Origin of the sequence: Nocardia sp. FDAARGOS_372 (assembly GCF_002554515.1) — a bacterium.
GTDB lineage: Bacteria > Actinomycetota > Actinomycetes > Mycobacteriales > Mycobacteriaceae > Nocardia > Nocardia farcinica.
On record NZ_PDDW01000001.1, the window covers coordinates 4,578,870 to 4,809,555 of the forward strand.

General features: G+C 70.3%; 203 protein-coding genes, 3 tRNA genes, 1 pseudogene and 1 riboswitch (2 of these 208 only partly in view). Of the genes and pseudogenes, 103 read left to right on the top strand and 104 right to left on the bottom strand.

Features of this window, described 5'->3' with window-relative positions; genetic code table 11:
• Together CRM89_RS21555 and CRM89_RS21560 are read right to left on the bottom strand one after the other, a co-directional pair.
• Window positions 1-331, bottom strand: partial view of an LLM class F420-dependent oxidoreductase gene (locus CRM89_RS21555; RefSeq protein ID WP_011212072.1) — the 5' end (the start) only. Its footprint begins 464 nt before the window's first position; the window shows 331 of its 795 coding nt (coding positions 1-331); it begins with the start codon at window positions 329-331; its stop codon lies beyond the left edge, outside the window.
• A gap of 76 nt (window positions 332-407) precedes the next feature.
• Window positions 408-2,069, bottom strand: a complete 1,662-nt coding sequence (locus tag CRM89_RS21560) for a catalase (protein ID WP_011212073.1) — start codon at window positions 2,067-2,069, stop codon at window positions 408-410.
• A 187-nt stretch (window positions 2,070-2,256) separates the two neighbouring features.
• On the opposite strand from CRM89_RS21560, the gene CRM89_RS21565 reads away from it, so the two are divergent.
• Window positions 2,257-3,324, top strand: coding sequence for an ABC transporter ATP-binding protein (locus tag CRM89_RS21565; protein ID WP_011212074.1), 1,068 nt, complete (start codon window positions 2,257-2,259; stop codon window positions 3,322-3,324).
• 24 nt (window positions 3,325-3,348) lie between these two features.
• On the opposite strand, the gene CRM89_RS21570 is transcribed toward CRM89_RS21565, so the two are convergent.
• Entirely contained in the window at window positions 3,349-3,855 is a 507-nt protein-coding gene (locus CRM89_RS21570) for a helix-turn-helix domain-containing protein (RefSeq protein WP_172964554.1), read from the bottom strand.
• A 104-nt stretch (window positions 3,856-3,959) separates the two neighbouring features.
• Here CRM89_RS21570 and CRM89_RS21575 point away from each other — a divergent pair, with 104 nt between their 5' ends.
• Both CRM89_RS21575 and CRM89_RS21580 read left to right on the top strand, forming a co-directional pair.
• The gene (locus CRM89_RS21575; RefSeq protein ID WP_098085906.1) at window positions 3,960-5,129 is read left to right on the top strand and encodes a thiolase family protein; all 1,170 of its coding nucleotides are present in this window, start codon (window positions 3,960-3,962) and stop codon (window positions 5,127-5,129) included.
• A 37-nt stretch (window positions 5,130-5,166) separates the two neighbouring features.
• Window positions 5,167-6,138, top strand: coding sequence for an o-succinylbenzoate synthase (locus tag CRM89_RS21580; RefSeq protein WP_098085908.1), 972 nt, complete (start codon window positions 5,167-5,169; stop codon window positions 6,136-6,138).
• A 28-nt stretch (window positions 6,139-6,166) separates the two neighbouring features.
• Here the strand turns inward: CRM89_RS21580 and CRM89_RS21585 are convergent, their stop codons facing one another.
• Both CRM89_RS21585 and CRM89_RS21590 read right to left on the bottom strand, forming a co-directional pair.
• Window positions 6,167-6,673, bottom strand: coding sequence for a TIGR04338 family metallohydrolase (locus CRM89_RS21585; RefSeq protein ID WP_098085910.1), 507 nt, complete (start codon window positions 6,671-6,673; stop codon window positions 6,167-6,169).
• Complete coding sequence (locus tag CRM89_RS21590) at window positions 6,670-7,515, bottom strand: DUF2786 domain-containing protein (protein WP_098085913.1); 846 nt, start codon at window positions 7,513-7,515, stop codon at window positions 6,670-6,672. The genes CRM89_RS21585 and CRM89_RS21590 overlap by 4 nt, the downstream gene beginning before the upstream one ends.
• Before the next feature lie 152 nt (window positions 7,516-7,667).
• Between CRM89_RS21590 and CRM89_RS21595 the strand changes: the two genes are divergently transcribed.
• The 6 genes from CRM89_RS21595 to CRM89_RS21620 all read left to right on the top strand — a co-directional run bounded on the left by CRM89_RS21595 (window position 7,668) and on the right by CRM89_RS21620 (window position 14,516).
• A complete protein-coding gene (locus CRM89_RS21595; RefSeq protein ID WP_011212080.1) occupies window positions 7,668-8,969 on the top strand; it encodes an ABC transporter substrate-binding protein in 1,302 nt (433 codons plus the stop codon).
• A gap of 77 nt (window positions 8,970-9,046) precedes the next feature.
• Entirely contained in the window at window positions 9,047-10,030 is a 984-nt protein-coding gene (locus tag CRM89_RS21600; protein WP_172964634.1) for a carbohydrate ABC transporter permease, read from the top strand.
• Complete coding sequence (locus CRM89_RS21605; protein WP_011212082.1) at window positions 10,030-10,896, top strand: carbohydrate ABC transporter permease; 867 nt, start codon at window positions 10,030-10,032, stop codon at window positions 10,894-10,896. The genes CRM89_RS21600 and CRM89_RS21605 overlap by 1 nt, the downstream gene beginning before the upstream one ends.
• Before the next feature lie 110 nt (window positions 10,897-11,006).
• The gene (locus tag CRM89_RS21610) at window positions 11,007-13,376 is read left to right on the top strand and encodes a transglycosylase domain-containing protein (protein WP_011212083.1); all 2,370 of its coding nucleotides are present in this window, start codon (window positions 11,007-11,009) and stop codon (window positions 13,374-13,376) included.
• 246 nt (window positions 13,377-13,622) lie between these two features.
• Complete coding sequence (locus CRM89_RS21615) at window positions 13,623-14,081, top strand: GyrI-like domain-containing protein (protein ID WP_011212084.1); 459 nt, start codon at window positions 13,623-13,625, stop codon at window positions 14,079-14,081.
• 9 nt (window positions 14,082-14,090) lie between these two features.
• Window positions 14,091-14,516 (top strand): GyrI-like domain-containing protein, encoded by a 426-nt coding sequence (locus CRM89_RS21620; protein WP_011212085.1) that lies wholly within the window; start codon window positions 14,091-14,093, stop codon window positions 14,514-14,516.
• Between the two features lie 242 nt (window positions 14,517-14,758).
• Here CRM89_RS21620 and CRM89_RS21625 read toward each other — a convergent pair whose 3' ends face one another.
• The 4 genes from CRM89_RS21625 to CRM89_RS21640 all read right to left on the bottom strand — a co-directional run bounded on the left by CRM89_RS21625 (window position 14,759) and on the right by CRM89_RS21640 (window position 18,466).
• A complete protein-coding gene (locus CRM89_RS21625) occupies window positions 14,759-15,853 on the bottom strand; it encodes an inositol-3-phosphate synthase (RefSeq protein WP_011212086.1) in 1,095 nt (364 codons plus the stop codon).
• Window positions 15,846-16,403, bottom strand: a complete 558-nt coding sequence (locus CRM89_RS21630; RefSeq protein WP_011212087.1) for a PadR family transcriptional regulator — start codon at window positions 16,401-16,403, stop codon at window positions 15,846-15,848. Before CRM89_RS21630 ends, CRM89_RS21625 begins: the two co-directional genes overlap by 8 nt.
• Before the next feature lie 143 nt (window positions 16,404-16,546).
• Window positions 16,547-17,350, bottom strand: coding sequence for a DUF1707 domain-containing protein (locus CRM89_RS21635; protein WP_098085916.1), 804 nt, complete (start codon window positions 17,348-17,350; stop codon window positions 16,547-16,549).
• 3 nt (window positions 17,351-17,353) lie between these two features.
• On the bottom strand, window positions 17,354-18,466 hold the full coding sequence (locus tag CRM89_RS21640) for a DUF1707 domain-containing protein (protein WP_371392014.1): 1,113 nt from the start codon (window positions 18,464-18,466) through the stop codon (window positions 17,354-17,356).
• 115 nt (window positions 18,467-18,581) lie between these two features.
• Here CRM89_RS21640 and CRM89_RS21645 point away from each other — a divergent pair, with 115 nt between their 5' ends.
• From CRM89_RS21645 to CRM89_RS21655, 3 genes are all read left to right on the top strand, one after another.
• On the top strand, window positions 18,582-19,001 hold the full coding sequence (locus CRM89_RS21645; protein WP_157838464.1) for a DUF5318 domain-containing protein: 420 nt from the start codon (window positions 18,582-18,584) through the stop codon (window positions 18,999-19,001).
• Window positions 19,002-19,746: 745 nt separating this feature from the next.
• Window positions 19,747-21,960: a transglycosylase domain-containing protein gene (locus tag CRM89_RS21650; protein WP_107272755.1), complete on the top strand. Its 2,214-nt coding sequence runs from the start codon at window positions 19,747-19,749 to the stop codon at window positions 21,958-21,960.
• A 73-nt stretch (window positions 21,961-22,033) separates the two neighbouring features.
• A complete protein-coding gene (locus CRM89_RS21655) occupies window positions 22,034-23,761 on the top strand; it encodes a glycosyltransferase family 87 protein (RefSeq protein ID WP_371392015.1) in 1,728 nt (575 codons plus the stop codon).
• A 33-nt stretch (window positions 23,762-23,794) separates the two neighbouring features.
• Here the strand turns inward: CRM89_RS21655 and CRM89_RS21660 are convergent, their stop codons facing one another.
• Both CRM89_RS21660 and CRM89_RS21665 read right to left on the bottom strand, forming a co-directional pair.
• Complete coding sequence (locus tag CRM89_RS21660) at window positions 23,795-25,312, bottom strand: TerD family protein (protein ID WP_098085921.1); 1,518 nt, start codon at window positions 25,310-25,312, stop codon at window positions 23,795-23,797.
• 27 nt (window positions 25,313-25,339) lie between these two features.
• Window positions 25,340-26,671 carry a TerD family protein gene (locus CRM89_RS21665; protein ID WP_098085924.1) on the bottom strand — a complete coding sequence of 444 codons (1,332 nt, stop codon included), beginning with the start codon at window positions 26,669-26,671 and terminating at the stop codon, window positions 25,340-25,342.
• A gap of 185 nt (window positions 26,672-26,856) precedes the next feature.
• Here CRM89_RS21665 and CRM89_RS21670 point away from each other — a divergent pair, with 185 nt between their 5' ends.
• The 3 genes from CRM89_RS21670 to CRM89_RS21680 are packed head-to-tail and all read left to right on the top strand — an operon-like array spanning window position 26,857 to window position 28,961.
• Window positions 26,857-27,480, top strand: coding sequence for an AIM24 family protein (locus tag CRM89_RS21670; protein WP_041560504.1), 624 nt, complete (start codon window positions 26,857-26,859; stop codon window positions 27,478-27,480).
• Between the two features lie 11 nt (window positions 27,481-27,491).
• On the top strand, window positions 27,492-28,190 hold the full coding sequence (locus tag CRM89_RS21675; RefSeq protein ID WP_011212096.1) for an AIM24 family protein: 699 nt from the start codon (window positions 27,492-27,494) through the stop codon (window positions 28,188-28,190).
• A gap of 3 nt (window positions 28,191-28,193) precedes the next feature.
• Entirely contained in the window at window positions 28,194-28,961 is a 768-nt protein-coding gene (locus CRM89_RS21680; RefSeq protein WP_011212097.1) for an AIM24 family protein, read from the top strand.
• Window positions 28,962-28,964: 3 nt separating this feature from the next.
• Here the strand turns inward: CRM89_RS21680 and CRM89_RS21685 are convergent, their stop codons facing one another.
• From CRM89_RS21685 to CRM89_RS21700, 4 genes are read right to left on the bottom strand one after another with little or no spacing between them, the layout of a single operon-like run.
• Window positions 28,965-29,807, bottom strand: coding sequence for an HAD family hydrolase (locus tag CRM89_RS21685; RefSeq protein WP_098087081.1), 843 nt, complete (start codon window positions 29,805-29,807; stop codon window positions 28,965-28,967).
• Window positions 29,808-29,815: 8 nt separating this feature from the next.
• The gene (locus CRM89_RS21690; protein ID WP_098085927.1) at window positions 29,816-32,548 is read right to left on the bottom strand and encodes a phosphoribosyltransferase; all 2,733 of its coding nucleotides are present in this window, start codon (window positions 32,546-32,548) and stop codon (window positions 29,816-29,818) included.
• Entirely contained in the window at window positions 32,545-33,756 is a 1,212-nt protein-coding gene (locus tag CRM89_RS21695; protein ID WP_081433260.1) for an HpcH/HpaI aldolase/citrate lyase family protein, read from the bottom strand. Before CRM89_RS21695 ends, CRM89_RS21690 begins: the two co-directional genes overlap by 4 nt.
• A gap of 13 nt (window positions 33,757-33,769) precedes the next feature.
• Window positions 33,770-34,987 (bottom strand): hypothetical protein, encoded by a 1,218-nt coding sequence (locus CRM89_RS21700; protein ID WP_098085930.1) that lies wholly within the window; start codon window positions 34,985-34,987, stop codon window positions 33,770-33,772.
• A gap of 144 nt (window positions 34,988-35,131) precedes the next feature.
• Here CRM89_RS21700 and CRM89_RS21705 point away from each other — a divergent pair, with 144 nt between their 5' ends.
• Window positions 35,132-35,707, top strand: coding sequence for a TerD family protein (locus CRM89_RS21705; protein WP_011212102.1), 576 nt, complete (start codon window positions 35,132-35,134; stop codon window positions 35,705-35,707).
• Window positions 35,708-35,869: 162 nt separating this feature from the next.
• Window positions 35,870-36,991 (top strand): DUF475 domain-containing protein, encoded by a 1,122-nt coding sequence (locus tag CRM89_RS21710; protein ID WP_011212103.1) that lies wholly within the window; start codon window positions 35,870-35,872, stop codon window positions 36,989-36,991.
• Window positions 36,992-37,067: 76 nt separating this feature from the next.
• On the opposite strand, the gene CRM89_RS21715 is transcribed toward CRM89_RS21710, so the two are convergent.
• Window positions 37,068-38,030 carry a DUF389 domain-containing protein gene (locus CRM89_RS21715; protein WP_060593964.1) on the bottom strand — a complete coding sequence of 321 codons (963 nt, stop codon included), beginning with the start codon at window positions 38,028-38,030 and terminating at the stop codon, window positions 37,068-37,070.
• 51 nt (window positions 38,031-38,081) lie between these two features.
• Complete coding sequence (locus CRM89_RS21720) at window positions 38,082-39,461, bottom strand: glycosyltransferase 87 family protein (RefSeq protein WP_098085933.1); 1,380 nt, start codon at window positions 39,459-39,461, stop codon at window positions 38,082-38,084.
• A gap of 173 nt (window positions 39,462-39,634) precedes the next feature.
• Between CRM89_RS21720 and rpsF the strand changes: the two genes are divergently transcribed.
• The 9 genes from rpsF (at window position 39,635) to CRM89_RS21765 (ending at window position 48,907) form a co-directional block, all read left to right on the top strand.
• Entirely contained in the window at window positions 39,635-39,922 is a 288-nt protein-coding gene (gene rpsF / locus CRM89_RS21725; RefSeq protein ID WP_011212106.1) for a 30S ribosomal protein S6, read from the top strand.
• 138 nt (window positions 39,923-40,060) lie between these two features.
• A complete protein-coding gene (locus tag CRM89_RS21730; RefSeq protein WP_011212107.1) occupies window positions 40,061-40,597 on the top strand; it encodes a single-stranded DNA-binding protein in 537 nt (178 codons plus the stop codon).
• 60 nt (window positions 40,598-40,657) lie between these two features.
• Complete coding sequence (gene rpsR, locus CRM89_RS21735) at window positions 40,658-40,909, top strand: 30S ribosomal protein S18 (RefSeq protein ID WP_011212108.1); 252 nt, start codon at window positions 40,658-40,660, stop codon at window positions 40,907-40,909.
• A gap of 17 nt (window positions 40,910-40,926) precedes the next feature.
• Window positions 40,927-41,385: a 50S ribosomal protein L9 gene (gene rplI / locus CRM89_RS21740; protein ID WP_060593962.1), complete on the top strand. Its 459-nt coding sequence runs from the start codon at window positions 40,927-40,929 to the stop codon at window positions 41,383-41,385.
• Between the two features lie 640 nt (window positions 41,386-42,025).
• Window positions 42,026-43,408 carry a replicative DNA helicase gene (gene dnaB, locus CRM89_RS21745; protein ID WP_098085936.1) on the top strand — a complete coding sequence of 461 codons (1,383 nt, stop codon included), beginning with the start codon at window positions 42,026-42,028 and terminating at the stop codon, window positions 43,406-43,408.
• Window positions 43,409-43,575: 167 nt separating this feature from the next.
• Entirely contained in the window at window positions 43,576-45,273 is a 1,698-nt protein-coding gene (locus CRM89_RS21750; RefSeq protein ID WP_086845603.1) for a cutinase family protein, read from the top strand.
• A gap of 134 nt (window positions 45,274-45,407) precedes the next feature.
• Window positions 45,408-46,019: a class I SAM-dependent methyltransferase gene (locus CRM89_RS21755; RefSeq protein WP_060593959.1), complete on the top strand. Its 612-nt coding sequence runs from the start codon at window positions 45,408-45,410 to the stop codon at window positions 46,017-46,019.
• Between the two features lie 168 nt (window positions 46,020-46,187).
• On the top strand, window positions 46,188-47,537 hold the full coding sequence (locus CRM89_RS21760) for a wax ester/triacylglycerol synthase family O-acyltransferase (protein WP_098085939.1): 1,350 nt from the start codon (window positions 46,188-46,190) through the stop codon (window positions 47,535-47,537).
• A gap of 251 nt (window positions 47,538-47,788) precedes the next feature.
• Entirely contained in the window at window positions 47,789-48,907 is a 1,119-nt protein-coding gene (locus tag CRM89_RS21765) for a nitronate monooxygenase family protein (RefSeq protein ID WP_011212114.1), read from the top strand.
• Here the strand turns inward: CRM89_RS21765 and CRM89_RS21770 are convergent, their stop codons facing one another.
• Window positions 48,908-49,885 carry a DUF5996 family protein gene (locus CRM89_RS21770; protein WP_098085942.1) on the bottom strand — a complete coding sequence of 326 codons (978 nt, stop codon included), beginning with the start codon at window positions 49,883-49,885 and terminating at the stop codon, window positions 48,908-48,910.
• 54 nt (window positions 49,886-49,939) lie between these two features.
• A complete protein-coding gene (locus CRM89_RS21775; RefSeq protein WP_086849450.1) occupies window positions 49,940-50,578 on the bottom strand; it encodes a GDSL-type esterase/lipase family protein in 639 nt (212 codons plus the stop codon).
• 238 nt (window positions 50,579-50,816) lie between these two features.
• On the opposite strand from CRM89_RS21775, the gene CRM89_RS21780 reads away from it, so the two are divergent.
• The 5 genes from CRM89_RS21780 (at window position 50,817) to CRM89_RS21805 (ending at window position 55,790) form a co-directional block, all read left to right on the top strand.
• The gene (locus tag CRM89_RS21780; RefSeq protein WP_011212117.1) at window positions 50,817-53,189 is read left to right on the top strand and encodes a lysylphosphatidylglycerol synthase transmembrane domain-containing protein; all 2,373 of its coding nucleotides are present in this window, start codon (window positions 50,817-50,819) and stop codon (window positions 53,187-53,189) included.
• Window positions 53,190-53,616: 427 nt separating this feature from the next.
• On the top strand, window positions 53,617-53,793 hold the full coding sequence (locus tag CRM89_RS31835; RefSeq protein WP_228821805.1) for a WXG100 family type VII secretion target: 177 nt from the start codon (window positions 53,617-53,619) through the stop codon (window positions 53,791-53,793).
• A 137-nt stretch (window positions 53,794-53,930) separates the two neighbouring features.
• On the top strand, window positions 53,931-54,230 hold the full coding sequence (locus CRM89_RS21795) for a WXG100 family type VII secretion target (RefSeq protein ID WP_011212120.1): 300 nt from the start codon (window positions 53,931-53,933) through the stop codon (window positions 54,228-54,230).
• Window position 54,231: 1 nt separating this feature from the next.
• Window positions 54,232-55,479, top strand: a complete 1,248-nt coding sequence (locus CRM89_RS21800) for a polymorphic toxin type 37 domain-containing protein (RefSeq protein WP_011212121.1) — start codon at window positions 54,232-54,234, stop codon at window positions 55,477-55,479.
• On the top strand, window positions 55,479-55,790 hold the full coding sequence (locus tag CRM89_RS21805; RefSeq protein ID WP_011212122.1) for a hypothetical protein: 312 nt from the start codon (window positions 55,479-55,481) through the stop codon (window positions 55,788-55,790). Before CRM89_RS21800 ends, CRM89_RS21805 begins: the two co-directional genes overlap by 1 nt.
• A 378-nt stretch (window positions 55,791-56,168) precedes the next feature.
• Here CRM89_RS21805 and fadD5 read toward each other — a convergent pair whose 3' ends face one another.
• On the bottom strand, window positions 56,169-57,740 hold the full coding sequence (gene fadD5 / locus CRM89_RS21810) for a fatty-acid--CoA ligase FadD5 (protein ID WP_011212124.1): 1,572 nt from the start codon (window positions 57,738-57,740) through the stop codon (window positions 56,169-56,171).
• 340 nt (window positions 57,741-58,080) lie between these two features.
• Between fadD5 and CRM89_RS21815 the strand changes: the two genes are divergently transcribed.
• Window positions 58,081-59,055 carry a nitronate monooxygenase family protein gene (locus CRM89_RS21815; protein WP_098085945.1) on the top strand — a complete coding sequence of 325 codons (975 nt, stop codon included), beginning with the start codon at window positions 58,081-58,083 and terminating at the stop codon, window positions 59,053-59,055.
• 29 nt (window positions 59,056-59,084) lie between these two features.
• Here the strand turns inward: CRM89_RS21815 and CRM89_RS21820 are convergent, their stop codons facing one another.
• Entirely contained in the window at window positions 59,085-60,050 is a 966-nt protein-coding gene (locus CRM89_RS21820) for an MBL fold metallo-hydrolase (RefSeq protein WP_229434802.1), read from the bottom strand.
• Window positions 60,051-60,323: 273 nt separating this feature from the next.
• On the opposite strand from CRM89_RS21820, the gene CRM89_RS21825 reads away from it, so the two are divergent.
• Entirely contained in the window at window positions 60,324-64,652 is a 4,329-nt protein-coding gene (locus tag CRM89_RS21825; RefSeq protein WP_172964556.1) for an SDR family NAD(P)-dependent oxidoreductase, read from the top strand.
• A gap of 6 nt (window positions 64,653-64,658) precedes the next feature.
• Here the strand turns inward: CRM89_RS21825 and CRM89_RS21830 are convergent, their stop codons facing one another.
• From CRM89_RS21830 to CRM89_RS21840, 3 genes are all read right to left on the bottom strand, one after another.
• Entirely contained in the window at window positions 64,659-65,054 is a 396-nt protein-coding gene (locus CRM89_RS21830; RefSeq protein WP_011212128.1) for an RNA-binding S4 domain-containing protein, read from the bottom strand.
• Between the two features lie 10 nt (window positions 65,055-65,064).
• On the bottom strand, window positions 65,065-65,652 hold the full coding sequence (locus CRM89_RS21835; protein WP_050768356.1) for a C40 family peptidase: 588 nt from the start codon (window positions 65,650-65,652) through the stop codon (window positions 65,065-65,067).
• Between the two features lie 79 nt (window positions 65,653-65,731).
• Window positions 65,732-65,903, bottom strand: a riboswitch (cyclic di-AMP (ydaO/yuaA leader).
• A gap of 205 nt (window positions 65,904-66,108) precedes the next feature.
• Entirely contained in the window at window positions 66,109-66,381 is a 273-nt protein-coding gene (locus CRM89_RS21840; protein WP_041560507.1) for a hypothetical protein, read from the bottom strand.
• A 114-nt stretch (window positions 66,382-66,495) separates the two neighbouring features.
• On the opposite strand from CRM89_RS21840, the gene CRM89_RS21845 reads away from it, so the two are divergent.
• Window positions 66,496-67,677 carry an ATP-binding protein gene (locus tag CRM89_RS21845; protein ID WP_011212131.1) on the top strand — a complete coding sequence of 394 codons (1,182 nt, stop codon included), beginning with the start codon at window positions 66,496-66,498 and terminating at the stop codon, window positions 67,675-67,677.
• A 111-nt stretch (window positions 67,678-67,788) separates the two neighbouring features.
• Here CRM89_RS21845 and CRM89_RS21850 read toward each other — a convergent pair whose 3' ends face one another.
• A complete protein-coding gene (locus tag CRM89_RS21850) occupies window positions 67,789-68,556 on the bottom strand; it encodes a dienelactone hydrolase family protein (protein WP_098085954.1) in 768 nt (255 codons plus the stop codon).
• Between the two features lie 650 nt (window positions 68,557-69,206).
• Here CRM89_RS21850 and CRM89_RS21860 point away from each other — a divergent pair.
• The 4 genes from CRM89_RS21860 to CRM89_RS21875 all read left to right on the top strand — a co-directional run bounded on the left by CRM89_RS21860 (window position 69,207) and on the right by CRM89_RS21875 (window position 73,495).
• Window positions 69,207-69,494, top strand: coding sequence for a hypothetical protein (locus CRM89_RS21860; RefSeq protein ID WP_011212134.1), 288 nt, complete (start codon window positions 69,207-69,209; stop codon window positions 69,492-69,494).
• A 450-nt stretch (window positions 69,495-69,944) separates the two neighbouring features.
• Window positions 69,945-70,775 carry a hypothetical protein gene (locus CRM89_RS21865; protein WP_011212135.1) on the top strand — a complete coding sequence of 277 codons (831 nt, stop codon included), beginning with the start codon at window positions 69,945-69,947 and terminating at the stop codon, window positions 70,773-70,775.
• Window positions 70,776-70,805: 30 nt separating this feature from the next.
• Window positions 70,806-72,746, top strand: coding sequence for a fumarate reductase/succinate dehydrogenase flavoprotein subunit (locus CRM89_RS21870; protein ID WP_011212136.1), 1,941 nt, complete (start codon window positions 70,806-70,808; stop codon window positions 72,744-72,746).
• A gap of 2 nt (window positions 72,747-72,748) precedes the next feature.
• Window positions 72,749-73,495 carry a succinate dehydrogenase/fumarate reductase iron-sulfur subunit gene (locus CRM89_RS21875; protein ID WP_011212137.1) on the top strand — a complete coding sequence of 249 codons (747 nt, stop codon included), beginning with the start codon at window positions 72,749-72,751 and terminating at the stop codon, window positions 73,493-73,495.
• A 95-nt stretch (window positions 73,496-73,590) separates the two neighbouring features.
• Here CRM89_RS21875 and CRM89_RS21880 read toward each other — a convergent pair whose 3' ends face one another.
• Both CRM89_RS21880 and CRM89_RS21885 read right to left on the bottom strand, forming a co-directional pair.
• Window positions 73,591-73,776 carry a hypothetical protein gene (locus CRM89_RS21880; protein ID WP_228789926.1) on the bottom strand — a complete coding sequence of 62 codons (186 nt, stop codon included), beginning with the start codon at window positions 73,774-73,776 and terminating at the stop codon, window positions 73,591-73,593.
• A 105-nt stretch (window positions 73,777-73,881) separates the two neighbouring features.
• Entirely contained in the window at window positions 73,882-74,844 is a 963-nt protein-coding gene (locus CRM89_RS21885; RefSeq protein WP_228821807.1) for a helix-turn-helix transcriptional regulator, read from the bottom strand.
• 350 nt (window positions 74,845-75,194) lie between these two features.
• On the opposite strand from CRM89_RS21885, the gene CRM89_RS21890 reads away from it, so the two are divergent.
• The gene (locus tag CRM89_RS21890) at window positions 75,195-75,401 is read left to right on the top strand and encodes a hypothetical protein (protein WP_041560508.1); all 207 of its coding nucleotides are present in this window, start codon (window positions 75,195-75,197) and stop codon (window positions 75,399-75,401) included.
• A gap of 124 nt (window positions 75,402-75,525) precedes the next feature.
• Here CRM89_RS21890 and CRM89_RS21895 read toward each other — a convergent pair whose 3' ends face one another.
• Window positions 75,526-76,455, bottom strand: a complete 930-nt coding sequence (locus CRM89_RS21895; RefSeq protein WP_086841491.1) for a DNA-3-methyladenine glycosylase — start codon at window positions 76,453-76,455, stop codon at window positions 75,526-75,528.
• A 239-nt stretch (window positions 76,456-76,694) separates the two neighbouring features.
• Window positions 76,695-79,511, bottom strand: coding sequence for an FAD-binding and (Fe-S)-binding domain-containing protein (locus CRM89_RS21900; RefSeq protein ID WP_060593949.1), 2,817 nt, complete (start codon window positions 79,509-79,511; stop codon window positions 76,695-76,697).
• A gap of 145 nt (window positions 79,512-79,656) precedes the next feature.
• On the opposite strand from CRM89_RS21900, the gene CRM89_RS21905 reads away from it, so the two are divergent.
• Window positions 79,657-81,534 (top strand): ABC transporter ATP-binding protein, encoded by a 1,878-nt coding sequence (locus CRM89_RS21905; RefSeq protein WP_172964557.1) that lies wholly within the window; start codon window positions 79,657-79,659, stop codon window positions 81,532-81,534.
• A gap of 13 nt (window positions 81,535-81,547) precedes the next feature.
• Here the strand turns inward: CRM89_RS21905 and CRM89_RS21910 are convergent, their stop codons facing one another.
• Window positions 81,548-81,856 carry a hypothetical protein gene (locus CRM89_RS21910; protein WP_011212143.1) on the bottom strand — a complete coding sequence of 103 codons (309 nt, stop codon included), beginning with the start codon at window positions 81,854-81,856 and terminating at the stop codon, window positions 81,548-81,550.
• A gap of 531 nt (window positions 81,857-82,387) precedes the next feature.
• On the opposite strand from CRM89_RS21910, the pseudogene CRM89_RS31840 reads away from it, so the two are divergent.
• The 4 genes and pseudogenes from CRM89_RS31840 to CRM89_RS21925 form a co-directional block, all read left to right on the top strand.
• Window positions 82,388-82,597, top strand: a pseudogene (locus CRM89_RS31840) (helix-turn-helix domain-containing protein); the annotation flags it as partial.
• 93 nt (window positions 82,598-82,690) lie between these two features.
• Window positions 82,691-82,894 (top strand): DUF397 domain-containing protein, encoded by a 204-nt coding sequence (locus tag CRM89_RS31845; protein ID WP_229435096.1) that lies wholly within the window; start codon window positions 82,691-82,693, stop codon window positions 82,892-82,894.
• 16 nt (window positions 82,895-82,910) lie between these two features.
• The gene (locus CRM89_RS21920; protein ID WP_256385950.1) at window positions 82,911-83,414 is read left to right on the top strand and encodes a DUF5753 domain-containing protein; all 504 of its coding nucleotides are present in this window, start codon (window positions 82,911-82,913) and stop codon (window positions 83,412-83,414) included.
• Window positions 83,411-83,617 (top strand): DUF397 domain-containing protein, encoded by a 207-nt coding sequence (locus CRM89_RS21925; RefSeq protein WP_098085967.1) that lies wholly within the window; start codon window positions 83,411-83,413, stop codon window positions 83,615-83,617. The genes CRM89_RS21920 and CRM89_RS21925 overlap by 4 nt, the downstream gene beginning before the upstream one ends.
• A gap of 46 nt (window positions 83,618-83,663) precedes the next feature.
• Here CRM89_RS21925 and CRM89_RS21930 read toward each other — a convergent pair whose 3' ends face one another.
• Entirely contained in the window at window positions 83,664-84,659 is a 996-nt protein-coding gene (locus CRM89_RS21930; RefSeq protein WP_098085970.1) for an oxidoreductase, read from the bottom strand.
• A gap of 127 nt (window positions 84,660-84,786) precedes the next feature.
• On the opposite strand from CRM89_RS21930, the gene CRM89_RS21935 reads away from it, so the two are divergent.
• Window positions 84,787-85,206: a hypothetical protein gene (locus CRM89_RS21935; RefSeq protein WP_228792238.1), complete on the top strand. Its 420-nt coding sequence runs from the start codon at window positions 84,787-84,789 to the stop codon at window positions 85,204-85,206.
• A gap of 12 nt (window positions 85,207-85,218) precedes the next feature.
• On the opposite strand, the gene CRM89_RS21940 is transcribed toward CRM89_RS21935, so the two are convergent.
• On the bottom strand, window positions 85,219-86,286 hold the full coding sequence (locus CRM89_RS21940; protein ID WP_060593946.1) for a DNA polymerase IV: 1,068 nt from the start codon (window positions 86,284-86,286) through the stop codon (window positions 85,219-85,221).
• A 98-nt stretch (window positions 86,287-86,384) separates the two neighbouring features.
• On the opposite strand from CRM89_RS21940, the gene CRM89_RS21945 reads away from it, so the two are divergent.
• Together CRM89_RS21945 and CRM89_RS21950 are read left to right on the top strand one after the other, a co-directional pair.
• A complete protein-coding gene (locus CRM89_RS21945) occupies window positions 86,385-86,966 on the top strand; it encodes a TetR/AcrR family transcriptional regulator (protein WP_086841467.1) in 582 nt (193 codons plus the stop codon).
• Window positions 86,963-87,427, top strand: coding sequence for a PaaI family thioesterase (locus tag CRM89_RS21950; RefSeq protein WP_098085972.1), 465 nt, complete (start codon window positions 86,963-86,965; stop codon window positions 87,425-87,427). The genes CRM89_RS21945 and CRM89_RS21950 overlap by 4 nt, the downstream gene beginning before the upstream one ends.
• A gap of 51 nt (window positions 87,428-87,478) precedes the next feature.
• Here CRM89_RS21950 and lon read toward each other — a convergent pair whose 3' ends face one another.
• Window positions 87,479-89,854, bottom strand: a complete 2,376-nt coding sequence (lon, locus tag CRM89_RS21955; RefSeq protein WP_070108929.1) for an endopeptidase La — start codon at window positions 89,852-89,854, stop codon at window positions 87,479-87,481.
• Window positions 89,855-90,111: 257 nt separating this feature from the next.
• Between lon and CRM89_RS21960 the strand changes: the two genes are divergently transcribed.
• From CRM89_RS21960 to CRM89_RS21985, 6 genes are all read left to right on the top strand, one after another.
• A complete protein-coding gene (locus CRM89_RS21960) occupies window positions 90,112-91,467 on the top strand; it encodes a hypothetical protein (RefSeq protein WP_011212153.1) in 1,356 nt (451 codons plus the stop codon).
• 100 nt (window positions 91,468-91,567) lie between these two features.
• Window positions 91,568-92,359 (top strand): TIGR03084 family metal-binding protein, encoded by a 792-nt coding sequence (locus CRM89_RS21965; protein WP_060593942.1) that lies wholly within the window; start codon window positions 91,568-91,570, stop codon window positions 92,357-92,359.
• 312 nt (window positions 92,360-92,671) lie between these two features.
• Window positions 92,672-93,457: a hypothetical protein gene (locus CRM89_RS21970; RefSeq protein ID WP_098085975.1), complete on the top strand. Its 786-nt coding sequence runs from the start codon at window positions 92,672-92,674 to the stop codon at window positions 93,455-93,457.
• A 52-nt stretch (window positions 93,458-93,509) separates the two neighbouring features.
• On the top strand, window positions 93,510-94,697 hold the full coding sequence (lhgO, locus tag CRM89_RS21975) for an L-2-hydroxyglutarate oxidase (RefSeq protein WP_098085978.1): 1,188 nt from the start codon (window positions 93,510-93,512) through the stop codon (window positions 94,695-94,697).
• A gap of 117 nt (window positions 94,698-94,814) precedes the next feature.
• On the top strand, window positions 94,815-95,285 hold the full coding sequence (locus CRM89_RS21980) for an SRPBCC family protein (protein ID WP_011212157.1): 471 nt from the start codon (window positions 94,815-94,817) through the stop codon (window positions 95,283-95,285).
• A gap of 10 nt (window positions 95,286-95,295) precedes the next feature.
• Window positions 95,296-95,841, top strand: coding sequence for a ribonuclease H (locus tag CRM89_RS21985; protein ID WP_011212158.1), 546 nt, complete (start codon window positions 95,296-95,298; stop codon window positions 95,839-95,841).
• A gap of 97 nt (window positions 95,842-95,938) precedes the next feature.
• Here the strand turns inward: CRM89_RS21985 and CRM89_RS21990 are convergent, their stop codons facing one another.
• From CRM89_RS21990 to CRM89_RS22030, 9 genes are all read right to left on the bottom strand, one after another.
• Entirely contained in the window at window positions 95,939-96,793 is an 855-nt protein-coding gene (locus CRM89_RS21990) for a transmembrane domain-containing protein (protein WP_228802347.1), read from the bottom strand.
• A gap of 127 nt (window positions 96,794-96,920) precedes the next feature.
• Window positions 96,921-98,087, bottom strand: a complete 1,167-nt coding sequence (locus tag CRM89_RS21995; RefSeq protein WP_011212160.1) for an MlaD family protein — start codon at window positions 98,085-98,087, stop codon at window positions 96,921-96,923.
• Window positions 98,084-99,175: an MCE family protein gene (locus tag CRM89_RS22000; protein WP_060595064.1), complete on the bottom strand. Its 1,092-nt coding sequence runs from the start codon at window positions 99,173-99,175 to the stop codon at window positions 98,084-98,086. Before CRM89_RS22000 ends, CRM89_RS21995 begins: the two co-directional genes overlap by 4 nt.
• Before the next feature lie 8 nt (window positions 99,176-99,183).
• A complete protein-coding gene (locus CRM89_RS22005; protein ID WP_229434803.1) occupies window positions 99,184-100,278 on the bottom strand; it encodes an MlaD family protein in 1,095 nt (364 codons plus the stop codon).
• 8 nt (window positions 100,279-100,286) lie between these two features.
• Entirely contained in the window at window positions 100,287-101,273 is a 987-nt protein-coding gene (locus CRM89_RS22010; protein WP_228799959.1) for an MCE family protein, read from the bottom strand.
• Window positions 101,274-101,281: 8 nt separating this feature from the next.
• Window positions 101,282-102,322, bottom strand: a complete 1,041-nt coding sequence (locus CRM89_RS22015; protein ID WP_060593937.1) for an MCE family protein — start codon at window positions 102,320-102,322, stop codon at window positions 101,282-101,284.
• Window positions 102,322-103,797: an MCE family protein gene (locus CRM89_RS22020; RefSeq protein ID WP_228787417.1), complete on the bottom strand. Its 1,476-nt coding sequence runs from the start codon at window positions 103,795-103,797 to the stop codon at window positions 102,322-102,324. The genes CRM89_RS22015 and CRM89_RS22020 overlap by 1 nt, the downstream gene beginning before the upstream one ends.
• A 39-nt stretch (window positions 103,798-103,836) precedes the next feature.
• On the bottom strand, window positions 103,837-104,700 hold the full coding sequence (locus CRM89_RS22025) for an ABC transporter permease (RefSeq protein ID WP_011212166.1): 864 nt from the start codon (window positions 104,698-104,700) through the stop codon (window positions 103,837-103,839).
• Window positions 104,701-104,704: 4 nt separating this feature from the next.
• Window positions 104,705-105,559 carry an ABC transporter permease gene (locus CRM89_RS22030; protein ID WP_011212167.1) on the bottom strand — a complete coding sequence of 285 codons (855 nt, stop codon included), beginning with the start codon at window positions 105,557-105,559 and terminating at the stop codon, window positions 104,705-104,707.
• A 484-nt stretch (window positions 105,560-106,043) separates the two neighbouring features.
• Between CRM89_RS22030 and CRM89_RS22035 the strand changes: the two genes are divergently transcribed.
• Window positions 106,044-106,718: a hypothetical protein gene (locus tag CRM89_RS22035; RefSeq protein WP_060593935.1), complete on the top strand. Its 675-nt coding sequence runs from the start codon at window positions 106,044-106,046 to the stop codon at window positions 106,716-106,718.
• A gap of 63 nt (window positions 106,719-106,781) precedes the next feature.
• Here the strand turns inward: CRM89_RS22035 and CRM89_RS22040 are convergent, their stop codons facing one another.
• Together CRM89_RS22040 and CRM89_RS22045 are read right to left on the bottom strand one after the other, a co-directional pair.
• On the bottom strand, window positions 106,782-108,299 hold the full coding sequence (locus CRM89_RS22040) for an MFS transporter (RefSeq protein ID WP_098085987.1): 1,518 nt from the start codon (window positions 108,297-108,299) through the stop codon (window positions 106,782-106,784).
• A gap of 60 nt (window positions 108,300-108,359) precedes the next feature.
• Window positions 108,360-108,965, bottom strand: coding sequence for a hypothetical protein (locus CRM89_RS22045; RefSeq protein WP_098085989.1), 606 nt, complete (start codon window positions 108,963-108,965; stop codon window positions 108,360-108,362).
• A 222-nt stretch (window positions 108,966-109,187) separates the two neighbouring features.
• Here CRM89_RS22045 and CRM89_RS22050 point away from each other — a divergent pair, with 222 nt between their 5' ends.
• The 3 genes from CRM89_RS22050 (at window position 109,188) to CRM89_RS22060 (ending at window position 112,312) form a co-directional block, all read left to right on the top strand.
• Entirely contained in the window at window positions 109,188-109,730 is a 543-nt protein-coding gene (locus CRM89_RS22050) for a DUF6764 family protein (RefSeq protein WP_060593933.1), read from the top strand.
• A gap of 138 nt (window positions 109,731-109,868) precedes the next feature.
• On the top strand, window positions 109,869-111,131 hold the full coding sequence (locus CRM89_RS22055) for a cytochrome P450 (protein WP_228821808.1): 1,263 nt from the start codon (window positions 109,869-109,871) through the stop codon (window positions 111,129-111,131).
• Between the two features lie 314 nt (window positions 111,132-111,445).
• Window positions 111,446-112,312: an Ig-like domain-containing protein gene (locus CRM89_RS22060; protein WP_041560516.1), complete on the top strand. Its 867-nt coding sequence runs from the start codon at window positions 111,446-111,448 to the stop codon at window positions 112,310-112,312.
• Between the two features lie 64 nt (window positions 112,313-112,376).
• On the opposite strand, the gene CRM89_RS22065 is transcribed toward CRM89_RS22060, so the two are convergent.
• The 3 genes from CRM89_RS22065 to CRM89_RS22075 are packed head-to-tail and all read right to left on the bottom strand — an operon-like array spanning window position 112,377 to window position 115,666.
• Window positions 112,377-114,392 carry a M13 family metallopeptidase gene (locus CRM89_RS22065; protein WP_229434805.1) on the bottom strand — a complete coding sequence of 672 codons (2,016 nt, stop codon included), beginning with the start codon at window positions 114,390-114,392 and terminating at the stop codon, window positions 112,377-112,379.
• Between the two features lie 27 nt (window positions 114,393-114,419).
• Entirely contained in the window at window positions 114,420-114,803 is a 384-nt protein-coding gene (locus CRM89_RS22070; protein ID WP_098085995.1) for a DUF397 domain-containing protein, read from the bottom strand.
• A gap of 2 nt (window positions 114,804-114,805) precedes the next feature.
• Window positions 114,806-115,666 (bottom strand): helix-turn-helix transcriptional regulator, encoded by an 861-nt coding sequence (locus CRM89_RS22075; RefSeq protein WP_011212176.1) that lies wholly within the window; start codon window positions 115,664-115,666, stop codon window positions 114,806-114,808.
• A 129-nt stretch (window positions 115,667-115,795) separates the two neighbouring features.
• Between CRM89_RS22075 and CRM89_RS22080 the strand changes: the two genes are divergently transcribed.
• Window positions 115,796-116,341 (top strand): hypothetical protein, encoded by a 546-nt coding sequence (locus CRM89_RS22080; RefSeq protein ID WP_011212177.1) that lies wholly within the window; start codon window positions 115,796-115,798, stop codon window positions 116,339-116,341.
• Between the two features lie 7 nt (window positions 116,342-116,348).
• Here the strand turns inward: CRM89_RS22080 and CRM89_RS22085 are convergent, their stop codons facing one another.
• Entirely contained in the window at window positions 116,349-116,837 is a 489-nt protein-coding gene (locus CRM89_RS22085; RefSeq protein ID WP_011212178.1) for a DUF4190 domain-containing protein, read from the bottom strand.
• 131 nt (window positions 116,838-116,968) lie between these two features.
• Entirely contained in the window at window positions 116,969-117,745 is a 777-nt protein-coding gene (locus CRM89_RS22090; protein ID WP_098085998.1) for a pirin-like bicupin family protein, read from the bottom strand.
• A gap of 169 nt (window positions 117,746-117,914) precedes the next feature.
• On the opposite strand from CRM89_RS22090, the gene CRM89_RS22095 reads away from it, so the two are divergent.
• Window positions 117,915-118,400: an NUDIX domain-containing protein gene (locus CRM89_RS22095; protein ID WP_228792242.1), complete on the top strand. Its 486-nt coding sequence runs from the start codon at window positions 117,915-117,917 to the stop codon at window positions 118,398-118,400.
• Between the two features lie 49 nt (window positions 118,401-118,449).
• Window positions 118,450-119,928, top strand: a complete 1,479-nt coding sequence (locus CRM89_RS22100) for an MFS transporter (protein ID WP_098086001.1) — start codon at window positions 118,450-118,452, stop codon at window positions 119,926-119,928.
• Here CRM89_RS22100 and CRM89_RS22105 read toward each other — a convergent pair.
• Window positions 119,925-120,356 (bottom strand): nuclear transport factor 2 family protein, encoded by a 432-nt coding sequence (locus CRM89_RS22105; RefSeq protein ID WP_060593928.1) that lies wholly within the window; start codon window positions 120,354-120,356, stop codon window positions 119,925-119,927. The two genes, CRM89_RS22100 and CRM89_RS22105, sit on opposite strands and share 4 nt — an antisense overlap.
• 94 nt (window positions 120,357-120,450) lie before the next feature.
• On the opposite strand from CRM89_RS22105, the gene CRM89_RS22110 reads away from it, so the two are divergent.
• Window positions 120,451-120,945: a MarR family winged helix-turn-helix transcriptional regulator gene (locus tag CRM89_RS22110; RefSeq protein ID WP_060593927.1), complete on the top strand. Its 495-nt coding sequence runs from the start codon at window positions 120,451-120,453 to the stop codon at window positions 120,943-120,945.
• A 4-nt stretch (window positions 120,946-120,949) separates the two neighbouring features.
• Here CRM89_RS22110 and CRM89_RS22115 read toward each other — a convergent pair whose 3' ends face one another.
• Entirely contained in the window at window positions 120,950-121,261 is a 312-nt protein-coding gene (locus CRM89_RS22115; protein WP_098086004.1) for a hypothetical protein, read from the bottom strand.
• A gap of 111 nt (window positions 121,262-121,372) precedes the next feature.
• On the opposite strand from CRM89_RS22115, the gene CRM89_RS22120 reads away from it, so the two are divergent.
• Entirely contained in the window at window positions 121,373-123,034 is a 1,662-nt protein-coding gene (locus CRM89_RS22120) for a DUF4185 domain-containing protein (RefSeq protein ID WP_098086006.1), read from the top strand.
• On the opposite strand, the gene CRM89_RS22125 is transcribed toward CRM89_RS22120, so the two are convergent.
• Genes CRM89_RS22125 through CRM89_RS22135 form a run of 3 tightly spaced genes read right to left on the bottom strand, consistent with a single transcriptional unit; the run spans window position 123,026 to window position 125,344 of the window.
• Entirely contained in the window at window positions 123,026-123,889 is an 864-nt protein-coding gene (locus CRM89_RS22125) for a biotin-dependent carboxyltransferase family protein (protein ID WP_098086009.1), read from the bottom strand. The genes CRM89_RS22120 and CRM89_RS22125 overlap by 9 nt on opposite strands.
• On the bottom strand, window positions 123,886-124,578 hold the full coding sequence (locus tag CRM89_RS22130; RefSeq protein ID WP_098086012.1) for an allophanate hydrolase subunit 1: 693 nt from the start codon (window positions 124,576-124,578) through the stop codon (window positions 123,886-123,888). The genes CRM89_RS22125 and CRM89_RS22130 overlap by 4 nt, the downstream gene beginning before the upstream one ends.
• 13 nt (window positions 124,579-124,591) lie before the next feature.
• Window positions 124,592-125,344 (bottom strand): LamB/YcsF family protein, encoded by a 753-nt coding sequence (locus CRM89_RS22135; protein ID WP_098086015.1) that lies wholly within the window; start codon window positions 125,342-125,344, stop codon window positions 124,592-124,594.
• Window positions 125,345-125,493: 149 nt separating this feature from the next.
• Here CRM89_RS22135 and CRM89_RS22140 point away from each other — a divergent pair, with 149 nt between their 5' ends.
• Window positions 125,494-126,273, top strand: a complete 780-nt coding sequence (locus CRM89_RS22140) for a hypothetical protein (protein WP_253805098.1) — start codon at window positions 125,494-125,496, stop codon at window positions 126,271-126,273.
• A 3-nt stretch (window positions 126,274-126,276) separates the two neighbouring features.
• On the opposite strand, the gene CRM89_RS22145 is transcribed toward CRM89_RS22140, so the two are convergent.
• Entirely contained in the window at window positions 126,277-127,734 is a 1,458-nt protein-coding gene (locus CRM89_RS22145) for a CCA tRNA nucleotidyltransferase (protein WP_098086019.1), read from the bottom strand.
• A gap of 158 nt (window positions 127,735-127,892) precedes the next feature.
• Between CRM89_RS22145 and CRM89_RS22150 the strand changes: the two genes are divergently transcribed.
• From CRM89_RS22150 to CRM89_RS22185, 8 genes are all read left to right on the top strand, one after another.
• Window positions 127,893-128,429 (top strand): NUDIX hydrolase, encoded by a 537-nt coding sequence (locus tag CRM89_RS22150; protein WP_011212191.1) that lies wholly within the window; start codon window positions 127,893-127,895, stop codon window positions 128,427-128,429.
• Entirely contained in the window at window positions 128,426-130,990 is a 2,565-nt protein-coding gene (locus tag CRM89_RS22155; protein ID WP_098086021.1) for a DUF6049 family protein, read from the top strand. The genes CRM89_RS22150 and CRM89_RS22155 overlap by 4 nt, the downstream gene beginning before the upstream one ends.
• A 1,107-nt stretch (window positions 130,991-132,097) precedes the next feature.
• Window positions 132,098-135,871: a murein biosynthesis integral membrane protein MurJ gene (locus CRM89_RS22160; protein WP_098087085.1), complete on the top strand. Its 3,774-nt coding sequence runs from the start codon at window positions 132,098-132,100 to the stop codon at window positions 135,869-135,871.
• Between the two features lie 298 nt (window positions 135,872-136,169).
• A complete protein-coding gene (gene sigM, locus CRM89_RS22165) occupies window positions 136,170-136,703 on the top strand; it encodes an RNA polymerase sigma factor SigM (RefSeq protein WP_050768358.1) in 534 nt (177 codons plus the stop codon).
• Window positions 136,704-136,857: 154 nt separating this feature from the next.
• Window positions 136,858-137,730 (top strand): hypothetical protein, encoded by an 873-nt coding sequence (locus CRM89_RS22170; protein WP_098086024.1) that lies wholly within the window; start codon window positions 136,858-136,860, stop codon window positions 137,728-137,730.
• Between the two features lie 88 nt (window positions 137,731-137,818).
• Entirely contained in the window at window positions 137,819-138,805 is a 987-nt protein-coding gene (trxB, locus tag CRM89_RS22175; RefSeq protein WP_011212196.1) for a thioredoxin-disulfide reductase, read from the top strand.
• A gap of 62 nt (window positions 138,806-138,867) precedes the next feature.
• On the top strand, window positions 138,868-139,200 hold the full coding sequence (gene trxA / locus CRM89_RS22180; protein ID WP_011212197.1) for a thioredoxin: 333 nt from the start codon (window positions 138,868-138,870) through the stop codon (window positions 139,198-139,200).
• A 159-nt stretch (window positions 139,201-139,359) separates the two neighbouring features.
• Entirely contained in the window at window positions 139,360-140,553 is a 1,194-nt protein-coding gene (locus tag CRM89_RS22185; RefSeq protein ID WP_011212198.1) for an N-acetylmuramoyl-L-alanine amidase, read from the top strand.
• Between the two features lie 57 nt (window positions 140,554-140,610).
• Here the strand turns inward: CRM89_RS22185 and CRM89_RS22190 are convergent, their stop codons facing one another.
• The 10 genes from CRM89_RS22190 to rpmH all read right to left on the bottom strand — a co-directional run bounded on the left by CRM89_RS22190 (window position 140,611) and on the right by rpmH (window position 151,406).
• Window positions 140,611-141,336, bottom strand: a complete 726-nt coding sequence (locus CRM89_RS22190) for a GNAT family N-acetyltransferase (RefSeq protein WP_098086027.1) — start codon at window positions 141,334-141,336, stop codon at window positions 140,611-140,613.
• Window positions 141,337-141,556: 220 nt separating this feature from the next.
• Window positions 141,557-142,639 carry a ParB/RepB/Spo0J family partition protein gene (locus tag CRM89_RS22195; RefSeq protein WP_011212200.1) on the bottom strand — a complete coding sequence of 361 codons (1,083 nt, stop codon included), beginning with the start codon at window positions 142,637-142,639 and terminating at the stop codon, window positions 141,557-141,559.
• 54 nt (window positions 142,640-142,693) lie between these two features.
• Window positions 142,694-143,644: a ParA family protein gene (locus tag CRM89_RS22200; protein WP_228789993.1), complete on the bottom strand. Its 951-nt coding sequence runs from the start codon at window positions 143,642-143,644 to the stop codon at window positions 142,694-142,696.
• Between the two features lie 1,803 nt (window positions 143,645-145,447).
• Complete coding sequence (locus CRM89_RS32050) at window positions 145,448-145,645, bottom strand: hypothetical protein (protein WP_172964559.1); 198 nt, start codon at window positions 145,643-145,645, stop codon at window positions 145,448-145,450.
• Window positions 145,646-147,838: 2,193 nt separating this feature from the next.
• Window positions 147,839-148,621 carry a 16S rRNA (guanine(527)-N(7))-methyltransferase RsmG gene (gene rsmG, locus CRM89_RS22215; RefSeq protein ID WP_098086032.1) on the bottom strand — a complete coding sequence of 261 codons (783 nt, stop codon included), beginning with the start codon at window positions 148,619-148,621 and terminating at the stop codon, window positions 147,839-147,841.
• 156 nt (window positions 148,622-148,777) lie between these two features.
• Entirely contained in the window at window positions 148,778-149,296 is a 519-nt protein-coding gene (locus CRM89_RS22220; protein ID WP_011212203.1) for a protein jag, read from the bottom strand.
• 34 nt (window positions 149,297-149,330) lie between these two features.
• Window positions 149,331-150,410 (bottom strand): membrane protein insertase YidC, encoded by a 1,080-nt coding sequence (gene yidC, locus CRM89_RS22225; protein WP_011212204.1) that lies wholly within the window; start codon window positions 150,408-150,410, stop codon window positions 149,331-149,333.
• Between the two features lie 4 nt (window positions 150,411-150,414).
• Window positions 150,415-150,771, bottom strand: coding sequence for a membrane protein insertion efficiency factor YidD (yidD, locus tag CRM89_RS22230; protein ID WP_011212205.1), 357 nt, complete (start codon window positions 150,769-150,771; stop codon window positions 150,415-150,417).
• A complete protein-coding gene (gene rnpA / locus CRM89_RS22235; RefSeq protein WP_098086035.1) occupies window positions 150,768-151,241 on the bottom strand; it encodes a ribonuclease P protein component in 474 nt (157 codons plus the stop codon). Before rnpA ends, yidD begins: the two co-directional genes overlap by 4 nt.
• A 21-nt stretch (window positions 151,242-151,262) precedes the next feature.
• Window positions 151,263-151,406, bottom strand: coding sequence for a 50S ribosomal protein L34 (gene rpmH / locus CRM89_RS22240; protein ID WP_011212207.1), 144 nt, complete (start codon window positions 151,404-151,406; stop codon window positions 151,263-151,265).
• Between the two features lie 602 nt (window positions 151,407-152,008).
• Here rpmH and dnaA point away from each other — a divergent pair.
• The 14 genes from dnaA to CRM89_RS22310 all read left to right on the top strand — a co-directional run bounded on the left by dnaA (window position 152,009) and on the right by CRM89_RS22310 (window position 169,360).
• Window positions 152,009-154,036, top strand: a complete 2,028-nt coding sequence (gene dnaA, locus CRM89_RS22245; RefSeq protein ID WP_098086037.1) for a chromosomal replication initiator protein DnaA — start codon at window positions 152,009-152,011, stop codon at window positions 154,034-154,036.
• Between the two features lie 841 nt (window positions 154,037-154,877).
• Window positions 154,878-156,053, top strand: coding sequence for a DNA polymerase III subunit beta (dnaN, locus tag CRM89_RS22250; protein ID WP_041559718.1), 1,176 nt, complete (start codon window positions 154,878-154,880; stop codon window positions 156,051-156,053).
• Window positions 156,054-156,109: 56 nt separating this feature from the next.
• Window positions 156,110-157,276 (top strand): DNA replication/repair protein RecF, encoded by a 1,167-nt coding sequence (recF, locus tag CRM89_RS22255; RefSeq protein WP_098086040.1) that lies wholly within the window; start codon window positions 156,110-156,112, stop codon window positions 157,274-157,276.
• A gap of 446 nt (window positions 157,277-157,722) precedes the next feature.
• Entirely contained in the window at window positions 157,723-158,292 is a 570-nt protein-coding gene (locus tag CRM89_RS22260; RefSeq protein ID WP_011206533.1) for a DUF721 family protein, read from the top strand.
• Between the two features lie 135 nt (window positions 158,293-158,427).
• Window positions 158,428-159,372, top strand: a complete 945-nt coding sequence (locus CRM89_RS22265; protein WP_098086043.1) for an alpha/beta fold hydrolase — start codon at window positions 158,428-158,430, stop codon at window positions 159,370-159,372.
• Between the two features lie 257 nt (window positions 159,373-159,629).
• Window positions 159,630-161,666 carry a DNA topoisomerase (ATP-hydrolyzing) subunit B gene (gyrB, locus tag CRM89_RS22270; protein ID WP_041559719.1) on the top strand — a complete coding sequence of 679 codons (2,037 nt, stop codon included), beginning with the start codon at window positions 159,630-159,632 and terminating at the stop codon, window positions 161,664-161,666.
• A gap of 71 nt (window positions 161,667-161,737) precedes the next feature.
• Window positions 161,738-164,248 (top strand): DNA gyrase subunit A, encoded by a 2,511-nt coding sequence (gyrA, locus tag CRM89_RS22275; RefSeq protein ID WP_011206536.1) that lies wholly within the window; start codon window positions 161,738-161,740, stop codon window positions 164,246-164,248.
• A 41-nt stretch (window positions 164,249-164,289) separates the two neighbouring features.
• Window positions 164,290-165,435 carry a DUF3566 domain-containing protein gene (locus CRM89_RS22280; RefSeq protein ID WP_098086046.1) on the top strand — a complete coding sequence of 382 codons (1,146 nt, stop codon included), beginning with the start codon at window positions 164,290-164,292 and terminating at the stop codon, window positions 165,433-165,435.
• Window positions 165,436-165,616: 181 nt separating this feature from the next.
• Window positions 165,617-165,690, top strand: a tRNA-Ile gene (locus CRM89_RS22290).
• 32 nt (window positions 165,691-165,722) lie between these two features.
• A complete protein-coding gene (locus CRM89_RS31415) occupies window positions 165,723-165,830 on the top strand; it encodes a DLW-39 family protein (protein WP_211152678.1) in 108 nt (35 codons plus the stop codon).
• A gap of 13 nt (window positions 165,831-165,843) precedes the next feature.
• Window positions 165,844-165,919: transfer RNA gene (locus CRM89_RS22295), tRNA-Ala, on the top strand.
• A gap of 123 nt (window positions 165,920-166,042) precedes the next feature.
• A complete protein-coding gene (locus tag CRM89_RS22300; protein WP_098086052.1) occupies window positions 166,043-166,960 on the top strand; it encodes an acyl-CoA dehydrogenase family protein in 918 nt (305 codons plus the stop codon).
• A 550-nt stretch (window positions 166,961-167,510) separates the two neighbouring features.
• Window positions 167,511-168,506, top strand: coding sequence for a daunorubicin resistance protein DrrA family ABC transporter ATP-binding protein (locus CRM89_RS22305; RefSeq protein WP_011206600.1), 996 nt, complete (start codon window positions 167,511-167,513; stop codon window positions 168,504-168,506).
• A 59-nt stretch (window positions 168,507-168,565) separates the two neighbouring features.
• Window positions 168,566-169,360: an ABC transporter permease gene (locus CRM89_RS22310; protein WP_098087086.1), complete on the top strand. Its 795-nt coding sequence runs from the start codon at window positions 168,566-168,568 to the stop codon at window positions 169,358-169,360.
• Window positions 169,361-169,366: 6 nt separating this feature from the next.
• On the opposite strand, the gene CRM89_RS22315 is transcribed toward CRM89_RS22310, so the two are convergent.
• Window positions 169,367-169,573: a hypothetical protein gene (locus CRM89_RS22315; RefSeq protein WP_041559732.1), complete on the bottom strand. Its 207-nt coding sequence runs from the start codon at window positions 169,571-169,573 to the stop codon at window positions 169,367-169,369.
• Window positions 169,574-169,660: 87 nt separating this feature from the next.
• Between CRM89_RS22315 and CRM89_RS22320 the strand changes: the two genes are divergently transcribed.
• Window positions 169,661-170,521, top strand: a complete 861-nt coding sequence (locus CRM89_RS22320; protein ID WP_098087087.1) for a rhomboid family intramembrane serine protease — start codon at window positions 169,661-169,663, stop codon at window positions 170,519-170,521.
• 119 nt (window positions 170,522-170,640) lie between these two features.
• Here CRM89_RS22320 and CRM89_RS22325 read toward each other — a convergent pair whose 3' ends face one another.
• Together CRM89_RS22325 and crgA are read right to left on the bottom strand one after the other, a co-directional pair.
• Complete coding sequence (locus tag CRM89_RS22325; protein ID WP_098086054.1) at window positions 170,641-171,102, bottom strand: PH domain-containing protein; 462 nt, start codon at window positions 171,100-171,102, stop codon at window positions 170,641-170,643.
• Window positions 171,103-171,204: 102 nt separating this feature from the next.
• Window positions 171,205-171,468, bottom strand: a complete 264-nt coding sequence (crgA, locus tag CRM89_RS22330) for a cell division protein CrgA (protein ID WP_011206605.1) — start codon at window positions 171,466-171,468, stop codon at window positions 171,205-171,207.
• 147 nt (window positions 171,469-171,615) lie between these two features.
• Here crgA and CRM89_RS22335 point away from each other — a divergent pair, with 147 nt between their 5' ends.
• Window positions 171,616-172,260, top strand: a complete 645-nt coding sequence (locus CRM89_RS22335; RefSeq protein ID WP_086840215.1) for an aminodeoxychorismate/anthranilate synthase component II — start codon at window positions 171,616-171,618, stop codon at window positions 172,258-172,260.
• Window positions 172,257-173,378, top strand: coding sequence for a dihydrofolate reductase family protein (locus CRM89_RS31855; protein WP_011206607.1), 1,122 nt, complete (start codon window positions 172,257-172,259; stop codon window positions 173,376-173,378). Before CRM89_RS22335 ends, CRM89_RS31855 begins: the two co-directional genes overlap by 4 nt.
• Before the next feature lie 4 nt (window positions 173,379-173,382).
• Here CRM89_RS31855 and CRM89_RS22345 read toward each other — a convergent pair whose 3' ends face one another.
• The 8 genes from CRM89_RS22345 to CRM89_RS22380 form a co-directional block, all read right to left on the bottom strand.
• A complete protein-coding gene (locus CRM89_RS22345) occupies window positions 173,383-173,802 on the bottom strand; it encodes a CBS domain-containing protein (RefSeq protein WP_041559734.1) in 420 nt (139 codons plus the stop codon).
• 93 nt (window positions 173,803-173,895) lie between these two features.
• Complete coding sequence (pknB, locus tag CRM89_RS22350) at window positions 173,896-175,806, bottom strand: Stk1 family PASTA domain-containing Ser/Thr kinase (protein ID WP_098086057.1); 1,911 nt, start codon at window positions 175,804-175,806, stop codon at window positions 173,896-173,898.
• Complete coding sequence (locus tag CRM89_RS22355; RefSeq protein WP_060593906.1) at window positions 175,803-177,326, bottom strand: serine/threonine-protein kinase; 1,524 nt, start codon at window positions 177,324-177,326, stop codon at window positions 175,803-175,805. Before CRM89_RS22355 ends, pknB begins: the two co-directional genes overlap by 4 nt.
• A gap of 37 nt (window positions 177,327-177,363) precedes the next feature.
• Window positions 177,364-178,830 (bottom strand): penicillin-binding protein 2, encoded by a 1,467-nt coding sequence (locus tag CRM89_RS22360; RefSeq protein ID WP_098086059.1) that lies wholly within the window; start codon window positions 178,828-178,830, stop codon window positions 177,364-177,366.
• Window positions 178,827-180,305, bottom strand: a complete 1,479-nt coding sequence (locus CRM89_RS22365; RefSeq protein ID WP_011206612.1) for an FtsW/RodA/SpoVE family cell cycle protein — start codon at window positions 180,303-180,305, stop codon at window positions 178,827-178,829. Before CRM89_RS22365 ends, CRM89_RS22360 begins: the two co-directional genes overlap by 4 nt.
• Window positions 180,305-181,834: a protein phosphatase 2C domain-containing protein gene (locus CRM89_RS22370; RefSeq protein WP_098086062.1), complete on the bottom strand. Its 1,530-nt coding sequence runs from the start codon at window positions 181,832-181,834 to the stop codon at window positions 180,305-180,307. Before CRM89_RS22370 ends, CRM89_RS22365 begins: the two co-directional genes overlap by 1 nt.
• Entirely contained in the window at window positions 181,831-182,298 is a 468-nt protein-coding gene (locus CRM89_RS22375; RefSeq protein WP_011206614.1) for an FHA domain-containing protein, read from the bottom strand. Before CRM89_RS22375 ends, CRM89_RS22370 begins: the two co-directional genes overlap by 4 nt.
• Window positions 182,299-182,457: 159 nt before the next feature.
• Window positions 182,458-183,888, bottom strand: a complete 1,431-nt coding sequence (locus tag CRM89_RS22380) for a DUF3662 and FHA domain-containing protein (RefSeq protein WP_011206615.1) — start codon at window positions 183,886-183,888, stop codon at window positions 182,458-182,460.
• Window positions 183,889-184,124: 236 nt separating this feature from the next.
• Between CRM89_RS22380 and CRM89_RS22385 the strand changes: the two genes are divergently transcribed.
• Window positions 184,125-184,207, top strand: a tRNA-Leu gene (locus CRM89_RS22385).
• Window positions 184,208-184,322: 115 nt separating this feature from the next.
• Here the strand turns inward: CRM89_RS22385 and CRM89_RS22390 are convergent.
• Window positions 184,323-184,955, bottom strand: a complete 633-nt coding sequence (locus tag CRM89_RS22390) for a TetR/AcrR family transcriptional regulator (RefSeq protein WP_098086065.1) — start codon at window positions 184,953-184,955, stop codon at window positions 184,323-184,325.
• A gap of 88 nt (window positions 184,956-185,043) precedes the next feature.
• Between CRM89_RS22390 and CRM89_RS22395 the strand changes: the two genes are divergently transcribed.
• On the top strand, window positions 185,044-187,206 hold the full coding sequence (locus CRM89_RS22395; RefSeq protein WP_098086068.1) for an MMPL family transporter: 2,163 nt from the start codon (window positions 185,044-185,046) through the stop codon (window positions 187,204-187,206).
• Window positions 187,207-187,950: 744 nt separating this feature from the next.
• On the opposite strand, the gene CRM89_RS22400 is transcribed toward CRM89_RS22395, so the two are convergent.
• Entirely contained in the window at window positions 187,951-188,994 is a 1,044-nt protein-coding gene (locus CRM89_RS22400; RefSeq protein ID WP_098086071.1) for a stage II sporulation protein M, read from the bottom strand.
• A 44-nt stretch (window positions 188,995-189,038) separates the two neighbouring features.
• Between CRM89_RS22400 and CRM89_RS22405 the strand changes: the two genes are divergently transcribed.
• Window positions 189,039-189,818, top strand: coding sequence for an RDD family protein (locus tag CRM89_RS22405; RefSeq protein WP_098086073.1), 780 nt, complete (start codon window positions 189,039-189,041; stop codon window positions 189,816-189,818).
• Between the two features lie 32 nt (window positions 189,819-189,850).
• Here the strand turns inward: CRM89_RS22405 and CRM89_RS22410 are convergent, their stop codons facing one another.
• From CRM89_RS22410 to CRM89_RS22430, 5 genes are all read right to left on the bottom strand, one after another.
• Window positions 189,851-191,146, bottom strand: coding sequence for a DUF58 domain-containing protein (locus tag CRM89_RS22410; protein ID WP_098086075.1), 1,296 nt, complete (start codon window positions 191,144-191,146; stop codon window positions 189,851-189,853).
• A gap of 2 nt (window positions 191,147-191,148) precedes the next feature.
• Window positions 191,149-192,129: a MoxR family ATPase gene (locus CRM89_RS22415; RefSeq protein ID WP_098086078.1), complete on the bottom strand. Its 981-nt coding sequence runs from the start codon at window positions 192,127-192,129 to the stop codon at window positions 191,149-191,151.
• Window positions 192,126-193,160 carry a DUF4129 domain-containing protein gene (locus tag CRM89_RS22420; RefSeq protein WP_086844618.1) on the bottom strand — a complete coding sequence of 345 codons (1,035 nt, stop codon included), beginning with the start codon at window positions 193,158-193,160 and terminating at the stop codon, window positions 192,126-192,128. The genes CRM89_RS22415 and CRM89_RS22420 overlap by 4 nt, the downstream gene beginning before the upstream one ends.
• Window positions 193,157-194,041: a hypothetical protein gene (locus CRM89_RS22425; protein WP_098086082.1), complete on the bottom strand. Its 885-nt coding sequence runs from the start codon at window positions 194,039-194,041 to the stop codon at window positions 193,157-193,159. Before CRM89_RS22425 ends, CRM89_RS22420 begins: the two co-directional genes overlap by 4 nt.
• A 443-nt stretch (window positions 194,042-194,484) precedes the next feature.
• Window positions 194,485-196,137, bottom strand: coding sequence for a DUF4407 domain-containing protein (locus CRM89_RS22430; protein ID WP_098086084.1), 1,653 nt, complete (start codon window positions 196,135-196,137; stop codon window positions 194,485-194,487).
• 945 nt (window positions 196,138-197,082) lie between these two features.
• Between CRM89_RS22430 and gltB the strand changes: the two genes are divergently transcribed.
• The 3 genes from gltB (at window position 197,083) to CRM89_RS22445 (ending at window position 204,427) form a co-directional block, all read left to right on the top strand.
• Window positions 197,083-201,729 carry a glutamate synthase large subunit gene (gene gltB, locus CRM89_RS22435; protein WP_060593895.1) on the top strand — a complete coding sequence of 1,549 codons (4,647 nt, stop codon included), beginning with the start codon at window positions 197,083-197,085 and terminating at the stop codon, window positions 201,727-201,729.
• Window positions 201,730-201,773: 44 nt separating this feature from the next.
• Window positions 201,774-203,243 carry a glutamate synthase subunit beta gene (locus CRM89_RS22440; RefSeq protein WP_011206626.1) on the top strand — a complete coding sequence of 490 codons (1,470 nt, stop codon included), beginning with the start codon at window positions 201,774-201,776 and terminating at the stop codon, window positions 203,241-203,243.
• Window positions 203,244-203,527: 284 nt separating this feature from the next.
• Entirely contained in the window at window positions 203,528-204,427 is a 900-nt protein-coding gene (locus tag CRM89_RS22445) for a cutinase family protein (protein WP_060593894.1), read from the top strand.
• A 58-nt stretch (window positions 204,428-204,485) separates the two neighbouring features.
• On the opposite strand, the gene CRM89_RS22450 is transcribed toward CRM89_RS22445, so the two are convergent.
• The 5 genes from CRM89_RS22450 to lysX all read right to left on the bottom strand — a co-directional run bounded on the left by CRM89_RS22450 (window position 204,486) and on the right by lysX (window position 210,105).
• Window positions 204,486-204,800: a hypothetical protein gene (locus tag CRM89_RS22450; protein WP_086840502.1), complete on the bottom strand. Its 315-nt coding sequence runs from the start codon at window positions 204,798-204,800 to the stop codon at window positions 204,486-204,488.
• Between the two features lie 107 nt (window positions 204,801-204,907).
• Window positions 204,908-205,522 carry a histidine phosphatase family protein gene (locus CRM89_RS22455; protein WP_098087088.1) on the bottom strand — a complete coding sequence of 205 codons (615 nt, stop codon included), beginning with the start codon at window positions 205,520-205,522 and terminating at the stop codon, window positions 204,908-204,910.
• A gap of 137 nt (window positions 205,523-205,659) precedes the next feature.
• Entirely contained in the window at window positions 205,660-206,124 is a 465-nt protein-coding gene (locus CRM89_RS32135; RefSeq protein ID WP_098086087.1) for a hypothetical protein, read from the bottom strand.
• Between the two features lie 95 nt (window positions 206,125-206,219).
• On the bottom strand, window positions 206,220-206,666 hold the full coding sequence (locus CRM89_RS22465; RefSeq protein WP_228789941.1) for a hypothetical protein: 447 nt from the start codon (window positions 206,664-206,666) through the stop codon (window positions 206,220-206,222).
• A gap of 121 nt (window positions 206,667-206,787) precedes the next feature.
• The gene (gene lysX, locus CRM89_RS22470; RefSeq protein WP_195039582.1) at window positions 206,788-210,105 is read right to left on the bottom strand and encodes a bifunctional lysylphosphatidylglycerol synthetase/lysine--tRNA ligase LysX; all 3,318 of its coding nucleotides are present in this window, start codon (window positions 210,103-210,105) and stop codon (window positions 206,788-206,790) included.
• Between the two features lie 123 nt (window positions 210,106-210,228).
• On the opposite strand from lysX, the gene rraA reads away from it, so the two are divergent.
• Window positions 210,229-210,726 (top strand): ribonuclease E activity regulator RraA, encoded by a 498-nt coding sequence (gene rraA, locus CRM89_RS22475; protein WP_011206633.1) that lies wholly within the window; start codon window positions 210,229-210,231, stop codon window positions 210,724-210,726.
• A gap of 11 nt (window positions 210,727-210,737) precedes the next feature.
• On the opposite strand, the gene CRM89_RS22480 is transcribed toward rraA, so the two are convergent.
• The 9 genes from CRM89_RS22480 to CRM89_RS22520 are packed head-to-tail and all read right to left on the bottom strand — an operon-like array spanning window position 210,738 to window position 216,092.
• Entirely contained in the window at window positions 210,738-210,959 is a 222-nt protein-coding gene (locus CRM89_RS22480; RefSeq protein ID WP_060593888.1) for an RNA-binding S4 domain-containing protein, read from the bottom strand.
• 49 nt (window positions 210,960-211,008) lie between these two features.
• Window positions 211,009-211,389: a DUF5313 family protein gene (locus CRM89_RS22485; RefSeq protein ID WP_228811061.1), complete on the bottom strand. Its 381-nt coding sequence runs from the start codon at window positions 211,387-211,389 to the stop codon at window positions 211,009-211,011.
• A 24-nt stretch (window positions 211,390-211,413) separates the two neighbouring features.
• Window positions 211,414-211,872 carry an SRPBCC family protein gene (locus tag CRM89_RS22490; RefSeq protein WP_011206636.1) on the bottom strand — a complete coding sequence of 153 codons (459 nt, stop codon included), beginning with the start codon at window positions 211,870-211,872 and terminating at the stop codon, window positions 211,414-211,416.
• The gene (locus tag CRM89_RS22495; protein ID WP_098086097.1) at window positions 211,869-212,708 is read right to left on the bottom strand and encodes a class I SAM-dependent methyltransferase; all 840 of its coding nucleotides are present in this window, start codon (window positions 212,706-212,708) and stop codon (window positions 211,869-211,871) included. The genes CRM89_RS22490 and CRM89_RS22495 overlap by 4 nt, the downstream gene beginning before the upstream one ends.
• Window positions 212,709-212,758: 50 nt before the next feature.
• A complete protein-coding gene (locus CRM89_RS22500; RefSeq protein WP_011206638.1) occupies window positions 212,759-213,688 on the bottom strand; it encodes a CopD family protein in 930 nt (309 codons plus the stop codon).
• Between the two features lie 10 nt (window positions 213,689-213,698).
• Window positions 213,699-214,232, bottom strand: coding sequence for a copper resistance CopC family protein (locus CRM89_RS22505; RefSeq protein WP_098086100.1), 534 nt, complete (start codon window positions 214,230-214,232; stop codon window positions 213,699-213,701).
• Window positions 214,229-214,888: a YcnI family protein gene (locus tag CRM89_RS22510; RefSeq protein WP_011206640.1), complete on the bottom strand. Its 660-nt coding sequence runs from the start codon at window positions 214,886-214,888 to the stop codon at window positions 214,229-214,231. The genes CRM89_RS22505 and CRM89_RS22510 overlap by 4 nt, the downstream gene beginning before the upstream one ends.
• 36 nt (window positions 214,889-214,924) lie before the next feature.
• Window positions 214,925-215,455, bottom strand: a complete 531-nt coding sequence (locus CRM89_RS22515; protein WP_098086102.1) for a hypothetical protein — start codon at window positions 215,453-215,455, stop codon at window positions 214,925-214,927.
• Between the two features lie 4 nt (window positions 215,456-215,459).
• Complete coding sequence (locus CRM89_RS22520) at window positions 215,460-216,092, bottom strand: DUF6474 family protein (protein WP_011206642.1); 633 nt, start codon at window positions 216,090-216,092, stop codon at window positions 215,460-215,462.
• Window positions 216,093-216,401: 309 nt separating this feature from the next.
• Here CRM89_RS22520 and CRM89_RS22525 point away from each other — a divergent pair, with 309 nt between their 5' ends.
• From CRM89_RS22525 to CRM89_RS22535, 3 genes are all read left to right on the top strand, one after another.
• Window positions 216,402-218,054: a TM0106 family RecB-like putative nuclease gene (locus tag CRM89_RS22525; protein WP_228821842.1), complete on the top strand. Its 1,653-nt coding sequence runs from the start codon at window positions 216,402-216,404 to the stop codon at window positions 218,052-218,054.
• Window positions 218,051-220,009, top strand: coding sequence for a molecular chaperone HtpG (gene htpG / locus CRM89_RS22530; protein WP_011206644.1), 1,959 nt, complete (start codon window positions 218,051-218,053; stop codon window positions 220,007-220,009). Before CRM89_RS22525 ends, htpG begins: the two co-directional genes overlap by 4 nt.
• A gap of 396 nt (window positions 220,010-220,405) precedes the next feature.
• The gene (locus CRM89_RS22535; RefSeq protein WP_011206645.1) at window positions 220,406-221,122 is read left to right on the top strand and encodes a TMEM165/GDT1 family protein; all 717 of its coding nucleotides are present in this window, start codon (window positions 220,406-220,408) and stop codon (window positions 221,120-221,122) included.
• A gap of 46 nt (window positions 221,123-221,168) precedes the next feature.
• Here the strand turns inward: CRM89_RS22535 and CRM89_RS22540 are convergent, their stop codons facing one another.
• Window positions 221,169-221,822, bottom strand: a complete 654-nt coding sequence (locus CRM89_RS22540; protein WP_011206646.1) for a TetR/AcrR family transcriptional regulator — start codon at window positions 221,820-221,822, stop codon at window positions 221,169-221,171.
• A gap of 112 nt (window positions 221,823-221,934) precedes the next feature.
• On the opposite strand from CRM89_RS22540, the gene CRM89_RS22545 reads away from it, so the two are divergent.
• Window positions 221,935-222,702: an SDR family NAD(P)-dependent oxidoreductase gene (locus CRM89_RS22545; protein ID WP_011206647.1), complete on the top strand. Its 768-nt coding sequence runs from the start codon at window positions 221,935-221,937 to the stop codon at window positions 222,700-222,702.
• Between the two features lie 71 nt (window positions 222,703-222,773).
• Here CRM89_RS22545 and CRM89_RS22550 read toward each other — a convergent pair whose 3' ends face one another.
• The 4 genes from CRM89_RS22550 to CRM89_RS31865 form a co-directional block, all read right to left on the bottom strand.
• The gene (locus CRM89_RS22550; RefSeq protein WP_098086108.1) at window positions 222,774-223,592 is read right to left on the bottom strand and encodes a class I SAM-dependent methyltransferase; all 819 of its coding nucleotides are present in this window, start codon (window positions 223,590-223,592) and stop codon (window positions 222,774-222,776) included.
• 136 nt (window positions 223,593-223,728) lie between these two features.
• Window positions 223,729-224,259: a peptidase gene (locus tag CRM89_RS22555; protein WP_098086110.1), complete on the bottom strand. Its 531-nt coding sequence runs from the start codon at window positions 224,257-224,259 to the stop codon at window positions 223,729-223,731.
• A 204-nt stretch (window positions 224,260-224,463) separates the two neighbouring features.
• Complete coding sequence (locus CRM89_RS22560; protein ID WP_011206650.1) at window positions 224,464-225,084, bottom strand: superoxide dismutase; 621 nt, start codon at window positions 225,082-225,084, stop codon at window positions 224,464-224,466.
• A 186-nt stretch (window positions 225,085-225,270) separates the two neighbouring features.
• Complete coding sequence (locus CRM89_RS31865; protein WP_228811063.1) at window positions 225,271-225,471, bottom strand: hypothetical protein; 201 nt, start codon at window positions 225,469-225,471, stop codon at window positions 225,271-225,273.
• 913 nt (window positions 225,472-226,384) lie between these two features.
• On the opposite strand from CRM89_RS31865, the gene CRM89_RS22570 reads away from it, so the two are divergent.
• Genes CRM89_RS22570 through CRM89_RS22585 form a run of 4 tightly spaced genes read left to right on the top strand, consistent with a single transcriptional unit; the run spans window position 226,385 to window position 229,600 of the window.
• Window positions 226,385-226,741 (top strand): rhodanese-like domain-containing protein, encoded by a 357-nt coding sequence (locus tag CRM89_RS22570; RefSeq protein WP_011206652.1) that lies wholly within the window; start codon window positions 226,385-226,387, stop codon window positions 226,739-226,741.
• Between the two features lie 22 nt (window positions 226,742-226,763).
• Entirely contained in the window at window positions 226,764-227,858 is a 1,095-nt protein-coding gene (locus CRM89_RS22575) for a DUF4328 domain-containing protein (protein WP_098086113.1), read from the top strand.
• Entirely contained in the window at window positions 227,855-228,622 is a 768-nt protein-coding gene (locus CRM89_RS22580) for a glycerophosphodiester phosphodiesterase (protein WP_011206654.1), read from the top strand. The genes CRM89_RS22575 and CRM89_RS22580 overlap by 4 nt, the downstream gene beginning before the upstream one ends.
• A 57-nt stretch (window positions 228,623-228,679) precedes the next feature.
• Window positions 228,680-229,600, top strand: a complete 921-nt coding sequence (locus CRM89_RS22585; protein ID WP_086840482.1) for a DUF5926 family protein — start codon at window positions 228,680-228,682, stop codon at window positions 229,598-229,600.
• 268 nt (window positions 229,601-229,868) lie between these two features.
• Here CRM89_RS22585 and CRM89_RS22590 read toward each other — a convergent pair whose 3' ends face one another.
• A complete protein-coding gene (locus CRM89_RS22590) occupies window positions 229,869-230,417 on the bottom strand; it encodes a ferritin (protein ID WP_011206656.1) in 549 nt (182 codons plus the stop codon).
• Between the two features lie 71 nt (window positions 230,418-230,488).
• On the bottom strand, window positions 230,489-230,686 hold the 3' end of the coding sequence (locus CRM89_RS22595; RefSeq protein WP_011206657.1) for a ferritin. Its footprint extends 351 nt past the window's final position; only the last 198 of its 549 coding nucleotides appear in the window; its start codon lies off the right edge, out of view; the stop codon is at window positions 230,489-230,491.

A 230,686-nucleotide genomic window follows, 5' to 3' on the forward strand; every position in this document is an offset into this window, starting at 1 on the left:
AGCCGCCGCCGATGCCGAGGATCAGCCTGCCGCCGCTGATGTGGTCGACGGTGCGGGCCATGTCGGCCAGCAGGTCGGGGTTGCGGTAGCCGCCACCGGTGACGAGCGCGCCGATCTCGACCCGTTCGGTCTGCTCGGCGAACGCACCGAGCATGGTCCAGCATTCGAAGTGCGCGCCGTCGGGGTCGCCGGTGAGCGGGTAGAAGTGGTCCCAGTTGAAGACGATGTCCACGCCCGCGTCCTCGGCGCGCAGCACCGCGTCGCGGATGCGGCCGTAGTCGGGGGCGTGCTGGGGCTGGAGCTGAACTCCGATCCGAACCGGTCGGCTCATGGCTGTCCTCTCGTGGCGGGGTACCGGCAGACGACGGTGGGGCGGGCCCGCGCCCGCCCCACCGGAGATCACACCATCACGCGGCGGCGTGCACTTCGCGTTCGTCGGGGACGCAGTGGGTCATCTGCAATCCCTCGACGTCGCGCGGGCCGTTCTTGCCCAGGTTGGCCGCGCGCTGCAATTCCTCGTCGGACAGCGTCTGGCTCTGCAGCGGGGGCAGTCCGCGCACGTCGTCGGCGCTGATGCCGAGCCCCTGGCCGACGCGTTCGCCCAGCTCGTCGTCGCACATGTAGAAGTGCCACACCATGCGCTCCTGCACCTCGCGGGTGGCCTGGCCGATGTTGGCGACCAGGTTGGTCACCAGGTCGTCCTTCTCCCACTGCTCCATGAGCTGGTAGCGCTGGCCGGCCTGCTCGTAGTCGTTGGTGCGCGGGATGCGCTTGCGGGTGAGCCTGCCCCTGATCTCCGGGCCCTGTTCGTCGTGGGTCGGATATTGGGCTTCCCGCAAACCACCGGTGATCGACGGTTCGTAGTTGACGTGCGGGTTCTCGCCGACATCGTCGATGCCGTAGGCCATCGGCCCGCCCTGCTGATTGGTGGCCACGTGCGCGTTCTTGGCCTGGTTCACCGGCAGCTGCAAATAGTTCGGGCCGACGCGGTAGCGCTGGGTGTCCGAATACGAGAACGTGCGGCCGACCAGCATCTTGTCGTCGGAGAAATCCAGTCCGTCGACCAGCACGCCGGTGCCGAAGGAGATCTGCTCGTTCTCCAGGAAGTGATTGCTCACGTTCCGGTTGAGCACCATCTTGCCGACCGGTTTCGGCGGGAACTCGTTTTCCGGCCAGACCTTGGTGTCGTCGAGCGGATCGAAATTCAGCTCCGGATGCTCGTCGTCGCTCATGATCTGCACCCGCAACTCCCATTCGGGATAGTCGCCGGCCTCGATGTGCTCGTACAGATCCTTGCTCGCGTGCCCGAGATCCTGGGCCTGGATGGCGGCGGCGTCGGCCTCGGTGAGGCTCTTCACGCCCGCCTTCGGGATCCAGTGGTACTTCACCAGGTGGGTGACGCCCTCGGCGTTGACCCACTTGTAGGTGTTCACGCCGAAGCCCTGCTGGGTGCGGTAGTTCGCCGGGATGCCGCGCGGGCTGAACAGGTTGACCAGCATGTGCATGGCCTCGGGCGTCTGCGACATGAAGTCGAAGATGCGCGCGGGCTCCTGCCGGAAGGTCACCGGGTCGGGCTTGAGCGCGTGGATGACATCGGGGAACTTGATCGCGTCCCGGATGAAGAACACGCCGAGATTGTTGCCGACCAGATCCCAGTTGCCGTCCTCGGTGTAGAACTTGATCGCGAAGCCGCGCGGGTCGCGGGCGGCCTCCGAGGAATCCCGACCGCCGATGACGGTGGAGAAACGGATCGCGAGGTCGGTGCGTTTGCCGGCTTCGGCGAAAATCTTTGCGCGGGTGTAATTCTCGATCGGTTCGTCACCCCACTTGCCGGTCGCCTCGAAATAGCCGTAGGCGACGGCCCCGCGGGCGTGCACGACACGCTCGGGGATGCGTTCCCGATCGAAATGGCTGATCTTCTCCAAGAACTGGTAGTTCTCCAGAGTCGCGGGTCCACGGGCACCCACCGTGCGCTGGTTCTGGTTGTCGAAGACAGGATGTCCCTGCCTGTTGGTCAGGACGCGGCGGTCGTCTCCCTGGGCAGCGCCCTGCGACGCGACATCGGTCATCGAAATGCTCCTCTGCTCGCGAGTCCGGTCATTTCCGCCTACCCGCAGGCTACTCCCGCAAACACCGGGCGGCCGCTGATCGCACCGAGCAAATCGGCGGCCCGGGACCGCCGTGGTCTAGAGTCCTGCCGACACCCTGTACTCGGATCGTCCGGCACGTTCCTGCCGGTGAAGGGAAGTATCTGCCGTGGCCACGGTTACCTTCGAGCGCGCCACCCGGCTCTACCCGGGGGCGAGCAAGCCCGCCGTCGATCGCTTGGAACTGGAGATCGCCGACGGCGAGTTCCTGGTCCTGGTCGGCCCGTCCGGATGTGGCAAGTCCACCTCGCTGCGGATGCTGGCCGGACTGGAGGAGGTGAGCGATGGGCGCATCCTCATCGGTGCGAAGGACGTGACCCACGCCGAGCCCAAGGATCGCGACATCGCGATGGTGTTCCAGAACTACGCCCTCTACCCGCACATGACGGTGGCCGAGAACATGGGCTTCGCGCTGAAGCTGGCCAAGGTCGGTAAGGCGGAGAAGGAGCAGCGGGTGCGGGAGGCGGCCGCGCTGTTGGACCTCGAGCCCTACCTGGACCGCAAGCCCAAGGCGCTGTCCGGCGGGCAGCGGCAGCGGGTGGCGATGGGCCGGGCGATCGTGCGGCAGCCGCAGGTGTTCCTGATGGACGAGCCGCTGTCGAACCTCGACGCCAAGCTGCGGGTGCAGACGCGCACCCAGATCGCGCAGTTGCAGCGCAGGCTGGGCACCACCACGGTCTATGTCACCCACGATCAGGTGGAGGCCATGACGATGGGTGACCGGGTCGCGGTGCTGAAGGACGGCCTGTTGCAGCAGTGCGCCAGCCCGCGAGATCTCTACCGCGATCCGGCCAACGCCTTCGTGGCCGGATTCATGGGCTCACCGGCGATGAACATGTTCACGCTGCCGATCCAGGACGGCGCGGTGCTGCTCGGCGGATACCGGCTGCCGGTGCCGCGCTCGGTGGCCGACGCGGCGGGCGCCACGGCACAGGTCGGGATCCGGCCGGAGCACTTCGAGATCGGCGGCTCGGGGATCGAGATGGAGGTCGGGGTCGTCGAGGAGCTCGGCTCGGACGCCTACGTCTACGGGCGGACCATCGGCGACGCGGGCGAGACCATCGTGGCGCGCGCGGACTGGCGCAACCCGCCCGCCAAGGGCGAGCGGCTGTTCCTGTCGACCTCGCCCGAGCACGTCTATTTCTTCGGCGCCGACGACGGCCGCCGACTCAACTGAGCCGAGCCGGGACGCCCCGGCTCACTACTTCCCGCGAGCGCGCAGGTACTCCTCGTTCACCCGGACGCCGAGTTCGTCGAGTTCGATCTCCCGGCCGCTCGCGCTGCGCACCTGCACGCGCACGGGGTCGCCGGTCGCCGCGTCGACCAGTCGCAGCGGCGGCGGCCCCGGTTGCAGGTAGGCATCGCCCCACTGCATCAGCGCCAGCACCGCGGGCAGCAGGTCACGGCCCATCGGGGTGAGCACGTACTCGTACCGGGTGCGCTTGCCCTCCTCGCGGTAGGGGTGCTTGGCGAGCAGCCCGGCCTCGGTGAGTTTGCGCAGTTGAGCCGCGGCCGCCGCCGGGGTGATGCCGACGCGCGCGGCGAAACCGTCGAAACGGCGGGTGCCGTAGTAGGCCTCGCGCAGGATCAGGATCGCCGATCGGGTGCCGACCAGGTCCATCGCCTTGGCGATCGAGCACTCGTCGGTCCGCCACGACGACAGATCGGCCAGCGGTCCTTCCATCACGGCTGCCATGACGCACATCATACCGACTTCTGACTTGAGTCGACTATATCCATGCGTTAGCCTGACTATACGTCAGTAGAGTCAGGGCACCGGCGCCCCGGCTCGCGGTTCGGAAGGAACCTCCCATGAGAGACGCGGTCATCGTCGAAGCCGTTCGCACGCCGATCGGCAAGGGCAAGCCGAACGGAGCGCTGCACCAGGTGCACGCCGTCGACCTGCTCGCGCACAGCCTGCGCGAGGTGGTGCGACGCAGCGGGATCGACCCGGTGCTGATCGACGACGTCATCGGCGGCGTGGTCACCCAGGTCGGGGAGCAGGGCGCCAACATCACCCGGCGCGCCGCCCTGGCCGCCGGGTATCCCGAATCCGTGCCCGCCACCACCGTCGACCGCCAGTGCGGCAGCAGCCAGCAGGCCATTCACTTCGCGGCGCAGGGGGTGCTCGCCGGCGCCTACGACGTGGTGGTCGCCGCGGGCGTGGAATCGATGGGCCGCATCCCGATGGGCGCCAACGTCGCGGGCTCGGCCGACCTCGGCGGCGTGGCATCCACCGAGCGGTACCCCGAGGGGCTGGTGCCGCAGGGCATCAGCGCCGAGCTCATCGCCGCCAGATGGGGACTGACCCGCACCCAGCTCGACGAGTTCGCCCTGTCCAGCCACGACAAGGCCGCCCGCGCGACCAAGAACGGGCAGTTCGCGGCCGAGCTCGCGCCCCTCGCCGGGCTGGAGACCGACGAGGGCATCCGGGTGGGCAGCACGCTCGAGACCCTGGCCGGGCTGCGGCCCGCCTACTACGACCCCGCGATGGCCGAACGGTTCCCGCAGATCGGCTGGCAGATCACCGCCGCGTCGGCCAGCCAGGTCAGCGACGGCAGCGCGGCGGTGCTCATCATGACCGGCGAGCGCGCCGCGCAGCTCGGGCTGACACCACTGGCCCGGCTGCACAGCTTCGCCGTCGCCGGTGACGATCCGCTGTTGATGCTCACCGCCGTCATCCCGGCGACCCGAAAGGTGTTGCAACGGGCGGGCCTCCAGCTCGCCGACATCGACCTCGTCGAGATCAACGAGGCGTTCTCGCCGGTGGTGCTGGCCTGGGCTCAGGAGACCGGAGCCGACCTGGCCAAGGTCAACGTCAACGGTGGCGCCATCGCGCTCGGCCACCCGCTCGGCGCCTCCGGAGCCCGGCTGACCACCACGCTCGTGCACGCCATGCGCGAGCGCGGCGCCCGCTACGGCCTGCAGACGATGTGTGAGGCGGGCGGACTCGCCAACGCCATGATCCTCGAACGGCTCTGAACTCGGGCGCGGCGGAATCGCCCGTATCCTGGCGGCGATGAGCGACTTCGGTGAACCCATCGTCTACGCGATTCCGCTGCGCACCCGGTTCCGCGGCATCACGGTGCGCGAAGGGATGCTGGTGCCCGGCCCGCTGGGATGGGGCGAGTTCTGCCCCTTTCCCGAGTACGACGACCGGGAGGCGGCGGGCTGGCTGGCCACGGCGCTCGAGCAGGCCGGCACCGGCTGGCCCGAGCCGGTGCGCACCCGGGTGCCGGTCAACTGCACCGTGCCCGCGGTGGACGCCGCCCGCGCGTACCGGATCGTCACCGAATCCGGCTGCCGCACAGCCAAGGTGAAGGTGGCCGACCACCCCGGGTCGTTGCGGGAGGACCTGGAGCGGGTGGCGGCGGTGCGGGACGCGCTCGGCGCCGACGGCGCGGTGCGGGTGGACGCCAATGCCGCGTGGGACGTCGACACCGCCGTCGCCCACATCGCCGAACTGGATCGCGCGGCGGGCGGTCTGCAATACGTCGAACAGCCCTGCCGCACCATCGAGGAGCTGGCGGCGGTGCGCGCGCAGGTCGAGGTGCCCATCGCGGCCGACGAGTCCATCCGGCGCGCCGAGGACCCGCTACGCGTCGCGGTGGCCGGGGCCGCCGACGTCGCGGTGATCAAGTGCACGCCCCTGGGTGGCGTGCGGCGGGCGCTGGCGGTGGCCGAGGCCGCCGGGCTGCCGTGCGTGGTGTCCTCGGCGCTGGAGACGAGCATCGGGCTCGGTGCGCAGCTGGCGCTGGCCGGTGCGCTGCCCGAACTCGACCACGCGTGCGGGCTCGGCACGACATCGCTGTTCGAAGGCGACCTGGTCGCCGCACCGCTGCGCCCGGTCGACGGGTACCTGCCGGTGCCCCGTGCCCCGCTCGGCCCGGACCCGGAGCTGGTCGAGCGGTACCGGCACCCGGACCGGGAGCGGGTGGCCTGGTGGCACAACCGCTTCCACCGGGTCCGCGCCCTGCTCAAGTCGCGCTGATCGGCGGGGGCGGCGCGGGCGCCACCCGTCAGCCGATCCGCACCCCGCACCCCAGCATCGCGGACCGCAGCACCAGCGCCGCTTCCGGCCCGATGACGCCGTCCACCAGATCCACATAGCGCGAACAGAACTCGGGACCGTGCGGTGCGGCCGGGCCGGGCGCGAGATGGTGCGCGAGTTCGTGCAGCACCACCAGCTCCCGCAACGCCCACGCCGACCCGCCCGCGTGCAGCGGCACGGCCAGCACCGCGCCGACGGCTTCGTAGTGGGCGGCCCGGGCCCCGGCGCGCGCCCGCACCCGCACCGGCTCGGCGGCCCGATCCCATTGCGCGCGTACCCAGTTCAATGCGAGCACCCGGTCGACGTAGTCCTGCACCGATGCCACCGAGGCGAACCGCCGTTCCACCGGCAACGTCAGCTGCGAACCGTGGAACTCGACGGTGCGATGGCCGAATTCGTCGGCCCGGTCGAACATTCCGCGCACCAGCTGCTCGGCGTCGTAGACCCGGGCGCGTTGGGTGTCCCTGGCGGTCATGCCCCCGCGCCGGGGCCCAACTGTCCGCGGACACCGCCCAGTTCCGGCGCCGGACCCAGCCGCGCCGCCCGGCCCGCCCGGTCCCCGGCGCGCCGCGCGGCCGCCGAACGACCCGCCGAGGCCTGCGGCCCCCGCCACGTGCCGCGGGCCTCGGAGGTGCGGGTGTAGAAGTCGACCAGCTCCACCTCCTTGTTCCGCAACGCCAGCGCGGTCCCGGTGGCCGCGGCCGGTTCGGCCACCGCCTCGGCCTCCACCTCCGACTTCACCTCGGCCAGCCGCCGCCCGATCCGCTCGGCGAAGGCCATCTGGAAGTTCAGCCGCGCCGTCACCGGCGCGGCGGGCGCCTGTACCCGACGGCGCACGGTACGGCCCCATCGCTGCTCGGTGACCACCTTCTCCACCGTCGCCTCGCGGTAGGCACCGGATTTGATGTAGTGGTCGCTGGCCCGCACCATCTGCACCAGCAGGCTGGTGTAGAGCGCCTCACAGGTGTCGATGTCGGTGTCGAAGCCGTAGGCATAGACCTGGGTGGAGGTGCGGGCGACATCGCAGCGCACGTCGTTGGCGTGCGCGATCGCGACGAACAGCTGCACGTAGGTGCGCAGCCCCTTGCGGCCCGGCTCGCCGATCGGGATCACCCGCTGGACCGGCGTCGGTCGCCGCTCGCGCCCGGCGACGTGCGCGCGAGCCACCGCCAGGTCGATGGAGGAGCGGGTGGCCAGGCGCTGGGCGGCGGCCAGGAACGCCTCGGCCTCGTGCTCGTTGTCGGTGGCCTCGGCCTTGCGCAGCAGCCCGCCGATGCGGGTGAGCATCCGATCGGGAACCGGGTTCGGCGAAGACATCACCCGCCAGCCTAACCGGGGCCGGCCGCGGTGCCCGGCCCGGGAATAAGGCGACATGATCGGACGCCGACCGTGGACACCATGTATCTTGCGTGATGCACCGGCCCACGGTGTGCTGCCGCTCACGTCGTAAACCTTGGAGAGTGTCCGCGATGGCTGTGAAAAAGGCGTCGTCCCTACGTTCCATGCTCGTGCCGCGGGCCGCGCTGGCGGTCGCCTCGGCCGCGCTGCTGACGGCCACCTTCGCCTCCGCCTGCTCCAGCGACAACGGCGGGAACCCCACCTCCGAGAACCTCGAGGGCCGTGGCCCGATCACCTACGTCGAGGGCAAGGACACCACCGAGACCGGTGTGGTCAAGCAGCTCATCGAGCGCTGGAACGCCTCGCACCCCGACGAGCAGGTGACCTTCAAGGAGCAGTCCAACGACGCCTCCCAGCAGTACGACGACCTGGTGGAGCACATGCGCTCCAAGCAGTCCGACTACGACGTGGTCGCCCTCGACGTGCCGTGGACCGCGGAGTTCGCCGCCAAGGGCTGGATCCAGCCGCTGAAGGACTCCTTCGCGATCGACACCTCCACGCTGCTGTCCCCGACGGTCGCCAGCGCCACCTACAACAACACCCTCTACGCCGCGCCCCGCAACACCAACGGCGGCCTGCTGTTCTACCGCAAGGACCTGGTCCCCGAGCCGCCGAAGACCTGGAACGAGATGCTGGGCCAGTGCCGGATCGCCCGGGAGAACAACATCGGCTGCTACGCCGGGCAGTTCGCGCCGTACGAGGGCCTGACGGTGAACACCTCCGAGGTGATCAACGCCTTCGGCGGCAGCTTCGTCGGCTCCGACGGCAAGACCCCGACCGTCGACAGCCCGCAGGCCCGCGCCGGGCTCAACACCCTGGTCACCGCGTACAAGAACGGCGACATCCCGCAGGAAGCGGTCACCTTCAAGGAACCGGAATCGGCGAACGCCTTCACCCAGGGCAGGCTGCTGTTCCTGCGCGCCTGGCCCTCCACCTTCGGTGACGCCGGTGCCGAATCCTCGCTGGTGAAGGACAAGTTCGCGGTCGCGCCGCTGCCGGGCGAGAACGGCGTCGGCGCCTCCACCCTGGGCGGCTACAACGCCGCCATCAGCGCCTTCTCCAAGCACAAGGCCACCGCGCTGGACTTCCTGCGCTTCCTGATCAGCGAGGACGCCCAGCACATCATCGCCTCCGGCGCGCTGCCCTCGGTGCGCGCCTCGATGTACGACGACCCGGCCCTGATCGCCAAGATGCCGTACCTGCCCGCGCTCAAGGAGTCCATCGCCAGCGCGGTGCCGCGCCCGGTGACCCCGTTCTACCCGGCGGTGTCGAAGGCCATCCAGGACAACGCTTATGCTGCCCTGACCGGAGCCAAGTCCGTCGACGACGCGATCATCGGCATGCAGAAGGGCATCGAGACCGCCGGTTCGTAAGCGGTGTCGCGCAACGGACCCGACCAGCCCGTAGGAGAGAGATAACGGTGTCGGATCCCTCGACAGCGGCCACCCGCGTGCCGAAAGACGATGCGCCCCCCGCCCGCACCGGCCTGTTCGCCGAGTTGCGGGCGTCCGGCCGGGCGTGGCTGCTGGTCACTCCCGTGCTGGTGGCCCTGGCCGTCGTCATCGGCTACCCGGTCGGCCGCGCGCTGTACATGTCCTTCCAGAAGGACTCCGGGCTCGACCCGAGCACCGGCATGTTCGTCGAGGGCGGCAGCGCCGGATTCGACAACTACCTGCACTGGGTGTTGCAGCAGTGCACGCTGCCCACCGGGGAGACCATCGCCTGCCCCACCGGCAACCTGGGCTCGCAGTTCTGGACGGCTGTCGGGATCACGCTGTTCTTCACCGGCATCACCGTCACGTTGGAAGCCACCATCGGCCTCGGCATGGCAATGGTGATGGGCAAGACCTTCGCCGGTCGTTCGCTGCTGCGCGCGGCGGTGCTCATCCCGTGGGCGATCCCCACCGCGGTCACGGCGCGGTTGTGGGAGTTCATGTTCCAGTACGACGGCGTGGTGAACCGGGTGCTCGGCACCCACATCCTGTGGACCTCCGACCCGTGGGCGGCACGGTTCGCCGTGATCGTGGCCGACGTGTGGAAGACCACCCCGTTCATGGCCCTGCTGATCCTGGCGGGTCTGCAGGTCATCCCGAACGACGTGTACGAGGCGGCCAAGGTCGACGGTGCCTCGGCCTGGCAGCGGTTCACCCAGATCACCCTGCCGCTGCTCAAGCCCGCCCTGATGGTGGCGATCCTGTTCCGCACGATGGACGCGCTGCGCATGTTCGACCTGCCCGCGATCATGACGCTGGGCAACCCGTCCACCCGCACGATCTCGATCCTGGTGGTCGAGCAGGTCCGCCAGGGCCCCAACAGCGCGGCGGCGTTGTCGACCCTGACCTTCCTGCTGATCTTCGCGATCGCCTTCGTCCTGGTGAAGTTCCTGGGCGCCAACGCGGTCCGCACCCAGGAAGCACAGCGAGAGGCGCACTGATGGCCACTGCGACGACGAAACGACCGGTGCCCTGGACCAAACGGCTCGCGGGGGCGCGCATCTATCTCGGTGCGCTGATCATCCTGGTGTGGGGTCTCGGCCCGTTCTACTGGATGGCGGTCACCGCGTTCCGCGATCCGGACTACACCTTCGACAACACGCCGTGGCCCACCCACGTGACGTTGGAGAACTTCCGCAACGCCTTCGACACCACCCGGGGCAACAACTTCGGGCGGGCACTGCTGAACAGCGTGCTCATCGGGTCGATCACCACGGTGATCGCGCTGGTGATCGGCGTGTTCGCCGCCTACGCGCTGGCGCGGCTGGCCTTCCGCGGCAAGTACGTGGTGGCCGGGCTGATCCTGAGCGCCTCGATGTTCCCGGTCGTCGTGCTGGTCACCCCGCTGTTCCAGCTGTTCACCAGCCTCGGCTGGATCGGGCAGTACCAGGCGATGATCATCCCGAACATCTCGTTCGTGCTGCCGATGACCGTCTACATCCTGGCCTCGTTCTTCGCCGAACTGCCGTGGGAGCTCGAGGAGGCCGCCCGCATCGACGGCGCCACCAAGGCGCAGGCGTTCCGGCTGGTGATGCTGCCGCTGGCCGCGCCCGCGGTGTTCACCACGGCGATCCTGGCCTTCATCGCGGCGGTCAACGAGTACCTGCTCGCCCGGCTGCTGTCCGGTGGCCGGACCGAGCCGGTGACGGTCGCGATCGCCCGGTTCTCCGGCAACAACCCGCTGGTCCAGCCCTATGCCGCGATCATGGCGGCGGGCCTGATCGTCACCATTCCGCTGGTGATCATGGTCCTGCTGTTCCAGCGCCGCATCATCTCCGGCCTCACCGCGGGCGGCGTCAAGAGCTGACCCGCGCGGTTGCCGGAACGTTGCCGCCCCGCGGTACCGACACACCGACCCTGTAAAGTCGAGGTTCAGGCTCGGTCGTTGTTCGTGTGGTACCGACGCTCCGGAAGGAGATGATCGTGGGCGCGTTCGGCAGGCGGTGGGGGCGGCGCGGCGCCGGGGGCGATCCGGGATCGGCGCCGTACGCGTCCATCGCGGGGTGGAAGGACCCCGCGACCGGCACCGCCGAGGGCTCCACCGATCGGGACGACGCTGCCGATCCGGACAGCGCTGCCGAGGACACCGCGGCCGACCGCGATCGGGGCGCGGCACCGCGGCGGCGCCGGACCAGGGGCGAGCGGTTGCGGCGGCTGGCACTGGCGCTGTTCGTGATCTTCGTCGCGGTGCCCGGCCTGCTGCTGGCGCTGGTGTATTGGAGCGCCGAGATCCCCGATCCGGCCGCGGTGCAGACCAATCAGATCGCCACCATCACCGCCTCAGACGGCACGACCGTACTGGCAAAGGTGGTGCCGCCGGAGGGCAACCGCACGCCGGTGCCGCTGTCGGAGGTTCCCCAGCACGTGCGCGACGCCGTGCTCTCGGCCGAGGACCGCAACTTCTACACCAATCCCGGCTACTCGACCTCCGGGTTCCTGCGTGCCGCGCGCGACAACCTGCTCGGCAAGGAGGACGCGGGCGGCGGTTCGACCATCACCCAGCAGTATGTGAAGAACGCCTTCCTCGGTTCCGAACGCACGATCAGCCGCAAGATGCGCGAGCTGGTGATCGCGGCGAAGATGGCGCGGCAGTGGACCAAGGACGAGATCCTGGCCGCCTACCTCAACACCATCTACTACGGGCGCGGCGCCTACGGCATCGACGCCGCCGCCCAGGCCTACTTCGCCAAGCCGCCCGCGCAGCTGACCCTGGCCGAGGGCGCGGTGCTGGCCTCGGTGATCCGGACACCGTCGATCCTGGACCCCGAGACCCACCTCGACGACCTGAAGGCGCGGTGGCGCTACGTCCTCGACGGCATGGTGGAGATGGGCGTGCTCGCCCCCGGCGACCGCGACGCCACCGCGTTCCCCGACATCGTGCCCATCACCGAACTCCCCGACGCCAGCGCCGCCCGGGGCCCCGAGGGGTTGATCCGCACCCAGGTGCTGCGCGAACTGCGCGACTCCGGGATCAGCGAACGCGAACTGAACACCGGCGCGCTGCAGATCACCACCACCATCGACGTGCGCGCTCAGCAGGCCGCGATGACCGCGGTGCGGGACCGGCTCGCCGGCCAGCCGCCCGAACTGCGCGCCGCCGTCGTCTCGGTCGACCCGCGCTCGGGGGCGGTGCGCGCCTACTACGGCGGCGAGGACGGCACCGGCTACGACTTCGCGCAGGCGCCGTTGCAGACCGGTTCGGCGTTCAAGGTGTTCGCCGTGATCGCCGCCCAGCAGCAGAGCATCCCGCTGACCCGTGCGATCGACAGTTCCCCGATCACCGACCACGGCACCACCATCACCAACGTGCAGAACGAGACGTGCGGTCGGTGCTCCATCGCCGAGGCGCTCAAGCGCTCCCTCAACACCAGCTTCTACCGGCTCACCATGTCGATGCTGGACGGCCCGCAGGCCATCGCCGACGCCGCGCACCAGGCGGGCATCCCCGAGCACATCCCGGGCGTGGCGGGCAAGACCCTGACCGAGGACGGCGGCCCGCCCTACAACGGCATCGTGCTCGGTCAGTACCTGGTGCGTCCGATCGACATGGCCTCGGCCTACGCCACCATCGCCGCCTCCGGCTGGTACCACCGGCCCTATTTCGTGCAGCGGGTGGTGACCGGCGACGGCCGGGTGCTGCTGGACCGCGGCGTGCCGGAGCGGCCGGTCGGCGAGCAACTACCGGCGCCCGAACAGCGCATTCCGGCGCCGATCGCGGAGAAGACCATTCAGGCGATGATGCCGATCGCGGCCTACTCCAACGGGCACGCACTGGCGGGCGGACGCCCGTCGGCGGCCAAGACCGGCACCACGCAGCTCGGCGAGACCGACCTGAACAAGGACGCGTGGATGGTCGGCTTCACGCCGTCGCTGTCCACCGCGGTGTGGATCGGCACCGAGCACTCCCAGCCGATCCGTACCGCGGGCGGTGCCAGCATCTACGGGTCGGGGCTGCCGTCGGACATCTGGAAGCAGATGATGGACGACGCGCACGAGGGCGCGCCGGTCGAGCAGTTCCCGGTACCCGACACCGCCGCCGAGGGACCGCCCTCGCAGGTGGGCCGGCAGGGACCGCCGTCGGGTAATCCGTACGACATCCTCAACCCGCCGCAGGCCACCCGTCCGCAGGCGCCCGCCGTGGTGATCCCCCCGGCGCCGAACACCCCCGCGCCGGAACCCGAGCCGCAGATCGTGATCCCGCCCGCGCCCGCGCCGGCTCCCGCGCCGCCGCCTCCGCCCAGGCAGATCGAGATCTTCCCCGGCCTGACCGTGCCGGTGCCGGGCTGAGCCGATGCCGAACGCCGCCATCTTGCATCGATCTTGTTATCTAGCGCCCCGCGAGGGAACGTGCGACGTGGCAGCATCGTTTGCCAGAGTGAGGCGGCGTACGGCGGCGAACATCCAGCCAGGGTCGGCGCCCGTTGTGCGGGCGGATGCGCGAGGATATGCGCATCGAGCGACGAGGGCAGCGGTACGCGGGCGGGCAGCGCGCGCCGCCGACGCAGGAACAGACGAGACTTAGGGGCTACGCCGGTGGATTTCAATGTCGTTGACCGTCCCGAGACGCTGGTGGCGGGCACAGTACTTCGCAGCCCGGCGCTCGCGGTCGAGGGGCCGCGGCGAGCGAAGGTGGAGGAGGCGTGGAAGCGGAATCTGTCGCGCCGGCTGCCCGGCCCGCCGACCACCGCGTATGTCGACCACGCCCCGGAGATCAATTCCTATCTGACCCACATCGTCGGCTATCGCTGTCGCAGCCTCGACGACCTGCTGCCCGGCGATGTGCTGGCCAGGGTGCCGGGCGGGCGCTTCGCCCGCTTCATCGCCAGCGGTGACAATCTCGGCGATACCATCGTGAGCATCTGGCGGGCGGTGTGGGACGCCGAGGCGGCCGGACGTTTCGTCCGCTCCTACACCGGGGACTGGGAGCACTATCCCGACGCCCACACCGCGGAAGTCTTCGTGGCGCTGGCCGACGAACCGAGCGACGGGTAGGAACGCACTGTGGATTTCGAGATCGTCACCCTGGACGAGAGCCTGGTGGCCGGGCTGACCGTCCCGCTGGCGGGCCGCGAGGTGACCGCCCGCGACCTCGATCTGGTGAACTTCACCTGGGACCGCTACCTGGCCAGGGAGAAGAACGTGCCCCGCGTGGCGGCCTACATCGGCCAGAACGACCACGCCGTCGCCGTGCTCGGCTACGAGGTCGCCGGTCTGGCCGACATGGACCAGGGCGACGTCCTCACCCGCATCCCCCAGGGCCGCTACGCCAAGTTCGTCGTCTCCGACAAGCCCTACGACCTACTACGCACCGCATGGGCCCAGGTGGCCAAGGCCGAAGCCAGCGGCGTCATCACCCGCTCCCACACCGCCGAGATCGAGCGCTACACCGGCCCCACCTCGGTAGAGGTCTACGTCTCCTTGGACTGATACGTCGACAGGGACTGAACAGAGACAGACGAAAGGCCGGTCGGACACACCCCGACCGGCCTTTTCGCCACAATGCCCAACCACACTCCGGACTCGAAACACGTCAGATTTCGAGCGAAGCGAGACCGAGCCTCGGAGGTTCGCGGCCGGCTCGCGGGTCCGCTGCCGCTGCGCACGCCGAAGGCAAGCAGCGGTAGCGGACCCGCGAGCCACACCGGGCCGCGAACCCGCCGCGCCAGCGGCTAACCAACAATGAAAGCCTCGAGCTGTTCGCGGGCGACGTCGTCGGCGAGCTGCTGCGGCGGCGACTTCATCAGGTAGGCCGAGGCCGGGATGACCGGGCCGCCGATGCCGCGGTCCTTGGCGATCTTGGCCGCGCGCACCGCGTCGATGATGATGCCCGCCGAGTTCGGCGAGTCCCACACCTCGAGCTTGTACTCCAGGTTCAGCGGCACGTCGCCGAAGGCGCGGCCTTCCAGGCGCACGTAGGCCCACTTGCGGTCGTCGAGCCAGCCGACGTGGTCGGAGGGGCCGATGTGCACGTCGTTGGCGCCCAGCTCCTTCTTCAGGTTGCTGGTGACGGCCTGGGTCTTGGAGATCTTCTTCGACTCCAGCCGCTCGCGCTCGAGCATGTTCTTGAAGTCCATGTTGCCGCCGACGTTGAGCTGCATGGTGCGGTCGAGCTGCACGCCGCGGTCTTCGAAGAGCTTGGCCATGACGCGGTGGGTGATGGTGGCGCCGACCTGGCTCTTGATGTCGTCGCCGACGATCGGCACGCCCGCGTCGGTGAACTTCTTGGCCCACACCGGGTCGGAGGCGATGAACACCGGCAGCGCGTTGACGAACGCGACGCCCGCGTCGATGGCGCACTGGGCGTAGAACTTGTCGGCTTCCTCCGAGCCCACCGGCAGGTAGGAGACGAGGACGTCGACCTTCGCGTCCACGAGCGCCTGCACGACGTCGACCGGCTCGGCCTCGGAGACCTCGATGGTCTGCGCGTAGTACTTGCCGATGCCGTCGAGCGTCGGGCCGCGCTGCACGACCACGTCGGTCGGGGGCACGTCGGAGATCTTGATGGTGTTGTTCTCGCTGGCGAAGATCGCCTCGGCCAGGTCGAAGCCGACCTTCTTGGCGTCCACGTCGAACGCGGCGACGAACTTGACGTCGCGGACGTGGTAGGGGCCGAACTTGACGTGCATCAGGCCGGGCACGGTCGCGCTCTCGTCCGCGTCCTTGTAGTACTGCACGCCCTGGACCAAGGAGGAGGCGCAGTTGCCCACGCCCACAATGGCCACGCGCACTTCGGTGGCGTTCTCAGCCGTGTTGATGTCACTCATGGCCGATATTTCCCTCTTTCTGTGGTGCCGCCTTCGTCGATTGCTCCGCCGCAATCAACTCGTTGAGCCAGCGCACTTCGCGCTCGCTGGATTCGAGTCCGAGTTGATGGAGTTGCCGGGTGTAGCGATCCAGTGACCCGCTGGCCTTCTTGATCGCTTCCCGGAGCCCCTCTCGGCGCTCCTCGACTTGGCGCCGCCTGCCTTCCAGGATCCGCATCCGCGCTTCCGCGGGGGTGCGGCTGAAGAAAGCGAGATGAACGCCGAAGCCGTCGTCGGTGTAGTTCTGCGGGCCGGTGTCGGCGAGCAGTTCGTTGAACCGCTCCCGGCCCTTGTCGGTCAGTTGGTAGACCCGGCGGGCCCGGCGCGTGGCCGCGCCCTCCGGTACCTCCTCCGCGATCAGTCCGTCCGCCTGCATGCGGCGCAGCGTGGGATAGAGCGACCCGTAGGAGAAGGCCCGAAACGCCCCAAGCAGGCCCGTCAGCCGCTTGCGCAGCTCGTAACCGTGCATGGGCGATTCGAGGAGCAGCCCGAGAATCGCCAATTCGAGCACGGGCTTCACCCCCTGACTGTCATGCAGACCTAACCGATGGATGCGACTGCCCACTATATCGGAGCGATATAACCAGGCACAGGGTCAGGCCCACTGGGGACGGATAACCACAGGTGGCGGCGCGCAAACGTGCCGGGGCCGGCTCAGCGACCGGCGGGGAACACCGCCACGGGTGCGCCGTCGGCGGCGACGGTCAGGTCGCCGCGGCCGCCGCGCTCGTCGGCGACGAAGATCTGCACCTCGAGGCCGCCCGCGATGCCCGCGTGCTCGCTGGGCTCGATGCCCAGGTGCGTGACGGCGCCCTCGGGCACCCCGACGGTCCGCGTGCTGCCCGCCAGCACGGCCGCGATCGCGGGCAGGTCGAGTGCGGCCAGATCGATGGTCGGGTCGTCCGGATCGCGGGAGGTGGTGACCGAGTGGTCGAACTCGCCGTCGTAGTCCCAGCGGTCCTCCTGCGCGGGGTTGTCGGCGGCGGGCCGGACGATGCTCACATGCTCGGGGTGCAGGGTGACCTCGTCGACCGAGGTGTCGCCGAAGTGGGCACGGTAGTCGGCGATGAACCGCGCCAGGCCGTTCGGTGTGGTGAAGGCAGGCCGGCCGGCCTCCGCCGCGGTCTCGGCACCGCCACCCGCGCATCCGACGGCCAGCCCGACCACCGCGCCGAGCGCCGCGGCCCCGGCGACGATCGCGGCCGGCATGCGCAGCCGGTGCGGGCGGCGCAGGTCCGCGCGCACGACCGGGGTGTCGACCAGGGCTTCGGGCAGCTGCAGGTCGGCGATCAGGGTTTCGAGGTCGGCGAAGGTGACCGCGCGCATGGCCGCGGACGTGCGGGTGGTGTGTTCGGCGGCGGTGAGCTGGCCGTCGGCCAGCGCGGCGTCGAGCATCCCGCACACGTCGGCGCGGTCGGAGTCGGCGGCGCGCAGTGCGCCGGACGTGGCGGAGCTCATCGCCTACCTCCCGAATTCCCAGGTACGGGCGATCCTGCCGTCGGCCGCCGCGAGGAGATGGCCGCTCTCGCGTGCCTCGTTGCGCGCGTAGACGCTCACCGCCACGGCGCCGCGCGGCAGGCCGTAGGCGGCGTAGAAGTCGTTGTCCATGATCTCCACGCCGATGTGGCTGGTCGTGCCGTCGGGCACGCGCAGGGTGGCGGGCGCCTCGGCGATCAGTGCCGCCAGTGCCGTCAGGTCGAGCGCGGTGAGGTCGACGGTCGGGGTGTCGGGTTCGCGGGTGACGGGGGCACCGTCCGGTGCGAAGCCCCAGCGGTAGGAGTAGCCGACCTTTCGGTTGGGTTGGCCCGGCACCGCCTTGGTCAGCGAGGCCAACTCGGGGTGAACGGACATTTCGTCGACGGTCGGGTCACCGAACCGGGTGCGCAGGTCCGCCACGAGCTGGCGCAGGCCGGTCTCGGTGAGCAGGTTCGGGGTGCCGATCACCACCGGTGCGACGCCGTCGAGCCCGGCGACCGGAGCCACCGGGGCGGCGACCGGCGCGGGCGGTTCGGGCCGCACCGCCCGCGCGGTCAGGGTGGCCGTCGCCACCGCGGCCACCACGGCGGCGGCCGCCACGCCGAGCTGGAACCAGTGCCGCCGGCGCGAGCGCGGCGGGCGGGGCTCGGCGCTCGGCGCCAGGCGCAGGTCGTCGACCAGGACGGCCAGGTCGCCGAGGGTGCGGGCCTCGTCGGCCAGGTCGCGGCGGGCTTGATGCTCGTCCTCGGTCAGCTGGCCTTCGGCGCGGGCGTGGTCGAGTTGGGCGTGGACACGGCGGCGGTCGTCGGCACGGGCACGGGTGTGACCGGGATAACCGGACGGGGAAGCACTGCGCCGCAACGGCTTTCGCGGGGCGGCGGCGGAGGACGGTACCAGGTCGCGGACCGTGGCGGGCACCTGCAGATCGGCGAGCAACCCGGCCAGGTCACCGACGGTTTTCGCGGCGGCCGCTCGCGCGGTGCGGTCGTGGTACTCGGCGGCGCCGAGCTGGCCTTCGGCGTACGCGGCGTCCAGCACGCTGGAGGCGTTCGCGCGATCGATGTCACGCGCCCGCGTGCGCCCCGATGTTGTGGACACACGCTGCATCGTAGAGCGCGAGCTGGGCGAACGCGCCCGATCGCGGGCCCGGCGAGACTGGGGCAATCCCCATAGCCCGGCGCGGTCGGCGCCGCGCCCCGCTACTCTGGGTGGCGTGCGAATTCAGCGGCAGGTGGTCGACTACGCGCTCCGGCGCCGGTCGCTGCTGGCCGACGTCTATGCGGGCCGCGTGGACGTCGCCGAGGTGTGTGATGCCAATCCATACCTGCTGCGTGCGGCGAAGTTCCACGGGCGGGGGAGCGAGGTCACGTGTCCGATCTGCCGGAAAGAGCAGTTGACGCTCGTGTCCTGGGTCTACGGCGACGGCCTCGGACCCGTGGCAGGCTCGGCTCGCACACCCGAGGAGCTCATGCGCCTCGCCGAGACCCGCGAGGAGTTCTCGGTCCACGTCGTCGAGGTGTGTCGCACCTGCAGCTGGAATCATCTGGTGCAGTCCTATGTGCTCGGCAACGCCCCGGCGCCGACCCGGCGCCGCTCCGGTACCCGGGCCAACCGGCGTACCGCCGCCGAGTGATGTGCTTGGTCATCTGCCGATCGGGTGACCCGCGGCGCCCGCGCACCCGCGGCGCGGTGCCCACCACGGCACCGACCACGCTTGACCGATACGAGTTATGGAGATCTTGTCAGTGAATTCGCCTTACGAGACTTCCCCCTACGGCGATGAACCGCGCGGTGGCCGTGCTCAGCGAAGTTCACATCCGGATCCGAACCCGTATCCCCCGCGGCAGGCTCCGCCGCCCGGATTCCGGCCCCAGCCGGGCGGTCCACCGCCCGGTGCGCCGCGCCCCGGCCCGAACGGCGCGCCGCCGCGTGGCGGGCAGCCGCCGTTCCGCCCCGGCCCGCCCCGCAGGGTGGCCGCCCGCCGCAGGGCAGGCCACCCCAGGGCAGGCCGCCGCAGGGTGCGCCCGCGCCCGGCCGGCCCGCGCCGCCCACCGGCGCACCCGGCGGCGCGGCAGGCGCGACCCAACGCATCCAGCGCCCGAACCAGACACCCGCGGCGACCCGGCAGCACGGCCGGGGTCGCTGGGTGAAGCGGTGGCCCGCCGCGGCGGCGCGGCGACCGGACCCAAGCCCGCCACGGCGCGCAGCGCGACCGGCCCGCGCCCGGCCGTCGACGGCGCGCGCCGGGCCGGCGGCGCCACCACCGGCGAGCGCCGCGCCGCATCCGGGCCACCGTCCGGCCCGCCGCCGCGCCGCGGGGCGGCAGCGGCGGCTCGGGCGGGTCCGGCGGCGGTCGCGGCCCCGGTCAGGGCAGGCGGATGCCGTGGCGCACCATCCGGCGGGTGATGTACGTGCTCACCGCGCTGGCGATCATGGTGCCCAGCGCGGTGTTCCTCATCGCCTACACCACCGTGTCGGTGCCCCAGCCCGGCGACCTGAAGACCAATCAGGTGGCCACCATCTACGCCCAGGACGGCTCCACCGTCATCAGCAAGGTGGTGCCGCCGCAGGGCAACCGCACCGAGGTCACCATCGACCAGATCCCGCCGCACGTGCGCAACGCCGTGATCGCGGCCGAGGACCGGGATTTCTACACCAACCCCGGCTTCTCCATCTCCGGCTTCGCCCGCGCGGCCCGCGACAACGTCCTGGGCAAGGAGAGCGCGGGCGGTGGCTCCACGATCACCCAGCAGTACGTGAAGAACGCGCTGGTCGGCGACGAACGCTCGCTGACGAGGAAGATGCGCGAGCTGGTGATCTCGGCGAAGATGGCCAGGCAGTGGAGCAAGGACGAGATCCTGGCCGCCTACCTCAACACCATCTACTTCGGGCGCGGCGCCTATGGCATCGACGCCGCCGCCAAGGCGTACTTCGGCAAGCCGGTCCAGGAACTGACCGTGGCCGAGGGCGCCGTGCTGGCGGCCACCATCCAGCTGCCCTCGTTGCTGGACCCGGAGAAGAATCCCGACGGTGCCAAGTCGCGCTGGAACTACGTGCTCGACGGCATGGTCAGCGGCGGCAACCTGTCCGCGGCCGAGCGCCAGAACATGCAGTATCCCCAGGTGGTGTCGCTGGCGGCGAACCAGGACAACGAGCTCGATTCCGGTCCCGAGGGCCTGATCAAGACCCGCGTCCTGGAGGAACTCTCCGCCGCCGGCATCAGCGAGCAGCAGCTCAACACCGCGGGCCTGCAGATCACCACGACCATCGACCCGCAGGCGCAGCAGGCCGCGGTCGAGGCCGCCACCGCCAAGATGCAGGGCGAGCCCGAGCAGTTGCGCACCGCGGTGGTGTCGATCGATCCGCGCACGGGCGCGGTGCGCGCGTACTACGGCGGCACCGACGGCCAGGGCTACGACTTCGCCAACGCGCCGCTGCAGACCGGTTCCTCGTTCAAGGTGATCGGCCTGGCCGCCAACCTCGAGCAGGGCATTCCGCTCTCGCAGATGTACGACAGCTCGCCGCTGACCGTGCACGGCATCAAGATCACCAACGTCGAGGGCGAGTCCTGCGGTATGTGCACCATCGCCGAGGCGCTCAAGCGGTCGCTGAACACCAGCTTCTACCGCATGCAGCTGGACATGCAGAACGGGCCGCAGAAGATCGCCGAGATGGGACACCGGCTCGGCATCCCCGAGGAACTGCCCGGCGTCGGCAAGACGCTGTCCGAGCCGGACGGCTCCGGCCCCAACAACGGCATCGTGCTCGGTCAGTACCAGGCCCGCCCGCTGGACATGGCCTCGGCCTATGCCACCTTGGCCGCCTCGGGCGTCTACCACCAGCCGCACTTCGTGCAGAAGGTCGTCACCGCCGACGGACAGGTGTTGCTCGATCGCGGCGAGGTGCCGGGCGAGCAGCGTGTCTCGGCGGCCGTGGCGGACAACGTCACCGCCGCGATGAAGCCGATCGCCGCCTACTCCCGCAACCACGGCCTGGCCGGTGGCCGCGAGTCGGCCGCCAAGACCGGTACCGCGCAGTTGCTGGACACCGGTGAGAACAAGGACGCGTGGATGGTCGGCTACACGCCGTCGCTGTCCACCGCGGTGTGGGTCGGCAGCGTCGACAACTCGCCGCTGCGCAACTACGCGGGCGCGATGATCTACGGCTCCAGCCTGCCCTCGGACATCTGGAAGGCCACGATGGACGGTGCCCTGGCCGGCACGCCCAACGAGACCTTCCCCAAGCCCGCCCCGATCAAGGGCCAGGCGGGCGTGCCCGAGTGGACGGCGCCGTACACCCCGCCGTCGACCACGGAAGCCCCGCTGCTGCCCCCGGTGGTGATCACCCCCACCCAGGTGGAGATCCTGCCCGGTATCACCATCCCGGTGCCCGGTGTGCAGCCCGCGCCGCAGCAGACCCAGCAGCAGCGTCCGCAACAGAACTCCGAGTCCGGCCCGCTGCCCGGCCAGCCGGTCGCCCCGACCGGCGGCGCGTCACCGGGCGGTGGCAACGGCAACGGCAACGGCGGGGGTGGCGGTAACGCCGACGACGAGGAGGGCAGCGACAGCCCGCAACCCACGCGAAGCCGCTGACCCACCCGCGGGCGGACCGGTTGGTCGCGGGTGATCCGCGGGTGCGGACGCCGGGCCGGTAGCCTCGGTGGGCGTGACCGATCAGCAGGTGGTGGACGAGCGCGGGGGTGCGCGGTCGGTCGGGGAGGCGGCGGTGCCCGCTCGGCTCGCGGCGCCGGGGCCCGTGGCGGCGGATCTCCGATCGGCCGATGCCAGGGACCGGCCGAGTCGCACCGATTCCTTGACCGCGCAGGCCAGTACGGTCATCGGGGGCCCGGTCGGCGATCACGCCCTGATCGGACGGGTGCGGTTCTGGACGCCGCTGCGCGTGCTGTTCGCCTTCACGGTGATCTTCCTGGCGCTCGGGTGGGCCACCAAGGCGGGCTGTATCCAACAAACCGAGGCGGCCGACGGATCGCTCACCCTCGACTGGCACGACGGCCGCCAATACGTGGCCATGTGCTACTCCGACACGGTGCCGCTGTACGGGGCCGAACGGCTCGACGAGGGCGCCTTCCCGTACAAGAAGTCGTGGGTGGAGCAGACCCCCGACGGCGGCACCGAGGTCAGGTACATGGAGTACCCGGTGCTGTCCGGGCTGTACCAGTACCTCGCCATGCAGGTCGCCAAGACCTGGGACGCGCTGCCGCTGCCCGGCGCGCTGCAGGTCGTGATCTATTTCAACGTGGTCGCGGTCGGACTGGCGATGGCCTGGCTGGTCACCGTGTGGGCGTCGGCGCTGCTGGCGGGCCGGCGGGTGTGGGACGCAGCGCTGGTGGCCTGTTCACCGCTGGTGATCGTGCACGCGTTCACCAATTTCGACGCACTGGCAACGGCTTTCGCGGCCACCGGCCTGCTGGCCTGGGCGCGGCGCAGGCCCCTGCTGGCCGGGGTGCTGCTCGGGCTCGGCGGTGCGGCGAAACTGTATCCGCTGCTGCTGCTCGGCCCGATCCTGGTGCTCTGCCTGCGCGCGGACCCGATGCAGCGGCTGCCGCGGCCGCGCCGGGTCACGACCCTGGCCGACCTCGACGGACCGGCCGCCGTGCTGGACTGGCTGCGGGACATCCCCTACCGGGTGCGCTTCCTGAGCCTGCGCCCGCTCGGCGCCGCGGCGGTGACGGTGGCGGGCGCGCTGGTCACCTGGGTGGTGGTGAACCTGCCCATCGCCGCGCTGTTCCCGCAGGGCTGGCGGGAGTTCTTCCGGCTCAACACCACCCGTCACGCCGACCCGGATTCGATCTACAACGTCGTCACGTCGTTCACCGGCTGGACCGGATTCGACGGTCCGCTGCGGCACGGCGAGGCGCCCACCGTGCTCAACGCGGTGTCGCTGGCGTTGTTCGTGCTGGCCTGCGGGGCGATCGCGTGGCTCGCGCTCACCGCGCCGCGCCGCCCGCGGCTGGCGCAGCTGTGCTTCCTGGTGGTGGCCGCCTTCCTGCTGACCAACAAGGTGTGGAGCCCGCAGTACTCGCTGTGGCTGGTGCCGCTGGCGGTGCTGGCGCTGCCGCACCGGCGGATCCTGCTGGCCTGGATGACGATCGACGCGCTGGTGTGGGTGCCGCGCATGTACTACTACCTGGGCACCGGCAGCAAGGGCCTGCCCGAGCAGTGGTTCACCGGCACCGTCGTGCTGCGCGACCTCGCGGTGATCGGGCTGTGCGCACTGATCGTGCGCCAGATCTTCCGTCCGGACGAGGATCTGGTGCGCCGCGACGGCGCCGACGACCCGGTGGGCGGGGTCCTCGACCATGCACCCGATCCCCTGCTGCCCTGGCTGCCCACCTGGCTGCGACCGCGCGACGCTCCCGCCCGCACTCCGTGAGCGGAGGCCCGCACCGCGTGCGGGGGCTCGGCGCTACTCCGACCTGAGCAGTCGTGCCGCCCGCTGCGGGTCGCGCGGCAGCAGGTCGAGTTCGAGCTGCCAGGCACTGCCGGTCCACGGGTCGAACAGCGGGGTGTCCGCGACAGTCGGCAGGTGCCGCGCCGCCTGGGCGAGCGCGGCGACCGCGTCGTCGGGCGAACCGGATTCGTCGCTGCCGACGATCACGATGGACAGCCCGATCAGGTCGCCGCGCAGAGTGAGCGCGGAGATGCGCTGGGCGTCGGCGGAGCGGTACCCGTGCGGGAAATCGGCGGCGAGCAGCACCCGATGCTCGGGCGGCGCGGTGTAATCGCCGGCCTGATACGCCATTTCGGCGAGTTCGGCGGCCTCGACCAACGCCTGTAGCCGGGCCGAGATGGCGCCGTGGTCGGTGATCGGCGGGCCGTCGAGCACCGGCGCGAGCGGGGCGAGCAGGCCGGTGAACGCGCCGGTGAGATCGATGACGTCGACCCGCGTGCGCCGGTGCGGGTCGGCGGCCAGCAGTCGGGCGAGCAGCGCGCCGATCACGGGCACCACCGCCACGGACACCTCGGTGTCGATCCACAGCGGCCGGGTCAGCGGGACGGGCACGCAGTACGGAATGCGCAGCGCGCCGCGGTCCGGTGCGTACAGCTCGCCGAGCCGGATACCGTCGGCGGGCACCGGCGGCCGCTCCCAGGACGGCGAGTTCCACGACGCGAGTGCCGGCGGCAGGTGCCGGTCGGCGTCGGCGAGCTCGCGCATCAGCTGCTCGCTGTCGCGGCGGTGATCGGCTTCCGCGGCGGCGATCAGCTCGTCGCAGCGGCGCTGGGCGGCCTGCCGGGCATCGGCGGCCGCCGGGGTGTTGCGCACGGCCGGGTCCGATACCGCGGCCGAGAGCTCGTCGTCGAGCCGTTTGGCGGCGTAGTCGCGGGCGGCGACCAGGGCGGCGGCCGAGCGGGCGGCGTCCTCGAAAATCATCCACAGCCGTTCGAGTCCGTAGCCGACCTCGACCGTCCGCCCGCCGTCGCCGGTGTCGGCGCGGCTCGGCGCGGGCTGCGGCTCGTCGACCTCGACGCCGTGCGCGGGCAGCAGCGCGGCCAGCCCGCCCGCGTAACCCTGCCCGACGGCCCGCACCTTCCAGTCCGCACCGCGCCGGTAGATCTCGAAGCAGATCAGCGCGGTCTCACCGGCGCCGGGCTCGATCGCGAATTCCACGGCCTCGGAGTCGTCCCCGGTCAACCTCGCCCGCACCGCGCCGAGTGCCCGGCCCGGTTCCTCGGCGCTCACCACCAGCAGCACCGCGGTGGCGCCGGGCCGCAGGCCGGCCGGGGTCACGCCGATCTCCGCGCCCGCCAATGCCACTCCGGCCGTCCCCGGCTGGTTGTAGAAGACGACGTCGGCGCTGCCTGCGACGCGCAGGTCCGCGCCGACCACCAGCGCGCACAGATCGAGCGGCACCTCGGCCTCGGCGCGGAAGCGCAGCACCGGTGCGTGCACGGCGATGTTCTGTCCGGCCCGGAGTCGAACCATGCTGTCGCGCCCCCTCGTTCGCCGCGCTCAGAGAAAGCGGCCGAGCTGCGGGATGGCCTCGCCGGGATGTTTGGCCTGGAAGCCCTCGCCGAGTGCCTGCAGCTTCCACTCACCACCCGCGCGGAACACTTTCGCCATCGCCATGGCCGTGAACGGCATCCCGCCCGCCAGGGTGTAGCGGGCCAGCTCGGCGTTGTTGGCGCCGTCGACCAGGCGGCAGAAGGCGTTGCGCACCTGCTCGAAGGTGTGCCCCTTGTAGGAGGTGACGATGAACAGCAGCGTCGTGATGTGCGCGGGAATCCGGGTGAGGTCGACCAGGATCACCTCGTCGTCGCCCTCGCCCTCGCCGGTGAGGTTGTCGCCCTGGTGCCGCACCGAGCCGTCCTTGGACGACAGCTGCCCGTAGTAGGCGAAATCCGCCGGGTTGGCGTCGGCGAACAGGATCACCGAGGCGTCCAGGTCGATGTCGACGGTGCGGTTGCCGAACATGCCGCGGGTCTGCACCGGGTCCCAGCCCAAGCCCATCTTGACGAAGGTGAGCGCGGCGCCGCCTTCCTTGCGCAGCGTGACCCGCTGGCCCTTCTGCAGGCTGACCGGCCGGTCCTTGCTGAGGCTGACCTCGCCCTGCGTGCTCGGCTGGGCGGCGCCGGGCGGCGGGGGATAGCCGCCCGCACCCGGCGGCGGGTAGGCGCCGGCCGCGGCGGGCGGCATCTGCTGGGTCGGCGGCGGATACCCGCCGGGCACCTGCTGGGTGGGCGGGTAGGCGGGCGTGGGCGGCGGGTAGGCGGGCGCCGTCGGCTGGACAGGCGGCGCGGGCTGCTGGGCGATGGGCTGCTGGGCGGCGGCGGACGACGAATCGTCCACGTTCACACCGTGATCGGTGACCAGCGCCGCGAACCCGCCCGCGTAACCCTGACCGACCGCGCGCACCTTCCAGGCACCCTGGCGGCGGTAGAGCTCCAGCGCGATGACGATCGACTCCCGGTCGAGCCCGTCGATGCGGTACTCGTAGAGCCGGGCGCCCGCGGCGTCGGACACGATCGCGGTCGGCGGGGCGAACCGGCCGAAGCTCGCCGACGGATCGTCGAGGGTGATCACGGCGCGGATCTGATCGATGTCGGCGGGTACCGCGTTCAGCGAGACCGCCAGCGAGGCGGCCTGCCCGGCGGGCCCCGGCACCAGTTGCACGCCCGGCCCGGACGGCTGGTTGTAGAAGACGAAGTCGGCGTCGGAGCGGACCTTGCCCCGCTCGGTCACCAACAAGGCGGACAGATCCGCCGGTGCGGTCAACTGCACGGAGATCACCACATCGGCGGTGTTCAGCGGACCGTTCTGCCCCTTGGCGAGTGTTGCGGACAAGGTCGACCCTTCGCTCGTCGGTGCGTTCGGTTGCCACTCTACGAGAAAGCGCGCGGCCGCGGACGGCACCGAAGTTCCCGCACGACAGGGCACCCGGCGCCGCATCGGTTACTGTGACGACACGCAGAGGGCATGCGGGTGAGCGGATGCCCTCCTCCCGGACCAGACAGCAGGCAAACCACCCCATGGCGCAACTGTTCGAACACTCGAAAAAGGTGATCGAGGCCCACCTCGCCGGTACCAGCATCCGCGCGATCTCCGGGTCGATGGTCGCCTACGAAGGCAACGTGCAATTCAAGGCGGCCGGCTTCGGCGGCGGCGACGGCGTCCTCGCCGGACTCAAACGCCGGGCGACCGGCGAGAAACTCTCGCTGATGGAGTGCTCGGGCAACGGCCGGGTGTTCTTCGCCGTCAACGGCCAGCACGTCACCGTCGTCGACCTCAACGGCGAGACGCTCCAGGTCGAATCGCAGCAGTTGCTGGCCTTCGCCGGAAACCTGCGCACCGACGTGCGGTTCGCCGGTCTCGGCGGCGCGTCCTCGGGCGCGGGCCTGTTCACCACCACGGTGACCGGCCAGGGCCAGGTGGCGCTGCTGTCGGCGGGCGGGCCGCTCATCCACCTCGAGGTGTCCCCGCAGTACCCGCTGGTGGTCGACCCGGACGCGTTCGTCGCCGCCCAGGGCAACGTCAGCCAGTCCTTCGTCACCGACGTGTCCTGGCGGACCTTCACCGGTTCGGATGCCGGCGAGGCCTTCTCGCTGCGCTGGGACGGGCAGGGCGTCGTGCTGATCCAGCCGGCGGAACGGTAAGGGGCAGCGGAATGTTCGAGAAGGTCAACGGCAAGGTCGTCAAGGTGAACGTCGGCGCGGCGGGCGGCGTGGTCGCGCGCACCGGCGCGATGCTGTTCTACACCGGGGCCGTCTCCTTCGCCCCGCACCAGATCCCCGGTGCACAGGGAATGGGCGGCGGCGGTGGCCTCATGCGCATGGCGGGCCGGATGATGGCCGGTGAGCACGAGCGCACCATGTTGGCGCGGGGCACCGGCGAGGTGCACTACGGCTTCGCCGGTCTCGAGGTGCACGTGGTGCAGATCCAGCCGGGCGCGACGCTGCGGGTGGAAGCCTCCCGGCTGCTGGCGAACACGGCGGGATTGCAGTCCTCGATCGTGTCGGTGATGAGTTCCGGCGGCGGTGGTGGCGGCGGCGGTCTCATGGGTGCGCTGCGCGGCGCCGCCAGTGGTGCGCTCACCGGCCAGGGCATGTTCACCACCCAGTTGTCCGGGCACGGCGCGGCGGTGCTGCTCGCGCACGGCGGGTTCCTCGAACTGCAGGTGGGCGGGCCGCATCCGGTGGTGGTCGACCCGCAGGCGTTCGTGGCCGCCTACGGCAACGTGAACACCGAGTTGAAGACCGCGCTGAGCTGGCGCGACGCCGTCGGCAAGGGGTCCGGTGAGGCGATGCAGCTGCAGTGCACCGGGCAGGGCGTGGTCTACGTGCAGGCCTCCGAAGAGAAGTTGTGAGTCATGGCCCAGATCCTGAACCCGATGAATCTCGGTGAGAGCGACAACATCCCGGGAAACAGCTACGCCTACTGCATCGACCTGAACCGGCCCTGGTTCATGCGCAAGGGCGCGATGATCGCCTACTACGGGCAGATCAATTTCCAGCCGCTCACCCACGGCCTGCAGGGCGGCCTGCTGCACATGGTCTCGCAGCAGTTCTCCGCGCCGCTGTTCACCGGCGACTACGTCGTCGCCGAGGGCCACGGCAAGCTGGTGATCGGCGACCGCGGCTACGACATCAACTCCTACGATCTCGACGAGGGCAACCTCACCATCCGCGCCGCGAACCTGCTCGCCTTCGAGCCGGGGCTGTCGCTGAACCAGTCGATCGTGCCCGGCTTCCTCACCCTCATCGGCACCGGCAAGTTCCTGGCCTCCTCCAACGGCCCGGTGATGTTCGCCGAACCGCCGCTGCGGGTGGACCCGGAGGCGCTGGTCGGCTGGGCCGACTGCCCGTCGCCGAGCCACCACTACGACGAGGGCTGGATCTCGAACTTCCTGGCCGCGGGCGCCGCCCGGTTCGGCGTGAACTCCGGTGAGGAGCGGCAGTTCGATTTCACCGGCGCGGGCACGGTGCTCATCCAGTCCAGCGAGAAGGTGATGAGCGACTCCATGCTGGTCCGCACCATCGAGGGCCAGCTGCAGAGCGGGATCACCGTCGGCGGGCTGCAGCGCCTGCAGGCCACCATCGCCGCCCAACTCGGGCAACAGCAGCAGCAGGGCTGGTAGCCGTCAGGCGGCGGGCCGGGCCGCCTCGATGAACCAGTCGACGATCTCCTCACCGGCGAGGATGCCGCTGGCCTTGGTGACGGTGAGATTGGGGCTGGTCCAGTTGAGCTGCTCCAGTTCGCCGTGCCGGGGCCGGATGGCGCGGTCGGCGGCGCGCAGCATCTCCGCGTCCAGCGCGCCGTCACCGGCGGCGAGCGTGCGCGCGGTGTCGGCGAGTTCGCCCGCCGCGAGCATCCGGTTACGCACTTCGGCGACGGCGACGCTCTTGCACACCGCCTGCGGCATCGTGTAGATCTTGCGGCCCTGCTGGGAGGCGGTCCAGCCGCGGTCCCGGCACCACCGGTCCCATTCGGCCAGGAAATCCGCGGGGACGGCCTTCGGTTTCACCACCAGGTAGCAGAACAGGTGGTCGGCGATGCGGAACTTGCTCACCCAGCTGTCGTCGATGCGCCCGCGCAGCTCGGCGCTCACCTCCGACAGGGTGGCGCCACCGGCACGGACCTTGGCGTCGATGTCGATGCGCCAGCGCATGTCCGGGACGCCGTCGACCAGAATGTTGCCGCCGTTGCTGGTGACGGCGTACCGCCACGGCGCGCCCGGCAACTGGATCCTGGTGAACTGCTTGATGGTTCGGGTGGTCGTGGGGATCACCGCGGCGGGTTCGGTGAGCCGCTGCATGCGCAGCGCGGCGGCGGTGGTCATGAACGACAGGGGAGCGCCCTCGAGGTGTTCCACGCATACGGTGGGTATCTCGGCGGTGGTGCTGAACGCGTTGCGCGAGTAGATCATCGTCCGGTCCAGGTCGGTGGCGACGAGCGCCTGGAGCCGGGGTCTTCGCTGGAACATCGCCACGCTCACCGCACTTCCTTGATCAATCCCATACACGAATACGCCAGATCGGGCACGACTTCCACCGGAACGCCGCGGGCGGCCGCGAGCATCCTGATGTGCGCGTGCTCGGGGGCGTCGGCCTCGCGGACCAGCACCCGCCACGGCACCCGGCGCAGCAGCACCCGCGTCGTCTCGCCGACGCCGGGTTTGACGAAATTGACGCTGCCGATGCCGTATTCGGCGCGCACCTGCTCCACCGAGGCCCACCCCGACCAGGTCGGCGTCCGGTCACCGCCGCGCACCTTCGCCAGTTCGGCGGGCACGCGCGGACGGACGGTGTCGAAGGCCGCGGCCACCGTGTCCAGCAGGCGACCGGACACGTCCTCGTCCGCCAGCTGCCGGTAGAACTTGGCACCGTGGAAATCGCGCGGCCCGATCAGCGTGTCGTTGAGCACCGTGCGCGACACCAGGCCGGAGACGGTGGAATTCAGGCAGGCCGAGGCGATCAGGAAGTCGTCGCGGGTGCCGTAGGTCCGCACGCAGCAACCGGGGTCGGCCAGCACCGCCAGGTCGTCGTCGAAGCGGGCACCGCCCGCGGCGTGGTAGTCGGCCAGCGCCGCGGACAGCTCCCTGGCGATGGCGCCCTTCCCGGTCCAGCCGTCGACGAACACCACCGCGGCCGGATCGTGGTGGGCGGCGAGGTAGTCCAGCGCCACCGCGTCGATGCCGCGATCGCGCACGATGGACACCGCGTAGTGCGGCACGTCCAGCGCCGGGGCACCGCTGCGATCCCGCGCTGCCAGCCAGCGCTTCATCAGGATGCCGATCGGCGTGCCCGCCCGCGCCAGCGACACCAGCGTCACGTCCGGGCCACGCTCGGCGACGACCAGTTCGGCCACCGTCGCCACGGCCAACGCCAGCCGCTCGGCACTGTCGGCGAGCACCTTCTCGAACAGCTCCCGGTACTCGGCATCGGGCTGGTATTCGATCGGCAGCGTCTCAGCGTAGTGGGCGACGCCGGCCTGGATCCGCCGCTCCCGCTCGGCCACATCGGCCTCGAGGTCCACGTCGGAGAGATCTTTGAGCAGCCAGGACACCTCGTCGGGGGCGTACGAGCCGAACTCGGGACCGTGCAGCGGACGGGGGAAGGATCGGTCCGGGCGGCGGCCGTGCGGTGCGATCGGTTGGTCGGCGGTGTGGTCGGTGGCGGTGCCCTCGGGGATAGTCCGCTCGACGGCAGCCCCCTCGGCGATGCGCTCGGCGGCAGCACCCTCGGCGGCGGCCCGCTCGGCGTGCAATGTGCGGGGATCCGCACCGGGCACGACCGCGACCAGCACATCCGCGCCCGAGGCGGTGAGTACGTCCACCACGCCGCCGGGGGACACGAGTTCCGGGGTGTCGGCGGGCTGATCCACGACCATGACCAGAATCGGGTCCAGTCCCGACCCGACCGCGATCGAATGATGCCGGCGTCCAACGCCGCCGGCGCTCGCCTGCGCCGCTGCCGGATCGGAGCCGCCGTGGCGCACAGCGGATTCGGCGGCCGTCCCTTCGGCGCTCTCCGCCGTGCTCAGCGCCGCCAAGCCCCCGTCGTAGTCGGTGAACCAGTGGGCGTTGTACAGGTAGCGCGGCTCGGCCTGCCCGGGTTCGGGTGCGTGGAAACGGAATCCGCGGCGCAGCGGGTAGCCGGGTTCGTCCACCACGTAGGCAGGGGAGCGGGTCGTCGTCTGGAAGCGCGTGGGAACGCCCGCGCCGGCCAACGATTCGGCCAGCCGCAACGGCAGGTACATCAGTTCCTCGTGACCGAGCACGACGACCGGGCGGCCGGGCGCGGCGACCTCCAGCCGCGCGCGCAGCGCCTTGCCCGCGGCGGCGACGGCTGCCTCGAACGCCGGTGTGTCGGCACGCAGGAACCCGTGCCGCCCACCCTCGGGCACCGAGTCCGGCCAGGGCAGTTCGATCCGGTCGAGCGATCCGCGCTGCGCGGCGACCGGGTTCAACGCGGGCTCGGGCAGCGCCTGAACCGCGTCGATCAAATCGTCGGGCAGCACGGTCGCTCCGGCTGCCAGGCAGACGGTGTCGATGCGCGCCCCCAGTTCCCGGGCGGCCGCCGCGAACCGTGCCCGGTCGGCATCGGTGCGCATGTCCACCAGGGATGCGAGAATGTAGTGCGAGCGCGGCGCGAACGCGTGCAGCGCGCGCACCGCGTCGAGTGCCGTCGCACCGGTGGAGATCTCGTCGTCGACCAGCACGAGCGGCAGATCGTCGGCGAAGATGCTCGCGGGCACCGGCTGCAACTGATGCGAGGTGGCGTGCGAGTGCCCCTCTTCGAACCCGGTCAGGGTTTCGACCGACGGCACGTCGCGGCGGGTGGAGTGCAGGTAGCAAGCGGCCCCGATCCTGGCGGCCACGATGTGTCCGAGGCCGGTGGCGGTCTCGGCGAAACCGAGCACGAGCGCCGGGGTTCCGGCGCGGCGCGGTCCGTTCGCGCCGGCCTGCTCCGCGGCGGACGTGCCCGCCAGCGCCGCCAGCACGAGATCACCCAGCCGGTCGCCGGCCGCCAGCACCACCCGCGGATCGGTGGGCAGATGTTTGCCCAACACAGTGGACACGAGCAGGTGCGCCCGCTTCGGATTGCGCCGCAATCCGGGCTGCACCAGCGCCTCGACGGACAACTCGGGTGCGACGGTCCCCGCCGCACCGTCCCGATGACGCAACGCGAGCCCGAGCGTGCGGGTCGCCCACGGCGTGCTCATACCTTCACCAACGCCGTCAGCAGATCCACGAAGGACACTCCCTTGTTCGCCACCCCGAACACCCTGGCCCGCAGCATGGTCTGCCCGGCCCAGCTGCGATGCGGGCGCATCTCGTTCATCTTGTTGCGGTACTCCGAGGCCGCCACCCCGCCGACGTCGGCCTGCAGGATGTCCAGCGCGTCGGAGTACTCCTCGTGCGTCACCACCGACAGTGCGTGCACCGCGGCCACGTGCGAGGGATGGATGACGGTCTTGCCCTGGATGCCGTTGGCACGGTCCAGGGTGATCTCGCGCAGCAACCCGTCCAGATCCCGGCTCACCAGGTACTGGCGGAACTTCACCGCGTCGGACTCCTCGAACGGCGCCGTGCGCAGCAGCGGGCGGAACATCCGCTCGTGGTCGGCGAAGTACTCCCACACCGGCCCGGTGATGACGAACCCGGTCCCGTCGGCGCGGCCGAGGTAGTTGACGATGTCGGCGATGACGTCGGCCACCACCCGCACGTCGTAGATGGTCAGGTCGCGGTCGCGGCGGATGCCGAAGGTCGAGCACATGTCGGTGGCGCCCACGCGCACCGCGAGCACCCGCTCGCGATGCTCGGCGAGCATCGCCGCGATCTGGGTCAGTTCGCCGTCCCGGGTCTGCCGATGCACCAGGGCGGCCGACTCCAGCACCGGCATCCCGTACACCGGCCTGGCCAGCCGCTCGCCCACCGCCGCCAGCGCGTCCAGGTATTTCTGCCCCGAGGCGCTGTCGAACTTCGGGAAGACGAAGCCGGTCAGCACCGCGACGCCGGGGCCGAGCTGATCGACCAGTTCCCCGATGGTGTCGGCGTCACGCACCCGCACGAACAGCAGGGGTGCGGGATCCTCGTCGGCGGCGAGCTCGTCGAGCGCCGCGACGGCGCGGCGCTTGGCCGTCTCCACCTCGTGGTCGGCGACGGCGTCCTCGAGATCGATCACCATCGAGCACACCCCGCGCTCGGCCCGCCTGCGGATCGTGTCCGCCAGGTCCGCCCTGGTCGCGGGCGCGTAGAGGGTGGCCCCGAGCGCGATCGCCAGCAACTCGCGATCGGCCCGGTCGCCGAACGGCTCCGGCTGCCGGTGGAACAGATGTCTGAGGTCGGGTCCGTGCAGCTGCCGGAAGTGGCGCAACGGCAGTCGCTTCCGCAGGGAGACTTCCTGTCGGAGGGCGACGGGAGCGGTCATCGATGCTCCGTTCTCATGGTCGTCGTGGTCCTGATTGCTTTCTCATTCGATCCACCACACCGGCTATGAATTCGGTGACGGCATCCAGTTCCGTCACATAGGCCCAGTAGTCGGGGTGCCGCCCCGACAGTGTTTCGCTGATCCGATCGATGCGTTCGGCCTGCGCGTCCAGCACAGAGCCCCATTCGCCGACGAGTCCCCGGCTGACCGCGAGCATCTGGGCGTCCCGCAGCCGGAATCGTACGGCCTTGGCCTTGTCGGCGGGGTCGTCACGTACCGATCGCAGCAGGGCGAGGCGTTTGGTCACCGCGTCTATCCGCTGCTCGGCCTCGGCGAGGCTGCCCCGCGCACTGGAGGTCAAATCAAGGGCTGTCTCCGGGTCGTTCTCGCGCAATGCCGTGCGCGCCCTGGCCAGGGCGTCGGCGGCGGCATCCATCGCTGCCTGACTTTCACGCTCATTGTTCGCCAGATCCGCCGAACTCGCAGCATTGAACTCCCGGAGCAACGCCGAAAAGGCAGGCCCGAGGCCCTCGGCGCGGGTGCGCACGGCGGCCAGCCTGGTGTTCGCCGAGGCGAGCGCGTTCTCGGCGGCGGCGGTCCGAGAAGGGGCCTGCGCCAAGGCATCTGCCAATTCCTTGGCGGCCGCCTCCAGCCGGTTGGCCGCGGCCCTCACCCGGCTCGCCTGGGCACCGGGATCCAGGGCATCCAGTGTGAGCAGCGCCTCATCCACCGCGGCCGCGCGTTGCCGCACCGAGGGGTAGCCGGCGTACGCCGACTCGGCCGCCTGCCGCCGCACCGCCGCCGCGGCCACCTTCACCTGATGCGCCAGCTGCGGCACGGTACGCAGCAGCGCCACCGCCTGCTCGAGCTCGGCCTGCCTGCCGCGATAGAACCCGTCCACCGCCGCCGCCGCGTCGGCCAACTGCCTGGTCACCGCCTCGGCGCGGGCCTGGCCCTGCGGTGGCTGGGCGCCGGTCCGCTCCGCGTTCTCCAGTTCCTCCGACAACGCCAGATAGGCTTCGGCCGCCGCGTAGCACCGCGCCCGCACCGGCTCCCAGGCCGCACCGTGCCGCTGCTGCGGGAACATCTCCTCGGCCGCGTGCACGGCGGCCTCGGCCGCGCTCTGCCTGCGATCCATGTCGAGGAACGCCTGCGCGAGGCGGCCTCGGACCTGCTGGATCCACTCGGTGTTCCCCGAGGACCGGAACCATCCCCGCCTGCGCCCTGCCACGCCCCGATGGTAGGAGATCGCGCTGTTCGCCGGTGGTTACCACAGTTCCTACGCAAGTTTCCCGAAACCTACTACTGTCGTATGGCGTACCCGGCGATTCGGACATGCTGGGACCACAGACGGACTAATGAAAGGGATTCCCGCATGGGTGTCAGTTTGTCCAAGGGCGGCAACGTTTCGCTGACCAAGGCGGCGCCTAACCTGACTGCTGTTTCCGTCGGCCTGGGGTGGGATGTTCGAACCACCACCGGAACCGACTTCGACCTGGATGCCAGCGCGATCGCGACCGGTGCGGACAAGAAGGTGCTGTCCGACCAGCACTTCGTGTTCTTCAACAACCTGCGCTCGCCCGAGGGCGCCATCGAGCACGCGGGTGACAACCGCACCGGTGAGGGCGAAGGCGACGACGAGGTCATCAACGTCGACCTGGCCAACACCCCGCCGACCATCGAGTCCATCTTCTTCCCGGTCTCGATCTACGACGCCGACACCCGCCAGCAGTCGTTCGGCCAGGTCCGCAACGCCTACATCCGCGTCGTCGACCGCAGCAACGGCGAGGAGCTCGCGCGCTACGACCTCACCGAGGACGCCTCCACCGAGACCGCGATGGTCTTCGGCGAGCTGTACCGCAACGGCGCCGAGTGGAAGTTCCGCGCCATCGGCCAGGGCTACGCGTCCGGCCTGGCGGGCATCGCCCGTGACTACGGCGTGAACGTCTGACGAACACGCGTACGGTGGAGGGGGCTCGCAGCGACGAGCCCCCTCTTCCTGTGATCCGATGACCGTCGGCGGCGGCCATCGCATCGTTGGACATCCGCCGGTTCAGCGGCCACGCTGGAAACCAAGCACGCCGATCCATCTCCATTCACGAAAGGTCCCCGCGTGGTCCTGCGCATCTTCGGCCTCTCCGGCCTCGTCACCGTGGCGTCACTGGTCGTGGCGTTCCTCTACGGCGGCCCCACCGCGCTGTTCCTCTGCGCGATCCTCGGCATCCTGGAAGTCTCGTTGTCGTTCGACAACGCCGTCATCAACGCCACCGTCCTGCGGCGGATGAGCGAGTTCTGGCAGAAGATCTTCCTCACCATCGGCATCCTCATCGCCGTGTTCGGCATGCGCCTGGTGTTCCCGCTCGCCATCGTGTGGGTCACCGCGGGCCTGAACCCGGTCGATGCGCTCGACCTGGCGCTCAACCCGCCCGCCGGTGACGCTCCCTACTTCCCCGACGGCAGCCCCAGCTACGAGACCCTGCTGACCGACGCCCACCCGCAGATCGCGGCGTTCGGCGGCATGTTCCTGGCGATGCTGTTCCTGAACTTCATCTTCGAAGACCGCGAGATCACCTGGCTGAGCTGGCTGGAGCGCCCGCTGGCCCGTGCGGGCAAGCTGGACATGCTCGCCGTCGTCGTCTCCGGCGTCGGCCTGGTGCTCACCGCCGAATTCCTCGCCCCCGACGACAAGCGCGCCACCGTGCTCATGGCCGGCCTGCTCGGCATGATCATCTACATCGCCGTCGACGGCCTCGGCTCGATGTTCCACACCGAGGAACTCGAAGAGGAAGCCGAGAAGAGCGGCCCCTCCGACCTGGCCAAGGCCACCGGTAAGGCGGGCTTCTTCCTGTTCCTCTACCTGGAGGTCCTCGACGCCTCGTTCTCCTTCGACGGCGTCATCGGCGCGTTCGCGATCACCTCCGACCCGATCCTCATCGCGCTGGGCCTCGGCCTGATCGGCGCCATGTTCGTCCGGTCCATCACCGTGTACCTGGTGCGCAAGGGCACGCTCTCGGAGTACGTCTACCTCGAGCACGGCGCGCACTGGGCCATCGGCGCCCTGGCCGCGATCCTGCTCGTCTCCATCGGCGTGCACATCAACGAGATCATCACCGGCCTCGTCGGCGTCGCCTTCATCGGCGCGGCCTTCATCAGCAGCGTCCTGCGCAACCGCCGCGAGGGCGGCGACGAGGCGGGCGAGGTGGAGAACGAGCGCACCGTCACCCCGGTGGGCTGAGCCCGAGCGAAATCCGGCCCGACGAAACGGCCCCCTTCCGAACGGGAGGGGGCCGTTTCGCTGATCACCGACCGCGCTAGAGCATCCGGTACGGCAGGTGCAGCGCCTTGGCGCGGCGGATGGTGATCCGCGTCCACACCGCCTGCTGTAGCGCCAGCGTCGCCCAACCGGCCAGCGCCATGCCCGACAGGTTCACCAGCAGCTGCGCCAGGCTGCCCCAGACCGCCTCGCTCACGCCGAACGCCGCGCCGAGCGCGATGTTGCCGGCGGCGGGCACCGTAGTCACCGAGATGAACACACCGGTCAGGCCGCTGGCCTTGGCCGAGGTCAGCGCCAGCACCCCGGCCGCGGCCGCCACCACCGCGACGATGAACGACCAGCGGTCCGGGGTGTAGATGAACGCCGTGCTCGGGCGCGGGCCGGTCACGTCACCCTCGGTGATCCAGCCAAGGGCTCTGGCCAGCAACGCCAGCGCCAAGGTCACCAGGATGGCGACCGTGAACCCGGCGACCAGCGTGCGCAGGGCCAGCCGCAGCAGCACGTACCTCCGACGGACCAGTGCGACGCCGAGCGCGGCGATGGCGCCGAACTCCGGGCCGAGCACCATCGCGCCGATCACCAGGATCTGGGAATCGTGCACGATCGCGATCGCGGCGATGATCGTGGCCAGCGTCATGAAGCTCAGGTAGGTCCAGTTCAGCTCGGACTCCTCGTAGGAGCGCTGCGCCACCTCGGCCCACACCACCGAGTCGGCGCTGCTGCCCGGGGTGCGCACCTCGGCCTCGAAACCGCTGCGCGACATCCACGTCCGGACCTGGTCGAGTTCGATACTGCCCTGCTTGTGCACCCCCAGGGCGCGCAACCGCTCGACCACGTCGTTGCCCGCCTCCCGCGCCACTTCGGCGAAGATCATGTCGCCGGGCGGTTTCAGCGCGGCGCCACGCATCAAGGCCAGACCGCTCACGGCCGGATCCTCGTTCAACACCGAGAGCACCCCGTCGGTCAGCGCGGCGGGTGAGAGAACCCGTAACTGAAGCATCGGTTCAGTCTGCCGTGCGCCCGTGACCACCGCGCGGCACGACGCGAAACATCAGGCGGCCGAGACGAGTTCGGGCGACCGCGCCGACGGCCGCGCCGGCGTGCCGCGCGGGGCCGCCCGCACGAACAGGAAGAACAACGGCACCAGCAGCAGCGCGCGCCCCCACACGCCGAACTGCACCACCACCTCGGCCCATTCGCTCGGCTCGCCCGCACCGAGCAGATAGAAGTAGTGGAACACCCCGACGCCGATCGCGATGTCGGCGCACAGATACGCCACCACCAGCGGCCACGGCACCGCGAGCAGCACGAAGAACGGGATCAGCCACAGCGTGTACTGCGGCGAGTGCACCTTGTGGAAAACCAGGAAGCCGCACAGCATCGCCGCACTCACCCCCACCCACGGGTACACCTCGCCCGCGGCGTATCGCCGCCAGCCCAGCCATGCCGCCACCGCGAAAGTGGCGGCGACCAGCAGCGGCGAGGCCAGCGCCACACCGTCCTGCCACGCCTGCCCGGTCTCGGCGAACCGCCCGAACAGCAGGTGATGCCCCCAGTACCAGATGGAGTTGGTGGTGATGTCGGCCTGACGCCGCTGCTGGAAGGTGATCGAGGCGCGCCACCCCTCGTACCCGGCCACCGCGAACGGCAGGTTCACCAGCACCACCGTCGCCACGGCCGCGCCCGCGGTCAGCGCGGCGCCGCGCACATCCCAGCCGGACTCCGCGCGCTCGCGCGGCCCGGCCTTTCCCCGGGTGAGCACCAGCAGGACCAGGGGCAGCACGAAGATCCCCGGATACAGCTTCAGGCAGAACCCGAGGCCGAGCAGCACCGCCGCGACAATGCCCCGGGTGCGCAGCGAATATCGCGTCAGCGCGGTCATCACGTACACCGCCGCGACCGCGGTGCACACCACCGGAAGTTCCCAGTTGTGGAAGGCGTAGAGCACCAGCGGCGGCCCGGCCGCCCACAGCAGCGCGGCCCGGCCCGCCAGCCGGGCCAGCATCCACGCGGTCAACAGCGCGAACGGCGCGAGCAGCAGCGCCGAATGCCACAGGAAGGCGGCGTCGTCGTGGGCACCGATCGCGCCCAGCCACATCAACAGTCCGCTGAGCACCGGATACTCCACCGCGCCGCCGGTCAGCCAGCCGTCGGCGGTGATCCCGCCGTCGATGTAGGGGAACACGTGCCGATCGATGTCGCGGCCGAGCCACAGGTACTGGATGTCGGAGTAGCAGACCTCGGCGTCCTTGACGATGTCGAAGGCGACGCTGCGACCGTCCTCGTAGAACGGCGCGCCCGCGCATCGTGCCTTGTTCAGGTAGGCCGGCACCAGGGTCAGGCCGCACAGCAGCAGCACCACCGCGGTCATCGCGGTGCGCCGGATCACGCGGCCGGCGGGCAACTCGCTGACAGCGGTTCCGGTCGGCATGTCGACCACCCTAGGCGGAGCCGGGGCGGGCCGCCGGGCCCAGCGGCGCCGGTCACGGGGCGATTTCGCTGCTCAGGACCCCCTCATGTAGCCTTGTCGGGTTGCTGACGCAACGACCCTCCTGCCACGGACCGTCCGTGGCCGTTTCCTAGTCCACAGGAGGTGATTGGTCCGTGCGTCATTACGAAGTGATGGTCATCCTCGATCCGAGCCTGGACGAGCGCACCGTTGGTCCGTCCCTGGAGAACATGCTCGGCGTCGTGAAGACCGAGGGCGGCAAGATCGACAAGGTCGACATCTGGGGCCGCCGCCGTCTCGCCTACGAGATCCGCAAGCAGGCCGAGGGCATCTACGCCGTCATCGATCTCACCGCGTCGCCCGCGACCGTGAACGAGCTCGACCGCCAGCTGGGCCTCAACGAATCGGTGCTGCGCACCAAGGTTCTGCGCCACGACAAGTAGGCCGCGACCGGGTTGTTCGCATGTCGCTCGTGCGCGTCGGTGCCTGACTCTAGGCTCTAGCGCAAACACCGCGAGTGCGTCCCGCGAACAGTCCGGGCAGCCTCGACCGGGCACTGCACACCGAGCAGGAGGAACCACATGGCAGGCGACACGGTCATCACCGTCATCGGAAACCTGACGGCCGACCCCGAATTGCGTTTCACGCCCGCGGGACAGGCGGTCGCGAACTTCACCGTCGCGTCCACGCCCCGCGTGTTCGACCGGAACACCAACGAGTGGAAAGACGGCGAAGCGCTCTTCCTGCGCTGCAACATCTGGCGTGAAGCAGCGGAGAACGTCGCCGAAAGCCTGACCCGAGGCGCTCGCGTCATCGTGAGCGGACGGCTCAAGCAGCGCTCCTACGAAACCCGCGAGGGTGAGAAGCGCACGGTCGTCGAACTCGAGGTCGACGAGGTGGGTCCCTCGCTGCGCTACGCCACCGCGAAGGTCAACAAGGCCAGCCGCGGCGGTGGGGGCGGCGGCGGTTTCGGTGGCGGCGGCGGGGGCGGCTACGCGTCCGACCGGTCCGGTGGCGGTGGCAGTCGTTCCGGCGCGGCCGAGGACGACCCGTGGGGCAGCGCGCCCGCGGCCGGCTCCTTCGGGGGCGGCCGCATGGATGACGAACCGCCGTTCTGAGACGGCTTCACAGGCCCGCGTCCGCGCGGGCCACATACCAGAAAACGAAGGTAGAAGACCATGCCTAAAGCGCCCGCGCGCGAAAAGGTGCTGAAGAAGAAGGCTTGCACGTTCTGCAAGGAGAGCAAGTCCGGCAACGTGTCCATCGACTACAAGGACACGACGCTGCTGCGCAAGTACGTCAGCGACCGGGGCAAGATCCGCGCCCGCCGCGTCACCGGCAACTGCGTGCAGCATCAGCGGGACATCGCTGTCGCCGTCAAGAACTCGCGTGAGGTGGCTCTGCTGCCCTACGTGTCGACGGCTCGCTGAGTAAGGGAGGCACGCAAATGAAGTTGATTCTGACTGCTGACGTGGACAACCTCGGTGCCCCCGGCGACACCGTGGAGGTCAAGGACGGCTACGGCCGCAACTACCTGCTGCCCCGCGGTCTGGCCATCGTCGCCAGCCGTGGCGCGCAGAAGCAGGTCGAGGGCATCCGCCGGGCGCAGGAAGCCCGCCGCGTGCGCGACCTCGACCACGCCAACGAGCTGAAGCAGGCCATCGAGGGCCTGTCCGCGGTCTCGCTGTCGGTCAAGACCGCGGGCACCGGCAAGCTGTTCGGCTCGGTCACCCAGTCCGATGTCGCCGCCGCGATCAAGGCCGCCGGTGGCCCGGTGATCGACAAGCGCAGCATCGAGCTGCCGAAGACGCACATCAAGTCGACCGGCAAGCACACCATCGCGGTGCACCTGCACCCGGATGTGACCGCGAAGTTCGACCTGCAGGTCGACGCCGCGGCCTCCTGAGCCGGGCGCGATTCTCTCCGCCGTCATCACCCCCGTGTCCGACACGGGGGTGATGACGGCTGCGCTCCGTACCTGTTGCGAGGAGTTTGCCCTGTTCTGCCGTCCACCCGGCGGGACAGGGGGACGAGATCAGCGCCGCTGATATGCCCTCGTCCGCGATGTCCTGTGGATCACCGGTGGACAGCCACGAAAACCGACCGCCTGTAATGTGATTCAGTTCATATCCTGCGCGCATGCTGTTTACCCAACACGCCCGGTTGTTCATCTCGGGCGACACGCCGCGACTTTGTCTATCCACACCTTTATAGATGCGGAAATCAGCATCTATCAGCGCAAATCACGGCGTTGACCTTGGTTTTCCCCAAGTTTTCCACAGGGGGTGCACACACCTGTGGTTAACACTCCCCAAGTTATCCACAGATTCGTGCACAGCTCGGTTTGGCGACGGCGGATTCGGTCGCCTAGTGTCCTCGCATTGTCCAGAACCGACCCGCGCCGGACGAGGTGGTCGCGAGGTTGCTGGACGGCCCGGGACGATCACCGCCGACCTGTCGGTGCCCGGGGGTAGAACACGAGTCATCCATACGGTGGAACCCGATCGTGGGGCCGAATCGTCGGGCAGAGAGGACGGTCGAAGCTGGTGACGACCACCGATGACCGCGGGCACACCGATTTCCCGCCCGAGCCTCCCGGTGAGGACTTCGGGCGCCAGCCACCGCACGACATGGCGGCCGAGCAGTCCGTCCTGGGCGGCATGCTGCTCAGCAAGGACGCCATCGCCGACGTCGTCGAGGTGATCCGGCCCGGCGACTTCTATCGCCCCGCGCACCAGGCCATCTACGACACCATCCTCGACCTGTACGGTCGCGGCGAGCCCGCCGACCCGGTCACCGTCGCCGCGGGCCTGGACCGCCGCGGTGAACTCAAGCGCATCGGCGGCGCCCCCTACCTGGTCACCCTGACCCAGACCGTGCCGACCGCCGCCAACGCCGGCTACTACGCCGAGATCGTGGCCGAGAAGGCCATCCTGCGCCGCCTCGTGGAAGCGGGCACCCGCATCGTCCAGTACGGCTACGCGGGCGCCGACGGCCAGGACATCGCCGAGGTCGTCGACCGCGCCCAGGCCGAGGTCTACGAGGTCACCGAACGCCGCACCACCGAGGACTTCCTCCCCCTCGAAGAACTCCTGCAACCGACGATGGACGAGATCGACTCCATCGCCTCCCGCGGCGGCATCTCCCTCGGCGTCCCCACCGGCTTCTCCGAGCTCGACGAACTCACCAACGGCCTGCACCCCGGCCAGATGATCATCGTCGCCGCCCGCCCCGGCGTGGGAAAGTCCACGCTCGGGATGGATTTCATGCGGAGTTGCTCGATCAAGCACGGGCTGGCGAGCGTCATCTTCTCGCTGGAGATGAGCCGGACCGAGATCGTGATGCGGCTGCTGTCGGCCGAGGCGAAGATCAAGCTGGCCGACATGCGGTCGGGGCGGATGAGCGACGACGACTGGACGAAGCTGGCGCGGCGGATGAGCGAGATCTCCGAGGCGCCGCTGTTCGTGGACGACTCGCCGAACCTCACCATGATGGAGATCCGCGCCAAGGCCCGCAGGCTCAAGCAGCGCCACGACCTCAAACTCGTTGTCGTGGACTACCTTCAGCTGATGACCTCGGGCAAGAAGGTCGAATCCCGCCAGCAGGAGGTCTCCGACTTCTCCCGAAACCTCAAACTGCTCGCCAAGGAACTCGAAGTCCCGGTCGTGGCCATCAGCCAGCTCAACCGCGGCCCGGAGCAACGCACCGACAAGCGCCCGATGGTCTCCGACCTCCGCGAGTCCGGCAGCCTGGAGCAGGATGCGGACATGGTGATCCTGTTGCACCGGCCCGACGCGTTCGAGCGGGACGATCCGCGCGGCGGCGAGGCGGACCTCATCGTGGGCAAGCACCGGAACGGGCCGACCGCCACCATCACCGTCGCCCATCAGCTGCACTTGAGCCGGTTCGTGGACATGGCGCGAGGGTAGTGGGGCGGTAGGGAACGCCTGCGGCCACTGGGGCGTTGCGCGACCGAATCGTGATGTCGGTTGCCCGGTAGTAACGATCTTGTTCTCGGTTCCGACGTGCTAGGTGACATACGGCCCGTCGGGGGGCCTGTCCGTCCGCTCGTGGGAAATGGATTGGGGACCGGGACATGGCTCTTCGCGAGTTCTTCGTTCGGCATCGGATCGCGCCTGCTGTCGTGGCGCCCGCGGTACTCGGCCTGGCGGCCGTGGTGGCCGCGTCGTGGGCGCTGACATCGCCGTCGAGCACCGTCGACACCGAGCTCAAGGCGTCGGTGACGGAGTGTCACGACATGGTGTCGATCTCGGTGGCGGGGCGCAACGACACCCCGCGCGAGGGCTCGACGCTGATGCTCGTCGACGCCAACGGCAACCCGTTGCCCGCCGCGCTCTCCGGCGATCACAACAGCGAGTGGCTGAACCCGGTGGTGAACGCGCCCGCCGACGACGTCGATCCCGGCTCCTACGCCGCCGTCTATATCGCCTACCCGGCGAACATGGCCACCTACGAGGACGCGGTGAACGCGGGCGTGGCGAACACCCAGCAGGTGATGCGGGAGATCGCGCAGGCCTGCCCGGACACCCGCTTCGCGATCGTCGGCTACAGCGAGGGCGCCGATGTGGTGCGTCGCGTGGCGATGGGCATCGGTCACGACGAGGCGGGCGCCGACGGCACCTACGCGGTGGTCGATCCGACGCAGGTCGTCGGCGTGGTGATCCTGGCCGACGCGGGCCGCTCGGCCGGCGACGGACCGTTCCCCGGCGCCGAGGACCCGTTCGCCAACCCGGACGGTTTCGATCAGCAGTACCAGAACGGCAACACTCCCGTGCCCGGCCAGGGGGCGCTGCCCGGCACCAGCGGCGACTTCGGCGCGCTGAACGGCAAGATCGCTTCGTTCTGCTCCGACGGTGACCTGACCTGTGCTGCGCCGCAGAACATTTCGCTGCTACAGCTGGTGGTGAACGTGGGCAGGCAGCTGGACGTGGACCGGCTCGAACGCGAGGGTCTCACCCCGGCGACCGGTGGTGATGTCGCCGCGGTGCTCGGGCAGATCGCGATGGCCGCCTTCGCCGACATCGCCGCGCAGCCGAACTGGATGGCCAGCGACGAGACCTTCCTCGAGGTGCTGCTGCGCGTGTCGGATCCGGAGTACAAGCCGGGCGAGACGCCGCGGGAGCCCGCGCGGGCGGATGCGATCGCGGCCGAGGAGATGTCGCCGCTGGCGTATCTGCCGCAGAAGCTGTTCAACGAGGTGATCGGGCTGCTGGTGACCAACCAGAACACGATCCCGGTGATCCTGAGCGACCCCTACAACCTCACCCTCGGCCCCAACCACTCCGGCCACCACTTCGACTACTGGGACGACGCCGACCCCTCCGCCGGCAAGCCGCTGACCTCCGCGGAATACGCCGCGGCGTGGCTCACCCACCTGGCCAAGCAGGCGCAGGCCGGGGTGCCGCTGAACACGACCACCAAGCCCGCGCCCGCCGAACTGGCCGCCGCGTACGAGGAGGTCGAGGCCACCGTCGCGGCGACGACCACCGGAGCACCGAGCACCGCCGCCCCGAGCACCGCCGCCCCGAGCGCGACTGTGCCAACCACCGCAGCGCCGACCACCACCGTCGCACCGACGACGACCGGCGCGGCCCCGACCACGACGGGCAACTCGACGGCACCGACGACGAACGCCCCGGCCACGACCGCCGACCCGAAGACCGCCGCGCCGACGACCACCGCGGCACCGGTGCCGACCACCGACGCCGCGGCGACCCAGCCGTCGGTCCCGGTAGCGCCGACGACCACCACCCCGGCACCCAGCGGCCGGTAGCGGACACGGGCGGCCAGGCCGCGTCGCCAACCCGCCACGACACCGGTCACGCGACGCGATGGGGAGATCAGCCCGCGTCCATCTCGCGGCGACCGCTCCGAGCGGTCGGTGGCTCGCCCCGGCATGATGGCGGGATGGACACCGCCGCCGCCTACGACGCCGTCGCCGAGCTCTACACCGACATGGCCCGGGACGTGCTCGCCGCCAACCCCTTCGAGCGTTCCGCGCTGGCGGTCTTCGCGGAGTTGGTGGGCGACGGGCCGGTCGCCGATCTCGGCTGTGGGCCGGGTCGGCTCACCGGATACCTGGCCGACGCCGGGCTGGACGTCTTCGGTATCGACCTGTCCCCGCGCATGATCGAGATCGCGCGCGCGGAGTATCCGGCGTTGCGTTTCGAGGTCGGTTCGCTCGAGCGGGTCGATCTCCCCGCGGACGCGCTGGCCGGCCTGCTGGCCTGGTATTCGCTGATCCACCTGCCGCCGGAGCGGGTGCCCGCCGTGTTGGACGAGTTCTTCCGGGTACTCCGCCCGGGTGGGCACGCGCTGCTGGGGTTCCAGGCGGTGGACGGCGAGGCCGATCCGGTTCCGTACGAACACAAGGTGATTCGGGCGTTCCGGTGGCCGCCGGAGCGGCTGGGCGCGGTGGCTCGGGCGGCCGGTTTCACCGTGGTCGCCCGGATGTTGCGCGCGCCGCTGCCCGATGAGCGTGGCGATCAGGGGTATCTGCTGGTGAAGAAGGAGATCTGAGCCACCGATCGGCTGCCGTGGCGGCCGGCGGACGGTACCTTGGTGCCATCGTGCAGGGGGCTTCATGCCGCACGTGCCCAATTCGACAGCGTGGTCGACCGTCCATGTCCGTCACGGGCTCGTGTGGTTCGCGAGCCCGGCACCGTCGTCAGGGGGCGACCTTCACCGATGGATCTCATCGCACCGATCGATGCCGTTTTCCTGCTGGCCGAATCCCGCGAGCAACCGATGCACGTGGGATCACTGCAATTGTTCGAACCGCCGGAGGGGGCGGGACCGGATTTCGCGGCACAGACGCACGCCGCACTGCTCTCGTCGGGGGAGCTGCATCCCACCTTCCGCAAGCACCCGGCGAACCTGCTGGGGGCGCCGAGCCTGCTGAACTGGACGCGTGCGGCCGAGGTGGATCTGGCGTACCACGTGCGACGCGTGGCCCTGCCGACGCCGGGCAGCCACGACCAGTTGCTCGACCTGGTCGCCGCGCTGCACGGCGCGTTGCTGGACCGGCACCGACCGCTGTGGGAGCTGCACCTGATCGAGGGGTTGCGGGACGGGCGGATCGCGCTGTATTCGAAGATGCACCACGCGCTGATCGACGGAGTGTCGGCCCAGCGGCTGATCCGGCGCACCCTGACCGAGGATCCGGCCGCGCCGCCGCGGGTGCCGTGGAATCTGCCGCGCTCGCCTCGGTCGAAGCCGGCGCGGCCGGGCGGAGTGCTCGGCGCGGCTCGGCAGTTGACCGCGGCGGCCGGTTCGGTGCCCGCGGTGGCGCGGGCGGCGGGCACGGCCTTGCTGCGCCAGCAGTCGACGCTGCCGTTCGAGGCGCCCCGCACGCTGTTCAACGTGCCGATCGGCGGGGCGCGGCGGGCGGTGGTGCGGTCGTGGCCGATGGAGCGGCTGAACCAGGTGCGCAAGGCGACCGGGACGACCCTCAACGACGTGGTGCTGGCGATGTCGGCGGGGGCGCTGCGCGCGTATCTGCTCGACCGTGCGGCGCTGCCGGATCGGCCGCTGGTGGCGATGGTGCCGCTGTCGCTGCGCGATCAGGACGACGACGAGCCGGACGGGGTGCAGGTGGGTGCGCTGCTGGCGAACCTGGGCACCGACGTGGCCGATCCGGTGCAGCGGCTGCGGGTGGTCGCGGAGTCGATGCGGCGCAGCAAGGAGGTGTATCGCTCGTTGACGCCGGTGCAGTCGATGGCGTTGTCGGCGCTGATGATCAGCCCGATCGCGATCAATCTGCTGCCCGCGCTGATCCCGTTCACCACGCCGCCGTTCAACATCGTCATCTCCAATGTGCCGGGGCCGCGGGAGCCGATGTTCTGGAACGGTGCGCGGCTGGATGCCAGCTACCCGCTGTCGATCCCGCTCGACGGCCAGGCGGTGAACATCACCCTCACCTCCAACGCCGGGAATCTGGACTTCGGGTTGGTGGGTTGCCGTCGGGCCGTGCCCGATCTGCACCGGTTGCTCGATCATCTGGAAGACGCCTTGGCGGCGCTGGAGGAGGCGGTCTGACGCGGGGCGGAAAATTGGGTATCCCGCTACAAAACTAGAACGTGTTACTGTCATTGCATGGTGCACCCTCCGGTCGGTCGCCGCACCACCGCGTCATGGCGATACTCGCGGTATGCGGCAGTTTCGACCGGGCCGGGTGTCATCGAGCCGCGCTCGACTAGAACACGAGACGGCGTCTATGTAACCCGTTCTAGAGCGTTCGCCGCCCGCGTTCCGCAGGCCGCGGCGCAGGTAAGGGAGACCAGCACCCGATGCGTACCGAAATCTGCGACCGGCTGGGGATCGAGTTCCCCATCTTCGCCTTCACCCATTGCCGCGACGTCGCGGCCGCGGTCAGCAATGCCGGTGGCCTCGGCGTGCTCGGCGCGGTCGGCTTCACCGCCGAACAGCTCGAGGTGGAGCTGGCCTGGCTCGACGAGCACGTCCACGGCGTCTACGGCGTCGACCTGGTGATTCCCTCGAAGTACGAGGGCAAGGGGATCGAGGGCCTGAGCCCGGAGGAACTCGAGGCCAAGCTGGCCGAGATGGTGCCGCAGGGCCACCGCGAGTTCGCCGAGAAGATCCTGGCCGATCACGGCGTGCCGCCGCTGCCCGAGGGCGAGCACCCGAACCAGCTGCTCGGCTGGACCGCGACCACCGCGGGCCCGCAGGTCGAGGTGATTTTGAAGCACCCCAAGGCCAAGCTGGTGGCCAACGCGCTCGGCACCCCGCCCGAGGACGTGGTGCAGCAGATCAAGGACTCCGGCCGGTTGATCGGCGCGCTGTGCGGGTCGGTCAAGCACGCGCTCAAGCACAAGGAAGCCGGGCTGGACTTCGTGGTCTGCCAGGGCACCGAGGGCGGCGGCCACTGCGGCGAGGTCTCCTCGATGGTGCTGTGGCCGCAGGTCATCGACGCGGTCGGGGACCTGCCGGTGCTCGCGGCGGGCGGTATCGGCGACGGCCGCCAGATCGCGGCGGCGATGGCGATGGGCGCGGCGGGCGCGTGGACCGGCTCGATCTGGCTGACGGTCGAGGAGGCCAATGTGCCGCCCGCCCAGATGCAGTCGCTGATCGACGCCTCCAGCCACGACACCGTCCGCTCGCGGGCCTGGACCGGTAAGCCCGCGCGGATGCTGCGCAACGACTGGACCGAGGCGTGGGAACGCGCCGACACCCCCGACCCGCTGCCGATGCCGCTGCAGATGATGGTCGCGATCGAGGGCGTCAAGCGCGGCCACCGCTACCCGGAGGCGGCCAAGGACGTCAACTTCAACCCGGTCGGCCAGGTGGTCGGCATGATGAAGAAGGTCGAGCGGTCCGCGGACGTGATGGAGCGGCTGGTCAACCAGTACGTGGAGGCGTGCGAGCGGCTGAACAAGCTCAACAGCTGATCAGTCCGGCCATTCCGGCCAACGGCCCGCGCGTTTCTCGAGCACCGGATCGGTGATGCCGCCCCAGCAGGCCAGCGCCGCGGCATCCCATCCGGCCAGCTCGGAGCCCTGCCGGTAGACGGTCTGGAAGAACTCCAGCGCGGCGCCGACCGGGTCCTCGGTGTCGCGGGCGGCGTCGTAGGCGTAGTAGGCGGAATGGCCGGACCCGGATGCCACCCACCGGGCGCCCGCGGGCCGCAGCGGGCGGTCGCTGAGCCCGTCGGGTTCGGGTGCCACATAGGAGTAGAAGGTGGGCTCGGGCACCTTCTCGTCGCCGAACCAGAAGCCGGCGCTGATCACCTCCCGCGAGTACGCCTCACGGGTGACCGGGTCGACGCTGGCCGGCATGTCCACCCGCCGCGGCGAGAACCGCTGCACGGCCAGGTCGAAGGTGTGCCAGAACAGCTGGACCGGGCTGATCTTGCCGGAGTAGGTGGCGCTGAACTCCTCGAGGATGCGCCCGACCCGGCTCTGCACCTGGAAGGCCAGGCGCACCGCGTCCGGGTCGTAGTCGGCGTGTTCGGTGTCCTCCTCGAACGGGCGGTCGGCGTCGGGCAGGTCGAACGGGTGCGGGTTGCGCATCACCAGGTCGATGCCGAGGTCGCCCAGGGCGCCGAGCACGTCGGTGTAGAAGGCCGCCACCGATTTGCCGGGCAGATCGAATTCGACCTGGACGCCCTCGTCGGTGGCGATGCGCAGGACATGGTCGAAGAAGTCGAAGGTGCAGGTGAACACCGGCCCGGTGCGGGCGTCACCGAGCGGGACGGTGGTCCAGCCGCGGGCGGTGAGCCGGAAGGTCATGTGCCACCAGTGATTGCGGCGGATGCCCTTGGCGAGGGCGACCTTGCCGACGACCTGGGAGAAGCGGTGCAGCGTCTCCTTGGTGGGGAGCCAGGAGTCCAGAGGGATCGCGGGCAGCGGTTCTGCTGACTCGGTCATAGGGCCACGGTACGGGCGATGCTCGTCGGTGTGCCGGTGACTTGCCGAAGATCGTCACCCCGGCACGTGGCGGCCCGCCGCGCCGCCGTCGGCGAAGCCGTCCAGCCAGGCGCCCCAGGTGGGCTCGACGAGCGCGGCGAGTTCGGCGTAACCCGCGGCGCCGGGGTGTGCGCCGTCGCCCGCGCGGACCTCGCGCATCCACACCTCGTTCGACCGCAGCGCGTGGTGGACGGGCAGGAAGGAGACGCCGGCGGCGGCACAGACGGTGGCGAAGGACTGTTCCAGCGCGGCGGAACGCTCGTTGTGCGCGTCGTCGTCGACCGGGGGTGGGCCGACCACGAGCGCCCGCCAGCCGCGCGCGTGCACCGCGGCGAGCAGCTCCCGCATCGCCGCCGTCGCGGTCGGCACCGCGACGCGGACGGTGCCGTCCTCCCGGGTGCCGTCGTTGACGCCGCAGCTGAGCACCACTCCCGCGGCGACGTCCGCGGGCAGTCGTGGCCCGCATTCGGCGATCAGCCGGGCGGCGATCATCGGCGTGGTCTCGCGCCGCACGCCCAGGTTGTAGGCGGTGAGGGGCACGCCCGCCCGGATGGCCGTCGCGGTGAGGCGCCCCACCCAGCCGAGGGCGTGCGGGTCACCGACTCCCGCGACGAAGGAGTCGCCGGCGAAACAGACGCGGACATCGTCGAGCATGCGCTCGATCGTGGCAGGTCGCCGGTCACCGGCCGGACGCCGGGCGGTACCGGGGTGGGCTCCCCCCGGGCGCCGGGTTTCTGGCAGGGTGATGATCGGCCGTGAGCGGCACCGCGCGCCGGCGAGCCCGCTGCGGCGTGTTGGTGCCCGGCGGTCGCGGCGACCTGCTGCATACTCACGGAGCGTGCGCTGAGGGTGGCCGAGCCAGCGCGAATCGATCCGAAAGTGCCGATACGACATGCGAGTCGACGGGCGGGAGATCCCGGTCACCGGGAGCCTGCTACAGCCGCTGACCCGGCGGACGACCGACATCGTCCGAGTCATGCTCGCGGCACTGTGGCTGGCGGTGGTGATCGCGGCCTCGGTGATCACCCGGCCGGAATGGCTGGCGCTGGAGCGCTCGGTCTCCGACATCGTCGGCTTCCTCACCCCCGATCAGTCCAACCTGGTCTACCTGCTCTACGGCGTGGCGATCCTGATCCTGCCGTTCGCGATCCTCATCGAGCTCGTCATCGGCAGGCAGTGGAAACTGCTGGCCGGCTACGCCGCCGCCGGTCTGGTGGCCGGGCTGCTGCTGTCCATCACCGGCACCGGCCTGTCGGCACCGCAGTGGCATCTGCAGGTGCCCGACCGGCTCGACACCTTCCTCTCGCAGTTCCTCGACGATCCGCGCTGGATCGCCATGCTGGCCGCGGTGCTCACCGTGTCGAGCCCGTGGCTGCCGACCCGGCCGCGCCGGTGGTGGTGGTTCCTGCTGCTGGCCTTCGCTCCCATCCACCTGGTGGTGAGCACCGTCGTTCCGGCGCGGGCGATGTTCGGCCTGGCCGTCGGCTGGCTGGTGGGCGCGCTGATCGTGTGGGTGGTCGGCACGCCCGCGCTGGAGGTGCCGCTCGAGGCCGCGGTACGGGTCCTGCGGCGGGAAGGCCACCGGGTCACCGGGTTCACCGTGCGCAGGCCCGCCGGGTCGGGCCCGTTGGTGCTGGCCGCGGCCGTGGACGGGCCGGAACGCGAACTCACCGTCGAGTTGTACGGCAAGAACCAGCGCAGTCACGGCGCGCTGCGGATGCTGTGGCGCTGGCTCACCTTCCGCAGCAGTGAGACCGCCGCCATGCACGGCTCGATGCACCGGGCCGTCGAGCACCGCGCGCTGATGGCCATCGCGGTGGGCGATCTCGGGCTGGCGGGTCAGCGCGTGGTGTCGGTGGCGGCGCTGGACCGCGGCTGGGTGCTCTACGCGCACACCGTCGCCGCGGGACAGCCGTTGGACACCGCCCGGGCCGAGATGTTGCCGACGGTGTGGCAGGCGCTGGACGCGCTGCACACCGGCCGTGTCGCGCACGGCGACCTGCGCCCCGACGACGTGCGCGTCGACGGCGACAAGGTGCTGTTCACCGGATTCGGCAACGCCGAGTTCGGCGCCACCGACACCCAGTTGCAGACCGATATCGCGCAACTGCTGGTCACCACGACCGCGATCCACGGCAAGGAGGCCGCCGTCGCCGCGGCCATCGCCACCCTCGGCGAGCAGACCGTGCTGACCGCGACCCGCAGGCTGACGAAATCGGCGATGCCTTCCGGAATCCGGGTGGCGCTGCCGGAATGGGGCAAGCGGGTGTCCGAGGCGCGCGAGGAGGTGCGCAAGCAGACCGGGCAGGACCGCATCGAGGCCGACCAGATCACCCGCTTCTCGCGCAACCAGATCATCCAGCTGGTGCTGCTCATCGGCCTGGTCTACGTGGCCTACCCGTTCATCAGCGCGGTGCCGACGTTCTTCACCCAGTTGCGCACGGCGAACTGGTGGTGGGCGCTGCTCGGCCTGGCGGTGTCCTCGCTGACCTATGTCGGCGCCGCGGCCGCGCTGTGGGCGTGCGCGTCGGGCCTGGTCCGGATGCGCGATCTGGTCATCATGCAGATCGCCAACACCTTCGCCGCCACCACCACCCCGGCCCGGGTGGGCGGGCTCGCGCTGAGCGTGCGGTTCCTGCAGAAGGGCGGGCTCGGTGCGGTGCGGGCCACCGCGGCGGTGGCACTGCAACAGGCGGTGCAGGTGATCACCCATGTGAGCCTGCTCGTGCTGTTCAGCATCGTGGCGGGCACCTCGGCGGACCTGTCGCACTTCGTGCCGGACCCCACCATCATCTACCTCGCGGCGGGCGTCGGTGTCGGCATCATCGGCACCTTCATGTTCGTGCCGAAGCTGCGCCGCTGGCTCAACAATTCGGTGCGGCCCCAATTACAGGAAGTCCTCGGCGAACTCGGCCAGCTGGCGCGCGATCCGAAACGCTTCGCCACCATCGTCGGCGGCTGCGCGGCGATCACGCTCGGCATGGCGGGGGCGCTGTGGGCCAGCGTCGAAGCGTTCGGCGGCGGAACGACATTCGTCACCGTCACCATCGTGACCATGATCGGCGGCACCCTGGCCTCGGCGGCGCCGACCCCCGGCGGTGTCGGCGCGGTCGAGGCGGCGCTCATCGGCGGCCTGGCCGCCTTCGGCCTGCCCGCCGACATCGCCGTGCCCGCCGTGCTGCTCTACCGGGTGCTGACCTGCTGGCTGCCCGTCTTCTGCGGCTGGCTGACGATGCGGTGGATGACCGCGAAGGACATGATCTAGCCTCGATGTGATCCACCACGCTCATCCAGAGAACTTCCATGTACGGCGGGAACTGCCTGAAACCGGCGGTAACGTAGCCTATTGTCCCGTCAGAGACACTCCACCATCGGTTCGCCGAGCAGATCCGCCACGCCGTCCGACCGGCCATCGGCTCACCTGCGGCACTGGCTTCGTCGGCCAGGAATCGGTACCGAACTCCGGGCCGTCACGGTGCGCGTCGAACAGGGCATTCGCCCGGTATGCCTCGACGCGTTCCGCGGCGGTGACCGGGCCGGCCAGCCATTGCGGCGCCCCCTTGGAGGGGCCCTCGTCACCGGTGGTGCAATGGGACGGCTTCGGTGCTGCGTCAGCGGCGCCAGTTCGATCAGGCCCAGACCTGATGAGCGCCGCGAAGGGCGGGTAGGGTCTGGGGGTGGGGAGGAGAGACATGGCGACAGACGACCAACCGCTGAACGTCGTTCCCGACGCGGTGACGGCGGTCGGCAGGCGTGCCTATGACATTGCGCAACAGCTGAAATCGGGATCGATAGCGTTGGACCGTGAGGTTCAGGCGTTGTTCGACACCTGGAAGGGGAGCGCTGCAGACGCCTATCGCGAGGGATGACATGCAGGACGGCGCGATGAAGGCATGGGATGCGCTCACCGACCTGGCCTCGAGGCTCGGCGTCAGTGCGTCGACGCTGCGGGATCAGGACACCTCCAACGCGGCGCCGATCAGCTCGCTGCAGTTGGACTGACGACATGACCTCTGAATTCGCGTTCGATCTCGATCACATCGACCAGGTGACCGGCCGCGCCCGCGGCTTCAAAGAGTTCTTCGCCGACCATCTCGATGCACTGGACCGCACCGTCCAAGGCCTCATGCAGAGCGGGCAGTGGACAGGCGCGGCCGCGGCGGCCTACGCCGAGGAACATCGGGTCTGGGTGGCAGCGGCACGTGAGCTGCTCGACGGGCTGGCTCAGATGGAACAGGCAGGCCGTACGGCACACGAGTCCTATTCGGACGCGACGACAGTTAACCTGCGCATGACGGGGGGATGACGTGGCTGTTGTTGCGCCCCAGTCCTATTACACGGCCGCGGAGGAGTGCTACAAGCTGTCGAGGGAGTTTCAATCCGCGTACAACCCGCTGCAGACAGCGCTGCTCGAAACCAGCGGTATGGCCGGTAGTTGCCAGGCCGCGAAGGCATGGTCCGAGGCCTACGATGAGCGCGCGGGTGCTTTCACCACCGCAGCGACCAACTTCGCCAGGGCGCTGCAGCATTTCGGCGACATTCTGATCGCGTCGGGCTATAACTGGGAATGCTCCAACTACGCAGCAAACCGCGACCCGAACAAGGGGACCGGTCCTGCTTGTCCGCGCACTATTCCCTCCGAGTTGCCCTACGGCGCTGGCGTTGTCGTTGGTGTAGCGTCGTCGCGGGACAACGGTCCCGGACTAGAGACTGACTTTCCGGAGTTGTACGACAAGGTCGTCGCCAAGCTCGCGGGTGACAAAGTCCCCGACGGCGACACCGACAAGCTCGACCGGGTGGCCCAGGCGTGGAAATCCTTCGCCGACAACAACACGATCTTCGCCGCCGGAGCCCGGCTGCGAGTCGTTGCCGACGGACTCGGCAAGTTCGATGCACCCGACATCCCGAACCTGACCGGCCACCTCAGAACACTTGCGAAGAAGGCGGACGAGATCCAGCTGGTCGCCGACGATCTTGCGAAATCGACAACCAGCCACCACGCCGCTGTCGTCGCGGTTCGCGCAGACATCAATACTCAGGTGGCCGCCACGCTCGTCGTCGCCTCGGTCGTCATCGCCGTAACCGCCGTGTCTATCCGCAATCCGCGGGCGGCAACAGTGGAGGGCCCCGCGCTGGACACCGCCGCGACCGCCATTGCCGGCGCCATCGGGTCGTTCTTCACAGCACTGGCCGGGATAAAGTTCAGCGCCGCAGCACTCGCGGTCGGTGCACTCGCCACCATCTCCGGCCTGACCATTCTGTCCATCGCCGGGGATTCGGCATTCAACTCGAATTACAAGCCCCCGGCCAATGCCTACGATCCCAACGGGCCCAAGGCGCCAGGTCGTCCAGGTGACGCGGAAGGATTCGTGCCACCCAAAGGCGGTGACCGCTGGGTGCCCAATCCCAACGGTCGCGGCTTCGGCTGGGAGGACGCCGACGGAAATGTGTGGGTGCCTACCGGGCAGGGCGGTGCGGCACACGGCGGCCCGCATTGGGATGTGGAGTTCCCGAAGGGCGGCTACAAGAACGTCAGACCAGGAGGAGGAAGCTGATGGGCGACGGGTCGACGGTGGTACTGGAGGCGACCGACGTCTGGTACTACTCGCGTGGTGATGAGGCGGCGTTCTTCGCGTGGCTCGACAGGATCCCCGCGGTCCGCTCGTACGGTGGGCGACTCAGCACGTTGGAGATTGTCGTCGAGACCCCAGTAGACGACGACTCCCTGCGAGAACTCCTAGCCCTCTTCCACCGGTACCACATCGACCTGACCCAACTTCGCCAGCTCGACAACAGTCGAATCGGCGCCTGGTTCCGCGACCCGCAAAAATACTGGCACGAAGCTATTTTCGGCACGTCGAACTAGCGCGTGTGGAAATGTGCGGGTGCCGACCGGACCGCGCGGTATGTCCAATGGCGAACCGCCACTGGGACGCACAGGGCAAGGACGGTGAGGATTACTGACAACGTTTGCTCAGGAGGCAAACGATGATGAGCGACAACGGCATCCTGCATCGATACCCCGTCGACATGTCGCAGTTGCGGGTGTTCGACACGGAGCGGATCGGCGAATGGTCAGCGGAGGAGGGTAGCGCTGCGCGCCGCGTGGTGCGGCCGCATCGCGACCTACCCCGGACACGGCAACGGCGCGGGCGGATGAGATCTGCTCCGGTGGAGATCGTGTCCGCCCGCGCCGTCGGTCACCGATCCGTGCCCAGTTCACGGACGGTGCGCGGAGCGAGGTCTAGGACGAGTAGTCCTTGCGCAGCTGGACCTTGACGACCTTGCCGCTGGCGTTGCGCGGCAGTTCGGCCACCACCACGAGATCCTTGGGGTGCTTGTAGCGCGCCAGGTTCTCGTTGAGGAACGGCTCGAGTTCGTCGAGGGTGAGCTCGTCGTCGGGGTTGTTCAGCGCCACGATGGCCACCGGCACCTCGCCCCACTTGTCGTGCGAGCGGCCGATGACGGCGGCCTCGCGGATCTTCGGGTGGCTGAAGAGCACGTTCTCCACCTCGGCGCAGTAGATGTTCTCGCCGCCGGAGATGATCATGTCCTTCTTGCGGTCGACCACCCAGACGAAGCCCTCCTCGTCGGTGCGCACCAGGTCGCCGGAGTGGAACCAGCCACCTTCGAACGCGTCCGCGGTGGCCTCGGGCTTGTTCCAGTAGCCCTGCATGAGGGTCGGGCCGCGGTAGACGATCTCGCCGACCTCGCCGGGGGCGACGTCGTTCATCTCGTCGTCGACGATGCGCACCTGGATGGTGGGGATCGGCTTGCCCACCGAGCCGAGCTTGCGCAGCGCGTCCTTGCCCTCGAGTACGCAGGTGATCGGCGACATCTCGGTCTGACCGAACACCGCCACGTTCTGCGCTTCGGGGAAGCACTCGGCCATCGCGCGCAGCACCGAGTCCGAGGCGGGGGCGGCACCCCAGCTGAGCATCTTCAGCGCCAGTTTGCGCTGCTTGACGGTGGGCTCGGCGCAGATGGCCTGCCACTGCGCGGGCACGCAGAAGGCGGTGGTCGCCTGCTCGGCCTCGACGGCGTCGAGGAACTCGGTGGGGTTGAACGCGCCCAGCGGATGCAGCACGGTCTTGGCGCCGAGCATGAAGTACGGCGCGAGGCTGCCCAGGCCCGCGATGTGGAACAGCGGGGAGGTGCAGAAGCCGACCGATTCGGGCGTGATCTCCATGGCCCGGATACAGGTCAGTGCCTGGGCGTTCATGTTGGCGTGGGTGAGCACCGCGCCCTTGGGGCTGCCGGTGGTGCCCGAGGTGTACATGATCAGCGAGGGGGTGTCCTCGGGGATGTCGAGGGGGGCGTGCGGTGCGCCGTCCTCGGCGAGGGCGTCGTCGTAGCCGAGCACGCCCTCATCGCTCCGGCCGCCGATCACCACGAGCGTTTCCAGCGCGGGCGCGTCGGCGCGCACCGCGGCGGCCAGCGGCTGCAGCATGGTGTCGGTGACGATCGCCTTCGCGCCGCTGTCGCTGACGATGTAGGCGACCTCGGGCGGGGTGAGGCGGAAGTTCACCGGCACCGCGATCGCGCCGAGGGCGTTGATGCCGAAGACGGCCTCGATGTATTCGGGGTAGTTCAGCGCCAGGATCAGCACCCGGTCGCCGAAGCCGACTCCGCGGCGGGCCAGTGCGTCGGCGAACTTCTCCGAGCGCTCGTGCAGCTGCTTCCACGTGGTGTCGACACCTTTGAACCGCAGCGCCACCGCGTCGGGCCGCATGAGCGCATGCGTGGCGAGCTGGTTGTTCCAGTGATTGCGTCGCGACCGGATGGGCTCGTCGAGCGCCTGTGCACCAGTGGTCATCCCACGTACTCCTTCTCGGCCGTCCTGTGCCATCCCGGGTGGCCGGCATCATCGACGGGCTGAACTGAGACGAGAATAACAACTAACTTCTTAGAGCGGCAAGGGCCGATGAGATGAATCGACGTTAATCCTCTCGATGGCACGGTCGTGCCACTCGTAACACTTCCACCTGGGCAAACAGTCGCTTCCGCCCGGCGTCCAGGCGCCTCAACAGGCCAGAGAAGCCGAACAAGTATGCGAATCCTGGCTTACTTACGGGTTGAACGCCGGGAGTAGGTCGTGTCACCATCGTGGCGGCAGGGCGGACTGGCACGCCCGCGCGAGACAGAGGAGAAGCGCAATGCTGCGTACCAGGTTCACCGAGGAGTTCGGCATCGAGCACCCGATCGTGCAGGGCGGCATGATGTGGGTCGGCCGGGCCGAACTCGTCGCCGCGGTCGCGAACGCGGGCGGCCTCGGTTTCCTCACCGCACTGACCCAGCCCACCCCGGACGATCTGCGCAAGGAGATCGAGCGCACCCGGGCACTCACCGACAAGCCCTTCGGCGTCAACGTCACGATCCTGCCCTCGATCAACCCCCCGCCGTACGCGGAGTACGTGCAGGCCATCATCGAATCGGGCATCACGATCGTCGAGACCGCGGGCAGCAACCCCGAGCCCTACCTGCCGTACTACAAGGACGCCGGCATCAAGGTGCTGCACAAGTGCACCAGCGTGCGGCACGCGCTCAAGGCGCAGAAGATCGGCGTCGACGGCGTCAGCATCGACGGCTTCGAATGTGCCGGGCACCCGGGTGAGGACGACATCCCCGGCCTGATCCTGATCCCCGCCGCCGCTCGCGTGCTCGAGATCCCGATGATCGCCTCGGGCGGCATCGCCGACGCCCGCGGCCTGGTCGCCGCGCTGGCCCTCGGCGCCGACGGGGTGAACATGGGCACCCGCTTCCTGTGCACCCAGGAATCAGGCATCGCGCAACAGGTCAAGGAACAGATCGTCGCCAACAGCGAACTCGACACCCAGCTGATCTTCCGCACCATGCACAACACCGCCCGCGTCGCCGACAACGAGGTCAGCCGCAAGGTCGTCGAAATCGAGAAGGCCGGCGGCACTTTCGAGGACGTGCGCGAGCTCGTGGCGGGGGCGCGCGGGCGCCGGGTCTTCGAGGAGGGCGACCTGGACGCGGGCATCTGGTCCGCGGGCCTGGCCCAGGGCCTCATCCACGACATCCCCACCTGTGCCGAGCTGATCGGCCGGATGGTCGAAGAGGCCGAGCAGCTGATCCGGTCCCGGCTGGCCGACGTCGTCGTGGCCTGATCGGTTCGCTCGGCCCGGGCGCGCCTGGCTCAGCCGCGCGCCCGGGCCACGACGGCGGCGCGGTCGTGGGCGGCGATGATCTCGATCGCGGCGGGGAGCGCGTGCAGGCGGTGGATGGTGGCGAACGCGGCCTCGCGGTCGGCGTCGAAGAGCAGGCCGGGCATGGGGGCCTTCTCGCGCAACAGGCGAACCTGCAGGTTGCTCCACACCGCGTCACCGGCCAGCAGCACGCGGGTGCCGTCGTCGACGGCGAGCAGCACCCCGATGCTGCCCGGCGTGTGCCCGGCCAGGTCGACCAGCAGCACCGAGCCGTCGCCGAACAGATCCCTGCTGCGCGCGAAGCTCAGCACGGGCGGACCGTCGAGTTCGACGGTGTCGAATTCGCGGCCGAGCAGTGGGCCCCGTGCCACCCCCAGTGGCGCGCGCGGGCCATCCATCGCCCAGTCCCGTTCGATCGCGGGCAGCCGGATCGGCACCGAGCCGGGCAGCTCGAGCAGACCGGCCACGTGATCCCAGTGCAGATGGGTGGCGATCACGAAATCCACGTCGTCACCGGTCATGCCGACGGCCGCGAGCGCGTCGGCCAGGCCGCGCACCGGCTTCTCCGGTCCCACCAGCAGCGGCACCGGGAACGGCAGTTCGCGCAGCACCCGCCGCTGCGCCTCGGCGCACATCGCGGGGTCGACGAGGAACCGCGCGCGGGGGTGTTCCACCAGGAACGCGGCGTAGGTCATCGGCACCTCGCGCAGGCTGCGGACCCCCTCGGCCACGAGGATCTCCGGCGCCGACGTGCGTGCCTGGGTCAGTGCCGTGAGCCGCACCTCGGCCCGCGCGGGCGGGGGATCGGCCAGGGTGATGCCGGCGAGCAGCGCCCGGTCGGGGCGACGCGGACGGAGCAGCCGCGGTGGGGTGGCCGCCAGGGCGGTGCAGCAGCGCAACACGGTGGGCAGCGTGGGAGTACGCACCGCCCGTGGCGCGAGTTCGGAGTCGGGCACGGATGCCACGGTAGGCGATCGGCGCCACCACGGGTAGGGCCGCCGCGACACGCGGCAGCTCGGATCGGATCGCGGCGTGTCGCGAAAGGGCAACGGGCACAGGCGAAGACGCCTGCCGGGCGGGCCCGGGGTGCGGCATAATCGCGGGGGTACCGCGCACGGCCGACCGGCGCCGGGGAGGGAGGACGCGATGCGTGGCAGTTCCGCCGCCTCGATGGTCCGCGCGATGCGATGACAGCCGGTTCCGTTTCCCCGCCCCGGCGGTGCCCTCCGGTGGCCGTCATCGGCATGGGCTGCCGCCTGCCCGGCATCGGCCACCTCGACGACCTGCGCCGCCCGCCGGGCACCGACGTGCCCGTCGCCGGGGTCGACGTGTTCGACAGCGAGTGGTTCGGCCTCACCGCGCCGCAGGCGGCCGTGCTCGATCCGCGGCTGCGGTTGGCGCTCGAGGTGGTGGCCGAGGCGATCGACGACGCGGGGATCGGATACCGGCTGCGCGGGTCGGACGCGGCGGTCGTCGTCGCGGTGCGTCCCGGGCGCGATCAGCCCGAGAGCGGTCGTGCTGATTCCGCTCCGGCACAGGGTATTTCGCGGCTGTTCGAGCTGTACGGGCCGAGTTCGCCGGTGGTGACGGACCGTGCGGAGTGCGCGGTCGAGTCCGGTATCCGGTTGCTGGTGGACCGGGCGGTGCCGTGGGTCATCGTGGTGGGGGTCGATGTCGAACCCGACGATGCCGTGGACGGCGCTGTGGCACAGCGTGATCCGGTTGCCGCGGGTGAGTCGCGCCGCGCCGGTTGTGCTGTGCTGGTGCTCCAGCGCGACGCGGATGCCCGGCGCGCGGGTTCTCGCGTCCACGCCGTGCTCGAGATCGACGACGGCAGGTCGGTGGGTGAGGCCGCGGTCGGTTCCGACCCGTTGCCCGCAGCACGATCCGTCATGCGGGTGCTGCGCGCGATCGTGTCGATGGAGTCGGAGACCCGCGCACTCGACCACGGTGCAACGGCTACATCCATCGGTGCAGCGCAGCCCCTGCTGCCCAACGAAATCCGCAGCGGCAGCGGCAGCGGCAGCGGCAGCGGCAGCGGCAGCGGCAGCGGCAGCGGCAGCGAGGAGGGTACCGGATGGGGCGGCAAGGGAACGCGGGTTCCCGGTAGCCGGATCACGGTGCATCGCAATGCGGCTCAGGCGCTTCCGCGCTCAATCGATCCACCGGTCGTCATCGCCGTCACCGGCCGGGATCGGCGCGAACTCGGTACGACCGCCCTGCGTCTGGCCCATCACCTGCGCTACGCCGCGCCGCACGACCGGGCCCGTGGCGATCGGCTCGCGCTGCACGAACTGGCCTGCGCCACCACCCGTCAACTGCCGCTCGCCCTCCGTGCCGCCGTGCTCGCCGCCGACCTGGGCGAGGCCGATGCCCGCCTGCGCGCGCTCGCGGCGGGCGCGACCGGGCCCGGCATCGTCGCGCCAGGCCCACGGCACCGCGGCGGCCTGCTGTTCGTCTTCGCCGGACCCAGCGAACCCGGTCCGCGTCTCGGCCGCGCGCCGGCCGCCCGGTTCCCCGCCTACGCCGCGGCGGTGGCCGCGATCGCCGACGCGATCCGGTCGGCGGGTGGTCCACGGATCTGGACAGCGCGCTTCGGCTTCCGGGTCGCGCCGGACAGCGGGTGGGCCGGACCGGCCTTCGCCCACCTGGCCACCTTCGCGCACCAGGTGGCCGTGGCCCGTCTGCTGGAAGCCTGGGACGTGCGGCCGAGTGGCGTCTGCGGGTACGGGGCGGGCGAGATCGCCGCCGCTGCCGTCAGTGGTGCCCTGACCACGGCCGACGCGGCGCGGGTCGCCGTCGAGTACAGCAGGACCGTGGCACATCGGGTGCCGCGGCACATCGACGCCGAGCCGACCCCACCGCAGTGGGAGAACCTCGACCGATCCGGCGCCGCGCAGACCCACCCCTGGTCCTCGGCGCTCCTCCTGGCCTCCATCGACGAGGCGGCCCGGCTGGTCGCGCCGCTGCGCCACACGGTGACCATCGCCGCTGCCCGCGGCCCGCAATCGGTGGTCATCTCCGGGTACCCGCCCGACGTCGACACCGTCGTGCGGCGGGCGATGCGACGGGGCCTGCGTGCCCGCGCACTCGGCCGGGACCACCCGGCGGATCCGGTGGCGGGCGCTGAACTGGCCGGACACCTGGCCGGCTTGACCCCCCGCACGCCGCGCATCCCGTTCTACTCCACTGTCCGCCGGGGCGGGTTGCTCGCCGGGGCGGCGACCGACGCCGCCTACTGGGGCGCCAACCTCGGCGACGCCGTCCATTTCGACGCGGCGCTCGTTCGCGCGATCGACGCGGGAGCATCGTCGGTGCTCACGATCGGTCCGAGTACCGAACTCGCCGCCGCCGTGGAAGGTTTCGAGCAATTCGCCTCGTCGACCTACACCACGGGTGGCGACGACGAGGCCGCCGCGTTGCTGCACGCCCTGGCCGCGCTGCATGCCGAGGGCCGCCGCGTCGACTGGGCACGGCAGGGCCCCTTCACGGTCCCACCGCCACGGCGCCGCTGGCGGCACACCGCCGTCGGCTCACCGTTACCGGCCGTGCTCGCCGGAGCCGAACCGGATTTCGATCATCCCGGGGTGATCGACCACCTGTACGGCGGCCGTCCGGCCGTGCCCGTCGGATACTGGGTGAGCGCGTTGCTGCACCTGGCCCGGCGGCACGCGGCGAGCGAGATGCTGACCGATCTGGCGCTCGGTCGTCTCGTCGCACCGGATGACTTGCGCCAGGCGCGATTCCGGGACGACGGCCCGGGTGGCTTCCGGGTCACGGTGCCCGACGGTACGGCGGCCGACGGTACCGGCCCCGACGGTACGGTGGCCGTGGCCCGGCCGGTGCCGGGGCCGACGCCCGCCGACATCGTCGATTGGATGCGGCTCGTGGACGACGGCCGAACCGCCCGGCGCCGCCTCCGGCCGCTGGGCCCCGGCGCCTACTACACGTCGCTGCGACGCCACCGCGTCGAGTACGGCCCGCGATTCCCGATTCCGGAACGGATCGAGACCGGCGGTGGCCGCACCTTCGGCGTCCTGAGCACCGACGGCGAGGCATCGATCGCGGTCGAACAGTGCCTGCACCTGGTGGTCGCCGCCGCGCGCGACATGCTGACCGGCAAGCTCGTTCCGGAGGTGTCCGCGATCGGCACGGTGTGGCTGGCTCCGGACGGCGGCGCGGCCGTCGAGGCGCACGCCACCGTCCGGGAACGCGCACCGCACGCACTGACCGGTGACGTCGTGGGCACCGACCGGGACGGCGTGCCGCTGCTCGCGCTGCGCGACGTCCGCATCCGGTTCCGCGAAGGGGACGACGCCGCGACGGTCCGGCCCGCGGAGAGCGCGCCCTTCCGCACCCAGGTGTGGCTGCCGGTCACCCCGGCTCCCGGCGCCGGCCACGGCGAACCGGCGCGGCTGCTGGTGGTGGGCGATTCCGCGACGGCGGCGCGGCTCGCGCGGGCGACCGACCGGACGATCCGCACCGACCTGTGCGCCACCCCGGAACCGGCGGCGCCCGACCACCACGCCGGGTACACGGCCGCCGTGCTCGTCTGGCCGCACGGCACCGACGCCACCGCCGCCGCGGCCGCCCACCACGCCCTCGACGTGTTGCGGCGTCTCCGGGAACGCTGTCGCGGACAACTCACCCTCGTCCTGCCCCGCCCCGCCCTCCGTGGCGGAGCGGACGCCGAATCCGCCTGGGCCGCAGCGGCCCTCGCCCGCACCCTGCGCGCGGAAACGGGTACCCCGGTGCGCGTGGTGTGGGCCGACGACGACCCGCCCACGCTCGCGCGCCTCGCCGACCTGCTCACCGGACGCCACACACTCGACGACCCGGAACTACGTATCGGCGCCGACGGCGTCACCGCACGTCGGCTCCGTGCCGTACCGGCAGATCCGTTGCCCGCGCCCCGGATCGATCCGGGCGGCACCTACGTGGTGACCGGTGGGCTCGGGCGACTCGGCGCGGTCGCGGTGCGCTGGCTGCTCGACGCGGGCGCGCGTGACGTCGTCGTCCTCACCCGGGCGCCTCGGCCGGTGCCCGCGCCCCTCGACGGCCTCGAGGATCGGTTCGTGGTGGTCCGCTGCGATGTGACCGATCGCGCCGAACTCGCGGCCGCGCTCGGTGACATCCGCGAGGACGGCGCCACCATCCGCGGACTGGTCCACGCCGCGGAGGTTTTCGAGACCGCGGCGTTCGCCGAGGTGACAGCGGGGCAGCTCACCCGGCTGTTCGAGCCGAAGGTCACCGCCGCGCGGCACCTCCTGGCACTCACCGCGCACGACCCGACCGACTTCGTCCTGCTGTTCACCTCGGCGGCGGGCACCCTCGGCGCGCCGGGCCGCGCCGCCTATGCCGCCGCGTCGGCAGCGGCCGATGCGCTCGCGGGCGGGCGACGCCGGGTGCTCGCTCTCGGCTGGGAGATCCGGCGGCAGCCGGGTGGCGAACCCGCCGACCTCGATGGTGCGGCCGTTCGGCGCGGTGCGGAGCTGCTCGGGGCGGCGCTGCGCCACCGCGTGCCGCATCTGCTGATCGGGAGCGGGGAGATCGAATGAGGAAATTCAGGAGTCGCGGCGACCGAGCAGGCGATCGGTCTCGCGGCGTTCCCGTTTCGTGGGCCGACCGGACCCGCGGTCGCGCCGCGGCATGGCGGCGAGGAGTTCCTTCGGCGGAGGCGGCGGACTGCGGTCGATCAGGCATTGGGCGGCGATCGGAGCACCGACCCGTTTGGTGACGATCCGCTCGACGATCACGATGCGCTCGGTGCCGCCGACTCGGATACGCACCTCGTCACCCGGGCGGACCGGCTGCGCCGGTTTCGCGGTGGCCCCGTTGACTCGGACGTGACCACCGCGGCAGGCTTCGGCTGCCGCGGACCGGGTCTTGAACAGCCGCACCGACCACGTCCAGGAATCGACCCTGGCCTGCGTCGGTGCGTCGTGTTCTCGGTGCGGCACCCGATCCAGATTAGTCGGCGATGCGGCGCGCGGTGACGACCATGTCGGGGCGCAGCGGGGTGTAGGACACCGGCTGACCGGACTGCACCGCGTTGAGGAGCTTGCCGTCACCGGCGTACAGGCCGACATGGCCGCCGCCGTTGGTGACCACGATGTCACCGGGGCGCAGGTCCTCGAAGGCGACCGGGGCACCGACATGCGACTGTTCGAAGCTGGTGCGGGGGAGCTCGATACCCGCCTGCCGGTAGGCCCACTTCACCAGGCCGGAGCAGTCGAAGGTGGACGGGCCCGCCGCGCCCCACGAGTACATGGCGCCGACCTTGGTCTTGGCGGCGTCGAGGGCGATGTCACCGGGCGTCGTCTGCTGGAACGGCGCCGGGATCTGGAAGCTGGGGAACTGGGGAGCGGCCAGCGGCGCCTGCTGCACGCCACCCTGCGGGGCGGCCAGGGCCTGCTGCAGCTGCTGGTTGAGCTGCTGGACGGGCTGTTCGAACTCCTGCGGCACCGGGACGTCGAAATCGCCGAGGCCGGGAATGTTGACCGTGGCGGCCATCGCGGGAACAGCGGGCATCGCGCCGGTCGCAGCAACTGCGCCCATGACGAGAGCACCCTTCACGGAATTCGGCAGCCGCGATTCCCGCTGCAAGCTGTGTTTACCCACCGAGCTGAGTCTCCGATCTTCCTTGCTCTCCCGCCGACCGGTTCACCCGACGGGTTCGGGCCGGGAAGATCGGCCCTACCGCGCAGGCTGTCGACCTGGCGCGGATTCACCCCAGTGCGCTGTGGGTATCCCCGGCACGGCAGCCGAGAACACTCTGGCCCCGACAGCCGTTAAGGCGGTGACTCAGTGGCGCCCTCCTCTTCCGAAGCGACACCCTCCACTAAGTCACGAGAAGATTACGACGTCGCGACCCTGTTGTCCAGCGCACAGACCTGCGATTTCGCGACGCTGTGAAAATTCCCTGGACAGCCGCCGAGACCGCTGGGAGACCGTTACATAACACTTCGATATCGCCCGCTCCACGCGGCGTTTCCGGCCGGCACCCGGTCGGGATCAGCGCTGTTCAGGCGGCAATCGGTCGGCGAGGGCGCGTTCGAGGACGGCGATCCGGCGCTGCGCGTCGCCGAGTGCCACCTCCAGTTCGCCCACCGCGATGAGCAGCGGACCGACGACGAGATCGGCGACGAGTTCCGGAGCCTGGAAATCCTCGTCCTCGAGCGCCTGTAGCAGGGCGGCCTTGATGACACCCGCCTTGCGGGCACCGGCGGGCACGGCCCAGCCCGCGACGACCTCGGCGGTGGTGGCGGGGACCTGCTCCTCGGACATGAGCTCCGATGGTAGCCACCTCGGGTGGCGGACCCGCATCAACGATAGCCAAATCTACGACTTGCCAAATACATCGGAAGATTTCTCGATGGTCACGCGGTACGGTGTCGGGGCATGGACCCCGTGCGCAACCCGTATGCCCCGGGAGCGGGTCAGCGCCCGCCGGAACTCGCCGGACGCGACAAGCAGCTCCAGGCCTTCGACATCGTGCTGGAGCGGGTGGCCCGGGGCCGCCCCGAGCGCAGCGTGATGCTCACCGGTCTGCGCGGCGTGGGAAAGACCGTGCTGCTCAACCAACTTCGCTCCGCTGCCATCTCGCGCGGCTGGGGCACCGGCAAGATCGAGGCCCGCCCCGACCAGGATCTGCGCAGGCCGCTGTCCTCGGCGCTGCACATGGCGACCAGGGCGGTGGCGATGGCGCATCGCAACCAGGAACGGGTCGACGATTTCCTCGGCATCCTCAAGGCCTTCGCCCTGCGCGCCACCGCGGACAAGGGGATGCGGGAGCGGTGGCAGCCCGGCATCGACGTGCCCGCGGTCTCGGGCCGGGCCGATTCCGGCGACATCGAGATCGACCTGGTCGAATTGCTCAAGGAGGCGGCCGCGCTCGCCGGCGACATCGGCGTCGGGATGGCGATCTTCATCGACGAGATGCAGGATCTGGGCGCCGCCGACATCTCCGCGATCTGCGGTGCCTGCCACGAGCTCAGCCAGGACGGTGCGCCATTGATCGTGGTGGGCGCGGGCCTGCCGCACCTGCCCGCGGTCCTCTCCGCCTCCAAGAGCTACTCGGAGCGGCTGTTCAGCTACCACCGCATCGACCGGCTCGATCGCGAGTCCGCCGACCAGGCACTGATCGCACCGGCCGAACGCGAGGACGTGACGTTCACCCCCGAGGCGCTCGCCGCGCTCTACCAGAAGGCCGACGGTTACCCGTATTTCGTGCAGGCCTACGGCAAGGCCACCTGGGATCAGGCGCCGGAGAGCCCGATCACCGCCGAGGACGTGGCGGTCGCGGCCCCCGCGGCGGAGGAGGAGCTGGCGGTCGGCTTCTTCGGCTCCCGCTACGAGCGGGCCACGCCGGCCGAGCGCGAGTACATGCGGGCGATGGCGGATCTGGCCGGCGACGACGGGCCGGTGGCCACCTCGGCGGTGGCGGCCGAGCTGGGCCGCAAACCCGCCTCGCTCTCGCCCGCGCGGGACGGCCTGATCAAGAAGGGGCTGATCTACTCCGCCGAGCGCGGCACCATCGGGTTCACGGTGCCGCACTTCGGCCGCTACCTGCGGAGCGTGTGATCAGCCCTTTCTACTCATTTCTAGCTTCGATCCAAGACATACCGAGAAAGCGGCATGGATTCGCCACGCCCGCGGATCTGTCGAGGAATCTTCCGCGATCTAGCCGGATTATTAGACATCTGTAGAGTCTGCCGACTTCAGATGCCGGGCGAAGAACCGGTTCGCATCGTCTCCCTCGAACCACGGGACTCCGGTGTGTCCGCCCATGTTGGCGTGCAAGGTCTTCTCCCGCGATCCGAGCGCGTCGAACACCTCCAGCGCCTGTCGCCGGTCGTTTCCCTCGTCGTCCCACTGCAGCAGGACCAGCAGCGGAATCCGCACCCGCCGGGCTTCGTCGAGCATGGCGCGCGGCACGTAACTCCCGGCGAACAGCACGGCTGCCGCGATGCGCGGTTCGACCAGCGCCAGCCGGATGCCGAGCGCGAACACCCCGCCCGAGTAGCCGACCGGTCCGCCGATGCCGGGCACCGCGAGCAGCGCGTCCAGGGCGGCCCGCCATTCCGGGGCGGCCTGCTCGACCAGCGGGAGTACGAGCCGGTCGACGATCTCGTCGGCGACCGGGGCCCCGGCCGCGACCGCTTGGCGCAGCTCGGCCCTGGCCTCGTCGGCGGCGACGGAACGGGGGCGCTCACCGCAGCCGGGGAGTTCGATGGTCGCCGCGGCGAAGCCGTTCGCCACGGCGTGCACCGCCCGGGCCACCAGCCGCGGATACATGGTGGGCAGGCCGCCGGGATGACCGACCAGGACGAGCGGGGCCGGTGCCGACCCGGAGCCGGGCGTCCAGAGGATTCCGGGAATGTCGCCGAGGACGAATCTGCGTTCGAGGACGTCGCCGCGGCCGGATGCGGAATCGAGGTGCTGTTCGGAAGTGAATTGCACGGTCGTGCCTTTCGGGAGTGCAGTCGAGCGGCGCTCCCGGACGACCTATCGTCCGACCGTGACCCCGCAGGGGAGCACCCATGTCGATTCGTTCACCGGGTACCACCTCCTCGTTCGCTCGCACGGCCCCCGAAACGTAGCAGCGCGGGACGAGCACGCCAACATCTTTTCCGGTGCCATCGTTCCGGTCCTTCCGGCCGTCGGCACGCGGTTCCTTCCGACCGCGCTGCCGGTGATTCCTAAATCTTCCCTCATCTAGTCTTGAAGCTAGAATTAAATAGAAATTTCTCGACGGGGAACGAGATGCTCGCAGCCCCCGGGCCGCCTTCACCCCCACCTATCGCTCGGTAACCCCGCCCGCAACGAGGCGCAAGATCACCACCACGCCGAATTTGCTTGTACCACAACGCTTCAGCCGACGCATCCGGTTGCGGAGCATTCCCAGCGCGCGGCACCCAACGCCTGTGAGCAATCACCAAGCAATCGTCGCGCCCGGGATTCCACGAGACTGATCGCGATTCCTTCTGTACTGTGTTGTAGATCACGTTGTGTGGTGGGTCACACGACTCGGTCATGCGCGGCCTGGGCAGATTCGTCCGATCCGGTCCGCGGCCGGGTCCGCACGTCCGCCAGGAACACAGGAGGTAACGATGACACGCAGCGATATCGCCGAACTGCGCTACGCGGTCAACCAGCTCCGGCAATCCATCGGCGCACTGCGCACCCACTACGGCGACGCGAACACCGTGCGCCGACTGGAGAACGACCTCGAGCGGCTGATGATCGACGCCGACGAGTTCGAGCAGGCGCCGCCGCCGGAGATCCGCCGCAGACCGCAGGACACCATCTACGTCCCGGACAGCAAGTCCGACGAAGCGGCCTGGATGGGCGCCCAGGACGAGGGGCTCGGCTTCCACTCCCGCCCGCGCACCACCTGACACCGGACCACCCCGTCGCGGGCCGCCCCGTCCGGTGCCGGTCCGCGGCAGGCTCCGCACGCGCCGAACACCTGCGTGGTCGGAGGCATCTGCGCAGTCGGATGCACCCTGCGTGGTCGAAGGCATCTGCGTGGTCGGAGACGGAACGCAGCCTCGGCGTCGACGGCGACCGAGTTCGGCCAGTTGACGTGCCGGTCGGTGCCGCCACCCATCCCCCTGTCGACGAAGACCCGAGAACATCTGCCCGCGGCCGAACCGCCGCCCGCGCGGCGACGATCACCCGCCATCCCCGTGGCGAAATGTGGCGCAAATCACCCCTCCGACCGCCCGGGTAGATCGGCGAGACCGCACTCATGCGATAGCCGCAGTGACGTAAGGTGCTGTGCATCACATAAGATCGCGGACGGCATCGATACCCGCCCGCCGAGCGAAACAGCGAGGCGTTCTCCCGTGAGTGCCGCACCGACCGTCGTCCCCGAGGCGGGGACGGGCGTATTCAGCAAGACCCGAGCCCGCATCGCCGAGCGCACCCTCCGCACCGATCGCTGGTGGCTGCCACCGCTGATCACCGTGCTCGGCCTGGGCGCCTTCGTCGTCTACGCGACGATCAGATCCTTTGTGCGAACGGCCTATTGGGTTCCCGAGTACCACTACCTGACGCCGTTCTACTCGCCGTGCCTGAGCGCTTCCTGCGTGCCGGGCTCGAGTCACTTCGGCCAGCCGTTCCCGGAACTGCCGATGTGGATCCCGCTCGGTTTCGTGGTGCTGCCGTTCCTGCTCGGCTTCCGGCTGACCTGCTACTACTACCGCAAGGCGTACTACCGCTCGGTGTGGTTCTCCCCGCCCGCCTGTGCGGTGGCCGAGCCGCACCGGCGCTACACCGGCGAGACCAGGTTGCCGTTGATCGTTCAGAACGCCCACCGCTACTTCTTCTATGTGGCCCTGGTGGTTTCGGTGATCAACACCTACGACGCGCTGGTCGCCTTCCACGGCGCCGACGGGGGTTTCGGGTTCGGGTTGGGCAACATCGTGCTGCTCGGCAACGTGATCCTGCTGTGGGCCTACACGCTGTCGTGTCACTCCTGCCGGCACATCGCGGGCGGACGGCTCAAGCACTTCTCCGCCCACCCGGTGCGCTACTGGTTCTGGACCCAGGTCTCCAAGCTCAACACCCGGCACATGGCACTGGCCTGGACCACGCTCGGAACCCTCGTGCTGACCGACTTCTACGTCATGTTGGTCGCCAGCGACACCATTTCGGACCTGCGGTTCATCAACTGACCCGCCCCAGCTTCAGGAGTATTCGCGGCAATGCCAGAAGTGGAACGGCACAACTACGACGTGGTGGTCATCGGGGCGGGCGGCGCGGGCCTGCGCGCGGTCATCGAGGCGCGCGAGCGCGGCCTGTCGGTGGCGGTGGTGTGCAAGTCGCTGTTCGGCAAGGCGCACACGGTGATGGCCGAGGGCGGCTGCGCGGCCTCGATGGGCAACGCCAACGAGAAGGACACCTGGCAGACCCACTTCAAGGACACCATGCGCGGGGGCAAGTTCCTCAACAACTGGCGCATGGCCGAGCTGCACGCGCAGGAGGCGCCGGACCGGGTCTGGGAGCTGGAATCCTATGGGGCACTGTTCGACCGGACCGCCGACGGCCGGATCAGCCAACGCAACTTCGGCGGGCACACCTACCCGCGCCTGGCGCACGTGGGCGACCGCACCGGCCTCGAGATCATCCGCACCATGCAGCAGAAGATCGTGGCGCTGCAGCAGGAGGACCACGCCGCGACCGGCGACTACGAGGCGCGGATCAAGGTCTTCGCCGAATGCACCGTCACCGAGCTGCTGACCGATTCCGGCCGCATCGCGGGCGCGTTCGGGTACTGGCGGGAGTCGGGCAAGTTCGTGCTGTTCGAGGCGCCCGCGGTGGTGCTGGCCACCGGCGGCATCGGCAAGTCCTACAAGGTCACCTCGAACTCGTGGGAGTACACCGGTGACGGGCACGCGCTGGCACTGCGCGCGGGCGCGACGCTGATCAACATGGAGTTCCTGCAGTTCCACCCGACCGGCATGGTCTGGCCGCCGAGCGTCAAGGGCATCCTGGTCACCGAGGGCGTGCGCGGCGACGGCGGGGTGCTGAAGAACTCCGAGGGCAAGCGCTTCATGTTCGACTACATCCCGGGGGTCTTCAAGGGCCAGTACGCCGAGACCGAGGCCGAGGCCGATCAGTGGTTGAAAGACAACGACTCGGCCCGCCGCACCCCCGACCTGCTGCCGCGCGACGAGGTCGCCCGGGCGATCAACGAGGAGGTCAAGGCCGGGCGCGGCACCGAGCACGGCGGCGTGTTCCTCGACATCGCCTCCCGGCTGCCCGCCGAGGAGATCAAGCGCAGGTTGCCGTCGATGTACCACCAGTTCAAGGAGCTGGCCGACGTCGACATCACCAAGGAGCCGATGGAGGTCGGGCCGACCTGTCATTACGTCATGGGCGGTATCGAGGTGGACCCGGACACCGGCGCGGCGAGCGTGCCTGGCCTGTTCGCGGCCGGTGAGTGCTCGGGCGGCATGCACGGCTCCAACCGGCTCGGCGGCAACTCGCTGTCGGACCTGTTGGTGTTCGGCCGGCGCGCCGGGCTGGGCGCCGCCGCCTATGTCGAGCAGCTCGACGCGCGGCCGCAGGTCTCGGACGCGGGGGTGGCCGCGGCGGCGCGTACCGCCGTCGCGCCGTTCGATCCGCCCGCGGACGGGCGCGGGGAGAACCCCTACACCCTGCACACCGATCTGCAGCAGGTGATGAACGACCTGGTCGGCATCATCCGCAAGGAGCACGAACTCGAGCAGGCGATCGAGCGGCTGGGCGAGCTGCGGGAGCGCTTCGCCAACGTCACCGTCGAGGGCCATCGGCAGTTCAACCCGGGCTGGCATCTGGCGCTCGACCTGCGCAACATGCTGCTGGTCAGCGAATGCGTGGCGCAGGCGGCACTACAGCGGACCGAGAGCCGCGGCGGGCACACCCGCGACGACTACCCGACGATGGACCCGGCCTGGCGCAACAAGCTGCTGGTGTGCGCGGTCGATCCGGACGACGCCGAGGCCGTCGTGCCGCGGGTGCGGGTGACGCCGAAGGATCAGACGCCGATGCGCCCGGACCTGCTCGCGCTCTTCGACCTGGCCGAACTCGAGAAGTACTACCACTCGGCCGAACTCGCGGGGCATCCCGCCGGCGCGGGACCGGCCACGGAAGGTGAGGCCTGACCATGGGTTACGACGCCAAATTCCGCGTCTGGCGCGGAGACGAGACCGGTGGCGCGCTCCAGGATTTCACCGTGGAGGTGAACGAGGGCGAGGTGGTGCTCGACATCATCCACCGCCTGCAGGCCACCCAGGCTCCCGACCTGGCGGTGCGCTGGAACTGCAAGGCGGGCAAGTGCGGCTCGTGTTCGGCGGAGGTGAACGGTCGGCCGCGGCTGCTCTGCATGACCCGGATGTCGACCTTCACCCGCGACGAGCTCGTGACCGTGACGCCGATGCGCACGTTCCCGGTGGTCCGGGATCTCGTCACCGATGTGTCGTTCAATTACGAGAAGGCCAGGGAGATCCCGTCGTTCACCCCACCCCCGGAGTTGAAGCCGGGGGATTACCGGATGAAGCAGGTCGACGTCGAGCGATCGCAGGAATTCCGGAAATGCATCGAATGTTTCCTGTGCCAGAACACCTGTCACGTCGTGCGTGATCACGAGGAGAACAAGCAGGCGTTCGCGGGCCCCCGATTCCTGATGCGGATCGCGGAACTGGAAATGCACCCGCTCGATGTCGCCGATCGCAGGCAGCTCGCGCAGGACGACCAGGGCCTGGGCTACTGCAACATCACCAAGTGCTGCACCGAGGTGTGCCCGGAGAACATCAAGATCACCGACAACGCGCTGATCCCGCTCAAGGAGCGGGTGGCCGATCGCAAGTACGATCCGCTGGTCTGGTTGGGCAACAAGCTGTTTCGGCGCTGATCCGGCCGGCACCGGCCGGGTGGGTGCACCCGGCCGGTCGGCGCACCCCTGTCAGCACGCGTCGGCTACGGCGCGACACTCCTGCGGCGCGACATTCACAGTGTCGCGACCACGCCGACTGCGACCGCCCACACCAGCAGGCCCACGAAAAGGGCGGGAAGAAACGCGCTGGTGAGGACGTACACGCCCACCGTCGACACCGCGAAGAGCAGCGCAACGATGAGCCATTCCACCCAGTCGCTCGGCCGCAGTTTCCGGTACCGTGGCGGGTAATTCTTCAACCCACGGTCCATGTATTCCGGTTACCCGAGGCGGTCCGGACATAAACCCCGTTTCGTTGCCGAATGTGCGTCCATTCGTGATCTTCGCCCCGGCGTTTCGCGCCCTCACCTGCCGATGTGCCCGGCCTGGGCGGCGTACTCCTTGGCCGCCTGCCGCAGCATGCGCCTGCTGGCCTGCGCGTCCAGCGCGTAGTGCCGCAGGCAGTCGTGGGCGGCCTCGAAGCGGGCCACGTCCTGCGGCCGCTCCAGATATAGGTCCCCGGTGAAGCCGGCGACGTGCACCAACGGTGGCTCGACGGTGCGCCCAGCGCCCGCACCGAAGCGGAGCACGGTGAACGCGCCGGTCTGCTCGCCCACGGGCAGGCCCGCGGCGAACGGCAGCACCAGCACGGTCACGTTCGGACGCGTACTGGTGTCGGCGAGTTGACGCAGCTGTGCGGCCATCACTTTGGGGCAGCCGACGATGCGGCGCAGCACCGCTTCGTGGACCACGGCCGTGAACCGGGCCGGCGACTTCCTGGTCAGTACGGCCTGGCGTTGCACGCGCACCTGGACACGGTGGTCGAGTTCGACGTCGTCGGCGGAGGGCCGGGCGAGCCGCAGCAGCGCTCGGGCGTAATCCGGCGTCTGCAGCAGGGGTGGCACGAGTTCTGGCTGGTAGCAGGACAACTCGGCCGCGATCGCCTCGATGCCCGGATAGAGGTCGAAGTCCTCCGGGATCACCTCGCCGTGCGCGTGCCACCAGCTCGGGCCGGGGCTCTGCTGGGCCAGGCCGGTGAGCGCATCCCGCAGGTCGTCCGGAATGCCGTAGATGCGACAGAGTTCCTGGATGTCCAGGCTGCGGATCCGGTCGGCCTGCCCCTTCTCCAGGCGCTGCAAGGTGCTCGCGCCCCATTCCATCAGCCGCGCCGCCTCGGCGATGGTGAGACCGGCCTGGGTGCGCCAGTCGCGCAGGTAGCGGCCCAGCTGCCGCCGGGCGACCGCCGGACCCGCGCCCGCGGCGGTAGCCGTCCCGGCCGCGCGGGCCGGTTTCACTGCTGTGCGTGTGGAACTCGGTGCCAACGTCATCGCTCCGTTCTGTGCTCCTCCCCGGCGGGAGGGGCGAGCCGGGCGAACCCGCACGCTCATTCGCCGCGACGTCGCTCGGGTGCTCGTGCTACCGACGTGTTCATCCAATATGGGAAATCCTGCACCCCGGGATGGATGCCGTGCTGGGGATTCGCGGGAAATCTCGCGGATATCCCGCGAGCCGCCCGCCGACGCGCCGTAGCGATGGTGTGCTGGAAGTGTGCTCCCCGCTCGCCTGCGGGGACGAGCACCGTGAAAACCGTTCCCCGCGTGCGGGGATGAGCCCGAGGAGTCATGGCTGTGGATGTCATAGCGTCGCCGCCGGTGATCCGAGATGCGGCGGTGGCCTGATGCAGATCGCGAACCAGGGAATGTGGACGGCCGGGCTGCTCAGTTGCGGCAGCGATCCCGGCGTGATGACCACCGCGCAAGCACATTCGGCGATGCAACTCCACCTGGATTGCACCGTCGACCGCTGCCTGGTGCGCAGACGGGCCAGGGCGACCCTGGTCGAGGCGGGCAAATGCGTGCTCGACGAGCGCGCGCTCCGCATCTGATGCCGCTCGCCGCCGCGCGGGTCCGATGACTCGCCCCCTCGCTGCACGGTTCGCAGTCGTATCGTGAGGGGTGTCCGGCCACCGCCCGCGCGGCGGCACCTCGGCGCCGGTTGAACTCAGCGCCTCAGTGCCAGCTGTGATCGGTGAGCGGCGTGCGCGGCCCGAACTTCGGCTTCCTGGCGTGCCCGCTCACCTCCAGCAATCGCACCACCCGATAACGGTGCGGCCGTAGCGGTTCCAGATACTCGACCATGCCGTCGTCGTCGAGGGGGCGACCGAGCAGCGTCCAGCCGATGATCGCGGCCAGGTGGTAATCGCCGACCGAGAGAGCGTCGGCGTCGCCGAAGGCGCGCTGGGCGATCTCGGCGGCGGTCCACACGCCGATGCCGGGGATCGTCTGCAGCAGGCGCGCGGCCTCGGCCGGGTCCGCGGCCGCGGTGCGCTCCAGCGCGTCGGCCACCGCGGCCGCGCGCACGATGGTCTGCGCGCGCTGCGGTCCGACGTTGGCGCGGTGGAACACCCAGGACGGCACCCGGCGCCAGGTGTCCGCGTCGGGGGGCAGCAGCAGGCCGGCGGGCGCGGGGCCCGGTGCCGGTTCGCCGTAGCGGCACACCAACTTTCGCCACGACATGCGCGCCGAACGGGTGTGCACCTTCTGTTCGAGCACCGCGGGCACCAGCGCCTCGAACACCCGCCCGGTGCGCAGCATCCGCAGGCCGGGGAAGCGCCGGTGCGCGTCCCGGACCAGCGGGTGCTCGGGTACGAAGCCGCTGAGGTCCTCGTCCAGGCAGAGCATCCGGGGCAGGTCGTCGAGGAATTCCTCGGCGCCCGGCCCCCAAGCGGTCGCGTGCACGGTGTGGGTGTCGCCCTGCACCAGGCGGTAGGTCACCGCACCGCTGCGCAATCGGGAGGCGTGCCAGTGCCCGCCCGCCGCGTCGCGATGCCGGCAGGGATCGCCCGGTCCGCGCCGCAGCGGAGCGAGGGTGTGCGCGAGGTCGACGGGCCGCGCCGCGGTGAGCGTCCTGGCCCGCCCGCGGTCGGTCGCTGTTGCCATCGGTTCGCGCACCGGTCCATTGTGCGCGCCCGGCGCGCGGCGGGCCGCGGACACCCCGCCATAGCCGTTCGATATGACGGATATAGATCACCGTTGCGTAACGAGCGTTCCGGTGTGGTCGATAACCGAGCGATCGGCAAACAGCTGGCATTCGCCACGAGGAGGTACCGGATGATCACCAACGCGCTCAACTGGCTGCTCAACGCCTGGGGTGGCGTCTCCGCGGGCAGCTCCGGCTATCAGATTCCGCCCGGCACGCTGCCGTTCGGTCTCTGAGCTCCGGCCGCATCGCCGGGCAGCAGGAACTGCGCGAGGTGCAGGCCGGGACGCCCGGTCAGCTGGGCGGCCTGGGTGCGGCAGGAGAAGCCGTCGGCCAGGAAGACGGCCTCGGGCGCGTCCCGCAGCGCGGGCGTGAGTGCCGTGTCGGCGATGGCGACCGAGATGTCGTAGTGGCCGGCCTGCATGCCGAAGTTCCCGGCCAGGCCGCAGCAGCCGCTGATCTCCCGCACCTGCGCGCCCGCGGCGGCTAACACCCGGCGATCGGCTGCGAAGCCGAGCACCGCGTGCTGGTGACAGTGCGGCTGAACCACCACCTGCACCCCGGAACGGTCCGGTGGCCGCCAGCCGGGGTGGTCGAGGAGGAATTCGGCCAGGGTGCGCACCGCACGCGCGGTCGGCGCGGCGCGCGGATCGTCCGGCAACAGGTCGGGGAGGTCGGCGCGCAGGGTCGCGGTGCAGGAGGGTTCGAGCCCGATCACCGTGCCGCCCGCGCGCACGTGCTCGTCGAGCGCGTCGAGGGTGGCGCGCAACCGCGCCCGCGCGCCGTCGAGCTGGCCGGTGCTGATCCAGGTGAGGCCGCAGCACACCCGCCTGGCCGGGATCCGCACGCGGTAGCCGAGGGATTCCAGCAGCGTGACCGCCGCGTGCGCGATCTCGGGGGCGAACGCGTCGGTGAAGCTGTCCACCCAGAGCATCACCTCCGGGCGGTCGGTTGCCGAGTGCGGTTGCCGGTGGTCACGACGGAAGCTCCGCCGGGCGAATCGCGGCAGCGGCCGACGCGGATCCAGACCCGCCGCACGTAGTCCCCAGCGGCGCAACAGGTCTCGTTCGGCGAGGGCGTTGACGAGCCGAGGGGCCCTGGTGGCCGCGGCCAGCCAGCGCGGCAGCATGCCGAGCGCGTAGTGGTCCGCGGGCCGCAGCCTGCCGCGATACCGCCGGTACAGCACCTCGGACTTGTAGGTCGCCATGTCGACCCCGGCCGGGCAGTCCGCGCTGCACGCCTTGCAGGACAGGCACAGGTCGAGCGATTCCGCGACGGCGGGCGAGTCGATCGCCACCGCGCCGCGCACCACTTCTTGCAGCACCCGGGCCCGGCCGCGGGTGGTGTCCTTCTCGTCACCGGTGGCCAGGTACGACGGGCACATGAACCCGCCCGCGGCCCGGGTGTCGGCGCGGCACTTGCCGACCCCGACGCAGCGATGGACCGCGGTGGACAGGTCGCCGTCGTCGCGCGGGAAGGCGAAACCACCGGCCTGTGGCATCGGGGGGAGTCCGGCCAGGCGCAGGTCGGCGTCGACCGGACGGGGCCGGACCAGGACGCCGGGATTGAGCACGTCGTCCGGATCGAACAGGGCCTTGAACTCCGCGAAGGCGTCCAGCACGGCGGGGGAGTACATCACGCGCAGCAACTCCGAGCGGGCCCGGCCGTCGCCGTGCTCACCCGACAGCGAGCCGCCGTACCGCACCACCAACTCGGCGGCGTCGAACAGGAAGTCACGGAACCGGCGGGGCGCGTCGGTGATCGGCAGGTCGAGCCGCACGTGGATGCAGCCGTCGCCGATGTGCCCGTAGAGCAGGCCCTCGACGCGGTGCTCGGCGGTGAGGGCGGCGAAATCGCGCAGGTAGGCCCCGAGCCGGTCGGGCGGGACCGCGGCGTCCTCCCACCCCGGCCAGGCCGGTTGCCCGGCGGCGGTGCGCCCGGCCAGTCCCGCGCCGTCGGCCCGGATGCGCCACAGGGTCGCGGCCACGGCCGGGTCGGTGACGATGCGCGATTCCAGCGCGTGCGCGGCGCGGCAGAGCCCGCGGGCGGCGTCGAGCGCGTGCCCGGGGTCGGCGCCGCCGGTCTCCACGAACAGCCAGGCACCGCCGCGCGGCAGCTCGGGCACCGTGCCCCGATGCGCACGCACCACGTCCACCAGGCCCGCGTCGATGCCCTCCACCGCGATCGGCGCGCACGACAGCACCGCGGCCACGTCGTCGGCGGCGGTGGCGATGTCGGGGTAGCCGAGCACGGTCAGCACGGTCGCACCGGGCAGCGCCACCAGGTCGAGTTCGGCGTCCAGCAGCAGGCCGCAGGTGCCCTCGGTACCGACGAACGCCTTCGCCACGGCCGAACCGCGTTCGGGCAGCAGGTGTTCCAGGCCGTAGCCGGATGCCTGCCGGTCGAAGCGACCGAGTTCGGTGCGCAGCAGGGCCAGGTGCGTACGGGTGTAGTCGGCCAGGCCGGGAACGGCGGCGGGGTCGGCGGCGAGCACGCGTTCGGCGCCGGTGCCGTCGAGGACGCGCAGCGCGCGCACGTTGTCGGCGGTGCGGCCCCAGGCGACCGCCCGCGGGCCGCAGGCGTTGTTGCCGATCATGCCGCCGAGGGTGCAACGGTTCTGGGTGGAGGGGTCGGGGCCGAAGCGCAGGCCGTGCGGGCGGGCGGCGCGCTGCAGGTCCGACAGCAGCACGCCGGGTTGCACGCGGGCGATCCCGGCGTCCGGATCGAGCGCGTGGACGCGGTGCAGATGCCTGCTGAAATCCAGGACCAGTCCGGTGCCGACGGCGTTGCCCGCCACCGAGGTGCCCGCGCCGCGGGCGGTCACCGGCAGGCCGTTGTCCCGGGCGAACACGAGGGTGGCCGCCACGTCCTCGGCGCTGCGCGGGAACACCACCGCGGCCGGCGGCACCCGGTAGTTGGAGGCATCGGAGGAGTACTCGGCGCGGCGCCGCTCGGAGGCGTCGACCTCGCCGTCGAGCCGGGCGCGCAGCGCAGCCAGGAGCCGTTCCTCGGTCATCCCGGTCAGCCTAGCGAGCGAGGGGTGGCGGTGTTCGCTCACGGCGGACAGCGAAAGGTCGCGGAATCGTCTTGCCCTGAACTTTGGTTGAGGTCTTAGTGTCGGTGGCCAGGAGTGGAATGGGCGGGGTCGAGAGGGAGCTGACGTGAGTATCGAATCGGTGGCGTGGAGCCAGATGTACCGGCAGGCGAACGCGCCGGAGGAGCAGCGGCCGTTCCGTGCCGCCACCGCCGGACGCATCCTGCGGTTCGCGGCGCCGCACCGCCGCCGCATCGGGGTGTTCCTGCTGTTCAGTGTGGTCGCCGCGGTGCTGGCGGTGGCGACACCGGTGCTGGCGGGCCGGGTGGTCGACGGCATCGTCGGCGCCTCGCCGCCGCGGACGGTGGTGCTGCTGGCCGCGGCCATCGGCCTGCTCGCGGTCGCCGACGCCGGGCTCGGACTGGTGATCCGGTGGTTGTCGGCGCGCATCGGCGAGGGTCTGATCCTGGATCTGCGCCGCGCGGTGTTCGACCATGTGCAGCGGATGCCGGTCGCGTTCTTCACCCGTACCCGCACCGGCGCGCTGGTGAGCAGGCTCAACAACGACGTGATCGGGGCGCAGCGCGCCTTCAGCGACACGCTCTCCGGGGTGGTCACCAACCTGGTCACCCTGGCGCTGACGCTCGCGGTGATGGTGAGCATCTCCTGGCAGATCACCCTGCTGGCGCTGCTGCTGTTGCCGGTGTTCGTGCTGCCCGCCCGCCGGATGGGCAACCGGCTCGCCGCCATGCAGCGCGAGGCCGCCCGGCTCAACGCCGCGATGAGCACGCAGATGACCGAGCGGTTCTCCGCGCCCGGCGCCACCCTGGTGAAGCTGTTCGGCCGCCCCGAGCAGGAGTCCGACGAGTTCGCGGTGCGGGCGCGGCGGGTGCGCGACATCGGGGTGCGCACCGCCATGCTGCAGACGGTGTTCGTCACCTCGCTGACGCTGGTGTCGGCGCTGGCGGTGGCCTTGGTCTACGGGCTCGGCGGCTGGTACGCGCTGGTCGGGCGGCTCGACGCCGGTGCCGTCGTCGCGCTGTCGCTGCTGCTGACCAGGCTGTACACCCCGCTCACGGCGTTGGCCAGCGCGCGGATGGAGATCATGGCGGCCCTGGTGAGCTTCGAGCGGGTCTTCGAGGTGCTGGACCTGAAACCGCTCATCGAGGACGCGCCGGGCGCGGTCCCCGTGCCCGACGGCCCGGTCGATCTCGAACTCGACGGGGTCCGCTTCGGGTACCCGTCGGCGGACAAGGTGTCGCTGGCCTCGCTCGAGGAGGTCGCCACGCTCGACACCCGCGGCGGCGTGGAGGTGCTGCACGACATCTCGCTGCGGGCCGAGCCGGGACAGATGGTGGCGCTGGTCGGCTCCTCCGGCGCCGGGAAATCCACCATCGCCCAGCTCGTTTCGCGGCTGTACGACGTGGACTCCGGCGCGGTGCGGCTGAACGGGGTGGACGTGCGGGAGATCAGCGCCCGGTCGCTGCGTGAGACGGTCGGCCTGGTCACCCAGGACGGCCACCTGTTCCACGACACCATCCGGGCCAACCTGCTGCTGGCGCGGCCCGAAGCCGACGAGGCGCAGCTGTGGGACGCGCTGCGCCGGGCCCGCTTGGCCGACCTGGTGGAGTCGCTGGCCGACGGGCTCGACACCGTGGTCGGCGAGCGCGGCTACCGGCTCTCCGGGGGCGAGCGCCAGCGCTTGACCATCGCGCGCCTGCTGCTCAAGCAGCCGCGCCTGGTGATCCTCGACGAGGCCACCGCCTCGCTGGACTCGACTTCCGAGGCCGCCGTACAGGAAGCGCTGACCGAGGCACTGGACGGTCGCACGGCGCTGGTGATCGCGCACCGGCTCTCGACCATCCGCGCCGCCGACAAGATCGTGGTGCTCGAGCACGGCCGGATCGTCGAACAGGGCACGCACCCCGAACTGCTCGCCGCCGACGGCCGGTACGCGCAGCTGTACCGCACCCAATTCGCGGACCCGGTCGAGCTGGCGGCGTGAGCGGTGCGCCGGGTCACCCGTGGGCCCGGCGCACCTCGACCTGTTCGAGCAGGGCCGACCAGTAATCGTCGCGCACGGCGTTCCAGAGGTCTTCGTGCCGCGGGAACCACTCCCTGACCTGCGCGAGATCCGGCAGCCGGGCATTGTCGAACACGACGGTGCCCGGCTGCACCGCGGGCAGCGGAGTCCGTGGATACAGGTAGGCGGGGGTGGCGTCGGCGGCCACCCGCAGCCGCACCACCCGCACATTGCGATCGACGATCTGCCAGACCGCCACCTTCCCCGTTCTCGTCTCCGTGGTGCGCAACGGGTTCCGGCGCATCCGAGCCCTCCTCTCACTGGTTCTTCCCGGTGCCGGGAGACGCGACATCCCGGCACCGGGAAGCTGTCCCGGACCCCTCGCACCCCCACCCGCGCATCGCCACCGCGAAGCGCGCCACCACCTCGGCGGAGAGCGGGTCCGATCTTCCCGTGATCGGGGTGCCACCGATCCGGCGCGGAAAACGTTGCGGGAGCGCGTGCTCGGGGCGCCGAGCCGGTTTGTTGCGCGTGCCACATGGTTCGAATGCCGGACGCATCGGCGCCCCCTCCTGGTGATGGGTGGTTTTCGCAGATGGCGCGGCATCCGGCATTCCCCCCGCGGACGTGTTCGGCGTCACACGTCGAGGGCGAATCAGCTCCCTGCACACCGGATACCGGCCGACACCAGGACACCATCGCGCGGCCCCCACCGCGTCCGCCGAGCGGATCACCCGGAAATCTCGCGCATTCGCCCTTGTCGTGTTCCCCGTCCGTGCCACACTGTCTCCCGCTCCCTGCTGTCCACCGTTCCGCCCACGAGGGGAAACGATCGATGGCCGACGACGACAGCACCCTGCCCCGCCGCCAACTGGGGCGCCTCCTGCACCGCTACCGAGACGAAGTAGGGCTGAGCTTGTCCCAAGCCGCGCGGCTGGTCGACATCGGCACGACCACGCTGCACCGACTGGAGAAAGGACAGGCGAACAAGGTACGACTCGGCGTTGTTCAACAGCTGTGCGAGATCTACGAACGCGCACCGGAAGAGATTGCCGCAGCGCGGTATCTGGCACAAGGCGGCGCTGGACGAAGCAGGCAGCAGAACGTTGCTGCGGAGAATGGCCAAGGAGTATCTGGCGTGAACGGAAAACCCACCCCCGCCCAGTGGTTCAAGAGCACATTCAGTCAGTCGACGGAGTGCGTCGAGGTGGCGTTCTTCGAGGACGACGCGGTCGGTGTCCGTCACTCCAAGAACCCCACCGGGCCCGCCCTGACCTTCACCGCGAGTGAATGGCGCGCCTTCCTCGCCGGAGTGCGCGCGGGGGAATTCGACCGGGGCTGAACGAGAATCCCCTGTGATGTCCCGGGGGGATTCGACCGTCGATGCTCAGAATTCGCCCGCGACACCGAGCACCGTGCGGCCGGAGCGAGCCGGAGTTATGAAGCGGCAGATGATCATCAAGCGGAAGACCGAGCCTGTCGAGTTCGCCGTCGTCCTCCACGAATCGGCGCTTCGCCGGGCCGTCGGCACTCCCCGGATGATGGTCAACCAATTGCGGCACCTCGCGGACGAGAGCACACGCCCGAACATCACGGTTCGTGTCCTGCCGTTCGCCGCAGGCATACCGATGGGCCTGCTGCCGGGCACGTTCGTCATCTTGGATTTCGGCCAGGACGGGAAAGGCCGTCGCCGAGAACCTTCCGTGGTCTACCTCGAAAGCGTTCTGACGGGGAAGATCTATCTGGAGAGAGAGCACGACGTGGACCGGTATCGCTCGGTATGGGCGGCGTTCCACAACGCATCCTTGAACGCGGCCGAGAGCCGCGTGCTGATCAGGAAGATCGCGAAGGAGTTCCTATGAGTACCGACCCGGTCGGCGCGCGTTGGTTCAAGAGCACGCACAGCCAGGGTGACGCGGCGTGCGTCGAGGTGGCGTTCCTCGAGGACGGCGCGGTCGGTGTCCGCCACTCCAAGAACCCCACCGGGCCCGTCCTGACCTTCACCGCGAGTGAATGGCGCGCCTTTCTCGCCGGGGTGCGCGCGGGGGATTTCGACCGGGGCTGAACGAGAATCCCCCCGTGATGTCCCGGGGGGATTCGACCGTCGATGCTCAGAATTCGCCCGCGACGCCGAGCACGGTGCGGCCGGAGTGGGTGCCGTTCTTGATCGCGTGCAGGACCCGCTCCGCGTCCGTCACCGGGGCGTGGTTCTCCAGCTGGGTGAGGTGGCGGGGGCGGAAATCGGTGGTGAGGCGGGACCAGAGGGCCCGGCGTTTCTCGATGGGGTACGCCACCGAGTCGATGCCGATGAGGGCGACACCGCGCAGGATGAACGGCATGACGGTGGCGGGGAGGTCGGGGCCGCCGGTGAGGCCGCTGGCCGCGACGGTGCCGCCGTATCCGATGCTGCTGAGGATGTAGGCGAGCGAGCGGCCGCCGACGCTGTCGACCGCGCCGGCCCAGCGGGCCTTGGACAGCGGGCGCAGCTTGGCGTCCGGGTCTTCGGGCAGGCGGCCGATGACCTCGTTGGCGCCGATCTCCGACAGCAGGTCGCCCGCGTCGGTCTTGCCGGTGGAGGCGATGACCTCGAAGCCGAGTCCGGACAGGATGTCGACGGCGACGCTGCCGACGCCGCCGGTCGCGCCGGTGACCAGGATGGCGCCGTCGTCGGGGGTGAGGCCGCGGTCGAGCAGGGCCTGGACGCTGAGGGCGGCGGTGAAGCCCGCGGTGCCGATGGCGGCGGCGTCGCGGGTGCTGAGCCCGTCGAGTTTCACCACCCACTCGGCGGGCACCCTGGCGTACTCGGCGAAGCCGCCGTGGTGGGCCACACCGATGTCGTAGCCGTGTGCGACGACCTGGTCGCCCGGCGCGAACTCCGCACTGTCGGAGGAGACGACTTCGCCGGTGAGGTCGATGCCCGGGATGATCGGGTACTTGCGCACGACGCCACCGCCCGGGGTGATGGCCAGTGCGTCCTTGTAATTGGCGCTCGAGAAGTGCACCTTGATCGTGACCGCACCCTGGCCGAGGAAATTCTCGTCGAGTTCCTGCCGGGTCAGCACGATCCCGCTGTCCGATTCGTGTGCCACCATCGCGCGGAATTCCATGCGGTCGAGCATACGAGCCGAGCCGGGCGGCCGGGGGCGATGCCGGGCCATCGGCCCCGTCACGGGCGGTTCGCGCTCCGCGGCAGTTACCGTGCAGGTGGACAATTCGAACGACAGGAGAGCCACGATGACACTGCGCAGGCTCGCCGCGACCGCCGCGCTGATCGGCGCGGCCTTGTGCGCGGCCCCCGCTGTTGCCCACGCCGACGACCCCGAGTTCCCGCGCAACGGGGTGATCCCGGCCGGTGACTACCGGATCGGGCGCGGCCCGTCGAACGTGTTGCCCACCCCGCTCGAAGGCTGCGATCTGCAGGTCGCGGACAACGGCACGTCCGTCCGGCTGGCCTGCCCGGCCTTCGCGCTCGGCGGGCGACAGCGGCCGGTGGGCCCGGACGAGACCTACGTCGTGTTCGATGGCGTGCCGCTCGGGCTCGCACTGCGCGACATCGATCCGCGCCAGGGCATGTGGACCGGGACGGTGAACGTCGCCGATACGCCGGTGATCCTGCCGTATCCGCTGGCCTCGGTCTGGTTGCAGCGCCGCTGACCAGCACCGGGTTCAGGGCGCGAATTCCAGTCGCACGCCGAGCAATCGGACCGGACGGTCGAGCTCGAACCGGTCGATCACCCGCAACGCCGCCTCGGTGATGGTGGCGACGTCGGCGGTCGGTTCGGGTAGCTTCGTCTGCTTGCTGCGGGTGAAGAAGGTCTTGGTCCGCACCGTGACCGAGACCCGGACGGTGATCCGTCCGGCCTCGGCCATCTCCTCGGCGACCGCGGTGGCGATCCGCGCGACCTGCGCCCTGATCTCCGCGGGGTCGGTGAGGTCGCGGGGGAAGGTCTCGGATCGGCTGCGGCCCACCGGCACTCGTGGTTCGCTGCTGACCTCGGTGTCGCCTCTGCCGTGCCCGAGCACCCACAGGTACGGGCCGGTGCTCGGCCCGAACTCGGCGGCCAGCCGGTGCCGGTCGGCGGCCATCAGGTCGGCGACGGTCTCGATGCCCAGGCCGGCCAGCCGGGCCGCGATGCGGTTGCCGATGCCCCACAGCGCGGCGGTGGGGCGGTGGCCCATGACCTCGGTCCAGTTCGCGGCGGTGAGCCGGAAGGTGCCGGTGGCCGCGCCGGGGTCGTCGACGGGTGCGGCGGAGGATTTACCCGCCGACTTGGCGAAGCCGGTGGCCAGCTTGGCGGTGAGCTTGTTGTCGCCGATACCGATCGCGCAGCCCAGATCCAGCTCCGCGATCGCGCCGCGGATCTCGCGGGCCAGCAGTTCCGGGTCGTCGGTGTCGGCGGCCAGGAACGCCTCGTCCCAACCCCACACCTCCACGGTGCCCGGAAACGTGCGCAGCACCGCCATCACCTCGTCGGAGGCCTCCTCGTAGGCGGCCATGTCCAACGGGAGGAACACGCCGTCGGGGCACTTGCGGGCCGCCGCGCGCAACGGCATGCCCGCCCGCACCCCGTACGCCCGTGCCGGATAGGACGCGCAGGTGACGACCTTGCGCGGTTCCTGCGGGTCACCGTTGCCACCGACGATCACCGGACGGCCGCGCAGTTCCGGGTGGCGCCGGAACTCCACCGCCGCCTGGAACTGGTCGAGATCGACGTGCAACAGCCATCTGGCCACCTCTCCGTCTTACCCCACCGCGCCGCCTCAGCCCATCCGCCACCACGAGCAGCGGTTCTTCTCTTGCCACACCCGGAAAACAGAACTAGATTCTGGATATGAAGATTCGAGATCGGCTGCTGCTGGCGGCCGAGCGCGAATTCGCCGAGCACGGCGCGCTCGACGCCACGCTGGCGCGGATCCGGGAGGCGGCCGGGGCCAGCGTCGGCGCGCTGTACCACCACTTCCCGGACAAGGCGGACCTGTACCGCCAGGTGTGGGCGCACGCGCTGGCCGACTACCAACACCGGTTCTGGGCGGCGGTCGGGGAGAGCGTCGACGCGCGCACCGGGGTGACCGAAGGGGTGCGCGCGCACCTGCGATGGGTCACCGAGAATCGTTCGCGGGCAACCATTCTGCTCTCCGCGCGGCCACCGGGAGTGCGCGAGAGCGAGAGCAACCGCACCTTCCTCGCCGACGTCAACCGCTGGTGGCGCACGCACGCACGCTACGGCGCGGTGCGCGCGCTCGACTTCGACGTGCTCTACGCGCTGTGGCTCGGCCCCGCCCAGGAGTACTCGCGCCAATGGCTGGGCGGCGCCGTCCCGGTCGCCCCCACCGAGATCGCCGACGAGCTCGCGGCCGCGGCCTGGCAGGTCCTGGCCGGGCAGGCGCACCCCACGCAGGAAGGCACCCGATGACCGACTCCCTCGCCCTCGACTACGGCACCGCCGCCCAGGTGCTGGCCGCCCAGCCCTTCGCCGAACTGGTCGGCACACAGCTCACGGCCTTCGGTGACGGCGCGGCCACCCTGGTGGTGCCGATCCGGCCGGAACTGCGCCAGCAGTTCGGCTACGTGCACGGCGGCGTGCTGTCCTACCTCGCCGACAACGCGCTCACCTTCGCGGCGGGGACCGTGCTCGGCGCCAACGTCCTCACCGGTGGTTTCAGCATCACCTACCTGCGGCCCGCCGCGGGCGAGCGCCTGCGCGCCGAAGCCAGGGTCACCGGCTCGACCCGCCGCCAGGCCGTGGTGAACTGCGAGATCTACGCGGAATCCGAGCCCGCGGCAGCCGACGGTCTCGAAACCCACGGCGCCGCGCCGGTGCTGTGCGCCGTCGCGCAGGGCATCACCCGAGCGGTGGACCGCGCCCTCGGGTGAGTAGGCGAAAGGCCGGGCACGAGGGTTCGTGCCCGGCCTTCGCGTGCGCCGTCAGGCGGTGGCGGCCAGCGGCCTGCCGTCGGCGGCGGGTTCGGCGACCGGTTCGATCGCGTAGGCCAGGATGTCGGCCACGTCGGCGACCGGACGCACGTCCAGCGCGGCCAGCACCTCGGCGGGGACCTCGTCCAGATCCGGCTCGTTCCGGGCCGGGATGAACACGGTCTTCAACCCCGCGCGCTGGGCGGCGAGCAGCTTCTGCTTCACCCCGCCGATCGGCAGCACCCGCCCGTTCAGGGTGACCTCACCGGTCATCCCGACATCGGCGCGGACCTGGCGGCCCAGCGCCAGCGAGACCAGCGCGGTCACCATCGTCACGCCGGCGGACGGACCGTCCTTGGGCACCGCACCCGCCGGGAAGTGGATGTGGATGTTGCGATCCAGCACCGACGGCTCGATACCGATCTCCGCGAGGTGCGAACGCACGTAGGTCAGCGCGATCTGCGCCGATTCCTTCATGACATCGCCCAACTGGCCGGTGAGGGTCAGCGAGCGCTCACCCTCGGCGGCGTTGGCCTCGATGTAGAGGACGTCACCGCCCGCGCCGGTCACCGCGAGCCCGGTCGCCACACCCGGCACCGCGGTCCGCTCCACCGAATCGGGGGTGAAACGCGGCCGGCCCAGGTACTCCTTCAGATCGCCCACGTCGATCGTCAGCGGCGTCTGTCCGCGGTCGGTGACCACCTCGTCGTAGCCGAGTTCGGGATCGTATCCGGTGCGGATCGGCGTCACCGTGGAGTCGGAATCGGCTGGGTCCGAAGCACTCTCGGTCAGCCGGGTGGCCGCCTTGCGGAGCGCCTTGGCGATCAGCCGCTCCATCTGGCGCACACCGGCCTCGCGGGTGTAGTTCGCCGCGATCTCGCGCAGCGCCGCCTCGGTGATGCGCACCTCCTCGGCGGTCAGCGCGTTGCGTTCCAGCTGCCGGGGCACCAGGAAGTCACGCGCGATGGCCACCTTGTCGGCCTCGGTGTATCCGTCGACGGTGATGAGCTCCATCCGGTCCAGCAGCGGGCCAGGGATGGTGTCCATGACGTTGGCGGTCGCGATGAACAGCACGTCGGACAGGTCGAGGTCGAGGTCCAGGTAGTGGTCGCGGAAGGTGTGGTTCTGCGCGGGATCGAGCACCTCGAGCAGGGCCGCCGCGGGATCGCCGCGGAAGTCCGAGCCGACCTTGTCGATCTCGTCGAGCAGCACCACCGGGTTCATCGACCCGGCCTCCTTCATCGCGCGCACGATCCGGCCGGGCAGCGCGCCGACGTAGGTGCGGCGGTGGCCGCGGATCTCGGCCTCGTCGCGCACACCGCCCAGGGCGACGCGCACGAACTTGCGCCCGAGCGCCCGCGCCACCGACTCACCCAGCGAGGTCTTGCCGACGCCGGGCGGGCCGACCAGCACCAGCACCGCGCCGGACCCGCGTCCGCCGACCACCTCCAGACCGCGCTGTGCCCGCCGGGCGCGCACGGCCAGGTACTCGACCATCCGGTCCTTGACCTCGTCGAGGCCGTGGTGGTCGGCGTCCAGGACCGCGCGGGCGGCCGAGATGTCGGTGCTGTCGGTGGTCTTGACCTGCCAGGGCAGTTCCAGCACAGTGTCGAGCCAGGTGCGGATCCAGCCCGATTCCGGGCTCTGGTCGCTGGCGCGTTCCAGCCTGCCGACCTCACGCAACGCGGCCTCGCGCACCGCCTCGGGCAGGTCGGCCTGCTCGACGCGGGTGCGGTAGTCGTCGGCGCCGTCGGGTTCGTCCTCGCCGAGTTCCTTGCGGATGGCGTTGAGCTGCTGGCGCAGCAGGAACTCGCGCTGGCTCTTCTCCATGCTCTCGCGGACCTCGTCACTGATCTTCTCGGTGACCTCGGCCTCGGCGATGTAGGCCTTGGTCCACTCGATCAGCACGGTCAGCCGCTGCGCCACGTCGGGGGTCTCCAGCAGTTCGCGCTTCTGCTCGGCCGTCAGGTACGGCGCGTAACCCGCGGTGTCGGCGATGGCGGAGGCGTCGGTGAGCTGGTTGACCGCGTCGACCAGCTGCCAGGCCTCCCGGCGCTGCAACACCGAGACGACCAGCTTCTTGTATTCGGCGGCCAGTTCCTTGGTGCGGCCGTCGGCGGGCGGGGTCTCGACCGGCTCGGCCTCGACCCACAGCGCCGCCCCGGGGCCGGTGACGCCGTGCCCGATCTTGGCGCGGCGTTCGGCCTTCAGCACGGCCGCGGGCGCGCCGCCCCGCATCCGGCCGACCTGTTCGATGGTCGCGATGACGCCGTAGGAGGCGTAGCCCTCGGCGAGGCGGGGCGCCAGCAGCACGGCGTCGGTCCCGGCGGCGCGGGCGGCGTCGATCGCCGCCTGCGCGGATTCGTCCAGTTCGATGGGCACGACCATGCCCGGCAGCACGATCGGATCGGTCAGGAACAGCACCGGCAGATCACGAGGTGTAGTCACGTCTTCGACCCTTCCAAAAGTTGAGCGATACCTACTCAACCCGGGGGTTACCGTGTTTGTTCCGCGCCGATCCGGCGTTCGCCGAGGGCGAATCCCAGGCTCGCGGCATGCGGTCGCGGGGCGCGTTGACACCCTGCTCAGCGCAGTGAGAATGTGAGGGCCTTCGTCCAACGCATTCGCATGAGGGGGCTCCCACGATGGCGACACTCGCGGCAGGGGTGTTCATCGACTGGGAGAACCTGACCGGGCAGTCCAAGTTCGTCGTCGATCTGGTGACCTTCCCGATCTTCGCCGCCGCCGCGGGCTGGCTCACCAACTGGACCGGCGTGCTGATGCTGTTCTGGCCGGTGCAGTTCCGTGGCGTGCGCGTGCCCGGCCTGCACGTGCTCTACCCGTATCTGCCGCGCCGGGTGCAGGTGCTGCCGACCTTCTCCGGCGACGGCAGGCGCCTCGGCTTCCAGGGTTTCATCCCGGCGCGCGCGGAGAAGATGGCCAGCATCTGCGTGGACAAGGCGCTGCTGCGGATCGGCAGCCCGCGCGACTTCATCCACGAACTCGACCTCGACGGTGTCGCCGACTACATCGCCGAGCTGGCCCGCGCCCAGGTGCAGCAGATCGTCGACGAGGTGATGTACCGGGAGAATCCCGACCTGTGGCGGGCGGTGCCGCGGCAGGTGAAACAGGTGGTCTACCAGCGGGTGGAGGCGCAGCTGCCGAGCCTGTGCCGACGGGCGTTCGACTCGCTCGGCGACAACATCGACCAGCTCATCGACATCAAGTCCTTCGTCATCCGCTACCTGCGCGAGAACCCGACCATCCTGAAGGACCTGACCACCACCATCGCCGAGCCCGAGCTGAAGTTCATGGTCCGCATCGGCCTGCTCGGCGCGCCGTTCGGCCTGCTGATGGCGCTGTACCTGCACGTGCACAGCGGCATCCCGGTGCTCGGCTGGATCCCGGCGTGGGTGGTCGTCCTGCTGGCCTCGGCCGCGATCGGCGTGATCGTCAACGTCATCGCGGTGAAGATGGTCTTCGAGCCCGGCGAACCGCAACCGCGCTACAAGTACCTGTGGCGCCAGGCCCTGCTGGCCAAACGCCAGCCGCAGGCCGCCACCGACCTCGCGCACATCCTGGCCTACCAGGTGCTGACGCTGCCGAATCTCTCCGCCGAGTTGCTCGACGGACCCAACGGCGACAAGACCAGGCAGCTGGTGCAGCGCCTGATCGCCGACGAGATCCACCGCCAGCTGGGCCCCACCCACTCGGTGGTGCGGGCCGCCTTCGGCAGACGGCAGTTCGACAACCTGACCGTGGGCGCCGCCGGTGCGGCGGTGGGGCTGGCGCCGAGCCTGGTCGAGGACGAGGAGTTCGCCCGCGAGCAGGCGAAGAAGATCGACGAGTTCGCCACCCGCAAGCTGCGCATGCTCAGTCCGGGGGAGTTCATGGAGATGTTCTACGCCTCGGTGGAGCAGGACGCGTGGCTGCTCTACCTGCACGGCGCGGTGCTCGGCCTGGCCGTCGGCGGGATCCACCTGGTGCTGTTCGGCTGGTGAGGCGATAAACAAGCATGCGTGCTTGCATTTGCTTCCCCGCACTGCGATGCTGGGCCCACCTGGCACACGCCGCGGTGTGCCGCGACCGGCAAGGGGAACCATGGCTGACCTGGAGGCGCTGCTCGGCGATTACGCCGAGGAATGCGCGGACCTCGAACGACTCGTCGCCCCGCTGTCCGAGGCGCAGTGGGCCACCCCGACGCCCGCGCCCGGCTGGACCATCGCCCACCAGATCGGGCACCTGGCCTGGACCGACGAGGTGGCCACCGTCGCCGCCACCGACGCCGAGAAGTTCGCCGGGATGGTCGCCGAGGCCGGACCGCGCGCGCTGACCTTCGTCGACGAGGCCGCCGAGGAAGCGGCCACCCAGCCGCCCGCGGACCTGCTGCGCCGGTGGCGCACCGGACGCGAAGCCCTGGTGACGGCGCTGCGGGAGGTGCCCGCGGGCACCAAACTGCCGTGGTTCGGGCCGCCGATGAGCCCGGCCTCGATGATCACCGCGCGGCTGATGGAGACCTGGGCGCACGGGCAGGACGTGGCCGACGCGCTCGGCGTCACCCGGGAACCCGCCATGCGATTGCGCAGCGTCGCCCACATCGGCGTCCGCACCAGGAACTTCGCCTACTCGGTGCGCGGAAAGACCCCGCCCGCCGAGGAATTCCGGGTCGAACTCACCGCACCCGACGGCAGCCTGTGGACCTGGGGTCCCGCGGACGCGGCGCAGCGGGTGACCGGCCCGGCCGTCGATTTCTGCCTGCTGGTCACCCAGCGACGCCACCCCGACGATCTGGCCGTGCGCGCGCAAGGGCAGGACGCGGCGGAATGGCTGACGATCGCGCAGGCCTTCGCCGGTCCCACCGGCGCGGGCCGGGAAGCCGGTCAATTCGCCTGACCACCCGGGAAGTCGGAGCGGGCGAGCGCCAAACTTGGGTGCGCCGTTTCGTGTCGACGGCCGGACGCCGTTGGCCGGGGGTCTCGATGGCAGTCGAGAATGGCGCTCGCCTGCTCATTGCGGTTTACCCGTTGGCCACTGCGCGGAAACCCGCGCGACGGAGAGATTTGTGATCCGGCCCTCAGGACGATGTCGGTCGATAGGGGTACCGTAGTCTGGACAGGCGTCCGGCTTTCGACGATGCGGGCCGACGCTCGGGGAGTGGAACACTCGAGGAGTGGATGCTCGGGGAGTGGAGGAAAGGAACGCATCGTGCCCACACACCGTCCGGCTCAGGTCGCGCGCTACACCGCGATCGTGGTGGCGGGTGCGGCCAGTCTCACCCTCACCGTCGCTTCCGGCGCCTACATCGTCGGTCAGATGTCCGTCGACGGGTCCCGCACGGAATCGAATCATGCTCCCGCCGCGCCCGATTCGCGCGCATCGGGTCCGGCGCCGTCGTTCCCGGATGTGACGACGGTCGAACCGGTCGCGGTCGAACGGCCTCGTCCCATCTACCAGGCGGCCGTCTTCCCCGCCGATGCGCCGATTCCTCCCGTCGTCGCGCTCCCGGGGGCCGCCGCCGCGCCGGTCGTGAACCCCGCCTCGGCGACCGAAAGCTCCGGTCTCGGTGGCCGTCTCGGGCTGGCCGGTGCCTACGTGGACGCCCAGGTGCGACCCAGCGATCCGGGGACGATCGCCGTCACCGTGGACACCAACGTCGTCGCCACACTGCTCGACGTGCTGGCCGAACCGGGCGCGACCGCGGGCACCACCCGGCTGAGCACCGAGATCGATACCCGCCGTGGGGAAATCGCGGTCGCCTTCAGCGATCCGGCGCTCGGTGAGCACACGATGGAATTCCAGCGCGGCCGAACGCCCTCGCGCCCGGTCGACGCACCGGCCGCCGTGACCTCATCCGCCGTCGCCTCACCCGCCGATGCCCGGATGGCCGCGGAGGCACGGGATTCCGACGCCACCGCCGCGCCCACCACCGTCGTCGCCGATCACACCTTCGGCCCGGAACACGCCGTCGGCCCCGATCACACCATCGCCTGAGTCGTCGCGCACGACGGACACCCCGCGCGGTCGGGTCCGGCGCCGCACTAACGTGGCCGTCGTGTACGACTTCTGTGTGGTCGGTGGCGGCATCGTCGGCGTCGCCACGGCCCATGAGCTGCTGACCAGGAATCCCGGCGCCCGCCTGGTGCTCGTGGAGAAGGCCGAGCGCCTCGGCGTCCACCAGACCGGGCACAACAGCGGCGTCATCCATTCCGGGATCTACTACGAACCGGGCAGCCTCAAGGCGCGACTGTGCCGCCGGGGCGCGGCGTGGACCACCGAATTCGCCCGTACCCACGGGATCGCGCACCGGATCTGCGGGAAGCTGCTGGTCGCGACCGACGAGGTCGAACACGAGCGGATGCTGGCCCTCCACCGGCGGTCGGTGACCAACGGCGTCGAGGTCGAGCTGATCGACGCCGCCGAACTGCGCAGACGCGAGCCGCATGTGCGCGGCGTCGGCGCGCTGTTCGTGCCGAGCACCGGCATCGTCGACTACCGCGCGGTCACCGAGGAATTGGCCGCACAGGTGCGCCGCCGCGGGGGCACGGTCGTGCTCGGCGCCGAGATCACCACCATCACCGAGACCGACACCGCGGTGACCGTCGCCGGTCCGGCCGGCAGCTGGCGGGCCCGCACGCTGGTGGTGTGCGCCGGCCTGCAGGCCGACCGGATGGCGCGACTGGCCGGGCTGCCGGTGGACCTGCGCATCGTGCCATTCCGGGGCGAGTACTACCAATTGCCGCCCGCTCGCGCCGATCTCGTCCGCACGCTGATCTACCCGATCCCCGATCCGAGTCTGCCGTTCCTCGGCGTGCACCTCAGCCCGACCGTCGACGGCGCCCTCACCGTCGGCCCGAACGCCGTGCTCGGCCTGGCCAGGGAGGGCTACCGCAAGGGCAGCGTGAATCTGCGCGACACGCTCGACATCCTCAGCTTCGGCGGGATGCGCCGCGTCGCCCGCACCCACCTGCGCACGGGTGCGCGCGAGCTGCGCAATTCGCTGTTCAAGCGGGGCTATCTGGCCGAATGCCGCCGCTACTGCCCGGAACTGCGGCCAGCGGATCTGCGGCCGCGGCCCGCCGGTATCCGCGCACAGGCGGTACTCCCGGACGGCACGCTGGTGCACGACTTCCTCCTCGAACGCACGCCCCGCTCGGTGCATGTGCTCAACGCTCCCTCACCGGCGGCGACCTCGGCGATGCCGATCGCCGAACACATCGTCGACCAGCTCTGACCGGCAAGCGACCGCACGGTCGCGAACGCCCGTTCGCTACCACGGATTCGCGAGCAACCCTCGAATAAAGAGGACTGCTGTAGTACTTTTGTCGCAGCCGTGGATCAGGGAGGGCCTATGGGCCACATCAAATATGCGAGTGACGTCGGCGCACCCGTCGAGGTCGCTTTCACCTACACGGACAACCATCTGTTCGTACCGGACTGGATGTTCGGCGTCAGCGCCTTCGAACCGACGGGGGAGACCGAACAGGGCCTCGGCGCCCGCTACGCGACCACCGTGCGACTCGCGGTGTGGCAGACGCGGCTGTCCTGCGAGATCACCGAATACCGCCGTAACGCGGTGATCGGGTATACGCTGCGTGGGCGCCTCTCGGGGACGCTGACCCTGCGCTTCGACCCACTCGGGTACGGCAGGTCGGTCCTGACGTCGGAAGCGGACTACTCCGCACCGCGCGGCCTGTTCGGCCGGATGTGCGCGGGCTTGGTGGAATCCGCGGTGCGACGGGCACTGCGGCGCACCGAGTCGCGATTGCGAAGGGAGATCGAAGAATTCCACGGTACCGATCTTGTCGGCCGGATTGCGTAGGGTGCCTGCCATGATCATCGTCAGCACCGACGGATCCTGCCTGCGCAACCCCGGTGGCGCCATCGGCTGGGCGTGGGTCGCTCATCAGGGCGGCGCCTCGCACAGCGGAGGAGCCGCCACCGGCACCAATCAGATCGCGGAACTGCGCGCCGTGCTCGAGGCGATCCTCGCCCATCCCGGCCCGGAACCCCTGTTGATCGAAAGCGATTCGCTCTACGCCATCAAGTGCGCCTCGGAGTGGATCAACGGCTGGCGCGGCAACGGCTGGCGCACCTCCAGCGGCGGCCCCGTGAAGAACGTGGAGCTCATCAAGCAGATCGACCGCGCCATCGCCGGGCGTCCCGGCCCGGTGCGGTTCCGCTGGGTGCGCGGCCACGTCGGCAACTACTTCAACGAGCGCGCCGACGCGCTCGCCGGCGAAGCGGCCAGGAAGGCCGCCGCCGCACCCGCCGAGCCCGCGAGCGAGATCGCCGCGGCGCCGGTCGCGGTGCCCCAGGACGCGCGGACCTCGGGGAAGGCGGTCGCCTCGGCGGCTCAGACGCTCACGCTGTTCTGAGCCCGCGGGGCGACCGCGGTAGGTCCGCCCGAAAGACCTCCGGCGGCGGAGACTTCGGTCCCACCGCCGGAGGTGTATTCGGTTGTGGCGCAGGCGGTCAGTTACCGGGCTGCGGCTGCTCGGCCGGCTCCTGCGGCTCGGTCGGCTGCTCGCCGCCGGGCTGCGGCTCGACCGGCGCGGGCGCGCCACCGGGCAGTCCGGTGCCCGTGCCCTTGAGCATCGGGGAGTCGAGCTTGGCGACCTTCCAGCGGCCGTCCTCGTTCTGCAGATCGGCGATCACCACGACGTACTGGCGATCCGGGGTCTGCTGGCTGAAGTTGGTGCGGAACTGGGTCAGGGTGACCAGCACCTTGGCCTGCTCGGTGTCACCGTTCTGGAAACCGCACTGCACATCGTCGACCCAGGACTTGACCTGCGCCTGCACCATCGCGTCGGTGAGCGCCTGGCTGGCGTCCTCGAACTCCTGCCGGAACTCACCGGTCGCGTTGTCCTTGACCTTGGTGAAGTAGCCCTCGAGGTTGTTGGCGTAGTCGTACTCGGAGACGGTCCGGCCGAAGTCGCAGGCCGCTCGGGTGGCGTCGTCGACCGCGGACAGCTCCGCGCCCCGCCGATCGGCCATCAGGTAGAAGGCCACCACCGCGGTGATCGCGCCGACCAGCAGGACGCCGGCCACGAAGGCGGCGATCAGGGGCAGCGACGAGGACCGCCGCTCGCCCACCGCCGTGGCGCCGCCGCCGGCCTTGCCCGCCGCGGCGTCCTCGGCTTTGTCGGCGGGGTCCTTACCGGCGGTGTCCTTGCCCGCGTCGTCCTTGCCCGCGTCCTTGTCCGCCTGCGGCGCGTCGGTCTTCGCGGCGTCACTCTGCGCGGCGGCCGCGGCGGAGGTGTCCTTCTTCAGTTCGACGCTGTCGGTGTTCTCGGCGTCCTTGCTGGTGTCGGCGTCGTCGGTGGCCATCGATAAAAACCTGCACTTTCCCGGCGCGTCGGACGCACCGCTCGGCTGGCCGGTCCCTGCGCGGAACCGTGCGCGTTCTGGCGGCGAGTATGCCGGGCCGGGGTGAACTCCCCGGGCCCGGGGCAACTCAGCGGACCGGCGGGAGGGTCCGTTCGTTCGGATCCACACCCGGCGGCATCTGCGCGCCGTTGTTCGGCACGTCCGGTCGCGGCGCGTTGGCGGCGCCACGGATCTGCTGCCCCGGGGGCGGATTCACGCAGTAGTTCCACTTCGGGATCGCGCCGTCCTGCACCACCTCGTTGCGGTAGACCGGGGTGTCGTAGGTGCAGTACGGACGCGGCCAGATGTCGATCATGGCGTGGAATTCGTTGTCGTAGGCCGGCACACCCAGTGCCTCGGCACCGAGGGCGAGCGAGGGGAACAGCGCCCGCATCGCGGGCAGCCGCAGCTGCGCGGCCCGGGTGATGGCGACGAAGTTGGTCGCCAGGCTGGTCATCGGGTCGGTGGTGGTGTCGAGTACCGCGCCCAGGCTGGCCAGTTGGCCCGGCGCCTCGTCCAGGATCCGCTGGACCTCGGCGTTGGCGTTGTTGAACTGCTCGAACAGCGCCCCGGAATTGGCGGTGAGGGTGGCCAGGTCCGGCTGGGCGTTGGAGGTGGTGTTCGCGATCGTGCGCAGGTTCGTGATCAGGTTGGTGGTCTGCGGCAGCAGCGAGTCCAGGCCCGCCATCGCCAGGCTGATCCCGTTGATCAGGCCGCGCAGCTGGTCCGGGCCGCCGCTGAGCGCGATGTCGAGCTCGGCCAGGATCACGCTGAACTTGTCCGGATCGATCTGGGAGATCAGCGCGCTGGAGTTGTCCAGCACCGACCACACCGGCGTCGGCGTCTTCACCCGCTCGCTGTCGAACTCGATCACCGCGCCGTCGGCCAGGTACGGGCCGTCCTCGGTGGCGGGGCGGAAGTCGATGTACTGCTCGCCCGCGCCGGACAGCGCCTGCACCGAGACCATCGTGTCCACCGGGATCCGGTACCGCTGGTCGATCCTGGCGGTGGCGGCGATGGCCTGGCCGCGGTCGATCAGTTCGATCGAGTCGACCTTGCCGACGCGGTACCCGCGCAGCGTGACGTCGTTGCCCGGTTGCAGACCGCCGGAACGATCCAGCTGCACCGTGACGGTGTATTCCGCGCGCAGCGGATTCACCCGCATCACGTACACCAGCAGGTAGCTCGCACCGACCACCAGCACCAGCACCAGACCGAGCGCCGACAGCAGCTGCTTGCGCGAGAGCTTCTTCATCGGTGGCCCCCCTCCACCCGGTTCTGCACCAGTTGCAGCACCTGGATGAGGCTGCCCGCGAAGTCCTGCAGGTCGTGCAGGTCCCACAGGCCGGCGTTGGCCGGATCGGTGAGCGCGCTGATGTCGAGGTTGGTCGCGGTCGCGTACACGGCGAAGCTGCGGCCGCGGAAGGTGTTGTCCACCTTGGGCCGGATCTCGTGCAGCCGGTCGAGCAGCACCTCGAAATCGCTGCCGGTGGCGGCGAGGGCGTTCATCAGCTGATGGGTGTTCTCCAGCAGGCTCTGCAGCTGTTCGCTCGAGGTGTTGGAGTAGTCGCCGATGGCCGCGCTGGCGGTGGAGAGCTTGGTGAGCATGTCGCCGATGGCGCGGTTGTTCTCGGCGACCGCGCCGATCATCTGCGGCAGCGTGTCGGCCACCTCGCCGAGTTCACCGCGCTTGCTCTCGATGGTGTTCGCGAGGGTGTGGAATTCGCCGAGCACCGCGTCGACCCGCTGGGAGTTCTCGTTGAGGCTGCCCACCACGCCGGTCAGCTCGGTGATCAGGTGCGCCAGCTGCGGGCCGCGACCGCCGACGATGGCGTCCAGCTCGGAGCCGAGCTTGGTCAGCGCGGCCACGCCGCCGCCGTTGAACAGCATCGACACCGAGATCAGCAGCTGTTCGACGGTGGCACCCGCCGAGGTCTGCTCCAGGGTCAGCGTGTCGCCGTCCTGCAACATGGCCGCACCCGGCTCGGCCTTGGGCTTGGACACCGCGATGAACACATCGCCCAGCGGGGTCGCCTGCCGCAACTCGGCGGTGCTGCCCCGCGGCAACTCGATGTTCTTGTCGATGCTCAGGTCGACCACGGCCTGAAAGTTCTTGGTCGTGATGTTGGTGACCACGCCGACGTCCGAACCGCCGATCTTCACCTTCGCCTGATCGGGCAGGTTCAGCGCGTTCTCGAAGACCGCGTGCAGCGTGTAGGTCTCCGCGGCCTGCCCGGGCTTGGGCAGTGGCAGGTCCTCGACGGTGAGGCCGCACCCGGAGGTGGTGCCGACGGCGGTCACCGCGGCCAGGGCGATCAGTGCCCGGCGTGCCTTGATCCTCATGCGGTTCGTCATTTCGTCAGTCCGAGCAGTGCGGCGGTCAACCCGTAGTCGGGCCCGAAGTCCTGCATGTTCCCGGTTCGGCAGCCGTCGGCGCGCATCTGGATCCGCTCGCAGAACAGGCTGACGATCTCGCCGTTGAGCGCGGTGCCGATCAGCGCGTGCAGGCGCACCCAGCCGTGTTCGCGGCTGACGATGCGGTCGATGTTCTGCAACGCCAGCGGGGCCACGTCCACGACCTCGGTGAGGCCGTAGGCGTTCGCGCGCAGCTGGTTGGTCACATTGGTGAGGCCGGTCAGCGTGCCCTGCAGCTCGTCCTGGTGCTCGGCGAAGGTGGTCGAGGTGTTCACCAGGAACGCGTTGAGCTGATCGAGCGTGGCCTGCAGGCCGGGCGCCTGCTCGGCGAGCAGGCCGCTCATCTGGGTGACCCGGTTGCTGAAGTCGCGCACCGACTGGTCGTTCTCGGCCAGCATCGTGGTCAGCTCGTTGAGCTTGACGATGATGTTGGAGATGGCGTCCTTGTTGTCGACGCCGACCTTCAGCGCGCCGGAGAGCGCGTTGAGGGTGTCGCGGATCTTCTCGCCGTTGCCGTCGAGCATCGGGTACAGCACCCGGCCCGACAGCGGGCCGAGCCCCTCCGAGCCCTCCTGCGGCTTGAGCGCCGCGGCGAACTGGTCGATGGTCTTGATGAGCGTGTCGAGCTCGACCGGCGTCCTGGTCCGCGCCTTCGGCAGGTGCGTGCCGTCGGCCATCTCCGCACCCTGGGTGTAGACCGGGGTGAGTTCGATGTGCCGGTTGGTGACGATCGAGGGCGAGACGATCGCGGCCTCGGCGTCGGCGGGAATCTTGACGTCGCCGTTGATCGTCATGTGCACCTCGACGAGGGTGCCCTTGGGCACGATCTTGTCGACGGTGCCGACCTCCAGCCCGAGCACCGTCACCGGGTTGCCCTCGTAGATGCCTGCGATGTTCTCGAAATCGGCGGTGATCCTGGTCTTGTCCTGCAGGCTCACCGAGTCGGGCAGCAGTGAGCAGCTGCCCAGGGTGAGCGCGGCGGCGCCGATCACCACCGCCTTGGCAGCGGCCCTGATCTTCGTCGTCGGCACGGAAATCCTCACTGGCACCCCTCGATGACTTGGGCGAAGCACAACCAGTTGTCCGGGAACAGCCACGGCACCGCCACATCGACGTAGGGGCCGTTGCCACCCCAGGAATTGGACAGGTAGCGCAGCGACGGCGGCAGGATCGACAACAGCCGGTCCAGGTTGTCCTTGTTCTTCTGCAGGCCCTCGGCCATGGTGTTGAGCTGGTCGATGGTCGGGCCGATCTGGTTGTTGTTGTCGGCGCCGATCTGCTGCAGCTGGCGGGTGAGCGTGGCGATGTTGTCCAGCAGCTGGCGCAGCAGGTCCTGGCGCTCCATCACCCGGTTGGCGATGGCCTCGCCCTGGGTGATCACCAGCAGCACGCTGTTGCGGTTGTCGGCCAGGATCCCGGTGACCCGGTCCAGGTCCTTCAACAGGGTGTCGACCTGCTCGCGCCGGGTGTCGATGATCTTCGCCAGCGCGCCGACGCTGTCGAGCGCCTGCGCGGTGAGCTGGGGGGAGTCACCCATCTGCTGGTTGATCAGATTCAGCGACTCGGCCAGCTTGGCGGTGTCGAGCTCCTCGAACTTCGGGGTGCCGATCTGCACCACGTCGGCCAGGTCGTAGGGAACGGTGGTGTTGGACACCGGGATCCGCCCGTCCGGCAGACCGGAACCGTCACCGGGCACCAGGTCGACGTAGCGGGCCCCGAGCAGGGTGGCCATCTTGATCGAGGCCTTCGCGTCCGGACCCAGCTCGACGCTCTTGTCCACGTTGAGGGTGAGCAGCACGTGGTCGCCCTCGATCTCGGCGCCGGAGACGGTACCGATGGACACACCGGCCGCGTTCACCTTGTCGCCGACCTTGATGCCCGCCGCCTGCACGAACTCGGCCTTGATCTCCTGCTGCCCGACGCCGAGGAGCCGGAACACACTGGACACCGCCAGCAGCACCACGACCAGGATGGCGCCGAGGACGCCGAGCCAGAAGTAGCGGTTGCTGTCGAAACGCCTTCTCATCTTCGCGATCATGGCCTGCACACCGCCGAGTGGGAGTTGCCGCCGATCTGGGAGAACAGACCGCGCGGGAAGAGCACGCCGTACAGCGAGACGTCCAGGCCGCACAGGTAGGCGTTGGCGTAGGCACCCTCGGAGGTGTGCCGGCCCGCCGCGGAGATCAGGTTCGGCACGTCGATGGCCGCCCGGTCGAGCTTGGCGCCGTTGTAGAGCAGCATGTTCAGCGCGGCGGTCGTCGAGTTCTGTGCCTGCTGCAGGCCCGGCTGGATCCGGTCGACCATGTCGACCAGGGAGGTCGTCGCGCTCGCGATCTGCTCGGTGGACCCGAGCAGGGACTGGCCCTGCTCGTAGAGTCCGCCGATGAGTGCGCGGGTCTGGGTCACCAGGGTCTCCAACTCCTCACCTCGTTTGGCCAGGCCCGCCATCACGCCGGACAGATTGGCGATCACATCGGACAGGATCGCGTCGCGCCGCTGGAAATCGGTGGCGAGCTGGGCCGCCTGCACGATGAACGAGCTCAGCGACACCCCGTCGCCCTGCAGCGCCTGGATGAACGTCTCGGAGAGCCGGTTCACCTGCTCGGGCTGCAGCACCTGGAACAGCGGTTGGAAGCCGTTGAGCAGCGCCGAGATGTCGAAGGACGGCTCGGTGCGCTCGACCGGGATGGTGCCCTTGTTCGGCAGGGCGGCCGGCGCGGTCGCCTCGCCGGGCTCGAGCGCCACATAGCGCTGGCCGATCAGGTTCTGGTACCGCACCAGCGCCTTGGTGTCCTCGTAGATCGTTTGATCCCGCTGGACGATGAAGGTGACCTCGGCGACCGAGGCGTTGCGGTCGTCGCGGGCCAGTTCGATCTTGTCGACCTTGCCCACGCGCACGCCCGCCATCCGGACGTCGTCGCCCTCGCGCAGCCCGAGCACATCGGTGAAGACCGCGGTGTAGGTGTTGGTGCCGCCACTCACGGTGCGCGCCAACGTGTTCCACACCAGCACGGTCACCAGGATCGAGACGATGGCGAAGATGGAGAAGCCGATCAGGGGCTTGCGGATGCTCATCAGCTCGCCCCGCTCTCGGACACGGTCATGGTTCCGCCCTTCAGGATCGGGCTCAGCAGCAGGTACTCCGCGGCCGTCGGCTTGCGACCGAGCAGCGCGGTGATCGCGTCGTCCCCGCGGTAGGAGATCGCGCCCGCCTGCGGGGTGCTGGTCGCCGCGGCCGGTGTCGCGCCCGGCTGGGCGGCCTGCGGTTGCGCGGCCTGGCCCGGCAGACCGGGCAGACCGGGCAGCGACGGCAGCGCAGGCACGAGGCCTTCCAGCGGCGTGCCCGCGAACGGCGACGGCGCGGCGGGCGACTGCGCGGCGGCGGCCCGGCTCGGGTCCGGCGTGGTGACGCCGGGGATCAGCGGGAAGCCCGGCATCGGCACCACCGGCGGCAGCCCCTTCGCCGACTCCAGCGCGCGGGGGCGCAGGTTCTCCGGCAGCGGCGGCAGCTCGTTCACCGCGGGGGCGGTGAAGCAGCTCGGCCCGGCCATCTCGCCGTAGCGGGGGCAGTCCGCCACCGTGTACGGCTTGTACGGGGTGAGCGTGATGCCCGCGTCCCACACCATCTGCTGCGAGGGACCCCAGTGGAAGGTGGTGTTCAGCTTGCGCACCGACTCGCTCAGGTTGAGCAGCGACCGGGTGATCGCCTGCGGGTCGGACGCGAGCGCGCCGAACGCGTCGGCGGTTCCGGCGGTGACCTGCTTGCCGACGTCGGGATTGCGCGCGAACAGGTTGTTCACCGCGTCGACGGTGCCGCCGGTCCCGGTGATCAACGCGACCAGTTCGCTGCGGCGATCGGCCACGGTACGCGCGGTCAACACCGAGCTGCCGAGCACGTCGACCAGTTCGGGAGCCGATTCGTTCAGCGCCGCGAAGGAATTCGAGAAATCGGTCAGCAGCACGCCCAGATCCGGGATGGCGTCGTCGACCGACTGCACCCAGCGGTCCATCCGCTCGATGGTGGAGCCGGGCATCCGACCGCTGCCGTCGAGTGCCTGCGACAGGGTGCCGAGCACCCGGCCGAACTGCACCGGATCGATCTTGTCCAGGATGTTGCGGACGGTGGTCAGCGTGTCCTGCAGCGCGATGGTGCCCTTGCTGCGGTCCTCCTCGATCACCGAGCCCTCGCTGAGGTAGGTGTCGGAGGGGCCGTTGAAGACCAGCTCCACCGAGGTCACCGCGAACAGGTTGCTCGGCACCACGCGGGCGGTCACGTTGGCCGGGATGCTCTTGGCGTACTCCGGCTTCAGTTCGATCTGCACCTTCTGCAACTCGCCCTTGGCGGCCACCTCGACCTCGTCGACCGCGCCGACCAGCACGCCGCGGAACTTGACGTCCGCCTCGGAGGGCAGGCCGTCACCGGTGGTGGTCAGATTCGCGACCACGTTCACCTTCGGTACGAAGTAGCCCTGGTAGCGGGCCATCAGGAAGCCGAGCACCACCGCGAAGACCAACAGTCCGCACACGCCGGCGATCAGCAACTGCCGCATCGTGGGTCCACGCCCACTGGGATCGATGATCATCTGCCCTTACCCCGAGATCCGGATTCCGGGATTGACTCCCCAGATGGCCAACGTCATGAACAGGTCGGCGAACACGACCAGGATGATGCACATCTTGATCGCGCGACCGGCCGCCACACCGACGCCCTCCGGGCCGCCGGAGGCGAAGAATCCGTAATAGCACTGGATGAACGTGGTGATCGCGACGAACAAGATCGCTTTGAGCAGCGAGTACAGCACATCGGTCGGTATCAGGAACTGGTAGAAGTAGTGCTGGTAGGTGCCCTCGGCGGTGTCGCCGACCAACTGCACGGTCAGCGCGCAGGAGATGTAGGCGACCGCGAGGCCGAGGCAGTACAGCGGCACGATCGCGACGATCGCCGCGAACATCCTGGTGCTCACCAGGTACGGCAGCGGGCGGATGGCCACCGACTCCAGCGCGTCGATCTCCTCGGAGATGCGCATCGCGCCCAGTTGCGCGGTGAAGCGACAGCCCGCCTGCGCGGCGAAGGCCAACGAGGCCAGCAGCGGGCCGAGTTCGCGGGTGGTCGCGAAGGCCGAGATCGCGCCGGTGATCGGGCTCAGCCCGAGCAGGTTCAGCGAGGTGTGGCCCTGGATGCCGACCGTCATGCCGCCGAAGGCACTGAGGATGACGACGACGCCGATGGTGCCGCCGCCGACGACCAGGTTGCCGTTGCCCCAGGTGACGTCGGTGAGCAGGCGCCAGACTTCCTTGGGATACTGCTTGAGCGCCAACGGGATCGAGCCCACCGAGCGCAGGAAGAAGAACACCTGATGGCCGATGCGCGCGATCAGGTCGACCGGCGCCTGCGCCGATCGCTTGAGCTGCTGGAGCGGCCGCAGCAGCGGCGGCACATACGTTGACGACACCGGCTCAGACCACCTGTGGGGGGAATAGGGCGCTGTAGATCTGCGTGATCCCGAGATTCACGCCGAACAGCATGATCGCCGAGCTCACCACAGCGGAGTTGACCGAGTTCGCGACGCCGCCGGGGCCGCCGCGGGTGTTCAGGCCCGTGTCGCAGGCGATGATCGCGGCCAGCAGACCGAAGATCAACGACTTCACCAGCGCGACGAGCAGGTCCCGGGTGACGGCGAAGGAGGAGAAGGTGCCGATGTAGGAACCGGGGGTGCCGCCCTGGGCGAAGATGTTGAAGATGTAGCCGGTCAGGAAGCCGACGAACACCACGAAGCCGCACAGCAGCACGCTGACCAGCATGGCCGCGCCGAGCCGCGGGGCGACCAGCCTGCGCATCGGGTCGACGCCCATCACCTTCATGGCGTCGATCTCCTCGCGGATGGTGCGCGAGCCGAGGTCGGCGCAGATGGCCGAGCCGACCGCGCCCGCGATCATGATCGAGGTGACCAGCGGGGCGCCCTGCTGGACGATGCCGAGACCGTTGGCCGCGCCGATGAACGAGGTCGCACCGACCTGGCCGGCGACGGCGCCGACCTGGATCGAGACGATGACGCCGATGGGGATGGCGACGAGCAGCGTGGGCGCCGCGGCGACGTTGGCCATGAAGGCGCACTGCCGGACGAATTCGTCGAACGGGAACCGCCGCCGGAAGATGGCGATGAACAGCTCGGCGACCGCCGAGATCCCCATGGTGATCTGACGTCCGAAGGTCTCCAGCGAGCGCTTCGGATGGTCGTCCCAATAGGCCCTCGTCCAATCGACCGCTTCACTTATGCGGGATCCTCGGGGAGGACTCTTGGTCGACTGCACTGGCTAACCCCTCTCGACGCCGGTTGCGTACCCCGACGACTTGTTTGCTTGACGCACCTTACTACGGGGTAGTGCGGAACACACCACCGACATGTGATCGCAGTCATAGATAGGGAGCACTTCGGGGAAAATGCTAGGAGAAGCCACACGAACGCTGTTGCGAAACCCAATAACGGCGGCCGAAATTTAGAACATGTTGCAGAAACAGGCCGTTCATAAGGGCTGCTGACGGCTCACGCGCCGCATTTGGGCGGAAAGAAATCATCTAAAATTGCCGCCGTATCGAAATCCGGTGGGAGTACTTCGCCACCGATTGGAAACGTTAAAGATACCGGCCCGGCCCGCCCGTTCGATAGCAGACCGCTATGCGCGGACCCGCGCGGCATGCCGAGCCGACCGCAGTACGAGACGCTACCGAGACCGAATACTGACACGATGAATGCGACACATTGATATCGTGCGGGCTTCCGACATCTGGAGGGACATGTTCAGCACACTCGCCAAGGCGGCCAATGCCGTCCTCGCCGTCGCCCTGGGCGCGGCGCTGCTCGGCACCGGCGCGGGGGCCGCGGTCGCGGATCCCGGCGCGCCGGTGATCGGTGGCGGTTCGGGCATCATCGTCGACGACATGTACGAGTGCACCGTGACAACCGTCGGCCACGACAGCGCGGGCAGGCTCGTCGGGCTGACCGCGGGGCACTGCGGCGAGCCCGGCGCGGAGGTGTACTCCGAGGCCGACCGTGGTGCGGGCGTGGTCGGCCGGTTCGTCTACTCCAACCACGAACTCGACTACGCCGTCATCCAGTTCCAGCCCGGCGCGATCACGCCGGTCAACCGGATCGGCAACGTCACCATCACCGGGCTCGGCGGCCCGGCCCAGTTCCCGATGATCGTGTGCAAGGAAGGCCGCACCACCGGCAACACCTGCGGTGTCGCCTGGGGCGACGTCTTCGGCACCAACGTCGAGACCTGGGCGCAGATGTGCGTGGTCGAGGGCGATTCCGGTGCGCCGGTGGTCGTCGGCTCGACCCTGGTCGGCATGGTCAACGCCTACCTGGCCATCGCCTGCTTCGGCCCCGAGGTCGGCACCAACATGACCGCGATCATGAACGACCTCAACGCGCGCGGCGGAGTGGGCTCGGGGTACGTCCCGATCTGATCGACGGGCGCGGAAGACGAGGAGCGGGCAGCGAACGGCCCGCTCCTTATTTCTTTTGTCGAGTCACTTCTCGCGTGATTCACCCACGACACTCGGGCGCGTCGGCGACAGTGCCGGGCCGGTGACCCCGCACTGCGGCAGGCAGTCCACCTCGTCCAGCCGCGGCGCCCGCCGCACCGGCCGCAGCAACACCGCGGCCAGCAGGGCGCCCACCACCAGCAGGCCCACGCAGATCCACATCGCGGTCTCGAAACCGGCGTCGAAGGCCGCCGGGTCGGTGAGCGAACCGGAGATCCCCGCCAGGCCGGGCAGGGCCGCGACGGCGAGCAATTGCGCGGTCCGCGCGACCGCGTTGTTCACCCCGGACGCGACGCCGGCCTCGGTCGGCGGGACCGCACCGAGGACCGCGCCGGTCAGCGGCGCGACCAGGGCGGCGAGGCCGAGACCGAACACCAGCACGCCGGGCAGTACATCGGTGAGGTAGTTCGCCTCCTCGCCGATGCGCAGCAGCAGCACCAGGCCCAGGGCGCCGAGCAGCGGGCCGACGGTCATCGGAACCCGGGCGCCGTGCCGCTGCGCCCAGCGGCCCGCGGGCGCGGAGAGCACCAGCATGATCAGCGTGATGGGCACCGTCGCCAGGCCCGATGCCATCGGCGAGAAGCCGGCCACCAGCTGCAATTCCAGCACCAGCAGGAAGAACACGCCGCCGAGCGCGGCATAGACGGCCAGCGTCACCAGATTGGCGGCGGTGAACACCCGCCCGCTCGCGGCGGCGGCACCGGGCCGGTCGGCGGGGAAGGCACCGGTGAACAGGGCGGGCGGCACCAGCGGGTGGTCGCTGCGCCGTTCGACCACGACGAAGACCGCGAGCAGCAGCACACCCGCCACCGTCAACAGCGGCAGGCCATCGATCAGGCCGAAGGTGAGCGCGCCGAGCGCGGCGGCCACGATCAGCGCACCGGGCACGTCCAGCTTGCCGCGCGCCTGCGGATCCAGGCTCTCCGGCACATGTTTCAGCGCCACCACGACCACGATCAGCGCCAGCGGCACGTTGATGAAGAAGATGGACTGCCAGCCCGCCCAGTCGATCAGCCAGCCGCCGAGGAACGGCCCGAGGGCACCCGCCACCCCGCCGAAGCCGGACCACAGGCCGATCGCCGCGCCCTGGTCGCGCTCGTCGAGCGAGGAGGAGATCAGCGCCAGGCTGCCCGGGGTGAGCATGGCACCCGCGACACCCTGCAGCACGCGGGCCGCCACCAGCATCTCGATGTTCACCGCGAGCCCGCACAGCACCGAGGTGACCGCGAATCCCACGGTGCCCCAGACGAACACCCGGCGGCGGCCGAGCCGGTCACCCAGCGAGCCGCCGAGCAGGATGAACGAGGCGAGGGTGAGGGTGTAGCCGTTGAGCGTCCATTGCAGGCCCGCCACATCGGTGTCGAGGGATTCGCCGATGCGAGGCAGCGCGATGTTGACGACGGTGGCGTCGAGCGAGGCCACCGAGGACCCCAGAATGGTGGCGAGCAGGATCCAGCGGCCGGTGGCCGAGTGCAACCGCGGAAGCTCCGCCGGGGTACTCACCGGTCCACGGTAACCGGACCGGCGCGGCCGCACCGGGACAACGACGGGTCGACGCGCGCGCTACAGCTCCTCGACGCAGACCACGAACCGGCGCTCCGGGTACTCGAAACCCAGCCCGGAGCCGCACGCGCCTGCGTCCGAGGCGCCCTCGGCGATCTCGGTGACGCGCACGCCCTGCAGCCCACGCTCGGTGCAGTCGATCCGCTTCGGGTCGTCGCCGCCGACATCCATGCAGCCGCCGACCACCCAGTCGATGTCGAGGCAGTACGCACCCTGTTCGATCCCGTTCAGGGTTTCGGCGTAGTAGTTGTCGCGATCGCTGGGGCAGGACGAGCTGGTCGCGGTCTTGGCGATGATCTTGTAATTGGAGGCGCGGCTCCCACAGGACGCCTTCTCGATGGTGGCGTTCATGGTGGTGCCGCCCAGCGTCACGCAATCGCCGATGCTGGCCTCGAAATCGGTGTCGCCCTCTTCCTTGGTCGGCGACGGCCTGCTGCTCGAGCGCGGCGAGCTGGGCTTCGGCGTGCTGGTGGTGACGGCGTCGATGGTGCCGTCGATCGCCGGCTGCGCCCGGCCGTCGATGGTCGACGAGCAGGCCGACAGGGTGAACGCGGCGACGGTGGCGCCCACCGCGAGCGCGAGGCCGGATACCAATTGACGAGACACGTACAGTCCTCCCGAGCTGTAACGCTCCGAACTCACACCCGGCCGGTAGACCCGCAGTTGACGAGCTGAGCTTGAAATACCAAGCCATGCATACACCACCGGGCCGGTAACCGTCGAGTCGGTCGGCGCTCGGTGGGCACACTGGACAGGGTGGACCGTGCGCGACCACCGCCAGCAACCGGGCTGGGTATGGTGGGAAGCACGGTGCGAAAGGGGCAGTCCATGAACCTGATCAGCGCGATTCTCTGCTCGACCGCCGCGGTGGGCGGCTCCTTGATGATCCCGGGGGTGGCGTCAGCAACCTCCGTGCACTGCACGGCCGAGGGCGGGGCCGACATCACCGTCATCGAGGGCAGCACCGGATGCCGCGCGGCCAGCGACGCGGCGGGCCACGCTCGCTCCGCCGGGTACGACGGGGTGGGGTATGCCCGTGCGAGCCAGGGCGCGGCCGCGCTCGGCGTGGGCGCCGCCGGTGGGGTCGGAGCGAGCGAGGGCACCGGCGGCATCCCGATCGCGGTCGGCGTCGGGCCCGACGCGATGGCGCTGAGCATGATCGCCGCCGACCCGGCCGCCGGTCCGGCGATGGCGGTGGCGATCGCGTTCCAGGGTTCACGGGCGGAAGTGGGCGGTACGCCGGACGGGTCGGTGGTGTGCCTCGGCTCCGGGGCGATCGCGTGGAACATGCAGAGCGGGGCGACCTGCCTGACCACGCCGTTCGGCAGCTGGAAACCGACGTTGCCGGTCACGGCCGCCGATCGCAGCTGAGACCCGGCCCGCACGACAGCCGCCCGGCGCGAGGAGCCCGGCAGGCGCCCCGAGCCGCACGACCCGCCGGGCCCGGTCGGCTACGCCGCGCTGCGATCCCGGATCGAACCGGGCGCGCCCGTGGTTCGTGGCATCGGCATGACGTGCGAGGGACCGGTGGCACCGGGACCGGGCATGCTGCACGCCGTGGCCGCCGGGCTCGACTTCCAGCGGTACCTGCGGTGGCGGCGCGCGCGGACCGGCGATCCCTTCGTCGTGGGTTTTCCCGGATTCGGGGCCGTCGTCTTCACCGGCAGCTCCGCGGGGGCGCGGGAGGTGTTCCGGCTGCCCGCCCACGCGGTCCGACCGCCGCGGCCGAACCCGATCGAACCGATGGTCGGGCCCGGGTCGCTCATCCTGGCCGCGGGGGAGCGGCACCGGGCCGACCGCGCGCTGCTCACCCCGGTACTCCGCGCCGTGGGACCGCGCGGATACGCGGAACTGATCCGCACCGCGGCGGCGGCGGAGGTCGCCCGCTGGCGGCCGGGCACGCGGATCGATGCCCGTGCGGCCGCGCGGGCGGTGGCCCTGCGGGTGATCCTGGCCGTGGTGTTCGGCGCAGACGACGAAGCCCGTCACGCGACCTACCGCGCCGCGGTCACGAATTTCCTCACCGCCTTCTCCGGTCCGTTGCTGCTGGTACCGGCGCTGCGGCGCGGGTGCGGGGGACGGGCACCGTGGGACCGCTTCCTGGCGGCGCGTACTCGCCTGGACGCCCTCATCCGCGCCGACGTGGTCCGCCGCCGGACCCGCGGTCCGTCGGGCGATCTGCTCGCCGCGCTGATCGCGGCCGGGCGCACCGACGACGAGCTGTGCGATCAGCTGCGCACGCTGTTGGTCGCCGGTCACGAAACCACCGCGACGAGCCTGGTCTGGGCGCTCTACCACCTGCACCGCACCCCCGGAACGCTCGACCGGGTGCGCGGCGAGCCCGCCTGGCTGGACGCGGCCTGCCAGGAGACGTTGCGGCTGCATCCGCCGGTTCCCATCGTGTTGCGCCGCCTCTGCGAGCCACGCACCCTGTTCGGCACACCGCTGGCGGCCGGGGACACGGTGGGGGTCGCCGTACCGTTGCTGCACTCGCAGCCGGAGCTCTGGCCCGACCCGTGGCGGTTTCGTCCCGAGCGGTTCCGGGAGCGCGGCTACGGACCGTTCGAGTTCGCGCCCTACGGCGGCGGACACCGGCGGTGCCCCGGCGCGGCGCTGGCCGAACTCGAACTGCGCGTCGTGCTCGACACCGTGCTCGGCGCGGCGCGACTGCGGCTGACCCCGCGCTACCGGTACGGCCCGGCACCGCGCGCCGTCCCGCACAACATCGCCACCGGGCCGTGGCGCGGAATCAGCTTCACCGTGATCGGGTGATTTAGCTCACAGCAGGTTTGGCAGCCGGGGAAACCGGACGGACGGCCTGTTGGCCACGAGATTGCCGGGCAGTGGCGTGACCGGCGACTTTCACGAAAGGCCGCCGCGCACAACCCCTTTTGTGATGGCAGTCACTACCGGCTCCGGTTGCCTATCACCGATCGGGACGACTGGCCCCGAGCGGTGTGCGGAAGGTAGGAATGGACGAGGTCGGGGGCCGTCACTACACGCCGATGAAATGTCTCGCCCGCTGCGTGCGCGCGGGAGATGGAATGGACGAGAAACCAATGCATGCCGCTTCGAACGACAGGCCGATGCCCACGCACGACCGGCTGACCCGCCGGCTACGCCGGGGCGTCCTCTTGTCCGCGGCGATCGCCGCGGCCGGTGCCGTGATCGTCGCGCCCGCCCAGGCGGAGCCGCTCTTCCCGGGTCTCGATTCCGGATCCGCGTCCGCGGTGACCGAGCCGACGCCGCAGGCCAACTTCGCGCCGCCGAACATCAACATCGCCGACGGTGAGACGGTGGGCGTGGCGCAGCCGATCATCATCACCTTCAAGGAGCCCATCGAGGATCGCGCGACGGCCGAGAAGGCCATCAAGATCACCTCCTCGAACGAGGCGCCCGGCCACTTCTACTGGTGGAGCGACAAGCAGGTGCGCTGGCGGCCGAACGACTTCTGGCCCGCCAACACCGATGTCCGCGTGGAGGCGGGCGGCACGACCAGCTCGTTCCGCATCGGCGACGCGCAGATCACCACCGCCGACGACGCGACGAAGACCATCACCATCACCCGCAACGGTGAAGTGGTGAAGACGATGCCGACCTCGCTGGGCAAGCCCGGCCACGAGACCCCCAACGGCACCTACATCGTGGGCGAGCGGCACCGCCAGATGGTGATGGACTCCTCGACCTACGGTGTGCCGATCGACGCGCCGGAGGGCTACAAGCTCGACGTCGAGTACGCCACCCGGCTCTCCAACAGCGGCATCTTCCTGCACGCCGCGCCGTGGTCGGTGGGCCAGCAGGGTGTCGCCAACGTCAGCCACGGCTGCCTGAACGTCAGCACCGAGGACGCGCGCTGGTTCTTCGAGAACGCGCAGAAGGGCGACCCGGTCATCGTGCAGAACACCGCGGGCGGCACCCTCAACGCCCGCGACGGTCTCGGCGACTGGAACTGATCGCCCGACCCGAACGAACGAGACGCCGATCGCGCAGCGTGCGCGGTCGGCGTCTCGCGTTCGATCACCAGATCTTGACCCGTTCGGCCGGGTCCAGGTACAGCGCGTCGCCGGGGCGCACGTCGAAGGCCTCGTGGAAGCTGTCGATGTTGCGCACGACGGCATTGCAGCGGAACTCCGGCGGCGAGTGCGGGTCGATGGCCAGCCTGCGGATCGCCTCCTCGGCGCGAGCCTTGGTGCGCCACACCTGCGCCCAGCCGAAGAACACCCGCTGCAGCCCGGTCAGACCGTCGATGACGGGCGGCTCGGCGCCGTTCAACGAGATCTTGTAGGCCTCGAGCGCGATCGACAGGCCACCGAGATCGCCGATGTTCTCCCCGATGGTGAATTCGCCGTTGACGGTGTGCTCGTCGGGCAGGTCCTTGGGCGAGAGCACGTTGTACTGCTCGATCAACGCCTTGGTGCGCTTGGCGAACTCGGCGCGGTCGGCGTCGGTCCACCAGTCCACCATGTTGCCGTCGCCGTCGTACTTGGCACCCTGATCGTCGAACCCGTGGCCGATCTCGTGCCCGATCACCGCACCGATACCGCCGTAGTTCGCGGCGTCGTCGGCGTTCATGTCGAAGAACGGCGGCTGCAGGATCGCGGCCGGGAAGACGATCTCGTTCATGCCGGGGTTGTAGTAGGCGTTGACCGTCTGCGGGGTCATGAACCACTCGTCGCGGTCCACCGGGCCACCGAGCTTGCGCAGGTCCCGGTCGTGTTCGGCGGCGTAGCCGCGACGGTAGTTGCCCACCAGATCGGCGGGATCGATCCGCACGCCCGAGTAGTCGCGCCAGCGGTCCGGGTACCCGATCTTGGGCGTGAACTTCTCCAGCTTGGCCAGCGCGGCCTGCCTGGTCTCCGGGCTCATCCAGTCGAGCTCGGCGATGTTGCGCCGGTAGGCCTCCTGCAGGTTCGCCACCAGCTCCTGCATCCTGGCCTTCGCCGCGGGCGGAAAGTGCTCGGCGACGTACAGTTTGCCGACGGCCTCGCCGAGCAGCTCCTGCACCAGCGAGACACCGCGCTTCCAGCGCTCCCGATTCTCGGTGGCGCCGGTGAGCGTGCGGCCGTAGAAGGCGAAGTTCTCCTCGACCAGCTCGTCGGTGAGGTACGGGGCGCGGGCGCGCAGGATGCGCCAGGCGGCCCAGGCCTGCCAGTCGGCGAGGTCGGCCTCGGCCCACAGACGGGCGAAGGTGCGCAGGTAATCGGGCTGGCGGACGACCACTTCGGCGAACAGCTCGGGCCCGTCGCGATCCACGCCCTCGGCCAGTGCGGAGGTCCATGCGGCCCAGTCGTATTCGGGCTGCTCGGCGACGAGCGCGTCGAACGTGGTGAGGTTGTAGCTCAATTCGGCGTCGCGGCGGCGCACCACGTCCCAGTGGCCTGCCGCCAGCCTGCGCTCGAGCTCGAAGATCCGCTGCCCCACCGTGTCCGGATCCTGCGGCAACAGCGCGCCGATGCGGGGGTCGGCGGCGGCGAGGGCGAACATGCGCCCGATGTGCGCGATGTAGGTGGTGCGGATCTCGGCGAATTCGTCCTGGCGGTAATAGGACTCGTCGGGCAGGCCGAGGCCGGACTGCGTCAGGTGCACCAGATAGCGGCTGGAATCCTTGTCGTCGGTGTCGACGTAGCAGCCGACCGCGCCGCCGACGCCGGTGCGCGCCAGCCTGCCCAGCAGCGCGGCGAAGGCACCGCGGTCGGTCACGTCGCGCACGGCGGCCAGTTCGGCGGAGATGGGCGAGAGCCCGGCCGCGGCCACGGTGTCGGTGTCCATGAAGCTGGCGTAGAGGTCGCCGATCCGGCGGGCGTCGGCGTCGTCCTGATCGTCACGCGCGCAGCGCTGGATGATCGCTTGGACATCGAGTTCGGCCTGGTCGTAGAGCGCGCGGAAGGCGCCGTCGACCGCTCGGTCGGCGGGGATCTCGTGGTCGGCCAGCCACTTGCCGTTGACGTGCGCGAACAGGTCGTCCTGCACCCGGACGGACTCGTCGAGATGGGAAAGATCGATACCGGAGGGACTGGTCAGTTCGGAGGTCACGCAGTCCAGTATGCCCACCTGGCCGGGTCAGCGGCCGGGTGCGGCGAGCGCGGGGTCGAACTCGCGGTCGTGCACGCCCGCCAGAAACGCCTGCCACTCCGCGGCGGTGTAGCGCAGGGTGATCGCGCCGTGCCGCAGGAACATGCCGCCGTCGACGGTGGGCTCGGTGCCGAGACCGGGATGGGGGCGGCCCGCGCGCAGGGCACCCAGGAAGTCGGACCACAGTGTCGCGGGCACGGTGATCACCGGCTCGGCGGCGGGATCGGCGGCCGGGTCGCGACGATATTTGCTGTCGCGGATCAGCACGGCCTCGCCGTCGAAGCGGACCTCGACGCACTGGTTGCCGTTGTTCGAACGGCTCGAGGTGAACCAGCCGGTGTCACCCGACCGGGCCCCCGCGGTGGTGGCCATGATCAGGAGTCTACTCCGGAAGCGTAACGCCTGATCAGCGCTGCGGAGTCGGCGCGAGAGAGTGCCTGGTCGAGGGCGCGTAGATAGGCGAAGCCGAGATCGCGCACCAGCTCGGGATCTTCCACCGGGCCGCCGAACACAGCGCTCTCGGCCCAGCCGAACGTCGGTAGCTGCTCGCTTGCGAAGTCGAGCAGATGGAAGCTGGACCCGCCCAGGATCGCGCCCGCCGTCGCCGTGAACGGGATGACCCGCACCTCCAGCGTGTCGAGTTCGTCGACGAGCCGGGCCAGATGCTCGAGCTGCCCGCGCAGCACCTGCGGGCCGCCGGTCTGCTGCCGCAGGGTGGCCTCACCGACGATCGCGGTGAGTTCCACGCGGTCGGGTCCGCGCAGCCGCTGCTGGCGGCGCAGGCGGATCGCGACGAGCTGGTCGACCTGCACCGGACGGATCATCACGTCCGCGCTGATCAGGGCACGCGCGTAGTCCTCGGTCTGCAACAGGCCCGGCACGATCAGGCTGTCGTAGCTGCGGATGCTCTGCGCGCCGTACTCCATCCCGTACAACCGCTGCAACTCCGGGCCGATCAGCGCCGAGGACCGACTCCACCAGCCGCGCTGCTTGCCCGCCTGCAACAGCGCCAGCAGTTCCGCGCGTTCGTCGTCGGGCACCTCCAGCACGTCGAGCACCGGGCCGATCGTCCGTGCGGTCAGCACTCGCCTGCCGTTCTCCACGTGCGACCAGTTGGCCGGGGTGAAGCCGACCCGGCGGGCGAAGCCCGCGGAATCGAAACCGCGCTGTTCGCGCAGCTCACGCAGCCGCAACACCAGCTCCCAGCGCGCGACGGTCGGCGAGACGGGTGCCATGCCAGGCGATGCTACTTCGTGACCACCGCATCGGCGGTGACTATTGTCAGCGCAGTTGCCCGGGTCTACTGTCGAGACAGCGGTTGGTTACACCCGAAAGGTCCACTCCGCACCGAGGCGAGGTTCGTCATGAGCACGTCCCGCACTGGTTCTGGCAGTCACCGTTCGCTCGACACCGCGCAGCCGCGGTCACCGCGCTCGGCCGCGGGCCGCACTCCGCTCCGCGAAGACGCTTTCGTCCGCTGTCGCCGCTACCGCACCGATCATCGGCTCTTCGCCGTCGTCGACCCCGCGCTCGGGCGCATCATGCTCGAAGTGGGCGCGGTCGGCGCGGTGGTGATGCCCGCTCCGCTCGGCGCGAAGGTGCGCGAGCTGCTCGGCGGGCCGCCGCGCTGCCCGATCATCGCGCACCCGCGCTCGGACCGGTGGACCTTCCTCACCGGGCCGAACGACAACTCCTACCTGGACATGGTCTTGTTCGCGGACCTGTTCCGGGTGTGCGCGTCGGTCGCACTGCCGGGCAGCCGGATCGTGCTGCCCTCACCGGCCGACGAGCAGACCGGCTATCGCACCTGGGTCTCGGCGCCGGAGGGCGACTACCGGCCGGAGCTGGCCGAGGTGATCGGCGCGACCCGCACCACCGCCACCACACCGCGGCAGCGCGCGGCGTACTGAGCGCGGATCAGGGGGTCGGCGCCGGTGTCAGCGTGATGCTGAAGCGGTCCTCGACGTTCTCGGTCCACTTGCGCTCGCACTCGTCGATCTTGGCCTGGTCGGTGCCCGCCTTGTTCAGGCAGTCGACCAGATCCTTGCCGCCGGTGTCGACGAAGAAGCTCCAGCCGACGATCGCCACCAGGGTCGCCCCGATCAGCCCGAGCACGCTCAGCACCAGGCCGGTGATCGCCATCCCGGTGCCGCCTCCGGTGCCCTTGCGCGCCTTGACCAGCGCGATGATGCCGAAGATGAGGCCGAACAGGCCGAACAGGAAGCCGCCGAAGACGGTGACGAAGCTGATCAGGGCCAGAATGCCGAGGACGAGCGCGGTGATCGCCATGCCCTTGCCCCGCGGCGACTCCTGCCAGTACTGACCGCCCGGGGGCGGATACTGGCCGGGCGGCGGCGGGTATTGGCCGGGAGGCGGATACTGGCCCGGGGGCGGGTACTGCGACATGAGTCTTCCTCTCATCGCTCGGACGGGCGCTCGCGCGCGACGGTCCACACCTGATCGCGCTCCCTGGTCCCCGATGTTAATCGGACGAACCGGCCACGCCCGGGACGAGCGCGGCCCTCAGCGTGCCGAACTCACTGCCCGCCCAGGCGCGCGTGCATCTCCCAGACCAGGATCTCCGCCGGGCCGTGCGCGGTCACCCGCTGGCCGCCGCTGTGGCTGAGCCGCACCGCGTCCCCTGCGTACAGCGGACCCACGCCCTCCATCTCCACCTCGCCACGGGCCACGAACAGGTGCAGGTACGGCGCCTCGGGCAGGTGCACCGGGGCGGCGGGATCACCCGGCATCCTGGCCACGTGCAGGGCCGAATGGCTGCTGGCGATCGCGATGGCGGTGCGGTCGCGGTAGCGGGGCAGGCCCGCGGCGACGGTGACGAGCCGGCCGGAGGCGAGCTCGTCATCGATCTCGAGCTGCTGGTAGCCCGGGTCGCCACCCGGCTCGTCGGGCACCACCCACATCTGCACGAAATGCACCGGCTCGTCGTGCTCGACGCTGTTGTCCAGCCGCCACGAGTCGTTCTTCTCCGAGTGCAGGATGCCGGTGCCCGCGCTCATCCGCTGGGCCAGACCGGGGTAGATCACGCCACTGTGCCCGAGCGAGTCCTGGTGGACCAGGCTGCCGCCGAGCACCCAGGTGACGATCTCCATGTCCCGGTGCGGGTGGGTGTCGAAGCCCTGCCCCGGCAACACGATGTCCTCGTTGTTCACCAGCAGCAGGCCGTGATGGGTGTTGTCGGGGTCGTAATGCGCGCCGAAGGAGAACGAATGCTTGGAATCCAGCCAGGACACGCGTGTTTTCATCCGGTCGCCGCCCCGGTGGACATCGATGTGCGGCGTCGCGAGTGTGGACATCGGTCCTCCTCTCTGCGGCCGTGCATCGATGGTCGGGGGCGCACCTCACCTCGCGGTGCGCCACATTCCTAGTAAATTGTCCCGCATTCGGCATTTTACGCGAGCGTCGCGCCGGTGAACGGCAGGCGAGCAGTACCGGATTACGAGCGGGGAAACACCGTGGGCCACAATGCCAACCGGAGGTGACGAGCAGATGCGACCGGAGGCGCTCGCTCGCGTCGAGGAACAGTTGCGCGAACAAGCGCGTGCGCAGGGCATCACCGATTTCGTGGTGGGAATCGCGGTATTCCGGGAGGGCCGGTTGCTGGTCGTCCGCCGGGTGCCCGACGACTATTACGGCGGAATGTACGAATTGCCGGGCGGTGGGGTGGAAACGGGGGAATCGTTCGCCGAATGCGTGGCCCGAGAGTTGTTCGAGGAGACCGGGTTGCGGCTGCGCAGCATCGAGCGGTTTCTCGGCGCGATCGATTACGCGACACGCAGCAAACCGCGGGTGCGCAAGTTCAGTTTCCTGGTCGAGGCCGAGCCGGGTGAGGTCGCGCTGGCGCCCGGCGAGCACGACGCGTTCGCCTGGATCGACGCGGGCGCGTTGGAGGACCTGCCGATGGCACCGGACACGCGCACGGCGGTGCGGGCGCTGGTTCACCCCGACTGAGGCACGGCCGTGGCCCGACCGTGGCCGCGGACACGGCACAATCGGGGCGGTGTCGATCGGTCACCCCCCGGATTGCCCCGCCGCCCCGCAACCACCGTCGTTGCGGACCGCGCTGCGGGACAGCCCCGGCGTGGTGCGGTTGGCGGTGGTGCGGTTCGCCGGGCAATTCGGCGACGGCATGTTCCAGGCCGCGCTCTCCGGCGCCATCCTGTTCAATCCGGAACGCCACACCGATCCGCTGGCCATCGCCGCCGGTTTCGCGGTGCTGCTCCTGCCGTATTCCCTGATCGGCCCGTACGCGGGCGCGTTGCTGGACCGCTGGGATCGGCGCGCGGTGCTGCTGCTGGCCAACGTGGTGCGCGCGGTGCTGATCGGGATCGCCGCGGCGGGCCTGCTCGCGGGCATCGGTGAGACGCCGCTGTTGTTGCTGGCGCTGGCCGTGGTGGGGGTGAGCCGGTTCGTCCAGGCCGGGGTGTCGGCGGCGCTGCCGCGGGTGTTGGATCAGCACTGGCTGGTGGCGATGAACTCGGCGCTCGCGACGGTCGCCTCCGGGTGCGCGGGGGTGGGCGCGGGCGCTGCCGTGGCCGTGATCGGGGTGGTCGGCGCCGGTGATACCGGGTCGGCGGTGGCGGTGGCGGGCAGCGCGGTGGGGTCGGTGATCGGCGCGGTGCTGTCGGTCGGGTTCCGCGCCGGGGTGCTGGGGCCCGGCCCGGCGGCACGAGCGGATCGTCGGCGCACCGAGGCGGGTGCCGACGTGGCCGTCGGGGATACGAGCGGTCGCGCGGCCTCGGGGGAGACGGCGGACGCCGGTCGGGCGGACGACGGCGCTGCGACCGGCAGCGAGACCGCGGGCGCCGACCGGGGCACCGTGCGAGCGATCGCGGCCGGGCTGCGGACGGCGGCCTCGGCGGTGTGGGCCGCGCCGTCGGTGACCACGGCGATGATCGGCATCGGCACCCACCGGGTGGTGTTCGGGGCGAACACGCTGATCATGGTGTTGGTGCTGCGTCAGCCCGCCGACGGGTCGGCCTTGGGCGCCGGACTGATCGGCTTCGGTGTCGCGATCGCCGCGACGGCGGCCGGGATGCTGGTGGCCGCGGTGGTGGCGCCGCTGGTCATCCCACGGCTCGGCCGACCACGCACCGTGGTGGTCGGGCTGGTGGGCGCGATGCTCGTGCAACTACTGCTCGTCACACCCACCGCGCTCGCCGGGGCAGGCGCCGCCGGGCACCGCGCCCATCAGCTCCTGCTCGTCGGAGCCTTCCTGTTCGGACTGGCCGGGCAGACCATCAAGCTCACCGGGGACGCGGCGATGCAGATCGATATCGACGACCGCCGCCGCGGCCAGGTGTTCGCGTTGCAGGACACCGTGTTCAACCTCGCCTTCGTGGCCGCCATCGCGCTCACCGCGCTGGTGGTCCCGGCGGACGGCCGTTCACTCCCGGTCGTGCTGGCCGGTGCGGCGGGCTACGGCCTCGGTGTCGTCCTCGTCGCCGTCAATTCCCGGCGCACCGGCCAGGCGCGCTAGCGGGCCCGGCCCAGCGCCTCGGTGAGCGCGACCGGCGAGACCACGAGGCGGTCGAAGCGCCAGCCCTCGGCGGTCCGGCGTGCCCGGTAGTGGTGGATTCCGGCGGCGACGGCCTCGGTGGTGTCGTCGATGACGAAGACGGCGAGGTCGTGCGCACGCACCGTCGCGGTGTCGCCGTCGATCTCGATGACGAGATTGCCCTTGGTGTGCAGGGTGCGGGCGTACACCGCGTGACCCTTGCGCACGAGCGCGTCGAGTTCGGCGATGCCGTGCGCTTCGCCGCGCGGGGAACTGACCTCGACGTCCGCGGTGAAGAGCCGGTCGGTGTCGGCGAAGCCTTCGTCGACCCACACGCTGTGCCGGGCGACGAGCTCGGACAGTTCGGCGCGGTCGGCGAGGTCACGCAGGAGAGCTGGAGTGCCGGTCACGACGATCTCCCATTCTGTTAGTAGAACTAATGTTTGAAGTACTAACAAAAATAGACCGTTAGAAGTACTAATGCAATAGCGGTAGGCTGCCGACATGGAGACCGGCGAAGAACTGCGGTTCGACCGCGGCGCGGACACCCCCGAGCGCCTGACCAGGCGGATATCCCGCCTTGCCGCGATGACTGCCGCCCAGATGACCCGCGCGGCACGCACGGCGCTCCGCGCGGTGGGAGCCCACAAGGATCACTACGTCGTGCTGGCCGCGCTCGCCGAGTTCGGACCGGCGAGCCAGGCGGCGCTCGCGACGCGCAGCCATGTCTTCACGAGCGACCTCGTCGCCGTCCTCAACGACCTCGAAGCGGGCGGCTGGGTGCGCCGGGCGCCCGACCCGGCCGACCGGCGCCGCAACGTCATCACCCTCACCGAGCCGGGCGCACGCCGCCTCGATGAGCTCGACCGCGTCCTCGAACAGGTCGACCAGCACATCCTGGCGCCGCTGGACCCCGACGAGCGCGCCCAGTTGTTCGCACTGCTCGATCGCGTCAACCGCCACCTCGCGGACGCCGGGACGGCGCCGGACCCGCCGTAGCCGCTCAGCCCGCCCACGGCACGGACGGCGGGCTCGGTGGCACACCGGCGGCGCGGTCGGGACGCTGATCGGCCAACCGCCCGATGTCGTCGAGCGCGACCGGGTCGAGGCCGGCGAACCCGTCGGGTGGCCCGGCCTGCGGAACCGGGTACTCGCCGCCGGTTTCCCACAGCGCGTCGTCGGCCAGGCCGTCGCCGTCGAAATCCAGGCAGACCGCGTCCAGCGCACCGGTGCCCGCGAGGTCCAGGTCGGTGAGGGAGGACCAGTGGTGGACCTCGCCGTCGCCGGTGCCGAAGGAGTACCCGATCTCGTTCATATGGGATTGGACGCGGCCCTGTGCCATTCGGTTCCGGCCGGATCACCGGCCCGCGCAGCACGGTCCGGTAAGTTGATCACCCGACCGCTACGAACCGGGGAGCCGACCGACATGGGTGTACCGAGAAAGCTGGAGACCTCCGCGTTCTTCAGTGTTCTCGTCGCGGGTCTGGTGGGGATTCCGGCGCCGACCGCGGCGGCCGCGCCCCATCCCTGGATGCCCGCACCGGTGAACAGTTGCGGCGAAACGGGTTTCGATCCGCTGGCCCGGCTGCCGATGCCGGGGCAGCCCGCGCCGCCGCCCGTCCAGATCCCCTCCGAGATCGAGATCCCCGTGCCGATCCCGGAACTCACGCTGGTCCCGGTGCCCGACCCGCCTCCGGACTACACCCGGGTGGCCGCCGACCCGCTGCCCAAGGACCCGTGCGGCGACCCGTGCCCGGACCTGCGTGAACCGGTGGAGCCGGAGACCGCCCCGCCGGCCGAGGACGACACGAAGGCCGAGGAAGGCACCGAGGAGACTCCCGAGGAGGAGGAACTGTCGGTCGACGTGCCCGGGTCGGCGGACACCGGCAGCGGCTCGTCGGCGGGTAGCGGCTCCTCGGCGGGCAGCGGCGACACCGGGAGCAGCTTCGCCGGGGTGCAGGTGCCGCGCATCAGCATCCGCCCCGAGATCGAGCCCATTCCCATCCCGGTACCCGGTGGGCCGCAACAGGATCCGCAGCCGGCGCCGCCGGAGGTCGTGCATCCGGTCGAGCCGGGACCGCTCGCGCCCGCCCCGGCCGCCCCCGTGGTCGACACCGCGGAGCTGGTGGAGCAGGTGACCGGGCACGGTTCGGAGAACCGCACCGACGTGCGCTGGGCGATCAACGGCACCGACCTCGGCATCATGTGGGAGACCAAGCCCGGTGAGGTGGCGATGGTCTTCGGCGACACCTTCGGCGAAGGCTGGGAGTACGGCGGCGCGGGCGGATCGGACTGGCGCAGCAACGCGCTCGCCTACAGCACCGACACCGACCTCTCCGACGGCGTGCGCATCGACCGGATGGTGCAGGACAGCCGGTGCCATGCGGCCGAGCTGCTGTCGAGCCGCAAGATCAAGAACTGGGAGACCACGGTCATCCCGACCTCCGGCTTCGCCCTCGGCGACCGGCAGTACATGAGCTACATGTCGGTGAACCGCTGGAGCCGCATCCCCGGCATGTGGTGGACCAACTACGGCGGCATCGCCTACTCCGACGACAACGGTTCCACCTGGGTGAAAGACCAGCACGCCAAGTGGGACAACCTGTTCGGGCTCGGCCGGTTCCAGGTCGCCGCGATGGTGCCGCAGGGCGACTACGTCTACATGTTCGGCACCCCGAACGGGCGGGTCGGTGTGGTGGGGCTGGCCAGGGTGCCCAAGGAGCACGTGCTCAACAAGTCCGCCTACCAGTACTGGGTGAACGGTGACTGGGCTCCCGCGGCGGAGAACCAGGCCACGCCGTTGTTCCTCGGTATCGCCAGCGAGCTCTCGGTGCGCTACGACGCGGGCACCGAACGCTGGCAGATGGTCTACCTGGACTCCGCGCGCGGCGCGATCGTGTTGCGCGAGGCGACCACCCCGCAGGGCGCGTGGACCGACGGGGTGCCGCTGGTGTCGACCTCGGATTATCCGAAGGCCTACGGCGGCTTCATCCATCCCTGGTCCACCGGCGACGAGCTGTACTTCACCATGTCGGCCTGGGACAGCTACAACGTCTATCTCATGCGCTCGCCGGTGCGCTCACGCTGATCGGTCCGCCCGGCGGAACCGCAACCGTCCGCCGGGCCTGATCTGGGCGACCAGATCGATATCGGCGTCGAGCACCACCGCGACGACCGGATAGCCGCCGGTGATCGGATGGTCGGCGAGGAAGACCACCGGCTCGCCGCTCGGCGGCACCTGCACCGAGCCCGATGCCATGCCCTCCGTGCGCAATTCGCCCGCGACCGCGCGGCGCAGCGGCGGACCCGCCACCCGCGCGAGCCGGGCGCCGACCCGGTCGGTGTCGGTGGTGACCGACCACAGGCCGGTGAACAGCGCGTCGGGGTCGGTGAACCAGTCGGCGCGCGGCCCCGGCAGGGCGCGCACCGTCACGGGGTCGGGCTGCGGCGCGACCGGTGCGAGATCGACCAGCGGCAGTGTGCGCGGCGGCGGCCCGATCGGCAGGCGGTCACCGGCGCGCAGTGGTTCGGGCCCGATGCCCGCGAGCGTGTCGCGGCTGCGCGAGCCCAGCACCGGCGCGACGTCGACGCCGCCGCGCACCGCGACGTAGCTGCGCAGTCCGTGGGAGGCGAGACCGAGGCGCAGGGTCGCTCCCGGCGCGAGTTCGAGCACGCTCGCGTGCCCGACCGGGACGCCGTCCACGGTCGCCGGCGCCGACGCACCGGTGACGGCGACGGTGTGGTGCTGCTCGGCGCGTACGACCAGACCGCCGAGCAGTACTTCGATGCCCGCCGCGTCCTCCGGATTCCCGACCAGCCGATTCGCCAACCGCAGCGCCCCGCGATCGGCGGCGCCCGCCACACCGACCCCGGAATGGAACCACCCGGGTCTGCCGAGGTCCTGCACCGTGGCCGCCGGACCGACCGCCAGCACCCGCATCATCGGTCGACCGCCACGAACCGGACCGCCGAGCCCGCGCGGATCAGCGCTGGCGGATCGCGATCGACGTCCCACAGCACGGCGTCGGTGTGCCCGATCAGCTGCCAGCCGCCCGGGGTGCTGCGTGGGTACACCGCCGAGTACCCGCCGGCCAGGGCGACCGCGCCGGCCGGGATGGCGGTGCGGGCGCGGTCGCGACGCGGGACGGTCAGGCGTCCGTCCGGTGCTTCCAGGTAGCCGAAACCCGGTGCGAAGCCGACGAATCCGCAGCGCCACACGGTGCCGGTATGCGCCTCGATCACCGCGGGCACGGTCGTACCGAGCAGTTCGGCCACGTGCGCGAGGTCGGCGCCGTCGTATCGCACCGGGATCTCGACCGGCTCGGGTGCCGTTTCGGAGTCGGAAAGACTTGCCACGCCGACTGTTTCACGGGAAACGGCGGCGCCCGGCGTCAGCAGCGCCGCCAACTCGCGCCGGACCGGCTCGGCGTGCGCGGGCGACAGCACCGTCACCAGCACCGTTTCCGCCGCGGGCAGGACATCCTGCACCCCCTCGATCGGCCGCTCGCGCAGCTGCGCGGCAACGCGCGCCGCGGTGATCGCACTTCCGGGATACAGCAGCCAGGCGCGGTCACCGGCGGCCCGGATCCACCACTGTTCGGCGTCCTTCGCCACGGCACCGATCCCCGTCACGCCCGCAGCGCGCTCACCCGAACGCCTCGACGACCACACCGGCGGCGGCCAACGCGTCCCGGATCCGCCGCGCCATCTCGACCGCGTCGGGGGTGTCGCCGTGCACGCACAGGCTGCCCGCGCCCACCTCGACGGTGCCGCCCTCGACCACCCGAGCCCGCCCCTCGGTCGCGATCGATACCGCCTGCGCCACCGCCGCGTCGGCGTCGAGCACCGCGCCCGCCCGGCCGCGGGGAGCCAACCGGCCCTCCGGCGTGTACGCGCGGTCCGCGAAGCCCTCGCCGACGAACCGCACGCCCGCCGCCGTCGCGGCGTGCTCGAGCTCGGTACCCGCCGGGCCCAGCAACACCAGCTTCGGATCGAGGTCGGTCATCGCCGCCAGCACCGCGTCGGCGAGGTCGCGGCGCGTGGCCGCCGAGTGATAGAGCGCCCCGTGCGGTTTCACGTAACTCACCCGGCTGCCCGCGGCACGCGCGAAACCGTCCAGGGCGCCGATCTGGTACAGCACCTCGTCGCGCAGATCGGCGGGGTCGATCTCGATGCGGCGCCTGCCGAAACCGACCAGGTCGCGGTGGCCGACGTGGGCGCCGATGCGGACGCCGCGTTCGGCGGCCAGCGCACAGGTGCGGCGCATGATCGAGGGGTCACCGGCGTGGAAGCCGCAGGCGATGTTGGCGCTGGTCACCAGGTCGAGCATGGCCGCGTCGTCGCCCATCGTCCACGAGCCGAAGCCCTCGCCCAGATCGCTGTTGAGATCCAGCGGCATCGTGACTCCTCCCGTCGCTGCGGCGCGTGCGGTTCCATTGTCGTCGGCCGGTGCCCGCCGGCCAATCCGGTACGCGCGGACCGGTACCTCGATCCAGTACGCTCGGAACGGTCATGGCCGCGTATTTCGATCCGACGTCATGGTCTCCGTTGCGGGCCATCGATATCGGCAGGCGGCTGTTCGAGCAGTCCTGGCTGGAGCAGTGGCTCACCACCACCGCCGCGTGGATGGACCCGGTGGTCGACCTGGGGTCGGGCACCGTCACCGCGCTGCTGCCCGATGTGCTGATGACGGTGCTCAGCGAGGGCATCCTGAGCCGGTTCGGCGGCCAGGAGATCACCGTGACGCTGGTCGGTCACGAACTGCACGCGACCCTGCAGGTGTTGAAGGTGCGCAGGCGCGGCGCGCATTTCCAGACCAAGACGGTGCTGTCCCGGCTGCGCTGGGACGACCACCCGCTCGAGACGGTGACCGTCATCGCGCACGGTGTGCGGCTGATCCCGGGCGTGCCGAGCCGGGTGCGCACCGCCCGGCTCGAGGTGTCCGGGACCGTGACCCTCGCCGCGCTGGTGGCCTGGTTGAACACGCTGCCGCTGGCCTGGCACCTCGATGTGACCGCCGAGGGTGACGTGCGGGCGCGTCATCGGCGGCACGCGCTGACCGCCCTGGTGGACGGCGCGGTCACCGACAACCGGTTGACGCTACGGGTGCGGCGGGCCCGCTGGCGCGGCATCCCGCTGCCGCGGCGCCTGGTGGACCCGCCGGTGCTGCCGCTGCGCGATCTCCCGCGTGACCTGCGCATCGTGCGTGCGGCCCTGGACGGCGACCTGGTGCGGTTCGAGCTGGAACTGCCGGAGACGACGGCCTCGTTCGACCTCGCGCAGATCCGCGACGCCGTGGTGGCGGGCACCACGCTGATCGTCTTCTGAGCGTCAGCTCTGGCTCTTCCACCACTCCACCAGGGCGGCCTCGGCCTCCTCGCGGGTGAGCGGACCACGGTCCAAGCGCAGTTCCTTCAGGTACCGCCAGGCGCGGCCGACCTCGGGCCCCGGCGGCAGGCCGAGCAGCTCCATGATGGCGTTGCCGTCCAGGTCGGGCCGGACCTTGGCCAGGTCCTCCTCCTGCTGGAGCCGCGCGATGCGCTCCTCCAGCTCGTCGTAGGTGGCCTGCAGCGCACTGGCGCGGCGCTTGTTGCGGGTGGTGCAGTCGGCGCGCACCAGCTTGTGCAGGCGGGGCAGCAGGTCACCGGCGTCGGTGACGTAGCGCCGCACCGCCGAATCGGTCCACTGGCCCTTGCCGTAGCCGTGGAAGCGCAGGTGCAGGAACACCAGGCGGGCCACGTCCTCGGTGAACTGTTTCGGGTACTTCAGCGCGCGCATCCGTTTGCGCACCATCTTCGCGCCGACCACCTCGTGGTGGTGGAAGCTGACGCCACCGCCTGGTTCGTTGCGCTTGGTGTCGGGCTTGCCGATGTCGTGCAGCAGGGCCGCCCAGCGCAGCACCAGGTCGGGGTCGCCGTCCTCGAGGTCGATGGCCTGCTCGAGCACGGTCAGCGAATGCCGGTACACATCCTTGTGCTGGTGGTGCTCGTCGATCTCGAGCTTCATGGCGGGCACCTCCGGCAGCACCCGCTGGGCCAGGCCCGTCTCGCACATGATGTCGATGCCGTCGATCGGGTGGTCACCGGCGATGAGCTTGTCGAGTTCGACCCGCACCCGCTCGGCGGTGATCCGGTCGATCTGCTCGGCCATCCGGCCGATCGCCGCCCGCACCCGCGGGGCGAGCTCGAAGCCGAGTTGCGAGACGAACCGCGCCGCCCGCAGCATCCGCAGCGGATCGTCGTCGAAGGAGTCCTCCGGCGAGGCCGGGGTGTCCAGCACCCCCGCCAGCAGGGCGTCCATTCCGCCGAGCGGGTCGACGAACTCCAGCGAACCGTCGGCCGCGATGCGCACCGCCATCGCGTTGACGGTGAAGTCCCGGCGCACCAGATCACCCTCGAGCGTGTCGCCGAAGGTCACCTCCGGGTTCCGCGAGACCCGGTCGTAGGTGTCGCTGCGGAAGGTGGTGATCTCGAGCTGCTGCCCCGCCTTGGCGGCGCTCACCGTGCCGAAGGCCAGGCCCCCGGTGTCCCATATATGGTCGGCCCACCCGCGCATGATCTCGAGCACCTGCTCGGGCCGCGCGTCGGTGGTGAAATCCAGATCGGTGCCCAACCGTCCGAGCACCGCGTCCCGCACACTGCCGCCCACCAGGTACAACTCGTGCCCGCGCGCCGCGAACAACCCACCGAGCGGGGTGAGCACGTCGGCAAGCGCCCCGAGGGTCACCGCCGCCGAAGCAAGCAACCGCGTACGCCGATCCTCGGAGGGAAGCGGAGCTGTATCGGGCACGACAACATCCTCGGACTCGGGCGAAACCACAACGGAACTGTATATAGAGGCCGACCCCCCACCACACCCCGTCCCCACGGCCCCACACCCGGGAGACACAAGGGGGCCGCGACCCGCCGCGACGAAGGAGCGGCAATCCAACACAGTAAGCTTGCCAGGTGTCTCCGGCCGATCGCGCGAACAGTCGACGCCGCCAGCCGCGGCGCCGCGGTTCGGCGGCCGATGCGGCCAAGCCGCGTATGCGCACGGTGCGGGAGACGTCGGCCGGGGGGCTGGTGGTCGACGGGTTGGACGGCCCGAGCGAGCTGCGGTGTGCGGCGCTGATCGGGCGTACCGATCGTCGCGGTCGCCTGCTGTGGTCGTTGCCGAAGGGGCATATCGAGGAGGGGGAGACGGCGGAGCAGACCGCGATCCGTGAGGTGGCCGAGGAGACGGGCATCCAGGGGGTCGTGGTGGCCGAGCTGGGCAGTATCGACTATTGGTTCGTCACGGAGGGCCGCCGGGTGCACAAGACCGTGCATCATTTCCTGCTGCGTTCGGTCGGTGGGGAGTTGTCCGACGCGGATGTGGAGGTCACGTCGGTGGCGTGGGTTCCGTTGACGGAGTTGAATTCCCGGTTGGCGTACGCGGACGAGCGACGGCTGGCCGAGGTGGCGAATCGGCTGATCGACCGGATGGAGACCGGTAAGCGATGACGCGTGGGCTGTTCCGGTTCTTCGTGGCGGTCCTGACTCTGCTGGGTTCGGTCGCGATGGTGACGGGGGCGCCCGCGCCGCAGGCGGCGGCCCAGCCGAACGGGTCGAGTACGACGGCGCCGAAGTTCGTGAAGCTGTCGGTGGATTCGGTCACACCGTCGACGGTGACGGCCTCGTCGGATCCGGTGCTGACGGTGGCGGGAACGGTCACCAACATCGGCGACCGCGTGGTGGAGGACGTCAGTGTGCGCCTACAGCGCGCCGCCGCGGTGTCCGCGCCGTCGGAGTTGCGGTCGGCGCTGCAGCTGGATCAGGTGAACTACGAGATCGCGGGTCCGTTCGAGGACGTGGTGTCGCAGTTGAATCCGGGGCAGCGGCGCCAGTTCACGGTGACGTTGCCGCTGCGTTCGGATGCGGCGGCCTCGCTGCAGATCACCGAGCCCGGGGTGTACCCGGTGTTGTTGAACGTCAACGGGGTGCCCGCCTACGGCGGCCAGGCCAGGCTGGACGACGCCCGGTTCCTGCTGCCGGTGCTGAGCCTGCCGCAGACCGCCACCGAGGGGCACCCGCCGGTCCCGCCGCCCGCGGGCGCACCGGTGGCCACCACGATGCTGTGGCCGTTGGCGGATCGGCCCCGGCTGGTCGCGGGCGCGCCGGGTTCGGTGGACGGGCAGGTCGAGCTCACCGACGACGAGCTGGCGGCCTCGCTCGGCAAGGGCGGCAGGCTGGACCAGCTGCTCGGCTCGCTGGAGGCCGTGTTGGGTTCGGGCCCGACGCGCAACCGGGAGCTGGCGTCGTCGATCTGCCTGGCCGTCGATCCCGATCTGCTGGTGACGGTGCAGGCGATGACGAACGGCTACCGGGTGCTGGCCAGCCCGTCGGATCCGGACGGCGCGACCAGGGAGGGCACCGGCGCGGAGCAGGCCACGACGTGGCTGGACCGACTGCGCGCGATCGCGCCCTCGCTGTGCACGGTGGCGCTGCCGTTCGGTCAGGTGGATGTCACGGCGCTCGCCGCGGTGAACGACCCGGAGCTGTCCGCGCGCGCCCTGGACGAACCGGCGGAGATCGTGGATTCGGTGCTCGGGGTGCGCTCGGTGCGCGGGGTGAGCCTGCCCGATGCCGGGACGATCGACGCCGCGGCCGGAATGCTCCTGCGCCGGCACGGTTTCGCCACCGCGGTGCTGGCCGATTCGGCGACCGCGCCGCTGGGCACGGTGGGCGCCTCCGCCGATCTGGACGAGGGGTATTACGCCGACGGCGAGACGACCGCGCCCGACACCGCGCCCGCGCCGGCGCTGGTGCGGTTGCCGGAGGTGACCGCACCGCAGGCGCCCGAGCACGGCGCGCCGGCGTCCGAACCCGCGCCCGCGGGTGCCACGTCGGTGGTGGCGGGCGCTCCCGCCGAGCCGCCCGCCGCCGCGCCCGATCCCGCGCTGCGGGTGGCGACGTTCGACATCTGGTCGGCCACGGCATTGGCCGCGGTGGGGTCCAATCCGCCGACGCCGTCGTTCACCCCGTCGGGTGTGCGGTACGAGGTGACCAACGATTCCCGGTCGGCCCGCCTGCAGGACGCCCTCGGCGCGGTCTCGTGGCGCGCGCTGAACCCGCAGGCGCCGGGTCCGCGGTCGTTGCTGGTGATGCCGCCCCAGCAGTGGGGCGTCAACGCGGACGAGGCGACCGAGCTGCTGCGTCAGGTCGAGTCGCTGATGCGTGCCGGGCTGGCGACGCCGCGGGCGTTCACCGATCTGCTCGCCCAGCCGCCGGATCCCGAACCCTACGAACTGGATCTGCTGCCGCGTGCCACCACGGACGGCGCACCGGCCCGTTTCGTCGAACCGATCCGCGAGCAGGGGCGCCGGATCACCGATCTGTTCCGGTCGATGGTCGACGTGCCCGAGATCCAGCCGAGCCCGCGCGAGTTCGTCACACCGTTGCGCGACGACCTGCTGCGGGTGCTGAGCCTCTCCGATCGCCGCACCGGTAACTCCGGGCAGCCGGACGCCTGGGCGCAGCGCAGGCTCGACCAGACCACCCGCACCGTCGACAACCTGTACCGCTCGGTCACCGTGCTGCCGCCGGGCGGTGCCTACACGCTGGCGACCGAGCAGAGTCCGCTGCTGCTGGTGGCCCGCAACGACCTGCCGGTGGCCATCCGGATCCGGTTCCGGATCGAGGTGCCCGACGGTGCGGAGATCACCGACCTGGGCGAACAGCAGCTGCCGCCCAAGGGCACCCGCTCGTTCCGGGTGCCGACCCAGGTGAACGACAGCCGCAAACTGGTGATCCCGATCTCGATGACGACCGCCGACGGTGTGCTGCTCGGGGAGTCGACGTCGGTGTCGGTGCGCTCGAACGCCTACGGCCAGACACTGGCGATAATGACCGCATGTGCCGGATTGCTGCTGTTCCTGTTGGCCGGGCGCCGGTTGTGGCACCGGTTCCGGGGCAAGCCCGATCCGGCCGACGAGGGTTTCGACGCCGTCGCGCGACGTCGGCTCGGCCGCTACCGGCGCGCGCGCAAACAGCTGCTGAGCGCGGAGCACGCGGGGAACGAGTGACCGGGGCTCGTCCGGTGTGCCCGGTGAGGGACAATCGAGGGGCAGACGAGCACGGGCCGGCAGCGGCAGCGGCGTCACGGTCGCGCCCGCATCGGTCCGTGCGGCGGAGGCCTGCGGGGGAGCCCGGTGGGCGAAACGCCGTTCCGGCAGGCCGGGGCGCGGGTCCGGTACGACACAGGAGGCATGATGAGCGACGATGATCTCTCCGCTCATCGGCCAGGACCCGACGACCGGCCCGAGACGCCCCCGGTCCGCCGGGCGCCGTCCGCGCCCTGGGAACGCGGGCGCGGACCGCAGGAGGAGCCGGGGATGAACCGTCCCGATCCCCAAGGCGGACCACCGCGAATTCCTCAGGTCAGCCGTCCGCAGGTGCCGCCGGGCCATCGCATGGGTCCGCCCACCGCGCCGATGCCCCCGCCCTCGGGTCCGCTGCCCACCCAGCGCGCACCGGAGGGACGACCCGTGCCGCCCCGCAGTGGAGCAGCGCCGGGCCGCCCTACCGGACCCGAGCCGACGCCCGGGCGCGCACCCGTGCCGGGCGGAAATCCTCGTCACCCCGGCCACGCCCCCGGCCCGGTGCCTGCTCCTGGTCCCCAGCCCGGGCCCGGGCGACCGGCCGCGGGCCAGGACTTCGGTCCCGGTCACGCGCCGGGTCAGCGGCCCGGCGCCGAGCGCGTCGCGCCACCCGCAGCGGGCTTCGCCCCCGACGCGCCGGGCCGCGTCCCCGCACCTGGCAGGCCGCCGGTACCACCCGCGTCCGATCAGCCGCCCGGCCGACAGCGGACCCCCGGCCCGGCTCCGGGCTATCCGCCCGCACCCGACGGCGCTTCACCCCGGCGTGGCCCCGTGCCGCCCGGCGGACCGGCACCCCGTCGCGGCGCCCCGACGCCAACCCCGGGCCACGGTCAGCGCCCCGTGCCACCGCTGCCGCCCGAGGCACCGCGTCCCGCGCAGCCCACCCGGATCCCGCCGCAGCGCCCCGACCGCACCCCGCCACCGGGCAGGCCGTTCCCGACGCCCGCGCACGGCGCGCGGCCGGTCGCCGCTCCGGAGCGGATTCCCGAGCCGGTGCCCGCGGCGGCCGGTAAACCCGTCGGCGCGAGCCGGGTGGTGCCACCGCCGCGACCTCGCGACGCCCGGCCGAGCACGCAGGAATGGGAAACCGAGCCCGAGGAATCGGCCGAGCAGCCCAAGCAGAGCGCCGCGGCGCGGCTGCTGCGCGACTCGGGATCGATCGCCATCGCGACCCTGGTCAGCCGGATCACCGGCTTCGCCAAGGTGTTGATGCTGGCGGCCGTGCTCGGCCCCCAGATCGCCAGTGCGTTCACCTCGGCGAGCCTGATCCCCAACATGATCGCCGAGTTGGTGCTCGGCGCGGTGCTCACCGCCATCGTGGTGCCGACGCTGGTGCGCGCGGAGCAGGAGGACCCGGACGGCGGCGCCGCCTTCGTCCGGCGACTGGTCACCGCGGCGTTCGTGGTCCTGGCCACCGCGACGGTGCTGACCACGGCCGCCGCGCCGATCCTGGCCAGTCGCGTCTTCGTCGACGCCGACGGCCAGGTGGACACCGCGCTCACCACCGCCCTGACCTTCCTGCTGGTGCCCGCGATCCTCTTCTACGGCATGTCGGCGCTGTTCACGGCGGTGTTGAACACCCGGCAGAACTTCAAGCCGGGCGCGTGGGCACCGGTGCTGAACAACGTGGTCGTGCTCGTGGTGCTGGCGACCTACGCGTTGACCCCCGGCGAGATCACGCTGGACCCGGTACGGATGAGCGATCCGAAACTGCTGGTCCTCGGTGTGGGCGTCACGCTGGGTGTGGTGACCCAGGCGCTGGTGCTGCTGCCCGCGATCCGTCGCGAGGGCATCGACCTGCGGCCGCTGTGGGGTGTGGACGACCGCCTCAAGCAGTTCGGCACCATGGGCGCGGCCATCATCCTGTACGTGCTGATCAGCCAGATCGGCCTCATCTTCGCCAACCATGTGTCCTCGCAGGCCGACCAGGCCGGTCCGGCGATCTACTCCTACACCTGGCTGCTGCTGCAGCTGCCCTACGGCGTCCTCGGCGTCACCTTGCTGACCGCGATCATGCCCCGGCTCAGCCGCAACGCCGCCGCCGACGACACGCCCGCGGTGGTGGACGACCTGTCGGTGGCCACCCGCCTGACCATGATCGCGCTGGTCCCGGTCGTCACGTTCTTCACGCTGGCGGGCCCCCAGGTGGGCGAGGCGCTGTTCGGCTACGCACGGTTCTCCGGCGACGCCGAACGGCTCGGTCACGCGCTGAGCTGGTCGGCCTTCTCGTTGATCCCGTACGCGCTGGTGCTGATCCACCTGCGGGTGTTCTACGCCAGGGAGCAGGCGTGGACGCCGACCTGGATCATCCTCGGCATCACCGGCGTGAAGATCGTGCTCTCGGCGCTCGCCCCCTACCTCGCGGGATCCGACGAGCAGGTGGTCATCGTCCTCGGCGTCGTCAACGGCGTGAGCTTCGCCGTCGGCGCGTGCATCGGCGGATACCTGCTGCACCGCAGCCTGGGCGATCTGCGGATGGCGAACGTCGGCCGGACCGTGACGCGGGTGGTGCTGTCCTCGGTCGCCGCGGGCGCGGTCATGCTGATCGTCGACATCGTGCTCGGGCTGAACCGGCTGTCGGACGCGCTCGGCGGGCCCGGCTCGCTGATCCGCGTCGCCATCGACGGCATCGTGCTGTTCGCCGTCGCGTTCGGGCTGATGCGGCTGGCGGGCATTCCGGAGATCGTCGCGATCACCGTCGCGATCTCGCGCCGGCTCGGGATCACCCCGCCCGCGCCCGATCTCGATCTCGACGGCCCGGTCGAGGAGGAATATGCGACCCAGGTCCTGCGCAGGCCCGATCACTACATGTACTCCGGCTTCGACCCGGTCATGGATGCCCAGACGATGGTGCTGCCCGTGATCCGCCCCGAAGCTGTTGACGCCACCGGCCGAGTTCAGTTCCCGTACCCTGTTCGGCAGAAGAGCACAAGTGGCGAGTTCGCCGGCAGTTCGGCGTATCAGGGCGAAGCGACCAATCTTGGCGAAGGAGGAATGAGGGTGAGCGACGACGCGGCGGTGGGCGGCGTCCCAGCCGCCGATTCTTCTGCGACGCCGGCGGCCGGCGTGTCGACCGACAAACCGCCCGCCGCGGAGAAGCCGTCGGAAGCCGGGCACGAAACCGGCGCCGCCGCAGCCGAGCCCGCGCCGGGTCCGCGCGAGGATCGCCACGCGCCGCCGCGCGATCCGATGTACGACACCGGCATGATCCCGATCCCGCCGCGGCAGGTGCCCCCGCCCGCCGCCGAGGATCCCACCCGGCGCGTGCCGCGCGGTCCGAAGCTGATCCCCGGCGCCTCGGTGGCCGGCGGCCGGTACCGCCTGCTGGCCAGCCACGGTGGCGCCCGCGGACTGAAGTTCTGGCAGGCGCTCGACATCAAGCTCGACCGCGAGGTGGCGCTCACCTTCGTCGACGCCGACCAGAAGGCCGGCGACAACTCCGGCCACGACGGCCCGCAGGCGATCCTGTCGCGCACGCTGCGGCTCGGCCGCATCAACTCGCCCGGCCTGGCCCGTGTCCTCGACGTGGTGCGCGGCAGCTCCGGCGGCATCGTGGTCGCCGAATGGACGCCGGGCCGCTCGCTGCGCGAGATGGCCGAGACCGTGCCGTCGCCGATCGGCGCCGCGCGCGCGATCCGCGCCTTGGCCTCGGCCGCGGAACTGGCCCATCGCGGCGGCGGCTCGCTCTCGATCGATCACCCCGACCGGATCCGCATCAGCGCGTCCGGTGACGCGGTGCTCGCCTTCCCCGGCACACTCGCCGACTCCGACGCCCAGTCCGACGTGCGCGGCCTCGGTGCGATGCTGTACGCCCTGATCACCGCGCGCTGGCCGATCCGGCCGGGCGGGGTGAGCGGCAGCGCCGCGACGGTCGGCGGACTGCGCCTGGCCGACTTCGGCCCGGACGGCACGCCGGTGGAGCCGCGCCAGATCCGGCCCGAGGTGCCGTTCGAGATCTCGGCGGTCGCGGTGCGCTCGCTCGAGTCGAACAAGGGTGTCCGTACCGCCGCCACCGTGCAGCATGTGCTCGAGCAGGCGTCGGTGGTGGATCAGAAGACCGATTTCATCCCGGTGCTGCGGCTCGGGCAGCGTGCCCAGCCGCCCGGCGACGATTCGCTGGCCGACCCGGAATTGCTGGCGCAGGAACGGGAACGTTCGCAGCGCATGGTCTGGGTGATGGTCGGCCTCGGTGTGCTGGCGGCGCTGGTCGTCGGCGTGGTGATCTGGTGGCTGGTGAGCATCTTCGCCCCCGGCGCCTCCGACGCACCGCTGGACGAGCAGCGCAACATCGGCCTGACCACCAACAGCACCCCGGCGCCCACCCCCGCCGCGCCCGGCGCGGTGCCGAACAACCCGGTGGCCGGTGGTGTCCCGGTGCCGGTGACCGGTGTCACGGTCTTCTCCCCACAGGGCACACCGGACGGGGTGAACTCGGTGAACGCGGTGCTGGACAACGACCCCGCGACGGTGTGGCGCACCGATCAGTACTTCCAGCAGTTCCCGGCCCTCAAGAAGGGGGTCGGCCTGATGGCCACGCTGCCGAGCCCGGCGAAACTGACGAACGTGTCGATCAATTCGCCGACGCCGGGTACTTCGGTGGAAATTCGCACCTCGCCGACGAATTCGCCGACGTTGGATCAGACGCAGCTGATCGGCACCGCCCAGCTCGGTGCGGGTGTGACCGAAATTCCGGTCAGCACAGATCAATCCGCCCGCTATGTGCTGGTGTGGATCACCGGCCTGGGCAACACGGGCAATCAATTCCAGTCGGCCATCGCCGACCTGCGTTTCGACGCCGCGCCCTGACGGCACCCCGCTACCCGGCGGGCCCCGGATCCAAACCTGGTCTGGTTGCTGCCCGTTCGGCACTGCCGATATGATCGGCTGGCGCTCTCAGCAGGGGAGCTTCCCGGGTTCTGGTGTCGCGATCCCGGATGCTGCGAAGAATTCTCGATGACGGTCGACGGTGGCTGTCGTCAGGTGAGCGCCGTCCAAGGGGTTGGTTTTGTCGTCGGAATTGAACGAGGATTCCCGAGGGGGAAGTTCGCGGCCGGTCACGGCCCGCGAACGCTCGTTCGCGCTCCACGAACTCTCCGACGTCGAGTTGCTGCAGGCGCACGCGGCCGGGCGCGGGCATGCCTTCGCCGAGCTGTTGCGCAGGCACAACGATCATCTGTGGCAGACGGCCCTGCGCACCTCCTACACCCGCGAGGACGCCGCCGATTCGCTCCAGGACGCGCTGCTCTCGGCGCACCGCACGGCGGGCACGTTCCGCGCCGAGGCGGAGGTGCGCAGCTGGCTGCACGCGATCGTGGTGAACGCCTGCCTGGACCGCATCCGCCGCAACAAGACCCGGCGTGCGGTCTCCTTCGCGCCGGAGAGCCTGCCCGAACGCACCGAGGAACGCGACGCCTTCGCCGAATTGGAGATGTCGCTGGTGGTGGACCGCGCCCTGTTCTCGCTACCGCCCGATCAGCGCACCGCGCTGGTCGCCGTGGACCTGGAGGGGTATAGCGTGGCCGACGCGGCCGCGATGCTCGGCGTGCCGGAGGGGACGATCAAGAGCCGGTGCGCCCGGGCCAGGCAACGGCTGCAGGAACGTTTGGAATTTCTGCGTGATCCGGGGAACCGGAAGTAATCGTGGTGCGTCATTAATAGTGACGAGCCAGTTGGCGATGTTCACAACGTGACCCCCGACCAGGGGCCGCACGAATGTACGTGACGATCGCAGACCAGCGACCGTGACGTCGGACGACGAGACACAGATGTCGAATGGGAAAAACGGAGGTGCGATGGCGACCCGGTCCGTACCGCAGCCTCCCTTCTCGGCGGAGCTGCTGGCCGACCTGCACGCCGACAACATCGATCCCGAACTCGGCGCGCAACTGCGGCCGGTCGTCCGGGCCGACGCGAGCGCGTCGCGCTACCTACACGACCTGGACGAGGTGAGCGCCCGCGTCCGCGCGCTGGGCACCGACGACCGCATCATCCACCCCATGCCCGCCGACGTGGCGGAACGGTTGGCGGCCTTCGTCGACGCCCTCGACAGCGGCGCGGAGTCCGCGGCATCGAATGGTGCGCCGACGAACGCAAACGGCTGGGGCCCAACCCATTCCGAGTCACCCATGCCTCGGATTCCGGATGCCGAAGCAGTCGGCGCGGGCGATTTCGGTGACGTGCCGTTCGGCGCGACCGGCTTCCCGGCACCCGTCGACCCGGCCGACGCGCCGGGGACCGTCACCCCGATGCGCCCGCGGCGGCGCGGTGCCCTGCGGTGGGCGGCCGCCGCGGCCGCCACCGTGGCCATCCTCGCCGGCGCGGGCATCGGCCTGCGGCTCACGTCGGTCACCGAGGGTCCGCCGGTCGCGCAACCGACCTCGACGGCCCGGATAGGCGACGAACTCACGGCCACCGCCGCGCTGGCCGCACTCGGCCGTCACGACGTCACCGGCCCCCTCGCCAACGACGCCGCGCTGGACCGCTGCGTACAGGCCGCCGGGCTCGACCGACCGGTGCTCGGTGCCATGAACATGACCTATCGCGGCGACAACGCGGTGCTGATCCTGCTCAGCGGACCGGCCACGCCGAAGATCACCGCACTGGTCGTCGGACCGGGCTGCACCACCGGCGATCCGCAAGTGCGCAACATCACCGACATCGGCTGACCCGCCGCGGGCGGACCCGGCCCGGGAACAACAGCGTTTAGGCTGTTGTTGATCGTCACGTTCCCCGCAGATCTTTCGGAAGGGTCTCATGAGCACGCCAGTTCGCGACCTGATCATCGTCGGCTCCGGCCCGGCCGGTTACACCGCGGCCGTGTACGCGGCCCGCGCGGAGCTGAAGCCGCTGCTGTTCGAGGGCACCCAGTTCGGCGGCGCGCTGATGACGACCACGGAGGTCGAGAACTTCCCCGGCTTCCGCAACGGCATCATGGGCCCCGACCTCATGGAGGAGATGCGCGAGCAGGCCAAGCGCTTCGGCGCGGAGATCCGCACCGAGGACGTCGACGCCCTCGACCTCACCGGCCCGGTGAAGAAGGTCACCGTCGGCGACGAGACCTACGAGGCCTACGCGGTGATCCTGGCGATGGGCTCGGCGGCCCGCTACCTGAACGTCCCGGGCGAGGAGCGCCTGCTCGGACGCGGCGTGAGCGCGTGCGCCACCTGTGACGGCTTCTTCTTCCGCGGCCAGGACATCGTCGTGGTCGGCGGCGGCGACTCGGCCATGGAGGAGGCGACCTTCCTCACCAAGTTCGCCAGCAGCGTCACCATCGTGCACCGCCGCGAGGAGTTCCGGGCCTCGCGCATCATGCTCGAGCGCGCCAAGGCCAACAGCAAGATCAAGTTCGTGCTGAACGCCGAGGTCACCGAGGTGCACGGCGACACCTCCGTGACCGGCCTCACGTTGCGCGACACCCGCACCGGCGAGACCTCGCACCTCGCGGCCACCGGCCTGTTCGTGGCGATCGGCCACGACCCGCGCAGCGAACTCGTGCGCGACCAGGTCGAGCTGGACGCCGAGGGTTACGTGGTGGTCGAGCACCCCACCACCGCGACCAAGATCCCCGGCGTCTTCGCCGCGGGCGACCTCGTCGACCACACCTACCGCCAGGCCATCACGGCCGCGGGCACCGGCTGCCGCGCCGCGATCGACGCCGAGCGCTGGCTCGCCGAACAGGGCGACATCACCGACAACACCCTGGACAACGCCGGTGAGCCGGTTGCGGTGAACGCCAACTGATTTCGTCGCCGAACAGCTTCGAGCACGACTGCGCTTCGAGCACGACAGCAAGGAGATACCCCATGTCCGAGAACGGCAAGACGGTCACCGTCACCGACGCGTCCTTCGCCGACGACGTCCTGATGAGCGAGAAGCCCGTGCTGGTGGACTTCTGGGCGGACTGGTGCGGCCCGTGCAAGATGGTCGCCCCGGTGCTCGAGGAGATCGCGGGCACGCACGCCGACAAGCTGACCGTCGCCAAGCTGGATGTGGACGCCAACCCCGCCACCGCCCGCGATTATCAGATCCTGTCGCTGCCCACTATGATGCTGTTCCGCGGCGGTAAGCCGGTGAAGCAGATCGTCGGCGCCAAGGGCAAAGCGGCCCTCCTGCGCGAACTGGACGGCGTCATCTGACGCCGGGAGATCACGACGCGCCGTAGGATGCCTGCACCCGGTAATTGCCGAATTCCGGGCCAGGTCTGAGACAATCGACCGACGCTCCGGTCGTGCGAGGGTGTGTGCGCCATCGCATGAGTGGGTACCCGGGTTGACGGAAGGAAAGGGCTCTCACGCATGCACCGACTTCGTCACGGCGACACCGGCCCAGCTGTAGCAGAGGTCCGGAGCACCCTGGCAAGTCTCGGATTCCTGCACGCACACGCCGGCTCGGACGAGTCGCAGTCGCCCGAGTACTGGAAGGACACCGAGGCCTCCTTCGACCATCACCTCGACTCCGCGGTCCGCGCGTTCCAGCAACATCGCGGGCTGCTGGTCGACGGTGTGGTCGGCCCGGCGACGTACCGGGCGCTGAAGGAGGCGTCCTACCGGCTCGGCGCCCGCACCCTGATCTATCAGCTCTCGGCGCCCCTCTACGGCGACGACGTGGCGACCTTGCAGCGCAAGTTGCAGGATCTCGGGTTCTACGTGCACCGGGTGGACGGCTACTTCGGCCCGCACACCCATGACGCGCTCACCGCGTTCCAGCGCGAGATCGGCCTGTCCGCCGACGGCATCTGCGGCCCCGACACGCTGCGTTCGCTGGAACTGCTCGGTGCCCGTGTCACCGGCGGCAATCCGCACCGGATCGCCGAGGAAGAGGTCGTGCACCGCGCGGGACCGCAGCTCACTGGCAAGCGCATCGTCATCGATCCCGGTCTCGGCGGTCCCGACAAGGGCTACGCCGTGCCGTCGGAGTTCGGTGACGTGTACGAGTCGGAGATTCTCTGGGATCTGGCCAGCCGGCTGGAGGGCCGGATGGCGGCCACCGGCATGGAGACCTTCCTGTCGCGGCCGTGGGGGTCCAACCCGACCGATGCCGAACGCGCCGAGACCTCCAACGCCTTCGACGCCGATCTGATGATCTCGTTGCGCTGCGCGACGAATCCCAGCCCATCCGCCAACGGAGTGGCCAGCTTCCACTTCGGCAACTCGCACGGGTCGGTCTCGATGATCGGTCAGGTGCTGGCCGGGTTCATCCAGCGCGAGGTGGTCGCGCGCACGTCGCTGCAGGACTGCCGCACGCACGCGCGGACCTGGGATCTGCTGCGGCTGACCAAGATGCCGACCGTCCAGGTCGACATCGGGTACCTGACCAACGAATACGACGCGTCGGTGCTCACCAACCCACGCATGCGCGACGTGATCGCCGAGGCCATCCTGATCTCGGTGAAGCGGCTCTACCTGCTCGGCCAGGACGACCAGCCCACCGGCACCTACACCTTCGCCGAGCTGCTCGCCGAAGAACTGGCCGCCGCCGACCGCTCCTGAACCACCGAAAGAGCCCCCGTCGACCGTGATTCGACGGGGGCTTTCTCGTGCGCTGGGTCAGCGTGCTCCGGCGCGGGTCGGCACGGTCAGCGACGCCGCCGCCAGCAACTGGTCGAGCGCGCGTTCGACATCTTCCTTCCAGCCGTGATCGGAGTCGAGCTCGAGCCGCAGCCGCGGGAACCGGTGGTGCGGCGCCACGACTTCGAAGCCGAAGTCCTCCAGTAGATCCGCCTCGATCATGCAGGTCTCGGGGGAGCAGTCGGCCGACGGCGCCGACTTGCCGCGCACCGGCCCGCCGATCCGCTCCATCAGCCGCATCGACCCGGCGATCCGGTCCGACAACGGTTTCGACGCGGGCCCGGACCGGATGCCGAACGCCTCGAGCGCCCGGACACCGCGCCGCACCAGATCCGAGACGACGGCTTGGAGCAGGCGGTGGGCGATGTCGTCGTCGCGGTGCGCGGGCTCGGTGCACAGGGTCGTCAACAGAATCGCGTCCGGGCTCACCGGGGAGGTGGGAAACAGCGTCGCCCGGGGCACCGCGGTCGGCGGCGAGTACAGCGCGCAGCCGGCTGCCTTACCGTCCACGTGCGCGACCTGACCGCAGGACCCCCACTCCAGCATGACCGTGGAGAGCCAGGCCTCCTTCTCGAAGACCGGGTCGCTGAATCCGTGGGAGTCCGCGGCGACGGCGGGATCGATCTCCCAGAACACACACCTCCTGGCGTGTGCGGGCAGCTTGTCCAACCCGTCGAGGGTAAGTGCTGTGACGCTGGTCGACACCGCTCTGCTCAGCCTCCAGCTGTCCGATTCATCCACGCTCACGCCGCATCACAGATCATCTTAGAACCTGCCTCATTCCACGTCGCTGTGCTGTTGATCAGGAGGCCCGACCGCGGCGACTTTCCGGCGAACAGCGCACACCGGACCGCGATCGAACGCGCCGTCACAGTGACGTTTCGGCGCCGGGTCCCTGGTTATCGAGAAATCAGTGCTGATTTCGTCACTCGGACGACATCTGAAGCTGCTGTTGCTGCATCAGACCGACGATCCGTTCGAGGTCTTCCACCGACCCGAATTCGACGACGATCTTGCCCTTGCGCTTGCCCAGGCTCACCGTCACGCGCGTGTCGAACGAGTTCGACAGCTTCTCCGCGACGTCCTGCAGACCGGGCATGTGGATGGGCTTGCGCTTGGGTGCCGGGGGAGTGGCGGCGGAGTCCGGCTCGCGATTGGCAAGCGTCACCGCCTCCTCGGTCGCCCGCACCGACATCCCCTCGGCGACGATCCGCGCGGCCAACGCCTCCTGCGCGTCCGGTCCGGCCTCCAACCCGAGCAGCGCCCGCGCGTGCCCGGCGGACAGCACGCCCGCCGCCACCCGACGCTGCACGGGAATGGGTAGTTTCAGCAGCCGGATCATGTTGGTGACGACGGGGCGGGACCGGCCGATCCGGGCGGCGAGTTCCTCGTGGGTGACGCCGAACTCCTCCAGCAGCTGCTGATAGGCGGCCGCCTCTTCGAGCGGGTTCAGCTGGACCCGGTGGATGTTCTCCAGCAGCGCGTCGCGGAGCAGCGCATCATCGGCGGTCTCGCGCACGATCGCCGGAATCGCCTCGAGGCCCGCTTCCTGGCATGCCCGCCAGCGCCGCTCGCCCATGACGAGCTGGTACTTGTCGACACCCGGCTCCAGCCGCCGCACGACGATCGGCTGCATCAGACCGAACTCGCGGATGGAGTGGACCAGCTCGGCGAGGGCGTCTTCCTCGAAGACCTGGCGCGGCTGCTTGGGATTCGGCTCGATCTGATCCGGCGGAATTTCGCGATAGACCGCGCCGCTCGGCGAGGTCAGTTCCTCCGCCTGGGTGTCGGACCGGAGCGGGGAGGCGGGCTTGGCCCCGGCCGGGTCCACGCCGATGATCACGTTCGCGGCCGCGGTGCCAAGCCCGTTGGGCGTGACCAGTCCCTTGGGCTTGGCTGTCCCGGGCGGGGCGGTGGGGGTGGTCAGTCCGTTCGGAATGGTGTCCGGTCCTGTCGGGATCAACGCCGCAAGACCGCGTCCCAGTCCGCCCTTCTTCGCCTGACTCATCGGCTTACCGATCCCTTCCCTCGTTCCGCCACAACCGGGTCACCGCGACCCGGGTCACTCCGTACCGCTCGTGATCTGACGGGCCATCGCGCGCTGCGCGATCTCCCGCCCGGCATCGAGATAGCTCATCGCACCCCGGGAGCCTGGATCATAATCGAGCACCGTCATGCCGTAGCCCGGCGCCTCGGACACCTTCACGCTGCGGGGGATCACCGAGCGCAGCACCACATCACCGAAGTGTCCGCGTACTTCCTCGGCCACCTGGTCGGCGAGCTTGGTCCGGCCGTCGTACATGGTCAGGATCACCGTGGAGACGTGCAGCTCGGGATTGAGGTGCGCCTGCACCAGGCTGATGTTGCGGATCAGCTGGCCCACCCCCTCCAGCGCGTAGTACTCGCACTGGATCGGGATGAGCACCTCCTTGGCGGCGACGAGCGCGTTCACCGTGAGCAAGCCCAGCGACGGCGGGCAGTCGATCATCACGTAGTCGATGTCGTACCCGGCGATGTTCGCCTCCTGGATCGCCGCCTTCAGACGACCTTCCCGCGCGACCATCGAGACGAGTTCGATCTCGGCGCCGGCCAGGTCGATGGTCGCCGGGATGCACAGCAGATTCTCGTTGTGCGGACTCTGCTGAATCGCATCCTTCACGGTGACCTCACCGATGAGGAGTTCATAGCTGGAGGGGACGCCGGAATGGTGATCGATGCCGAGCGCGGTACTCGCGTTCCCCTGCGGATCGAGATCGATCACGAGCACCTTCATGCCCTGATGCGCGAGAGCCGCGGCGAGATTCACCGCGGTCGTCGTCTTCCCGACACCGCCCTTCTGGTTGGCGATGGTGATGATCCGTTGCTCGCGAGGTTTCGGCACAGTCACCTTTCCTGGATGCAGTATCTGACTTGCCCGCTGAGCCTCGGCAGCGATCGGGGTCTCACTGGGGGAGATGTGCCCGAACGGTGTGCTTCCGAATGCGTCCGCATCGAAGTTGCTGGAGTCCAGCATCCCCGGCACGCGCGACGTTGTTTCCCGTGAAACATTCGCCGGACCGCTCGACATAGACAGCTCCTAACCCGAGAACTTCAGACCACGCGCTGCCGGCCGAACGCCGACGCCGTGTCGTAAACCGCTGTGTCGGATCGAACATGATGCTTCATCGTGGGCGGACTGCGCCCGATTCCTCCGAGCGGAGCTCGCCCCGCACACCCGTATCCCTCCGTGGCACCTACGCTCACGCCCGACGCCCATTAGCTTGCCAGCACTGAGCGCGCGAGGAAAGTTGAATCGCGGTGCGGCGCAGAGGACACGCGGATCGACACCGTTTCGTTTCACGTGAAACGCGGGGGGAGGGTGGAGTGGGGTTCCGACTGCGGCTGCGGCGGGGCGGCTTTGGTCATCCTGCGGGGCGCGAGGCTGTTCGCGTTGGTAGTCGCCGCACTGCTGACGGGATGGGGGTAGGGCGCGCCTGTCCCTTGCTGGGTGCGGGCGCGGTTCGGGTCGGGAGGTGAGGTGTCTGGAGTTCAGCGGTCGGCTCGATGTTTCACATGAAACATCGCGGGCTGGCGCAATACCGCTGCGCACACGGAGCTGTAGTCCGACGCCGGGGCGGCCAGGGCGAGGGCGCCTACGACGAAGCCGGCTCATTCGTCGAACCAGTAGCGAATCGGTGGGTCGCAGCGCGGCGGGCCGCGGCGCTGCCGGGGCCGCTGCGCCGACCTCGGGCGGGGCCGTTCGCGCACCGCACTTTGCGACATCATCGCCGCCGGCTCCCCGATGCGCGGTGGCAAGGCGGCACGGACCGCTGCGGCTTCGGAGTTCGCAGCGGTCGAGATCGCAGCGGCTGTCCTCCCGGGCTAGTAGCGGCTTCCGGAGGAGCGGCGCTCGGGGTCGCAGCGGACATGGGTGGCCTACGAGATTCCCAGGGGCCATCGGCGGGCTCGGGGTTCGCGGCGGGCATCGGCGGACTCCGAGTTCGCAGCGGGCATCGGCGGACTCCGAGTTCGCGGCGAACCCGACGACCAGTGCGGTTCGTAGAGTGCGGAGCGGATTGGGTTCCGGCGCGGCGGCTCCGAAGGCGGGAGCGACCATCATGGCCCGCGTCGCCGCTGCGAACTCGACGAAGAGTGCAACGGAGGGCTCGGCCTCCAGTCGGCGAATCCCACTGATCCTCAACTCCCGGCAGGTGGTCGGATGACGAACTAATTCGCCCCCCCGCCAGCGCCCTCGCCAGCGCCAGCGCCAGCGCCCTCGCCAGCGCCAGCGCCAGCGCCCTCGCCAGCGCCAGCGCCAGCGCCAGCGCCAGCGCCAGCGACCGGGGAGTAGCTCGGATTGCGGTTACGCGCGGCTGCGGTCAGTCGAGCACGCTGATCGGACCGGGCCGATCACGAGCACGTCCAACCATGACATCTCCGAGTCAACCCCGACAGACGGTTCCGCCCCCCAAATTCCGCCGGCTCGCGCACCGCCTCGGCGCCTTTCCGATTCCATGGTCGAGCGCTGTTTCGGGCTCAGCGGCCGGTTCGGGCTCAGCCGCCGGTCCGGGCTCAGCCGCCGGTCCGGGCTCAGCCGCCGGTCCGGGCTCAGCCGCCGGTCCGGGCTCAGCCGCCGGTCCTATCCCGTGCGTGGTCACGGTCGACGGTCTCGACGACGTGCCGCCGGGCGCGCAGATCCTGATCGCTGCGACGCAGGCACCGTCACCGTCGCCTCCGATCCCGCCTCCGCGGCCGCCGCCGGTTGCCGACATCGCGCCACAGCCACCCGTCCGTGCTCAGCTGCACGTCGGTGCTCAGCCACCCATCCAGCGCACACTTACGAGTTCGCCGCCACGCACGAGTTCGCCGCCACCCTCCAGTCCGCGCCCACCCACCAGTCCACGCCCACCCACGAATCCGCGCCCACCCACCAGTCCGCGCCCACCCACCAGTCCGCGCCCACCCACCAGTCCGCGCCCACCCACCAGTCCGCGCCCACCCACCAGTCCACGCCCACCCACCAATCCACGCCCACCCACGAATCCACGCCCACCCAGCAGTCGGGGATCGACGAACCGCAGCCGGTCGGACTCGGACATCAGCGCCCGCACTCGGTCGTCGGCCCCGGCGTCGGCAGCGTGGTCCAGCGGGCGCCGGTCTGTTCCGAGAATCGATCGTGGGGCTCAGGGGCCAGTGCCGGGCAACACGTCTGCCGAGCACGGTCAGCGGCTGCGCGGCTACTGCCCGCGGCCGGACCACCGGTGTGAGTAGGTCCCAGCATCTGTCTGGGCGTGAGGTACCGCTGCCCAGATGGACTGCCGGCAACCGCACCGGGGCACTTCGTCAGCGAGTACCCGGGTCGGCATTCTCCGCTCTTCCGCCACCTTGCCCTCGCGGTCACCGCTGCCGCATTCGTCACCACTGCTGCGCTCGCCATCGTTGTGAATCCCGCCAGCGAGTCAACATGACATGCTGTCCGGGCTCGACCATCACGGCAAGCTCCTGCCAGCCGCGGATGGTCCCCCTCGGTGGCCTTCGCTCGCGAGGCGTCAGCGTCCTCGGCGGCCTTGGCCCGCGAGGCGTCGACGTCCTCGGCGGCCTGCCGGCGGGCGAGTTCGATCGCCGACCGTGGCGAACCGGGCGACCTGAGAACCGCGTTGGACGCCAGCTCCCGCTCGGCCGTCGCCACGGCTGCCGAAAGCACCGGGGCATGACGACCAGACTCACCGGGCGGGTCCCACTCGGTGGGGACTTGGCGCGGGCAGGCTTCTCCACCCCGCGGTCGAGTGCGCGCGGTGTCGCTGGCGCCCGGGGTACAGACCGGGAAGAACTCCAGCCGGTTCTTGCCCGCGGCATCGGTACCGAAGACGTCGCTGTTCAGTAATGGATGTGCTCACCTCACCGAGAGCGCGAGGATCGTGAGCGTCGGCCGCGCACCGAGTAGGAGACGCAGCCCACGAATGGGCAGGGTCGAGACCTGCTCGGCTCGCGTAGGGGATTGGCCGCGCCCGGGGGGCTCCGAACGAGACCGACTCGCGGGGACCATCACGGACCTGGCGCTCGGGTGTGCCGCTGCGGACGACATGCTCGGTCCAGTCGAAGCGAGGTCACAGCCGAGGGGATGGGGTGCGAAGCGACCACCAGTCGAACCCATATGGGCGAGAGTGGCCCCACCCTTAGCCAGTTCGGGTCTCCTGAACGGCGATCGTCGCCTTCTTCGGCGTGGGTACTGTGCGGCTCGTGGGCGCTCCGTTTCCGCAGGTGTGGTGACCGTGCGAATCGGCCCACGCGTAGGCAAGCGCGAACCGGACCATCTGCAGCCGACACGAACCCGACGACGCGCGAGGCTCGACCCGCTGCGCCGTCGACTGCCCTGTCCCGGAGGGAATCCGGGCGACAGTTGCATCGTGGCCGTAGGTCGAGCGCCGCGTCGGCAACCCCTGCGGGACTAATTGCGCAAGAGCATCGCGAGTCGACGTGGTCGTGCTGTCGAACGGTTGCCAGTGGGGGCGAGATCATGGTGTCAGCGGAATCCCGGCGGTCGAGCGCACAGCCGACTGCCTGGTGGTTCCGTCGACGTTCTATTCACGCTATTCACGGCTTCCGGTATCCGACGCGCAGCCACTGGCCGGAGCTGTGCGACACCGGCCTGACCGCGCCCACCAACCCAAGCCCGGCACGTCACGCGATTGCGATACCTCCGGTCGAGCGCCGCCGTTGCGACCCGCGGTGCCTCGACGAGCCGGGACGATCGCCAGTGTGGTGACTGTCGAGAATCATCGGGTCCGACTCCGCCCGAGGTCCAGCCGAGCGGGCCGATCGAGGTAAAGGACCGCTTATCGGATTGCGCCGGTGGGGTGCCTCGCGGATCTGGTCGCAGTGCTGACCGAGGGACCTCCGGCGGTTCATTGCCCACCGCCTGTGATGGGGCCGTACCGCAGACAGTCACGTGACGGCACCAGGGCTACGCAGCCTGAGCCGTTCGGACGCGGGGATTCTCGCCTCAGAGCTCAACCGCTCGGTGGGAGCGGCCGACAGTAGTCGTGCCTCGGTGAGTCGCGCCCTCAGTGCCGACAACGCACTCGTGGCCGGTGACGTTCAGCGCGCGTGGACGCGCCGACTCGAGCGGAAAGCTCGCATTCCGAACTCCGAAGTCGATGTCGCCCGCCGGGCACAACGACCGATGCCGCGCCCGCCACTTCGATGGTCGGGAGGAGGCCCGCACCCGTTACCGCTCGCTCTTCCCCCGCCTCCGCACCTTGCCGGCGACACCACCGCGTCCGCCGGGAGCGCCCGCCTGCCTGCGGGGCTTCTTCTCGCGGTGGCGCGACGGGCGTTCGCCGCGGGGGAGGAGTTCGGCGCTGAACACGACGGTCGGGGTGGCGACGATCCCTACTCCGCATTCGAGTACTTCGAATTTCCCGGCGCCCAGTCTTTCGAGAGTTTCGGCGTCGCGGTCGAGTTCCTCGGCGACGCTGGCCCCCTTGAGGGCGAGCATGCGGCCGTGGTCGCGGAGCAGGGGCAGCGACCACTGGGCGAGCTTGGCGAGGGGGGCGACGGCTCGGGAGGTGACGACGTCGGCGCCGCCGGCTTCCTTGATGACGCCGGAGTGTTCGGCGCGGCCGCGGACGACGGTGATGTCCAGGCCGGCCGCGTCGATGAACTCGCTGAGGAAGGCGGTGCGGCGCAGCAGGGGTTCGACGAGGGTGATGCGCAGATCGGGGCGAGCGATGGCGAGGGGGATGCCGGGCAGGCCCGCGCCGCTGCCGACGTCGACGACGGTCGCCGACTCGGGCATCAGTTCGGCGACGACGGCGCAGTTGAGAATGTGGCGGTCCCACAGGCGCGGCACCTCGCGGGGGCCGATGAGTCCGCGCTCGACGCCCGCCGTGGCGAGGGCGTCGTAGTAGCGGCGGGCGACGTCGAGCCGGTCGCCGAAGACCAGGGCGGCTGCGGCGGGCGGATCCGACTCGGGCGGCGGCGCGGCGCTTCCACCGAGATCTGGTTCCACGTGAAACGTCCTTCCGTGCTCGAGTCCGACAAGGTCCGGGTGCGGCGAGGCTCGCCCGGCCGGGGGAGTGGGTCGTGACATGGAGAAGGCCCCCGGTCCGAAGACCAGAGGCCTATCCAATCACCCGGTGTCCCGGTGTGGGAAACCCGCGCGTCGTCAGGCGGGCACGACGACGACGTGCCGGTTGGGCTCGACGCCTTCGCTCTCACTGCTGACACCCTCGACCGCGGCCACGGCGTCGTGCACGATCTTGCGTTCGAAGGGGGTCATCGGTTCCAGCGCCTCCGGAGCGCCGGACTCGAGCACGCGCTGGGCGGCGGCGGTGCCCAGCGCGCTGAGCTCCTCGCGCCGCTTCGCTCGCCAGCCCGCCACGTCGAGCATCAGGCGGCTGCGCACACCGGTCACCTGCTGGACGGCCAGCCGGGTCAGTTCCTGGAGCGCATCGAGCACCTCGCCGTTACGACCCACGAGCTTGGACAGATCCCGACCGCCGTCGATGCTCACGACCGCGCGATCACCTTCGACGTCCAGATCGATGTCGCCGTCGAAATCCAACACGTCGAGCAGCTGCTCGAGATAGTCGCCGGCGATCTCGCCCTCTTCGATCAGCGCTTCCTCGGCATCGCTCACGAGGTCGTCGGCATCGGCGTTCACTCCGTCGGTTTCAACAGTCATCTGGTTTCCTCAATCTCACGGGTGGCGGTGGCGGTCAGCGGCGGCGCTTCTGGTTGGGCCTGCCCCGGTTGGGGTTGCGCTTCTGCCCACCCGATTTCCGCTGCCCGGCCTTGGCGGGCTTCGGGGTGCCGTTGGTCGACGGCTCGGTCGGCTGGCCGGTGTCGTCCGCGGATTCGGCGGACGCGGCGGTGGCCGGCTTCTTCTTCGTGTTCACCGGCTTCGCGCCCGGCTTCGGCGCGTTCTGCGCCCGCTGCTCGAGCTTGGCCTGCTTCTTGGCTTCTTCTTCCTTGGCCATGCGGCCGAAGACGAGGTGCTGCTGCCCGTAGGTCCAGATGTTGTTCGAGACCCAGTAGAGCAGGATCGCGATCGGCAGGAACGGGCCACCGACGAGCACGCCGAGCGGGAACACCCACAGCGCGAGCTTGTTCATCAGCGCGGCCTGCGGGTTGGCCGCGGCCTCCGGGGTCTGCCGCGCGACCGAGGCACGGGCATTGAAGTGGGTCGCCAGGCCGGCGATCACCATGAGCGGGATGGCGACCAACGCGATACTCAACCGGCTGGGGATGCCGCCGTAGTCCTCGAACGCCAGGAACTCCGCCTGCGGCGTGGTGATGAACGCGGAGATCGGCGCACCGAAGATACGCGCGCTCAGGAACGACTGGACGTCGGCCGCGTTGAAGACGTAGTTGGCGGTGTTGGCGTTCTGCTCCGGGGTCAGGCCGAGCTGACCGAAGCCGTGGCCGGTGCGGTTGAAGGAACGCAGCACGTGGAACAGACCGAGGAACACCGGCACCTGCGCCAGCACCGGCAGGCAGCCCATGAGCGGGTTGAAGCCGTGTTCCTTCTGGAGCTTCTGCATCTCCAGCGCCATCTTCTGGCGGTCGTTCTTGTACTTCTTCTGCAGCTCCTTGATCTGGGGCTGCAGTTCCTGCATCTGTTTGGTCGTGCGCACCTGCTTGACGAACGGCTTGTAGAGCACGATGCGCAGGGTGAACACGAGGAACACCACCGCCAGCGCCCACGTGAGACCGTTGTCCGCGCCGAAAGCGAACCCGAACACCCGGTGCCAGAACCACAAGATCCAGGACACCGGCCAATAGATGAAGTCGAGCACGGCTCTATGTACTCCCGTCGTTCGTGTCGCCGACCACCGCGTGCGGCGATCCTTTACAAGCGTGTGGCGCCGACATCGCGGCGTCGGCGGCTGCCGCGTCCCGGCGGCGCGGACGGCGCTGCGGAACGGGATCCCACCCACCAGGGTGCCAGGGCGCGCATTTGGCCAGGCGCACGGCCGTCAATCCGAGGCCGACGACGAGGCCGCGGGTGCGCAACGCGGTCACGGCGTACTCGCTGCAGGTGGGGGTGAACCGGCACACCGGCATTCGGGTGGGGGAGACATAGGTCCGGTAGAGCTCGATCAGGAAGATCAGCGCCCGCGCGGGCAACCGGTGGAGGGCGGCAGCTGCGGATCTCACGACCGGGCGTCCGTCCGTGGCCGCGCACCGGAGTGCGCACGTGGTGCGGGGGATGAGCGACCGCCGCCGGGGGTGACGCCGAGTTTGCGCAGTCCGCTGCGCAGCTGCCGGGCGAGTTCGGCACTGTCGGCGGTCGCCGCGCCGGGCAGTGCGCGGATCACGACATCGGCATCGGCGGGCACCTCGTCGACGAGGGTGGCGCACATATGACGCAGGCGGCGGGCCACCCGGTGGCGAACCACCGCGGAGCCCACCGCCTTGCTGACGATCAATCCGAACCTCGGTCCGCCGACGCGAACGAACGACCCGGCGGCTACTGGGTCGCCGTGTCGTTCTGTCGCGTGCGCGAGCTCGTCGTAGGTGTGCACGAATGCGTGTACGACGAGATCTCGCCTCCCGATTCGCTGGCCGCGGCGCACCGTCCGGGAGAAGTCGGCACGATGATGCAACCGATACGGCTCAGGCAACACCCGAGCGTCCGAGGGCGAGGATCAGGCAGTGAGGGTAGCGCGGCCCTTACGGCGGCGCGCCGAGACGATGGCGCGACCGGCACGGGTGCGCATCCGGAGACGGAAGCCGTGAACGCGCGCCCGACGACGGTTGTTCGGCTGGAACGTCCGCTTGCCCTTGGCCACGGTCAACACTCCTCGAGTAGGTGGGCACCGTTCGGTACCCGAAGCTGTTCGTTGATACGTCCCTGGCGCACAGCGGTCGGTGACGACCGGACGCGGTCAGCACAGGACCGCTCACCGCACCAAGGGGTGACTGTAAGAGAGTACTGATCCGTTCAGAACGGGTCAAACCGCGCCCCCGGTGCCCGGACCCGTTCCGACCTGCCCGGTTGCCGTCGGCGCGCGGTCGTCGGGGCGGTCACGGGCCGGCCTCGGCGGGTGAGTTCGTCCACACCCCTACCCGGGGGCGAGCGACGCCGCCGACCGCGCTTGCCGATTGTTTGCCGAAGAATCCCTGGTCGACGCCCTATCCAGGCCGAATCCACCGTCGTTTCAGATTTCCCCAGGGTTTTCCACATCTGTGGATAATTGTGTGGAAAGACCCCTGGAGTGGCATATTCGTAGGGCCGACGGTGCCACGCCGCTGCCCCGGGAACGGGGGTGATCCGGGCAGCGTCCGAACCGGCGACGGACGTACGCGGGATCACAGGATAACCCATCCTCGCCGATGCTCGCGTGCCCCGGCCGTCTGCTCCTATCGACCTACTTTCCGGGGAGGACACTGCATGGACGACGAGCAGAACGTGTTGGCCACCGTGTGGCCCGAGGTGATTGCCGAGCTCACCACAGGATCGGCCGACGGGAGCATTCCCGCGGTCACCAGAGCACAGCAGGCATGGCTCAAACTCGTCAAGCCGATCACCGTCGCGCAGGGCTTCGCGCTGCTGTCGGTGCCCTCGTCGCTGGCCCAGGAGGCCATCGAGCGCGATCTGCGCGAACCCATTCTGCGTTCCCTCGGCCGCAGGCTCGGCCCGCAGGTGGAAGGTCTCGGCGTGCGGATCGCCGCGCCGGCCACCCCCACCGCCGAGCGTGCCGCCGCGAATCCGCGCCACGCCCGGATGACCAGCCGTCCGGAGCGCCCACGGGGGGAGCGGCCGGTTCCGGGCCTTCCCGGCCAGGAGGCGGTGGACCGGCCCGAGACCCTGCCGCGCTACAGCCAGGCCGCCGAGAGCGCCCCGGGGTACCCGGCGCGCCAAGACCACTCCCGCCCCGGCGACTACCCCGCGCCTGCCCAGGACTACCCGCCCGGCGGCGACTACCCGCCCACCCCCGAATACCCGCCGGCCGCCGAATACGCGCCGGCGGCCGAGTACGCGCCCGCTGCCGAGTACAGCCCCGAACCGGAGTACACCCCGACGACCGACTACCCGGGCGCGGACGACTATCCGACGACCGTCTTCCGTCTCCCGCCGGGCGGGTTCGCGGAACCGCCGGGCGACGGGCGCCCCGGCGGCGTTCCCGAGATCTCCACCCCGCGTCGCGACGGGCACGGCCCGCGCCGGGATGCGACGCCACCCGGACAGGAAGCGCTGTTCACCCCCGAGCCCGGCGACCAGCCGCTGCGCGACACCGACCGACCGCTGCGGGAACCGGCGGCCGGCCACGACGTGCGCGAGTCCGACGGCCCCGTCGAGCGCGACGACGAGCCCGTGGTCAACATCCGCGATTCCTGGCCGACGTACTTCGCCAAGAACCAGGAGAGCACCCCGGCCCCGGCGAACTCCTCGGCCAGCCTGAACGCCAAATACACCTTCGAGACCTTCGTCATCGGCGCCTCGAACCGGTTCGCGCACGCGGCCGCGGTCGCGATCGCCGAGGCGCCGGCCCGCGCCTACAACCCGCTGTTCGTCTGGGGTGCCTCCGGCCTGGGCAAGACCCACCTGCTGCACGCGGCCGGGCACTATGCCCAGCGGCTGTTCCCGGGCATGCGCGTCAAGTACGTCTCCACCGAGGAATTCACCAACGACTTCATCAACAGCCTGCGCGACGACCGCAAGGTCGCCTTCAAACGCCGCTACCGCGAGACCGACATCCTGCTGGTCGACGACATCCAGTTCATCGAGGGCAAGGAAGGCATCCAGGAGGAGTTCTTCCACACCTTCAACACCCTCCACAACGCCAACAAGCAGATCGTGGTCTCCTCCGACCGGCCGCCCAAGCAGCTCGCCACGCTCGAGGAGCGACTACGGACCCGGTTCGAGTGGGGCCTGATCACCGATGTGCAGCCGCCCGAACTGGAGACGCGGATCGCCATCCTGCGCAAGAAGGCGCGGATGGACCGGTTGGACGTGCCGCACGACGTGCTCGAGCTGATCGCCAGCCGCGTCGAGCGCAACATCCGTGAACTCGAGGGCGCCCTCATCCGCGTGACGGCCTTCGCCTCGCTCAACGGCCAGCCGCTGGACCTCTCGCTGGCGGAGGTGGTGCTGCGCGACCTGATGCCCGACACCGCGACGCTGGAGATCAACGCGGCCACGATCATGGCCGTCACCGCCGAGTACTTCAACACCACGCTCGAGGAACTGACCGGGCCGGGCAAGGCGCGGCCGCTGGCGCAGGCCCGGCAGATCGCGATGTACCTGTGCCGGGAGCTCACCGACCTGTCGCTGCCGAAGATCGGCCAGGCGTTCGGTCGCGACCACACCACGGTGATGTACGCGGAGAAAAAGGTCCGCAAGGAGATGACCGAGCGGCGCCGCGTCTACGACCAGGTCCAAGAACTCACAGCCCGGATCAAGCAGCGCTCGCGCTGAGCGTCCTCCACACCCTCGCACCGCCCCTGACCAGGGGCGGTGCTTTTTTGTGCCTTGTGGATTCCTCGAGGAATCCCTGTGGAGTCCTCGAGGAATCCACCGGTTTGTCCACCGATTCGTACACAGGCTCGCCGCCGGACGATCGCGGCGCCGTGCACAGGGGGTTGTCCACAGCTTCCACACCCCGATTCACCCACAGGCACTGACCAGGCAACAGCGCTGTGCATGCCTGTGGATTCCTCGAGGACTTCGTGTGGAGTCCTCGAGGAATCCACCGCTTTTCCACGATTCGGTGCACACGTGTGGACAAGTGGGTGAATCCGGTGGAACAACTCGAGGACGAACGGTGGATGGATGTGGGACAACTTCGGAGTCTCCACAGACGTCCCCCGTTCATCCACCGGTCACCCGATGTCCATCCCCACCACACCACGCCTGCTGACCTGCGCAGATGGGCCGATTCCACAGAATCCACAGCGCCTACTACTACTTCGGTTCTTCTTCTAGGAGATCTCTCTTGAAAACAGGCTGTGTGGAAACTCGGGTGCGGCGGCTCGGCCGACGAGGGAGGCCGTCACAGGGCAGGGAGCGGAGGTGTGGACTCCCGGCCGAACTCTCGGCGGGCCCTCCGTACGGCACACGCCCGGGCGACGGGCCGGGCTAGGTTCCTCCGGCGCGGGCGGGGTACGGTTTTATGTCGGTCACCCTTGCGAGACTGCGAGGGCGCCGCGGACCCCGGCAGCGGTACCCGTCCACGGGCTACCCACGGGGGCGACAACCACACGGTCGAGAACCGCCTACCGACGTCGAACACGCCAACCGGGAGAGGACAGATCGGGCGATGGAGCTTTCGAGCATGAAGTTTCGGGTCGCCCGAGAGGATTTCGCCGAGTCCGTCGCGTGGGTCGCACGCAGCCTGCCGTCCCGGCCGCCCGTGCCGGTGCTCGGCGGGGTGCTGCTGGTCGCGAACGAGGACGGGCTGACCGTCTCGGGATTCGATTACGAGGTCTCCGCGCAGATGCGCGTCGCCGCCGAGGTCGCGGGCCCCGGCGAGGTCCTGGTGTCCGGTCGCCTGCTGGCCGACATCACCAAGGCGCTGTCGAACAAGCCGGTCGACGTCTCCGTCGACGGCACCCGCGTGCTGATCACCTGCGGCAGCGCGAAGTTCTCGCTGCCGACCATGCCGGTGGAGGATTATCCCCAGCTGCCCGAGGTGCCGCAGCAGACCGGTGAATTGAGTGTGGATGTCTTCGCCGAGGCCGTCGGCCAGGTCGCCGTCGCCGCGGGCCGGGACGACACCCTGCCGATGCTCACCGGTATCCGGGTCGAGATCGAGGGCTCGCAGGTGGTGTTGGCGGCCACCGACCGTTTCCGCCTCGCCGTGCGCCACATCGAATGGACCCCCGCGCGCCCCGACATCGAGACCGCGGTGCTGATTCCGGCCCGCACCCTGTCCGAGGCGGCCAAGACGCTCGGCGCCTCCGACGCCCCCGTCCAGCTCTCGCTGGGTACCGGCGCGGGCTCGGACGGACTGCTGGGGATCGTCAACGCCGGCCGCCGCACCACCACCCGGCTGCTCGATGCGGAATTCCCCAAGTTCCGCCAATTGCTCCCCAAGGAACACACCTCGGTCGCGACGCTGGCGGTCGCGGCTCTCACCGAGGCCATCAAGCGTGTCGCCCTGGTCGCCGAGCGCGGCGCGCAGGTGCGGCTGGAGTTCTCCACCGAGGGCCTGCTGCTCTCCGCAGGCGGGGACGACGCGGGCCGCGCCGAGGAATGGCTGGAGGCCGATTTCCGCGGCGAGCCGCTGACCATCGCGTTCAATCCCGGCTACCTGGTGGACGGGCTGTCCGCGCTGCACGCCGACCGGGTCACCTTCGGGTTCACCACCCCCAGCAGGCCCGCGGTCCTGCTGCCCGCGTCGGAGGAGGAGCCGCAGACGCTCGATTCCGGTGCGTTCGCCGCCCTCACCGGCAACTACACCTACCTGTTGATGCCCGTGCGGCTGCCGGGCTGATCGCGCGCGTGGTGGCACCGAATTCGCCGCGTCGGTCGACGGGGGCGCGGTAGCGCATGTTCGTCCGGGCGCTGTCGCTGCGCGATTTCCGCTCCTGGGAGCACGTCGAGCTGGAGTTGTCCACAGGACGCACGGTGTTCCTGGGGGCGAACGGCAACGGCAAGACGAATCTGCTCGAGGCCGTCGGGTATCTGGCGACCCTGGGATCGCACCGGGTGTCGGCGGACGCACCGCTGATCCGTTCCGGCGCCCAGCGCGCCCGGGTGGGGGCGACCGTGGTCAACGCGGGCCGGGAACTGCGCATCGATGTGGAGCTGAACCAGGGTTCGGCCAATCGCGCGCAGATCAACCGCTCCCCGGTGCGCCGGACCCGGGAAGTCCTGGGGATATTGCAGACCGTGTTGTTCGCGCCGGAGGATCTGGCGCTCGTGCGGGGTGATCCGGGCGAGCGGCGCCGGTTTCTCGACGAGTTGTGCACAGCCCGGCTCCCCAGGCTGGCCGGTGTACGCGCGGACTACGACCGGGTGCTGCGGCAACGCTCGGCCCTGTTGAAAACCGCGGGCCGCCATGCCCGCTCGACCGCCGATCTGAGCACCCTCGATGTCTGGGACGGGCATCTGGCCGGCCACGCCGCCGTGCTGGTGGCGCAACGGCTGCGCCTGGTCCACGACCTGTTCCCGTACCTGGCCGAGGCCTACCGGTCGCTGGCCCCGGAATCGCGACCGGCCGCCATCGGCTATCGCAGCGCGTACCTGCCCGGCGAATTCCTCGACCCGGCGCGCGTGCCGCGCGACGACGACGCCGCGGCGCTCGAGGAGATCATCCTGCGGGAACTGGCCGCGGCCCGGCGCAAGGAGCTCGAGCGGGGCGTCTGCCTGGTCGGCCCGCACCGCGACGAGCTGGAGTTGATGCTCGGCGACACCCCCGCCAAGGGGTTCGCCAGCCACGGCGAGTCGTGGTCGTTCGCCCTGGCGCTGCGCTTGGCCTCCTTCGATCTGTTGCGCAGCACCTCGGCCGAACCGGTACTGCTGCTCGACGACGTGTTCGCCGAACTCGATCGGCGCCGGCGCACCGCCCTGGCCGCCGTGGCGGCCGACGCCGAACAGGTGTTGATCACCGCGGCGGTCCCGGAGGACGTGCCCGCGGAGCTGTCCGCGACGCCGATCAAGGTGGAGACCGCGGGCGAGGCCGGCCACCGCACCTCGCACATCGTCACCGGCTGACCGGCTCGGATCCGGCTGTACACAGAATCGTCATAGTTATCCACAGGTTCGACATCGATAGCTGGGAATCGGCTCGGTTCCCCGTCGTGACCTGCGCAGTCGTCTGGAACGATGATCACTCACCCGGTTTTCCCGTGGTAATGCGACTGCGGACGGGGAGGATGGCCGGTGGGCTCGCCCGGCACGGCGTTTGCTCGCGTCCGAACTGTGATCGTGCCGTCATCAGGTCATCCACAGGGCCTGTGGACAACTTGACGATGCCGGTGATTGCCCAGGTCGGGGCGCTGCGGCCGGAACGCACCCGGAAAAGGCCCACGAACAGGCGTTCGATCACCCGGGGTGGCGCTGTCGTCACCCGCGTCGCGGAACTCCCGACACGCCCGCGGGGCTGGGGACAACTCGGGTAGAACTGGGGACAAACCGGCGCCGGTGGAGAATGGAAGCCGATGAGCGAGGAATCCGACCAGACCCCGGGTGGGGCGGGAACACCCCAGGAACCACCGTTGCGCGGTGTCGACCTGGCCCGCCGTGCGCTGGAGGAGGCCAGGGCCGCCGCCCGGGCGAGCGGGAAGTCGGTGGGCCAGGGCCGCGCGTCCCCGGTGCGCAAGCTGCGCGCCGGTGGTCGGCGCCGCAGCGGCTGGTCCGGTGCCCGGCCCGACGACCGCGATCCGCAGCTGCTCTCGCAGTTGGCCACCCGCATCGCCAAGAGTCGGGGCTGGGACGGCAAGGTCGCCGAGGGCACGGTCTTCGGGCGCTGGGCGGGCGTGGTCGGGGAGGACATCGCCGCGCACGCCACCCCGGTCACCCTGAAGGACGGTGTGCTCAGCATCGCCGCCGAGTCGACGGCGTGGGCCACCCAGCTACGCCTGCTGCAACCGCAGATCCTGGCCAAGATCAATGCCGCGGTCGGGCAGGGGGTGGTGCGCCAGCTCAAGATCACCGGGCCGGCCGCGCCCAGTTGGCGCAAGGGCGAGCGGCACATCAAAGGCCGGGGCCCGCGCGATACCTACGGCTGACCCGTAGAAGTAGCTAGTACTTGGTGTTACGGTAACTTTCGCCTCGCTCGTGAGGCTCCGAGTTTCACGTGGAACGCCCGACCCGCCGCCGTGTCGAGCACGCCGGGGTCGCCGACCAGCAGGAGTGCCGCAGCCATGACCGCAACCCGCGCCGAGAGCCCGTTCGCCTCGGGCACCGTCGTCCGCCGCGGCGATGTCGAGCTCGCCGTCTTCCAGTGCGGTGATCCCGCCGCGCCGCCACTCCTGCTGATCCACGGCTGGCCCGACACGCACCTGCTCTGGAACGAGGTCGCCGCGCGGCTCGCCGGCCGTTTCCGCGTGATCGCCTTCGACAATCGCGGCGCCGGCGCGAGCACGGTGCCGGCCGAGGTCGCCGCGTACCGGATCGAGGAACTGGCCGCCGATGTCCGGGCCGTCCTGGACGCGCTCGTCCCGGGCGAGCGCGTGCACATCCTCGGGCACGACTGGGGTTCGGTGATCGGCTGGGAGGTGGTGAGCACGCCCGGCGCGGCCGAACGGATCGCCTCGTTCACCTCGCTGTCCGGGCCGAACCTGGACTTCCTCGGCGCCTACCTGCGCGGGCCGGTCTCCGCGCGGCGGCTGCGCGGCGCCCTGGAGCAGGGCGTGGCGTCGGCCTACACGGTCGCCTTCCAGATCCCGGGGCTGCCGGTCCCGGTCATGCGGCTGCTGTCGCGCCGCTGGCCGCGTTTCCTGGCCTTCTTCGACGGTCTCGACGCGGCCGCGGTGCCCGCCGCGCCGACGCTGCCCGCCGACATGATCAACAACCTCAAGCTCTACCGCGCGAATATCCGTGCGCGCCTGCGTCACCCGCGTCCGCGCCCGGTGGAGGTGCCGGTGCAGGTGCTCATCGCCACCGGTGACCGTGCGGTGCGTCCGGTGGTGCACGAGGAGGCCGAGCGCTGGGTGCGCGACCTCACCCGCACCGAGATCCGGGCGCGGCACTGGTCGCCGCTCTCCCATCCGGACGAGGTGGCCGGGCGCACCGCCGACTACATCGAGGCGATCACCGCGCGAGCCGGCACCGGCACTGCTCGGCCGGGGCAGTCTGAGCCCAGCTGAGAGTGCCGGAAACGGCCGGGAGGCGGAGCGGACCCGCCGGTGATCGATTTCTCGCACTCACGGACCTGTCAGGGGTGTCGGAGGTGCATTCTGGTTCGGGCCTACCAGTAGGATGGAGAGGTAACTAGCGGCGAACCTTCGGCGCGTTCCGCTCAGCCCCACGGTGGGCCCGTAATCTCGACCAGTCGGACCTCGGGCCGCAGGTGTGTTGTGCGATCGCCACGCGGAGGTCAGCAAGTAAGGAGAGCTACCGACCAGTGGCTGCCAAGCACTCCAACGAATCGGGCTCCAAGTCGACGAACTACGGTGCCTCCTCCATCACCGTTCTCGAAGGCCTCGAGGCGGTTCGCAAGCGTCCCGGTATGTACATCGGTTCCACCGGTGAGCGCGGTCTGCACCACCTGATCTGGGAGGTCGTCGACAACTCCGTCGACGAGGCGATGGCCGGCTACGCCACCCGGGTCGACGTCACCCTCCTGGCCGACGGCGGCGTCGAGGTCGTCGACGACGGCCGCGGCATCCCGGTGGAGATGCACGCCCAGGGCATCCCGACCGTCGAGGTCGTCATGACCCAGCTGCACGCGGGCGGCAAGTTCGACTCCGAGTCGTACGCGGTCTCCGGTGGCCTGCACGGTGTCGGTATCTCCGTGGTGAACGCGCTGTCCTCGCGGGTCGAGGTGGAGATCGACGTCGACGGCTACCACTGGAGCCAGACCTACAAGGAGGCCACGCCGTCCAAGCTGGTCAAGGGGGAGCCGACCGACCGCACCGGCACCACGGTCCGATTCTGGGCCGACCCGGAGATCTTCGAGACCACCACCTACAACTTCGAGACCGTCGCCCGGCGGTTGCAGGAGATGGCGTTCCTGAACAAGGGCCTCACCATCACCCTGACCGATGAGCGGGTCTCCGAGTCCGACGTCACCGACGAAATCGTCAGCGAGACCGCCGAGGCGCCCAAGCACGGTGAACCGACCGGCGAAGCGGCCTCCGAGCACAAGGTCAAGACGCGGACCTACCACTATCCCGGCGGTCTGGAGGACTTCGTCCGCCACATCAACCGGACCAAGCAGGCCATCCACAATTCGGTGGTCTCGTTCACCGGCAAGGGCACCGGGCACGAGCTCGAAGTCGCGATGCAGTGGAACTCCGGCTACTCCGAGTCGGTGCACACCTTCGCCAACACCATCAACACCCACGAGGGCGGCACCCACGAGGAGGGCTTCCGCGCGGCGCTGACCACGGTGGTCAACAAGTACGCCAAGGACAAGAAGCTCCTCAAGGAGAAGGACGGCAACCTCACCGGTGACGACATCCGCGAGGGCTTGGCCGCGATCGTGAGCGTCAAGGTCGCCGAGCCGCAGTTCGAGGGCCAGACCAAGACCAAGCTCGGCAACACCGAGGTGAAGTCGTTCGTGCAGCGCACCTGCAACGAACACCTCACGCACTGGTTCGAGGCCAACCCCGCCGACGCGAAGACCATCGTGCAGAAGGCGGTGTCCTCGGCGCAGGCGCGCGTGGCCGCCCGCAAGGCGCGCGAGCTGGTGCGCCGCAAGTCGGCCACCGACCTGGGCGGGCTGCCCGGCAAGCTGGCCGACTGCCGCTCCAAGGATCCGAGCAAGTCCGAGATCTACATCGTGGAGGGCGACTCCGCCGGTGGCTCGGCCAAGTCCGGCCGCGACTCGATGTACCAGGCGATCCTGCCGCTGCGCGGCAAGATCATCAACGTCGAGAAGGCGCGCATCGACAAGGTCCTCAAGAACAACGAGGTCCAGTCGATCATCACCGCGTTCGGCACCGGCATCCACGACGAGTTCGACATCAGCAAGCTGCGCTATCACAAGATCGTGCTGATGGCCGACGCCGACGTCGACGGCCAGCACATCTCGACGCTGCTGCTGACGCTGCTGTTCCGGTTCATGCGCCCGCTGGTCGAGCACGGTCACGTGTATCTGGCCCAGCCGCCGCTGTACAAGCTGAAGTGGCAGCGCAGCGAGCCGGAGTTCGCCTACTCCGACCGCGAGCGCGACGGCCTGCTCGAGCGCGGCCTGGCCGCGGGCAAGAAGATCAACAAGGACGACGGCATCCAGCGCTACAAGGGTCTGGGTGAGATGAACCCGAAGGAACTCTGGGAGACCACCATGGATCCCAGTGTCCGGGTGCTTCGTCAAGTGACGTTGGACGACGCGGCCGCGGCCGACGAGTTGTTCAGCGTGCTGATGGGCGAGGACGTGGAGGCCCGCCGCAGTTTCATCACCCGCAACGCCAAGGACGTCCGCTTCCTCGACGTGTAGCCGCCTGACGCGCCCGCGCGACTCGCGGGCGCTCGGCCGTTCTCGCACGTCAGCCCGTACAAGGAGACCTCATGACCGACATCACCCTGCCACCGGAGAGCGCGGGCGACCGCGTCGAGCCGGTCGACATCCAGCAGGAGATGCAGAACAGCTACATCGATTACGCGATGAGCGTGATCGTGGGCCGCGCGCTGCCGGAGGTGCGCGACGGCCTCAAGCCGGTGCATCGCCGCATCCTCTACGCGATGTACGACAACGGGTACCGCCCCGATCGCGGCTACGTGAAGTCCGCCCGCCCGGTGTCGGACACCATGGGCAACTACCACCCGCACGGCGACTCGGCCATCTACGACACCCTGGTGCGCATGGCGCAGCCGTGGGCCATGCGGTACCCGCTGGTCGACGGCCAGGGCAACTTCGGCAGCCGCGGCAACGACGGCGCGGCCGCCATGCGGTACACCGAGTGCCGCCTCACGCCGCTGGCGATGGAGATGCTGCGCGAAATCGACCACGAGACGGTCGATTTCATCCCGAACTACGACGGCAAGACCCAGGAACCGGTCGTCCTGCCGAGCCGTGTGCCGAACATGCTGATGAACGGCAGCAACGGCATCGCGGTCGGCATGGCGACCAACATCCCGCCGCACAACCTCACCGAGCTGGCCGAGGCGATCTACTGGGCGCTGGACAACCACGACGCCGACGAGGAGACCACCCTCGCCGCGTGCATGGAGCGGATCAAGGGCCCCGACTTCCCGACCGCCGGCCTGATCGTCGGCACCCAGGGCATCCACGACGCGTACACCACCGGCCGCGGCTCGATCAAGATGCGCGGTGTGGTGGAGATCGAGGAGGACAATCGCGGGCGCACCACGATCGTCATCACCGAACTGCCCTACCAGGTCAACACCGACAACTTCATCAACGCGATCGCCGAGCAGGTCAAGGACGGCAAGATCGCGGGCATCGCCGACATCCACGACGAGTCCTCCGACCGGGTCGGCCTGCGCATCGTGGTGACGGTCAAGCGCGACGCGGTCGCCAAGGTCGTGCTGAACAACCTGTACAAGCACACCCAGCTGCAGACCAGCTTCGGCGCCAACATGCTGTCCATCGTCGACGGCGTGCCGCGCACGCTGCGGCTGGACCAGATGATCCGGCTCTACGTCAACCACCAGTTGGACGTCATCATCCGGCGCACCAGGTACCTGCTGCGCAAGGCCGAGGAGCGCGCCCACATCCTGCGCGGCCTGGTGAAGGCGCTCGACGCGCTGGACGAGGTCATCGCCCTGATCCGGCGGTCGGCCAACACCGACACCGCGCGCACCGGGCTGATGGAGCTGCTCGACATCGACGAGATCCAGGCGACCGCGATCCTGGACATGCAGCTGCGCAGGCTCTCGGCGCTGGAGCGGCAGAAGATCATCGACGATCTGGCCCGCATCGAAGCCGAAATCGCCGACTACAAGGACATTCTCGACAAGCCGGAGCGTCAGCGCGCGATCGTGCGCGACGAGCTGGCCGAGATCGTGGAGAAGTACGGCGACGAGCGCCGCACCCAGATCGTGTCGGCCGACGGCGATGTGGCCGACGAGGACCTGATCGCCCGCGAGGACGTGGTCGTCACCATCACCGAGACCGGCTACGCCAAGCGCACCAAGACCGATCTGTACCGCTCGCAGAAGCGCGGCGGCAAGGGTGTGCAGGGCGCGGGTCTCAAGCAGGACGACATCGTCAAGCACTTCTTCGTGACCTCCACCCACGACTGGCTGCTGTTCTTCACCAACAAGGGCCGGGTGTACCGGGCCAAGGCCTACGAGCTGCCCGAGGCCAACCGCACCGCGCGCGGTCAGCACGTGGCGAATCTGCTGGCCTTCCAGCCGGACGAGAAGATCGCCCAGATCATCCAGATCAAGACCTACGAGGACGCCCCGTACCTGGTGCTCGCCACCAAGAACGGCCTGGTCAAGAAGTCGCGGCTGTCGGACTTCGACTCCAACCGCAGCGGCGGCATCGTGGCGGTGAACCTGCGTGACAACGACGAACTCGTCGGCGCGGTGCTCTGCTCGGCCGACGACGACCTGCTGTTGGTCTCCGCCCAGGGCCAGTCGATCCGCTTCTCGGCCACCGACGAGGCGCTGCGGCCGATGGGCCGGGCCACCTCCGGCGTGCAGGGCATGCGGTTCAACGCCGAAGACGAGCTGTTGTCGCTCAACGTGGTGCGGCCGGGCACCTACCTGCTGGTCGCGACCTCGGGCGGGTACGCCAAGCGCACCGCGATCGAGGAGTACACCGCGCAGGGCCGCGGCGGTAAAGGTGTGTTGACTATCCAGTTCGATGCCCGGCGTGGCACGCTGGTGGGAGCGCTCATCGTCGACGACGACGACGAGTTGTATGCGATCACCTCCGGCGGTGGCGTCATCCGCACCGCGGCGAATCAGGTTCGCAAGGCGGGGCGTCAGACCAAGGGCGTGCGATTGATGAACCTGGGCGAGGGCGATACCTTGCTTGCGATCGCGCGTAACGCCGACGAGCCCGATGCGGTCGACGGTGGCGACGACACCGGTTCCTCCCAGCAGTAACCCTCCACAGCGGCGGCAACGAACGGATCTAAGGATTCCCATTGACCACTCCGAATCAGCCGAATGACGGGCACCAGAACAACGGTGTGACCGAGCGGATCGCACCGTCCCCGATTCCGCCGCGGCCGGTGCCCCGGCCCGGCTCGGCCGAATCCGGACCGCAGGGCGGGGGCAGGCCGGGCGGGCAGTCGCCCGAAAACCCGCAGCGGCAGGGCGATTTCGCGCCCGGTGCGGAGCAGCCCGGCGGCCCGTCCGACCAGGAGACCGTGCGGATGGGCGGTGCCGCGGGCGAGCCGCAGAGTGGTCAGGAGCCGGGCGCCGACACCGCGCCCGGCGGTCAGCCGCAGGGTGGTCAGGGCGGTCCGCAGAACGGTCAGCAGCAGGGCGGTCAGGCGCAGGGCCAACAGGGCGGTCAGCCACAGGGCCAACAGGGCGGCCAGGCGCAGGGGCAGGATCGCTACCAGGAGGGCTGGTCGCAGCTGCCGCAGCGGGAGCCGCAGTCCAACCTGTACCGGCCCGGCCAGTCCCCGGTGGCGGGACGGCCGCCCTCGGGCGGGGGCGTCGGCCTCAACGGCGGCGTCTCCAACGCGCGCACCACCGCCGACCTGGCGGCCAAGGCGGCGCGCAAGGAGGCCGCGATGGTGAAGTCGGTCGGCATCGACGGTCCGACCCGCAGCATCGCCCGGCCCGAGCTGATCAAGGACATGCCCGACCTGTCCGAGATCCGGCATCCGCTGCCGCCCTCGGACAAGACGAGCAATACCGGCGCGCAGCAGGCGGTTTCGCCCGCGGTGCCGGTCGCGGTGGCCGCCGCCGTCGCGGGCGGCGAGCCGCTGCGGGCCACCGTCCAGATCCGCCGCATCGACCCCTGGTCGACGCTGAAGATCTCGCTGGTGATCAGCGTGGCGCTGTTCTTCGTGTGGATGCTGGCGGTCGGCCTGCTCTACATCGTGCTCGAGGGCATGGGCGTGTGGGAGCGGCTGAACAACACCTTCACCGACATGGTGTCGCAGGACAGCGGTTCGGCGGGGTTGATCGATGCCGGCACGGTGTTCGGCTACGCGGGCGTGATCGGTCTGATCAACGTCGTGCTGTTCACCGCGCTCGGCACCGTCGGCACGTTCATCTACAACCAGTGCTGCGACCTGGTCGGCGGCATCCAGGTGACCCTGGCCGACCCGGACTAGCCGGCCACCCGGACCAGCCGGATCTCGGCGACGGCCGGTACCGCCCACGAGGGCCGGTGCCGGCCGTCGGCGGTGGTGGGCTCCGTCCGGCTGTCGGGGCCGTGACCAGCCGTTTTGGTCGTTTCCGGTCGCGTCGGGTAACCTTTGTCCTCGGTTCGCCCGAACGGTGCGAGACCCACACGGGCCTATAGCTCAGGCGGTTAGAGCGCTTCGCTGATAACGAAGAGGTCGGAGGTTCAAGTCCTCCTAGGCCCACTCCCGATCATCACCACAGTAGGGTGGGAACCATGAAGATTCTTCTCACGGTTGGTGTCGTGCTCGCGGTTCTCATCGGAATCACCAAGCTGCGCAAGCGTGACGAGGCCGATCTCTGGCACGAGGTCACCACCCGCTGATTTCCCAGATCTCGGGGCCTTAGCTCAATTGGCAGAGCACTGCCTTTGCAAGGCAGGGGTTAGGGGTTCGATTCCCCTAGGCTCCACCACACAGGGCTCGAACCCGCCGCCGACCTGTCGGCCGAGGTTCGGGCCCTGTCGTCGTTCCGGACGCGGGTAGCGGCGATTCGGTGCGGTGACCGCCGCGGGCGTGGCCGGGTTAGCGTGCAGGGGTGGACACAGTGTTCGACCATCTGCTGACCGAGGAGCCGGGCGGGCCGCTCGGGTCCGTGACCGAGGCGTGGGAGCGTCATCGAGACGTGGCGCGCCGCTTCACCGACACGGTGGACGTGGCCGTCGCGGGCGGGTTCGCCGCCGACCGGCTCGGCTACGCCTTCCTGTCCGGCTATCAGGCCGCGGTGGCCGCGCTGCTGCCGGAACTGCCGCGCGACCGGCCGCTCGCGCTGGCCGCGACCGAGGAGGGCGGCGGGCATCCCGCGGCGATCCGCACCACCGCGACCGAGCGGGCCGACGGATGGTCGGTGAGCGGTACGAAGACCTTCGCCACCCTGGGCAGCCTGGCCCGCAGGCTGGTGGTGATCACGAGCGTGGGCGCCGGGGCGGATGGACGCAATCGGCTGCGCGCGATGCTCGTGGACGCGACGGCGCCGGGCGTGCACGTCACCGATCGGCCCGCGCTCGCCTTCGCTCCCGAAATCCCGCACGCCACCGTGACATTCACCGACACCCCGGCGACCGCGCTGCCCGGGGACGGGTACGCCGACGTGCTCAAGCCGTTCCGGACGGTGGAGGACATCCACGTGATCGCCGCGGCCGCGGGCTGGTTGGTGCGGGTCGCGCGGGAGGCGGGGTGGCCGCCGCCGGTCCGGCAGCGCCTGCTGGCGACCGTGGCGGCGTTGCGTGGGCTCGGCGCGGTGCGGCCGGACTCGCCCGGGGTGCATGTGGCGCTCGGTGGTGTGCTCGACGAATTCGAGCGCCTGCTCGGCGAACTCGCGCCGCGGTGGGACGCGGTCGACGAGTCGACCCGGTCGCGCTGGGAGCGCGACCGCCCGCTGCTCTCGGTCGCCGGACGGGTCAGGGCGCAGCGGCTGGCAACCGCCTGGCGAGCGGTGGGGGAACCGGGGGAGTGAGGCCCCGGATGAGGCCCCGGATCGGTCCGCGAATGTCGATGCGGGCCGACCTCGGATGGGCCGGACCGACCCTGGACATGGAGCGGGCCTCGGCGAAGGGGGGGAGTTAGCCGAGGCCCGCGTAAGGTCGGCCCGGGGGGGAGGGGCCGACGTGAACGATCCTACGCGATAAGACGCGATTGTGCGTGCAGCGGCGCCGCGAATTTCGGCGAGTTTTTCGGTTTGGCTTACCTGCGCGGGATCGAGCGCGGCCGCGGCCTGGGACGGCGGCTCGGCGCGCCGCCCGCGGTCCCGGCATTCGGCCGGTTACGCCCCGGTCCCGGACTGCGAAATGTGTCACACCCCGGTGCGAGGATGCCCGCGTGACGAGCGGGAGGCGACCGGCGGCGCGTACGGCGCGGCGTGCGAAAACGAGCTGCGACCGCGCCCGGCACGGCCGATACTGGCCAGGCGACAGGGGCGCCGTCCGAATCCCGGCGACATGTCGGTGCGCAGTCCGGCGCGCCGGCCCGTATCCGAACTCGAGTTCCCGTTCGACGTCAGGAGAAGAATGCCCGACGCAATAGTCGCCGAGGGTCTGGTCAAGCGCTACGGCAAGCTGGTCGCCCTCGACGGCCTCGACCTCACGGTGCCCGAGGGCACCGTCACCGCCCTGCTCGGCCCCAACGGGGCGGGTAAGACCACGACCGTCCGTGTCCTCACCACGCTGTTGGTTCCCGACGAGGGCCGCGCCACCGTCGCAGGCATCGATGTCCTGCGCAGGCCGCAGGCCCTGCGTTCGCGGATCGGCGCCTCCGGGCAGTACGCGGCCGTGGACGAATACCTCACCGGCTTCGAGAACCTGGAGATGGTGGGACGCCTGTACCACATGGGTGTCAAGCGCAGTAAGGAACGCGCCCGCGAACTGCTCGAGCGCTTCCGGCTCACCGACGCCGCCGACCGCCCGGTCCGCGGCTACTCCGGCGGTATGCGGCGCAGGCTCGACCTGGCCGGCGCGCTGGTGGCCAATCCGCCGGTGCTGTTCCTCGACGAGCCGACCACCGGCCTCGACCCGCGCGCCCGGCTCGACCTGTGGGATGTCATCTCCGAGCTCGTGGCGGGCGGCACCACGTTGCTGCTCACCACGCAGTACATGGAGGAGGCCGACCGGCTCGCCGACGCGATCGCGGTGATCGACCACGGCAAGGTCATCGCCCGCGGCACCGCCGACGAGCTCAAGACCCTGGTCGGCGGCGACCGCATCGAACTCACCGTCGAGACCGCCGACAAGCTCGCCGTCGCCGAGCAGGTCCTGAAACCGCTCGCCGACGGCGACATCCACCTCGAGCCCGGATTGCGCCGCATCACGGTCCCGGTGAGCAACGGTTCGCAGGCCCTGGTCGACGCGATCGGGCTGCTCACCGCGGGCGACGTGCAGATACACGACGTCGGGCTGCGCAGGCCCTCGCTCGACGACGTGTTCCTCACCCTCACCGGCCGCGAGGCCGAGCAGTTCGCCGACGACGCCGAGTCCGGCCTCGACACCTCGGAAGGAAGCCGCCGATGACCGCGGGCACCACCACCTTCGACACTCCGGCGGACCCGGGCCTGGGCAGCAGGCTGGGCATGGTCGTCGCCGACACCATCACGGTCACCAAACGCAACGTCATCAAGATCAAGCGCGTTCCGGACGTGCTGATCTTCTCGACGCTGTCGCCGATCATGTTCGTGCTGTTGTTCGCCTACGTCTTCGGCACGGCGATCGAGGTCCCGGGCCTGGAGGGCGGCTACCGCGAATTCCTCATCGCGGGCATCTTCGCGCAGACCGTGGTGTTCGGCTCCTCGTTCACCGGCGCGAGCCTGGCCGAGGACATGCAGAAGGGCATCATCGATCGGTTCCGTTCGCTGCCGATGGCGCCCTCGGCGGTGCTGGTCGGGCGCACGGTCAGCGATGTGGTGATCAACCTCGTCAGCCTGGTGGTGATGTCGGTGACCGGCCTGTTGGTCGGCTGGCGCATCCGGGGTTCGTTCCTCGACGCGGTGCTGGCCTATGTGCTGTTGCTGCTGTTCGCCTACGCGGTGTCCTGGATCATGGCCGTGGTCGGCCTGCTGGTCCGGTCGCCGGAGGTGTTCAACAACGCCAGCTTCATGGTGATGTTCCCGCTGACGTTCCTGGCCAACACGTTCGTGCCGATCGAGGAGCTGCCGACGGTGCTGCGGGTGTTCGCCGAGTGGAACCCCGTCTCGGCGCTCACGCTCGCCACCCGCGAGCTGTTCGGCAACACCGGCGCGCTCGGACCGCAATCCGACGCCTGGTCGATGCGTCACCCGATCGCCACGACCCTGATCTGGGTGGTGGTGATCCTGGTGGTGTTCGTCCCGCTGGCGTTGCGGCAGTACAAGCGCGCCGTGAGCCGCTGAGCCCGCTCAGCGCTTCGCGTCGGCCCCCGCGTGCGGGGTCGGCGCGGAGCCGTTGCGGGAGTAGCCGATGCGCGGCGGCTCCGGCGCGGGCTCCGGCGGCAACGGCCGCTTGCTGCGGACGAGCCAGGCCGCCCCGCCCGCCAGGCCGAGGAGGGTCGCGGCGATGAGCCGGTTACGAGAACGTGCGGATACGTGCAGACGCCCCAAGGTCATTCGACCACTCTCGCACAGCCGGGGAAATCATGCAGTAACCGCTGGTAACCGGCATCCCCGACCGGGCTGGATAGCATGGCGAAGGTGATGAACGACCGACCGCCCACCTGTGTCCGCCACCGCGACCGCGCGACCGGCCTGGCGTGCACCCGGTGCGGGCGGCCCGCCTGTCCGGAATGCCTGCGGCCCGCCGCCGTGGGGCAGCACTGCGTCGACTGTGTCCGGGAGGGTAGCGCCGGTGTCCGCCCGGTGCGCACCGTCGCGGGTGCCCCGGTGGCCCGATCGGCCACGCCGCTGGTGACCTACGGCCTGATCGCGGTGAACCTGGTGTTCTTCGCCATCACCGCGGTGCAGGCGCGCAGCATCGTCGACAACTTCCAGTCCCCGCTGTTCTTCCGGCTGGCCTTGATCCCGGCCTACGTCGCCGACGGTGAATGGCTCCGGGTGATCGGGTCGGGCTTCCTGCACTGGGGGCCGCTGCACCTGGCGCTCAACATGTTCGCCCTCTACATCATCGGCATCCAGTTGGAGCCGGTGCTCGGCCGGTGGCGGTTGCTGGCGGTCTACCTGGTGGCGCTGCTCGGCGGGTCGGCGGGCGGCATGCTGCTGGAACCCGCGAACACGATCGGTGCGGGCGCCTCCGGCGCGGTGTACGGAATGTTCGGCGCGATCGCGGTGGTGATCTTCCGGCTGCGGCTGAATCCAACGCAGATCCTGGTGGTCATCGGGATCAACGTCTTCCTCAGCCTGTCGCTGCCGGGGATCTCGCTGTGGGTGCATCTCGGCGGGCTCCTCGCGGGCACCCTGGCGACGCTGGGCGTGCTGTTCCTACCGGAGTGGCTGGGCGTGCGGACATCGGACACCGCCCGCACGGTCGGCTGGGCCGCCATCGCCGCGGTGGGCGTGGCGTCGGTCGCGGCGATCGCCGTCGCGGCGGCGATGCTGTGAATCCGGGGATTGCTTCACGTGAAACCACGCGGGAAGTGACCCGCGAACGGTGGACAACCTGTGGACAACTTCGACCGCCGTGGGCATTCGGGGACGCTGGAGCCCGGCGAACCCCCTGGTCAGTCCTTCGGGAGGAACGCCAGCCGGTGGACGACCAGCGCGTCGAACACGTCCTCCGGATTCGTGCCGAGATCCCAGCGGCCGAAGATGAGCAGCCGCTCGCCGTCGTGGTGGCGGACGTCGATCTCGAGCATGGGGCTGCGTCGGCCCAACCGGCGGTAGGAGACGATCCTGGCTCGGATGATCTGCTCGGGCCGGTACTCGGTCGGCCCCAGGAAAGTGCGCACGACCAGCACCCGAGGTGAGCCGGGACGGACCTCGAGCCGGGGGCGCTGCCGTGCTCCGAGCACCGCGAGGCCGAGCAGGCCCGCCGCGGCGAGGCCGACCAGCAACCGGCTCGGGGCATCACCGGCGAAGAACGCGGCGACCGCGAGCACCGCGCCACCGAGCCCGACGGCGACGAGGGCGGGCGCGGGAGTGGCCCAGGACAGCGACGGCGAGGCGGAGGGTTCCGGATTCACGCGACGCTCTCCCCAATCGGTCCTCGAGTTGTCCACAGGGTCATCCACAGGTGTGCATGAATGACACGCATGTAATCCCGCTGCCGCGCACGTCAGCGCCGGTCAGCGCCACCGCATCGTCATGATCAACCCGACGACCATCAGTCCGAAGCCGATCAGGAAGTTCCAGGCGTTGAGGTCGTTCATCCAGCTGATCTGTTCGGCCGCCAGGTAGTACACCAGCAGCCAGAGCAGCCCGGCGAGCATGAAGCCGAGCATGATCGCGACATACCAGACCGGCGACGGCCCCGCCTTCACCTTGACCGGGGTGCGGCTGGCAGGGTTGATCGTATAGTCGGTCTTCTTACGGACCTTCGACTTGGGCATGACGTCCTCGTTATCGGCGTGCAAGTGGCACCGGAAGCCCGGGCGGGGCTGCCGACGCCCTCCGGTGTGTGTTTAGGCTATCCCACCCAGTGATCCCACCCGATAATCGATGCGGCAGTCGGCTGAACCGGCACGTAATCTCGAACCATGCGTGTTCTGGTCGTCGACAACTACGACAGCTTCGTGTTCAACCTGGTGCAGTACCTGGGCCAGCTCGGCACCGACGCGGTCGTCTGGCGCAACGACGATCAGCACCTCGCCGACCCGGACGCCGTGGCCGCCGATTTCGACGGCATCCTGATCAGCCCCGGCCCCGGCACCCCGGATCGCGCGGGCGCCAGCATCGATCTGGTGCGTGCCTGTGCGCGGACGGCGACCCCGCTGCTCGGCGTGTGCCTGGGCCATCAGGCCATCGGCGAGGCGTTCGGCGCCACGGTCACCCGCGCTCCCGAACTGCTGCACGGCAAGACCAGCTCGGTGTTCCACGTCGGGGCGGGTGTCCTGGCCGGCCTGCCCGATCCGTTCACCGCGACCCGATACCACTCGCTGACCGTGCTCGAAGACACCCTGCCCGCGGAGATCGAGGTGCTCGGCCGCACCGAATCCGGCATCGTCATGGCCATGCGGCACCGCGAGCTGCCGATCCACGGCGTGCAGTTCCATCCGGAGTCGGTGCTCACCCAGGGCGGGCACCGGATGCTGGCGAACTGGCTCGGGGTGTGCGGTTCGCGTCCGCCGGAGGGCCTCGTCGAGATGCTCGAGTCGGAGGTCGCCGCGCTGGTGCCGCAGTGAGCGGGCGGCCCTATGTCCTGCTGTCCGCGGCCATGAGCCTGGACGGCCACCTCGATGACGTCGGCCCCGAGCGGCTGCGGCTGTCCGATGCCGCCGATTTCGACCGGGTCGACCGGGTGCGTGCCGAATCCGACGCGATCCTGGTCGGCGCGCAGACCCTGCGGCGCGACGACCCGCGCCTGCTCGTCGCCGACCAGGCGCGTCGCGCCGCCCGGGTCGCGGCCGGCAAGCCCGAACATCCGCTGAAAGTCACCGTCACCGCGACCGGACGGCTGGACGCCGGGCTGCGGGTGTGGCACCAGGGCGGCGCGAAACTCGTCTACACCACCGCGGCCGGCGCCGCCGCGCTCGGTGACACACTGACCGGTCTGGCCGAGGTCGTGGTGCTGGGGGAGACGATCGATCTCGGTGCGCTGCTCGACGACCTCGGCGCCCGCGGTGTCGAGCGGCTCATGGTCGAGGGCGGCACCCGCGTGCACACCGCGTTCCTGGCCGCCGATCTGGCCGACGAATTGCAGCTGGCGGTGGCGCCGCTTCTGGTCGGCGCGGCGGGCGCGCCGCGGTTCGTCGACCCGGCCGATTTCCCGGACCGGCGGCTCACCCTGGCGGAGGTGTCCCGGGTGGGCGACATGGCGGTGCTGCGCTATCTGCTGCGTCCGGAGTCCGCGGTCGAGCGGGACCGCCGCTTCCTGCGCCGTGCGATCGAACTCGCCCACGCCAGCCCGCCGAGTCCGACCGCGTTCTCGGTGGGCGCGGTGATCGTCGCCGACGGCGCCGAGATCGCCACCGGATACTCGCGGGAGACCGACCCGAAGGTGCACGCCGAGGAAGCCGCGCTGAACAAGCTGGACCCGCGGGATCCGCGCCTGTCCCGGGCGACCATCTACAGCACGCTGGAGCCGTGCTCACAGCGGGCCACGGCCGGACGGCCGCCGTGCACCGACCGCATCCTGGCCGCGGGCATCCCGCGCGTGGTCATCGCCTGGCGCGAGCCGTCGACCTTCGTGGTGAACTGCGTCGGCGTGGAGAAGCTGCGCGAGCACGGCGTGGACGTGGTGGAACTGCCCGAGCTGGCCGAGGCGGCGACGGCGATGAATCGCCACCTCGACCTGAGCTGAGGCGTCAGGGCCTGCCGTAGACGGCGGTGACGAACTCGCTGAGCTGATTGTCGTCGAGATGCCGGGCCAGGTCGGCCTCGCTGATCATGCCGACGAGGCGCTTGTTCTCGATGACCGGCATGCGCTTGACGCGGTGGTTCTCCATCGCGTCGAGCACTTCCTCGACGTCGGCGTCGGCCGCGACCCACCGCGGCGTCGCCTCGCACAGTTCGGCCGCCGGCGTGGTCGCCGGATTCGCGCCGTGCGCCACGCACTTCACCACGATGTCGCGGTCGGTGACGATGCCGCACATCCGCTCGTTCTCGTCGGCGACGACCAGCGAGCCGACGCCGAGATCGGCCATCAGCTGCGCGGCCCGTTCGACGGTGTCCTGCTTGGAAATCCACTGCGCGCCGGGCTTCATGATGTCCCTGGCTGTGGTCATGAGCTGCCTCCTCGTCCTGGTCGGTTCGGGTGGAGCACTGCCCATTCTCATGCCGGGGACACCGGGTGGCCGCGTCGTTCCGGTAACGATCGATCAGGGTGGGCCGAGGGTGCCGACGGTGATGGTGATGGTCGCCGTCTTGGAGATCGACGAGCCCGCCTGCGGCTGCTGCTGCAGGATGCGCCCGACGCTGCCCGCCTCGAAAGTGCCCGTGGTGGCCTGATTGATCTGGCCGGCGTTGCCGGTCCAGCCGCTCTGGCGCAGCCGCTCCACCGCCTGCGACGGGGTCAGGCCGACCAGGGTCGGCATCGTGATCTCGTCGCCTGCCGACACCTGCACGGTGACCGTCGATCCGCGGTCGGCGCTGCTGCCGCCCGCGGGGCTGGTGGCCACCACCTCGCCCTTGGGCCGCGAGGACGCCACCTCCTCGATATCGATCTTGAAGCCGGCGCTGTCGACCAGGTTGGGCTGGGCCACGCTGATGTCCTGGCCGACCACGCTCGGCACCCGGACCTTCTCCGGACCCTTGCCGACCCAGACCACGATGGCCTGGTCGACGTCGACCCGGGCACCGGCGCCCGGCTCGGTGCCGATCACCTTGTCCAGATCCTGGGCACTGGACTCGCGACGCTCCACGTTCGGGTCCATCCGCAGGCCGACGGCGTTGAGTTCCTGCTCGGCCTGCTGCACCGACAGCCCGTCCAGCCGTGGCACCTGAACCTGGGCGGGTCCGGAGGACACCTGCACGGTGACGGTGCTGCCCTTGTCGATCCGCGAGCCGCCGAGTGGCTGGGTGGAGATGACGTTGCCGACGGCCACCTTGCTGTCGGGTTTCTGCTGGATGGCGACGGTGAAGCCGAGCCGCTGCAGCGTGTCCTGGGCCTGCTGGGCGGATTTGTTGGACAGGTCGGGGACGGCCACCTGGTCCGGTTTGCTGCCCGGCCCGATCAACACCCAGAACAGCGCGAAGGCCACCGCGAGCACGGCGGCCGCGCCGAAGGCGAGATAGGCCGTGCGCCTGCCGCTGTTCGGCTCGGCCGGTTCCTGCTCGGCGGTGTCGTCGTCGCGTTCGACGGCGCGGTAGGTGCGCGGGCCCGGCTCGTCGGCGCCGCCCATGAAAGTGGTGCGGTCCTCGTCGGTCATCACCATCGGCGCGCTCGGCTTCTGGCCGCCGAGCACCCGGATCAGGTCGGCCCGCATCTCGGCCGCGGTCTGGTACCGGTTGGCCGGGTTCTTGCTCATCGCCTTGAGCACGACCGAGTCGAGTTCGCGCGGCACACCGTGGTGCACGTGCGAGGGCAGCCGCGGATCCTCCCGGACATGCTGATACGCCACCGCGACGGGGGAGTCGCCGGTGAACGGCGGCTCGCCGGTGAGGATCTCGAAGAGCACGCAGCCGACCGAGTACACGTCCGAGCGCGCGTCGACGGTCTCCCCGCGCGCCTGCTCGGGCGAGAGATACTGGGCCGTTCCGATGACGGCGGCGGTCTGCGTCATCGGGTTGGAGCTGTCGGCCAGCGCGCGGGCGATGCCGAAGTCCATCACCTTCACCGCGCCGGACCGGTTGATCATGATGTTGGCCGGCTTCATGTCCCGGTGCACGATGCCGTGCTTGTGACTGAAATCCAGTGCGGCACAGACGTCGGCGATGATCTCCATGGCGCGGCGCGGCGGCAGCGGGCCCTTGCCGCGCACGATGTCGCGCAGCGTCTCACCGTCGACGTACTCCATGACGATGTAGGGCAGTGGACCGCCGTCGATCTCGGCTTCGCCGGTGTCGTAGACGGCCACGATCGCGGGATGGTTCAGCGCGGCCGCGTTCTGCGCCTCCCGCTTGAACCGCAGATAGAACGTGGGGTCACGGGCCAGGTCGGCGCGCAGCACCTTGATCGCCACGTCGCGGCTCAGCCGCAGGTCGCGGGCCTTGTGCACCTCCGACATCCCGCCGAATCCGATGATCTCGCCCAGCTCGTAGCGGGCGGAGAGATTCTTCGGGGTCGTCATTGTTGTCCTTGCGGAGAAGTGGTGGGCGCACTGACGGTGCCCGAGGGGCCTCGGGCACCGGAATCCTCCGGAAATGGTAAGTCGAACGTCGGGAACAACGTGCGACTGGTCGTCGGGCGCTGCGTCCGGGTCGGCCGGGCCGTCGTGGTCGGTTCCGGCGTGGTGGTCGGCGCCGCCGTGGTGGGTTCCGGCGTCGTCGTCGGCGGTTGCGTCGTGGTCGGTTCCGGCTCGCTGGTCTGCGGCGGAGGCGGCGGCACGTACCGCGTGGTCGTGGGTTGCGTGGTGGGCGGCAGCGGCGGCTGCGGCGCGATGGTGGTGGTGACCGGCGGACGGTCGGGCTCGGGATCGGTGTCGCCGCCGAACAGCAGCCACAGCACCGCGCCGGCCAGCAGCACCGCGGCCGCGCTCAACCCGGCCAGCACCTTCTGCGTGGTGGTCCAGGGCTTCTTGCCGCCCTGCGGTGGCACGGCGGTGGCGCCGCCGTGCTCGTTCATCATCGTCGCGGGCGCGCCGGCGGCCGTCGGCGCCGCACCTGCTCCCACGGCGGCCGCGGCGGGACGGCTGTAGCGCACGGTCGGGCCCTCGCCCTGTCCGGCGGGCAGCACGACGGTGGGGCCGGGCGGCAGCACGTGCGTGGCATCCTCGGCGATCGGCCCGGCCGCGGCCGCGCCGATCGGGGGCGGCGGACGGTGCCCGGCCCGCACGGCCGCCACCGCGTCGGCGAACTCGCCGCCGCTGGCGTAGCGCAGCTGCGGATCCTTGCCCATCGTGATCTCGATCAGTTCCCGCACGTTGGCGGGCACGTCGGCGGGCATCGGCGGCGGCGTCTCGCGGACGTGCTTCATCGCCACCGTGATCGCGCCGTCGCCGCTGAACGGCCGCTTGCCCGCCAGCGCCTCGTAGCCGACCACGCCGAGGGAGTAGACGTCGCTGGCCGCGGTGGCGTCCTCGCCGACGGCCTGCTCCGGCGCGATGTACTGCGCGGTGCCCATCACCATGCCGGTCTTGGTGACCGGACTGGCGTCGACCGCCTTGGCGATGCCGAAGTCGGTGATCTTCACCTGCCCGGTGGGCGTCACCAGGATGTTGCCCGGCTTGACGTCGCGGTGCACCACGCCCGCCGCGTGCGCGACCTCGAGCGCCCGTCCGGTCTGCTCGAGCATGTCCAGGCCCTGGTTGACGGAGAGCTTGCCGAGCCTGGAGAGCACCGCGTTGAGCGGCTCGCCCTGCACCAGCTCCATCACCAGGTAGGAGGTCTCCCCGGCGCTCGGGTCGTAGGTCTCGCCGTAGTCGTAGATGCCCGCGATACCGGAGTGGTTCAGCTGTGCGGTGGTCTGCGCCTCGGTGCGGAACCGTTGCCGGAAGGTCGGGTCGGCGGAGAACTCGGCCTTGAGCACCTTGACCGCGACCCGGCGGTTGAGCCGGGTGTCCAGCGCCTCCCAGACCTGGCCCATGCCGCCGGTGGCGATCAGGCGTTGCAGTCGGTAGCGGTCGGCGATCATCGCACCGTTGGTCAGCATCGGGGCCCCCGTACCTCTCCTCGCACGTTCAAATCCTTCAGCCCCCTTGCAGACCGGCGTCCAGCACGGCTCGGGCGATGGGCGCGGCCACCGAGCCGCCGGTCGCCGCCAACGCCCGGTCGCCGCCGTCCTCCACGATCACCGCGATGGCGATCTTCGGGTTCTGTGCCGGGGCGAAGGCGATGTACCAGGCGTGCGGCGGCGTGTTGCGCGGATCGGTGCCGTGCTCGGCGGTGCCGGTCTTGGACGCGATCGTGTAGCCGGCGCGGTTGCCGCCCACGGTGTTGGCCTCCGAGGCGATCATCATGCCGGTGAGCTGCGAGGCCACCTGCGCGCTGACGGCCTGGCCGACCGAGACCGGCTTGGTCTTGGACAGCTCGCTCAGGTCCGGCCCCTGCCGCTGGTCCACCAGGTAGGGCTCCATGCGGACGCCGCCGTTGGCGATGGTGGCCGCGATCACGGCGTTGTCGAGCGGGGTCAGCGCGACGTCGCGCTGACCGATGCTGGACTGGCCGAGCGCGGCGTTGTCCGGGATCGGCCCGACCGTGCTCTCGGCGACCGGCATCGGGATTCCGTTGTGCGGGCCGACACCGAAGGCCGCCGCGGTGTCCTTGAGCGCCGCCGCCCCGACCCGCTGACCCAGTTCGACGAAGGCGGTGTTGCAGGACAACCGGAAGGCGTCGGTCAGCGACGCGGTCGGGCCGGGGCCGCACGAGCTGCCGTTGTAGTTCTCCAGCGTGGTGGCGGTGCCGGGCAGGGTGATGTTCGGCGCGGCGGTGAACTGGTCCTCCGGCGTGGCGACCCCGTTGGCGAGCGCGGCCGCGGTCACGACCACCTTGAACGTCGAGCCCGGCGGGTAGGTCTGCGAGATCGCCCGGTTCAGCATCGGCTTGTCCGGATCGCTGTTGAGCGCCTCCAGCGCCTCGGTGGTCTCGGCGGCGTCGTGGCCGGCCAGCACGTTCGGGTCGTAGCTGGGCGTGGACACCATGGTGAGAATCTTGCCGGTGCTCGGCTCGATGGCCACCACCGAACCGGTGTAGCCCTTGGCGGTCAGCTGCTCGTAGGCCACCTGCTGCATCACCGGGTTCAACGTGGTCAGCACGTTGCCGCCGCGGGGGTCGCGCCCGGACACCAGGTCGATGAGCCTGCGGCCGAACAGCTGACTGTCCGAGCCGTTGAGCAGCGGATCCTCGAAGCGCTCCAGCCCGCCGCTGCCGTTCTGCATGGTGTAGTACCCGGTGACCGGGGCGTAGGCCTGCGGGTCGGTGGGGTAGGTGCGCAGGTACTTGTAGCGGTCCTCGGTCTCCACCGAGGAGGCCAGCACGGTGCCGCCCGCCGAGATCTGCCCCCGCTGGCGGGAGTACTCGTCGAGCAGCACGCGGGTGTTGCGCGGGTCGTTGCGGTAGTCGTCGGCCTTGAAGACCTGCACGTAGGTGGCGTTGGCCAGCAGCGCGACGACCATGACCATCACCGCGACCGCGACACGTCGTAGCGGAGTGTTCATTCGGGTTGCCTCGTCTCCGAGCGGCGCAGCAGCTCCGTCGGTGCCTCGGCGATCGGCGGTGCCGCTGCGCCGCTCTTGCGGACCGGCGCTGGGGCGCGAGCCGCGTCGGAGACCTTGATCAGCAGCGCGAGCAGCGCGTAGTTCGACAGCAGCGAGGAGCCGCCGTAGGACATGAACGGCGTGGTGAGACCGGTCAGCGGGATCAGCTTGGTGACGCCGCCGACGACGACGAAGACCTGGATCGCCAGGGTGAAGGCCAGGCCCGCCGCGAGCAGTTTGCCGAAGCTGTCGCGCACCGCCAGCGCGGTGCGCAGTCCGCGCACCACCAGCACCAGGAACAGGATCAGCACCGCGGTCAGGCCGATCAGACCCAGTTCCTCGCCGATGGTGGTGACGATGAAGTCGGTTTTGGCGAAGGGCACCTGGTTGGGCCTGCCGCTACCGAGTCCGGTGCCCGCCAGGCCGCCGGTGGCCAGGCCGAACAGCGACTGCGAAATCTGATAACCGGTGTTGTTGTAGTCGGAGAACGGGTCGAGCCAGGTGTCGATGCGCACCCGCACATGGCCGAAGGCCTGGTAGGCGAACACGAAACCGACCGCGAGCAGGCTGACGCCGATGATCAGCCAGCCGACCCGCTCGGTGGCGATGTAGAGCATCACCAGCACGGTGCTGAAGATCAGCAGCGAGGTGCCCAGGTCCTTCTCGAAGACCAGCACGCCGATGCAGATCACCCACACCGCGAGGATCGGGCCGAGATCGCGCGCCCGCGGGAAGTCCATGCCCAGCATGTGCTTGCCCGCGGTGGTGAACAGATCGCGCTTGGCGACCAGCACCGAGGCGAAGAAGATGATCAGCAGGATCTTGGCGAACTCACCGGGCTGCACACTGAACCCGGGCAGCCGGATCCAGATCTTGGCACCGTTGATCTCCGACAGGCTGCTGGGCAGCAGCGCGGGAATCATCAGCGCGACCAGGCCGACCAGCCCGAGGGTGTAGGCGTAACGGGCCAGCGTGCGGTAGTCGCGCAGCACGATCAACACCGCCACGAACACCACCATGCCCAGCGCGGTCCACAGGATCTGCTGGTTGGCGTCGGGGGAGGGGATCGGTGCGGAGTTGAACACCGCGTTCTGCTCGGCGCCCAGGTCGAGGCGGTGGATCAGGACCAGGCCGAGCCCGTTGAGCACCGCGACGATCGGCAGCAGCAGCGGGTCGGCGAACGGCGCGAAGCGGCGCACCGCCAGATGCGCGATCGCGAACAGCCCGAGGAAGGCCAGACCGTACTTGGCGATGTCCCAGGTGATCGACTGTTCCTGGGACGCTTCGACCAGGAACAGCGAAACCGTCGTCAGCAGCGCCGCGAAGCCGAGCAGCAGCAACTCGACGTTGCGGCGGGTCGAGGGCGGCGGTGCGGGTGCGAACCCACCGGGTGGACTCGGATAGGCCCCGGCGGACGGCGGTGCCGGCGCGGACATCAGTCCGTCACCCGGCAGTTCTCCCCCGCGGTCTGGGGGCTCGGCGCCGGCGTCGTCGTCGGCACCGCCGGCGACGCGGTACCGGTCTCGGGCGCGCGTGGCTCGCCACCGGGCGGCGGCACGGGCTGCGGATTGCCCGCGGGCGGCGCCGGTTCCCCGGTGGGGGCGGGCGCGGGCACGGGTTCGCCCGGCGCGGGGGCGGCGGGCGAACCGGTGGGCGCCGCGCTGGGCTGTGTTGTCCCGGGCGCGGGCGTGGCCGCCTTGGCCGGGCAGGGCGGCAGCAGCTCCTGCTGGGCGATCACGCGCATCTGCTCCTGGGCCTTGTCCAGTGAACCGGGCGGCAAGCCCGCCTCCACCTTGTCGCGGCCGGTCTGCTCGAGGTCGCTCACCCGCAGTTCCTTGCACCCCGACGGCAGCGGATCGCTCGCCGCGAGGGTGGTGAGGCTGCCGCCGCGGTCGACGCAGCCGACGGTGTAGACCTCGTGGATCGAGTAGCCCAGCAGCGAGCCCGGCAGTCCGCGCAGGATCACGACCCGGCCGTCGTCGGCACCGACGTAGTAGTTGTTGCGGATCATCTTGTAGCCGACCACCAGGCCGACCGCGACAGCTCCGATCAGCGCGACCGCGAGCAGGATCCAGCGCAGTTTGTGCGATTTGGCCGGTGGCGGCGGCTCGGCGGCGGCGGCCCGGCGCGGCGGGGTGGCCCGCGGCGGGCGCATGGCGGCGGCCCGGCCCGCGGCGGTGTTCGGCGGCGGCGTGTCGTCGTCCTGCCCGGAGGCCGCGCCCGCCACGATCGGATGGCTCTGCCCGTAGTCCAGGTCGATGACGTCGGCCACCACCACGGTGACGTTGTCGGGCCCGCCGCTGCGCAGCGCCAGCTCGATCAGCCGGTCGGCGCACTCGTCGGTGCTGCCCTCGCGCATCGTGTTCGCGATGGTCTCGTCGCTGACCACGTCCGAGAGTCCGTCCGAACACAGCAGATAGCGGTCCCCGGCGCGGGCCTCGCGCATGATCAGCGTCGGCTCGATCTCGTTGCCGGTGAGCGCCCGCATGATCAGCGACCGTTGCGGGTGGGTGTGCGCCTGTTCGGGGGTGATGCGGCCCTCGTCGACCAGCGACTGGACGAAGGTGTCGTCGCGGGTGATCTGGGTCAGCTCGCCGCCGCGCAGCAGATAGGCGCGGGAGTCGCCGATGTGGGCCAGGCCGAGCTTCTTGCCCGCGAACAGGATGGCGGTGAGCGTGGTGCCCATGCCGTCGAGTTCGGGTTCCTCCTCGACCTGGTCGGCGATGGCGGCGTTGCCCTCGCGCACGGCGCGGTCGAGCTTGCCGAGCAGGTCGTCGCCGGGTTCGTCGTCGTCGAGATGGGCGAGCGCGGCGATCATCAACTGCGAGGCGACCTCGCCCGCGGCGTGCCCGCCCATGCCGTCGGCGAGGGCGAGCAGCCGGGCGCCCGCGTACACGGAATCTTCGTTGTTGCCTCGAACGAGACCGCGGTCGCTGCGCGCTGCGTAGCGGAGAACAAGTGTCACGATCGGAGCTCGATCACTGTCTTGCCGACCCGGACGGGGGTGCCGAGCGGAACACGGACGGCGGTGGTGACCTTCGCGCGGTCGAGATAGGTGCCGTTGGTCGAGCCGAGATCCTCGACGTACCAGTCGTCACCCCGTGGCGAGAGCCGCGCGTGTCGGGTGGAGGCGTAATCGTCGGTGAGCACCAGCGTGGAATCGTCCGCACGTCCGATCAGCACCGGTTGGGTGCCGAGCGTGATGCGGGTGCCGGCGAGTGAACCTTGAGTCACCACAAGATATTTGGCGCCCTTCTGGCCTCGACGCAAGGATGGCAGCACCGCGGAACCGCGCGCGGCCCTGGGCTGGATCCGAATGCCGGATGCCGCGTAGATATCGCTGCGCAAGGTCCGCAGCACCGCCCAGACGAACAGCCACAACAGCAGCAGGAACCCCGCACGGGTCAATTGCAGGATCAAACCCTGCACGGCGTTCCACCTCCTGTTCGGCCGTTATGGGTACGTCGGTGCCGTCGGTGCGGATCGACCCACCCCCACAGCTGCTGGCCACGTCGGCTCCGGGCGGAGCCGCGCGTAGGCAGCATCATAGGGCGGTCAGCCGATTTCGATGATCGCGAGCTTACGGGATCAGACGATTCGGATCAGGATCTCCGAATGCCCGGCCCGGATCACGTCGCCGTCGGCGAGTTGCCAATCCTGGACCGGCGATCCGTTGACCAAGGTGCCGTTGGTCGAGCCGAGGTCGGAGAGCATGGCCGTCTGGCCGTCCCAGCGCACCTCGATGTGGCGCCGCGACACACCGGTGTCGGGCAGGCGGAAATGCGCGTCCTGGCCGCGGCCGATGATGTTGCTGCCCTCGCGCAGCTGGTAGGTGCGGCCGCTGCCGTCGTCGAGCTGGAGGGTGGCCGAATAGCCGGAGCCGGTGGCCGCGCCGCCGTAGGCGGGCGCCGAATACCCGGGCTGCTGTTGACCGTAGCCGGGCTGTTGCGCGTAGCCCTGGCCGTAGCCGGCCTGCTCGTCCTGGCCGTACCCGGGCTCGGCGTATCCGGGCTCGCCGTACGCCGGTTCGGCGTAACCCTGCCTGCCGCCCTGCTGGCCGTAACCCGGTTGGCCGTAGCCCTGCTGACCGTAGCCGGGCTCGGCATAGCCCTGGTCACCGTAGCCGGGCTGCTGGCCGTAACCCGGCTGGTCGTAGCCGGGCTGGCCGTAGCCCGCACCCTGCTGGCCGTACCCGGGCTCGCCGTACCCGGGCTGCCCGTAACCCTGATCGCTGTACCCTTGCTGGCCGCCCTGCTGGTCGTAGCCGGGCTCGCCGTACCCCGGCCTGCCGTAGCCGCCCTGCTGGTCGTAGCCGGGCTGGCCGTACCCGGGCGCGCCCTGCTGGTAGTCGTAGCCGTTCTGGTAGTCGCCGTACCCTTGCTGCGACTCCGGCGCGCGGTAGTCCGAGCCGGCCGGATAGGGCGCGCCGCCGCGGGCGTACTCGTCGCGGTAGGCGCCGTTCTGCGGAGCGGCGGGACGGCCCGCGGGCGGCGGAGCGTACCCGCGATTGCGTGGATCGGACTCCGCGGGCTCACGGCTCGGGTCGTAGCCAGAGTTCTGCGTCATGGGGCCAGCTCCTGGTTGCGGGTTTGCAGGTCGTGGTGGCGTGGGTTCTGGGCTCCGGGCCGGGGTGGCCCGACGGCCGACGTCCGGATCGACGCGGCCGCTCGCCCTGAACTGTCCGGTGTGCAGCGTAGGTGATGCCTCGAACGCTACGTGTACTTCGCCATAGGTCTGCCACCCTTGATCACGGATGTAGTCCTGGAGGTGTTTGGCGAACGCGCGGGTCGTGAGGTCGTGATCGGCGTCCAGTTGCTGGTGGTCGGAAGAGTTGATGGTGATCACATAACTGTTGGGCGCCAACAGGTGACCGCCACCGAGGTCCTGCACGTTGTCGGCGGCCTCGCGTTGCAGCGCCGCCTCGACTTCCTGGGGCACGACGCTGCCCCCGAAGACCCGGGCGAACACATCACCGACGGCGCCCTGCAGGCGACGCTCGAACCGTGAAACGATGCCCATCTCGGCCTCCCTTCGGTGAGCGTCTTCCTACGTCATTCCCAGCTTCATAACAACGACACACGCGCATGGCGTGTCGTCGAACGACCACGTCCTTTGCATGATATCCGCGATCGTCTACACCTGTAACTCTCGGAAACGCCAGTGGGTTCCCGTGATGTCCATTGCACATCACAACCGCCGCTGAGCTGCCGATTTTTTGTCTCGTGCACCGGCGTGTTACTGTCTTCGAGTCGCTCGGGCGAGTGGCGGAATGGCAGACGCGCTGGCTTCAGGTGCCAGTGTCCGAAAGGACGTGGGGGTTCAAGTCCCCCTTCGCCCACTCCGACGAGAAGGCCCGCGTTCCCCGGAACGCGGGCCTTCTCGCTTCTCCGGCCACGAGCCGCGCGCCCAGCTTCTCGCTTGTGGCTGCCTCGATGGTGTGGCCGCCTCGGTGCTCAATTCCCCGGCGTGGCCTTCGGCCCGGTCGCCAGCCCGAGTCGCACCACCTCCAGCGTGCGGTCGATCGCGGCCTCCCGCTCCTGAGCCCCGAGGTGTCGGACCGCCTTGTCGACGATGAGCCCGGCCATGCCGTGTACCGCCGCCCACGCGGCGTATTCGGCGTCGGGTCGTTGGGCCGGGTCGGTGTAGCCCACCTCCACCAGCTCGTCGAGCAGGCTGGACAGCAGTTGGAAGGCAGGCGCCTGCCAGTCCTGCGGGCCGCTGTTCTCCTCGTTCGGGCAGAACGCGGTGCGGAAGAGCCCGGGCTCGCGCTGGGCGAAGGTGATGTAGCCGCGGCCGACGGCGGCGAGCCGATCCACCGGGGCGGCGTCGGGCGGGAGGAGGGCCAGCGCCTCCTGCATGGCCGCGAAGAGGCTGTGCTGTGCCTGCTCCTGAGCGGCGCGGAGCAACTGCTCGTGATTGGTGAAGTGCCGGTAGGCGGCCGTGGGCGTGACCCCGACGCAGCGGGCGGCCGCGCGCACGGTGACCGCCTCGGGCCCGCCCGTCTCGGCGAGTTCCGCGGCCGCGCGGACCAGTGCGTTGCGGAGATCCCCGTGGTGATACCGGCGCGGCCGCTGTGAAGTCGTCATCTGCCCGATGTTGACACCCGCACACATCGGTGGCAAGTTAACACCCACAAAGTTTGCGTGTGTAAACATGCTCGACCGGGAGGCCCCCATGTTCGACGTACTCGGCGGATTCATCGTCCGGCGCGCTCGCTGGATCCTCGTCGCGAGCGTCCTGGCGCTCGTCGCGGGCGCCGCGCTCGGCGTCACCGCCTTCGGCAAGATGCAATCCGGCGGCCAGGACGACCCCGGTGCCGAATCCAGCCTGGCGGCGACGCAATTGCGCGAGAAGTTCGGTTCCGGTACCGACTATCTGTTCCTGGTCCGTGCCACCGGCGGCAGCATCGACGACGAGGCCGCGGCCGCCTTCGGGCGCGACCTCACCGCCCGGCTCGCCGCCGATCCCCGGCTGGCCGACGTGGTGTCCTATTGGGACACCGGGTCGCCGGCGATGCGCGCCGCCGACGGCACGGCCGCGGTGATCCTGGCCGGCAACGCCGACCCCGACACCGAGGACCATTCCGCGGCGAGCGGCATCATCGCCGACTACCGGTCCGCGGGCCCGGTGGCCCAGGTCCAGGTGGGCGGTACCGACCCGACCTTCGAGGCGATCACCGAGCAGATCGGCAAGGATCTCGGCCTGGCCGAGGGCATCGCGGTGCCGTTGATCCTGGCGCTGCTCGTGCTCGCCTTCGGCAATGTGGTCGCGGCTCTGCTCACGCTCCTCACCGGCGGCATCGCGATCCTGGGCACCTTCGCCGAGCTGTCGGTCCTCGGCTCGCTCACCGACGTGTCGATCTACGCGGTGAACCTCACCACCGCCCTCGGCCTCGGTCTGGCCGTCGACTACGGCCTGCTCATGGTCGCCCGGTTCCGGGAGCGGCGCGCGGCCGGCGCCACCACCGACGAGGCCGTGGTGGGTGCGGTCGCCACGGCGGGCCGCACCATCGTGTTCAGCGCCGCGACCGTGGTGGCCGCGCTGTCCTCGCTGGTGATCTTTCCGCAGTACTTCCTGCGGTCGTTCGCCTACGCCGGCATCGGCGTCGTCGCGATCTCGGCGCTGGCCGCGGTGCTGACGCTGCCCGCGCTGCTGGCCGTGCTCGGTGACCGGTCCGACGCCTGGCACATCCGCGGCGTGCGCGGCATCCGCGGTGACGCGGCGCCGTTCTGGGCGGCGGTCGCCCGCACCGCCACCCGCAGGCCGTTGCTGACCGGCGTGCCCGTGGTGTTGATCCTGCTGCTGGCCGCCGCCCCGCTGCTGGGGGTGCGGTTCGGCACGCCCGACGATCGGGTGCTGCCCACCACCACCGAGGTCCGCCAGGTCGGTGACGCGATGCGCACCGAGTTCGGCGGGGGCGAAGCGAACGCGCTGTCGGTGGTGATCGGCGCGGCCGTGCCCGCGCAACCGCTGGCCGACTACGCGGCGCAGCTGTCGCGGGTGGAGCACGTGACCCGGGTCGACTCGGCGGCGGGCACGTTCGTCGCCGGTCGGCCCGTCGCGACCTCGCCCGCGGACCTGCGATTCGCCCGGCCCGACGCGCAACGCCTCGAGGTGCACACCGGCCTGGACCGCAATTCCACCGAGGCGCGCGAGCTGGTCGACCGGGTGCGCGCGGTACCCGAGCCCGCGGGTGCCACCGCCTTGGTCGGCGGGCAGGTCGCCGAACTGCGGGACAGCCTGTCCGCCATCGGTTCCCGGCTGCCGATCGTGGTCGGCTGGATCGTGGCGACCACGTTCGTGCTGCTGTTCCTGTTCACCGGCAGCGTGGTCCAGCCGGTGCGCGCGCTGCTGTCCAACGCGCTGAGCCTGGCCGCGACGCTCGGACTGATGGTGTTCGTGTTCCAGGACGGTCACCTGTCCGGCCTGCTTGGCTTCACCCCCGCTCCGCTGGACGTGTCGATGTTGCTGTTGCTGTTCTGCATCACGTTCGGGTTGTCGATGGACTACGAGGTTTTCGTGGTGAGCCGGATCAAGGAGGTGCACGATCGCGGCGCGGACACCGAGACGGCGGTGATCGAGGGCGTGGCGCGCACGGGCAGGCTGGTGACCACCGCGGCGGCGTTGATCTCGATCAGTTTCCTCGCCTTCGTGAGCAGCGATGTGCGGTTCATCCAGTTCTTCGGACTCGGTGCGGGGCTGGCGATCCTGATCGACGCGACGTTGGTGCGCGGTGTGCTGGTGCCGGTCGCGATGCGGCTGCTCGGCCCGGCGGCCTGGTTCGCCCCGCGCCCGCTACGGGTGGTGCACCGGCGCTTCGGTCTCGCCGAGGCCTGACGCCGGGACGTCGCGGCCCTCGGGTCCGGCCGGTTTCCGACCGGCCGGACCCGTCGTGTTTGACCGGGCGGCGCAGGGGTACTCACCCTCTTGGCGGCCGGAAGCCGCAGGTCGCGGTGGTGGTGAGGCGAAGATCACACCGCATTTTTTGGGTTGCGCCGACGGTGCCGGCGTCGGTGTCGAGCCGCGCCCGGGCAGCCATTTCCTCAGCTCTGGCTATCTTTCCGAACCGACGGCACACGTTGACCGCCGACCGACGGAGCGGTATGTGTATCAGGGATATTCCGGGGTAAACCAACTCGAAGTCTCTTTTTGTTCACGAAATGTCCAGCTACCGTTCGATGGGTCGCAAAAGACCAGGTAGTAGCGTCTTCTTACTGGACATACCGAAATTTCCGAGCGGCCGCAGCTACCGAATCCGATCGCCATCGAGGGGTCTACGGAACCGTTCGGTCGAACTGCCGCACAGAGATTCCCGAGGTCTTTTCCGGGCTGACAATCATTGCCAGCAGAGTCCGCCAGGGGTTAGCTGGCAGCCCGTCGATCCGGCCGCGGATCGGGGTTAACTGGGCTGCGATTTATACGCTTGACATCGGCGCGCAGGGGTTGCGCGGGCATAACGATTGTGTAGAGTCATCGGCAACGCTGGCCGCAGCTGAGCTGGACTCGCTGCGGCCAGCGGAACTCAAATGGGGGATACCGCAACCGATCTCGGACATCACGGTTGCTGTTCATTGACCGGAGTCAGCGTGGCGCGGGTGTGCTCACCGTTGGCTGTTCGTTCACCCGGCTCGACACGTTCGCCGTTCCGAGCGCTCCGATCGCCCCGGCCTCCCCGTCGTGTTGCTCGCGGACCGCGCGCCGCCCGAGCCCGACGACGTACCCGAGGAACAGCGCTTCGGCGAGCAGCCCGATCCCGACCCGCACCGGCGCGGGCAGTCCGCTCGGCGTGACGAAGCCCTCCAGCAGGCCGGAGACGAACAGCACGGCGACCAGCCCCAGCGCGATCGCGGCGGTGGCCCGGCCCTGGCGCGCCACCGCGGCCACCCGGCTCGCCCCGCCCGGGTCGATCAGCGTCCAGCCCAATTGCAGGCCCGCACCGCCCGCCACGAACACCGCGGTCAACTCCAACGTCCCGTGCGGGAGCAGGAAGCCGAAGAACGGCTCGAGCCGGCCGGCCTCGGCCATCAGGCCGGCGGTGATGCCGAGGTTGAGCGCGTTCATGAACAGCAGGTACACCGCGGGCAGGATCAGCACGCCGGTGAACAGGGCGATGGCCGACACCCAGGCGTTGTTGGTCCACACCTGCGCGGCGAAGGCGTCACCGGGATGCTCGGTGTAGTAGGTCTCGAACGCACCGCCCGGCGCGGTCAGGTAGTCGTTGTCGTCCGGGATGCCGAGCACTTCGCGAGCGCGGCCCGAGCCCTGCACCCAGATGGCCAGCCAGGCCGACACCAGCAGAAAGGCCGCCGCGACGCCGGCCCACCACGGCCAGGCACGGTAGACCGCGACGGGGAAGGTGTGCGTGTAGAAGCGGCCGATCTGTGCCCAGGTGTCGGATCTGGTGCCGAGCACCCGGGCGCGTGCCCGGGTGAGGATCGCGCTCAGACCCGCCACCAGTTGCGGGTCGGGGCTGTGGGATTGCAGGCGGGCCAGCTGCTGGGAGGTGCGCCGGTAGAGCGCGACGAGCTCGTCGGCCTCGGCGCCGGTGAGTCTGCGCTGCCGCGCCAGCTGGTCGAGTCGTTGCCAGGACCGTCGGTGTGCGTAACTGTATGCGTCTACGTCCATGTCGGTTGCCTCCCACTACCGCCGGTCGAAAGAATGCTAACGAGATGGCAGAGTTCACCACCGGCGAAGCGGTCGCCCTCGAGCTTCCGATCGCCCGCATCCCGACCCGCGCCGCCGCGTTCCTGATCGACCTGGTGGTGCAGATCGGGCTGGCGGTCGGACTGATGGCGGGGATCGGGGTGCTGCTGCTGCAGACCGGCGCCGACACCGCCTGGGTGGACACCGCGGTCGTGCTCGCCATGGTGAGCGTGCTCGTCGGCTACCCGGTCGCCTGCGAAACCCTCAGCCGCGGCCGCACGCTGGGAAAGCTCGTGCTCGGCCTGCGCGTGCTGCGCACCGACGGCGGGCCGATCGACTTCCGGCACGCGCTGACCCGCGGTCTCGCCGGCGCCATCGTCGATTTCTGGATACTCGGCGGCTTCGGCGCGATCGCCGTGCTCACCTCGCTGTGCTCGCCGACCGCCCGCCGGGTCGGTGACGTGCTCGCCGGAACGGTGGTGGTGCACGCCGAGGCCGCGTTGCCCGCTCCCGCGCTGGCGGTCGCACCGCCCTGGCTGATCGAGTGGGCCACCCGGCTCGACCTGTCGGGCCTTCCGGAGGATCTCGCGCTGGCGGTGCGGCAGTACCTCACCCGGCTGCGCACGCTCACCCCGCAGGCCCAGGACGGGCTCGGCCGCGAACTGGTCGCGGCGGTGTGCGCCCGGCTCGGCGTGCCCGCGCCGCCGAACTGTCCGCCCGTGCAGATCCTCGGCGCGGTCGTCGCCGAACGCCAACGCCGCGCGCTCGCACCGAGCGCACCGGGTGGGCTGCTGCGCACCCCCTGAGCGGGTCAGCGGCCGGAGGTGCCGCCTTCTGCTCACAGCGAGCCGGACTGTTTGAGTTCCAGATACTCGTCGGCCAGTGCGCCCGGAAGGCGGTCCGGGGCGGCGGACACCACCGCGACGCCCTTGCGGCGCAACGATTCCCGCACCAGGTCCCGCTCGGCGAGTGCCGACTCGGCGGCGGCCGCGGTGTAGAGGTCGGCCAGGGTGTCGCGGGTCGCGGCGGCGGCGGCGATCTCCGGGTCGACCACCGAGACGACCAGCACGCGGTGGCGCCGGGTCAGCACCGGCAGCACCGGGAGCAGGTTCTGCTCCACGACGGCGGCGTCGAGTCCGGTGAACAGCACGACCAGACAGCGCCGCCGCGCCCGCTCCAGCACGGCGCGCACCAGTCCGGCCGCGTCGGTGTCGGCCAGCGCGGGGGTGAGCCCGGCCAGCGCGTGCATCAACTGCGGTTGCAACCGGTTGCCTGCGATGCCACGCACCTCGGTGCGCACGGTGCGGTCGTAGGCGAGCAGGTCGACGGTGTCGCCCGCCGCCGCGGCCAGCCCGCCGAGCAACAGCGCGGCCTCGATCGCGGCGTCGAGCCGGGTGCCCGCGCCCACGCGGCCCGCGCCGACGCGGCCGCTGTCGAGCACCATCAGCACATGCCTGTTGCGTTCGGGACGCCACGTGCGCACCAGCACGTCCGTGGCACGGGCGGTGGCGCGCCAGTCGATCGCGCGCACGTCGTCACCGGCGACGTACTCGCGGAAGGAGTCGAACTCGCTGCCCTGGCCGCGGGTGTTGGCGACGTTGCGGCCCTCCAGATGCTGCAGCCGCTGCACCTTCGAACGCAGCAGGTACTCGCTGCGGAAGGCGGGCAGCGCGCGCACCCGGGCAGGCACGGCGTGCCGGCTCTGCACGCCGGCCAGTCCGAGCGGGCCGAACAGCCGCAGCGTGACCGGACCCGCGGTCCGGTCACCGCGGCGCACCGGGGTCAGGGCGGTGCGCAGGCGCACCTTCGTGTTCGGGGCGAGATCGATGGCGTGGGTGCGGTTCTCGACCCTGGCGCCGGCGGGCCAGTCGTCCCAGAGCACACCACGGGCGGTCCGGGAACCGGAATTGACCACGGTGAGTTCGACTTCGGTACGACGGCCCAGCCGGACCGTGGTCAGCGCCGGGCGTTCCAGCCGCAGATCGCGTGGGCGCGCCACCGCGGCGAGATCGGCCAGCACCGCCGCGACCAGCACGAGCGTGGCGAGCACGACCCCGGTCACCGACGGCAGCAGCACGGTGACCCCCAGGGCGAGCAGCGCCGCGAGCGCGACCAGCCGACCGCTGACGACCACGACTACACCGGCACCGGGACCGCGTGCAGCAGCCCGGTCAGCAGGCCCTCGGCGGTGACGCCGTCCAGTTCCGCCTCCGGACGCAGTTGCAGCCGGTGGCGCAGCACGGCGACCGCGACCGTCTTCACGTCGTCGGGGGTGGTGAAGCCGCGCCCGGTGAGCCAGGCGAAGGCGCGGGCCGCGGCCATCAGTGCGGTCGCACCGCGGGTGGAGGCGCCGTGCTGGACGGCGGGCGCGCTGCGGGTGGCCCGGCACAGGTCCACCGTGTAGGCGAGCACCTCCGGGCTGACGGTCACACCGCCGACGGCGTTGCGGGCGGCGGCGATGTGGGCGGCCCCGGCGACCGGGCGCAGACCCGCCGCGGCCAGATCGCGGGGGTCGAAACCGGCCGCGTGCCGTTGCAGGATGCGGAATTCGTCGTCGCGGCCGGGCAACTGGATGTCGACCTTGAACAGGAAGCGGTCCAGCTGCGCTTCCGGCAGCGGATAGGTGCCCTCCTGCTCGATCGGATTCTGGGTCGCGATCACCACGAACGGATCCGGAAGCGGTCGCGGTGTGCCGTCGACGGAGACCTGCCGCTCCTCCATCGATTCCAGCAGCGCCGACTGGGTTTTCGGGGGCGTGCGGTTGATCTCGTCGGCGAGCAGCAGGTTGGTGAAGACCGGACCCTGCCGGAAGGTGAACTCGGCCGAATGCGGATCGTAGATCTGCGAACCGGTGACATCGCCCGGCATCAGGTCGGGCGTGAACTGCACGCGGGCGTGTTGGAGATCCAGCGCCGTGGCCAGCGCTCGCACCAGCAGCGTCTTGGCCACGCCCGGCACGCCCTCGAGCAGCACGTGGCCCCGGCACAGCAGCGCGAGCACGAGATACATGATCGCGTTGTCGTTACCGACCACAGCCTTGCCGATCTCGGCGCGCAACGCGGTGAGCGCGGCGTGCGCGTCCTGCGCGGTGGGGGCGTGGGTGATGTCCGTGGTCATCGGACCTCCGTCTCGATCAGTTCCAGCTGGGCGGCGATCACGGGCAGCGTGGCCGCGTCGGGCACGGGGGCGAACAGCGCGTCGTGCACCAGCCCGGGGTCAAGGCCGGTGCGGGCCGCCACCGCCGCGACCATCCGGTCGGCGCCACCGTCGGCGGCGACGCCGAGTTCCGGACGGATCCGCCGCAGCGTCGCCGCCCGGAGCTTGGCCGCCACGTGATCGTGGTCGCCGCTGCGGCGATACAGCGCGGCCTGGCCGGTGAGCAGTTCGTTGGCCGCGACCTCCACCGGTCGTGGTTCGCGCACCAGAGCGCCGCGCCGCCGGGCCCGCCACCACACCAGCAGCACGGCGGCGACGAGGAACTGCAGTCCGCCGAAGGCCACCGGCGCGGGCAGCCGGGCGAACAGCGAATCCTCGCCGGGCCCGACCGGCGGCAGGTCCACGTCGCCGCCGTTGCCGCCGTCGCCGGGTGGCGGGAATTCGGGCGGGGGCGGTTTCGGCGCGGTCGGCGCGCCGCAGGAGTTCAGCGCGGCGTAGAGCAGCAGACCCAGCACCAGCAGGGCGGCGAGCCCAGCCCAGAACTTCGGATCGCGCAGCAGGGCGGGCAGCGCGGGCAGGGTGCGTCGTCCACGTGGCGCGGTCTCGGCCACCTCCCGCTCGACCGGTTCGGCCGCGGGCGGCGGCGCGGATCCGGAGAACCGGTCGGCGTATTCGAGCCTGCGGTACTCGTCCTCGGTGGCCCGCCTGCCGCCGTAGACGACCTCGTCGAAGCTGCGTGCCGCGGGCTGCAATTCGGTGGTGATCTCCGGCGCGAGCACCGTCGACGCATCGTCGACGGTCTCGTCCGCGGTACGCGAGCGGCGCGGCTCGAGTACGCCCTGCTGTTCCATACCGCGCAGCACCGCGCGGAACCGCTCACGCAGCGCGCGATCGAAATCCCGGCGCGCGGCCGCCTCCTCGGCGCGGGCGCGATGCTCGGCCGCGGCACCCAGCTTCGGGGTGTCGGGAGCGATCGGGTCCGGCTCGGTCATGCCGATCCTCCGCGAGCCTGTCCGCCGCGTGGCACCACGATGTCCATGCCTTCGCGGCGGCAGCGCAGGTCGACGTAGCAGACCACCCGCGCGCACGACTCGACGATCTCCCCGAACGCGGCCAGCACCAGCCCCGTCACGGTGAACAACACGATCACCGGCCAGCGGTGGGTGCCGGTGATGTCGGAGACGAAGAGCATGACGCCGAACAGCGGGACCGCCAGCAGCGTGAACAGGGTCCGCTGCACGAGCCACAGCCCGGTGAGCCGCCACCGCGTGCCCTCGGTCAGCAGCTTGGCGCGCGCGACGCTCTGGCGGTGGGTGGTGGGCTCGGCGAACAGGACGACGGGCGCGGGGAACTGCGTGCCGCGCAGATATCCCAGCCAGACCACGACGAACGGGAGGGTGATCAGCAGAATCCCGAGCACCGATACACCGACACCGACCAGGGTGAACAGCGCGTGCGCGAGCAACACCGGCCCGGCCAGGTGGCTCGCGTGGGACACGGCGGCGCGCACACCCGTCCGGCGACCGAACGCCGCGGCGAGCGCGATGGGCACCACGGTGGCGCGCAGCAGCACCCGTACCAGCCACGCGCAGCTCAGGGTGGTGAGCACCGCGGTCCACGCGATCGCCGCATCGGCGTCGTCGGTCAGTCGCGCGACGCTCGCGGTGAGCAGCACCACCACGACCTCGGCCACCAGCACCGCGCCGCCGCCGAGCGCCGCCAGCGCGGCGGGATTCGCCTGGATCAGCGCGAACGGCAGATCGAGCAGCTCGCGGAAGGTGAGCGGACGGATCGGGACCACCGGTCCGGGCGACTCCGGCACCGGATCATCCCCCGCCCCGACGACACCGGCCGGGTCAGCGGCTGGCAACACGGTTCGGAGTCTAATGGAAACGGACCGGGACGCCGGGGGAGTGCGGCGGCGGGCAGTCGTCGGCGCGCGGGCGCGACAAGCGTGGTCGCTTGCCCGGTCGGAGTTCCGTCTCGCAGCGGGAAGAGCTCGCAGCAGGAAGATCCGGTGGCCGCACCATGCCGCCGCGACTTGTCGCCGGTGCGGCTCGTCCGGGCACCGATCCCGCGGCGGATGGGGGGCGGGCGGGAGCGCGGGGCGTGCGAGTGTGGGCGCGCGGTGGCCTGGGCTGCGATGCCGCTGCGGCTGGTGGCCGGCGCGGCCTGCCTCGGCGGACGGCCTTGCGAGTGATCGGTGGGCGAGCGGAGGTGCGGGCGCGTGCGAGTGGGGGGCCGTGGTGGCCGGTGGTCGCCCGGGCTGCGATGCCGCTACGGCAGCCTGATTCGGTGCACGGACTCCGCGGACGATCAGTGGGCGGGCGGGAGTGCGGGCGGTCCCTGCCGCTGGGATACGGCGGGCTGGTCGCGGTCGAGGAGGGCGGGGGTGGGCTCGGCGGTGGTGAGCGCGGCTCGTCCCGGGTTCGGCTGTGCGGCAGCGGCTTCCCGCACGGGCACGTCCACCACCGCCGCGGCGACGCGCTGGGCGTACCACGGATCGGCCGCCGGGTACGACCGGGACGAGGCCGAGTCGTCGACGGTGACCTTTCGGGTGCGGCGGAAGGTGAAGGTGATCTCCTCCACCTCCTCGAACGCCTGGCGGGCGGTGCGCAGCGGGTGGGTCGCGGTGTCGATCGCGTCGGCGACGAAGCCGGGCACCAGCGGCCGGATCCAGCGGGCGGCGGTGTCGGTGAACGGGACGGTGCCGATGATCGGCAACTCCAGGCCGCCGCCGGGCCGCTCGTCGGCGGTGCGGGCGGGCAGGTTCGGGGTCTCGGGCACGGCGGTGTCCTCTCGGGGGACCGGTCCGGCGGGCAGCTCGGGCTGTCCGGCCGCCGGACGGATCGGGGTGCGGGGCGGTTCGGTGATGCCGATCTCCAACCCGCCGATGGCGGCGATGATCCTGGTGCGCTGGCGTTCCCGGTCGATGGCGGTGTCGGCCTCGGCGGCCAGCCGCGCGGCGGTGAGTTCCTGTTCGGCGCGCAGCTCGGCGGTGGCCGCCCGCAGGTTCGCCCTGGTGACGGCGATGGCGGCCTCGGCATCCCGGTCGGCCTCGTCGATGACCGCCCGCGCCGCGGCGTGCCGGTCGACCGAGGTGACTCCCCGCCACCAGCGCAGCAGCAGCGGCAGCAGGGCCAGCAGCAGGCAGGCGAGCAGGGTCGCCAGCCGGGGGAGCAGCGCCCCCATCGAATCGGTGGTGTGGTCGTGCATCGCCGCCCAGCGGGCGCCGACGCCTCGGTCACCCGCGGTGCGGGCGTCGGAAAGAGCTGCCGCCGTGCTCTTCTCGGCCTCGGCCACACGCGCGTCCAGGCCCGGCACCCGCGCCTCGGCGGCCGCGAGCCGGGCCCTGGCCTCGGCGAGCATCTCCTGTGCGGTCCGGTGCTCCGGTCCGTCGCCCGGTACGCCGGTGATCCTGGTGGGCGGGCACTGGGGGGCGGGGTTGTATTCGCAGCGGGCCGTCACCAGCGCGCGATCGGTCTCGGCCTTCGCCTCGGCGATCGTGCGGTCCAGGGCCGCGCGGTCCGCGACCGCCCGCTCGTATCCGGCGCGGGCGGCGCGGACGGCGGGCGCGGATTCCGCTGCCGCGTGCGCTTTTTCGTCCAGGACCCGGTCCACGCCCGCGGTGAACAGCAGGGTGGTCGCCGCCTCGGCGACCAGCACACCGATCAGCACCGCGGCCGTGGCCCGGCCCGCGACGCCGAACCGGTCGGGCATCGGGCCCACCCGCGGGGTGGCCAGTGCCCGGCCGACGAGCAGCGCCGCGGCCGCGAGGACCGCACCCACCGCGATCGCCGCGGCGAGCGGCCACGCCCGCGCGGCGGCCGCGGTGACGATACCGCCGGTCACCAGGGCGAACAGGGCGACGGCCGCACCGGTGAGCAGATAGCTCGCGCGCTCGTGCGGCTCGTCGACCGCCCCCGGACGCGCACCGCCCAGCCAGGTGAACGCACCGGTGACGGACATGGATCCCCACTTCCTCCGGAAGCTTCGGCCTGCGGCCGCGGGCGGATTTCGTTGACAGAGTGACAGGCCCGAACCCGACACACCGAGAGTCGGCGACGCGATGTGGTCAGCCTCACACCGGTGAATTTCGACGCCTCGCGACGGCCGGGTGAGGCTGCGTTCTCCGCCGACGACCCCGCCCGGACCGCCCGGCCGGACCGAGCGCGAGGGGTGCCGCTGCGATCGGCGTGGGACCGGGCGGCCCGACGCCGAAAAGTCCCTCGCCGCAAGGTTTGCCAGAGGTGTGCTGAAAGCCACAGCGAAAAAAGAACCCGGACGGTCGGATCGAGTGAATGGCCTGTCACGACCGGTGTCGCGAACATCTCACCGTACGGCTGTCCGGTTAGCCGCGCGCCCGCGGGTTTGCCGCTGGACGCGGCTGGGAAATCATCTTCGATGCAGGTGGCGGCGGATTCCGGAGCTCGGCCCTGCCCGCCGGAGGCCGTGGGCGCACCCGTTGTCCACCCGTCGGTGCGGGGTGCCGGGGGATCGATCGGGGTCCAACCGCTGCTTTACACTGGACAACGCGCACACGTGGAGGACCGAAATGCAGAAGCCCAGCTAGACCAGGTTATTAGTACTACCTAAGTTGGTTGGGCCCCGGACCTGACTTATCGTTTGCTCTTACGCCGAACGCACAAACGGTCGGCACCTCGCCTGCTCGGGCTCACGAAGCCGGTGCCCAGAGTAGCGGGCGAGCACCCGCGCGGAGGTAAGGAACACGTCAGCGTTCCGTTACCGCCGAGCACCCACTTCGTATTCCCAGCGGGTGGACAACTGGAGACGTGACTGCACGCCGAAGACCATCAGCGCGGCTGGTTTCCGGACCGTACGGGCGCAGTCTTGACGGAGGCGTTCGACGAAAGGCCGTTTTTCTTCGAAGGCCACTTTCTTGAAGGCAGAGGCATGACGCAACTTCCTGGCCACAGGTCACCTGGACCCATCGGTCTCTACGACCCGGCGAACGAGCACGACGCCTGTGGTGTCGCATTCGTCGTCGACATGCACGGCCGCCGTAGCCGCGACATCGTCGACAAGGCCATCACGGCCCTGTTGAACCTGGAGCACCGCGGTGCCGCCGGCGCCGAGCCGAATTCCGGCGACGGCGCGGGCATCCTGATCCAGATTCCGGACCGCTTCTTCCGCGCCATCGTCGACTTCGAGCTGCCCCCCGAGGGCTCCTACGCCTCCGGTATCGCCTTCCTGCCGCAGGCGCGGCGCGAAGCGGCCCGGGCCGCCTACGGCGTGGAGAAGATCGTCAAGGAAGAGGGCCTCGAGGTTCTCGGCTGGCGCGAGGTGCCGATCGACGACTCGTCGCTGGGCGCTCTCTCCCGCGACGCCATGCCGACCTTCCGGCAGATCTTCATCGCCTCGCCGCGCAACGGCGCCGAGCAGCTCTCGGGCATGGACCTGGAGCGGCGCGCCTACGTCATCCGCAAGCGGGTGGAGCACGAACTGGGCACCCAGGGTGCCGGCGAGGGCGCCACCGGCCGCGAGACCGTGTACTTCCCGAGCCTGTCCGGCCAGACCTTCGTCTACAAGGGCATGTTCACCACCCCGCAGCTGCGGGCGTTCTACCTGGACCTGCAGGACGACCGGGTGGAGTCGGCGCTGGGCATCGTGCACTCGCGCTTCTCGACCAACACCTTCCCGTCCTGGCCGCTGGCGCACCCGTTCCGCCGCGTCGCGCACAACGGTGAGATCAACACCGTCACCGGTAACGAGAACTGGATGCGGGCCCGCGAGGCGCTGCTGAACAGCGACGTCTTCGGTACCGATGCCGCGGGCAAGAACCGGCTGGAGAAGATCTTCCCGGTCTGTACCCCGGGCGCCAGCGACACCGCGCGCTTCGACGAGGTGCTGGAACTGCTGCACCTGGGCGGGCGCAGCCTGCCGCACGCCGTGCTGATGATGATCCCCGAGGCGTGGGAGCGGCACGACAGCATGGATCCGCAGCTGCGCGCCTTCTACGAGTACCACTCGATGCTGATGGAGCCGTGGGACGGCCCCGCCTCGGTGTGCTTCACCGACGGCACCGTCGTCGGCGCCGTGCTCGACCGCAACGGCCTGCGCCCGAGCCGCATCTGGGTGACCGACGACGGCCTGGTCGTGATGGCCTCCGAGGTCGGCGTGCTCGACATCGACCCCGCCAAGGTGGTGCGCAAGGCGCGCCTGCAGCCGGGCCGCATGTTCCTGGTCGACACCTCGCAGGGCCGCATCGTCGACGATCACGAGATCAAGACCCAGCTCGCCGCCGAGCACCCCTACCAGCAGTGGCTGGACGAGGGCGTCACCCGGCTGGCCGACCTGCCCGACCGCCCGCACGTGCACATGTCGCACGACCGCGTGCTGATCCGCCAGCAGATCTTCGGCTACACCACCGAGGAACTCAGCCTGCTCATCTCGCCGATGGCCAAGACCGGTGGTGAGGCGCTGGGCTCGATGGGCACCGACACCCCGATCGCGGTGCTCTCCTCGCGGCCGCGGCTGCTGTTCGACTACTTCTCCCAGCTGTTCGCGCAGGTGACCAACCCGCCGCTGGACGCGATCCGCGAGGAGGTCGTCACCAGCCTCAAGCGCAACCTGGGTTCGGAAGCCGACCTGCTGCACCCCGGCCCGGAGTCGTGCAAGCAGATCGCCATCGAGCAGCCGATCCTGGACAACGACGAGCTGGCCAAGCTCGTGCACATCAACGACGACGGTTCCCAGCCGGACCTGCGGTCGGTGGTCGTGCGCGGCCTGTACCCGGTGAAGAAGGGCGGCAAGGGCCTGCGCAAGGCCCTGCAGGCCATCAACACCCAGGTCTCGGCGGCCATCGAGGGCGGCGCGCGCATCATCGTGCTGTCGGACCGCGAGTCCAACGAGAAGCTGGCGCCGATCCCGTCGCTGCTGCTCACCTCCTCGGTGCACCACCACCTGGTGCGCGAGCGGACCCGCACCAAGGTCGGCCTGATCGTGGAGGCCGGTGACGCCCGCGAGGTGCACCACATGGCCATGCTGGTCGGCTTCGGCGCCGGCGCCATCAACCCCTACATGGCCTTCGAGACCATCGAGGACATGCTCGAGCGCGGCGCGCTCGACCTGGGCACCGGCGACCTGGCCTCGGACTACCGCAAGGCGGTCGCCAACTACATCAAGGCAGCGGGCAAGGGCGTGCTGAAGGTGATGTCCAAGATGGGCATCTCCACCCTGGCCTCCTACAACGGCGCGCAGCTTTTCCAGGTGATCGGCCTGTCGCAGGAGCTGGTGGACGAGTACTTCACCGGCCTGCGCTCGCACCTGGACGGCATCGGCCTGGACGAGATCGCCGACGACGTGGCGGCCCGGCACCGGATCGCCTTCCTGGAGAACCGCAACGAGCGCGCGCACCGCGAGCTCGAGGTGGGCGGCGAGTACCAGTGGCGGCGCGAGGGCGAGTACCACCTGTTCAACCCGGACACGGTGTTCAAGCTGCAGCACGCCACCCGCACCGGCCAGTACTCGATCTTCAAGGAGTACACCAAGCTGGTCGACGACCAGTCCGAGCGGCTGGCCTCGCTGCGCGGCCTGTTCAAGTTCAAGAAGGGCGAGCGCGCGCCCATCCCGATCGACGAGGTCGAGCCGGCGAGCGAGATCGTCAAGCGCTTCTCCACCGGCGCGATGAGCTACGGCTCCATCTCCGCCGAGGCGCACGAGACCCTCGCCATCGCGATGAACCGGCTCGGCGGCCGCTCGAACTCCGGTGAGGGCGGCGAGCACCCGGCCCGCTTCGAGGTCGAGGAGAACGGCGACTGGCGGCGCAGCGCCATCAAGCAGGTGGCCTCCGGCCGCTTCGGCGTGACCGCGCACTACCTGACCAACTGCACCGACATCCAGATCAAGATGGCCCAGGGCGCCAAGCCGGGCGAGGGCGGTCAGCTGCCCGCGCACAAGGTGTACCCGTGGGTCGCCGAGGTGCGGCACTCGACGCCGGGCGTCGGCCTGATCTCGCCGCCGCCGCACCACGACATCTACTCGATCGAGGACCTGGCGCAGCTGATCCACGACCTGAAGAACGCGAACCCGCAGGCGCGGATTCACGTGAAACTCGTCGCCGAGCCCGGCGTCGGCACCGTCGCCGCCGGTGTGTCCAAGGCGCACGCGGACGTGGTACTCATCTCCGGCCACGACGGTGGCACCGGCGCCTCGCCGCTGACCTCGCTCAAGCACGCGGGCGGTCCGTGGGAGCTCGGCCTGGCCGAGACCCAGCAGACGCTGCTGCTCAACGGTCTGCGCGACCGCATCGTGGTGCAGGTCGACGGCCAGATGAAGACCGGCCGCGACGTGATGATCGCCGCGCTGCTCGGCGCCGAGGAGTACGGTTTCGCGACCGCGCCGCTGGTGGTCTCCGGCTGCGTGATGATGCGGGTGTGTCACCTCGACACCTGTCCGGTCGGCGTCGCCACCCAGAACCCGGTGCTGCGCGAGCGCTTCACCGGCAAGCCGGAGTTCGTGGAGAACTTCTTCCTCTTCATCGCCGAGGAGGTCCGGGAACTGCTGGCGCAGCTGGGCTTCCGCACGCTGGACGAGGCCATCGGCCGGGTCGACCTGCTCGACACCAGCAAGGCCAAGCAGCACTGGAAGGCCAGCAAGCTGGACCTCTCGCCGATCCTCGACGACATCGAGACGGCGTTCATGTTCCAGGATCGCCGCTGCACCAAGAGCCAGGACCACGGCCTGGACCGGGCACTGGACCAGCAGCTCATCACCGAGGCGCGCGAGGCGCTCGAGCGCGGCAAGCCGGTGAAGATCGACACCAAGATCACCAACGTGAACCGGACGGTCGGCACCATGCTCGGCCACGAGGTGACCAAGCTCTACGGTGGCGCGGGCCTGCCCGACGACACCATCGACATCACCTTCACCGGGTCGGCGGGCAACAGCTTCGGCGCCTTCGTGCCCGCGGGCATCACGCTGCGGGTGCAGGGCGATGCCAACGACTACGTCGGCAAGGGTCTCTCGGGCGGCCACCTGGTCGTTCGCCCGGCGCCCAACGCGCCGGCCGAGTTCGTGGCCGACCAGAACATCATCGCGGGCAACGTGATCCTGTTCGGCGCGACCAGCGGCAAGGCGTTCATCAGCGGCGTGGTCGGCGAGCGGTTCGCGGTGCGCAACTCCGGCGCCACCGCGGTGGTCGAAGGCGTGGGCGACCACGGCTGCGAGTACATGACCGGCGGCCGGGTGGTCATCCTCGGTGAGACCGGGCGCAACTTCGGCGCCGGTATGTCCGGCGGCGTCGCCTTCGTCTACGACCCGAACGGCACCTTCGCCGCCCGGGTCAATCCGGAGCAGCGCGACGCGCTCGAGCAGCTCGCCGGTGACGACTTCACCTGGCTGCGCGACATCATCGCCGAGCATCGCGACAAGACCGGTTCGGCCGTGGCCGATCGCATCCTCAGCGATTGGTCGCAGCAGGTGAACCACTTCGTGAAGGTCATGCCGCGCGAATACAAGAAGGTTCTGCTCGCCATCTCCGAAGCCGAGAAGAGCGGCAAGGACGTGGACGAGGCGATCATGGAGGCGGCTCGTGGGTGAGCGCGTGACCGACATGACGACTGGTAGGAAGACGGAGGCCGCACGTGGCTGACCCCCAGGGATTTCTGAAGCACACCAAGCGGGAACTGCCCGACCGGCGTCCGGTTCCGCTGCGGTTGATGGACTGGAAAGAGGTCTACGAGGAGAACTTCTCCCACCAGACCCTGCAGACCCAGGCCAGCCGCTGCATGGACTGCGGTATCCCGTTCTGTCACAACGGTTGTCCGCTCGGGAACCTGATTCCCGAGTGGAACGACCTGGTGTACCGGGACCGCTGGCGCGAGGCCATCGACCGGCTGCACGCGACCAACAACTTCCCGGAGTTCACCGGGCGGTTGTGCCCCGCGCCGTGCGAGGCCTCCTGCGTGCTCGGCATCAACCAGGATCCGGTCACGATCAAGCAGGTCGAGGTCGAGATCATCGAGAACGCCTTCGACGAGGGCTGGGTGGCTCCGGTCTACCCGACCCGGCTGACCGGCAAGAAGGTCGCGGTGGTCGGCTCCGGCCCCGCCGGCCTGGCCGCGGCCCAGCAGCTGACCCGCGCCGGTCACACGGTGACGGTGTTCGAGCGCGCCGACCGCATCGGTGGCCTGCTGCGCTACGGCATCCCCGAGTTCAAGATGGAGAAGCGCTTCATCGATCGCCGGCTCGCGCAGATGGAGGCCGAGGGCACCATCTTCAAGACCGGCGTGAACGTGGGCGTCGACATCACCGCCGACGAACTGCGCGAGCAGTACGACGCGATCGTGCTGGCCGGTGGCGCCACCCAGGCGCGCGATCTGCCGATCCCCGGCCGTGAGCTGGACGGCATCCACCAGGCGATGGAGTTCCTGCCCTGGGCCAACCGGGTGCAGCTCGGTGACCCGGTGACCGACGCCGACGGGCTGCCGCCGATCCACGCCAAGGGCAAGAAGGTCGTCATCATCGGTGGCGGCGACACCGGCGCGGACTGCCTGGGCACCTCGCACCGGCAGGGCGCGGCCAGCGTCCACCAGTTCGAGATCATGCCGCGCCCGCCCGCCGAGCGCGCCGCGTCGACCCCGTGGCCGACCTACCCGCTGATGTACCGGGTGTCCTCGGCGCACGAGGAGGGCGGCGAGCGGGTGTTCTCGGTGAACACCGAGCGCTTCGTGGGCAAGGACGGCAAGGTGACCGGCCTGGAGGCGCACGAGGTGAAGATGGTCAACGGCCGCTTCGAGAAGGTCGAGGGCACCGACTTCACCCTCGAGGCCGATCTGGTGCTGCTGGCGATGGGCTTCGTCGGCCCGGAGAAGGGTGGCCTGCTCACCGATCTCGGTGTCGGCTACGACCAGCGTGGCAACGTGCAGCGGGACAAGAACTGGGCCACCAACGTGCCCGGTGTCTATGTCGCCGGTGACATGGGGCGCGGTCAGTCGCTGATCGTGTGGGCCATCGCCGAGGGCCGGGCCGCGGCCGCCGCGGTCGACCAGTTCCTGGAGGGCGAGACCGCGCTGCCCGCGCCGATCACGCCCACCATGGTCGCCCAGCGCTGACCCTGCCCGTACCGAAACTCGGGGCGCCCGTGGACAACTCGTCCACGGGCGCCTTTTCGTGCGTCCACCCGCCCCACCGGCTTTCGAATTCCGGCCGGATATCGCTCTCGAATGGCGTTCGGGCCGCGGTCGCCCTATTGTGATCTCGGTCGTGCTGGGATCTCGGGGTGGTAACGGGAGTTCACCGAGCGTGCACTGACGCGACATCCGCAGGGTTCAGCATGATCAGCGCAAACTTGTCGGGATCTGCTCCCGCGTGGGGCACGGGTTCGAACTGGAGCGGTATGCGGTGGAAGAAGGTGGTCGCCGGGCTGGGCGCCTCGGCGGCGATTGCCTCCGGCCTGGTGTTCGGCGGCGGGGCCACGGCGGTGGCCGACGACTGCCCGAGCCTCTACGTGGTGGCCATCCCGGGCACCTGGGAGACCGGCCACGAGAAGCAGCCGCAGCCCGGCATGCTCTCCGGAGTCACCCGCGGCCTGCCGCGCAACGTCGACGTCGACTACGTGACCTACGCGGCCACCGCCTTCCCGTGGGAGGGTGAGGTGTACGGCAACTCCAAGAAGGAGGCCGTCTCCGCCGCCCGCGGTCTGATCGGCGCGATGGCCCAGCGGTGCGGCGGCACCCGGATGGCCCTGGTGGGCTACAGCCAGGGCGCCGACGCCGCCGGTGATCTCGCCGCCGAGATCGGCACCGGCCTGGGTGTGGTGCCGCCGGACCGGCTCGCCGGCGTCGGTCTGATCTCCGACCCGCGGCGCTCGCCCACCGACGTGCAGGTCGGCCCGCCCGCGCCCGGTGCGGGCGCCAGCGGCCCGCGGCCGGGCGGCTTCGGCTGGGTCAGCGACCGGGTCCGCACCATCTGCGCGGTCGACGATCTCTACTGCGCCACTGCGCCCGACGATTTCGTCACCCGCTTCGCGGGCTTCCTCGCGCAGAGCTCGGACGCCAACCCCGCCAACATCTGGCGGTACCAGCTCGAGGCGGGCGCCATCATCAACGACCTGATGGCGCACGGCGGCATGCCCACCCTGCAGGCGCAGCTCTCGGAATCGGCGAACCAGAAGCGCGCCAAGGATCTCGAGCGCTTCTACCGCTCGCAGGCGCACACCGTGTACGGCAGCTACTCCGTCGGTGGCGGTCAGACCGCGATCTCCTGGATGCACAACTGGATCGCCGGAATGGCCTGAGCGGCAACACCTCACGAAGGCCCGTCGCCCCGCATGGGGGCGGCGGGCCTTCGTCGGCTCAGCCCGCGGAGCCGGTGGGCGGCAGCAGGCGGCGTTCGAGCACGACCGGGCCGTCGCCGCGCGGATCGCGTTCGTCGCGGAAGATGATGCGGTCGGGTCCCGGCCCGGGACGGTCGCGATCGAACGGCCTGCTGATGTCGGCCGCCTGCGGGGCGGCCTCCTGGACCACCACCGCGTCGTCGGCGGGCGCTTCCGCGGAGGCGGTGGCCGCGAGCGCGCCGAGCGGTACCAGCGCGAGGGCACCGGCCAGGGCGACCCGGGCCGAGCCGCGGCGGAGGGACGTGCGGGAGAGCGAGAACCTCTGGGAAGTCAACGGATGTCCTTTCTCTGCGTGGGCGCCGCGCCGGTGGGGCGGCACCTCTCCAGGAAAGGCGGCGGGGCTGGGGCCACGCTGCGACGAGCCGGGGAATTCGCTGTGAGTCAGCGGTCCCGGTTGCGCGGCAGCAGATCCCAGACGTGGCCGTTCTCGTTGACGGTGGCCGCGCTGCGGCGACCGGTGCGCGAGAACAACATCCGGGTGATCGAGCAGTAGTCGATGGGGAAGGTCAACGGTCTCGCCAGGCCGAGCACGTCCTGGAGCAGCACATTGACCACGCCACCGTGCGCGAACGCCACCACGGTGTCCTCCGGCTCGGTGCCTGCCACCACGGTGTCGACGGCGGCCAGCACCCGGCGCACGAAGGCCGGGCCGTCGATCTGCTCGGGCAGGTGCCCGGCCTTGATCCGCTCGTAGGCGTCGCGGAACTCCAGCTTGGCGTCCTCGATGGGAATGTAGGCGGGCAGGTCGCGGTCGTACTCGGCGAGATCGTCGACGATCTCGACCGGCAGACCGAGCTTGGCCGCGGTCGGGGCCGCGGTCTGGCGGGCCCGCGCCTGCGGGCTGCTGAGCACCCGGGTGATCCGGTGATAGTGACTCAGGGCGGCGGGTACCCGCTCCGCCTGCTCGCGGCCGATCTCCGACAGGTCGGGATCGGCGGGGCCCGCGGCGTCGACCACCCGGAGCGGCTGGGCATGACGGACAAGAATCAACTGCACCCGTTCACTGTGCCGCACGGGGAAGCGGGCGTGCGCGTCGGGCTCGGGCGGGGCGGCCGACACGCCACCGGGCACCGGTTCGGTGGGCGGACATGCGACGGGGCCGGGAGCGAAGGCTCCCGGCCCCGTGCGTGATGTCAGGACTTGCCGGTGGGCGGCGGACCGCTCGGACCGGACGGCGGCTGATCGCCCGGTGCGCCGTACGGCGGCTGATCGCCGGGCGCGCCGTAGGGCGGTTGGCCGCCCGGCGCGCCGTAGGACTGGCCGTAGGTCTGGCCGCCCGATTCACCGCCCTGCCCGTACGGCTGGCCGCCGCCCGGTGCGCCGTAGGGCGGCTGGCCGCCCGGCTGGCCGTACGGTGCCTGCCCGCCCTGGTCGTTGTTCTTCTTCCGCTTGGTCATCAGGTAGATGCCGACGCCGATGGCCGCGATCACCGCCACGCAGCAGATGGCGCCGAAGACCAGGCCGCCACCGCCACGGCGGCGCCGACGCGCGGCGTGTTCCATCGCCTGGGTATAGGTGTCGGAGCTGCCCCAGGTGTCGGGGCTCGCCCAGACCGCGTGGTCCAGCAGGTTGGCGTTGGTCAGCAGGTCAAGGTACATGTCCCGTCCCGTCCTCGATGGTCACGGCTGCTCCCCGGCCGAATCTTCACGGTATAGCGATGGGGGCATGCCCGTTGTCGGATAGGTGAAACGGGTCAGTGACCGTACGGCGGCTGTCCGCCGGGCCCGCCATAAGGCGGTTGGCCGCCGGGCGCGCCGTACGGCGGTTGGCCGTAGGGCTGTTGGCCGTACAGCGGTTGATCGCCGGTCTGCCCGTAGGGCGCCTGCCCGTACGCGGCCTGCCCGTACGGGAGTTGGCCGTCCGGCCGGCCGTACGGTGCCTGCCCGCCCTGGTCGTTGTTCTTCTTCCGCTTGGTCATCAGGTAGATGCCGACGCCGATGGCCACGATCACCAGCACACAGCAGATCGCGCCGAAGATCAGGCCGCCGCGGCCGCCGCCGCCTCCGCTGCCCCGGTTCCTGCGCCGCTTGGCCAGGTGTTCGATCGCCTGCGCGTAGGTGTCCGACGCCAGCAGCGTGTCCGGGCTCGCCCAGACCGAATGGTCCAGCACGCTCGCTCCGGAAAGCACGTCGAGGTACATGAATCCCCCGTCCCGTTTCTCGTTGGTTTCGGCTCCTCCCGGCCGAGTCTCCAAGGTTATAGCCGCGCGCGGGGATTCGTTAACCCCGCCCGGAAACACCGGGCTCCGAGCGGGATTCGCATCAGCGGGGCTTGACGAGCGGGAACGGCAGTGTCTCGCGGATGCTGCGGCCGGTGATGAGCATGACGATGCGGTCCACCCCCATGCCGAGGCCGCCGGTGGGTGGCATGGCGTGCTCGAGCGCCTGTAGGAAGTCCTCGTCCAGCTCCATCGCCTCCGGGTCGCCGTTGGCGGCGAGCACCGACTGTTCGGTGAGCCTGCGCCGCTGCTCGACCGGGTCGGTGAGTTCGCTGTAGGCGGTGCCCAGTTCGACGCCCCAGGCCACCAGATCCCAGCGTTCGGTGACGCCGGGAGTGCTGCGGTGCGCCCGCGTCAGCGGCGAGACCGAGGTCGGGAAGTCGACGTAGAAGGTCGGTTCCTCGGTGCGTGCCTCCACCAGGTGCTCGTACATCTCCAACACGATCTGGCCCTCGTCCCAGCCGTGCTGATACGGCACGCCGACCCGGTCGCAGAGTTCGCGCAGTTCCGCGACGCCGGTCCGCGGGGTGATCTCGGTGCCCACGGCCGCCGACACCGCGCCGTGCACCGTCTTGACCGGCCAGTCACCGGAGATGTCCACCGGCTCCAGCGCGCCGTCCGCGCCCGGCCGCATCGCGACCATCGAGCCGTTCGCCGCGAGCGCGGCGTTCTGGATGAGCACCCGGCAGGTGTGCATCATCCGGATGTAGTCGCTGTGCGCCTCGTAGGCCTCGAGGATGGTGAACTCGGGGTTGTGGCTGAAGTCCACGCCCTCGTTGCGGAAGGTGCGGCCCAGTTCGAACACCTTCTCCATGCCGCCCACGCACAGCCGCTTGAGATACAGCTCGGGCGCGATACGCAGGTAGAGGTCCAGGTCGTAGGCGTTGATGTGGGTGGTGAACGGGGTGGCGTTGGCGCCGCCGTGCACCTGCTGCAGGATGGGTGTCTCCACCTCGAGATAGCCCCAGGAGTTCAGCGACTCGCGCAGCGAGCGGACCACCGCGCTGCGCTTGGCGAGCACGTCCCGGGTCTCCGGGTTGATCGCCATGTCGACGTAGCGCTGACGCACCCGCGCCTCCGGGTCGGCCAGGCCCTTCCACTTGTCCGGCAGCGGGTGCAGGCACTTGCCCAGCATCCGCCAGTCCGCGGCCAGCAGCGAGAGCTCGCCGCTGCGGCTGCGCCCGATCTGCCCGCTGACCTCGATGAGATCGCCCAGGTCGAAGTACTCGCCGAACTCCGCGCTGCGCGCCGCCCCCACCCGCTCGCGGTCGATCACCAGCTGGATGTCGTCGGACCAGTCGCGCAGCAGCGCGAACACCACGCCGCCGTAGTCGCGGATGCGCAGCAGCCGCCCGCACACCCGCACGGTAGTCCCGCGTGGCGAACGCCGAGCCGCGGCGACGGTGTGGGTCGGCGGGTAGGCCACCGGGTAGGCGTCCACACCCGCCGCCGTCATCCGGTCCAGCTTCGCCATGCGCACCCGGACCTGCTCGGGCCTGCGCGGGCCGCTGTCGAGGAGGTCGGGTTTCGGCCAGTCCGGTGGGCTGCCGTCGGCGTGCAGGCCGGTGAGCGTGTCGGGCACCGCGCTCTGCGCACCGGTGTGCGCGCTCGCGTCGGGATCCTGGCCCAGACGCGGCAGGAAGCCTTCGGCGAGGGCGCTGGCCACCGCCACCCGCGGCAGCTGCCTGCGTTCCTCGAACAGGAAGAACCGCGGCACCCAGTCGGGTTGGTACTTCACATTGGACCGGTACAGCGCCTCGAGCTGCCACCAGCGGGAGAAGAACAACAGCACGCCGCGCCACAACCGCAGTACCGGGCCCGCGCCGATCCGCCCGCCCTCCTCGAACACCGAGCGGAAGACCGCGAAGTTCAACGAGACCCGGGTGATGCCGAACTGCTCGGAGTTCAGCGCCAGCTGCGAGATCATCAGCTCCATCACACCGTTGGGCCCCTGCGGATCGCGGCGCATCAACTCCAGCGACACCCCCGTGCGGCCCCACGGCACCAGCGAGAGCATGCCCAGCACGCGGTCGTCGGCGGCCACGGCCTCCACCAGCAGGCAGTCCGCGTCCAGTGGGTCGCCGAGGCGGCCGAGCGCCATGGAGAAGCCGCGCTCGGTCTCGGTGTCGCGCCAGGCGTCGGCGCGGGCCATGATCTGCTCGAACTCCGCCGACGGAATCTCGCGGTGGCGGCGGATGCGCACCCGCACACCCTGTTTGCGCAACCGGTTGGCGGCCTGTCGCACCTGCCGCAGCTCGGGACCGGCCAGCGAGAAATCGCGGGTGTCGAGCACGGCTTCGTCGCCGAGGCGCAGCGCCGACAGGCCCGCGCGGCGATAGGCGGTCGCGCCCTCCTCGCTCGCGCCCATCACCGCCGGTGTCCAACCGAACCGGTCGGCCAGCCGCAGCCAGGCGTCGATCGCGTGCGGCCAGGCCTCGCGCACGCCGACGGGGTCGCCGCTGGCCAGGCAGACGCCGAGCTCGACGCGGTAGGTCACCGCCGCCTTGCCACTGGGCGCGAACACCACCGCCTTGTCGCGCCGGGTCGCGAAGTAGCCCAGCGAGTCCTCCACGTCCGAATGCTCCAGCAGGCCGCGGATCGCGGACTCGTCCAGGCCGGTCATCGCGTTGGCGGCGCGCTGGGAGCGCAGCAGCGTGAGCACCGCCGCCAGCAACGCGATCGCGCCGAACAGGCCGAGCAGCACGTTGACGAACGGGCGCGGGTGCCCGTCGAAATGCTCGTTCTCCACCAGGATCGCCGCGGTCACCCGGTACACCGCCCAGCCGGGCCGCTGCCAGCCCGGCGGCAGCGAGCCGGGGAACACCTCCACCAGGCCCCAGCCCAGCAGGCAGCCGATCGCCAGCCCGCCGACCAGCACGCCCAGCGCCTTCCAGCCGGCCCCGCGCCGCACCCGGGTGTAGAACTCCGGCCACGCCGCGATCAACAGGCCGACCACGCCGACCTGCACGATCATCGCCACCAGGGCGTTGATGTTCTGCTCGGCGGCGAAGCGCAACCCGTTGGCCACCGCGAACAGCGTCAGATAGCCCACCAGCAACCACCAGGCGATCCGCTTGCGGCTGGCGATCGCGCCGGCGAGCAGGCCCACGATCAGCGCCCACATCACGTTGGTGTCGGGGGCGTCGAAGTAGTAGTCGTCGACGAAGCGGCGCGGCGGCCCGGTCAGGAACCGCAGCGCCGGCGACAGACTCCACAGCAGGCAGGCCACCGCGAACACACCGAGCACCAGTCCCGCGATGTGCGGAACCTCCCGCAGCCTGCCGTGCGCGCGATGCGGCACCGGAGCGGGCGGTGCGTCCTGAACGGAATCGGGACGTCGATGGGACAGCGAGGCAGTCACCTTCCCAGTGTGGACGCTGCCGGGCGGTAAGTGCCGGGGTGCCACGCCGGTCGGCGGCGGGTTGTCCACTTCGTGGACGGGGGTCGTGCGCGGACGCGCACCCGGCGCGGGGAGAATCGGCGTATGCCCGAACCAGCGAACACCGAGTCAACCGTCGTCGCCACCGCCGATCTCGCCGACGAGATCGGCCCCGAGATCCGCAGCTGCGACACCCAGTTCATCCAATTCGGCGGGCGCGCCGCGTTCTCCGGCCGCATCACCACCATCCGCTGCTTCCAGGACAACCTGCTGGTGAAGCAGACCCTCGGCGAGCCGGGGGAGGGCAAGGTGCTCGTCGTCGACGGCGGCGCGAGCGTGCACACCGCCCTGGTGGGCGACATCATCGCCGGCCGCGGCGTGGACAACGGCTGGGCGGGCGTGATCGTCAACGGTGCCGTGCGCGACTCGGCGATCCTGCGCACCCTCGACATCGGCATCAAGGCGCTGGGCACCAACCCGCGCAAGAGCACCCAGACCGGCAGCGGCGAGCGCGACGTGCCGGTCGAGTTCGGCGGCGTGACCTTCGTGCCCGGCGAGATGCTCTACAGCGACCACGACGGGATCGTGGTGCGGGCCGAGTGAGGCGCCGCCGCTCAGGCGGCCGCCACCCGCACCTTGTGACCGGCGAGGACCACGACGTCGCCGACCTGCAGCTGGCGGCCGCGGCGTAGCTCGACCTCGTCGTTCACCCGCACCAATCCGGCCGCGATCACCGTCTTGGCCTCCGAGCCGGAGTCGATCAGGTTGGCCAGTTTGAGGAACTGGCCGAGCTTGATCAGGTCGTCGGTGATGGGGACGTCGACAGGGTCGGACATGGGATCGATTATCGGCCGCACCGAACAGCGTGGCGCGGGCGGGCTCCGATCAGGCCCGCCCGTGCTTGCGTTCGTAGGCCAGTCGCTCGGCGGCGCCCCTGGCCCGCACGTCCGCGTCGGCCAGCGCCGGATCCAGACCGTGCTGGAGCAACCGGTGCCTGCGGTAGACGTACATCAACGCGATCGTGAAGTAGATCAGCGGCAGGTAGAGCAGCGCCATCATCGCCAACCCCATCCACAACGGCCCGGGCAGCAGCAGTAACAGGCACAGCACCGGGATGATCGGCAGCAGGATGCGGGTGAGGTACCGGCGGGTGGCGCCCGGACCGGTGAGATCGGCGAGCACCCACTCCGACATCGACGGCGGCAGCGTGGCGCCGTAGATGTAGGCCAGGCGCTGCGCCGGGTTCGGGCAGGTGCGTCCGCTCATACCGGACAGCATCCCATCACCGGCTCAGGCCGCGCCGCGGGCGTGGAACTCGGCGATCTGGCGGAGCAGGTTGTCGTTGGTGTGTTTCACCGCGATCTTCACGAACGGCTCGATCGTGCGGCCGAGCGCTTTGCCCGCGAGCCCGCCGGGCACCCGGTAGTCCACGATGGCGTCGACCGTCGAGCGGTCCTCCCCGCGCGGATGGAACAGAAACGTCGACTCGAGGTCGAAGCCCTTGATCGACTTGATGCCGATGGCCGCGCCTTCCTCCCAGCGCACCACCTCGACCCGGGAGTGCAGCGTCGCCGGGCCCAGCTTCATCGTCCCGTCGAACACCGCTCCCACCCCTTCGGTCCGACTCCCCACCGGCGTGAACGACTGGATGCCGTGCAGGAACCGCGGCAGGTTGCGGTAGTCGTTCACATACCGGAACGCCGACTCGGCCGAAGCGGCGCATTCGCCGACGATCTTCACAACGGTCATGAGGCCACTGTATCGGCCCTGGTACGCGGGGAGTTTGCCGCAACGCGAGTCCCGACACCGATCAGCGTGGTCGCGTCGATGTCGGTGACGCCGGCGGCAGCCAGCGAGTCGAGGTAGCGGCGGTGCACGGCGGCGACCTGGTCGGGGTCGAGGTCGGCCAACGCGCCGACGAAGCCCGAGCCGGTGACGATCAGCCAGGCGAGCTCGGGGGTCAGTGCCAGTCGGAGCGGGTGCTCGACGACGGTGACATCGGTCAGTCCCCGCTCGGTGAGCCACGACCCGAAGGCCTCGGCGTTGTCGATCCGATCGACGGGATGCTCGGGCCGCTCCCGCACCGGCGTGCCGGTGACCGCAGCGATCGCGTTTCCCAGATGTTTGCCCGCGAGCACCATCGACCCACGCCGCCAGATCGTGCACCCCACCCGGCCGCCGGGCCGTGCCCGGGAGATCAGGTGCTCGGTGCCCGCGGCCATGTCGGGGAAGAAGAAGACGCCCAGCACCGCCTGCACCACGTCGTAGCCGTCGTGCGGCCAGGTGGTCGCATCGGCCACATGCGTGTGCACTTGCGGCAATTCCGCCGCGTGACGGGCGAGTTCGCCGATCAACGCCGCCGAGAGGTCCACCGCGTCGACGTGGCCGCCCGCCCCGACCGCGCGGGCCGCGGGCAGCGCCGACGCACCCGTGCCGCAACACGCATCCAGCACCCGCTCGCCGGGCCTGGGCGCGGTGGCCGCCACGGTCGCGGACCCGATGGGGTTCCACAGATGTACGCCGAGGCGATCGAAATCGCTTCCGGCGGTGTCGAATGCACGGGTGAACCGATCGTCCTGAGCCACGCACTGATGGTAATGGTTTTCAACAGTTCCCGCCGGGACAGCCGAATCGGTCAGGCGGTGACCGCGAGGACGGCGGCCAAGCCGAAGGCCACGGCCATCACCGCGACCTCCAGCACCGCGCGGCGGAGGGAGGCGGCGGCGTCCATGCGGTGGTCAGCGGCGCGGCGGACCCAGTCCCGGCGCCACCACCAGCCGAGGGCGAGCAGGACGGCCAGCAGGGTCGCCTTGGCGAGCAGGATGCGGCCGTAGCCGGTGTCGAGCAGCGCGGTGAGGCCACCGAGGCGGATGAGGCCGTTGACGATGCCGGTCACCCCGACCACCGCGACCAGCGGCACGGCCAGCGCGGAGTAGCGCGGCAGGGTCGCGGCCCATTCGCGCCGGCCGCGGACGACCAGGGCCAGCGCCACCAGGACGCCGAACCAGGTGCCCGCGGCGAGGGCGTGCACGGCGGCCAGGATCGAGCCGAGCGGCTGCTGGGACATGTGGCCGGTGACGGGGCGCAGCGCCAGGGCGACCGCGGCGAACACCAGGACCAGGTCGGGGGAGGGGTCGTCGCCGCGGCGGTAGGCCAGGGCCGCGTACCCGGTGAGGACGGCGGTGCCCACGAGCACGGCGACGCCGATCTGGCCACCGCTGACCCCGGTGAGGTATGTGCCGAAGCGCCGCGGGTCCAGCTCGCCCACCGGCACGCCGACGACGTCGGCCGCTTCGAACAGCAGCACCGCGCCTTCGGCGACCCACCACACGCCGCCCAGCACCGCCAGCGCCAGCCAGGGCGGACGCAACCGGTCGTGCAGGCGGGGCAGCGCGGCCAGGCCGAGCACGGTCGCGCCCGCGCAATCGGCCAGCACCCGCACGACACCCGCGACCGGAGCCGGATCGGGGCGGGCCAGCAGCCAGGCCAGCCCGACCCCGAGCAGTCCGGCGGGGACGACGGCGAGCAGCGCGGCGGCGTCCCGCCCGGTCGTCGGTGCGCTCACCGGGGCCCGCTCAGCCGCGACCCCGGCCCCGGAAGCCGAACAGCGCCACGGCGAGTCCCGCGCCGAACAGCGCCACGGCGCCCAGGACGAACACCCACAGCGGCACACCGCCGTCGCCGTTCGCGGACTCGGCCGCTGCGTCGGCGCGGTCACCGGGCGTCCCGGTGCCGGGGGTGGTGAGGGTGAAGGTGCGGGTGCCGCTGACGGGGTGACCGTCGGCGGAGGTGACGCGGAAGGCGATGGTGTACTCGCCCGCCGGGCCGAGCTCGCCGGCGGCGACGCTCACCGTCTTGCCCTCGACCGTGGGTTCGCCCCTGGACCACAGGTTTCCGTCGGGGCCGACCAGCGTGAGCGAGGGGAAGTTGGGCTGCAGGTCCTCGTTGAAGGTGACGCTGATCCGCTCCGGGCCCTTGTCGACGCGCGCGCCGTTCTCGGGCACGCTGCCGACCGCGCTGGAATGCGCGGCGGCCACGCCGCCCGCCGTGAGTGCGAGCCCGACCGCGAGCAACGCGGTGAGGACGATCCGGAGCAGGCGGGCGGTCATGCGCGCCGTCCTCGGATGACGGTGCCCAGACCGAGCGCGACCGCGAACAGGCCGAGCGCCAAGCCGATTCCGCCGAGCCAGCGGGCGGTCTCGTCGCTCGCGTCGTCGGCGTGTGCGGCCTCGGTGCCGACGTGGTGGCCGTCGGCGGCGGTATCACCGGGCGCCGTGGCCAGGGTGAGAGTGGGTGCGGGGTGCTCGGGCTCGCTGCCGTCGGCGGCGGGCGGCTGGTTCCAGGCGACGACTCGTCCGTCGCTGTAGGTCTGCTCGGCCGGGAAACTCACGGTCTCGGCGCTCGGCAGCGGGCCGATCGAGACGACGAAGCGCTGGAACTGCCCGGGCTGCACGCCCGGGTTGCCCGGGTCGGCGGTCCAGGTGACCGACACCGCCTCGGACTTGTCGTTGCGGTCGACCCGGGCCGTCCACCCGGGCAGTGGTTCGGTGCGGGCGCTGCGCACGTTCGGCAGGGTCACCGTCAGCGCGGTGGTGGCGGCGGTCTCGGACTCGGTGGGCACCCGGAAGGTGACCACCGAGTACCCGCCCTGGGCGGCGCCGGGCGCGTCGGCGGTGACGTGCGCCGCGGCGGTGCCGCCGGTGAGCAGCACGACGCCCACGGCGGCCACCGCCGTACCGCAGGCGCGCGAAAGGGAACTACGCATGAGGAAAAGCTCTCTGTCCGAAGGGGAATGGTGGGTTCACGACGACCACACCGGCGGCGCGCGCGGCGCGGCGACGCCCTTCGGAACACTGCGGTAGTGGCGCCGGCCCACGGCGGGCACCGGGAGCACGGCCACCGGAGCGGGTGGCCGCGGGGCGCCGAACAAGGCGCGTATCGTGCCCGACGCGGCGCGGTACAGGCGTTCCGCACTCGCCAGCAGCACGGCACAGGCCACGGTCGCCACGACATGCGCGGTGATCATCCAGCCGGACGGAACGGCCGTCGGCGCGGTGCCGTGCGCGGGATGGCCGGACAACCCGCTGAGCACGACGTGCGCGGCGAACTGCCCCAGCGCGAGCAGGACCGGCACCGGCACCGGCGCGGCGGCGGATTGGGCACGCGGCACCGCCGCTGCCCCGACCGCCGCCGAAACCATCAGCAGCAGCGCCAGTTCCGCGGTATCGGGATACCCGCCGCCCGCCGCACCGTGCGCGGCGACGCCGAGCAGGCCGACCACGGCCCCGACCAGACCGCCGCGCGGCCAGCCGAGACTCGGGCCGGAGGACATCGGTTCAGCGCACGCCGAGGCGGGCGAGCACGTCGGCTTCGATGCCGGACAGTTCGTGGGAGATCGAGGCGTGCACCGCGCGCCTGCGCCCGGCGGGCATCTGCTCGGCGGTGCGGACGGCGGTGTCCAGGCTCGCCAGCCGGTCGCGGGTGGCGGCGACGAAGGTGCGCGTCTCCTCGCCGTTGTCCTCGACCCGGCCCAGCGCGGCCTCGGTGTTGGCGATGCGGGCCTGCAGCTTGGCGCCGTGCCCGCTGTAGTCGGCGAGCTGATGCACGCCGATGCCGAGCTGCTGGGCGCGCCGGGTGTCGAGCTGGCCGCGCAGGTAGGTGGCGCCGCGGTAGGCCAGCGGCGCGAGCACCGGCACCAGCACCCGGGCCACGCCGATGTACTTCTTGACCTGCCCGGCGCTGAACGGATCGCGTTCGGCCCTGGCCGCGGCCTTGACGGCGGCCTTCTCCTCGGCTTTCAGGGTGGCGATCTGCTGCTTGGCGACCTTGCGCTGGGTGCGCGCCTCCACCCGCCGGGCCTTGCGCTCGTTCTTCGCGGCCAGCTTGGCCTCCAGCCCGGCCTTGTGTTTGAGGGCCTTGGCCTCGGCTCGGCGGCTAGGGCGCCGTGTGCGCTTCGTGAACAACCCCATCGAAAAGGCCCTCCGTCACTGCTGTCTGCCCCGGTACCTCGCGGTTCGCGCCCACCTTATCGGGTCGCGCCGCCGGGCTGCGAGCCCGTCGCGCCCGCGCCGCGCGGCGAGCGGGCGGTCGCGGGCCGGGTGAGTGCGGTTCGCGGATGTGTCGGGGGTCTGGACCATACTGCTTACGTGCATTCGGGCAGCGGCGACCGCGACGGTCACGACGAGGACGGCTCGACCGGGCAGCGGTCGGCCGCCACCGCCGCGTCCGCCGGATACCTCGACGCGCGGGCGCTGATCGGCTGTAGGCACCGCCTGCACATGGATTCGGCGCATCCTGGCGCGCTGGCCGACGTCACCGAGGACGCGGGGGTGCGCCAGCGCCGCGAGGCCGCCGCCGCGCACCGGGCCAGGGTGCGCGATCTGCTCGTCGCCGCCGCACCCGAGCAGTGGGTGATCATCGACCCGGCGCTGCGCGCCGCCGACCGCGCCGAAGCCACCGTGCGCGCCTGTGCCGCGGGGGCGCAACGCATCTGGGGCGCGCTGCTGCCGCAGGAACCCGACACCGGACGGCGCGGCGGTGTGGAGATCCTGTTGCGCGACGCCGACCGCGGCGGCTACATCCCGGTCATCGTGGTCAATCACAAGGTCACCGATCCGCGCAGGCCCGAGCCCGCCGATTTCCACCCCACCACCTCCGACCCGTTCCACTGGGATCCGCAACCCGATCCGGCCCGCAAACTGCGCCAGCAGCCGCGCGACCAGCAACGCCTGGCCCACCTGTACCGGATGCTGCAACGGCACGGCCTGGCCAGCCACGGCCTGCTCGGTGGCGTCATCGGCCTGCAGTTCGACCGGATCCTGGTGCACGACGTGGCCCCCCTGCTCGCCGAATACGACCGCCGCTACGCCGACCGCATCGCGGTGGTGCGCGGGCAGGTGCCCACCGTCCCCGCGAAGGTGCCCGAGTGCAGGCAGTGCCCGTGGTGGACCAGGGGCATGGGCGGCCCCAGCTGCGAGCAGTGGCTGATCCAGCGGCGGGATGTGAGCCTGGTGGCGCCGGGCTCCCGCGCCGAGGTGCTGCGCGCGCACGGCGTCACCACCATCGACGAACTGGCCGACTGGACCGGCCCCGACCCCGAGGACTGGCAGCACGGGCCGTTCGACGAGGCCGTGGTCACCGCGCGGGCGTGGTTGGCGGGCGCGCCGCTGGTGCGCCGCTTCGAGCAGGTCCGGGTCCGCCGCGCCGATGTGGAGGTCGACGTCGACCTGGAGAGCTACCAGGAGCACGGCGCCTACCTGTGGGGCACCCTGCTCGACGGGCAGTACCGCCCGTTCGTCACCTGGGACCCGCTGCCCACCGAGGACGAGGGCCGCTCCTTCGGCGAGTTCTGGACCTGGCTGATGACGGTGCGCGCGCAGGCCCATGCCGCGGGCAAGACCTTCGCCGCCTACTGCTATTCGCGCACCGCCGAGGACAAGTGGCTCTACGAGTCGGCGCGCCGGTTCGCGGGCAGGCCGGGCGTGCCGACGGTCGAGCAGGTGCGCGCCTTCGTGGACGGCCCGGAATGGGTGGACATGTTCCAGGCCGTCACCGAGCAGTTCATCTGCCCCAACGGCAAGGGCTTGAAGAAGATCGCTCCGGTCGCCGGGTTCGCCTGGCGCGATCCCGAGGCGAGTGGTGAGGCGTCGATGAGCTGGTACCGGCTGGCCGTCGGCTACGACGCGGCGCCGGACCTCGGCCAGCGCACCCGGCTGCTGGAATACAACGAGGACGACGTGCGCGCCACCATGACCCTGCGCGAGTGGATGTCGCCGCGGGTGCCCGACCCGCACTGCGCGGCGCTCGAGGTGCCCTCGCTCGCCGACTTCGCCCGGCGGTCCGACCTGGGCGGCGCGGCCGACGCGGAGGCCGCCGCCGGCCCGCGACCGGCAGCCGGTTCGCTCGGTCGCGGCGGTACCATCGCGACGTGACAGAGCACGTCGAACAACTCGAGTTCCAGGCAGAAACTCATCAGCTGCTCGAGCTGATGATCCATTCCGTCTACTCCAACAAGGACACCTTCCTCCGGGAGCTGATCTCGAACGCGTCCGACGCGCTGGACAAGCTGCGGCTGGAGTCCTTCAAGGACAAGGATCTGCACGTCGACACCGCCGACCTGCACATCGAGCTGGAGGTCGACAAGGACAACCGGATCCTCACCGTCCGGGACAACGGCATCGGCATGTCCCGCGCCGAGGTCGTGGACCTGATCGGCACCCTGGCCAAGTCCGGCACCGCCGAGTTGCGCCGCAAGCTGTCCGAAGCCAAGTCCGAGGCCGCCGCCGAGGAACTGATCGGCCAGTTCGGCATCGGCTTCTACTCGACCTTCATGGTCGCCGACAAGGTCACGCTGACCACCCGCAAGGCGGGCGAGACCGGCGGCACCCGCTGGGAGTCCAGCGCCGGGTCCTCGACCTACACCATCGAGGATCTGGCCGAGGCGCCGCAGGGCACCGCGGTGTCGCTGCATCTCAAGCCCGCCGACGAGGAAGACCACCTCTACGACTACACGCAGGAGTGGAAGCTCCGCGAGATCGTCAAGAAGTACTCCGACTTCATCGCCTGGCCGATCCGCATGCAGGTCGAGCGCACCGTCACCGAGGGCGAGGGCGAGGACAAGCAGGAGAAGACCATCGTCGAGGAGCAGACCCTCAATTCGCGCAAGGCGCTGTGGACGCGCCCGCGCGGTGAGGTCTCCGACGAGGAGTACAAGGAGTTCTACAAGCACGTCAGCCACGCCTGGGACGAGCCGCTCGAGATCATCCCGCTCAAGGCCGAGGGCACCTTCGAATACCAGGCGCTGCTGTTCCTGCCCTCGCAGGCGCCGTTCGACCTGTTCACCCGCGAGCACAAGCGCGGTGTGCAGCTCTACGTCAAGCGGGTGTTCATCATGGACAACTGCGAGGAGCTGATGCCGGAGTACCTGCGCTTCGTCAAGGGCGTGGTGGACGCGCAGGACCTCTCGCTCAACGTCTCCCGCGAGATCCTGCAACAGGACCGCCAGATCCAGATGATCCGCAAGCGCCTGGTCAAGAAGGTGCTCGCCACCGTCAAGGATCTCCAGCAGGCCGAGGACCAGAGCAAGTACCAGACCTTCTGGCGCGAGTTCGGCCGGGTTCTCAAGGAGGGCCTGCTCTCGGACTTCGACAACCGCGAGACCATCCTGCAGGTCAGCTCGTTCGCCTCGACGCACTCCGATTCCGAGCTCACCACGCTGGCGCAGTACGTCGAGCGGATGCCCGAGGGGCAGGACGCCATCTACTACATGACCGGCGAATCCCGCCAGCAGGTGGAGAGTTCGCCGCACATGGAGGCGTTCAAGGCCAAGGGTCGCGAGGTGCTGATCCTGACCGACCCGGTCGACGAGATGTGGGTCGGCTCGGTGCCGGAGTTCGACGGCAAGCGGTTCCAGTCCATCGCCAAGGGCGAGGTCGACCTGGAGTCGGAGGAGGAGAAGAAGGCCTCCGAGGCGCTGCGTGAACAGCAGGACAAGGAGTTCGCCGACCTGCTGAGCTGGCTGGGCAAGACGCTGGAGGAGAACATCAAGGAGGTGCGCCTGACCAACCGGCTCACCACCTCACCCGCCTGCCTGGTGGGGGATGTGTTCGATTTCACGCCGATGCTGGAGCGGATGTACCGCGCGTCGGGTCAGCCGGTGCCCGTCAGCAAGCGGATCCTGGAGCTGAATCCGACGCATCCGCTGGTCACGGGCCTGCGCGACGCCTACGACCAGCGCAAGCAGGACGCCGACGAGGGCAAGGTGCCCGAGCTCACCGAGACCGCGGAGCTGCTCTACGGCACCGCGGTGCTCGCCGAGGGCGGCGAGCTGAAGGATCCGGCGCGTTTCGCGCACATCCTCACCGATCGGCTCACCCGCACGCTGTAGGCGGCACCCGAAAAGCTCGGCCCCCGTTCACTTTCCGGTGGACGGGGGCCTTTTCGTGTCGCCCGGACGGTGCCCGCCGGGGTTTGCCGACAATTGCGTAAGGGTTACCGAACTCCGTGGGCTGGTCCGCCAAACTTATTGTGCGCATTGGCTTTTCGATGTCGGCTCGCTGGCGCGGGCGGGTTGCTCGAGGTAGGGTCGCAGACAGCGAAGGGGAGTAGCCCCCAATCGTGCGGTCGACATACTGATCCGCCGCCCGGCAGGGCACGGGTCCGGTCGCACGAACCGGCCGAGGCCGGTGGGCGAGACCTTCGGCCCTGACAACCACCCCGTTGTCGGCCGGAGCGCCCCGCGTCTCGGCCGGCGGGCCGGAGACCCGGAAGAGAACGCACACTCATGATCACCACCATCGCGCTGAGCATCGGCATCGTGTTCCTCGCCGAACTCGGTGACAAGTCCCAGCTGATGGCGCTGACCTTCGCGTTGCGTTACCGCTGGTGGGTCGTGCTCGGCGGGATCGCGACCGCGTCCGCGGGCGTGCACATCCTCTCGGTGGCCGTCGGCCACTTCCTCGGTGCCGCGCTGCCGACCCGCGCCATCGCCCTGGTGGCCGCGCTGACCTTCCTCGCTGTCGGCCTGTGGACCCTGCGCGAGCACCTGGTCGGCGGTGAGGAGGACGCACCGCCCGCCCCGCGCAGCAGCCGGGCGCCGTTCCTGGTGGTGCTGTCGGCCTTCCTGCTCGCCGAGCTCGGCGACCGCACCATGTTCGCGACCGCGGCCCTGGCCACCGACAACCACTGGTTCGGCGTGTGGATCGGCTCCACCGTCGGCATGGTGGCCGCCGACGGCCTGGCCATCGCGCTGGGCATCCTGCTCGGCAAGCACCTGCCCGAGCACATCATCGGTATCGCCTCGGGCCTGCTGTTCCTGCTCTTCGGCGGCGCCACGCTGCTGTCGGCGCTGGCGCCCGCGCTGTCCGCGGTCGCGGGCCTCGCGCTGGCGGCGCTGCTGCCCGCGGCAGCGGGTGCCGCGATGCTGATCCGCAAGCGCAGGCGGGCCGCCGCCGGCGCCGGCCGCGAGCCCGATCCGCTCGCGGTGCCGCGACCGGAGTAGTCCGCCGCGGCCACGCGCGACCCGGCCGGCGGCAGCCTCGGCGCCCTCAGCCCGGCGCGCCGCCGTACACCGCGCCGCCGCGCAGCACCAGGTCGAGCAGCGGTTCGCGCAGCCGCAGCAGCCCGTCCAGATCGTCGGCGGCGATCCGGGCGGTCACCATCGCGCTCACCGCGGCGGCGAACGCCACGCAGGCGAAACGCTGCGCGTCGGTGCGGGCATCGAGCACCTCCGCGATCAGCTCCACGAAGGAGGCCTGTAGCTGGGCCCGCTTGGCCAGCGCCTTGGAGCCGACCGCGTACACCTCCACCAGGTACAGCCGGGCATAGGCCGGGTCCTCGGCCAGCCCCTCGATGTAGGCGTCGAGCAAGCGTTCCATGCGCTCGAGATCCGGCCGGCCCACCGGGGCGTCGGCGCGCCGCTGCGCCGCCGCCGCGATCCGCGCCACCAGCCGCTCGACGGCGCGCTCGTAGGCGGCTTCGAAACAGTCCTCCTTGGACCGGAACTGCTCGTAGAAGGTCTCCCGGGAGACTCCGGCGCGCTTGAGCACCGCCGCCACCGAGGTGCCCACATATCCTTCGGCCGCCATCGCGTCGGCCATCGCGTCCAGGATCCGATCGCGCTGTGAGGCGATCACCTGTTCCCGCGGCAGCCCGTGGCGTCCGCGGGGAAGCTGCCTGGCGCTGCCTGCCTTTCGCTGCATGGGTCGATTTTCACCGGACGGTTGGAGGGAGCCGTGGGCGGGGGCGGCCGAGGCACGGGTTAGGGTGCCATTGACGAAGGGCCAATTGGCTGTCACGAACGAGAGGACCATCGTGGAGATTTCGGGTTCCGCCGCCATCATCACCGGAGGTGCATCCGGCCTGGGCGCCGCCACCGCCAAGCGCTTCGCCGAGCTGGGGGCCACCGTCTTCGGCCTGGACATCCCCGCCTCGATCGAGCGTGCGGGTGACAACGTGCCCGCCGGCGTCACCCTGATCCCGGCCGACGTCACCAGCAACGACGAAGTCGCCGCCGCCGTCGCGCAGGTCGTCGAGTCCGGTGCGCCGCTGCGCATCGTGGTCAACTGCGCCGGTGTCGGCTGGGCCGGACGCATCCTGTCCAAGAACGGCCCGCACGACCTCGAGCTCTTCCGCACCGTCATCACGGTCAACCTGCTCGGCACCTTCAACGTGATGCGCCTGGCCGCCGACGCCATCGCCAAGACCGACCCGGTCGACGAGTACGGCCAGCGCGGCGTCGTCATCAACACCGCCTCCGTCGCCGCGTTCGAGGGCCAGATCGGCCAGATCGCGTACTCCGCGTCCAAGGGCGGCGTGCACGGCATGACCGTGCCTGCCGCGCGTGACCTCGCCCAGTTCGGTATCCGGGTGAACACCATCGCCCCCGGCATCATCGACACCCCGATGCTGGCCGGTGTCACCGAGGAATACCGCAAGGGCCTCGAGGCGGGTGTGCCCTTCCCCTCGCGTCTGGGCCGTCCCGACGAGTACGCGCAGCTGTCGCAGTACATCGTCGAGCACGACTACCTCAACGGCGAGACCATCCGCATGGACGGCGCGCTGCGCATGGCGCCGCGCTGATCTCTCGTCCGGGCAGCATCGCTCGTACCGACGGCCGTCGCCGATTCCCTTCGGCGACGGCCGTCGTCGTGTCAGGCCGCCGGTTTGTGGCCGATGCCGAGCAGGGCGGTGGTCGTCAACGGCATGTTCGGCCGATAGTGCTCGTCCAGGTGGGCGCGCATGATCGCCGCCCGCCGCTCCCACTCCCGCTCGCCGACCTCGCGACGCAACAGGGTCAGCGGCGCGCTGCCGCGCACCATCTGCGCGAGCAGATCGGCACCGTCGGCGTAGGCCACCGAGTGGGTGTGCCGCTGGATGGAGACTCCGGCGAAGCCCGCTTCGCGCATCTCGGTGGCGAAGACCTCCGGGTTCTCCAGGTTCAGGTAGTTCGGCTGCGGCTCCTGGATCGACGGGTCGGCCGCGCGCAGTGCCGCGAAGACCATCCGCATCAGCGTCGATTCCAGTACCGGCGCCCAGCTCGACACCACGGCGACCCCGCCGGGCCGCAGCACCCGGAACATCTCGCCGAAACCCTTGCGGCGGTCGGGAAAGAACATCAGGCCGAACATCGAGAACGCCGCGTCGAATCGGTCGTCGGTGAACGGCAGGCGCTGGCCGTCACCGACGGTGGCGCGAATGTTGTCGATTCCCTCCGCGCGCGCCCGCGCGGTCAGCAGGCGCACCATCTCCTCGGAGAAATCGATGGCCGCCACCTCGGCGACCTGGCGGGCGGCGGGCAGGCTGAGGGTGCCGGGACCGGCGGCCACGTCGAGCACCCGCGCGTGCGGGCCGGGCGCCACGAGTTCGAGGGCGCGCGCCGAGAACGGTTCCAGCAGAGCGTGTGTGGTTTCGGCATAGCCGTCGGCGACCAGATCCCAGGGTTCCGGTGCCGCGAACGGATGTGCGGACATGTGTGCCGTGTTCCTTTCGACCGACACAGGCTATCCGGGTAACCCTTGCGCAAACTCGGCGGGAGTACCGAAAACGCTGTGTCGCTGTCGATTAGGCGTGCACGTCGGTCCGCATCGGCGCCCCGTGCGGTTCCCGTCAGGCGGCCAGCAACATGGCGAGCACCGCGGTGTCCGGGTCGCTGATCGGGTCCAGCCCGACCCGGCTCACCAGCGAGGTCACCGTACCGTCGGATTCGGCCTCGGCCCAGGCGGCTCGGTGCTCGAGGCCCAGATGCGGCACACCGGGCAGCAGCACGCAGCCCGACGCGGCGCCGGCACATTCCGGCAGCGAGGGGCGCGTCTCCGACGGCGGGTGCAGCATCAGCAGGGCGGGCGGCACATGCTCGGCGAAACGGCCCGGCTCGACGGCTTCCTCGCCGAGCACCGGCCCCTCGGCCATCACCAGGCCCACCGTGCCCGGCTGAGGATCGTCGGGCAGTTCCTCGCGCACCCCGAACACGGTGGTGGTGGGCAGCAGGCCGGGCAACGAGGCGACTCGCACCGCGAGCACGAGCACCTGGGCCCACTCCTTGGTGGTGTCGGGCCAGCGTCCGGAGATGACGAAACCGCGCAGGGAGCCGCGGGAGTGGAAGGGGGTGATCCCGATCGAGGTGTCGCTGCTCGTCATGTCTGCCTCCCGAACTGGTATCGAACCGGGGCGGCCGTTGCCCGTTTCCGTGGGTTGCCCGTTTTCCGTGGATTCAGAGAATGACGCAGAGGTCATTTGGCACACAAGTACCAATGAGTGCCAGCCGGGGCCGGGGAAACGAAAAAGTCGCGGCCGCCCCGATGCCGGGGCGGCCGCGACCGTCGAGCTGTCAGCGGATCCGGGTCAGAAGACCAGGCCCTTGCCCTGGTTCACGGCGCGGGCGAAGCGATCCTGCACGTCGGCCCAGTTCACCACGTTCCAGAACGCGGTCACGTAGTCGGCCTTGACGTTCTTGTACTGCAGGTAGAAGGCGTGCTCCCACATGTCGACCTGCAGCAGCGGGATGATGCCGAGCGGCACGTTGGCCTGCTGATCGTAGAGCTGGAAGGTCAGCAGCTTCTGGCCCAGCGTGTCGTAGCCCAGCACTGCCCAGCCCGAGCCCTGCAGGCCGTTGGCCGCGGCGGTGAACTGCGCGCGGAACTTGTCGAACGAGCCGAACTGGTCGTCGATCGCGGCGGCGAGCTCACCGACCGGCTTGTCACCGCCGTTCGGGGACAAGTTCTTCCACCAGATCGAGTGGTTGACGTGGCCACCGAGGTGGAAGGCCAGGTTCTTCTCGTACAGGAAGATGGCGCTGTGGTCGCCGGACTCCCGGGCGGCCTCCAGCTTCTCCAGCGCCTGGTTGGCGCCGGCGACGTAGGCGGCGTGGTGCTTGGAGTGGTGGAGCTCGTTGATCTGCCCGGAGATGTGGGGCTCCAGAGCGCTGTAGTCGTAGTCCAGATCTGGCAGCGTGTACTCAGCCACGATGTCCCTTCCTCGATGTCGGGCTGTGGCGCCCGGATTATGAGCGCTTCCAACCATCATTCGTACACCCGCTCGGTACCAACTCGCCCGCTCGCCCCCGTGTTCCGGGTACGGCCGACGAATTCTCGCCGATCTTGGTTCGCGGTGCGCACGATGTCAATCGCACCGGGGCCGGGCCGGGCGGGACTACAGCTGCGGCACGATGCCCGATTGCAGAGTGCGTGGATCGGCCGCGTCGTGCGCCTGCCACCACCGGGTGCCGCAGGCGATGAACTCCGCCAGCGGGATCTCGGTGCCGTCCGGGTCGTGAATGGTGATCGCGTCGAACCACACCCGCACGTCCAGTTCGCGCGGGTCGATGCCCTCCTCCTGGGAGAACTCCAGCACGTGCGGGCTGATCCGGTTGTCGATCGTGGTGTCGAAGCTGAGCAGCTCGCGCCACAGCGCCCAGCCGCTGTCGTCGACGTCGATGTACTCCCAGCCGTGCAGCCGGGCGCCGCCGAAGCTGCGGATCGCCTCGGCAGTTCCTCGAGGCGCAGCGGCAGCACCTGCGGCGGGACGTCGCCCCAGGCGTGTACCCGTAGCGAGGCCGCGATCCGGCTGACGCCGGTGAAGGTGAGCCGGACCCGGCGTTCGTGCGGCGCGGCCTCGTCCTCGGCGAGTGTCAGTACCGACAGGTCGAGGCAGAGCCGGGCGCCGTCGGTGTCGACCTCGGCGCCGAGGCAGGCGGCCTCGGCCAGCGCGGTGTTGAGTCCCTGTGCGTCGAATCCATCGCGTGACCCCCTGCTCCGGTTCATGGCGCCAGGCTAACCAGAGCAGCGGCTCCGATCCGGGATTTCCGATATTCGCTACGGTTCTCGTTTTTTTGTGGAACCGAACCGGCGGTACCGGCGTCCAAGTAGATGTCGGGACCCGCACGACCGCGGTTCCGAGGCGGCGACGGATGATCGCTCCGGGATGTTCAGGAGGGGAGTCCCGGATCGGTCGTCCGCCACGCCCGCTTCACCGGGTCGCGTGGGTCCCGATCTCCCCGGCACGTCCGTCGTCGTTCGCCGCGTGTTTGCTTATAGTTCCATCCTGTGAATGGCCGGGCCGCGATAGCGGCCGCCTGTGGATCAGGTTGTGGATTATGTGGATAACTTCGACGGAGATATGCACAGGTCCGGTGGAACGGGGCACGGCCCGGCTATCGTTCGGGTAACCGTACTCGCGGCCCGGTACGGCGGATGTCCCGCTACCGCTGGTCATGCCCTGCCCCGGTACTCCCCGGCGCCGTGGCACGCATGGCAGGATCGAAACCGTGACTAGCTCCGAAATTCCGTCGGTGCAGGTGGACGAGGTCCCCGGTGCGTTCGACACGGGCCGCCCGGAGGGGGCGATCCTGCTCGACGTGCGCGAGGACGACGAATGGCAGCAGGGTCACGCGCCGGGCGCCGTTCACATCCCGATGGCCGACGTGCCCGCGCGCACCGACGAGCTGGACTACGACGCCGAGGTCTATGTGATCTGCCGGCAGGGTGGCCGCTCGATCGAGGTGGTCAAGTACCTGACCCACATCGGGTACGAAGCCGTGCACGTCAGCGGTGGCATGGTGGCCTGGCAGCGGACCGGCCGCCCGCTGGTGGCCGAGGGCGACCGGCAGGCGAAGATCTACTGACGACGAAGGGCGAGGTGCACGGGTGAGTACGGTGGTGCAGCCGTGTGCGCGATGCGGCGCACGATGGGCGGTCCAGTCGACACCGTTGCACTGGTGTCCGCGCTGCCGCGGCGTGCTGCTCTCGCCCGGCCCGATCGACGCGCCACCGCAACGCCGCAACTATCGATGGGTCGCCCGCAAGCCCGACCACCGCGTCCGCAAGCCCGGCGGCATCGGCCCGGCCGCGCCGACACCCACCCCGCGCTATCGGGAGATCCCGCGCTGGGGTCTGCACGATCTGCCACCGCCCGCACCCGCCGCGGCCCGGTCCCGGCTCGACGATTTCGCGTCCAACACCGAACGCCTGCTGATACTCACCGCGTGGCTGTTCGGGCTGGCGGCCCTGGCCGAGGTACTGCGGTATCTGATCCTGCTGCGCAACCGCACGCGGCTGATCCATCCGTTCGTGCTGACCCTCTCCGATGTCTTCGTCTGGGCCACCGGCCTGGCCGCGGTCGTCTTCGCCCTCGGCACCGCGGTGGCCCTGGCCGGCTGGCTGATCCGTACCCGCCGCGCGACCTACGCGCGCACCGGTCACGCCGATCCGCGCGCGCCGTATGCGATCCTGCTCGGTTGCCTGGTGCCCGTGGTCAATCTGCTGTGGCCGGGGGTCTACCTGGCCGAACTGGCCACCGCGACCGGTGATCCGCGCGCCGAGCGGGCGGTGCGGATCTGGTGGTGCGCCTGGGTGGGCAACGGTGTGCTGGTGGCGGCGGCGCTGCTGTGGCGGACCGCCGACTCCCTGCAGGCGCAGGCCGACGGGGTGGCGTTCACCGCCCTCACCGACGCCGTCGCGGCGGCCGTCGCGGTGCTCACGCTGGCGGTGGTCCGGCTCTTCGATGGCCGGGATCTGCGCGGACGTGCCAGGATGGCGCGGCGATGGGTGGTCGCCACCGACCCCGCGGTGCCGGTGATCGAACCGGTGCACCCGGGCGGTGCCCGCCGGGAGGCGGAGCCTGCCGCCGCGGCGGCCCGGGATGCGGACGACGCCGGGGTGACCGAGGATCGGGTGACCGAGGATCGACAGATCGCGCACGGCGCCGAGGACCGTGCGCAGGAGGAGGTTGTGGCCAAGTGAGCCAGGGCAATCGCGCACCGTTCGTGGTCGCGCACCGGGGAGCGTCGGCGGCGCTGCCCGAGCACACTCTCGCGGCGTACGAACTCGCGCTGCAGGAGGGCGCCGACGGCGTGGAGTGCGATGTCCGGCTCACCAGGGACGGCCACCTGGTCTGCGTGCACGATCGCACGGTCGACCGCACCTCCTCCGGTACCGGCCCGGTCAGCGAGATGACCCTGGCCGAGCTGAAGGCCCTCGACTTCGGCGCCGACGGCACACCCGCCTCGGTGCTCACCCTCAGCGAGCTGATCGAACTGGTGCTGGACTGGCGCAGCAGGCCGACCAAGCTGTTCATCGAAACCAAGCATCCGGTGCGCTACGGCGCCCTGGTGGAGAACAAGGTGCTGGCCGAGTTACAGCGCTACGGCATCGCCACCCCGGCCTCGGCCGATCACTCCCGCGCCGTGGTCATGTCGTTCGCGGCCACCGCGGTGTGGCGGATCCGGCGCGCGGCCCCGCTGCTGCCGACCGTCCTGCTCGGGGAGTCGTCGCGGTACCTGGGCGGCGGCGCGGCCACCACCGTCGGCGCCACCGCCGTCGGCCCCTCGGTGAAGACCCTGCGCGAACACCCCGAACTGGTGGACAAGGCGGCCGCGGCGGGCCGGGCCACCTACTGCTGGACCGTCGACGAACCCGCGGACGTGCGGCTGTGCGCCGATCTGGGCGTCAGCTGGGTCGCGACCAACCATCCCGGCCGCACCAAGGCGCTGCTCGCGGCGGCCTGATCGGCGCGCCGGGCGCGTTGCGGGTGTGGCCATCGGCCCCGTGTAGGTTGTGCGCTCGTGGGAAAGAGCAAGCGCAACAGTCCGAAGCCCGGAGGGAACCGGGCCCAGCGTCTCGCCGAGCGCAAGGCCGCGCTGGAGCAGGCCGCCCAGGTCGTCACCCGGCCGTTCGAGGGTCTGGCCGCCGAATGCGATCTGGTCGCCCTGCGTGAGTTCGTGCCGTCGGCCACCGCGACGCTGCCGTTGCAGCCGGGCGTGGCCCCCGAGCGCGAGGTCGTGCTCGGCACGGTGCTGCCCGGTGCCGTGGCGGCATTGGTGCGCGCCGGGGAACCGCCGGTCGGCTACGTGGGCGCGCAGGTGCAGTTCCAGGGTGCCGACGCCGGTGCGGACCTGGCGGCCGCGATCCTGTGGACCCAGTCGGCCGAGGCGGGGGATTCGCTGACCTCGGTCGAGAGCATCGCGGGCGGGCCGCGCCTGACCGACGTGATCGACCCGAACGCCTCCCTCGACCTCACCGTGCACCAGGACTTCGACTGGTGGGTGCCCGAAGGCGTCACCCCGGACCCGCAGGTGGCCGCGACCATCGAGCAGGCCAAGCAGGCGATCATGCCCTCGGCGCGGCTGGACCTCGGCGCGGACGTCGTCGGCGCCGCCTGGTGGGTGGACGCGGGGGAGAAGGCGCACGTGCGCTGGGTCCGCCCGGAGGACGAGGACGCGCTGATGCTGGCGCTGGCCCGGGTGCACGCCGCCGGTGGGCTGCACATGGGCGAGGGCTCTCGCTTCGCCGGGTCGTTCCGCACGCACGGGCTGCTCGTGCCGGTGTTCGACCTCGATCCCGAGCGGCATCCCAGCGAATGGGTGGAGCCGGCCCGGGAATTCGGCGTCCGGCTGGCCGACGCCCTCGCCGTGGACACTCCGCTGACGGCCGACGAGCGGCGTTCCCGCGACGGACTGCGCTCGCGGCAGGTCACCCTGCGCTGAGAAATCAGTGGCGAAAAGTTTGTGAAAACGCCTTCTTTCTGATCCGGCCTGGGTTAGGTTCGTTCCGTCGCCGCGAGGTGACACCGGGACGGGAAACCCGACCCGGCTGATGAGGAAAGTAGGAACATCATGGACGCCATTCTCGCGCTGCTCACCACGCTGCTCAGCTCCCTGAGCGCTGAGTGACGGACGGTTTCACGATGCGACAGGCCCGGCTCGTCCTCGAACGAGCCGGGCCTGTTTGCTCCCGCGGTTACGGCGGCCGGAATTACACCGAGCCACCGGCGACCGACGGGGCGTAGGACGCGTCGGCCGGACCGCTCATCTCCCTGGCCACGAAATCCTCCAGGTCGAACAGATTCGACCCGGCGCGGTCGGCGATGTTGAGCAGGGTGGTCATGTTCGCGACCTCCTCGACCTGCTCCTTCAGGAACCACTGCATGAATTGCTCGCCGAGGTAATCGCCTTCTTCCCTGGCGGTGCTGGCGAGCCGGATGATCTGCTCGGTGACCGTCTTCTCCTGCGCCAGCGCCAGGGCGATCGGCTCGCGGGCGGTCTCGAAATGCGACTTTGCCGCATCGATGCCGGACAGCTCGACGCTGATATCGCGGTCCAGGAAGTACTGGACGATCATCAGGGCGTGATTGCGTTCCTCGACCGCCTGGCGGTAGAAACGCTTGGCCAGCTGCGGCAGATCCGCATTGTCGAACCACACCGCGATCGCGATGTACTGGTGTTCGGCATTGAATTCATGCCGGATCTGGTCGTGAAGCAGGCTGTGGAATTTGCTGCGCGGGTTCTCCGGATGACTGGACATGTTCCCGACATTAACGCTGGTCAGAGCGCTTGTCATCCAAGTACACCCTAATTGAGGATAGTATTGCCTAATTAAATGTGCCCTGCCCCAGCCATTTTCGGAGCGGTGGGGTCGGCGCCTTTCCCGGGCTTCAGTTCCCGCGCCACGAACTCCTCGACATCGAACAGATTTCCGCCCCGGCGCTCCAGCACCGACAGCAGTGTGGTCATTCCGGCGACCGCGTCCAGCTGCTCGCGCAGGAACCACTGCATGAACTGTTCGCCGAGGTA

What these genes read in the sequence shown, in the direction of transcription:
- CRM89_RS21560 (WP_011212073.1), bottom strand. Translation starts at nt 2,069, where the DNA reads ATGACCGATGTCGCGTCGCAGGGCGCTGCCCAGGGAGACGACCGCCGC.
- CRM89_RS21570 (WP_172964554.1), bottom strand. Translation starts at nt 3,855, where the DNA reads ATGATGTGCGTCATGGCAGCCGTGATGGAAGGACCGCTGGCCGATCTG.
- CRM89_RS21575 (WP_098085906.1), top strand. Translation starts at nt 3,960, where the DNA reads ATGAGAGACGCGGTCATCGTCGAAGCCGTTCGCACGCCGATCGGCAAG.
- CRM89_RS21580 (WP_098085908.1), top strand. Translation starts at nt 5,167, where the DNA reads ATGAGCGACTTCGGTGAACCCATCGTCTACGCGATTCCGCTGCGCACC.
- CRM89_RS21585 (WP_098085910.1), bottom strand. Translation starts at nt 6,673, where the DNA reads ATGACCGCCAGGGACACCCAACGCGCCCGGGTCTACGACGCCGAGCAG.
- CRM89_RS21590 (WP_098085913.1), bottom strand. Translation starts at nt 7,515, where the DNA reads ATGTCTTCGCCGAACCCGGTTCCCGATCGGATGCTCACCCGCATCGGC.
- CRM89_RS21595 (WP_011212080.1), top strand. Translation starts at nt 7,668, where the DNA reads ATGGCTGTGAAAAAGGCGTCGTCCCTACGTTCCATGCTCGTGCCGCGG.
- CRM89_RS21605 (WP_011212082.1), top strand. Translation starts at nt 10,030, where the DNA reads ATGGCCACTGCGACGACGAAACGACCGGTGCCCTGGACCAAACGGCTC.
- CRM89_RS21610 (WP_011212083.1), top strand. Translation starts at nt 11,007, where the DNA reads ATGATCGTGGGCGCGTTCGGCAGGCGGTGGGGGCGGCGCGGCGCCGGG.
- CRM89_RS21625 (WP_011212086.1), bottom strand. Translation starts at nt 15,853, where the DNA reads ATGAGTGACATCAACACGGCTGAGAACGCCACCGAAGTGCGCGTGGCC.
- CRM89_RS21635 (WP_098085916.1), bottom strand. Translation starts at nt 17,350, where the DNA reads ATGAGCTCCGCCACGTCCGGCGCACTGCGCGCCGCCGACTCCGACCGC.
- CRM89_RS21650 (WP_107272755.1), top strand. Translation starts at nt 19,747, where the DNA reads ATGCCGTGGCGCACCATCCGGCGGGTGATGTACGTGCTCACCGCGCTG.
- CRM89_RS21660 (WP_098085921.1), bottom strand. Translation starts at nt 25,312, where the DNA reads ATGGTTCGACTCCGGGCCGGACAGAACATCGCCGTGCACGCACCGGTG.
- CRM89_RS21670 (WP_041560504.1), top strand. Translation starts at nt 26,857, where the DNA reads ATGGCGCAACTGTTCGAACACTCGAAAAAGGTGATCGAGGCCCACCTC.
- CRM89_RS21675 (WP_011212096.1), top strand. Translation starts at nt 27,492, where the DNA reads ATGTTCGAGAAGGTCAACGGCAAGGTCGTCAAGGTGAACGTCGGCGCG.
- CRM89_RS21680 (WP_011212097.1), top strand. Translation starts at nt 28,194, where the DNA reads ATGGCCCAGATCCTGAACCCGATGAATCTCGGTGAGAGCGACAACATC.
- CRM89_RS21685 (WP_098087081.1), bottom strand. Translation starts at nt 29,807, where the DNA reads ATGTTCCAGCGAAGACCCCGGCTCCAGGCGCTCGTCGCCACCGACCTG.
- CRM89_RS21690 (WP_098085927.1), bottom strand. Translation starts at nt 32,548, where the DNA reads ATGAGCACGCCGTGGGCGACCCGCACGCTCGGGCTCGCGTTGCGTCAT.
- CRM89_RS21695 (WP_081433260.1), bottom strand. Translation starts at nt 33,756, where the DNA reads ATGACCGCTCCCGTCGCCCTCCGACAGGAAGTCTCCCTGCGGAAGCGA.
- CRM89_RS21705 (WP_011212102.1), top strand. Translation starts at nt 35,132, where the DNA reads ATGGGTGTCAGTTTGTCCAAGGGCGGCAACGTTTCGCTGACCAAGGCG.
- CRM89_RS21715 (WP_060593964.1), bottom strand. Translation starts at nt 38,030, where the DNA reads ATGCTTCAGTTACGGGTTCTCTCACCCGCCGCGCTGACCGACGGGGTG.
- CRM89_RS21720 (WP_098085933.1), bottom strand. Translation starts at nt 39,461, where the DNA reads ATGCCGACCGGAACCGCTGTCAGCGAGTTGCCCGCCGGCCGCGTGATC.
- CRM89_RS21730 (WP_011212107.1), top strand. Translation starts at nt 40,061, where the DNA reads ATGGCAGGCGACACGGTCATCACCGTCATCGGAAACCTGACGGCCGAC.
- rpsR (WP_011212108.1), top strand. Translation starts at nt 40,658, where the DNA reads ATGCCTAAAGCGCCCGCGCGCGAAAAGGTGCTGAAGAAGAAGGCTTGC.
- rplI (WP_060593962.1), top strand. Translation starts at nt 40,927, where the DNA reads ATGAAGTTGATTCTGACTGCTGACGTGGACAACCTCGGTGCCCCCGGC.
- CRM89_RS21750 (WP_086845603.1), top strand. Translation starts at nt 43,576, where the DNA reads ATGGCTCTTCGCGAGTTCTTCGTTCGGCATCGGATCGCGCCTGCTGTC.
- CRM89_RS21755 (WP_060593959.1), top strand. Translation starts at nt 45,408, where the DNA reads ATGGACACCGCCGCCGCCTACGACGCCGTCGCCGAGCTCTACACCGAC.
- CRM89_RS21760 (WP_098085939.1), top strand. Translation starts at nt 46,188, where the DNA reads ATGGATCTCATCGCACCGATCGATGCCGTTTTCCTGCTGGCCGAATCC.
- CRM89_RS21765 (WP_011212114.1), top strand. Translation starts at nt 47,789, where the DNA reads ATGCGTACCGAAATCTGCGACCGGCTGGGGATCGAGTTCCCCATCTTC.
- CRM89_RS21770 (WP_098085942.1), bottom strand. Translation starts at nt 49,885, where the DNA reads ATGACCGAGTCAGCAGAACCGCTGCCCGCGATCCCTCTGGACTCCTGG.
- CRM89_RS21775 (WP_086849450.1), bottom strand. Translation starts at nt 50,578, where the DNA reads ATGCTCGACGATGTCCGCGTCTGTTTCGCCGGCGACTCCTTCGTCGCG.
- CRM89_RS21780 (WP_011212117.1), top strand. Translation starts at nt 50,817, where the DNA reads ATGCGAGTCGACGGGCGGGAGATCCCGGTCACCGGGAGCCTGCTACAG.
- CRM89_RS31835 (WP_228821805.1), top strand. Translation starts at nt 53,617, where the DNA reads ATGGCGACAGACGACCAACCGCTGAACGTCGTTCCCGACGCGGTGACG.
- CRM89_RS21795 (WP_011212120.1), top strand. Translation starts at nt 53,931, where the DNA reads ATGACCTCTGAATTCGCGTTCGATCTCGATCACATCGACCAGGTGACC.
- CRM89_RS21805 (WP_011212122.1), top strand. Translation starts at nt 55,479, where the DNA reads ATGGGCGACGGGTCGACGGTGGTACTGGAGGCGACCGACGTCTGGTAC.
- fadD5 (WP_011212124.1), bottom strand. Translation starts at nt 57,740, where the DNA reads ATGACCACTGGTGCACAGGCGCTCGACGAGCCCATCCGGTCGCGACGC.
- CRM89_RS21815 (WP_098085945.1), top strand. Translation starts at nt 58,081, where the DNA reads ATGCTGCGTACCAGGTTCACCGAGGAGTTCGGCATCGAGCACCCGATC.
- CRM89_RS21835 (WP_050768356.1), bottom strand. Translation starts at nt 65,652, where the DNA reads ATGGGCGCAGTTGCTGCGACCGGCGCGATGCCCGCTGTTCCCGCGATG.
- CRM89_RS21840 (WP_041560507.1), bottom strand. Translation starts at nt 66,381, where the DNA reads ATGTCCGAGGAGCAGGTCCCCGCCACCACCGCCGAGGTCGTCGCGGGC.
- CRM89_RS21845 (WP_011212131.1), top strand. Translation starts at nt 66,496, where the DNA reads ATGGACCCCGTGCGCAACCCGTATGCCCCGGGAGCGGGTCAGCGCCCG.
- CRM89_RS21860 (WP_011212134.1), top strand. Translation starts at nt 69,207, where the DNA reads ATGACACGCAGCGATATCGCCGAACTGCGCTACGCGGTCAACCAGCTC.
- CRM89_RS21870 (WP_011212136.1), top strand. Translation starts at nt 70,806, where the DNA reads ATGCCAGAAGTGGAACGGCACAACTACGACGTGGTGGTCATCGGGGCG.
- CRM89_RS21875 (WP_011212137.1), top strand. Translation starts at nt 72,749, where the DNA reads ATGGGTTACGACGCCAAATTCCGCGTCTGGCGCGGAGACGAGACCGGT.
- CRM89_RS21885 (WP_228821807.1), bottom strand. Translation starts at nt 74,844, where the DNA reads ATGACGTTGGCACCGAGTTCCACACGCACAGCAGTGAAACCGGCCCGC.
- CRM89_RS21890 (WP_041560508.1), top strand. Translation starts at nt 75,195, where the DNA reads ATGCAGATCGCGAACCAGGGAATGTGGACGGCCGGGCTGCTCAGTTGC.
- CRM89_RS21895 (WP_086841491.1), bottom strand. Translation starts at nt 76,455, where the DNA reads ATGGCAACAGCGACCGACCGCGGGCGGGCCAGGACGCTCACCGCGGCG.
- CRM89_RS21900 (WP_060593949.1), bottom strand. Translation starts at nt 79,511, where the DNA reads ATGACCGAGGAACGGCTCCTGGCTGCGCTGCGCGCCCGGCTCGACGGC.
- CRM89_RS21910 (WP_011212143.1), bottom strand. Translation starts at nt 81,856, where the DNA reads ATGCGCCGGAACCCGTTGCGCACCACGGAGACGAGAACGGGGAAGGTG.
- CRM89_RS21920 (WP_256385950.1), top strand. Translation starts at nt 82,911, where the DNA reads ATGTCCCGGGGGGATTCGACCGTCGATGCTCAGAATTCGCCCGCGACA.
- CRM89_RS21925 (WP_098085967.1), top strand. Translation starts at nt 83,411, where the DNA reads ATGAGTACCGACCCGGTCGGCGCGCGTTGGTTCAAGAGCACGCACAGC.
- CRM89_RS21930 (WP_098085970.1), bottom strand. Translation starts at nt 84,659, where the DNA reads ATGGAATTCCGCGCGATGGTGGCACACGAATCGGACAGCGGGATCGTG.
- CRM89_RS21935 (WP_228792238.1), top strand. Translation starts at nt 84,787, where the DNA reads ATGACACTGCGCAGGCTCGCCGCGACCGCCGCGCTGATCGGCGCGGCC.
- CRM89_RS21945 (WP_086841467.1), top strand. Translation starts at nt 86,385, where the DNA reads ATGAAGATTCGAGATCGGCTGCTGCTGGCGGCCGAGCGCGAATTCGCC.
- CRM89_RS21950 (WP_098085972.1), top strand. Translation starts at nt 86,963, where the DNA reads ATGACCGACTCCCTCGCCCTCGACTACGGCACCGCCGCCCAGGTGCTG.
- lon (WP_070108929.1), bottom strand. Translation starts at nt 89,854, where the DNA reads ATGGTCGTGCCCATCGAACTGGACGAATCCGCGCAGGCGGCGATCGAC.
- CRM89_RS21960 (WP_011212153.1), top strand. Translation starts at nt 90,112, where the DNA reads ATGGCGACACTCGCGGCAGGGGTGTTCATCGACTGGGAGAACCTGACC.
- CRM89_RS21965 (WP_060593942.1), top strand. Translation starts at nt 91,568, where the DNA reads ATGGCTGACCTGGAGGCGCTGCTCGGCGATTACGCCGAGGAATGCGCG.
- CRM89_RS21980 (WP_011212157.1), top strand. Translation starts at nt 94,815, where the DNA reads ATGGGCCACATCAAATATGCGAGTGACGTCGGCGCACCCGTCGAGGTC.
- CRM89_RS21985 (WP_011212158.1), top strand. Translation starts at nt 95,296, where the DNA reads ATGATCATCGTCAGCACCGACGGATCCTGCCTGCGCAACCCCGGTGGC.
- CRM89_RS21990 (WP_228802347.1), bottom strand. Translation starts at nt 96,793, where the DNA reads ATGGCCACCGACGACGCCGACACCAGCAAGGACGCCGAGAACACCGAC.
- CRM89_RS21995 (WP_011212160.1), bottom strand. Translation starts at nt 98,087, where the DNA reads ATGAAGAAGCTCTCGCGCAAGCAGCTGCTGTCGGCGCTCGGTCTGGTG.
- CRM89_RS22000 (WP_060595064.1), bottom strand. Translation starts at nt 99,175, where the DNA reads ATGAGGATCAAGGCACGCCGGGCACTGATCGCCCTGGCCGCGGTGACC.
- CRM89_RS22010 (WP_228799959.1), bottom strand. Translation starts at nt 101,273, where the DNA reads ATGAGAAGGCGTTTCGACAGCAACCGCTACTTCTGGCTCGGCGTCCTC.
- CRM89_RS22015 (WP_060593937.1), bottom strand. Translation starts at nt 102,322, where the DNA reads ATGAGCATCCGCAAGCCCCTGATCGGCTTCTCCATCTTCGCCATCGTC.
- CRM89_RS22020 (WP_228787417.1), bottom strand. Translation starts at nt 103,797, where the DNA reads ATGCGGCAGTTGCTGATCGCCGGCGTGTGCGGACTGTTGGTCTTCGCG.
- CRM89_RS22035 (WP_060593935.1), top strand. Translation starts at nt 106,044, where the DNA reads ATGTTCAGCACACTCGCCAAGGCGGCCAATGCCGTCCTCGCCGTCGCC.
- CRM89_RS22050 (WP_060593933.1), top strand. Translation starts at nt 109,188, where the DNA reads ATGAACCTGATCAGCGCGATTCTCTGCTCGACCGCCGCGGTGGGCGGC.
- CRM89_RS22055 (WP_228821808.1), top strand. Translation starts at nt 109,869, where the DNA reads ATGACGTGCGAGGGACCGGTGGCACCGGGACCGGGCATGCTGCACGCC.
- CRM89_RS22060 (WP_041560516.1), top strand. Translation starts at nt 111,446, where the DNA reads ATGCCCACGCACGACCGGCTGACCCGCCGGCTACGCCGGGGCGTCCTC.
- CRM89_RS22070 (WP_098085995.1), bottom strand. Translation starts at nt 114,803, where the DNA reads ATGGCCACCACCGCGGGGGCCCGGTCGGGTGACACCGGCTGGTTCACC.
- CRM89_RS22075 (WP_011212176.1), bottom strand. Translation starts at nt 115,666, where the DNA reads ATGGCACCCGTCTCGCCGACCGTCGCGCGCTGGGAGCTGGTGTTGCGG.
- CRM89_RS22080 (WP_011212177.1), top strand. Translation starts at nt 115,796, where the DNA reads ATGAGCACGTCCCGCACTGGTTCTGGCAGTCACCGTTCGCTCGACACC.
- CRM89_RS22085 (WP_011212178.1), bottom strand. Translation starts at nt 116,837, where the DNA reads ATGTCGCAGTACCCGCCCCCGGGCCAGTATCCGCCTCCCGGCCAATAC.
- CRM89_RS22090 (WP_098085998.1), bottom strand. Translation starts at nt 117,745, where the DNA reads ATGTCCACACTCGCGACGCCGCACATCGATGTCCACCGGGGCGGCGAC.
- CRM89_RS22095 (WP_228792242.1), top strand. Translation starts at nt 117,915, where the DNA reads ATGCCAACCGGAGGTGACGAGCAGATGCGACCGGAGGCGCTCGCTCGC.
- CRM89_RS22110 (WP_060593927.1), top strand. Translation starts at nt 120,451, where the DNA reads ATGGAGACCGGCGAAGAACTGCGGTTCGACCGCGGCGCGGACACCCCC.
- CRM89_RS22115 (WP_098086004.1), bottom strand. Translation starts at nt 121,261, where the DNA reads ATGAACGAGATCGGGTACTCCTTCGGCACCGGCGACGGCGAGGTCCAC.
- CRM89_RS22120 (WP_098086006.1), top strand. Translation starts at nt 121,373, where the DNA reads ATGGGTGTACCGAGAAAGCTGGAGACCTCCGCGTTCTTCAGTGTTCTC.
- CRM89_RS22125 (WP_098086009.1), bottom strand. Translation starts at nt 123,889, where the DNA reads ATGATGCGGGTGCTGGCGGTCGGTCCGGCGGCCACGGTGCAGGACCTC.
- CRM89_RS22135 (WP_098086015.1), bottom strand. Translation starts at nt 125,344, where the DNA reads ATGCCGCTGGATCTCAACAGCGATCTGGGCGAGGGCTTCGGCTCGTGG.
- CRM89_RS22155 (WP_098086021.1), top strand. Translation starts at nt 128,426, where the DNA reads ATGACGCGTGGGCTGTTCCGGTTCTTCGTGGCGGTCCTGACTCTGCTG.
- CRM89_RS22170 (WP_098086024.1), top strand. Translation starts at nt 136,858, where the DNA reads ATGGCGACCCGGTCCGTACCGCAGCCTCCCTTCTCGGCGGAGCTGCTG.
- trxB (WP_011212196.1), top strand. Translation starts at nt 137,819, where the DNA reads ATGAGCACGCCAGTTCGCGACCTGATCATCGTCGGCTCCGGCCCGGCC.
- trxA (WP_011212197.1), top strand. Translation starts at nt 138,868, where the DNA reads ATGTCCGAGAACGGCAAGACGGTCACCGTCACCGACGCGTCCTTCGCC.
- CRM89_RS22185 (WP_011212198.1), top strand. Translation starts at nt 139,360, where the DNA reads ATGCACCGACTTCGTCACGGCGACACCGGCCCAGCTGTAGCAGAGGTC.
- CRM89_RS22195 (WP_011212200.1), bottom strand. Translation starts at nt 142,639, where the DNA reads ATGAGTCAGGCGAAGAAGGGCGGACTGGGACGCGGTCTTGCGGCGTTG.
- CRM89_RS22200 (WP_228789993.1), bottom strand. Translation starts at nt 143,644, where the DNA reads ATGCTGGACTCCAGCAACTTCGATGCGGACGCATTCGGAAGCACACCG.
- CRM89_RS22220 (WP_011212203.1), bottom strand. Translation starts at nt 149,296, where the DNA reads ATGACTGTTGAAACCGACGGAGTGAACGCCGATGCCGACGACCTCGTG.
- dnaA (WP_098086037.1), top strand. Translation starts at nt 152,009, where the DNA reads ATGGACGACGAGCAGAACGTGTTGGCCACCGTGTGGCCCGAGGTGATT.
- dnaN (WP_041559718.1), top strand. Translation starts at nt 154,878, where the DNA reads ATGGAGCTTTCGAGCATGAAGTTTCGGGTCGCCCGAGAGGATTTCGCC.
- recF (WP_098086040.1), top strand. Translation starts at nt 156,110, where the DNA reads ATGTTCGTCCGGGCGCTGTCGCTGCGCGATTTCCGCTCCTGGGAGCAC.
- CRM89_RS22260 (WP_011206533.1), top strand. Translation starts at nt 157,723, where the DNA reads ATGAGCGAGGAATCCGACCAGACCCCGGGTGGGGCGGGAACACCCCAG.
- CRM89_RS22265 (WP_098086043.1), top strand. Translation starts at nt 158,428, where the DNA reads ATGACCGCAACCCGCGCCGAGAGCCCGTTCGCCTCGGGCACCGTCGTC.
- gyrA (WP_011206536.1), top strand. Translation starts at nt 161,738, where the DNA reads ATGACCGACATCACCCTGCCACCGGAGAGCGCGGGCGACCGCGTCGAG.
- CRM89_RS31415 (WP_211152678.1), top strand. Translation starts at nt 165,723, where the DNA reads ATGAAGATTCTTCTCACGGTTGGTGTCGTGCTCGCGGTTCTCATCGGA.
- CRM89_RS22305 (WP_011206600.1), top strand. Translation starts at nt 167,511, where the DNA reads ATGCCCGACGCAATAGTCGCCGAGGGTCTGGTCAAGCGCTACGGCAAG.
- CRM89_RS22310 (WP_098087086.1), top strand. Translation starts at nt 168,566, where the DNA reads ATGGTCGTCGCCGACACCATCACGGTCACCAAACGCAACGTCATCAAG.
- CRM89_RS22315 (WP_041559732.1), bottom strand. Translation starts at nt 169,573, where the DNA reads ATGACCTTGGGGCGTCTGCACGTATCCGCACGTTCTCGTAACCGGCTC.
- CRM89_RS22320 (WP_098087087.1), top strand. Translation starts at nt 169,661, where the DNA reads ATGAACGACCGACCGCCCACCTGTGTCCGCCACCGCGACCGCGCGACC.
- crgA (WP_011206605.1), bottom strand. Translation starts at nt 171,468, where the DNA reads ATGCCCAAGTCGAAGGTCCGTAAGAAGACCGACTATACGATCAACCCT.
- CRM89_RS22335 (WP_086840215.1), top strand. Translation starts at nt 171,616, where the DNA reads ATGCGTGTTCTGGTCGTCGACAACTACGACAGCTTCGTGTTCAACCTG.
- CRM89_RS22345 (WP_041559734.1), bottom strand. Translation starts at nt 173,802, where the DNA reads ATGACCACAGCCAGGGACATCATGAAGCCCGGCGCGCAGTGGATTTCC.
- pknB (WP_098086057.1), bottom strand. Translation starts at nt 175,806, where the DNA reads ATGACGACCCCGAAGAATCTCTCCGCCCGCTACGAGCTGGGCGAGATC.
- CRM89_RS22355 (WP_060593906.1), bottom strand. Translation starts at nt 177,326, where the DNA reads ATGCTGACCAACGGTGCGATGATCGCCGACCGCTACCGACTGCAACGC.
- CRM89_RS22360 (WP_098086059.1), bottom strand. Translation starts at nt 178,830, where the DNA reads ATGAACACTCCGCTACGACGTGTCGCGGTCGCGGTGATGGTCATGGTC.
- CRM89_RS22365 (WP_011206612.1), bottom strand. Translation starts at nt 180,305, where the DNA reads ATGTCCGCGCCGGCACCGCCGTCCGCCGGGGCCTATCCGAGTCCACCC.
- CRM89_RS22380 (WP_011206615.1), bottom strand. Translation starts at nt 183,888, where the DNA reads ATGGGCATCGTTTCACGGTTCGAGCGTCGCCTGCAGGGCGCCGTCGGT.
- CRM89_RS22390 (WP_098086065.1), bottom strand. Translation starts at nt 184,955, where the DNA reads ATGACGACTTCACAGCGGCCGCGCCGGTATCACCACGGGGATCTCCGC.
- CRM89_RS22395 (WP_098086068.1), top strand. Translation starts at nt 185,044, where the DNA reads ATGTTCGACGTACTCGGCGGATTCATCGTCCGGCGCGCTCGCTGGATC.
- CRM89_RS22400 (WP_098086071.1), bottom strand. Translation starts at nt 188,994, where the DNA reads ATGGACGTAGACGCATACAGTTACGCACACCGACGGTCCTGGCAACGA.
- CRM89_RS22405 (WP_098086073.1), top strand. Translation starts at nt 189,039, where the DNA reads ATGGCAGAGTTCACCACCGGCGAAGCGGTCGCCCTCGAGCTTCCGATC.
- CRM89_RS22415 (WP_098086078.1), bottom strand. Translation starts at nt 192,129, where the DNA reads ATGACCACGGACATCACCCACGCCCCCACCGCGCAGGACGCGCACGCC.
- CRM89_RS22420 (WP_086844618.1), bottom strand. Translation starts at nt 193,160, where the DNA reads ATGACCGAGCCGGACCCGATCGCTCCCGACACCCCGAAGCTGGGTGCC.
- CRM89_RS22430 (WP_098086084.1), bottom strand. Translation starts at nt 196,137, where the DNA reads ATGTCCGTCACCGGTGCGTTCACCTGGCTGGGCGGTGCGCGTCCGGGG.
- gltB (WP_060593895.1), top strand. Translation starts at nt 197,083, where the DNA reads ATGACGCAACTTCCTGGCCACAGGTCACCTGGACCCATCGGTCTCTAC.
- CRM89_RS22445 (WP_060593894.1), top strand. Translation starts at nt 203,528, where the DNA reads ATGCGGTGGAAGAAGGTGGTCGCCGGGCTGGGCGCCTCGGCGGCGATT.
- CRM89_RS32135 (WP_098086087.1), bottom strand. Translation starts at nt 206,124, where the DNA reads ATGTACCTTGACCTGCTGACCAACGCCAACCTGCTGGACCACGCGGTC.
- CRM89_RS22465 (WP_228789941.1), bottom strand. Translation starts at nt 206,666, where the DNA reads ATGTACCTCGACGTGCTTTCCGGAGCGAGCGTGCTGGACCATTCGGTC.
- rraA (WP_011206633.1), top strand. Translation starts at nt 210,229, where the DNA reads ATGCCCGAACCAGCGAACACCGAGTCAACCGTCGTCGCCACCGCCGAT.
- CRM89_RS22480 (WP_060593888.1), bottom strand. Translation starts at nt 210,959, where the DNA reads ATGTCCGACCCTGTCGACGTCCCCATCACCGACGACCTGATCAAGCTC.
- CRM89_RS22485 (WP_228811061.1), bottom strand. Translation starts at nt 211,389, where the DNA reads ATGAGCGGACGCACCTGCCCGAACCCGGCGCAGCGCCTGGCCTACATC.
- CRM89_RS22490 (WP_011206636.1), bottom strand. Translation starts at nt 211,872, where the DNA reads ATGACCGTTGTGAAGATCGTCGGCGAATGCGCCGCTTCGGCCGAGTCG.
- CRM89_RS22505 (WP_098086100.1), bottom strand. Translation starts at nt 214,232, where the DNA reads ATGACCGCCCGCCTGCTCCGGATCGTCCTCACCGCGTTGCTCGCGGTC.
- CRM89_RS22510 (WP_011206640.1), bottom strand. Translation starts at nt 214,888, where the DNA reads ATGCGTAGTTCCCTTTCGCGCGCCTGCGGTACGGCGGTGGCCGCCGTG.
- CRM89_RS22515 (WP_098086102.1), bottom strand. Translation starts at nt 215,455, where the DNA reads ATGTCCTCCGGCCCGAGTCTCGGCTGGCCGCGCGGCGGTCTGGTCGGG.
- CRM89_RS22520 (WP_011206642.1), bottom strand. Translation starts at nt 216,092, where the DNA reads ATGGGGTTGTTCACGAAGCGCACACGGCGCCCTAGCCGCCGAGCCGAG.
- CRM89_RS22525 (WP_228821842.1), top strand. Translation starts at nt 216,402, where the DNA reads ATGGATTCGGCGCATCCTGGCGCGCTGGCCGACGTCACCGAGGACGCG.
- CRM89_RS22535 (WP_011206645.1), top strand. Translation starts at nt 220,406, where the DNA reads ATGATCACCACCATCGCGCTGAGCATCGGCATCGTGTTCCTCGCCGAA.
- CRM89_RS22540 (WP_011206646.1), bottom strand. Translation starts at nt 221,822, where the DNA reads ATGCAGCGAAAGGCAGGCAGCGCCAGGCAGCTTCCCCGCGGACGCCAC.
- CRM89_RS22550 (WP_098086108.1), bottom strand. Translation starts at nt 223,592, where the DNA reads ATGTCCGCACATCCGTTCGCGGCACCGGAACCCTGGGATCTGGTCGCC.
- CRM89_RS22555 (WP_098086110.1), bottom strand. Translation starts at nt 224,259, where the DNA reads ATGACGAGCAGCGACACCTCGATCGGGATCACCCCCTTCCACTCCCGC.
- CRM89_RS22590 (WP_011206656.1), bottom strand. Translation starts at nt 230,417, where the DNA reads ATGTCCAGTCATCCGGAGAACCCGCGCAGCAAATTCCACAGCCTGCTT.